Annotated in this window: 229 protein-coding genes, 1 tRNA gene and 4 pseudogenes (2 of these 234 running past the window's edge); 109 read left to right on the top strand and 125 right to left on the bottom strand. The window is 27.8% G+C overall.

From position 1 onward, the window contains the following. Window positions 1-49, bottom strand: the 5' end (the start) of a protein-coding gene (locus tag BHAMNSH16_RS13345) for a LysR family transcriptional regulator (RefSeq protein WP_069731828.1). It extends 839 nt beyond the left edge of the window; the window shows 49 of its 888 coding nt (coding positions 1-49); its start codon is at window positions 47-49; its stop codon lies off the left edge, out of view. A gap of 151 nt (window positions 50-200) precedes the next feature. Here BHAMNSH16_RS13345 and BHAMNSH16_RS13340 point away from each other — a divergent pair, with 151 nt between their 5' ends. The 12 genes from BHAMNSH16_RS13340 (at window position 201) to BHAMNSH16_RS13285 (ending at window position 8645) form a co-directional block, all read left to right on the top strand. Next, window positions 201-551 (top strand): MerR family transcriptional regulator, encoded by a 351-nt coding sequence (locus BHAMNSH16_RS13340; protein ID WP_008731497.1) that lies wholly within the window; start codon window positions 201-203, stop codon window positions 549-551. A 121-nt stretch (window positions 552-672) separates the two neighbouring features. Next, window positions 673-1197 (top strand): (R)-mandelonitrile lyase, encoded by a 525-nt coding sequence (locus tag BHAMNSH16_RS13335; RefSeq protein WP_083250062.1) that lies wholly within the window; start codon window positions 673-675, stop codon window positions 1195-1197. Window positions 1198-1235: 38 nt separating this feature from the next. After that, complete coding sequence (locus BHAMNSH16_RS13330; protein ID WP_008731494.1) at window positions 1236-1664, top strand: cyclophilin-like fold protein; 429 nt, start codon at window positions 1236-1238, stop codon at window positions 1662-1664. 116 nt (window positions 1665-1780) lie between these two features. Then, on the top strand, window positions 1781-2626 hold the full coding sequence (locus tag BHAMNSH16_RS13325) for an aldo/keto reductase (protein ID WP_008731493.1): 846 nt from the start codon (window positions 1781-1783) through the stop codon (window positions 2624-2626). Between the two features lie 18 nt (window positions 2627-2644). Then, window positions 2645-3487, top strand: a complete 843-nt coding sequence (locus BHAMNSH16_RS13320) for a carboxymuconolactone decarboxylase family protein (protein WP_008731492.1) — start codon at window positions 2645-2647, stop codon at window positions 3485-3487. Between the two features lie 119 nt (window positions 3488-3606). Continuing rightward, window positions 3607-4164 (top strand): flavodoxin, encoded by a 558-nt coding sequence (locus BHAMNSH16_RS13315; RefSeq protein ID WP_008731490.1) that lies wholly within the window; start codon window positions 3607-3609, stop codon window positions 4162-4164. A 421-nt stretch (window positions 4165-4585) separates the two neighbouring features. Beyond that, on the top strand, window positions 4586-5017 hold the full coding sequence (locus tag BHAMNSH16_RS13310; protein ID WP_008731487.1) for a cyclophilin-like fold protein: 432 nt from the start codon (window positions 4586-4588) through the stop codon (window positions 5015-5017). A gap of 156 nt (window positions 5018-5173) precedes the next feature. Continuing rightward, entirely contained in the window at window positions 5174-5788 is a 615-nt protein-coding gene (locus BHAMNSH16_RS13305; RefSeq protein ID WP_008731486.1) for a flavodoxin, read from the top strand. An 11-nt stretch (window positions 5789-5799) separates the two neighbouring features. After that, window positions 5800-6633 carry an SDR family oxidoreductase gene (locus BHAMNSH16_RS13300; RefSeq protein ID WP_008731485.1) on the top strand — a complete coding sequence of 278 codons (834 nt, stop codon included), beginning with the start codon at window positions 5800-5802 and terminating at the stop codon, window positions 6631-6633. 86 nt (window positions 6634-6719) lie between these two features. Beyond that, window positions 6720-7394: a flavodoxin gene (locus BHAMNSH16_RS13295; protein WP_008731484.1), complete on the top strand. Its 675-nt coding sequence runs from the start codon at window positions 6720-6722 to the stop codon at window positions 7392-7394. Between the two features lie 49 nt (window positions 7395-7443). Next, window positions 7444-8103, top strand: a complete 660-nt coding sequence (locus BHAMNSH16_RS13290) for a DUF4405 domain-containing protein (protein ID WP_008731483.1) — start codon at window positions 7444-7446, stop codon at window positions 8101-8103. 44 nt (window positions 8104-8147) lie between these two features. Further along, entirely contained in the window at window positions 8148-8645 is a 498-nt protein-coding gene (locus BHAMNSH16_RS13285) for an NAD(P)H-dependent oxidoreductase (protein ID WP_008731482.1), read from the top strand. A gap of 200 nt (window positions 8646-8845) precedes the next feature. On the opposite strand, the gene BHAMNSH16_RS13280 is transcribed toward BHAMNSH16_RS13285, so the two are convergent. Further along, the gene (locus BHAMNSH16_RS13280) at window positions 8846-11143 is read right to left on the bottom strand and encodes a DUF3536 domain-containing protein (RefSeq protein ID WP_008731481.1); all 2298 of its coding nucleotides are present in this window, start codon (window positions 11141-11143) and stop codon (window positions 8846-8848) included. Window positions 11144-11342: 199 nt separating this feature from the next. Here BHAMNSH16_RS13280 and BHAMNSH16_RS13275 point away from each other — a divergent pair, with 199 nt between their 5' ends. Further along, a complete protein-coding gene (locus BHAMNSH16_RS13275) occupies window positions 11343-12854 on the top strand; it encodes a hypothetical protein (RefSeq protein WP_008731479.1) in 1512 nt (503 codons plus the stop codon). Window positions 12855-12865: 11 nt separating this feature from the next. Then, complete coding sequence (locus tag BHAMNSH16_RS13270) at window positions 12866-13588, top strand: TlyA family RNA methyltransferase (protein WP_008731477.1); 723 nt, start codon at window positions 12866-12868, stop codon at window positions 13586-13588. Here the strand turns inward: BHAMNSH16_RS13270 and BHAMNSH16_RS13265 are convergent. From BHAMNSH16_RS13265 to BHAMNSH16_RS13225, 9 genes are all read right to left on the bottom strand, one after another. After that, entirely contained in the window at window positions 13585-14787 is a 1203-nt protein-coding gene (locus tag BHAMNSH16_RS13265) for a cyclic nucleotide-binding domain-containing protein (protein WP_069731829.1), read from the bottom strand. The genes BHAMNSH16_RS13270 and BHAMNSH16_RS13265 overlap by 4 nt on opposite strands. A 50-nt stretch (window positions 14788-14837) precedes the next feature. Next, entirely contained in the window at window positions 14838-15995 is a 1158-nt protein-coding gene (locus tag BHAMNSH16_RS13260; protein WP_069731830.1) for a cyclic nucleotide-binding domain-containing protein, read from the bottom strand. Window positions 15996-16158: 163 nt separating this feature from the next. Continuing rightward, a complete protein-coding gene (locus BHAMNSH16_RS13255; protein WP_069731831.1) occupies window positions 16159-17313 on the bottom strand; it encodes a cyclic nucleotide-binding domain-containing protein in 1155 nt (384 codons plus the stop codon). Window positions 17314-17659: 346 nt separating this feature from the next. Next, on the bottom strand, window positions 17660-18844 hold the full coding sequence (locus BHAMNSH16_RS13250; RefSeq protein ID WP_069731832.1) for a cyclic nucleotide-binding domain-containing protein: 1185 nt from the start codon (window positions 18842-18844) through the stop codon (window positions 17660-17662). A 150-nt stretch (window positions 18845-18994) separates the two neighbouring features. Continuing rightward, window positions 18995-19474, bottom strand: a complete 480-nt coding sequence (locus tag BHAMNSH16_RS13245; protein WP_008727744.1) for a hypothetical protein — start codon at window positions 19472-19474, stop codon at window positions 18995-18997. Window positions 19475-19481: 7 nt separating this feature from the next. After that, window positions 19482-19904, bottom strand: a complete 423-nt coding sequence (locus tag BHAMNSH16_RS13240; protein WP_069731833.1) for a SoxR reducing system RseC family protein — start codon at window positions 19902-19904, stop codon at window positions 19482-19484. A 17-nt stretch (window positions 19905-19921) separates the two neighbouring features. Continuing rightward, complete coding sequence (locus BHAMNSH16_RS13235) at window positions 19922-20503, bottom strand: SAM-dependent methyltransferase (protein WP_008727742.1); 582 nt, start codon at window positions 20501-20503, stop codon at window positions 19922-19924. A gap of 156 nt (window positions 20504-20659) precedes the next feature. Next, the gene (locus BHAMNSH16_RS13230) at window positions 20660-22063 is read right to left on the bottom strand and encodes a tetratricopeptide repeat protein (RefSeq protein ID WP_069731854.1); all 1404 of its coding nucleotides are present in this window, start codon (window positions 22061-22063) and stop codon (window positions 20660-20662) included. A 98-nt stretch (window positions 22064-22161) separates the two neighbouring features. After that, window positions 22162-24798 (bottom strand): calcium-translocating P-type ATPase, PMCA-type, encoded by a 2637-nt coding sequence (locus BHAMNSH16_RS13225; RefSeq protein ID WP_008730334.1) that lies wholly within the window; start codon window positions 24796-24798, stop codon window positions 22162-22164. A gap of 545 nt (window positions 24799-25343) precedes the next feature. On the opposite strand from BHAMNSH16_RS13225, the gene BHAMNSH16_RS13220 reads away from it, so the two are divergent. The 4 genes from BHAMNSH16_RS13220 to BHAMNSH16_RS13205 all read left to right on the top strand — a co-directional run bounded on the left by BHAMNSH16_RS13220 (window position 25344) and on the right by BHAMNSH16_RS13205 (window position 28818). Then, on the top strand, window positions 25344-26411 hold the full coding sequence (locus BHAMNSH16_RS13220; RefSeq protein WP_069731834.1) for a hypothetical protein: 1068 nt from the start codon (window positions 25344-25346) through the stop codon (window positions 26409-26411). A gap of 95 nt (window positions 26412-26506) precedes the next feature. Further along, entirely contained in the window at window positions 26507-27499 is a 993-nt protein-coding gene (locus BHAMNSH16_RS13215) for a hypothetical protein (protein WP_069731835.1), read from the top strand. A gap of 279 nt (window positions 27500-27778) precedes the next feature. Further along, complete coding sequence (locus tag BHAMNSH16_RS13210) at window positions 27779-28003, top strand: hypothetical protein (protein ID WP_014487650.1); 225 nt, start codon at window positions 27779-27781, stop codon at window positions 28001-28003. A 5-nt stretch (window positions 28004-28008) separates the two neighbouring features. Further along, window positions 28009-28818 carry a pyridoxamine kinase gene (locus tag BHAMNSH16_RS13205; protein ID WP_008731789.1) on the top strand — a complete coding sequence of 270 codons (810 nt, stop codon included), beginning with the start codon at window positions 28009-28011 and terminating at the stop codon, window positions 28816-28818. A gap of 383 nt (window positions 28819-29201) precedes the next feature. Here BHAMNSH16_RS13205 and BHAMNSH16_RS13200 read toward each other — a convergent pair whose 3' ends face one another. Further along, on the bottom strand, window positions 29202-31955 hold the full coding sequence (locus BHAMNSH16_RS13200; protein WP_069731836.1) for a tetratricopeptide repeat protein: 2754 nt from the start codon (window positions 31953-31955) through the stop codon (window positions 29202-29204). A gap of 70 nt (window positions 31956-32025) precedes the next feature. On the opposite strand from BHAMNSH16_RS13200, the gene BHAMNSH16_RS13195 reads away from it, so the two are divergent. Then, window positions 32026-33108, top strand: a complete 1083-nt coding sequence (locus tag BHAMNSH16_RS13195) for a glycosyltransferase (RefSeq protein ID WP_069731837.1) — start codon at window positions 32026-32028, stop codon at window positions 33106-33108. A gap of 40 nt (window positions 33109-33148) precedes the next feature. Here BHAMNSH16_RS13195 and dnaJ read toward each other — a convergent pair whose 3' ends face one another. From dnaJ to BHAMNSH16_RS13110, 17 genes are all read right to left on the bottom strand, one after another. After that, window positions 33149-34279 (bottom strand): molecular chaperone DnaJ, encoded by a 1131-nt coding sequence (gene dnaJ, locus BHAMNSH16_RS13190; RefSeq protein WP_008732172.1) that lies wholly within the window; start codon window positions 34277-34279, stop codon window positions 33149-33151. A gap of 43 nt (window positions 34280-34322) precedes the next feature. Next, window positions 34323-34613 carry a DnaJ domain-containing protein gene (locus tag BHAMNSH16_RS13185; protein WP_069731838.1) on the bottom strand — a complete coding sequence of 97 codons (291 nt, stop codon included), beginning with the start codon at window positions 34611-34613 and terminating at the stop codon, window positions 34323-34325. A 40-nt stretch (window positions 34614-34653) separates the two neighbouring features. Then, window positions 34654-35346: a YoaK family protein gene (locus BHAMNSH16_RS13180; protein WP_069731839.1), complete on the bottom strand. Its 693-nt coding sequence runs from the start codon at window positions 35344-35346 to the stop codon at window positions 34654-34656. Between the two features lie 101 nt (window positions 35347-35447). Next, entirely contained in the window at window positions 35448-36413 is a 966-nt protein-coding gene (locus BHAMNSH16_RS13175; RefSeq protein ID WP_008727823.1) for an Rpn family recombination-promoting nuclease/putative transposase, read from the bottom strand. Between the two features lie 83 nt (window positions 36414-36496). Further along, on the bottom strand, window positions 36497-37006 hold the full coding sequence (locus BHAMNSH16_RS13170) for an ankyrin repeat domain-containing protein (RefSeq protein WP_008727825.1): 510 nt from the start codon (window positions 37004-37006) through the stop codon (window positions 36497-36499). A gap of 119 nt (window positions 37007-37125) precedes the next feature. Beyond that, on the bottom strand, window positions 37126-37407 hold the full coding sequence (locus BHAMNSH16_RS13165) for an ankyrin repeat domain-containing protein (protein WP_008727826.1): 282 nt from the start codon (window positions 37405-37407) through the stop codon (window positions 37126-37128). A gap of 79 nt (window positions 37408-37486) precedes the next feature. Beyond that, window positions 37487-39403, bottom strand: a complete 1917-nt coding sequence (gene dnaK, locus BHAMNSH16_RS13160; protein WP_008727827.1) for a molecular chaperone DnaK — start codon at window positions 39401-39403, stop codon at window positions 37487-37489. Between the two features lie 72 nt (window positions 39404-39475). Continuing rightward, window positions 39476-39685 carry a hypothetical protein gene (locus BHAMNSH16_RS13155; protein WP_008725868.1) on the bottom strand — a complete coding sequence of 70 codons (210 nt, stop codon included), beginning with the start codon at window positions 39683-39685 and terminating at the stop codon, window positions 39476-39478. A 20-nt stretch (window positions 39686-39705) separates the two neighbouring features. Continuing rightward, entirely contained in the window at window positions 39706-40311 is a 606-nt protein-coding gene (locus BHAMNSH16_RS13150; protein WP_008727828.1) for a nucleotide exchange factor GrpE, read from the bottom strand. Window positions 40312-40816: 505 nt separating this feature from the next. After that, window positions 40817-42193 carry a chromosomal replication initiator protein DnaA gene (dnaA, locus tag BHAMNSH16_RS13145; protein ID WP_008727829.1) on the bottom strand — a complete coding sequence of 459 codons (1377 nt, stop codon included), beginning with the start codon at window positions 42191-42193 and terminating at the stop codon, window positions 40817-40819. 89 nt (window positions 42194-42282) lie between these two features. After that, window positions 42283-42639, bottom strand: coding sequence for a YkvA family protein (locus BHAMNSH16_RS13140; RefSeq protein ID WP_008727830.1), 357 nt, complete (start codon window positions 42637-42639; stop codon window positions 42283-42285). A gap of 30 nt (window positions 42640-42669) precedes the next feature. Beyond that, entirely contained in the window at window positions 42670-42987 is a 318-nt protein-coding gene (locus BHAMNSH16_RS13135; protein WP_008727831.1) for a hypothetical protein, read from the bottom strand. Beyond that, window positions 42984-43274, bottom strand: a complete 291-nt coding sequence (locus tag BHAMNSH16_RS13130; protein WP_008727832.1) for a hypothetical protein — start codon at window positions 43272-43274, stop codon at window positions 42984-42986. Before BHAMNSH16_RS13130 ends, BHAMNSH16_RS13135 begins: the two co-directional genes overlap by 4 nt. Window positions 43275-43425: 151 nt before the next feature. After that, window positions 43426-43980, bottom strand: coding sequence for a GNAT family N-acetyltransferase (locus BHAMNSH16_RS13125; protein WP_069731840.1), 555 nt, complete (start codon window positions 43978-43980; stop codon window positions 43426-43428). A gap of 29 nt (window positions 43981-44009) precedes the next feature. Continuing rightward, entirely contained in the window at window positions 44010-44543 is a 534-nt protein-coding gene (locus BHAMNSH16_RS13120; protein WP_008727946.1) for a methylated-DNA--[protein]-cysteine S-methyltransferase, read from the bottom strand. After that, window positions 44540-45181, bottom strand: coding sequence for an isochorismatase family protein (locus BHAMNSH16_RS13115; protein WP_008727947.1), 642 nt, complete (start codon window positions 45179-45181; stop codon window positions 44540-44542). The genes BHAMNSH16_RS13120 and BHAMNSH16_RS13115 overlap by 4 nt, the downstream gene beginning before the upstream one ends. Before the next feature lie 25 nt (window positions 45182-45206). Continuing rightward, window positions 45207-45779 (bottom strand): HD domain-containing protein, encoded by a 573-nt coding sequence (locus BHAMNSH16_RS13110; protein WP_008727948.1) that lies wholly within the window; start codon window positions 45777-45779, stop codon window positions 45207-45209. Between the two features lie 171 nt (window positions 45780-45950). Between BHAMNSH16_RS13110 and BHAMNSH16_RS13105 the strand changes: the two genes are divergently transcribed. Beyond that, entirely contained in the window at window positions 45951-47231 is a 1281-nt protein-coding gene (locus tag BHAMNSH16_RS13105; RefSeq protein ID WP_069731841.1) for an ankyrin repeat domain-containing protein, read from the top strand. Window positions 47232-47233: 2 nt separating this feature from the next. On the opposite strand, the gene BHAMNSH16_RS13100 is transcribed toward BHAMNSH16_RS13105, so the two are convergent. From BHAMNSH16_RS13100 to thrS, 13 genes and pseudogenes are all read right to left on the bottom strand, one after another. Further along, window positions 47234-47980: an ankyrin repeat domain-containing protein gene (locus BHAMNSH16_RS13100; RefSeq protein WP_039954181.1), complete on the bottom strand. Its 747-nt coding sequence runs from the start codon at window positions 47978-47980 to the stop codon at window positions 47234-47236. Window positions 47981-48102: 122 nt separating this feature from the next. Next, on the bottom strand, window positions 48103-49137 hold the full coding sequence (locus BHAMNSH16_RS13095) for an NADH:flavin oxidoreductase/NADH oxidase (protein ID WP_008727952.1): 1035 nt from the start codon (window positions 49135-49137) through the stop codon (window positions 48103-48105). A gap of 234 nt (window positions 49138-49371) precedes the next feature. Next, a complete protein-coding gene (locus BHAMNSH16_RS13090; RefSeq protein WP_008727954.1) occupies window positions 49372-49686 on the bottom strand; it encodes a hypothetical protein in 315 nt (104 codons plus the stop codon). Window positions 49687-49809: 123 nt separating this feature from the next. Continuing rightward, window positions 49810-52443 (bottom strand): annotated as a pseudogene (locus tag BHAMNSH16_RS13085) (ankyrin repeat domain-containing protein). Window positions 52444-52541: 98 nt separating this feature from the next. After that, complete coding sequence (locus BHAMNSH16_RS13080; RefSeq protein WP_008727956.1) at window positions 52542-53924, bottom strand: ankyrin repeat domain-containing protein; 1383 nt, start codon at window positions 53922-53924, stop codon at window positions 52542-52544. Window positions 53925-53944: 20 nt separating this feature from the next. Next, entirely contained in the window at window positions 53945-56884 is a 2940-nt protein-coding gene (locus BHAMNSH16_RS13075; protein ID WP_069731842.1) for an LPS-assembly protein LptD, read from the bottom strand. A gap of 28 nt (window positions 56885-56912) precedes the next feature. Continuing rightward, complete coding sequence (gene tyrS / locus BHAMNSH16_RS13070; RefSeq protein WP_008730429.1) at window positions 56913-58109, bottom strand: tyrosine--tRNA ligase; 1197 nt, start codon at window positions 58107-58109, stop codon at window positions 56913-56915. 168 nt (window positions 58110-58277) lie between these two features. Then, the gene (locus BHAMNSH16_RS13065; protein WP_008730428.1) at window positions 58278-59354 is read right to left on the bottom strand and encodes a M24 family metallopeptidase; all 1077 of its coding nucleotides are present in this window, start codon (window positions 59352-59354) and stop codon (window positions 58278-58280) included. 73 nt (window positions 59355-59427) lie between these two features. Continuing rightward, window positions 59428-60318 carry a DMT family transporter gene (locus BHAMNSH16_RS13060; RefSeq protein ID WP_069731843.1) on the bottom strand — a complete coding sequence of 297 codons (891 nt, stop codon included), beginning with the start codon at window positions 60316-60318 and terminating at the stop codon, window positions 59428-59430. A 464-nt stretch (window positions 60319-60782) separates the two neighbouring features. Then, window positions 60783-61136, bottom strand: coding sequence for a 50S ribosomal protein L20 (rplT, locus tag BHAMNSH16_RS13055; RefSeq protein ID WP_008725909.1), 354 nt, complete (start codon window positions 61134-61136; stop codon window positions 60783-60785). Between the two features lie 14 nt (window positions 61137-61150). Further along, a complete protein-coding gene (rpmI, locus tag BHAMNSH16_RS13050; protein ID WP_008725923.1) occupies window positions 61151-61354 on the bottom strand; it encodes a 50S ribosomal protein L35 in 204 nt (67 codons plus the stop codon). Between the two features lie 102 nt (window positions 61355-61456). Next, a complete protein-coding gene (gene infC, locus BHAMNSH16_RS13045) occupies window positions 61457-62047 on the bottom strand; it encodes a translation initiation factor IF-3 (protein ID WP_008730421.1) in 591 nt (196 codons plus the stop codon). A gap of 12 nt (window positions 62048-62059) precedes the next feature. Further along, complete coding sequence (gene thrS, locus BHAMNSH16_RS13040) at window positions 62060-63991, bottom strand: threonine--tRNA ligase (RefSeq protein ID WP_008730413.1); 1932 nt, start codon at window positions 63989-63991, stop codon at window positions 62060-62062. A 340-nt stretch (window positions 63992-64331) separates the two neighbouring features. Here thrS and BHAMNSH16_RS13035 point away from each other — a divergent pair, with 340 nt between their 5' ends. The 22 genes and pseudogenes from BHAMNSH16_RS13035 to BHAMNSH16_RS14755 all read left to right on the top strand — a co-directional run bounded on the left by BHAMNSH16_RS13035 (window position 64332) and on the right by BHAMNSH16_RS14755 (window position 75933). Then, window positions 64332-65294 carry a class II fructose-bisphosphate aldolase gene (locus BHAMNSH16_RS13035; RefSeq protein WP_008730412.1) on the top strand — a complete coding sequence of 321 codons (963 nt, stop codon included), beginning with the start codon at window positions 64332-64334 and terminating at the stop codon, window positions 65292-65294. A 226-nt stretch (window positions 65295-65520) separates the two neighbouring features. Next, window positions 65521-66420: an SAM hydrolase/SAM-dependent halogenase family protein gene (locus BHAMNSH16_RS13030; protein WP_008730410.1), complete on the top strand. Its 900-nt coding sequence runs from the start codon at window positions 65521-65523 to the stop codon at window positions 66418-66420. A 222-nt stretch (window positions 66421-66642) separates the two neighbouring features. Further along, window positions 66643-67200: a GmrSD restriction endonuclease domain-containing protein gene (locus tag BHAMNSH16_RS13025; RefSeq protein ID WP_008730409.1), complete on the top strand. Its 558-nt coding sequence runs from the start codon at window positions 66643-66645 to the stop codon at window positions 67198-67200. 531 nt (window positions 67201-67731) lie between these two features. Further along, on the top strand, window positions 67732-68622 hold the full coding sequence (locus tag BHAMNSH16_RS13015; RefSeq protein WP_008730407.1) for a hypothetical protein: 891 nt from the start codon (window positions 67732-67734) through the stop codon (window positions 68620-68622). Beyond that, window positions 68588-69439 (top strand): AAA family ATPase, encoded by an 852-nt coding sequence (locus BHAMNSH16_RS13010; protein WP_069731845.1) that lies wholly within the window; start codon window positions 68588-68590, stop codon window positions 69437-69439. Before BHAMNSH16_RS13015 ends, BHAMNSH16_RS13010 begins: the two co-directional genes overlap by 35 nt. Window positions 69440-69498: 59 nt before the next feature. Further along, complete coding sequence (locus BHAMNSH16_RS13005; protein ID WP_069731846.1) at window positions 69499-69759, top strand: hypothetical protein; 261 nt, start codon at window positions 69499-69501, stop codon at window positions 69757-69759. 11 nt (window positions 69760-69770) lie between these two features. Continuing rightward, window positions 69771-70049 (top strand): hypothetical protein, encoded by a 279-nt coding sequence (locus BHAMNSH16_RS13000; RefSeq protein ID WP_020003299.1) that lies wholly within the window; start codon window positions 69771-69773, stop codon window positions 70047-70049. Window positions 70050-70121: 72 nt separating this feature from the next. Continuing rightward, window positions 70122-70391 carry an HNH endonuclease signature motif containing protein gene (locus BHAMNSH16_RS12995; protein WP_008729105.1) on the top strand — a complete coding sequence of 90 codons (270 nt, stop codon included), beginning with the start codon at window positions 70122-70124 and terminating at the stop codon, window positions 70389-70391. A gap of 11 nt (window positions 70392-70402) precedes the next feature. After that, window positions 70403-70624: a hypothetical protein gene (locus tag BHAMNSH16_RS12990; RefSeq protein ID WP_008729104.1), complete on the top strand. Its 222-nt coding sequence runs from the start codon at window positions 70403-70405 to the stop codon at window positions 70622-70624. Window positions 70625-70627: 3 nt separating this feature from the next. After that, window positions 70628-71545, top strand: a complete 918-nt coding sequence (locus BHAMNSH16_RS12985) for a hypothetical protein (RefSeq protein WP_008729103.1) — start codon at window positions 70628-70630, stop codon at window positions 71543-71545. A gap of 9 nt (window positions 71546-71554) precedes the next feature. Further along, window positions 71555-71785: a hypothetical protein gene (locus BHAMNSH16_RS12980; RefSeq protein ID WP_069731847.1), complete on the top strand. Its 231-nt coding sequence runs from the start codon at window positions 71555-71557 to the stop codon at window positions 71783-71785. Beyond that, window positions 71782-72501: an N-6 DNA methylase gene (locus BHAMNSH16_RS12975; RefSeq protein ID WP_069727600.1), complete on the top strand. Its 720-nt coding sequence runs from the start codon at window positions 71782-71784 to the stop codon at window positions 72499-72501. The genes BHAMNSH16_RS12980 and BHAMNSH16_RS12975 overlap by 4 nt, the downstream gene beginning before the upstream one ends. 30 nt (window positions 72502-72531) lie before the next feature. Continuing rightward, window positions 72532-72726: a hypothetical protein gene (locus tag BHAMNSH16_RS12970; protein WP_069731848.1), complete on the top strand. Its 195-nt coding sequence runs from the start codon at window positions 72532-72534 to the stop codon at window positions 72724-72726. 3 nt (window positions 72727-72729) lie between these two features. After that, a complete protein-coding gene (locus BHAMNSH16_RS12965; protein WP_069731849.1) occupies window positions 72730-72930 on the top strand; it encodes a hypothetical protein in 201 nt (66 codons plus the stop codon). A gap of 3 nt (window positions 72931-72933) precedes the next feature. Beyond that, a complete protein-coding gene (locus BHAMNSH16_RS12960; protein WP_069731850.1) occupies window positions 72934-73164 on the top strand; it encodes a hypothetical protein in 231 nt (76 codons plus the stop codon). After that, entirely contained in the window at window positions 73161-73331 is a 171-nt protein-coding gene (locus BHAMNSH16_RS12955) for a group-specific protein (protein ID WP_069731851.1), read from the top strand. Before BHAMNSH16_RS12960 ends, BHAMNSH16_RS12955 begins: the two co-directional genes overlap by 4 nt. 22 nt (window positions 73332-73353) lie before the next feature. Next, window positions 73354-73851, top strand: a complete 498-nt coding sequence (locus BHAMNSH16_RS12950; RefSeq protein WP_008732903.1) for a hypothetical protein — start codon at window positions 73354-73356, stop codon at window positions 73849-73851. 26 nt (window positions 73852-73877) lie between these two features. Next, a pseudogene (locus tag BHAMNSH16_RS12945) lies at window positions 73878-74266 on the top strand (single-stranded DNA-binding protein). Beyond that, window positions 74266-74493, top strand: coding sequence for a hypothetical protein (locus BHAMNSH16_RS12940; RefSeq protein WP_008729088.1), 228 nt, complete (start codon window positions 74266-74268; stop codon window positions 74491-74493). The pseudogene BHAMNSH16_RS12945 and the gene BHAMNSH16_RS12940 overlap by 1 nt, the downstream one beginning before the upstream one ends. 10 nt (window positions 74494-74503) lie before the next feature. Next, window positions 74504-74785: a hypothetical protein gene (locus BHAMNSH16_RS12935; protein WP_008729087.1), complete on the top strand. Its 282-nt coding sequence runs from the start codon at window positions 74504-74506 to the stop codon at window positions 74783-74785. A 69-nt stretch (window positions 74786-74854) separates the two neighbouring features. Further along, window positions 74855-75805, top strand: a complete 951-nt coding sequence (locus tag BHAMNSH16_RS12930) for a tyrosine-type recombinase/integrase (protein WP_039954559.1) — start codon at window positions 74855-74857, stop codon at window positions 75803-75805. Continuing rightward, window positions 75805-75933 carry a hypothetical protein gene (locus BHAMNSH16_RS14755; protein WP_008729085.1) on the top strand — a complete coding sequence of 43 codons (129 nt, stop codon included), beginning with the start codon at window positions 75805-75807 and terminating at the stop codon, window positions 75931-75933. The genes BHAMNSH16_RS12930 and BHAMNSH16_RS14755 overlap by 1 nt, the downstream gene beginning before the upstream one ends. Window positions 75934-76176: 243 nt before the next feature. On the opposite strand, the gene BHAMNSH16_RS12925 is transcribed toward BHAMNSH16_RS14755, so the two are convergent. The 6 genes from BHAMNSH16_RS12925 to BHAMNSH16_RS12900 all read right to left on the bottom strand — a co-directional run bounded on the left by BHAMNSH16_RS12925 (window position 76177) and on the right by BHAMNSH16_RS12900 (window position 82261). Beyond that, window positions 76177-77940, bottom strand: coding sequence for a DUF2326 domain-containing protein (locus BHAMNSH16_RS12925; RefSeq protein ID WP_069732026.1), 1764 nt, complete (start codon window positions 77938-77940; stop codon window positions 76177-76179). Beyond that, window positions 77931-78179 (bottom strand): ABC-three component system middle component 6, encoded by a 249-nt coding sequence (locus tag BHAMNSH16_RS12920; protein WP_008728432.1) that lies wholly within the window; start codon window positions 78177-78179, stop codon window positions 77931-77933. The genes BHAMNSH16_RS12925 and BHAMNSH16_RS12920 overlap by 10 nt, the downstream gene beginning before the upstream one ends. 22 nt (window positions 78180-78201) lie before the next feature. Continuing rightward, a complete protein-coding gene (locus BHAMNSH16_RS12915) occupies window positions 78202-79173 on the bottom strand; it encodes an ABC-three component system protein (protein WP_069732027.1) in 972 nt (323 codons plus the stop codon). Between the two features lie 91 nt (window positions 79174-79264). Next, complete coding sequence (locus BHAMNSH16_RS12910; protein ID WP_008727272.1) at window positions 79265-79486, bottom strand: DUF6290 family protein; 222 nt, start codon at window positions 79484-79486, stop codon at window positions 79265-79267. 518 nt (window positions 79487-80004) lie between these two features. Further along, on the bottom strand, window positions 80005-81777 hold the full coding sequence (locus BHAMNSH16_RS12905) for a terminase large subunit (RefSeq protein ID WP_008727273.1): 1773 nt from the start codon (window positions 81775-81777) through the stop codon (window positions 80005-80007). Window positions 81778-81862: 85 nt separating this feature from the next. Further along, a complete protein-coding gene (locus tag BHAMNSH16_RS12900) occupies window positions 81863-82261 on the bottom strand; it encodes a P27 family phage terminase small subunit (RefSeq protein ID WP_069732028.1) in 399 nt (132 codons plus the stop codon). Between the two features lie 131 nt (window positions 82262-82392). On the opposite strand from BHAMNSH16_RS12900, the gene BHAMNSH16_RS12895 reads away from it, so the two are divergent. From BHAMNSH16_RS12895 to BHAMNSH16_RS12770, 26 genes are all read left to right on the top strand, one after another. After that, on the top strand, window positions 82393-83691 hold the full coding sequence (locus BHAMNSH16_RS12895; RefSeq protein ID WP_069732029.1) for a phage portal protein: 1299 nt from the start codon (window positions 82393-82395) through the stop codon (window positions 83689-83691). Next, a complete protein-coding gene (locus BHAMNSH16_RS12890) occupies window positions 83678-84319 on the top strand; it encodes an HK97 family phage prohead protease (RefSeq protein ID WP_008730226.1) in 642 nt (213 codons plus the stop codon). The genes BHAMNSH16_RS12895 and BHAMNSH16_RS12890 overlap by 14 nt, the downstream gene beginning before the upstream one ends. Window positions 84320-84338: 19 nt before the next feature. Further along, window positions 84339-85622, top strand: a complete 1284-nt coding sequence (locus tag BHAMNSH16_RS12885; RefSeq protein WP_008730224.1) for a phage major capsid protein — start codon at window positions 84339-84341, stop codon at window positions 85620-85622. Between the two features lie 24 nt (window positions 85623-85646). After that, complete coding sequence (locus tag BHAMNSH16_RS12880) at window positions 85647-86009, top strand: head-tail connector protein (RefSeq protein ID WP_008730221.1); 363 nt, start codon at window positions 85647-85649, stop codon at window positions 86007-86009. Beyond that, window positions 86006-86359 (top strand): phage head completion protein, encoded by a 354-nt coding sequence (locus tag BHAMNSH16_RS12875; RefSeq protein WP_008730219.1) that lies wholly within the window; start codon window positions 86006-86008, stop codon window positions 86357-86359. Before BHAMNSH16_RS12880 ends, BHAMNSH16_RS12875 begins: the two co-directional genes overlap by 4 nt. A 1-nt stretch (window position 86360) precedes the next feature. Further along, on the top strand, window positions 86361-86819 hold the full coding sequence (locus tag BHAMNSH16_RS12870; protein ID WP_008730217.1) for a hypothetical protein: 459 nt from the start codon (window positions 86361-86363) through the stop codon (window positions 86817-86819). 11 nt (window positions 86820-86830) lie between these two features. After that, the gene (locus BHAMNSH16_RS12865) at window positions 86831-87202 is read left to right on the top strand and encodes a hypothetical protein (RefSeq protein WP_013114176.1); all 372 of its coding nucleotides are present in this window, start codon (window positions 86831-86833) and stop codon (window positions 87200-87202) included. 41 nt (window positions 87203-87243) lie between these two features. Beyond that, a complete protein-coding gene (locus tag BHAMNSH16_RS12860; protein WP_206193856.1) occupies window positions 87244-88374 on the top strand; it encodes a hypothetical protein in 1131 nt (376 codons plus the stop codon). Between the two features lie 17 nt (window positions 88375-88391). Beyond that, on the top strand, window positions 88392-88754 hold the full coding sequence (locus BHAMNSH16_RS12855; RefSeq protein ID WP_008728089.1) for a hypothetical protein: 363 nt from the start codon (window positions 88392-88394) through the stop codon (window positions 88752-88754). Between the two features lie 23 nt (window positions 88755-88777). Beyond that, window positions 88778-89029: a hypothetical protein gene (locus BHAMNSH16_RS12850; RefSeq protein ID WP_241033580.1), complete on the top strand. Its 252-nt coding sequence runs from the start codon at window positions 88778-88780 to the stop codon at window positions 89027-89029. Window positions 89030-89033: 4 nt separating this feature from the next. Continuing rightward, on the top strand, window positions 89034-92492 hold the full coding sequence (locus tag BHAMNSH16_RS12845; RefSeq protein WP_008728087.1) for a phage tail tape measure protein: 3459 nt from the start codon (window positions 89034-89036) through the stop codon (window positions 92490-92492). Then, window positions 92489-93331 carry a hypothetical protein gene (locus BHAMNSH16_RS12840; protein ID WP_069731957.1) on the top strand — a complete coding sequence of 281 codons (843 nt, stop codon included), beginning with the start codon at window positions 92489-92491 and terminating at the stop codon, window positions 93329-93331. Before BHAMNSH16_RS12845 ends, BHAMNSH16_RS12840 begins: the two co-directional genes overlap by 4 nt. Continuing rightward, window positions 93331-93786, top strand: coding sequence for a hypothetical protein (locus tag BHAMNSH16_RS12835; protein ID WP_008730247.1), 456 nt, complete (start codon window positions 93331-93333; stop codon window positions 93784-93786). Before BHAMNSH16_RS12840 ends, BHAMNSH16_RS12835 begins: the two co-directional genes overlap by 1 nt. Before the next feature lie 127 nt (window positions 93787-93913). Then, window positions 93914-95047 (top strand): hypothetical protein, encoded by a 1134-nt coding sequence (locus BHAMNSH16_RS12830; RefSeq protein ID WP_008730245.1) that lies wholly within the window; start codon window positions 93914-93916, stop codon window positions 95045-95047. 82 nt (window positions 95048-95129) lie between these two features. Further along, window positions 95130-97295, top strand: a complete 2166-nt coding sequence (locus BHAMNSH16_RS12825; RefSeq protein ID WP_008730244.1) for a hypothetical protein — start codon at window positions 95130-95132, stop codon at window positions 97293-97295. Between the two features lie 21 nt (window positions 97296-97316). Further along, entirely contained in the window at window positions 97317-97511 is a 195-nt protein-coding gene (locus tag BHAMNSH16_RS12820; protein WP_008730243.1) for a hypothetical protein, read from the top strand. Window position 97512: 1 nt separating this feature from the next. Beyond that, the gene (locus BHAMNSH16_RS12815) at window positions 97513-97905 is read left to right on the top strand and encodes a LuxR C-terminal-related transcriptional regulator (RefSeq protein ID WP_069732222.1); all 393 of its coding nucleotides are present in this window, start codon (window positions 97513-97515) and stop codon (window positions 97903-97905) included. A gap of 56 nt (window positions 97906-97961) precedes the next feature. Further along, a complete protein-coding gene (locus BHAMNSH16_RS12810) occupies window positions 97962-98306 on the top strand; it encodes a hypothetical protein (RefSeq protein ID WP_069732221.1) in 345 nt (114 codons plus the stop codon). Between the two features lie 3 nt (window positions 98307-98309). Beyond that, on the top strand, window positions 98310-98912 hold the full coding sequence (locus tag BHAMNSH16_RS12805; RefSeq protein ID WP_008730240.1) for a glycoside hydrolase family 19 protein: 603 nt from the start codon (window positions 98310-98312) through the stop codon (window positions 98910-98912). Beyond that, complete coding sequence (locus BHAMNSH16_RS12800) at window positions 98905-99735, top strand: hypothetical protein (RefSeq protein ID WP_008730239.1); 831 nt, start codon at window positions 98905-98907, stop codon at window positions 99733-99735. The genes BHAMNSH16_RS12805 and BHAMNSH16_RS12800 overlap by 8 nt, the downstream gene beginning before the upstream one ends. Continuing rightward, window positions 99736-99996, top strand: a complete 261-nt coding sequence (locus BHAMNSH16_RS12795) for a hypothetical protein (RefSeq protein ID WP_008730237.1) — start codon at window positions 99736-99738, stop codon at window positions 99994-99996. A gap of 3 nt (window positions 99997-99999) precedes the next feature. Continuing rightward, on the top strand, window positions 100000-100506 hold the full coding sequence (locus tag BHAMNSH16_RS12790; RefSeq protein ID WP_206193855.1) for a hypothetical protein: 507 nt from the start codon (window positions 100000-100002) through the stop codon (window positions 100504-100506). Between the two features lie 60 nt (window positions 100507-100566). After that, window positions 100567-102027 carry a hypothetical protein gene (locus BHAMNSH16_RS12785; RefSeq protein ID WP_008730279.1) on the top strand — a complete coding sequence of 487 codons (1461 nt, stop codon included), beginning with the start codon at window positions 100567-100569 and terminating at the stop codon, window positions 102025-102027. Then, on the top strand, window positions 102017-102391 hold the full coding sequence (locus tag BHAMNSH16_RS12780; protein ID WP_069732139.1) for a hypothetical protein: 375 nt from the start codon (window positions 102017-102019) through the stop codon (window positions 102389-102391). The genes BHAMNSH16_RS12785 and BHAMNSH16_RS12780 overlap by 11 nt, the downstream gene beginning before the upstream one ends. Before the next feature lie 10 nt (window positions 102392-102401). Continuing rightward, window positions 102402-102893 carry a hypothetical protein gene (locus BHAMNSH16_RS12775; RefSeq protein WP_069732138.1) on the top strand — a complete coding sequence of 164 codons (492 nt, stop codon included), beginning with the start codon at window positions 102402-102404 and terminating at the stop codon, window positions 102891-102893. A gap of 15 nt (window positions 102894-102908) precedes the next feature. Next, window positions 102909-103118 carry a hypothetical protein gene (locus tag BHAMNSH16_RS12770; protein WP_069732137.1) on the top strand — a complete coding sequence of 70 codons (210 nt, stop codon included), beginning with the start codon at window positions 102909-102911 and terminating at the stop codon, window positions 103116-103118. 273 nt (window positions 103119-103391) lie between these two features. On the opposite strand, the gene BHAMNSH16_RS12765 is transcribed toward BHAMNSH16_RS12770, so the two are convergent. After that, window positions 103392-103751, bottom strand: a complete 360-nt coding sequence (locus tag BHAMNSH16_RS12765; protein WP_069726143.1) for a hypothetical protein — start codon at window positions 103749-103751, stop codon at window positions 103392-103394. A gap of 488 nt (window positions 103752-104239) precedes the next feature. On the opposite strand from BHAMNSH16_RS12765, the gene BHAMNSH16_RS12760 reads away from it, so the two are divergent. The 4 genes from BHAMNSH16_RS12760 to BHAMNSH16_RS14355 all read left to right on the top strand — a co-directional run bounded on the left by BHAMNSH16_RS12760 (window position 104240) and on the right by BHAMNSH16_RS14355 (window position 106867). After that, on the top strand, window positions 104240-105283 hold the full coding sequence (locus tag BHAMNSH16_RS12760; RefSeq protein ID WP_069732136.1) for an ankyrin repeat domain-containing protein: 1044 nt from the start codon (window positions 104240-104242) through the stop codon (window positions 105281-105283). 104 nt (window positions 105284-105387) lie between these two features. Next, complete coding sequence (locus BHAMNSH16_RS14700) at window positions 105388-105855, top strand: hypothetical protein (RefSeq protein WP_241033622.1); 468 nt, start codon at window positions 105388-105390, stop codon at window positions 105853-105855. Between the two features lie 44 nt (window positions 105856-105899). Further along, on the top strand, window positions 105900-106535 hold the full coding sequence (locus BHAMNSH16_RS14695; protein ID WP_241210646.1) for a tyrosine-type recombinase/integrase: 636 nt from the start codon (window positions 105900-105902) through the stop codon (window positions 106533-106535). A gap of 161 nt (window positions 106536-106696) precedes the next feature. Beyond that, entirely contained in the window at window positions 106697-106867 is a 171-nt protein-coding gene (locus BHAMNSH16_RS14355; RefSeq protein WP_008730123.1) for a hypothetical protein, read from the top strand. A 1763-nt stretch (window positions 106868-108630) separates the two neighbouring features. Here BHAMNSH16_RS14355 and BHAMNSH16_RS12745 read toward each other — a convergent pair. The 8 genes from BHAMNSH16_RS12745 to BHAMNSH16_RS12710 form a co-directional block, all read right to left on the bottom strand. After that, on the bottom strand, window positions 108631-111204 hold the full coding sequence (locus tag BHAMNSH16_RS12745) for a BspA family leucine-rich repeat surface protein (protein ID WP_069732017.1): 2574 nt from the start codon (window positions 111202-111204) through the stop codon (window positions 108631-108633). Window positions 111205-111890: 686 nt separating this feature from the next. Continuing rightward, window positions 111891-112577, bottom strand: coding sequence for an L-fuculose-phosphate aldolase (locus tag BHAMNSH16_RS12740; protein WP_008726808.1), 687 nt, complete (start codon window positions 112575-112577; stop codon window positions 111891-111893). Between the two features lie 228 nt (window positions 112578-112805). After that, entirely contained in the window at window positions 112806-114425 is a 1620-nt protein-coding gene (locus BHAMNSH16_RS12735) for a gamma-glutamyltransferase family protein (protein ID WP_008726807.1), read from the bottom strand. Between the two features lie 441 nt (window positions 114426-114866). Next, window positions 114867-115130 (bottom strand): hypothetical protein, encoded by a 264-nt coding sequence (locus BHAMNSH16_RS12730; RefSeq protein ID WP_069732016.1) that lies wholly within the window; start codon window positions 115128-115130, stop codon window positions 114867-114869. Between the two features lie 328 nt (window positions 115131-115458). Next, complete coding sequence (locus BHAMNSH16_RS12725) at window positions 115459-116100, bottom strand: Pr6Pr family membrane protein (RefSeq protein WP_069732015.1); 642 nt, start codon at window positions 116098-116100, stop codon at window positions 115459-115461. A gap of 20 nt (window positions 116101-116120) precedes the next feature. After that, complete coding sequence (locus BHAMNSH16_RS12720) at window positions 116121-117062, bottom strand: ADP-ribosylglycohydrolase family protein (RefSeq protein WP_069732014.1); 942 nt, start codon at window positions 117060-117062, stop codon at window positions 116121-116123. Window positions 117063-117232: 170 nt separating this feature from the next. Further along, complete coding sequence (locus BHAMNSH16_RS12715; protein ID WP_008730317.1) at window positions 117233-117589, bottom strand: FMN-binding protein; 357 nt, start codon at window positions 117587-117589, stop codon at window positions 117233-117235. Window positions 117590-117661: 72 nt separating this feature from the next. Next, complete coding sequence (locus tag BHAMNSH16_RS12710) at window positions 117662-118084, bottom strand: hypothetical protein (RefSeq protein ID WP_069732013.1); 423 nt, start codon at window positions 118082-118084, stop codon at window positions 117662-117664. Between the two features lie 146 nt (window positions 118085-118230). Between BHAMNSH16_RS12710 and BHAMNSH16_RS12705 the strand changes: the two genes are divergently transcribed. From BHAMNSH16_RS12705 to BHAMNSH16_RS12685, 5 genes are all read left to right on the top strand, one after another. Beyond that, window positions 118231-119853: a hypothetical protein gene (locus BHAMNSH16_RS12705; RefSeq protein WP_008730315.1), complete on the top strand. Its 1623-nt coding sequence runs from the start codon at window positions 118231-118233 to the stop codon at window positions 119851-119853. A 173-nt stretch (window positions 119854-120026) separates the two neighbouring features. Next, window positions 120027-121958, top strand: coding sequence for a ribonuclease J (locus BHAMNSH16_RS12700; protein WP_069732012.1), 1932 nt, complete (start codon window positions 120027-120029; stop codon window positions 121956-121958). Continuing rightward, a complete protein-coding gene (sppA, locus tag BHAMNSH16_RS12695; RefSeq protein WP_206193854.1) occupies window positions 121850-122947 on the top strand; it encodes a signal peptide peptidase SppA in 1098 nt (365 codons plus the stop codon). The genes BHAMNSH16_RS12700 and sppA overlap by 109 nt, the downstream gene beginning before the upstream one ends. Continuing rightward, on the top strand, window positions 122947-123513 hold the full coding sequence (locus tag BHAMNSH16_RS12690) for a hypothetical protein (RefSeq protein WP_039954742.1): 567 nt from the start codon (window positions 122947-122949) through the stop codon (window positions 123511-123513). The genes sppA and BHAMNSH16_RS12690 overlap by 1 nt, the downstream gene beginning before the upstream one ends. Before the next feature lie 2 nt (window positions 123514-123515). Next, entirely contained in the window at window positions 123516-124769 is a 1254-nt protein-coding gene (locus BHAMNSH16_RS12685) for an LptF/LptG family permease (RefSeq protein WP_069732011.1), read from the top strand. A 10-nt stretch (window positions 124770-124779) separates the two neighbouring features. Here BHAMNSH16_RS12685 and BHAMNSH16_RS12680 read toward each other — a convergent pair whose 3' ends face one another. From BHAMNSH16_RS12680 to BHAMNSH16_RS12670, 3 genes are all read right to left on the bottom strand, one after another. Continuing rightward, entirely contained in the window at window positions 124780-126129 is a 1350-nt protein-coding gene (locus BHAMNSH16_RS12680; protein ID WP_008730309.1) for an MATE family efflux transporter, read from the bottom strand. A 15-nt stretch (window positions 126130-126144) separates the two neighbouring features. Then, on the bottom strand, window positions 126145-127032 hold the full coding sequence (locus BHAMNSH16_RS12675) for a DUF58 domain-containing protein (RefSeq protein ID WP_008730305.1): 888 nt from the start codon (window positions 127030-127032) through the stop codon (window positions 126145-126147). Between the two features lie 216 nt (window positions 127033-127248). Then, window positions 127249-128397 carry an ankyrin repeat domain-containing protein gene (locus BHAMNSH16_RS12670; protein ID WP_008730303.1) on the bottom strand — a complete coding sequence of 383 codons (1149 nt, stop codon included), beginning with the start codon at window positions 128395-128397 and terminating at the stop codon, window positions 127249-127251. A gap of 171 nt (window positions 128398-128568) precedes the next feature. Between BHAMNSH16_RS12670 and BHAMNSH16_RS12665 the strand changes: the two genes are divergently transcribed. Both BHAMNSH16_RS12665 and BHAMNSH16_RS14815 read left to right on the top strand, forming a co-directional pair. Beyond that, window positions 128569-129411 carry an MBL fold metallo-hydrolase gene (locus BHAMNSH16_RS12665; RefSeq protein WP_008730301.1) on the top strand — a complete coding sequence of 281 codons (843 nt, stop codon included), beginning with the start codon at window positions 128569-128571 and terminating at the stop codon, window positions 129409-129411. Window positions 129412-129443: 32 nt separating this feature from the next. Continuing rightward, a complete protein-coding gene (locus BHAMNSH16_RS14815) occupies window positions 129444-129914 on the top strand; it encodes a MarR family winged helix-turn-helix transcriptional regulator (protein ID WP_346190256.1) in 471 nt (156 codons plus the stop codon). 60 nt (window positions 129915-129974) lie between these two features. On the opposite strand, the gene BHAMNSH16_RS12655 is transcribed toward BHAMNSH16_RS14815, so the two are convergent. The 4 genes from BHAMNSH16_RS12655 to BHAMNSH16_RS12640 all read right to left on the bottom strand — a co-directional run bounded on the left by BHAMNSH16_RS12655 (window position 129975) and on the right by BHAMNSH16_RS12640 (window position 133808). Next, complete coding sequence (locus BHAMNSH16_RS12655; protein ID WP_008730325.1) at window positions 129975-130349, bottom strand: group III truncated hemoglobin; 375 nt, start codon at window positions 130347-130349, stop codon at window positions 129975-129977. Between the two features lie 373 nt (window positions 130350-130722). Then, window positions 130723-131565, bottom strand: a complete 843-nt coding sequence (locus BHAMNSH16_RS12650) for a 3-hydroxyacyl-CoA dehydrogenase family protein (protein ID WP_008730326.1) — start codon at window positions 131563-131565, stop codon at window positions 130723-130725. 107 nt (window positions 131566-131672) lie between these two features. Beyond that, window positions 131673-132449, bottom strand: coding sequence for an enoyl-CoA hydratase-related protein (locus BHAMNSH16_RS12645; protein ID WP_008730328.1), 777 nt, complete (start codon window positions 132447-132449; stop codon window positions 131673-131675). A 171-nt stretch (window positions 132450-132620) separates the two neighbouring features. Then, window positions 132621-133808, bottom strand: a complete 1188-nt coding sequence (locus BHAMNSH16_RS12640; RefSeq protein ID WP_008730329.1) for an acetyl-CoA C-acetyltransferase — start codon at window positions 133806-133808, stop codon at window positions 132621-132623. Window positions 133809-134105: 297 nt separating this feature from the next. Between BHAMNSH16_RS12640 and mutL the strand changes: the two genes are divergently transcribed. From mutL to hprK, 12 genes are all read left to right on the top strand, one after another. Continuing rightward, a complete protein-coding gene (mutL, locus tag BHAMNSH16_RS12635; RefSeq protein ID WP_008730330.1) occupies window positions 134106-135953 on the top strand; it encodes a DNA mismatch repair endonuclease MutL in 1848 nt (615 codons plus the stop codon). A gap of 104 nt (window positions 135954-136057) precedes the next feature. Next, window positions 136058-136921, top strand: coding sequence for an Rpn family recombination-promoting nuclease/putative transposase (locus BHAMNSH16_RS12630; protein ID WP_069732009.1), 864 nt, complete (start codon window positions 136058-136060; stop codon window positions 136919-136921). A gap of 803 nt (window positions 136922-137724) precedes the next feature. Beyond that, window positions 137725-139857, top strand: a complete 2133-nt coding sequence (locus tag BHAMNSH16_RS12625; RefSeq protein ID WP_008732895.1) for an ankyrin repeat domain-containing protein — start codon at window positions 137725-137727, stop codon at window positions 139855-139857. Between the two features lie 51 nt (window positions 139858-139908). Continuing rightward, the gene (locus BHAMNSH16_RS12620; protein ID WP_069731751.1) at window positions 139909-140838 is read left to right on the top strand and encodes an Rpn family recombination-promoting nuclease/putative transposase; all 930 of its coding nucleotides are present in this window, start codon (window positions 139909-139911) and stop codon (window positions 140836-140838) included. Window positions 140839-141001: 163 nt separating this feature from the next. Next, window positions 141002-141757 carry a uracil-DNA glycosylase gene (locus tag BHAMNSH16_RS12615; protein WP_069731752.1) on the top strand — a complete coding sequence of 252 codons (756 nt, stop codon included), beginning with the start codon at window positions 141002-141004 and terminating at the stop codon, window positions 141755-141757. A gap of 76 nt (window positions 141758-141833) precedes the next feature. Then, window positions 141834-142592 (top strand): ankyrin repeat domain-containing protein, encoded by a 759-nt coding sequence (locus BHAMNSH16_RS12610; protein WP_008729760.1) that lies wholly within the window; start codon window positions 141834-141836, stop codon window positions 142590-142592. 67 nt (window positions 142593-142659) lie between these two features. Further along, window positions 142660-143496 carry a hypothetical protein gene (locus tag BHAMNSH16_RS12605; RefSeq protein ID WP_069731753.1) on the top strand — a complete coding sequence of 279 codons (837 nt, stop codon included), beginning with the start codon at window positions 142660-142662 and terminating at the stop codon, window positions 143494-143496. A 75-nt stretch (window positions 143497-143571) separates the two neighbouring features. Next, window positions 143572-146862, top strand: coding sequence for a DUF4132 domain-containing protein (locus BHAMNSH16_RS12600; protein WP_069731754.1), 3291 nt, complete (start codon window positions 143572-143574; stop codon window positions 146860-146862). Then, a complete protein-coding gene (rpoN, locus tag BHAMNSH16_RS12595) occupies window positions 146855-148171 on the top strand; it encodes an RNA polymerase factor sigma-54 (protein ID WP_008727243.1) in 1317 nt (438 codons plus the stop codon). Before BHAMNSH16_RS12600 ends, rpoN begins: the two co-directional genes overlap by 8 nt. 16 nt (window positions 148172-148187) lie before the next feature. Then, entirely contained in the window at window positions 148188-148964 is a 777-nt protein-coding gene (gene hpf / locus BHAMNSH16_RS12590) for a ribosome hibernation-promoting factor, HPF/YfiA family (protein ID WP_008727242.1), read from the top strand. 37 nt (window positions 148965-149001) lie between these two features. Then, window positions 149002-149466, top strand: a complete 465-nt coding sequence (locus BHAMNSH16_RS12585; protein WP_008727241.1) for a PTS sugar transporter subunit IIA — start codon at window positions 149002-149004, stop codon at window positions 149464-149466. Beyond that, window positions 149466-150431, top strand: a complete 966-nt coding sequence (gene hprK, locus BHAMNSH16_RS12580) for an HPr(Ser) kinase/phosphatase (protein ID WP_008727240.1) — start codon at window positions 149466-149468, stop codon at window positions 150429-150431. Before BHAMNSH16_RS12585 ends, hprK begins: the two co-directional genes overlap by 1 nt. On the opposite strand, the gene BHAMNSH16_RS12575 is transcribed toward hprK, so the two are convergent. Together BHAMNSH16_RS12575 and rsmH are read right to left on the bottom strand one after the other, a co-directional pair. Next, window positions 150425-150760, bottom strand: coding sequence for a protease SohB (locus tag BHAMNSH16_RS12575; protein WP_008727239.1), 336 nt, complete (start codon window positions 150758-150760; stop codon window positions 150425-150427). The two genes, hprK and BHAMNSH16_RS12575, sit on opposite strands and share 7 nt — an antisense overlap. Window positions 150761-150774: 14 nt before the next feature. Continuing rightward, window positions 150775-151677, bottom strand: coding sequence for a 16S rRNA (cytosine(1402)-N(4))-methyltransferase RsmH (rsmH, locus tag BHAMNSH16_RS12570; RefSeq protein ID WP_008727238.1), 903 nt, complete (start codon window positions 151675-151677; stop codon window positions 150775-150777). A gap of 130 nt (window positions 151678-151807) precedes the next feature. On the opposite strand from rsmH, the gene BHAMNSH16_RS12565 reads away from it, so the two are divergent. From BHAMNSH16_RS12565 to BHAMNSH16_RS12555, 3 genes are all read left to right on the top strand, one after another. Then, entirely contained in the window at window positions 151808-152338 is a 531-nt protein-coding gene (locus BHAMNSH16_RS12565; RefSeq protein ID WP_069731755.1) for an HdeD family acid-resistance protein, read from the top strand. A gap of 79 nt (window positions 152339-152417) precedes the next feature. Continuing rightward, window positions 152418-152636, top strand: coding sequence for a (2Fe-2S)-binding protein (locus BHAMNSH16_RS12560; protein ID WP_069731756.1), 219 nt, complete (start codon window positions 152418-152420; stop codon window positions 152634-152636). Between the two features lie 20 nt (window positions 152637-152656). Then, window positions 152657-152836 (top strand): (2Fe-2S)-binding protein, encoded by a 180-nt coding sequence (locus BHAMNSH16_RS12555; RefSeq protein WP_039954398.1) that lies wholly within the window; start codon window positions 152657-152659, stop codon window positions 152834-152836. 69 nt (window positions 152837-152905) lie between these two features. Here the strand turns inward: BHAMNSH16_RS12555 and BHAMNSH16_RS12550 are convergent, their stop codons facing one another. The 7 genes from BHAMNSH16_RS12550 to BHAMNSH16_RS14410 all read right to left on the bottom strand — a co-directional run bounded on the left by BHAMNSH16_RS12550 (window position 152906) and on the right by BHAMNSH16_RS14410 (window position 157973). Continuing rightward, entirely contained in the window at window positions 152906-153823 is a 918-nt protein-coding gene (locus tag BHAMNSH16_RS12550; RefSeq protein ID WP_008728505.1) for a transketolase family protein, read from the bottom strand. A gap of 42 nt (window positions 153824-153865) precedes the next feature. Further along, window positions 153866-154663 (bottom strand): transketolase, encoded by a 798-nt coding sequence (locus tag BHAMNSH16_RS12545; protein ID WP_008728506.1) that lies wholly within the window; start codon window positions 154661-154663, stop codon window positions 153866-153868. A gap of 79 nt (window positions 154664-154742) precedes the next feature. Beyond that, window positions 154743-155126: a GIY-YIG nuclease family protein gene (locus BHAMNSH16_RS12540; protein WP_008728507.1), complete on the bottom strand. Its 384-nt coding sequence runs from the start codon at window positions 155124-155126 to the stop codon at window positions 154743-154745. Next, entirely contained in the window at window positions 155116-155796 is a 681-nt protein-coding gene (locus BHAMNSH16_RS12535) for a cytidylyltransferase domain-containing protein (RefSeq protein ID WP_008728508.1), read from the bottom strand. Before BHAMNSH16_RS12535 ends, BHAMNSH16_RS12540 begins: the two co-directional genes overlap by 11 nt. Window positions 155797-155800: 4 nt before the next feature. Continuing rightward, window positions 155801-156616, bottom strand: a complete 816-nt coding sequence (gene kdsA, locus BHAMNSH16_RS12530) for a 3-deoxy-8-phosphooctulonate synthase (RefSeq protein WP_008728509.1) — start codon at window positions 156614-156616, stop codon at window positions 155801-155803. Window positions 156617-156810: 194 nt separating this feature from the next. Further along, entirely contained in the window at window positions 156811-157716 is a 906-nt protein-coding gene (locus tag BHAMNSH16_RS12525) for a restriction endonuclease subunit S (protein ID WP_241033679.1), read from the bottom strand. A gap of 71 nt (window positions 157717-157787) precedes the next feature. Continuing rightward, entirely contained in the window at window positions 157788-157973 is a 186-nt protein-coding gene (locus BHAMNSH16_RS14410; protein ID WP_206193852.1) for a restriction endonuclease subunit S domain-containing protein, read from the bottom strand. 133 nt (window positions 157974-158106) lie between these two features. Here BHAMNSH16_RS14410 and BHAMNSH16_RS12515 point away from each other — a divergent pair, with 133 nt between their 5' ends. From BHAMNSH16_RS12515 to BHAMNSH16_RS12505, 3 genes are read left to right on the top strand one after another with little or no spacing between them, the layout of a single operon-like run. Next, window positions 158107-158670, top strand: a complete 564-nt coding sequence (locus tag BHAMNSH16_RS12515) for a GNAT family N-acetyltransferase (RefSeq protein WP_069731758.1) — start codon at window positions 158107-158109, stop codon at window positions 158668-158670. Further along, on the top strand, window positions 158661-159182 hold the full coding sequence (locus tag BHAMNSH16_RS12510) for a GNAT family N-acetyltransferase (RefSeq protein WP_069731759.1): 522 nt from the start codon (window positions 158661-158663) through the stop codon (window positions 159180-159182). Before BHAMNSH16_RS12515 ends, BHAMNSH16_RS12510 begins: the two co-directional genes overlap by 10 nt. Window positions 159183-159242: 60 nt before the next feature. Continuing rightward, window positions 159243-161618, top strand: a complete 2376-nt coding sequence (locus BHAMNSH16_RS12505) for a glycoside hydrolase family 3 C-terminal domain-containing protein (RefSeq protein WP_008728103.1) — start codon at window positions 159243-159245, stop codon at window positions 161616-161618. A 60-nt stretch (window positions 161619-161678) separates the two neighbouring features. On the opposite strand, the gene BHAMNSH16_RS12500 is transcribed toward BHAMNSH16_RS12505, so the two are convergent. The 10 genes from BHAMNSH16_RS12500 to BHAMNSH16_RS12455 all read right to left on the bottom strand — a co-directional run bounded on the left by BHAMNSH16_RS12500 (window position 161679) and on the right by BHAMNSH16_RS12455 (window position 171922). Further along, window positions 161679-162107 carry a PepSY-like domain-containing protein gene (locus BHAMNSH16_RS12500; RefSeq protein WP_008728102.1) on the bottom strand — a complete coding sequence of 143 codons (429 nt, stop codon included), beginning with the start codon at window positions 162105-162107 and terminating at the stop codon, window positions 161679-161681. A 122-nt stretch (window positions 162108-162229) separates the two neighbouring features. Then, a complete protein-coding gene (locus BHAMNSH16_RS12495) occupies window positions 162230-163516 on the bottom strand; it encodes a glucose-1-phosphate adenylyltransferase (RefSeq protein WP_008728101.1) in 1287 nt (428 codons plus the stop codon). A 94-nt stretch (window positions 163517-163610) separates the two neighbouring features. Next, window positions 163611-164396 carry a Cof-type HAD-IIB family hydrolase gene (locus tag BHAMNSH16_RS12490; protein ID WP_008728100.1) on the bottom strand — a complete coding sequence of 262 codons (786 nt, stop codon included), beginning with the start codon at window positions 164394-164396 and terminating at the stop codon, window positions 163611-163613. 23 nt (window positions 164397-164419) lie between these two features. Beyond that, window positions 164420-165208 (bottom strand): Cof-type HAD-IIB family hydrolase, encoded by a 789-nt coding sequence (locus BHAMNSH16_RS12485; protein ID WP_008728099.1) that lies wholly within the window; start codon window positions 165206-165208, stop codon window positions 164420-164422. Between the two features lie 24 nt (window positions 165209-165232). After that, a complete protein-coding gene (locus BHAMNSH16_RS12480; protein ID WP_008728098.1) occupies window positions 165233-166030 on the bottom strand; it encodes a Cof-type HAD-IIB family hydrolase in 798 nt (265 codons plus the stop codon). Window positions 166031-166170: 140 nt separating this feature from the next. Next, window positions 166171-166695, bottom strand: a complete 525-nt coding sequence (locus BHAMNSH16_RS12475; RefSeq protein WP_008728097.1) for a DJ-1/PfpI family protein — start codon at window positions 166693-166695, stop codon at window positions 166171-166173. A gap of 30 nt (window positions 166696-166725) precedes the next feature. Continuing rightward, complete coding sequence (gene glgA / locus BHAMNSH16_RS12470) at window positions 166726-168219, bottom strand: glycogen synthase GlgA (protein ID WP_008728096.1); 1494 nt, start codon at window positions 168217-168219, stop codon at window positions 166726-166728. Between the two features lie 135 nt (window positions 168220-168354). Next, on the bottom strand, window positions 168355-168819 hold the full coding sequence (locus BHAMNSH16_RS12465) for a GreA/GreB family elongation factor (RefSeq protein WP_008728095.1): 465 nt from the start codon (window positions 168817-168819) through the stop codon (window positions 168355-168357). 69 nt (window positions 168820-168888) lie between these two features. Continuing rightward, window positions 168889-170367 carry a glycoside hydrolase family 32 protein gene (locus tag BHAMNSH16_RS12460; protein ID WP_008728094.1) on the bottom strand — a complete coding sequence of 493 codons (1479 nt, stop codon included), beginning with the start codon at window positions 170365-170367 and terminating at the stop codon, window positions 168889-168891. A gap of 133 nt (window positions 170368-170500) precedes the next feature. After that, the gene (locus BHAMNSH16_RS12455; protein WP_008728093.1) at window positions 170501-171922 is read right to left on the bottom strand and encodes a PTS transporter subunit EIIC; all 1422 of its coding nucleotides are present in this window, start codon (window positions 171920-171922) and stop codon (window positions 170501-170503) included. A 164-nt stretch (window positions 171923-172086) separates the two neighbouring features. Between BHAMNSH16_RS12455 and BHAMNSH16_RS12450 the strand changes: the two genes are divergently transcribed. Next, window positions 172087-173073 (top strand): LacI family DNA-binding transcriptional regulator, encoded by a 987-nt coding sequence (locus BHAMNSH16_RS12450; RefSeq protein WP_008728092.1) that lies wholly within the window; start codon window positions 172087-172089, stop codon window positions 173071-173073. A gap of 73 nt (window positions 173074-173146) precedes the next feature. Here BHAMNSH16_RS12450 and hydA read toward each other — a convergent pair whose 3' ends face one another. The 14 genes and pseudogenes from hydA to gmk all read right to left on the bottom strand — a co-directional run bounded on the left by hydA (window position 173147) and on the right by gmk (window position 187525). Beyond that, on the bottom strand, window positions 173147-174586 hold the full coding sequence (gene hydA / locus BHAMNSH16_RS12445; protein ID WP_008728091.1) for a dihydropyrimidinase: 1440 nt from the start codon (window positions 174584-174586) through the stop codon (window positions 173147-173149). A 193-nt stretch (window positions 174587-174779) separates the two neighbouring features. Beyond that, window positions 174780-175744: pseudogene (locus tag BHAMNSH16_RS12440) on the bottom strand (Rpn family recombination-promoting nuclease/putative transposase). A gap of 250 nt (window positions 175745-175994) precedes the next feature. Continuing rightward, window positions 175995-178097 (bottom strand): 6-bladed beta-propeller, encoded by a 2103-nt coding sequence (locus BHAMNSH16_RS12435; RefSeq protein ID WP_008731036.1) that lies wholly within the window; start codon window positions 178095-178097, stop codon window positions 175995-175997. 50 nt (window positions 178098-178147) lie between these two features. Beyond that, window positions 178148-178220: transfer RNA gene (locus BHAMNSH16_RS12430), tRNA-Thr, on the bottom strand. A gap of 71 nt (window positions 178221-178291) precedes the next feature. Next, the gene (locus BHAMNSH16_RS12425; RefSeq protein ID WP_008731035.1) at window positions 178292-179035 is read right to left on the bottom strand and encodes a lytic transglycosylase domain-containing protein; all 744 of its coding nucleotides are present in this window, start codon (window positions 179033-179035) and stop codon (window positions 178292-178294) included. A gap of 11 nt (window positions 179036-179046) precedes the next feature. After that, window positions 179047-179499 carry a flagellar FliJ family protein gene (locus tag BHAMNSH16_RS12420; RefSeq protein ID WP_008731032.1) on the bottom strand — a complete coding sequence of 151 codons (453 nt, stop codon included), beginning with the start codon at window positions 179497-179499 and terminating at the stop codon, window positions 179047-179049. Window positions 179500-179530: 31 nt separating this feature from the next. Further along, a complete protein-coding gene (locus BHAMNSH16_RS12415) occupies window positions 179531-180988 on the bottom strand; it encodes a FliI/YscN family ATPase (protein ID WP_008731031.1) in 1458 nt (485 codons plus the stop codon). Window positions 180989-181025: 37 nt separating this feature from the next. After that, window positions 181026-181928, bottom strand: a complete 903-nt coding sequence (fliH, locus tag BHAMNSH16_RS12410) for a flagellar assembly protein FliH (RefSeq protein ID WP_008731029.1) — start codon at window positions 181926-181928, stop codon at window positions 181026-181028. Between the two features lie 44 nt (window positions 181929-181972). Beyond that, window positions 181973-183004, bottom strand: a complete 1032-nt coding sequence (gene fliG / locus BHAMNSH16_RS12405; protein ID WP_008724563.1) for a flagellar motor switch protein FliG — start codon at window positions 183002-183004, stop codon at window positions 181973-181975. 49 nt (window positions 183005-183053) lie between these two features. After that, window positions 183054-184757 carry a flagellar basal-body MS-ring/collar protein FliF gene (fliF, locus tag BHAMNSH16_RS12400; RefSeq protein ID WP_008731026.1) on the bottom strand — a complete coding sequence of 568 codons (1704 nt, stop codon included), beginning with the start codon at window positions 184755-184757 and terminating at the stop codon, window positions 183054-183056. 221 nt (window positions 184758-184978) lie between these two features. Further along, window positions 184979-185479 carry a CinA family protein gene (locus tag BHAMNSH16_RS12395; RefSeq protein ID WP_039954859.1) on the bottom strand — a complete coding sequence of 167 codons (501 nt, stop codon included), beginning with the start codon at window positions 185477-185479 and terminating at the stop codon, window positions 184979-184981. 77 nt (window positions 185480-185556) lie between these two features. Continuing rightward, window positions 185557-186519, bottom strand: a complete 963-nt coding sequence (gene miaA / locus BHAMNSH16_RS12390; RefSeq protein WP_069731761.1) for a tRNA (adenosine(37)-N6)-dimethylallyltransferase MiaA — start codon at window positions 186517-186519, stop codon at window positions 185557-185559. Window positions 186520-186526: 7 nt separating this feature from the next. After that, window positions 186527-186943, bottom strand: coding sequence for a DNA-directed RNA polymerase subunit omega (locus BHAMNSH16_RS12385; protein WP_008731019.1), 417 nt, complete (start codon window positions 186941-186943; stop codon window positions 186527-186529). A 30-nt stretch (window positions 186944-186973) separates the two neighbouring features. Next, window positions 186974-187525, bottom strand: coding sequence for a guanylate kinase (gmk, locus tag BHAMNSH16_RS12380; protein ID WP_008731016.1), 552 nt, complete (start codon window positions 187523-187525; stop codon window positions 186974-186976). A 224-nt stretch (window positions 187526-187749) separates the two neighbouring features. On the opposite strand from gmk, the gene gltX reads away from it, so the two are divergent. The 3 genes from gltX to BHAMNSH16_RS12365 all read left to right on the top strand — a co-directional run bounded on the left by gltX (window position 187750) and on the right by BHAMNSH16_RS12365 (window position 190810). Then, window positions 187750-189195, top strand: a complete 1446-nt coding sequence (gene gltX, locus BHAMNSH16_RS12375; RefSeq protein ID WP_008731014.1) for a glutamate--tRNA ligase — start codon at window positions 187750-187752, stop codon at window positions 189193-189195. Between the two features lie 17 nt (window positions 189196-189212). Further along, window positions 189213-189605 (top strand): response regulator, encoded by a 393-nt coding sequence (locus tag BHAMNSH16_RS12370; protein WP_008731011.1) that lies wholly within the window; start codon window positions 189213-189215, stop codon window positions 189603-189605. 275 nt (window positions 189606-189880) lie between these two features. Further along, window positions 189881-190810, top strand: a complete 930-nt coding sequence (locus BHAMNSH16_RS12365; protein WP_008731009.1) for a hypothetical protein — start codon at window positions 189881-189883, stop codon at window positions 190808-190810. A gap of 88 nt (window positions 190811-190898) precedes the next feature. On the opposite strand, the gene BHAMNSH16_RS12360 is transcribed toward BHAMNSH16_RS12365, so the two are convergent. From BHAMNSH16_RS12360 to BHAMNSH16_RS12320, 9 genes are all read right to left on the bottom strand, one after another. Beyond that, entirely contained in the window at window positions 190899-191108 is a 210-nt protein-coding gene (locus BHAMNSH16_RS12360) for a hypothetical protein (protein ID WP_008731007.1), read from the bottom strand. Between the two features lie 23 nt (window positions 191109-191131). Continuing rightward, window positions 191132-191578, bottom strand: coding sequence for a CAP domain-containing protein (locus tag BHAMNSH16_RS12355; protein ID WP_008731004.1), 447 nt, complete (start codon window positions 191576-191578; stop codon window positions 191132-191134). 72 nt (window positions 191579-191650) lie between these two features. Further along, the gene (gene rfaD, locus BHAMNSH16_RS12350) at window positions 191651-192607 is read right to left on the bottom strand and encodes an ADP-glyceromanno-heptose 6-epimerase (RefSeq protein WP_008731003.1); all 957 of its coding nucleotides are present in this window, start codon (window positions 192605-192607) and stop codon (window positions 191651-191653) included. 32 nt (window positions 192608-192639) lie between these two features. After that, on the bottom strand, window positions 192640-193101 hold the full coding sequence (gene rfaE2, locus BHAMNSH16_RS12345) for a D-glycero-beta-D-manno-heptose 1-phosphate adenylyltransferase (protein WP_008731002.1): 462 nt from the start codon (window positions 193099-193101) through the stop codon (window positions 192640-192642). A 91-nt stretch (window positions 193102-193192) separates the two neighbouring features. Then, window positions 193193-194389 carry a class I SAM-dependent RNA methyltransferase gene (locus BHAMNSH16_RS12340; protein ID WP_069731762.1) on the bottom strand — a complete coding sequence of 399 codons (1197 nt, stop codon included), beginning with the start codon at window positions 194387-194389 and terminating at the stop codon, window positions 193193-193195. Between the two features lie 9 nt (window positions 194390-194398). After that, window positions 194399-195292, bottom strand: a complete 894-nt coding sequence (locus tag BHAMNSH16_RS12335; RefSeq protein ID WP_088859755.1) for an Rpn family recombination-promoting nuclease/putative transposase — start codon at window positions 195290-195292, stop codon at window positions 194399-194401. Between the two features lie 50 nt (window positions 195293-195342). Beyond that, window positions 195343-196611: a GNAT family N-acetyltransferase gene (locus BHAMNSH16_RS12330; RefSeq protein ID WP_008731818.1), complete on the bottom strand. Its 1269-nt coding sequence runs from the start codon at window positions 196609-196611 to the stop codon at window positions 195343-195345. Between the two features lie 53 nt (window positions 196612-196664). Then, window positions 196665-197495 carry a RecB family exonuclease gene (locus BHAMNSH16_RS12325; protein ID WP_008731817.1) on the bottom strand — a complete coding sequence of 277 codons (831 nt, stop codon included), beginning with the start codon at window positions 197493-197495 and terminating at the stop codon, window positions 196665-196667. A gap of 67 nt (window positions 197496-197562) precedes the next feature. Further along, window positions 197563-198423 carry an ankyrin repeat domain-containing protein gene (locus BHAMNSH16_RS12320; protein ID WP_008731816.1) on the bottom strand — a complete coding sequence of 287 codons (861 nt, stop codon included), beginning with the start codon at window positions 198421-198423 and terminating at the stop codon, window positions 197563-197565. Between the two features lie 233 nt (window positions 198424-198656). Between BHAMNSH16_RS12320 and BHAMNSH16_RS12315 the strand changes: the two genes are divergently transcribed. Next, window positions 198657-199904 (top strand): hypothetical protein, encoded by a 1248-nt coding sequence (locus BHAMNSH16_RS12315; protein ID WP_008731815.1) that lies wholly within the window; start codon window positions 198657-198659, stop codon window positions 199902-199904. A gap of 64 nt (window positions 199905-199968) precedes the next feature. Further along, window positions 199969-201114: a glutamate 5-kinase gene (gene proB / locus BHAMNSH16_RS12310; protein WP_008731814.1), complete on the top strand. Its 1146-nt coding sequence runs from the start codon at window positions 199969-199971 to the stop codon at window positions 201112-201114. Here the strand turns inward: proB and galT are convergent. The 3 genes from galT to proC form a co-directional block, all read right to left on the bottom strand. Next, on the bottom strand, window positions 201109-202110 hold the full coding sequence (gene galT / locus BHAMNSH16_RS12305; RefSeq protein ID WP_008731812.1) for a galactose-1-phosphate uridylyltransferase: 1002 nt from the start codon (window positions 202108-202110) through the stop codon (window positions 201109-201111). The two genes, proB and galT, sit on opposite strands and share 6 nt — an antisense overlap. 7 nt (window positions 202111-202117) lie before the next feature. Beyond that, window positions 202118-202480, bottom strand: coding sequence for a response regulator (locus BHAMNSH16_RS12300; protein ID WP_008724512.1), 363 nt, complete (start codon window positions 202478-202480; stop codon window positions 202118-202120). Between the two features lie 138 nt (window positions 202481-202618). Further along, window positions 202619-203410, bottom strand: a complete 792-nt coding sequence (proC, locus tag BHAMNSH16_RS12295) for a pyrroline-5-carboxylate reductase (protein WP_008731807.1) — start codon at window positions 203408-203410, stop codon at window positions 202619-202621. Window positions 203411-203593: 183 nt separating this feature from the next. On the opposite strand from proC, the gene BHAMNSH16_RS12290 reads away from it, so the two are divergent. The 3 genes from BHAMNSH16_RS12290 (at window position 203594) to BHAMNSH16_RS12280 (ending at window position 206259) form a co-directional block, all read left to right on the top strand. Further along, entirely contained in the window at window positions 203594-204829 is a 1236-nt protein-coding gene (locus tag BHAMNSH16_RS12290; protein WP_069731539.1) for a peptidase U32 family protein, read from the top strand. Window positions 204830-204847: 18 nt separating this feature from the next. After that, window positions 204848-205267, top strand: a complete 420-nt coding sequence (gene ruvX / locus BHAMNSH16_RS12285; RefSeq protein WP_008731804.1) for a Holliday junction resolvase RuvX — start codon at window positions 204848-204850, stop codon at window positions 205265-205267. Window positions 205268-205338: 71 nt separating this feature from the next. Next, window positions 205339-206259 (top strand): DUF4340 domain-containing protein, encoded by a 921-nt coding sequence (locus BHAMNSH16_RS12280; protein ID WP_069731538.1) that lies wholly within the window; start codon window positions 205339-205341, stop codon window positions 206257-206259. A gap of 73 nt (window positions 206260-206332) precedes the next feature. Here BHAMNSH16_RS12280 and lptB read toward each other — a convergent pair whose 3' ends face one another. The 6 genes from lptB to fliD all read right to left on the bottom strand — a co-directional run bounded on the left by lptB (window position 206333) and on the right by fliD (window position 216096). Continuing rightward, on the bottom strand, window positions 206333-207163 hold the full coding sequence (gene lptB, locus BHAMNSH16_RS12275) for an LPS export ABC transporter ATP-binding protein (protein ID WP_008727630.1): 831 nt from the start codon (window positions 207161-207163) through the stop codon (window positions 206333-206335). Between the two features lie 30 nt (window positions 207164-207193). Further along, entirely contained in the window at window positions 207194-207736 is a 543-nt protein-coding gene (locus BHAMNSH16_RS12270) for a ferritin (RefSeq protein WP_008727628.1), read from the bottom strand. 771 nt (window positions 207737-208507) lie between these two features. Continuing rightward, the gene (locus BHAMNSH16_RS12265) at window positions 208508-209677 is read right to left on the bottom strand and encodes a restriction endonuclease subunit S (RefSeq protein ID WP_008730670.1); all 1170 of its coding nucleotides are present in this window, start codon (window positions 209675-209677) and stop codon (window positions 208508-208510) included. Between the two features lie 86 nt (window positions 209678-209763). Further along, the gene (locus BHAMNSH16_RS12260) at window positions 209764-212859 is read right to left on the bottom strand and encodes a DEAD/DEAH box helicase (RefSeq protein WP_008730671.1); all 3096 of its coding nucleotides are present in this window, start codon (window positions 212857-212859) and stop codon (window positions 209764-209766) included. A 197-nt stretch (window positions 212860-213056) separates the two neighbouring features. Next, window positions 213057-213827 (bottom strand): patatin-like phospholipase family protein, encoded by a 771-nt coding sequence (locus tag BHAMNSH16_RS12255; RefSeq protein ID WP_008730673.1) that lies wholly within the window; start codon window positions 213825-213827, stop codon window positions 213057-213059. Window positions 213828-213894: 67 nt separating this feature from the next. Further along, window positions 213895-216096, bottom strand: a complete 2202-nt coding sequence (fliD, locus tag BHAMNSH16_RS12250; RefSeq protein ID WP_008730675.1) for a flagellar filament capping protein FliD — start codon at window positions 216094-216096, stop codon at window positions 213895-213897. Window positions 216097-216318: 222 nt separating this feature from the next. Between fliD and BHAMNSH16_RS14775 the strand changes: the two are divergent. Then, window positions 216319-216481, top strand: a pseudogene (locus tag BHAMNSH16_RS14775) (NINE protein). A gap of 247 nt (window positions 216482-216728) precedes the next feature. Here BHAMNSH16_RS14775 and BHAMNSH16_RS12245 read toward each other — a convergent pair. The 3 genes from BHAMNSH16_RS12245 to BHAMNSH16_RS12235 all read right to left on the bottom strand — a co-directional run bounded on the left by BHAMNSH16_RS12245 (window position 216729) and on the right by BHAMNSH16_RS12235 (window position 219337). Continuing rightward, on the bottom strand, window positions 216729-217622 hold the full coding sequence (locus tag BHAMNSH16_RS12245) for a helix-turn-helix domain-containing protein (protein ID WP_069731537.1): 894 nt from the start codon (window positions 217620-217622) through the stop codon (window positions 216729-216731). Window positions 217623-217728: 106 nt separating this feature from the next. Further along, the gene (locus BHAMNSH16_RS12240; RefSeq protein ID WP_069731536.1) at window positions 217729-218367 is read right to left on the bottom strand and encodes a DUF3226 domain-containing protein; all 639 of its coding nucleotides are present in this window, start codon (window positions 218365-218367) and stop codon (window positions 217729-217731) included. After that, window positions 218360-219337, bottom strand: coding sequence for an AAA family ATPase (locus BHAMNSH16_RS12235; RefSeq protein WP_069731535.1), 978 nt, complete (start codon window positions 219335-219337; stop codon window positions 218360-218362). Before BHAMNSH16_RS12235 ends, BHAMNSH16_RS12240 begins: the two co-directional genes overlap by 8 nt. A 140-nt stretch (window positions 219338-219477) precedes the next feature. Between BHAMNSH16_RS12235 and BHAMNSH16_RS12230 the strand changes: the two genes are divergently transcribed. After that, window positions 219478-220596 (top strand): radical SAM/SPASM domain-containing protein, encoded by a 1119-nt coding sequence (locus BHAMNSH16_RS12230; protein ID WP_069731541.1) that lies wholly within the window; start codon window positions 219478-219480, stop codon window positions 220594-220596. 23 nt (window positions 220597-220619) lie between these two features. Here BHAMNSH16_RS12230 and uvrC read toward each other — a convergent pair whose 3' ends face one another. Further along, window positions 220620-222461, bottom strand: a complete 1842-nt coding sequence (gene uvrC / locus BHAMNSH16_RS12225; RefSeq protein ID WP_008731798.1) for an excinuclease ABC subunit UvrC — start codon at window positions 222459-222461, stop codon at window positions 220620-220622. Between the two features lie 287 nt (window positions 222462-222748). Here uvrC and BHAMNSH16_RS12220 point away from each other — a divergent pair, with 287 nt between their 5' ends. Then, complete coding sequence (locus tag BHAMNSH16_RS12220) at window positions 222749-223717, top strand: Rpn family recombination-promoting nuclease/putative transposase (protein WP_069731534.1); 969 nt, start codon at window positions 222749-222751, stop codon at window positions 223715-223717. Between the two features lie 234 nt (window positions 223718-223951). On the opposite strand, the gene BHAMNSH16_RS12215 is transcribed toward BHAMNSH16_RS12220, so the two are convergent. The 6 genes from BHAMNSH16_RS12215 to BHAMNSH16_RS12190 form a co-directional block, all read right to left on the bottom strand. Next, window positions 223952-224350 carry a phosphoribosyltransferase gene (locus BHAMNSH16_RS12215; RefSeq protein WP_008726822.1) on the bottom strand — a complete coding sequence of 133 codons (399 nt, stop codon included), beginning with the start codon at window positions 224348-224350 and terminating at the stop codon, window positions 223952-223954. A gap of 26 nt (window positions 224351-224376) precedes the next feature. Next, window positions 224377-226800 carry a phenylalanine--tRNA ligase subunit beta gene (gene pheT, locus BHAMNSH16_RS12210; protein ID WP_069731533.1) on the bottom strand — a complete coding sequence of 808 codons (2424 nt, stop codon included), beginning with the start codon at window positions 226798-226800 and terminating at the stop codon, window positions 224377-224379. An 85-nt stretch (window positions 226801-226885) separates the two neighbouring features. Next, window positions 226886-227905 carry a phenylalanine--tRNA ligase subunit alpha gene (pheS, locus tag BHAMNSH16_RS12205; protein ID WP_008726823.1) on the bottom strand — a complete coding sequence of 340 codons (1020 nt, stop codon included), beginning with the start codon at window positions 227903-227905 and terminating at the stop codon, window positions 226886-226888. 110 nt (window positions 227906-228015) lie between these two features. Next, entirely contained in the window at window positions 228016-228825 is an 810-nt protein-coding gene (locus tag BHAMNSH16_RS12200; RefSeq protein WP_069731532.1) for a DUF4037 domain-containing protein, read from the bottom strand. Window positions 228826-229031: 206 nt separating this feature from the next. Beyond that, window positions 229032-229448, bottom strand: a complete 417-nt coding sequence (locus BHAMNSH16_RS12195; protein WP_008726825.1) for a PaaI family thioesterase — start codon at window positions 229446-229448, stop codon at window positions 229032-229034. 462 nt (window positions 229449-229910) lie between these two features. Continuing rightward, window positions 229911-230686 carry the 3' portion of a sodium-dependent transporter gene (locus BHAMNSH16_RS12190; RefSeq protein WP_008726826.1) on the bottom strand. Its footprint extends 613 nt past the window's final position, so the window shows 776 of its 1389 coding nt (coding positions 614-1389); the start codon falls outside the window, past its right edge; the stop codon is at window positions 229911-229913.

The following is a 230686-nucleotide window of genomic DNA, read 5'->3' as shown; positions in this document are numbered from 1 at the left end:
TTCCCTCTCTGGCTGAAGTTAAAAAATATTTTAATGATTTTATATCCATAACTATTCCAATTATAATTTTTGCTTATCATATCATAAATAGCAATATTTAGTAATACTTTTTTATTATAACTAATTATAAGATATAAGTATTTGATATATTAGGATTAATACATTAAAATAAGCTCATAATTAAGAATAAGGAGTACATCATGACTATATCAGAAGTAAGCCAATTAACAGGATTAACTAAAGACACTTTAAGATACTACGAAAAAATAGGAGTAATACCTGAAATAGGAAGAAGCAAAAGCGGTATTAGAAACTATAATGAATATAACTTAAAATGTATAGAGTTCTCAAAATCAATGCGTGATTTAGGCATATCAATAGACTCCATTATAAAATATATTAAGCTATACAAAAAAGGACAAAATACAATAAATGAAAGAAAGTCAATACTAATTAATGAAAGAGATGAAATGCAAAGACATTTTAATGATTTAAAAATAAAATTAGATAAGCTCAATAAAAAACTAGAAGAAAAAGATTTTTTTAATTAAATAAAAAATATTAAATGATATTTTAAATCATAAAAAATTTAATTTATGATAATTCTATATTGACATTGGAGTGAACTCTAATGCTATAATCATAAAACATTTTTACAAATAAGGAGAGAAAATGAAAAAATATTTACTAATTACTTTTACTTTATCAATAATATTTACTGCTGCATCATGTAATGCAGGAAATAAAGATGCTTTAAACATTTATGAATATGCAAAATCACCAGAAGGAACAGTATTGATAAAAAACGGCGAAGGTCAAAAATCTAAAGGTTCAGCAGACTATTTTACAGGAGATGTTGAAGTTGAAAGTATAACGGCTCCTAATGAAACATCTAAATTCTCAGTAGCTTATGTTACATTTCAGCCGGGTGCAAGAAGTGCATGGCATACCCACCCAGCTGGACAACATTTAATAGTTGTTGAAGGTATAGGACTTACTCAGGAAGAAGGAAAACCTATTCAGGAGTTTAGAGCTGGAGATATTTTATACTGCCCTTCAAATATTAAACATTGGCATGGAGCTTCTCCAAATTCACCAATGAAACATGTTGCCATAACAGGTGATTCAAACGGCAACAATGTTACTTGGATGGAACATGTTACTGATGAAGAATATTACAGCTACACTAATCAATAATACATTAATAAAAATATTTTTATAATAGAGATTTATTTATGAAAAATACTATTGCTTTTATATTACTTATATTGAGTATATTTACAATGAATGCTTTTACACAAAATACAAAAGTAAAATTAACATTTAATAATAATGAGATTTATGCTTTAATAACAAATTCAAATGCTGGAAATGATTTTTTATCACTTCTGCCTATGAATTTGAAAATTGAAGATTTTAATGGTACAGAGAAAATATCATATTTGAGTAAAAAACTAAATACTCAAAATGAACCAGACGGAATAACCCCAAAAGCTGGTGATATAACTTATTATGCTCCTTGGGGTAATTTGGCTATATTTTATAAAAATTTCAGATATTCAAATAATTTAATTTATTTGGGTAGATTTGAAAATATTTCTGATATATCAAAACTCTCAAATATGAAAGGAGATTTTGAAATTCGTATAGAGAAAGCAAATTAAAAATTATAAGTTTATTAGAATTAAATAAAAAATTATAATTTTGCTATTGACATTGGAGTAAACTCTAATGATAAAATAAAAAAATAAAATAGGTATAATTAAAAAATGGAGAGATTATGAATAATATAAAATTGAATAATGGTGTTGAAATGCCTATTCTTGGATTTGGGGTATACAAAATAGACAATTACGAAGAATGCAAAAAAGCATGTCTTTATGCTATTGAAGCTGGCTACAGACATATAGATACAGCATCTATATATATGAATGAAAAAGCGGTAGGAGATGCTATAAAAGAAAGTGGTATAGATAGAAAAGAAATGTTTATAACTACTAAATTATGGATACAAGATGCAGATTATGATAAAGCAAAAAAAGCGTTTCAAATATCTATGGAAAAATTGGGATTAGATTATTTAGATTTATATTTGCTCCATATGCCTTTTGGTAATTATTATTCCGCTTGGAAATCAATGGAAGAATTATACGAATCTGGATATATAAAAGCCATAGGAGTTTGCAACTTCTATAAAGAAAGATTAATTGATTTTGTATATAATCATAAAATAATGCCTGCTATTAATCAAATAGAAACACATCCATTCTTCCAAAGATGGGGAGATCAAGAATTAATGAAAGAGTATAATATCACATTAGAATCTTGGGCTCCTTTAGCAGAAGGCAGTAATAATATTTTCAATAATGAAATATTAAAAAGCATAGGAAAAAAATATAATAAAACTGCAGCTCAAGTTATTTTAAGATGGCTAACTCAAAGAAATATACCTATTATACCAAAAAGTGTTAATAAAGATAGAATAATAGAAAACTCTAAAATATTTGATTTTATATTAGATGATAATGATATGAATCTTATAAAAACTTTAGACAATAATAAAAATATAATATTTCTTAATGAAGATGAAAAGTTTATAAAACAATTATTAAATATGAAATATTAATATAAAGGAGATTATTAGATGAAAAAAATGTTAAAATTAAGTTTATCAATATTCCTATTAATGACAATATTATCTTGTCAGGCAAATAATAATATTAATAATAGCGGAGGAAATCTAACTATGACAGAAAAAGCAAGCACTAAATATAATGAATTATTTAAAAGAGATGCAGCTTCTACAAAAGCTAATGATGAAGAATTAGAAAGCATATTCAATAACTTTTTATACGGCGAAGTTTATAATCATGGCTCATTGGATGCAAAATCAAGAGAGCTTGTAACATTGGTTTCTCTAACAGCTTCGCAAGGCACTGACTTTATAAAAGATCATGTAGAAATAGCTTTGAATGTTGGAGTTACACCTATAGAGATAAAAGAGGCACTATATCAATGTTCGCCTTATGTAGGTTTTCCAAGGGTATTTGCGGCATTAGAAAAAGCAAATGAAGTTTTTAAAGCAAAAAATATATCACTTCCTATAGAATCTCAATCAACTGTTACAGAAGAAACAAGATTTGATAAAGGATTAGAAACTCAGATAAGCATATTTGGAAATGCAATACTCACTGCTCATTCAAATGCGGCTCCAAATCAAAAACATATTCAGAACTATTTATCAGCTAACTGTTTCGGAGATTTTTATACAAGAACAGGTTTGGATTTAAAAACAAGAGAGCTTTTAACATTCATAATGATAATATCTTTAGGCGGAGCTGAACCTCAGGCTACAGCACATGCCAATGCTAATATAGCTATGGGAAACACAAAAGACATGATGATAGAAGCTGTAACTCAATGCCTTCCTTATATAGGATACCCAAGAACATTGAATGCTATAACTGTAATTAACAATATACAATAAAAATAAATAAAAATTATATTAATTATATTCATTGATAATAACATAAATAAAAAATACAAAATAAGTATACATTTTTTATAAAAGCTAATGAAAAAATTAATTAAAAGGAGAGTTTAAATATGAGAAAAATTATCAAAACAATATTAGTATCATTACTTCTTTCAAGCACATTATTAATAGGAGGTTTATACGCTCAAAGCTCAAAAACTTTAATAGTGTATTTCTCTTGGGGAGGAAACACAAGAACAGCTGCCAATATGATAAAGAATATGACTCAGGCAGATATGTTTGAAGTAAAAACTGCAGAAAGCTACCCTACTGATTATAATGCCACTATAAATCAGGCAAGAGATGAACTAAATAATAATGTTTTACCTAGATTAAGTGCTAATATTAATAATTTGTCTAACTATGACACTGTAATATTATGTTATCCTAATTGGTGGGGAACTATTCCTCAGGCAGTAAAACAACTACTACAAACTCATAATTTTAGCGGTAAAAAAATAGCTCCTTTATGCACACATGGCGGCGGCGGTATGGGAAGAAGTTTAAATGATATAAAAACTTTATGCCCTAACTCTGATATATTAAACCATCTAAGTATATCTGGAAGAAGTGTTAATAGCTCAGAAAATAATATAAGAACATGGCTTCAAAATATAAATATACTATAAAAATTATAAACTTGCTTTCAGTTGATAAATTAGTAAATATTTTCTAATTGAAAGCAAGTAAAAAGTAAATAATAGACTTGTTTCAAAACTTGACTTCTTAGTATTTATAGTTTTTTAATTTAATATTTTTTTAATTATAGTTGGGGCTTTGCCCTTACGAAGTACACAGCGTGACAGTTCTGTGTGCTTACGCAAAACCCCACTTCTTTTGCCGAATAGGCACCTACTCGGTGGTGACCCAAAGAAGCAGGCACAGCCCGCAGTCGCGAAAGACTGCAAATTTATATACTAAAATAATAGTTTATACAACATGTAAAACATCATATTTTTAATTTAAAAAATTAAATAATTTCATATTTAATGTTATCAAGTAGTTTTTAAACAAGTCTAATAATAAAATTAATTACGGAGTTTATATATTATGAAAAAAATTAGTATAATTATCTTTTTTATATTTTTTAGTTTGTGTAATGCTCAAGAGAATACAAAAATAAAAATTACTGTAAACAATCAAGTATTGGAAGGAGTTATTTATGATACAGAACTATCAAAAGAGATAATGAATATATTTCCAATTACTGTTTCTATGGTAAGCTACGGCAATAGAGAATATTACGGCTCAATAGAATACAGACCAAAAAATATAACAAAAGGACAATTAAATTTCCAAAACGGCGATATAACATACTGTGCCAGAAATAATTCGCTTGCAATATTCTACTCACAGTCATCTAATCCCAATCTTACTATGGAAGTTATACCAATTGGAAAAGTTACATCAGATTTAAGTATTTTTCATGATTTATATAACAGCGGAGAAAGAAGAGCAGATATAACTTTTAGTATATACTGACAATTTTTAAGTTTGTTAAAAATGTATTTTATATTTGTTTTTACTAGTCATGCTGCTATGCCTTCAATTGTCGCAAATTTGACGAAGTTGAATCAAAAAAGCTGACAATACATTTATAAAATATAGAAATCAATTTTATTATAAAAAGGAGTGTGCATGAAAAAATATATTATTATAATGATTTTTCTAGTATTTACATGCATAGGGTATGCACAGAATTCAAAAATTTTGATTGTTTATTTTTCAAGAGTAGGAAACACTTTGTTTAAAGATAATATAGACGCCTCAACTTCAGCAAGCATTGTAGCAAATAATAACAGAGTGGGAACTACAGAATATGCTGCTAATATAATAAAAAATGAATTAAATGCTGATATTAGATTAATAGAAACAGTTGATAAATACACTGACAACTTTGACGATTTAGTTGATAAAAATCATGAAGAGATGCGTAACAATTATTTTCCTAAAATAAAGCCGTTAAATATTGATATAAACAAATATGATACTATTTTTATAGGATATCCTGTATGGGCAACTGATGTGCCAATGGCTGTGCGTTCATTCATTAGAGATTATAATTTGTCATCAAAAACTATAATACCATTTTGTACTCATGACGGATACGGTGCTGGAAGATCATATAATACTATTAGAAACATGATAAAAAATGCCAATATATTAAACGGCTTGGCATTAGACTCTTCTAATATACAATACGAGGACGGCAGAATAAAGTCTTGGATAAGAAATTTAAAAATAAATAATTAAGGAGAATAAAAATGAACAATAAAAAAGATGTATTTGTTTTAACAGGCTCTGGTTCTATAGGGATTGCAATAGCCAGAAGAATGGGAATAGGAAAACATATAGTACTTTCAGATTTAAATATAAAAAATGCTGAAAGAGAATCTCAAATATTATATAATGCAGGATTTCAAACTTCTGTATATGAAACAGATATTTCTTCAAGAGAATCTATATTAAAACTTATTAATTTTGCAAAAAGTTTTGGAAAAATAAAATATTTTGTTAATGCTGCAGGAGTTTCGCCGTCTCAAGCATCTATTGAGGATATTTTAAAAGTTGATTTATACGGAACAGCCGTACTTCTTGAAGAGTTTGGAAAAGTGGTAGAAGAAGGAGGAAGCGGTATAACAATATCTTCACAATCTGGCTACCGTTTAGGTTCTTTAACAGATGAAGAAAATAAAATACTTGCAACTACTCCTACTGAAAAGTTATTATCTTTACCTATACTTGATAAAGCAACAGACACTTTAAAGGCATATCAATTATCAAAAAGATGCAATTGTTTAAGGGTAATGTATGAATCTGGAAATTGGGGTAAAAGAGGAGCAAGATTAAATTCAATAAGCCCCGGTATAATAATTACACCTTTAGCCAATGATGAATTAAACGGACCAAGAGGAGAAAGCTACAGAAAAATGCTTGAACTTTGTCCTTCAAAAAGAGCAGGAACTCCAGATGATGTAGCAAATGTGGCTGAGCTTTTAATGAGTGATAGAGGCTCTTTTATTTCTGGAAGTGATTTTCTTATGGACGGAGGTGTAACAGCTTCTTGGTGGTACGGAGAATTATCAAATAATAAATAATATTTTTAAGATTGTTAATAATCTTTTTGCATACGCCTGTTATAATAAAAAATGGATAGGCTATTAAAAAAATAATAGGAGGTTATATGAAAAATTTAATATTTTTACTTTTATTAATCATAATATCATGCAGAAATAATAATACTTCTAATATAGAAAATACAAATAATTATAAAAACAATTATGTTAACATTAACTATACTCAAAGCAATTCAAAAATATTAATAGCATATTTTACTTGGGCAGACAATACTATAGTAGAAAATACTTCATCTATAGATCCAGATGCTGAAACTTCTGCAAGCGTGCTTCCTCCGGGCAATGCTGCATTAATTTCTAGCTGGATACAGGAAGAAACAGGAGGAGATTTATTTAGTATAAAAACAGAAAATAAATATTCAAGCGATTATGATGAATGTCTTAATCAAGCTAGAAAAGAAAGGGATAATAATGAAAGACCAAGACTTATTCAAAGAGTTAACAATATAGATGATTATGATATTATATTTTTGGGTTTTCCTAATTGGTGGTATACTTGCCCTATGGCTATTTTCACATTCGTTGAAAGCTATGATTTATCTGGAAAAACTATAATACCATTTTGTACTCATGGAACAGGAGGACTTTCAAGAACTATAAGAGATTTGAAGAACTTACTTCCAGATGACTGCAAAGTATTAGAGCCTATAGGAATATACAGACCAGAGGTAAAAACATCAAAAAATAAGGTTTTAGATTGGCTTAGAAAGTTGGATTATTAAAAAATTATGATGAATATAATTAAGGTAATATAAAGGAGTAAAAATACATATGAATAAAAAAATAATAAAAATAATCGTAGACATAATAATGACTTTACTATTTTTTATTTTGATGGCATATCATTTCACTGGAGATACCGTACATGAATATTTGGGTTTTCTTCTATTTATATTTTTTATACTTCATCATATACTTAATTTTAATTGGTATAAAAACTTGCCTAAAGGAAAATATAGTTTTAATAGGGTTTTAAGTACATTCATTAATACTATGCTTTTTTTATGTATGATAGGATTAATGATAAGCGGAATACTATTTTCTCAAAGGGTGTTAGGATTTTTGAATATTCATAACAGCGGAATGTTTACAAGACGCCTTCATATGATTTCAAACTCTTGGGGATTTATATTTATGTCGGCACATTTGGGAATGCATTGGGGTATGTTTATCAATATGAGTAAGAAGTTTATCAATATAAAAAAACAAATAGCATTAATAATAGCTTCATTAATTGCTGTATATGGTATTATTTCATTTATAAAAAGAGAATTATATAACAAAATGTTTTTGCTTGTAGAGTTTGCCTTTTTTAATTATGAAGAGCCTGTAATACTTTTCTTTATGGATTATTTATCTATAATGGGTTTATTTATATTTATAAGCTACTATTTACCAAAAATAAAAATTAGAAAAAATAATAATATTTAAAAAATAATATAATAAAAATTAATACATCAAAGGAGAAAAAGAAAATGAAAACACTTCTCATTTTTTCACATACCTATTGGAATGATTCTAAAGTTAATCGTAAATTAATAGAATCAGTAAAAGATTTTAAAGATATAAAAATTCATAATTTAAATGAAACATATAAAGATAATAAAATAAGTAAGGACAATATAAAGTCAGAAATATCTTTATTAAAAGAACATGAAAAAATAATATTTCAATTTCCATTATTTTGGTTCAGTACACCAAGCCTATTAAAAGAATGGGAGGATACTGTTTTAACTGATATACTTTATGGAAGTGAAAGCAAATGTTTAGAAGGCAAAACTTTTCAAATAATTACTACTGCAGGAGGAGAAAAATCTTTTTATGATTCTTTAGAGTTTGGTATTAATACTATACTATCGCCTATAACAACAAGTTTTAAATATTTAGGCTTAAAAGTAGAAAATCCATATTGCATATATCAGGCTAATGCTGATAATTTGGATTTAAATGAATATCATAAGTATTTAAGATAAATGTTTAATACAAAATAAATGAACTTATTTCATAATTAACTTTATTTATAGTTGTCATACGAAGCACACAAAGTTCTGCTCTATGGCAGCTAGTTATTTATTCTGTAATCCTCATACATAATGAGTATGTTATATAAAGTGCTGGTAAGAAGCAAGTACAGTCATAATATACGAAAGTCTATTTTTTAGCAATAATATTATTATATATTATCCATATTGAAATTAAGCCAATATCCTAATTCTTTAAATGATGCTTTTTCATTATCATTAAATTGTATATCCGTATTTTTATATTTTAAGATTATCTTATAAAATATATTTTCAAATGTATTTCTATCTATAGGCATGTCATTATTTGATAAAAATTTAACATCTTTAAGTACATCATATATTGTTTCAGGATTTCCGGTTTCATATAATGTATTCAAAGCATTTTTTATATTATCTCCGATTAAGCTGGATATTCCGCTGTTTGATATAAATATTCCTGCACTTCTCGCATCTTTTAAATTTTCTGATACCTCATCATAAGCATCTCTTCCTCTATCTATGATTTTTTCTCTAAGTATAGGAGATGCCATAGCACCCATTATTCTTCTGTAATCATAATCAGGAGTAATACTATTTAAATTAAAGTATGTAAAAAGTTTTCTATATTCAGGATATATTTCATGCATTAAATGATCTAATTTTTTCATATCACTTTCAAATAAACTGTCAGCCAATTTATCTCTTATATCTGAATTTAAATCCCTTAAATACATTGTATAAATAGAAGAGTTATCTAACTTATCATGATATTCTGATATTTGAATTTGATTTTTGAATTCATGATTTTCACTTGATGTATTAACTCTAAAATATATATCTGCAGCTATATTATCTATTAATATACCTTCTATAATATTTTTTTCTATTTTAGTTGATTTTATTTCATGCTTAAAAATATTTATATTTATATCTCTATATTCGCTTGCTATAAGGTTAAATATGAAATAATTAATAACATAAAGTTTTGCAAACACATCAACTTTTGCTTCTTTCTCATAGAAATATCTGGCACTATGATGTTCAGGTTTATTGCTTATAGATTTCTCCAATGTTTTTAGGAACTCTTCATGAGCTTCATTAACAAAGTCAAGATTTTTATCTTTTACTAACAATCTGGCATAATGGAAAGACTGTTCAGCATACTGCATATTTTTTATAGGTTCTAGTCTTGATACATCTTCAAAGAACCAGCCGCAAGATGTATATGAGAATAATGAATATTTATAAGATTCCATTAAAAATACGAATTCTTTGAATGATATATATTTGCTGCATATTTCATATAAATCTCTAGCATCTAAATCATTATATATAGCCCGTACATATTCTTCTCTCAAAGAGTTTCTAGTTTCATCAGTAAAGTTTAAAAATGTTTTGAATAACTTATCCTGCATTTTTCTAAGTATATCAAAAGCATCTCTTAAAGGACCTCTCCAAGATAAGTCAAGTCCGTCCCAACCGCCGCAGCCGCAGTTACTTCTCCACCTTTCTACACCATGTGAGCAGCTCCAAGAAGTACCTCTTGCACCTGTGCCTTCATGAAGTATTACCTCTTCTGTAGGAGGATACATATTTAAATAATGTTCATAATTAGTAGGTGTAATATTATCATAATGAACATTCTCTTTAAAATACCTTGCCAAACACATATCAGCAAAAGGCTCATGATGCCCATAACTTTCACCGTCAGTTGCTATATTTACAAGTTTTCTTTCGCCGTAAGCATTTCTTATTCTTTCAGCAAGTTTATCAGACGAAGTAAGCAAATGCTCAAAAGCTATAGCCTGAGAGATATAAGGATCATAAAAGAATACAATAATTCTTTTACCATTATGTCCGTATAACCAATATGGTTTTGAAGTGTCTATTTTTCCTCCGGATACATCTAATGTTGTTATATTTTTTACATAGTGTGCCTGATATGGTGAAAGTATTGTAAATTTTACTCCGCAGTCATATAAAGCATCAACTACATCTAAATTTATAGCAGTTTCAGAAAGCCATATACCGCTTGATTTTCTTCCGAAGTATTTTTCAAAATTATATAACCCCCATTTTATCTGCACTCTCATATCTTCTTTCTTTGCCAGAGGAAGTATTATATGATTATAAACTTGTGCAATTGCATTTCCGTACCCAACCCTTTCTATACTTTTTTTATCAGCTTCTATTATTCTTGCTAATAAATCTTTTCTTGTTTTTGCTATGTAATCTATAAGCGTAGGTCCGAAATTGAAACTTATATATTCATAGTTATTAGACATATCTGTAATTCTTCCATACCCGTCTAATATTCTTGAATATGCATTAGGACTATAACATTCATTTGTTATTCTCTCATTCCAATCATGTGCAGGTGCTGCACTTGCTTCTTTTTGTATTTCACCTAAAAAAGGATTTTCTCTCGGCGGCTGATAGAAATGACCGTGCAATATCAAGTATCTCATATATTATGTCCTAATATTATTGAATAGAATATTTTATGATTATAAATATTTTATTTTTAATTGCAAGATTTTTTTACATGAAATTATAGTATTTTTTTTATATAAAAATTGTATGTAAATAAATACTTGACTTTTAATTATAGTCTCATATAATATAAAATATATTCTTTTTTGTAACTCACTTTTAAGGAGATAGTTAATGTACAGAGTAGCATCCTTTATCTTTTTATTTTTATTGACATTAAGCACTTTTACTTATGCTGTAGATAAAAAATACATACCAAATAATGTTGATAGTGTATTTTCTATTAACTCTGGAACTATGGCAGAAAAAGGAGAAATTAATCTGCAGGATATTTTCAATAGATTTTTTATGCAGAAATATGCCGACAGATATTTAGAATACAGAGATGATGCATTTGTTGCTGAGGTTATGACTAATAGATTAAATGATTATATAGATTTTTCTAAAACTTCAAGAATTGTTTTTTTTAATGGATATCAGCAAATGACATTACTTTTTGATGTTAAAGACATTACTGAGTTAGATAAACTTATGATAAAAATGGCTAGTCAGGAAGATAAATTAGTTTCAGTTGCTGAAAATGCTGCTTACAGATATTTAGCATTAGATGAATATAATTTGATTTCATGGAATAAAGAAATATTTTCTGTTACTTTAAAACTTAAAGATAATTATTGGTACAATGAAGAATTAAATAAAGATGATATTACTAATATAGCCAATTATGTATTTATTAATAATACTCCTTTAGAAGATGAAAAATTCTTAGCTTTAGAAAATGAAACTAATGATTCTTATATTTGGGCTAATTTATCAATATTAGCTGATGAAAACTCTGATTTTGCTAAGTTTTTATTCGGAAGAAGCTATGACGGAATACCTAAAGATGCTTACAAAGGTGCTATCATTACTACAAAAATAAATTTCAATAATGGTGATGCTCAGATTCTTCTTGACAGCTATACTCCTAATTATCCTTATGATAGTTCATTACTTAAAAAAGAATTAGCTGATAATATATATTCATTTGTTAATGGTGAAAATAATTACGGATTCTTATCATTAGCATTTAATAGTAAAGAATTGTCTGCTTATCTTAAAAATATTATGGGAGATTTAAAAAATCTTCCTATCAGCGAAGAATTAAAAATATTAGAAGATAATGGAATAGATGCTTATAAACTTGTAGAACTTTTGGGAGGCGATATATTTGTATCTGTTTGGGATGATCCTAATGCAAATGTTGATGAATCTCCTGCTTCATTGATTTCTGTTTCTATAACTGATACTGATACAGTTAAAGTAATATTACAGGCATTTGCTGAAGATGTTACTGATGATATTTATACAATCGGCGGTTATTCATGCTATATAAAAGATTCTATATTATATATTTCTGATAATTCTAATGTTATAGATTCAATAATTAATGATGAGAAGCCAGCAGCAGCATTATCTGCAGATAAAATTAATATAGCTAAAAGTAATACTATGGCTTTATATTTGGAGCTTAATGCTAATTTATCATTATATGGTATTGGAGATGAATATACTGAAACTTTTGAATCTGTTTATCTAACTTCAAATATATTGGAAAGTAATCATACTCAGATGCTTTTAAAAGTTAATACTAGAGATAAAGAAAAAAACTCTCTTTATATAATAAAATCTTTTATCGGATTATAATATTCATATAAATGAGATTAGATGAATATGTGCATAGTAAAGGCTATACAGAAAGCAGATCTAAGGCACAGGATATAATACTTGCCGGCTGTGTATTTGTTAATGGAGTTAAGGTAACTTCTAAGGCTCATAAAATAAAAGATACTGATAATATAGAAGTTGTACAGAATATAAAATATGTATCAAGAGCCGGAGAAAAGTTGGAAAAAGCCTTTATAGAATTTGGTATATCTGTAGAAAATAAAATATGTTTAGATATTGGAGCTTCTACAGGCGGTTTTACAGATTGTCTGCTTAAGCATGGTGCTAAAAAGGTTTATGCTCTTGATGTAGGACATAATCAGCTGGTTTATAAACTTCGTAATGATAATAGAGTAATATCCATAGAAGATTTTAATGCCAAAGATATAAAAAGAGAAATGTTTAATGATGAGATTCCATCTATAGTGGTAAGTGATGTTTCTTTTATATCAATATCAAAAATAGCCCCTATTATATTTAAAGAATTAAATAATTTGGAATTCTGGGTAACTTTGATAAAGCCTCAATTTGAAGCTGAAAGAGGAGATGTTTCTAAAGGCGGTATAATAAGAGATGATGTTCTTAGAGAAAAAATATTAAATAATGCTATTTCAAGAATAATAGAAATAGGATTTAAAGAAGTCAATAGAACAGTTTCGCCTATAAAAGGGGCTAAAGGCAATATAGAATATTTAGCTCATTTTATTATTTAATCATTTTCTATTCTATGTGTATTTCTCTGTTTATATATTTCATATTCTTTATAGAAACTTTCTATATCATTTACCATTAAATAACCTTCTTCTGATATCTCTAATGACTTGATTTTTAATATTTCATCTTCTATATTATTTTTATATTCAACTCCTATCATAGAACAGATATCATTTATATTGTATTGGAATTTTATTTTATTTATATTTTTGAATAAGAGTTCTGCTTTTATTAATGCTTCTATTATTATTACAAATTTACTTACAATCTTATTAGCATTAAAAGATCTTATTCTAGAAATTGTTCCGTATATTCTCATACTCATCATTTTTACAAAATATAATCTTAAATTTCTATCAGACTGCACCAAACTCATAGCATCTTCTTTTTTTATTAATTGTAAAATAGAATCTTCCAAAACTATAGCTGTAGTTGAAAGATATTTACTATTTTTGGAAATAGGGGTGTATCCGTTAAGCACATCATCTGTAGCCAATACCCTTCTAGTTACTTGTTTGGAATCAAATATATTATATACGCCAATTTTTCCATATTTTATCACATATAGATAATCTTTACTTTGAAGTTCTGTATATAAACAATAGCCTTTTTTATATTTATAGATGTTTGCTTCTATATTTTCAGGTTCTTCTATTGGTTTTAAATTTTTATATAAATTATTAAGCTCTTCTTTTCTTTCTTCATCGTTAGGATTAAGTTCAATATATTTTTTGTACAATTTATATGAAGCATCATAAAATCCATTATTAATATATATTTTGCACATTTCCATAATATCAAAGTTTGAAGATTTATTATGTCTGCTGTAATACGGATTGTTTTCCTTATGCAAAAAATAATAATATCTATTAAGCCATCTTTCTATATTAATAATAAGATAATCATATATTTTATTTATAAGGCTTATATTATTAATTTTTTCTATTTCATTGATATTCATTTCTATTACTTCTGTATCTTCTAATGCCTTTACTGTAGAAAAGTAAGGTTCATTTAAAACGGCATTGAATAATCCTATAATTTCACCTTCTTTATATTCTACAGTATAATTATCAGCGAAATAACTGTATACTACTACTTTTCCTTTTTTTATTATATAAAAAGTATATTTAGGCTCCTGACCTTCTATAAATATTGTGGCAGATTTATTAAAATTTATAGTTTTGTACTTTAACATAAATAATTCCTATATTGTTTGTAAACATTTTAATACATTTATAATGTATGTCAATAATTATTTTTTTGATATTCATAGTATTCTTTAAAAAAATCATTAATATTTGCAATTCTTATATATTTATCATTTACTATTTCTAAAGTTTTTATTTTTTTTAAATTATTAATAATATCATCCATTTCTAAATTCAATGAATTTTGTATATCATAAATAGTATAGCTTAATATGGCTGTATTTATATCTTCAAACAGAGTTTCTATTTTAAGCAAAGCAGATATCAATATAAATAATTTAAAAATTTTATTTTTTTCTTCTATTGCTTTTATTTTAAATAATATATTTATTACTTTCATTGACATCATTTTTACATGACAGCTTCTAAAATGCTTATCTCTTATCAGCATTTCTATAAACTCTTCTTTAGTTACTACTTTTACATAAGATGATTCTAAAGCAATAGCTGAAGTTAATAAAGGCTTATATTCTAATTTGGGTTCATATCCATCAAGAACATAATTTTTTTTGTATATATCTTTAAGTAAAAGTTTTCCGTTTACAATATTATATATCCCTATTCTACCGGATAATATTATATATAAATGATTGCTTGCTTTAAATTCTGTATATAAGCAGCTTCCCTTTTTATATAAAAATATATTTGAAGTAAACATACTTGGATTATTAGGTTTGGGAAGTTTTAATAATTCTTTTTTTGTAGATTCTATATCATCTTTATTTTCTAATGTATCTATATAGTTTTCATACAGTTTATAAGCAGCATCAGGAAATTCATTTTTTAGATATATTTCTGCCATAGTGAATATATTTTCTTTATAATATAAATCTACTTTATTTTTTACTAAATTTGTATAATAACGAGATAGCCAAGTTTCTAATGTAGTATTAAAATAATTATATATTGTTGTTATTAAATCATTACTTGTGATATTATTTATATCTGATAATGATAATTCTAAAACTTCAACATCTTCTTCTGCTTTCATAGTTATTGTATACGGCTCTCCTGCAGCTAAATTTACTAATCCTATAATATGTCCAACTTTATACTCTCTATCATAATTACTAGAATTTATTGCATAAGATATTGCTTTACCTTTGGTTATTATATAAAAAGAATCTTTGGGAAAATTTCCTTCCTCATATATAAAAGATGACTTTGGGAATTTAATGGTTCTGTAATTATTCATGCTTTACTATGTATATTTAAATATTCCTAAATTTAAAACAACACTACTAACAGCTGAATTATACTATATGATATAATTATGTCAACAAAAAAAATAATTAGATTATGCGGTTTTTATTTTAAAAAATTATCATAATTATGTATTACAATATCTTATATAAAAATTAATTTGTATAACTTTCATATTCTTTAAAATACTTATCTATATCTTCAATTATTATATTATTAGAATCATCAATTTCTAAATAATCTATATTTTTTAATGAGTTTGTTATTTCATTTGTATCGGTACTATCATGCATCATATTTTTTATATCTTCTATTTTGTAGTATAGTTTTATATATGTTTTTTCATAAAATAAAGTTTCTATTTTTAGAATAGAATATATTAATACTATTAGCCTATCTTTTAATTCTATTTTCTTCATAGATTTGATTTTTAATATTGTACTTATAACTTTCATAGATATCATTTTTATAATTTGGAATCTTAATTCGGCATTATCATGAAGCATTTTTATTAATTCTTCTTTAGTCATAATATCTATAATAGAATCTTCTAAAACTACAGCAGTTGTAAATAGGGTTTTATACTCAAGCATAGGGGAATAGTCATCAATAATAAATTGTTCAGGATATATCATTCTAGTAATATAATTAGAATCTGCTATATTATATATTCCAATTCTTCCTGATCTTATATAATAAACATGATTTGTAGTTTCAAGTTCATTGTATATACAATATCCTTTATACATCTTATAAGAATTACCACCTATATTTTCCGGATCTTTTGATGTAATTAATGTTTTCATAAATTCTTTAACATTATTAATATCATTAGTATTATTGCTTAGTAGATTAATATATGATGAACATAATTTATAGCTAGCATCAGTAAATCCATTATTTTTATAAATTGATGCCATAGTTAATATCTCTTCTTTATTGTAGAGATCTACCTTGTTTTTTACTATTAAACTATAATATTTACTAAGCCAAATTTCAAATACAAATGATAAATAATTTAATATCTTATTTATTAAATGCTTATTATTAATTCTGTTTATATTTTCTATTTTTATTTCAAATAATTCAGTATCCTCTGTTGCCTCTACAGTAGAATAGTAAGGTTCTTTTGTTATAGATGCTATTAAACCGATGATATTTCCCATTTTATATGTATATGAATTATCGTAAAAATTATTATAAGATACAACACTTCCTTTCAAAATTATATAGAAACAGTCTTTAGCAATTTTAGTATTTTTTAATATAATATCACCTTTTTTATATTTAACTAATCTGTATTTTTCCATAAATATATTCTTTAATATTATTTAATGTAAAAATTATAATACTTAGAGAAATTATGTCAACAATAATAAAAGGTTATATTATATAATTTTTGCATTCTTTAAAACAATTTTTTATATTTATTGCTTAATATTAAAATCATTTCTATAATTTCATATATTTAATTCGATATAAATTTTTTCATTATTTAAATATAAACAAATGACATTTAAACAGTATACTAAGCAATATATTTTAATAGTAAAATAAAATGACTATATTATATTTATTAAAAAAATATAAAAACTATATATAAATATAATTAATGCAATAGAAAAATATTCTATCTATTCATTATAAAACTATTAATTAAGATATATTAGGAGTTGAATTTCTCTTTCTATACATATCATACTCTTTAAAGAAATTTTTTATATTTGGTATTATTATTTTTTCATCGCTAGAGAATAATATTACTTTAGTTTTATTCATTTCTGATTTTATATAATTAGTATTTTCTATACCAACCATACTACTTATATCTCGAACAGTATACGGCAGTTCTAAAAAATCAATATTTTTATCAAACAGCAATTCAGTTTTTACAAAAGAATATACCATACTATAAAATTTACCAACAGGACTTTTTATTGTTATGCTGTAGCTTTTTATTATCGTATTGTATGTTCTTCTAGCCATTATGTTTACAAGATGGTACTGAAGTTTTGTATTATTAGAAGCCAATATCAGAAAATCTTCTTTATTTACAGACTGAAGTATTGTATCTTCTAATGTTATGCATGTTGTAAGAAGAAGCTTATTTCCAAATATAGGTTTATAGCCTATAATATTTCCGCTTTTAAATATTATTCTAGTAATAATTTTTCCGTCAAATACACTATAAACCCCAACTTTTCCGTCTCTTATTACATATAGATTTGTATTACTTTCTAATTCAGAAAATATACAAGTGCCTGATTTATATTCCTGAAGATTAGACCCTATTTCTAAAGGAGGTTTTATATTATAATTAGTTTCTATTTCATTTATTTTATTATTTATTTCAGTATGGTCTTCATTAGGAAACATTTCTATAATTTTTTTATACATATAAAGAGCGGCCGATTTATATCCATTGTTATTATAAATATTTGCAATTTCAAAAGCATCGTTTTCTTTATAGCTTCCGATATTTAAAGATTCTGACAATGTATAAAAATATTTGCCTAGCCATATTTCCATAAATTTTATTAAATATTTGTATATTTTCTCTATTATTTTTGTATCTTCTATATTGTAGATATCACCGGCATATATTTCTACTAATTGTACATCTGTTGCAGCTATTGCAGTTGAATAATAAGGCTCTGAAAGCACAGCAGGAACAATACCTATTATATCTCCAGAAGTAAATTCAAAATTAGTGTTTTCTATAACATAATTTTTGTCTACTACAACACCCTCTTTAATTATATAAAATACTTCTCTTGCATTTTCTCCCGCAACAAATATTGCAGAATCTTTTTTAAATTCAACTATATTAAAATTAATCATAATTAATACCCACAAATTTTATATATAAATATTATACTTTATAATTAGTATATAACAAGATATTAATTATTTTTTATTTATGATATGTCATACTATTATAAAGTATAAAAATACAATTAATTTTAAATCAATATTAAAGATTTTATTTAATCATTCATTAGTATTCATTTTATTGGTATTTATTTCATTAGTGTTTCTCATTATTAAACTGCCATTGAGTAAACTTAATATAACCGTAAATGAATTATTAGTATTACACTCCACATTTATTCTTATAACTCTGCCGCTTTCAGATGAGTTTTTTGCAAGCTCTATTTTTCCATCAGGCTTTTTTCCAAAATAATAATTTGTTGTGATATAATATCCTTCATTCTTCCATAGATAATTTGCATACTTAACACTATAGCTAAGCACATCATCAACATTATAAAAATTTAATATCTTTATGTCCCCTTCTTCTATATTATCTATTTTAGGATGTACTTTAAGACCTGTAACTTTATTCAAAGACGATACAGCATCATTTCCTATTGTGTATAATTCATCATAAGGTCTATCTTTAGAAATCAAAAGATATGTTATGATTGATACGGCAATAATAGTTATTATGGTTGGTATTATTCTTCTCATATAAAGCCTATTTATCAAAATTTTCTATAACTTTATTTTTGCAAATTATATTCGCTATTATTTTATTATCCTTTTTTAATTTTCGTAATCCCAAAATAACATAAATAAAAAATACAATAAAAGAAAATATAGGACCTAAATTATGCTCTATATTTGATAATTTAGATATATACTCTCCAATGAAATATCCTGCTATAAGACAAATCAAAGGTATTACATAAACAAAAAAGTTAGTTCCTTTTTTTAATTCTTCAACTTCTATAACGACACTGTCTCCTTTATCAGCATTAATTTTATTAAATGCTCTAAGTACAACAGGTTTTCCTGAATTACATATAGTACATCCGTCGCAGCTTGCACTTCTCTGCAATTCAACTTTAGCTACATTATTTTCATAAGTTTCCAATACCAAAGCAAATTCTCTTTTCATTATTACTCCTTTTTATATTATCGTAACTTTTTAAAGTTTTTACAAAATAAAAATATTTCTCTGCTTTCATCTCTTGAGCTTTTAGGTTTAAATACATTTATAGAATCAAAATATTCAGATAATTCTTTCTTGAACATCTGCAAATCTTTACCATCAAAAACCTTTATAAAAAAATGTCCATTCTCTTTTAATACATCTTTAGCTAAATTAAATATAGCTCTGCATAAAGATATAGAACGAAAATGATTAGTTTCCCTATCAGATGTAGTGTTAGGCATAGCATCGCTTACTACAACATCAAATAAAGTATTATTGAATGATGTAATATCCATTTCTTTTATATCTCCCAATATGAATGTAAATCTTTGATGAGCAAATGAATTAGGCAGTATGTCAACTCCTACAACACAGCCGCTTTTCAATATTTTATTGAGCATATACTGACTGAAAGATCCGGGAGAACATCCAACATCAAGAACTGTATCTGATGCCTTTATAAATTTGAATTTATTTTGAGCCTCTTCTAATTTAAATACACTTCTAGCTTTATAATTTTCTTCTTTTGCCTTTTTAAAATAAAAATCCTGTACTTTTTTCATTTATCTATAAACTATCCCATAAACAATTTTATATTATTTTGAATTACTTTTAAATAAAAATCAACTGCTAAAATAAATATTATAAAAGAAAAACAGCAATAGAATGAATATCATCTACTGCTGTTTATCGTCTATAACCAAGTTAAAATATTGTACTTATAATATCCAATTAAGTTTTTCTTCTGTTCTAGTTACACCTACAGGTAAATTAGTAAGATTAGATTTATCAAGTAAACTCTCAAGTCTCTTTATTCCCACAATATCAATTCTTGACATAGCAGCATATCTTATAGCATCAGGACTTACCATAGCACAAGTTATTAATATAGTATTAGCAATATTCGCATTAACCGCATAATCATATAAATTTACAAGCTCATCATTAAATATAGGACTATAAGAAGTTCTGAAATAAACTATCTTCTTAGGAGAATGAGGACTATTACTCTCTTTAGCAAAAACTATAAAATATTTTTTGTCAGTTACCTTAGAAGAATACGGAATAAGCCCTATGCTTGCTACAACTTTTAAAGCAGTATCAAAAAATTCATCTCCTTCCAATTTAAAGAATTTTTTAATATTTTCACTATATCTTGAATCCTTATAATTGTTAAGCTTTTCATTAGCATCTTTATAATTAGGATCTATTACAATTACGCTTTCTAATATCTCCATAGATTTATTAATATTTCCTACTATATCATAACATTCAGAAAGTGTATAAAGTATGGCCAAATTTAATTCTTTATCATAACTGTCATAACTTATAGCTTTTTCTAATGTTTTTATAGCAGACTCAATATTTTCTAATTTAATATAACAAAGTCCCATCTCATATAATGATTTAACAGCATATTCTTTATCTTTATAAGAATTGGAATAATACCTTATAGCAGTTTTATAATCTTCTCTTCCTCTATAAGCTCTTCCTAAATTATAATTCAATAAAGGATCATCTGGGAATTTCTTATATATATTATTCATACCAGATATAGCATCATTGAAATTGCCTATATTAACAAAACAAAAAGCTTTATATTTTAAGGCTTCTGAATTATTAGGCTGTATATCTAATGCTTCATCAAAATACTTTATTGCAGTTTCATATTGCCTATTATCATAATATATTACACCTATTTCTAGAGCAACCACAAGTTTATAATCATCTATTCTAAATAATGTAAGATATTGAGCTAATGCTTCTTCCTTTTTACCAATTTTATTTAAAGCTCTGGATAATGCTAAAATAGTTTCAGGATTCTTATATCCCTCATCTATAGCATGTCTGTATTCTACTATTGCAAAAGAATACTCTTCCATGTTGGCATAGCAGTCCCCTATCATAGAATGTATTTCAGCTCTTTTTGTACCGGGTTTATCTTTAGCTAAAATTTCTTTAAGTTTTAATAAAGCAATATCACTTCTTCCTTCACTAAGAAATTTATTTACCTTATCAATATCAGATATTTTATCTGATGGTTTCTTAAACAAAAACTTTTTAACTATAAGCAAAAGTGTAACGAATACACATATAAATACTATAATAGGAATGTTATTCATTTTTATATCTACTCTATATTTTAAATTTACACTATATATAAATTCGGAATTATTATACATTATTTTAAAAAATAATTCCAATTTTTAATCTAAAAAATTTATCTCTTCACCATTCTGGTAAATATTTTAAAAATCTCCGCAGCTAAAACAACAATAAGGGCAATTCCTATAGTTTTTAGCCAAGTATTTACACTTAAAGGCACAGTATTAAAGAATCCGCCAGCATACTGAGTTGCTAATATCTGTAATATAAAAGTAATACCCATACTTAAAAGCATTAATTTATTATTAAGGAAATATTTGAATACACTGTCAAATCCCAACTCTCTGCTATTGAAAGAATTAAATATTTGGAACATTACAAACATAGCAAATAATACTGTAGACTGTTCTGCCTCTGTAACATTAAGTATATTTAATTTGCTTTGAAGCATAAATAATACTATCATAACAGCAGCTGAAAATACTATTTTAAATATCATCTTTTTAGTTACAATGCTTGCATTTCTTTTTGTAGGCATTCTTTTCATCAAATTATCTCTTATAGGCTCAAGTCCCAAAGCTATAGCAGGAGGTCCATCCATAATAATATTTATCCATAACAACTGTATAGCAGAAAATGGAGATTTTAAACCTGTTAATGTAGAAATCAGAACAACTACTACAGAAGCTAAATTAACTGTAAGCTGAAACTGTATAAATCTCTGAAAATTATCATAGATTCCGCGTCCCCATTGAACTGCTTTTACTATAGTAGCAAATGAATCATCAAGAAGAACTATATCGCTGGCCTCTTTTGATACTTCAGTACCTGTTATACCCATAGCAACTCCTACATCAGCATTTTTTATAGCAGGAGCATCATTGATACCATCTCCTGTAACAGCAACCACATTCCCCATCTCTTTTATAGCATTAACTACACGCATTTTTACTGTAGGTGTGCTTCTTGCTATAACAGATATCTTGCTTAAATTTTGTTTTAATGTGCTGTCGTCCATAGCATCAATATCTTTTGCCTCAAGAACAATGCTGTTTTCATTAAGTATTTTTAACTCTCTAGCTATAGCAGTTGCTGTTACTATGTTATCGCCTGTAAGCATTTTTATATTTATTCCAGCACTTCTGCACTGCTCAACAGCATCATAAACCTCTTTTCTAACAGGGTCGGATATTGCTACAAATCCGTCATATATCATATTGCTTTCTAGTTTTTCTCTATTATTTTCAACATTATCATCTGCTATTTTGTGAGCAAATGCTATTACTCTTTTAGCTTCATTTTGGAATTTTTCTATTGCATCTTCAATACCTTTTTTCTCATCATCACTAATACTGCACATAGACATTATTTTCTCAGGACTTCCTTTTGTAAATACAATAGTTTCATTATCTATTTTTGCAACAGTAGTCATATTTTTAGTTTCTGATGAGAAAGGATATTCATATATTATTTTTGATTTCTCTCTTATCTCTTTATAATTAAATCCGGACTTACTTGCAGCCACTAGTAATGCACATTCTGTAGGATTGCCTAAAAACTTAGCCTGATTATCTTTATAATCAACATCTGCTGTAGAGTTAATAGCAAAGTTTTTTATAATCTTTTCATTTTTTATATTTTCCGGATCTATATATTCACCATTAGCAAATAATTTATTTAAAGTCATTTTATTTTCTGTAAGAGTACCTGTCTTGTCAGAACAAATAACATTAACACTTCCTATAGTTTCACAAGCTACCATCTTTTTTACTAAAGCATTCTGCCTAGCCATTTTTATGATATTTATAGAAAGTGAAACAGCAACTATTGTAGGAAGTCCTTCAGGAACAGAAGCTACAATTAATACTATACTTGTAATGAATGCCTCTGATATAGTAGTAAAATTAGCATTACCTGTTCTTATGAAATTGACAACCTGAATTATAAATACTATAGCAGCAGCTGTTATACCAAATGTCGCTATTCTCTTTCCCAACTGAGCAAGTTTTTCTTGTAAAGGTGTAGAAGTCTTTTTAGTTTTAGAAAGCTCTCTAGCTATTTTACCAAACTCTGTTGCATCGCCTACAGATGTAATTATCATTTTACCATTGCCTGTGGTAACAAATGAACCTGAATAAGCCATATTTATTCTCTCAGCCACTGGAGTTTTTTCATCTGTAAGTATTGCATCAGCATCTTTTTCTACAGGCTCGCTTTCTCCTGTTAAAGCTGATTCATCTATATTTAATGATACGCTTTCTAATAATCTGCCGTCAGCTGGAAGTTTATTTCCTGTTTCTATAAATGCAATATCTCCAACAAGCAAATCTTTTTGATTAATTATTTCTATATTTCCGTCTCTTATAACTTTTACTCTAATATCTTCATTAATACTATTTAATGCTTCAAATGCCTTAGCACTTTTACCTTCCATAACTATTGTAATTGTTATAGACAAACTTATAGCCAAAAATATACCTAAGCATTCTAAAAAGTCAGCATGTCCTCCATTAAAATATGCAACTGTATTTACAGCTATTGCTATAATACCTGCAAATATAAGCATAAGTATCATAGGTTCTTTCAATGATTCTAATATTTTCTGAATCAAACTAGCACCTTTTTCTTTAGTAAAACTATTAGCACCATATTTTTCAAAACTAGCCTTTCTTCCCTCTTCATTTAATCCAATTTTAGGATCAACATTAAGCGTTTTAAGAATATCATCTTTTCTTCCTAAAAAACCGTTCATAAACTACCTCTCATTTAATTATTTTCTAATTATTAAAAAATGCATAAAAAAAGACTCATGTATAAATAAATCATCAAAGAATAGAAAATTATACTAATCTTTAAAGATTTATTTATACTTGAGTCTCATTAATTAAGGCTAACCAAACTCTACTAATTAAGAGCTGCGATGTTGGCTTTGCCGCGTAAAATACGCCAATTACTCCCTCATGAGTATTTGATTATGTTATAAGTATTATAGCATAATAAAAAAATAATGTCAATATATTGTAAAAAAATATTTATTTTTTTTAATATTTTTACATTATAAAAATAGTTAAATTAACTAATATACCTATTATAATTTATAAAAAATAGATATTCATTATTGACTTTTAATATACCTATTATATCATTATACTATAAATTATAGTAAGGTAAATTTTATTTATGATAATATTGCCATACATCAATAATATTTATGTTCTTAACAGATTCGTAAAAATAATATTTAAATATTATATAAACTTATTTTATATTTTCAATAATTTTTGTTAGGAGAAAATTATGAATAAAAAAATTTTATTAACAATATTTATATCTCTATTAATATTAAATTGTTCAGCAACAATAACAAACCCTAATCCTGAAAATGAAGTTGATATTGGAGACGGAAGTTTTATAGATCCTACTGCAAAACCTAATTCCCAATCATCAGAAATTATAATAACAGATCAGGGACAAATATCTGAATTTATTAAAAATCATAATGGGGCTTATTATTCCAGATATGATGATAACAGTCTTGGGCTTAGATATATAATAGACAGCGATTCAATATATAATGGATATGGTACAAAAGTTGAAGCAACAATGAAAACTTTATTGGGAAATAAACTTCAAATATACATAGAAGGTAAAAAAAGCGGATCTGGTGTTAATTTAGGATATGAAATGAATGATGAAATGTATACTTTTAATTTCGGAAGCGACGGAAATATTTATCTTTTTGCCAATGCTATATTTCATAAAGAAGCTTATCAAAAAACAAGCGGATATAGTACATTAATTGGAGAACCTATGTCAGAATTGATAACTTATTCTGGAAACTACTACTATTATGATTATGATGACACAAAAAAATATTATATACTTATAGATACAGCCGGACAAGTGTATATGGATGATAATTTTAAAATCAACTATTCAAAAGTAGAATTAAGTAATAGTGTATTAATAATAACATATAAACAAACAGGAGGCACTTCAAGCAGACAAGAACTTCATTTTTATGATAAAGACAAAAATCAAGATTATAAATTAATATTTGGTAATACTTGGATTAATAATCAATTACAGTATGAGGCTTTGATAAAATATAATCTATTTAGCCCATATAGCGGTATATATAAATCAGCAGACAGCAGCATAACTTTAACAATAACAACTACTGATGCTCAATTAAATACTGTAACATATAGCTATACACCTGTTATCATTGGAAATACTTTAACTATATATCAGTATTCTTCAAAAACAGGTACAAAAGTGCATAAATTTGTATTTAATGATGATAAAAGTAAAGCAGTATATACAAAACCAGATGGTACAACTGTTGAATTAAATAGATACTAAAAATTATTTCATAAAAATAAATAATAATATTGATTTTTTTACGATATTAACATATTATTCAAATAATAACATTTTAATTTACAAAGGAAGTAAAAATGATTAAAAAATTTTTATTAATTATATCATTAGTAATGATTATATTTATTATCGGATGTTCAGGTAATAATAACAAAGAAATAAAAACAGATACTGTAGAAATATCAAACTTTCTAAAAGGATATGACGGCAGATATTATCATGAACATGAATTTACAAATGGAAGCTACACTCATGTAGTATTTAGAATAGAAAATGGAAATATATACATAGGAGAAGATAAAAATCCAATAACTAATTTGTCTTTATCAAAAAATTCATTGTTAATGGATATTAATGGAAACACTCAGTTAAGTAATACATATAATCAAATATATTCAATACTTGAAGTTAATCTTTTTGATGATCATATAAAATTCAGCGGAAAAAATATTTTTGATAAAGAAGATTTTAATATTCCTGATGAAGACTACATAGTAATAAATAAAATTAAAGAATTGGGAGCATACACTGGTAATTACTATATACCAACTTTCGATACTAATGGTCAAATCAAAACTAAAAATTATACTATTTTAATAGACAAAGAAGGTAATATATACGGATATAAAGGGATGACAAATGTAGGAATGACTTTCACATTACAAGATAATGTCTTAAAATCAGAACATTATGACAATAATAATGAAAAGGTTATAATGTCTTATGAATTAGAAAAAGATAAAATAATATATAAAATAGATTTTATATATGGAAAAGAATATTCTTATGAATTAATTAAATCAGATCTATTTACTCCTTATTTAGGAACATATTCATCAGGTGATATAGTTTTGCAAGTAGAAGAAAATATTGCTACAATCAGCACTATGAAAGAAGGCAACTATCATTCTGAAATAATGAATAATAATAATTTAACCATATCAGAGATTTTATTTTCAAATGATGCTGCAATAGAAAAAATAGATCATAAAATCACATTCAATGATGATAAAACAACAGCTATATATACTAAACCAGATGGAAGCACTGTAGAATTGGCTAAGCAGTAAAATAATTCTTCAATATAAAAATTAAAATCCTATTCATATTATTTATGGATAGGATTTTTTATACTAAAAATAATAAAAAATTACAGTATTACATATTTATAAAGATATCTATAGCAAATCAAATAGTTAATAAAATATAATTTAATTAAATAATATACTTTAATATAAATTTAAAAAATAATTTATAGTTATTTTATGAATGAGTTTTTTTAGTAAAATTTATTTGAAAAAAAAACTATTATATGATAATATATCAAAATATATCATTTGGAGCAATAAATGAGAAGAGGTAAAAAAAATCCATTTCAAAAAGAAGTTGAAAGAAAATTTGGAACTAGCGGATTTGAACTTAATTCTTTTTTATCCGGCGGTAAAAAAATGAAAGTTACTAAAGAAGAGATAGAAGACAGATATGATATAACTCTTGAACAATTTGCATACTTTGCACAAATATCAGGATATAAAGTTCTTGCCGATAGTAAAGCACTTATTATATTTAAATAAAATTTATGAATAATAACTTTAATGTACTGCTTCTAAATGATTTATGCTCTTATGGTAAGGCATCTTTAACAGTTAATATACCGGTATTATCTCACTTTGGTATAAAAGTTTCCCCTCTTGTCAGTGTTATGCTTTCAAATCATACCGCTTTTGAATCTTTCTGTGCTTTTGATTTAACTGAACAATTAGAAAAAATTGTAGAAGAATTAAAAATAAGAAAACCTAATTTTGATGCTTTTTATGTAGGATGGATAGCCTCTGGTAAACAGCCGGATATTGTTGTAGATATAATAAAGAGTTTTAATATTGGAACTGTTCTCATAGATCCTATACTTGGTGATAATGGTAAACTCTACCCTTCTATGTCTTATGAGCATGTAAATGCTATGAAAGAATTAATAAAATATGCTAATATAGCAACTCCTAATATTACAGAATTGGCTATATTATTAGGAAAAGATCCTTCTATAAAATATAATGAAGAAGAAGTTAAAGATATGGCTAGAGAACTCTCTGAAATTGGACCAAAAACAGTAATCGTTACAAGTGTTTCAAAAGATGATGATATAGGAAGTCTATGCTATAAAGATAATAATATAATAACTAGCTATTATCCAAAAATAAATATAATGATACCAGGTACAGGAGATGCTTTCGGAGCTTCATTATTAGGATATATATTAAAAGGCGATAGTATAGAAAGTGCTCTAAAAAAGTCAACAAAGTTTATATATAATTGTGTTGAAGCTGCTATAAAAGATAATGATGATAGAGTTTACGGAATAGCAATAGAAAAAAGGCTTAATTTACTTTAATTATGAAAAATATTCACACTACTATTCCCACCCTATAGACTTTCTATTATTTTATGTCATTTCTGCTTTATATTGCTTTTTAACTTCTAACTGTTATTTTAATTGCCCGCCCAATTTTTTAAAAATTTATTGCGGCAATTACCGCACGGTGAAAAAAATTATAAATTTAATATAATAAATAATTGTAATTTAAATTATTAATAAAGAACCGTTTAACGTGCGGTGTAAAAAATAAAAATACAATAAAAATTTGGGCGGGAATGCTTTTACAAACTAAGTAAAAAAATTAATAAACACTTTTATATTGAATAAAAAATAAAAAAGCATAAAGGGCGGGATTTAAATATGCACTTTATGCTTTGTTAGTTTTTATTATAATAAATTTACTCTATGATTTTATTTTGAACATAATCAATTTCTTTTAATATTATATTTCTAGCTTCTAAATCTCTCCCCCATACCGCTTTACTTAAAGCAGTTTGATAATTATTCAAAGCCTCTTTGAGTAAAGTTTTTGTATTTCTGTCTATATATTTTTCTGCTCTAAATTTATAAATATCAGCTAAAAGTTTATATCCGCTGTAATCATCAGGAACTAATGCTAAATAGTTTAAAGCATAAGTTTCAGCATCCATATCATTTTTTAAATTGCTAAGATAAACTAAAGCAGCTCTATAATTAGCAGCAGCATAATTCTTTTTCATCTTGATAATTGCTTCATAATCTGATAATGCTGATTTAGTACTGCCCATAAGTTCATTTATATATGCTCTTTGATAAATATAATCAATATTCTTACTATCAAATGATAAAGCATTATTAATTATATTTAAAGCTTCACTATAATTTCCAATTTTTGTATAAATCTTTGAAGCAGCATACAGTTTATCAGGATTATTAACATTTGCATTTATTAACTTTTGAAGATCCTCAGAAGAAGGATTATAATTATCTATATTAACAGCACTTTCTGCCGCATATATAGGATTAAAATCAATATATTTAGATGCCCTGTCATAACATAAAAGAGAGTATTCATATAAATAAGCTCTATTATATACTCTGCCCAATAATAAGTCTTTTCCGCCATTAACATTAATATATTCAGTGATTCTATTAACGATGTTAAATCCTTCTATATTGTATTCGTATATATATGCTTCAGCAAGTCTTATTCTATTATCTATATAAGCAGGCGAAATTCTCAAAACTTCTTTCATTATAGAAGATAAACTTACATAAGCACTTATATTATTATAATATCCAATAGAACTTAAATAAGAATCTATATACATCTCATTTTGAACAGCAATTGCATCATAATTGCTTCTATTTCTTCTTACAGCCAAAGCGACAGTTTTAGATGCTTCTTCATATCTCTTATTATCATACAAATATGCCGCATAAAGTCCATAAACAGATGACTCAATCTGCTTTATATAAGCAACATCATAATTTTTATTTCTCAAATCGGCTATATAAGCTAGAGCCTCGTCAAATTGATTAAATCTAAGAAATTCAAATATTCTGTCAGTAACCAAATTCAAATGTAATTTTAATTCCTCCTCCCAATATTCAGTGGCTCTTATATCTATAGCATCTCTCTCCTTTTGATAAACTGATGTATCATTATTTGAAGCCCTAATGCCTAACATCTTTCTAAGCAAAAGAACATTATTAACACTTATTGTATTTGCATTAAAACTTTCTTTTAATATATTTATAGCCTCATCTATAGAACCTAAATTATAATATGCCTCAGCAATATAGCCTATTCTAATCTGTTCTTCATTTCCATCAAATTTATATTTAGAAAGAAGCTGCATTATATCAACATAATATTTTTGCTGCTTTAATTGTTCAGTCTTATCTAATATTTTATTGTATTCTATATTATTTAATAAACCGTTCACAATATCTTTATAAGAAGATACAGATTTTAATAATTTGTAAGCCTCATCATATTTTTTTTGTCTTATCAAACTTTTACTATAATTTATTTTATTTTCATCAGAAATATTATACAAATTTATGATTTGAGATATTATTTTATCCGGATAATAACTATAGCCTAAATCATAAAGCATAGATGCAAATGTCTCATATAATCTAGGTTTATTATATGTGTATTCTAATCCTCTTTCTAATATTTTTATAGCCTCAGTTTCATTATTTTCATATAAATATATTTGAGCTAATATAGCATAAGCTTCATCAAAATCTCTTACAGATGAAATAAATTTTAATAATATACTTTTAGCATTATTATAGTTTTTCAAAGCAAAATATGTTTTAGCCAAAGCAACCGTTATTTCCGGATAATCAGAAGAATATGAAGATATATTATTTAGTATGTTTATGGCATTTGTATAATTTTGAGATGAAAAACTTTTATCCCATAAATATATCTCTTTTTTCACCGCAGCATTGCTTATTTTTGTCTGAATTCTAATTTGCTCTTCATTATTAGAATATCTTACATTTCTGTAATTATTTATAGCATTATCATACTGATTATTTAAATAACTTATATCTCCAAATCCTTCATTAGCATAAGAATTATTTTGTTTTAAACAAGCATTGAAATAATAATCAGCACTCTTAACATCTCCATTTTTTAAAGCAGAATTACCGGCTAAAAAAAGCCAATGAGGATTATTCGTTACTTTATAGGCAGTAATACATAATCTTAAAGTTTCTTCGTATTCGTTAATAGTATTAAAAAATTCAAATATTACCCCATAAACTGTATTATAATCTTTCTCTTCTATATATAGAGATAATAGTTTTTTAAAATCTAAAGAAGCATAATAAAGATCAGCCCTTCTATAATATGAAAGACCTCTAAGATAATATATTTCATAATAATCTTTATAATTATTTTCTAAAGAATTACATAAATTAATTGCCTCAAAAAAATTACCGTCTTGTACAAATTTTCTAGCTTTTTCTAATTCTTTATTTAAAGTATATTGAGTATTAGCATCTAAAGTATTTTTATTAGTATTCACAGTTATACTTTCTAAAGTGATGTTTGCATTTCTATCACTCATTACAGTATGATATTGTAAAATATCTCTGGAATATGCCGAAATATATATAGTAAAAATTATAAATAAAATTTTATTTATTTTCATAACAAGTCCTTATTTATCATTTCAAATATCGGAATGGAATTTGGTATATTTTAATTATGACGGATAAAAAATGAAAGAAATTATTGTATTAATATCTAATGCTAGCAATATAAGAGATAAATCTAATCAATTTATGCTTAATATGATAGAGCATTTTTACAAATCATCTATAAAAATAACAGTATTTTCAAAATCATTTCCGAAGAATTTTCCTGCTTATATTACAAGAAAACATTTATCTTTGTTATTTTTAAAAAAGTCAGCAAAGAATATAGCAAATATTGCTGAAAATTCTGATGCAATTATAGCTATAGATTTTCCTATGAATATAGCAGCTTCCATGGCTAAAAATATTTTAATAAAAAAAAGAATAAATAAACTGCCTGTAATAGTATGGTATACTTTAAATTTCCAAAATCATTTATATTTTCATGAACAAAAAGACAGTAAAACAAAATTAATAGATAAAAGACTTATGAAATTGGATTATAAACATACTGACAATATTGATATAATAATATGCGGAAGTAAAAAAACAAAGGAAAGATTATTATACTTACATAAAGATATAAAAAACATAGAAATCATACAGCCTTATTTCTCCCCTTATATATTTATTAACAATGATAAAAAATCTAAAAAAGATAAATCAATAATAATATTCTATAATAAAGAGAATAGTATCTTCAAATGCACAGCAGCTTATGCACAGTATCTGAAAGAAAGTAATGATATATATAAATTAAAAATAATAGGATATGATAAAGAATTAAAAGAAAATATTCATAAATTATCTATAGAGCAATATGTTGAATTTATAGATGAAGACGATAATACCCACATAGGAAAAGAGATAGAAACTTCAAACTGCATGATAATACATAATATAAAAGATTCTTTCTATACTCAGTTAATAGCAGCTTGGCATTATAAAACATTGCCTATAATAGATGCTAAAAGCTCATCTGCTGAAATAGCTTCTGATGATAAAAATGCATTAATATACAATTCTCAAAATCCAATATCAATAATATCAAAAATAAAAAAAATGACTGAAAATAAAAAATCTTATGAATTATTTATGTCATCAATAGATGAAATTCAAAATACAGATAAAATATTGGAATTAATCTATAATTTCAATCATAATTAAAAAAGGAGGATAATTCCCCCTTTATAATTATAATTTAGCATCACCAATTAGTTTTATTAGGTTTTCTTAAAGCAGGTTCATCATTAGAAGGCATAACCTTTTTAAGTTCATTGAATAATCTTTTCTCCTCAGCAGACAATTTAGATGAAACATCTATATTCACTACAACAAATAAATCCCCCCTACCGGATCTGTTTATATGAGTAGCACCGCTTCCTTTCAATTTAAATATTTGTCCGCTATTAGTTCCTGCTGGAATTTTTATTTTCACTTTCTTTTTATCCAAAGTCTGTATATAAATATCAGCACCTAATGCCGCCTGTGCAATATTGATGCCTACTTCTGTTATTAAATCTATACCATCTCTTATAAAATAAGGATGCGGACTTACATGTATATATAGGTATAAATCGCCTGCTATTCCTCCTCCTACAGCCTCTCCTTCTCCGCTTACTCTAAGCTGAGTATTATCATCAATACCTTTAGGAATATTAACAGAAATAGTTTTAGTTTTCTTAACAGTACCGATTCCTTTGCAGTTTTTACAAGGTGTTGTTACTATAGAACCGCTTCCATTACATCTGCTGCATGTTCTTCTTACACTGAAAAAGCCTTGAGCCATTCTAACCTCTCCGCTTCCTCCGCAAGTAGGACAAGTCTGTGTTTTTGTTCCGGGTTCAGCTCCTGTACCATGACAAACATCGCAAGTATCGTTTTTATCTAATTTGATTTCCATTTTCTTTCCAAAAACGGCATCTTCCAAAGATAAAGTAATATCATGTCTTATATCTTTACCTCGTCTTTGGGATCTCGACCCTCTTCCGGAAAATCCGCCTCCGAAAAATGAGCTGAATATATCATCTAAATCACCGAATCCGCCTGAACCTCCGAACATTGATGAGAAATCAAAACCGCCTCTGCCGTAAGCATCAGCAAAATCACTATGAACGCCCTGAAAACCAAATTGATCATATTGAGCCCGTTTTTTCTCATCAGATAAAATCTCATAAGCCTCCGTAGCCTCTTTAAATTTATCTTCAGCCTCTTTATTTCCCGGATTCCTATCTGGGTGATACTGCATAGCTAATTTTCTATATGCTTTTTTTATTTCATCGTTAGTAGCTGTTTTTGCTACGCCTAATACTTCGTAATAGTCTCTTTTATCTGCCATTTATCATATCCTCTGTATAAAATTTATCATTAAATATTAAAAATCAGTTTTTTCTTCTGCCTAGTATTAAACCTAATCCAATACCTGCCGCAGCCAATCCTCCAATAATATACTTATTGGAAGATAAATATTTAATATTATACTGCATTCTGGTCTCTTTATTAGATAAAATTTCATAGGCCTCATTTATATCTACAAATCTTCGATTAGCCTCTTCATCACCGGGATTTCTATCCGGATGATATTTCATAGCCAATTCCCTATAAGATTTTTTTATTTTTTCATTACTTGCAAATATATTAACATCAAGTATTTTATAATAATCTTTATCCATAATAAATATCCTTTAATTATATAAAAAATTATAAACACATTTATTTTTCAAAAAACATCAAACTTTCAACTACCAATAATAAAGCGGAAGAAATCCATATAGCTCTGATTCCAAATATATTAGTAAATAAAGTTCCTAAAAAAGCTCCTAAAGCAAAAGAGCATAATATTGTAATATATATCAATCCTTTTTTTAATCCTGTATTATCTTTATTAAACAAAAATTTAAATATATTCTCTGAAGCAGATCTTAAATTACCTGTACACATATTTGTAACATAAGAAAGTCCTTCCACCTTATTAAATGTTATCATAAATATTGCCGACATAAATGATATACTTCCTACAATCACCGTGTCTGAAAATGTTTGAGGCAGTAATCCCACTATAAATAGTACAATAGAATGTATTAATATAATAACATATTCAAATTCAATAATCTTCCTTTTATTCAAAATTTTCTTTATATATAAAGCAAAAAAAATACCAATAATAAAAATTATAATAGACATAAAATAATGCAGAGTATCATTAAATTGTTTTCTCACCAAACCCATAGCAAAAAATATTATATTACCAGTCTGAGCATAAGCAAAAACTCCTCCTCTGGTAACATAAGTATAAGCATCCACAAATCCGCCAACCATAGTAAGTATAGAAGCTATATATATAGTTTCGGTTGTATGAATGGATTCATTTTTTCTTTTAATAAAAGCTATAATTTTATTTTTCACTTATCTGCCTTATTTTTATTGCCGAATATTATAACACAAAAAAATATTTTTAGAAATATTTTAATAAATACATAATCATTAAAACATATTTAATTATAAAATCATAATTTCAAAATTTCTTCGGTACTTAAACCTGTTATTTTGCTTATTAAATTTATATCAAGATTTTCATTCTTCATATTTTGAGCCAAAACATATTTTTCTTTTTCAATACCTTTTTCAATACCTTTTTCAATACCTTTTTCAATACCTTTTTCAATACCTTTTTCAATACCTTTTTCAATACCCTTTGATATACCTTTTCTCTCAGCCTCTGCTAATTCATAATCAAGCATTCTTTTATTAAAATATTCATCAGCCTCTTTTCTTCTATAGCTATCTATTAAAGGATTAGTATGTACAAACGATTCGGATTTTAATTTTACCTCTTCAAATATAGTATCCTCTTTCAATAAATTTTCCATTTTATCCCCCTTAAAAAATTTTAACCAAGATAAAAATTTCTTCTCTGCTTCATCATAACTTGAATTAAAATTAAATTTAGGAAGCTCTATATAATGAAGCTGACAATGATTAGTAAGTATTCTATTATGTTTAATCTCTTTCAAAACATAGCAAGTATGAATATCATTTATATCATACATCAAATTAAAGTTCAAAATATTAATGCTTATTACAGGACATAAATTATTATAATTATCGCCCTTATTTAACATCACAGCATAACCATTAGCCCAATAAAATAAACTTCTGTAAATAAACTCAATATTGCCCTGAGACTGTATCTCTATAATAACAACTTCTCCGCTGTCAGTGGTACACCTTATATCCATCACAGACTCTTTAGATTCTAAATATTTGCTCAAGTTAAAAGGATTAAGAATCTCAGCTTTTACAAAAGTTTTAAAATGCATATTTTTCATAACAGAATTTATAAAACTAAGTATTATTCTCTCATTACCTCTCTCTGAAAATAAATACCTTATATAGCAGTCATTTATTCTGTTAATATTATCAACAGTGATAATTTCTTTTTTAAGTTTTTCAAGATACTCTGAATATTCCATACCAGCCTTTAAAAATAATTGTATGTTTATTATACTAGTATTATGGTAAATTGTCAAAGAACAAAAATTTTAAATATATTTTATTATTTAGCCCCTTTTGATTTTAAAAATTCCGCTACTTCTGAATGCCCATTTCTTGAAGCATCAATCAAAGCCCTATCTAAACTATAAGCTCCTAAATCTATCAAAAGTTTTACTATTTCTAAATCCCCTTTTTCTGAAGCCTTCATCAAAGCTGTTTTACTACCATAATTAAGATTAGCTCCTGAGTCTATTAAAAGCTCAGCCATTTCAAAATCTCCAATATAAGAATAATAAATTAGCATTAATTCATATATGCATTGTATATAATTTATTAATCCTGTATAATAAAATGAAACATTATTATAATTTAATCTTAATTTAGTTTCTGTACTAGAAGCACCAGCTATAATAAGCTCTTTTACTATATCTCTATGACCTTTTAATAAAGCATATTCTAACGCTATATTAAGTTCATTATGTCCAAACTCTTCTGTTGTTTCTAATATGTTTTTTACTTTCTCTAAATCTCCGAGTCTGGCTGCTTTTACTAATTCTGTATTTCTTTTCATCAATTACTTCCTAATAAACATTAAAAATATAGGCGATTGAAAATCAACACTTTCAAAAAATTAACTTCCAATCGCCCATTAGACTTTATATATTCAACTTTTACTTTATATAGCACATATCATATTTCATTTTGAAAATCTTGCTTACTCATCAAATAAGCAAGTACTTCATTTTGTCCATTTTCTGAAGCGACTTTGATAGCTAATTTATCATTTACATCAGCTCCATTTTCTACTAAAAATTTTACAGCTTCTAAATGACCATTTGCACTAGCATAAGCTAAAGCTGTATAATTGTCTTTATCTTTTAGATTAACATCTTCAACTTTTACAAGTAACTCTAATTCTTTTATATCACCCATTTTAGCGGCTTTTAATAATGGATTCATTTCCATATTCATATATAATATCCTTAAAATAATATGCAGTTAACAAGAACTGTTTTTTATTAACTGCATATTTAACTTCTTATTTCATTATTTATTTATTATCATCAACAACTTCATAATCAGCATCAACTACACCGTCATCTTTTCTGCCTGAATCTTGGCTGTTATCAGACTGTGCCTGCTGTCCTGCATCTGCCTGACCTTGCTGTGCTCCTGCTTGTTTATAAAGTGCCTCTGAAGCTTTGCTCCATGCTGCTTGTAAATCGTCTGTAGCTCTTTTAATACTGTCTGTATTATTAGATTCTACTGCTGATTTCAAAGCACTCATTTTTGACTCAATTTCTGATTTGTCAGAAGCCTGTAATTTATCGCCGTTTTCTTTCAATAATTTTTCTGTCTGATAAATCATATGGTCAGCATTGTTTTTAGCTTCAACTTCTTCTTTTTTCTTTTTATCTTCTTCAGCATGTTTTTCAGCATCTTGAACCATTTTGTTTATTTCATCTTCGCTAAGTCCGCTTGAAGAAGCTATTGTTATTTTCTGCTCTTTACCTGTACCCAAATCTTTAGCTGTAACATGTACTATACCGTTAGCATCAATATCGAATGAAACTTCTATTTGAGGAACTCCTCTTGGTGCAGGAGGTATTCCTACCAAATCAAATCTTCCAAGCTCTCTGTTGTCATTAGCCATTTTTCTTTCACCTTGTAATACTCTGATAGTTACAGATGACTGATTATCTGCTGCTGTAGAGAATACTTGTTTTTTGTTTGTAGGTATAGTAGTGTTTCTGTTGATTAAAACAGTCATTACTGAACCTTCTGTTTCAATACCAAGTGAAAGCGGAGTAACATCAAGAAGAAGTACATCTTTAACATCACCTTTTATGATACCGCCTTGTACTGCTGCTCCCATTGCTACTGCTTCATCTGGGTTTACGCTTTTATTTGGTTCTTTTCCAAATATGTTTTTAACTGTTTCCTGTACTAAAGGTACTCTTGTAGAACCTCCAACAAGTATAACTTCATCTATATCGCTAATAGAAAGTCCTGCATCTTTCAATGCTTTTTCACATGGTATGCGAGTTTTTTCTACTAAATCTCTTACTAAATCCTCAAATTTTGCTCTTGATAAAGATACATTCAAGTGTTTAGGACCTGATGCATCTGCTGTCAAGTACGGCAAGTTGATGTCAGTTTGTAATGAACTTGAAACTTCTTTTTTAGCTTTTTCAGCAGCTTCTTTTAATCTCTGTAAAGCCATTTTATCATTATTCAAGTCAACGCCTGTATCTTTTTTGAACTCATCTATAAGCCAATTAATTATCGCTTGGTCAAAATCATCACCGCCCAAGTGAGTATCACCGTTTGTACTTTTTACTTCAAATACTCCGTCAGCCAATTCAAGTATAGATATATCAAAAGTACCGCCGCCCAAGTCATAAACTGCTATTTTTTCATCTTTCTTTTTTTCTATACCATAAGCTAAAGCAGCTGCAGTAGGCTCATTTATTATTCTTAATACATTAAGTCCGGCAATACGGCCTGCATCTTTAGTAGATTGTCTTTGACTGTCATTAAAGTATGCTGGTACTGTAATAATAGCATCAGTTACTGTTTCGCCCAAATATTCTTCTGCTGTTTGTTTCATCTTTTGAAGTATTCTAGCACTTATTTCCTGAGGGGTGAAGTTTCCTTCTAAAGTTTTAATTTTTACTTTTCCGCCGTCTTCTATAACTGTATAAGGCATTCTTGAACGCTCTTCTGTTACTTCTGCATAAGTGTTACCCATAAATCTTTTAATAGAGAATATTGTATTTTCTGGATTAGTTACCATTTGGTTTTTAGCAGGCTGACCTACTAATACTTCGCCTTTATTTGTGAATGCTACTATAGAAGGTGTTGTTCTGTTTCCTTCGCTGTTTGTTATTACTACAGGTTTCCCGCCTTCCATTACTGATACACATGAATTTGTTGTTCCTAAATCTATTCCAATTATTTTACTCATAATAAATTTCTCCTTTTCAAATATTACTAAATCTTTTAATACTAAAATTAATATATCTTAAATTATCTGCTGTCAGTCTTTCGTCAGAACACTAACAACATACTCAGTATGACCATTACCCAAATGAGAAGTAGTAAGGTCAACATTAATTACTTCTTTATCTCTGATATGATTGTTAATCGCATCAGTCAAATCCTGAAGAACTCTGTTTATATGCTGTATGCTCTCCTTTTTGTCTGCTTTCGGCTCGTAATAAGCTCTAAAAAGTTGAATATGTGCCATAAAATCTCCTAATTAATTATTTATTCTTTAGCAGTAGCCGGCTTTCCAACCACCACTTTAGCTGTTCTCAAAAGTTCATCATTCAATTTATAACCTTTAGCATAAACTTCAACAACCTTTTCTTTATCAAGATTCGGAACTTCTATCATAGTTAATGCCTCATGTACATTAGGATCAAACTCTTCTCCTAAAGACTCTATTTCAGAAACCCCATTATCATGCATAAAGTCTATAAATTGTTTATGTATTAGTGCTATTCCTTTATAATACTCAGAATTCTGAATATTTTCTTCTTTCTCTCCTGCTTTTAATGCCCTCTCAAAATTATCCATAAAATTTAACAAAGACAATAAAAGTTCTTTATTCGCTCTTTTTATACCGTCAATTTTCTCTTTAGCCGTTCTCTTTCTAATATTTTCCGCCTCTGCCATAGCATACATATATTTATTTTTCATATCAGCAGATTCATTTTCCAACTCCTCTATTCTTTTTTTCAATGCTGTTATTTCATCCTCAGTATTATTTTCAATATTTTCTTCCGATTGCTCATTATTTTCAGCCGCTTCTGCTTCTACATTTTCTTCCTCTTTTTTATCTTCGCTGTTTTCTTTTATTTCCTCTTCCATTTATTCTCCTTTTTATTAAAAGTATTATTTTATAACTTTTTAATATTCTCAGCTTTATACCACTATTATATGCAATAAATGTGCCAATAAATAAAATTTAAATAATATCTTTCATAAAAAATAACTTAACAAAATACATTTAAAACATATAAATACTAAAAAAACTAATAAGAATATGCTCAATATAATACAAAAACATATTAAAACAGATAAATAATTTTTGATTATGACTAAATACAGCTATATATAATATTAAATGTACAATTTTTATACATATAAAATATTCAATCATGTATTATTTTTAGACATATAAATATAATAAAAAGAGTATTATGATAATATTAGACAGTAAAAGTTTGAATTTCCGTTAAAAAAGTATCACCCTGTATAAGACATCAGGGTGATAAGGAGGTTTATGAAAAATTGTATTAATTTAACAATACTCCTAAATTATATATAAAATCATATAAAAGTCAATCATTTTTTATATTTTATTTTAAGAATTTTATGATATTCCGGCTATTATATCATTAATTTCTGAATATAAATGCGAACCTGTTTTTAATTCATCTTTAACTTTATCTCTGGCATGTATTACAGAGGCATGATCTCTATTAAAATCGAGTCCTATTTCCGTAACAGACTTTTTAGAATATTCGCAAGCTAAATATATGGCTACATGCCTAGCTTTAGATATAAATTTTGTTCTGTCTTTACTTTCAAAAGATGAAATCTCTATGCCATAATAATCAGCAACTATTTTTTTTATCTCTTTTATTGTAGCATTCTTTAATTTAGGCTTATTGGTAAAATAATCTTTAAATATATCCAATTTATCACATTGCTCTATATTAGGAGTTATTTTCATTAAATCTCTTACTGATAAATAAGCCCTTATTGCTCCTTCAATCTTCCTAACATCTGTTGTAATATTTTCTGCCATATATTTCATAACTTCTTCATCTATACTTGTATGCAAATCAAATAATTTTCTTTCTATTATGGCAAGTCTAGTTTCATATTGAGGAGGCTCTATTGAAAGAATAAGACTCTTTTCAAATCTATTTTTTAATCTTGCTTCTATATTTCTTAACTCTTTAGGAGGCTTATCACTTACAAATACCATCTGTTTTGATGAATTATCTAAAGCCTGAAATATTTCAAATAGTTCTTTAGATGTCTCCTGAGCACTTTCAAGAAGCTGTAAATCATCAAGCAAAAGCATATCCAAAGATTTATATCTTTTCTTAAAAACTTCAGGTTTTTTATTCTGAAGTCCTGATACATATTCATCTCTAAAACCGCTTCCGTCTATATAAAGAACTTTAGCATTAGGATTATTCTGCATATAACTATTACCTATAGCCTGAAGTAAATGAGTCTTTCCTATACCAACACTTCCATATATATAGAGAGGATTATATTCTTTACCCGGATTAGATGATACATATTTGGCGGCTTCAAATACATATCTGTTATTATTTCCCTGTATGAAATTATCAAACCTAAAATAATCGTTTAAATTGCTTTTACTATAAGAATTTTCTTTTTTTGAGGATTCTAATATATTTTTATTAGAATTATTTTCCTTATTTTCAGAAGATTCTTCAGTTTCATGCAGATACTTATTAACAAGTTCTGCATCTACTTTGACATCTATATCTATATTATGCCCTAGCCTATCTTCAAAAAAATCTTTTATTCTTGCTAAAAAATCTTTTTTTATATGCGATGCCGTAAAATCTCCAGAACACACTATATCAGCTTTATTTTCATTATCAGATACAATTATACTGCCTTTAAGCAGAGCAACACCAGCGAACTCATCATCTTCACTTATAATATCTAAAAATTCATTCCAATACTTTTTTATCTCTTCCATCTTTCTATCTTTAAAATATATTCTAGCTATATAATAATCGGAATTTATATTTTTAAATTAAATATAGAAAATTACAGTATATATTATTACTAATTAGCTGAAACTTTAAAAACTAATACTATAAGAAGAACCAATATCAGTATAAAAATAATAGTAAATATAAATGAAGCCCATTTTATATATTTAACTATCTTATATATAGATGTATTTTTATCTAATACAGTATTTTGAATGCCATGCAAAGCCGATGCAATTAAAAACAAAGCATCTTCTCCCCAACCAGCAACAGGTATAACATCCGGAATAAAATCAATAGGCGAAATCGTATATATTAAAGCTAATATAAATGGAATCCAAGAAATTATAGAATTAAAAGAATTCTTTTTATCATTATAGCCATCATTAACTATTTCAGCTTCTCTCTCATTATTATCATAATTATTCATAAATCCCCCATAATTTTAGTATTATAATTATCAAAGAGCAGGAGAATGATATCCCTTATAATTACCATTTGGATGACGCATACATTTTGCAGAAGTTAACTGTTTTATAGTTTTATATTTATTGCCGCAGTATTTACAAGTATATTCATCTTTTTCACTGCCCTCATAAAGTTTATGCTTGCCTTTATAATTACCATCTGGGTGCCGCATACAATTTTGAGAAGTCAATAATTTAACTGAACTAAATTTATTGCCGCAATACTCACAGTAAAAATTCTCCTGACTTTTAGGCATTAAACTTGCCGAAAAACAAAAAAATATAAAAGTTATTATGTATAATGTTCTCATTTTTTATCATCCGAAATTAAATCTTTATATTTAGAGTCTTTAAATTCTATATATGGTTTGGAGCTAAGCATATGAATTGCTGTTATAAGCGAATAACTAATCCAAGCCTTTTTTTCTGTAGGTTTAGATGATGAAGATTCATTTTTTTTAAGAAGCTCATTCAAAGATTCTGATATATCATCAATATGCTCTTCAAAAAAATCTTCGCACTCATCACAAGTATCCATAGTAGCCTGACCTTGTATTTCTTCTACATTTTTTCCGCACCAAACACATTTTACAGACATTTATATACCTCTTATTATTATTTTATTTACATGCATTATACAGATAATATTTAATTTGTAAAGATTTTGAGTATATAATTTTATATGTTTTTATGCGAATTTATTCAAAATAACAAATAAAAATCATAATTACATAAATTTAAAAGATTTTTTATATTTCATCATTTATTATAGTCATATGAACATGATCTTCCCACTTACCATTAATCTTTAAATATTTCTTAGCAAGCCCCTCATATTCAAATCCCAATCTTTTAGCCAATTCTAATGAAGGTTTATTATGAGGCATTATATTCGCTTCTACTCTATGAAGTTTAAGTTCTTTAAATACTATTATTATTGCTGCTTTAAGGGCTTCAGTCATGTAGCCTTTACCTTGTTCAAATTCATCTAATTTATAGCCCACTGTAGTTGATAAAAAAACACCTTTATAAATATTGCTGAAATTAATCATACCTATAATCTTTTTTTTATCTTCTATTTTGTATATCCAAAATTTAAGCATTCTTTCCAATCTGATTTCTTCAAGCTCTTTTTTTATAATATCTTTATGAGTATTAATCTTATAAAATACTTCAGGTCTTTGAGGATCAAACTCTTTAAAAAACTCTTTATTTCTTCTGTAAAAATCAACTATCTCTGAAGCCATATTTATATTGGGCTGTAATAGAAAAAGCCTATTTGTTTTATAAGTCTTTTTAAGCATATAAAATCAACCTATTATAATCTTAATTATTATATTATAATCTTAGAATTAACTATATTAAAACCCTCATGTCTTAGTAAATATTCTTTTTTATCCAAGCCTCCCGCATAGCCTATTAATTTTTTATTTACTCCTACAACTCTATGACAAGGTATAATAATAGCTATTTTATTTTTTCCTTCAGCTGTTCCAACTGCTCTCGATATGCTGCCTCTTTTATCGGAAATATTTGCTGCTATTTCGGAATATGATACAACATTGCCAAAAGGTATCTTTAAAGTTTCTAACCAAACATTATATTGGAAATCTGTACCATATAAAGCCAAAGGAATAGAGAATTTTTTTAAATCATTTGAAAAGTAATTATCTAATTCTTTTTTTGCTTTCTTTATTAAAGGCGGTTCATCATGTTTTGATGATATATTAATATTATTTAAGTTAAACTCTAATGATGTGATATATTGAGAAGTTTCATCAGTCATTAATATTATATCGCCAATAGGGCTTTTATAAATATAGGCTTTATTAAAATTTGTTTTTTTATCAAGCCTAATAATTTTCACAATTTAACCTTTTTAAGATTAATGAGAGGACAAGAAGCATATAATCCCTCAATAACTTCAGGATTAACTGCAGCAGAAGCATATCCAAGTACATTTACGCTTACCAAATATTCAGCATCTATAGAAGCCACATATTCAGCAGTATCTCTAGCCGTAAAAAATACACAGTAGTCAAGAGCAACCCCAACAAAATCAAGCACCAAAGTTTCTTTATTTTCTCTGGCAGCATCAATAAACTCTTTATGCATATAAGAAAAACCGGAGTTACCCTCATCGTCCGGATCAACTCCCTTTTGAACATATATATAATCTTTTTTCTTTCTAAGACCATCAACTATAGCCGAACCATAAGTTCTGGCAACGCAATGACGAGGCCATAAAGTAATGACTTCTTCATCTCCTGTATCCTGATCTATAACTTTTATTTTAGAAAAAGGCTCTTTTTCATGAGTTGAAGCAAAAGATATATGATTGGAAGGATGCCAATCCTGAGTTGCAATTATTGCATCATACTCTCCATTCTTTATAAGATCATTTATGACAGGCACCAATTTAGCAGCACCTTTAACAGCCATAGGACCGCCTTCCATATAATCATTTTGCATATCTACTATTGTAAGTATCTTTATTTTACTCATAACCCAAGTCCGTAAACATTAATATTTAGGAAATTTTATTAAGCCCTATACTCTCCTGCACAGGAATAAGAGCTTCTATAGTTTCTTTTATAAGTTCATCTATATTAATTCCCAACATTTCAGCACCTTTATTTATAACTGTTCTGTCAACTTTAGCTGCAAATGCCTTATCTTTCAATTTCTTCTTAACAGATTTTACTTCCATATCATCTAAACTCTTTGAAGGTCTCACTAAAGCACATGCCGTAATAAAACCTGCAAGCTCATCAACAGCATATAAAGTTTTTTCCATATCGCTTAAAGGCTCAATATCTGTACATAGTCCGTAACCATGACTTTGAATGGCTCTTATAAAACTATCAGGAAGTCCTTCTGCTTCAAGTATTTCTCTAACTTTGATACAATGCTCATCAGGATATTTTTCATAATCCATATCATGCAAAAAACCTACCATCCCCCATTCGTCTTCATCTTCTGCGTTTTTTCTTGCAAAATATCTCATAACAGCTTCCACTGATAATGCATGCTTAAATAATGAATGCTCATTATTATATTTTTTAAATAGTTCAATAGCTTTATCTCTTTCTATGCTAGCCATTTAGAAACCTCCAAATATTATCATAAGTATATATTATATTTGTCTATTTTTCAATATTTTATTCTATTTATATAATATTTTAATAATAAAAAAGTTATAATAAAAATAAATATAAAAACGATGATTATATTAGTATACATAATATTAACTTAATGATAAAATGGAAATAATATGAAAAAACTTATAACAATAACATTATTTATAAATATTATCACTCTATATGCATTAACAGAAAATGAAAATAAAATGATTAATGCGGTAAAAACAGGAGATATCAGAACTATACAAACTCTATTATCACAAAATGTCAATCCGAATATTAAAGATGAAAGAGGATACTCACTTATACATATAGCAGCAGAAAATAATCAGACATCTTCAATAAATATACTTAAAAACTCTCCGTATACAGATTTAAATATTCTTTTGGAAAGTAATACTAGAATAACAAATAATAATCAATATATAGACGGTTCATACTATTCAGCTATGGACATTGCTGCTGTAAATAAAAATTTTGAAAGCGTAAAATTATTAATAGATTCGGGAGCAAATATTAATTTTAAGATGAAAGAAAAACCTAGAAGTGAATTTCTAGCATCAGAATATGCTAACCCTCAAATATTAGAACTTTATCTCAATAAAAATATATACCTTCTTGTGAATAGCGAAGATGTTGTATCATTAATCAAATCAGCAAGCATAGGAAATAATGCAGAAAATATAAACTATTTAGTAAAAAACTTAGGAATAGATGTTGATACTAAAGATACAAATACTATGCTTCATTATGCGGTAGGAAATGGTTCTATAGAGGCTGCAAGCGAACTTATAAAATTGGGGGCTAATATTGATAATACAAATGCCAATTTCAAAACATCTCTGCATTATGTAATAGAAAACAATTCTAATAAACTTCTAGAAAGTGTTAATTTGCTTTTATCTAAAAATGCCAATCCTAATATAAAAGATAAAAATGGAAATACTGCTTTGCATTTAGCTGTAATGAATGCCAATAAATCAAAAAGTAAATATATAGAAGTTATAAATACTTTAATAAAATATAATGCCGACATAAATATATTAAATGATAAAAATCAATTAGCATTAAATATAGCAGTTATTAATAATGATACTGAAATATCTAATATTTTAATAAATGCCGAATCTGAATTAAACAATATCTATAATGGATATGCTCCTATACATATAGCGGTAAAAAATAATAATATATCTATAGTCGATAATTTATTATTAAACGGTGCTGATGCTGAGATAAAAGACAGCAGAGGATACACTCCATTAGCTACAGCAGTAGAAAATAATAATTTAGAAATGTGCAGAAAACTTATAAGAAATAATGCAGCTGCTGACAGTAAAGCGATAGATTTAGCAAAAAAAATGAATAATAAAGAAATAAAAAAATTATTAGGATTAGAAGAAGTAAATTAATATTATCTTACCGCACCGTATTTAATTAAAATTTCAGCCATTTTATAATTTTTATTTTCTTCTGACATAGTTAAAGCTGTTTTATTATAATTATTTCTTTTATTTACATCTGCCCCATTTTCTATTAATATTTCAACTAAATTTCTATAATCCAATATAGCAGCATACATTAAAGCAGTGTAGCCATGAATATCCTGAATATTTACATCAGCCCCTAAAGAAATAAAAGTTTTCACTATGTCAGAATCAGCCTTATTTAAAATATTATATATCAAAGCAGTCTTTCCGTCTAAGTTCTGGGCATTAATATCAGCACCCGAATCGGCAAGTAATTTTATTATATTTGCATCTCTGCTTGAAGCATACATCAAAGCTGTAGATTTATAATTATCTCTAAGATTAACATCCGCCTTATACCATATAAGCATCTGTATAATATCAAAATCACAACTGGTGCTTGCATATATTAAAGCAGTTTTACCGCTGTCATTTTGCATATTAGGATTGGCATTGTTCTTTAATAATAATTCTAATATATAAATATCTTTATTAAATACAGCATACATCAAAGGAGTAACACCGTATCTGTCTTGAACATTAATATTAACATCTTTTTTATTAAGTATATTTCTAATTGACATAATATCAGATTTTTCGGCAGCCATAATTAAATCATTTTCATTTTGAGTAAATGAATATATAATATTACAGCAAATGCTTATAAATATGATAATGGATACGGTTTTCATAATTTATAATTCTATTATTAAATAAAAATATATCAAGAACTAAATGAAAATAAAAAAGGCTTAAATTATGCATAATCAATATGCATAATCAAGCCTCAAAAAATATTTAATTATATATTATTTTATCTTTTAGCCATTTCATATTGTTTAGGGAATGGAACATCAATACCTAAAGTTCTAGCAGCCTGTAATGCCCAGTAAGGATTTCTTAAAATCTCTCTTCCAATATATACAGCATCAGCAGCACCGTTTCTTACTATCATATTAGCCATTTTAGGATCTGTTAAAAGTCCTCCGCCTATGCAAGGAACTTTCATATATTGTTTTAACTCTCTGCAGAAAGGTATTTGATAGCCTTCATAAGGTATGATTTTACCGTCAGCAGTAACAGCTCCTGTACTAACATTGATAGAATCAAATAATCCTTGTTCTTCTAATGGTTTTAACATATCAACAAAATCTTTTACTGTGTTTCCGCCTTCTTTCCAGTCATAAGAAGATATTCTTATTTGTATAGGATAATCTTTTCCTACAGCTTCTTTTCCTTTTCTTAAAATCTCTTCTAAAATTTTAGCTCTGTTTTTTCCGTATTCATCAGTTCTTTTATTTGATAATGGCGATAAGAAAGTAGAAACTAAATAACCATGAGCAGCATGAACTTCAACCATATCAAAACCAGCTTTTTTAGCTCTTACGAATGCTTTAACAAATGCATCAACAACTTCATTAATATCATCTTTAGTCATTTCAACAGGTGTTTTAAATTGATCGCTAAATGCTATAGCACTAGGAGCATATATTTTATCAACTTTCAAAGAATCACATTTTCTTCCAGCATGATTAATCTGTATTGCAGCAGTAGCTCCATTATCTTTAATAGCTTTAACAAGTTTGCTTAAACCGTCAATATATTTATCGTCCCAAATGCCTAAATCATTGTCAGTAATATAGCTCGCAGTGGAAAACACTCCTGTAGCTTCAACAATAATAAGTCCTGTTCCGCCTATAGCCCTTGTAGAATAATGCTGAATATGCCAATCGTTAACGTATCCGTCTTCTGCACTGTACATACACATCGGAGGCATTACTACACGGTTCTTTATTTCAAGATTACCTATTTTTAAAGGTGTAAAAAGATTACTTTTTTCTGGTTTCATAAAATAACTCCTTTATAAAAAATTAAATATTAAACATTCTTTATATAGTACTATATAGTATATAACAATTTTTTTAATATTTCAATTTCACAATATAATTAATTTAAATATACTTATAAAATAATTATATGTGAATATCAAAAAAATCAATATATATAATACAAATTATACGTTTATTTGTGAAAAAGATATAAGAATTATTGTTAAATTAACAAAAATATACTAATAAAAATACTATTCCTTTTTTTCAACCCACTTAATAGTATATCTATCAAAAGATTTACTTCTGTCAGCAAGCCATATAGTATCTTTCTTTACTTTAGCTGTTACAGTAATATTTTGTCCGACATACTTAGCATATTCATCAAAAAATTTTTTATCAAAATAATAATCTCGCTCTTCAGTGCTTATAACAATATCAGGAAACATAGAAGTTCCAACCATTCTAACAGTACCTGTAATATCTTCTTTTTTAGCAAAAATTAAAAAGAAAAAAATACACATACCAATATAAGAATATTTTATCATATTTTTATAAATTGTTTTCATTAGTTCCCCATTTTCATAAATTAATATTTTTTTATATTCCAGCATTTACAAAACAATTATGTATTTAAATATATAATAATCATATTTATCTTAAATCCGCCAATATAAAATAAATAAATTATTCTATCCAGCAATATCAGCAGGGGTTAATCCTTCATTATTTCTCATGTCAGTTTTTGCCCCTCTTTGAACAAGCAAGTTAATAGTAGAAGAGTATCCCTTTTCACAGGCACAATGCAAAGGAGTATTGCCCTCATTATCTTTGGCATTAATACTTAAAAATGTATTAGATAAATAATATGATATAGCTTCATCATTCCCATACAAAGCAGAAAAATGCATAACTGTTCTTCCGCTTAAAGATTTTTCTCTTGTAAGAGAAGGATCTTTTGTGAGTAAAAAGTGTATCATATTAGCATCAGAAAATGCCGAAGCATAAAATAAACTGCAGTATCCGTTATAATCTTTTTTCTTTGTGTCAGCCCCATTTTCTATAAGAAGATTTACAGCATTAGTATTGCCTTTATATACAGCATACTGTAAAGGAGTTGTGCCATTAAATAATACTTCTCCGCTGAAATTCTTTCATTTTACAGAATATATATTAGTATAATTATTAAGAGGCATTTCTATATCTATAATATTACTATAACTTAAAAGTGCCTTAATAGCTTCTAATTTATCATAATTAATGGCATAAAGTAAAGGAGTAAAACCTTCTTCATTTCTTGAATTTATATCTATGCCATTTGAAATAGCTTTAAGCATCTCCTCAATATTACCATTATATATAGCATCAAAAAGAGGCTTGCTTGCTTCATATATATGAGAATAATCATCATCTGCATCAGGCTCTACATAATCATCAGTAATTCCTTCATCGCTATATTCATATATTAAGTCATCAGCAAAAGTATTAGCATTAACTGCCATAACATTATTAAATGTGTTTTCATTATTAATGCTGTTAGTATACTCTATATCATCATAAGGTAAAGTTTCTGCATCATAATTACTGTTTGTGCCAATATTATTATTTTGATTATCATTATAATAATTAGTATTATTATAATCATTACTTGTATTAATTAAATTTGTATTGTTTGTACTATTAGTATTTATCTTATTCAATTTATCATTCGTATAGATATTAGTAAATGAATTAGCATCATTACTTATAATGCTTTCTATACTTTCAACACCATCACCATAAAGTAAATCAGAAGCAGTTTTTCCATCATAATTTTTTATAGTATAATCAGCACCTTTTAATAGTAAAAATCTGTATGTATTAGTATTATGATTTTTTACAGCCAAATGCAAAGGAGTATTACCATCAATATTTTGTACATTTATATTTATAGGAGTTCTATTCATAAGGGCCGTCAAAGTATTAGTATTTCCTAATAATGCTGCATTATGTAAAGGAGTATCACCATATATATCAACAACTCTGTAAGAATTGCTGCTGTAATTTAGAAGCGTATCAATAACTTCTGCACTTCCATAACTCGCTGCATACATTAAAGCATTATTTCCTAAACTGTCTTTTCTGTTTATATCGGCACCAAGCTTTAAAAGAGTGTTTATTATATTAGTATTACCTTTGAATATAGCATACTGTAAAGGGCTTGCATTATACAAATATACATAACCTGTAAACTCTGCCCTGCTTTCATTAAAATATAAATCATCTCTTGGTATAAAACTAGTTTCTATATTAATAATATTTGTATTATCAATTCTATATTTTAAAAGTTCATTAACCATATCATCTTTACCAAGATGTATAGCATAAGTAAGAGGAGTTTCATAAGCTATAATTACAGAGTTCATATTAAAATTAGAATACATCATTATATTTCTTAAAGCATTAGTATCTGATTCCTGAATAGTTCTAATAATAGACATATTTTCTTCATAAGTATTTGTAAATGAATTATTATTTTCTTCATTGTTATCAGTACCTAAATCAACAGCAGAGCTTCCTCCAGATAAAATATATTCAGGCTTTACTCCATAATTATCTCCTATATCTTTATTGGCACCAAGTTTAATAAGAAGATTATATGCCTCTTTTTTTCCATGGTAAGCAGCATAATACAAAGCAGTACATCCGTTTATATCTCTGTCATTAATATTCATATCAACATTTTTAATTAAAAAATTAATAGTCTCTAAATTATTGAGAGATGCAGCATAATGAAGTCCGTTAAGATTACTATTAAGAGTTTTATCGTTTACTAAAGTTCTGTCTTTTACAAGAAGCATTCTTATAATATTTCCGTCTCCAAAACCGCATGCATATAAAAATACAGAAGTTCCTTCATTATCTTTAGCCTTAACATTAGCATTTTTATCAATTAGCTGTTTAACTATTCTCGAATTTCCTTTAAATATAGCAAACATTAAAGGAGTAGCTCCTCCTATATTAAAGCTATCACCTTCATATCTATTTATGTACGGATAATCTGCAAAATCGTCTGGAAGTTTATACTCAATATTAACTTCGCTGTACTCAAGCAATACTCTTACAGCTCTTTCATTACCGCATTCTATAGCATACAAAAGCGGAGTTAATCCCATTTCATTTGTAGCATTTAAATCAATCTTATATCTTAAAAGATTTTTTAATTGAGATTCATATTTATTTTCTTTTATGGCATCAAAAAATTCCTGCTCTTTTGAAGTCAATGCAAATATATTAAAACTAATAATAAAAAGTAATATAATAGATAAAAATCCTTTTTTAATCATAAGTAAAAATTTCCTAATATATTTACTTTAATGAGTAAACATAATATTAAAAATTATATAATAATAATTAATTAATGCAATATAACAAAATTGATAATTTAGCGTAAAACATCAGCAGGCTTTAATCCCTCATTATTGGCTATATTTTTGTCAGCCCCCAATCTTAAAAGCAAGTCATAAGCTTCTTTTTTATTGTTCGCTGCTGCATAATATAAAGCAGTCCAGCCGTCATCATCTTGAGCATTAATATCCGCTTTCAAATTTCTAACCAAATATTTTATATTGTCTATATTATCATAAACAACAGCCATATGAAGAGGCGTAACATTATCTTTTGTTTTACTGTTAATAAGATTTCTATTTTTTGAAAGAATATTTCTAAGCATAGAACTATTTCCAAAAGCAGCTGCATATAAAAATGTAGACCAGCCTTCTTCATCTGAAGCATTTACATCAGCACCTTTTCTTATAAGGGCATTTACTATTCTGCTGTCTCCGCCGCTTTTAAATATAGCATAAATAAGAGGTGTAGCCTTTCCTATATAAACTGCATCTGAAGAGTTATCTCCTAAATGCGTAAAATAACCTTCAGGAAGTGTAGATTCCAAATTAATATTTCTATTCGCTAAAAGCACATCAACAGCCCTAAAACTATTATACTTTATAGCTAAATGCAAAACACTTAAGCCGTATCCGTCTTTAGCATTAATATTAGCACCTCTATTTATTAAAGTTCTTATCTTTCTATAATCATCTTTTTCCACAGCTTTAAATAATTCAATATCAATATCCCTTACTTCATTAAGTTCATCTTCAATTTTTCTAGTAAGTACAGTTTCAGGCGATACATTATGATTATCTGTGATATTAGTATCTGCTCCAAGCATTATTAGTAAATTATAAGCCTCAATACTTTTAGAATTTGCCGCATGATAAAGAGCAGTCCAGCCGTCTATATCCTGAGCATTAATATCTATATTAGAATTAGTACATAAATACATCAAAGCATCAAGATTATTATAATCACAAGCTATATGCAAAGGCGTTACATTAAATTCTGTTTTAGTGTCAAGCAATGTACTGTCTTTCTCTGCAAGTAATGATATAGTATCCAAGTCAGAAAAAGCTGCTGCATACATAATACTATTCCAAGTCTTAAAATCCCTTGCTCTTAAATTAGCCCCATTATCTATTAAAATTTTAGTTATTTCTCCTGCATTTTTATATATAGAATAAAGTAAGAGAGTAGCACCTCCTAAATTATTTGTATAATCATCTGTAAGTTTTAAGTCAATATTTATATTCCCATTGCTTATAGCTGTTCTTATATAATCTGTATCATAATTATCTATAGCTTCATATAAACTATCATAACTGATATTTAAATCATAATCAGGTATTTCATCAGTTACAATATCCGTAAAATCTTCAGCAAACAATAATACGCTGAAATAAAATATAATAATTACAATTTTTTTCATAAAAAACCCTATTATAATAATTATTGCGTAGTAGCTGCAGTATCTTGCAAATCAGTAATTGTACTGTTAAGGTCATATTCTTTTCTAGGAAGCCCAACACTAGGAAAGTCTGTAAGAGTAAATTCAATCCAAAACTCTTTATTCCAATAAATACCTTTTACAGAACCTGAAGTAATATCAGAAGGAAGTGTAGAAGGTCTTACAGCGAAAGTAGCCTGAATCTGCCATCCATCTAATTCATGCCAAATACTAGCCTCTATGGATTTTAATTTAAATAAACTATCCGTTCTTTTTTTAGAATCAGAAAAATTGAATGAATTTATAATATCCCAAAAAGGATTAACCCAAGTTTGATTTTCCTCTTCTGCATAAGATTTTATATATCTGTAGGTATTTTCATTTGCACTAGTAGTTGATATTCTGAATTTCCATTGCTCTAAAACCTGAAGTTCTATACCGAATGTGAAAGATGCTGTATTATATCTATAATTAATAAAATCATGAGTAAAGGCAAATCCAAAATATAAATTAAAATCATTAACTATACCGTCAAAAAAAGGCTTTCTATTATTTTTTATTAAAATCCAATCTGTAATTTTTCCTAAAGGTATAGGAAAGTGGAAATATGCATTTATTCTATTAGCTGTTAAATTAGTGCCTAATAAATTCCTTGTTACATCATAAGATATATAAGACTGATTATATAAAAGCCTTGCAGAAGCACCTACTTCAGTTGTAAGCATATTATTTGTGGAAAGTTCTACTTGATAAGTTTTAGTTTCTGCATTGTATGTAGGTATAAAATCATAACCTGTTGTTATGAAAGTTTCCATATTAAGATTTAAATCAGGTAAATAAAATAAACTGTATCCAGTTCCTCCCATTGAAAATCTAGTTGTAAAATTATGATTATTAAATTCCCCCAATTGTGAATTTCCATAATCATTATCAACATACTTTTCTTTAAATCTATATCCCAAAGTGTAAGTAGTATCCCATCTTATAGTAGGTTCAAAATATTTAGTAAAATTATAAGGCAGAATGCTGTAAGGTAAAAACATAGAAAAATTCATTCCTGTTCCTATACCAATGTAAGTATTATCTTTATCATAAATCAAATCTTCAGCTGAAGGAGATATACTATTTTGATATGAATATTCCATATTAACACTAGGCACAAACCTTAAAAAATCATTAGTAAAAGTCCTTGATACATCTCCGTATAAATTAAGATTATCCCTCTCAGAAAGTTTATCATTTAATTGTGAATCAAGCATAGGATTATTGTAAAAAGCAATACCTTCTGATGTTTTATAATTAATAGTATGATTATAATTAGCTCTTAAATTATAGTTAATATTAAGATTTGGGAAGTAATAAGATGTTTCATCTCCAAATACGGATCCATAACTAGCCTCTACAGAAGGAAGAATAAGTTTATATGGTTTAGGCATATAATAATCGAAATTAGTATTAACATCAACTGATATATTTCTAACAGCTTCTAAATCCCATTCTGCTCCAACTTTCAAATTTACTCCGTAAATATTATTATTAACATATACAGAATTTTCAATATAGCTTTCAGGATAAGAATCTCCAATATCCTGCAAATTACCTGTAATAGAGGTAAAGAATGTAAGTATATCAAACTGTCCTCTTTGATTGTAAAAGTCGGATCTAAAATATAAATCGCTATTTAAATTAAGTTTTCCTGTAATATAACTATTAATATTTTGACTGCTGTATAATTGAATTGTATGATCATATTGAAATTTGTATCTAGGTACGAACTTTCCTGACTCTCCTGATGCAAAATAGTTAACATACCTAGTACCATAACCTATACTTGAAGTAATATAAGAGTCAAATAAATAGTACTGTCTTCCTAAAGCAAACATGGCATCTAGAGCCAAATTCTGATACTGACTTGTATATCTTATCTCATCGCCAATCAAAAAACCTAATTTCTGATAAGCATCAAATCTTACTTTATGCTTAACTCCGTACAAATCAAATATTTTATAATTCTGTATATAAACACCTTCTCTTAAAGATTCCCCGAAAGAAGATATGATACCCGTACCAAAATTATTTTGAATAAATAGAGGAAAATAGAACACAGGCTGTCTTCCTACCCTATAAATACTATTAAATACCATCATTTTTTTACTGTCCCAAAGATAAACTCTGCTGGCTAAAAAATCATGGGCTACAGGCGTAAGACGGGAAAAACTTACACTGCTGTTCTCCGCAAAAAAATCCTGATCATTGAATTTTATGATACGGCCTTCAACAGTAAAACTCATAAATTTTGTACCGCCGCCGAATAGAATACCTTTTTTATTTTCTCTATTCAGCATAAACCATTCACCTTTAAGAGTAGTATCAGATGACTCTACAGTTATGTCTCCGGAAGCAAAAACCTCACCCGTTTTTAAACTATAAACAACTTTGTCTGCTATTAATGTATTATTATACATTTTCATAGTAACATTACCATATAATGATATAAGTTCCTCGCCTGCCTCTTCCACTGCATATCTTTCAGCAAAATCAGCTCCTACGAGTTCTACTTGTGAGCCGCCTTTGTTTATAGTAGTTCTTGCTATCTCTCTTACTTCTTCATTGCCTCTAATAACTTCTTGTTTTATATTTACTTGTCTTTCTATTATTCTAGCCCTTAAAGTAGCTTCCGTATCATAAGGGTAAATTTCTATATTATTAACTTTGGCATATTCCTGTAATACATAATACGGAGTAAAATTAACTAAATTAATGAATGATACAGGGTTTCTTCTGGCATCGAATCTATTTATCTGCATTATTGCACTTTCACCTCTATTGTTAGCAGAAATGGTATTATTATTTGTTGCAATAGTATTATCTGCATTAGTATCCTGAGCATAAAGACACACATTAAATATTAATGTAAATAATAACAAGACAAAGATTCGCATTCTATCCTCTAAAACTCAATTACTAACTTTAAGAGAATTTAATTTTAAAGAAATTGCGTTTGCCTACTTTTAAAATCCCCTCTTTAGAAATCAAAAAATTTATATCATTTATCTTTTCATTATCCAAAGCAACACTTCCCTGAGAAACAAGCCTTTTCAAATTAGATTTACTTTCTGATGACATGCAAATTGATAATACATTTAAAATATTATCATCTTTATTAATAACAACTTCTTCTATTTCATCAGGAAGTCCTTTAGAACTGAATATTCTTTTAAACTCTTCTTCAGCGTTCAATGCTTCTGACTCTCCATGATATATTTTTACTATCTCTTTTGCTAATATACCTTTTATATTTCTAGGATTTTCACCATTCTCCATAGCTTTAACATAATTCTTTATATCATCTATAGGTATATCTGTAAGAAGCTCCATATACTTAGATATTAAACTATCTGGTATGCTCATAGCTTTACCATACATATCTTTAGGACTGTCATATATTCCTATATAATTTCCTAATGATTTACTCATCTTTTCAACACCGTCTAAACCTTCTAATAAAGGAACAGTAATAACAGCCTGAGGAGATAATCCATACTCCTTCATTAAAGTTCTTCCTACAAGCAAATTAAATTTCTGATCATTTCCTCCAAGCTCAACATCGCATTCCAAAGCAACAGAATCATATCCTTGTGCTAATGGATATAAAAATTCCATAATACTAATAGGCTGTCCGTTTTTGTACCTTTTAGAAAAATCATCTCTTTCTATCATCTGAGCTACAGTATATCTTGAAGTAAGTCCAAGTACATCTGCAAAACTCATTTTCTCAAGCCATTTAGAATTAAATTCAACTATAGTTTTTTCAGGATCCAAAATTTTAAAAACCTGCTGCTTATAAGTTTCAGCATTCCTTAAAACATCTTCTAAAGTAAGTCTTGGTCTTGTTTTAGTTTTACCTGAAGGATCTCCTATTCTTCCAGTAAAATCGCCTATTAAGAATATAACTTTATGACCCAATAATTGAAAATGCCTCATTTTTCTCAAAAGTACAGTATGTCCTAAATGTATATCAGGTGCGGTAGGATCAAATCCGGCTTTTACTGTTAATTGCTTGCCGCTTTTTAATTTTTCTTTTATTTCTTCCAAACCTATAACTTCGCTGATTCCTCTTGTAATTAATTCTATAGATTCATCAATACTGTATTGTTTATCTCCCATTTTACTATCCCTTTAATAAAAATTATTATAACAAAAATATAATTATAGTAGAATATTAATAATAATGTAAATTTCAATTAAAGTCAAATAAAGAATTTTATTATGTTAATTATATAAAATAGAATAATTTTTTTACATTAACTAAATATTTTTTAATATATGATTCTATTATTTTATTATCATTTCTTTTGTGAAACTATTCAAGTTTTTATGTCCCTCTTTAGTTACAAGTATCAAATCCTCTATTCTTACACCAACTTTCTTATCATAGCAATAAATACCTGGTTCTATTGAGAATATCATACCCTCTTTTAATAATGAATGATGAACAGAACTAACATCTCCATATTCATGAACATCCATACCTATGCAATGCCCAGTTCTATGGGTAAAATATTCTCCATATCCATTTTCTGTTATATATGAACGCGCCTCATTATCTATATCTGAAAATTTTAATCCTTCTTTTACTTTATCAATAGCTCTTTCATTAGCAGTTTTTACTATATTATATATTTTTTTAGCCTCATCATCAGGCTCTCCAAAAAATATAGTTCTAGTCATATCCGAACAATACCCATCATGCATACAGCCCATATCTATAACTAAACATCCATTATCTCCTATCATAGTATTGCCTGTAGAATAATGAGGATTAGCAGCATTCTCTGCAAAAGCTATTATTGGTGTAAATGAAAAACCTCCGTCTACTCCATTTCTTTTATATATAAGTTTCAATTCCTCTAATACATCAATCTCTTTCATGCCGGCTTTTATAAAATTAATAATATCATTCATACTTTTATCATTAATCTCTGATGCCTTTATCATCTTTTTTATTTCTTCTTCATCCTTTTGCATTCTTACATAGTCTATACAGCTTGACGCATTTAAATAACTTTCTGCAATATTAAGATCCATCATCTCAAGAAGGAAATTTGATGTCATAGCTTTATCAATTCCGATATTTTTATCTTTATGTACAAACTTAGACAGTTTTTTAACAGCACTTTCTGTATCTGAATAGTATAAAATATCTATATCATTATTATTTAATGGAAAAAGCTGATTATTAATAAGATGAACTTCATTATCCTGATTAATATAAAGTCCTAAAAATCTTTCTCCCGAATGTATATTAATATTTGTAAGATAATATATTGACATTCTATCTGTTATAACAAATTGATAAATATCTTTTTCTTTCATAGAATCAATAACTCTGTTTAATCTATTAGCATTCATAAAAATAATTCCTTTAAAAACTCAAAAATTATTAAAATGCATTATATACTGTAATATATTATTTGTATATAAATTATTTATTTTTTTCAGGTAAACTAAGCAAAGTCAAAGCAGTCAATGTTAATAATACACCTATAACAGAAAGTACAGTAGGAATTTCATGATAAAAGAATATTCCAAAAAACATTGCCGCTATAGGCTCTCCTGATGCCAATATAGAAGCCTTTCCAGCATCCATATAACCTAAAGCTATAGTAAAAAATGCATAAGGAAATACTGATGTACAAAGAGAATGAAAAAGCATAAAAATCAACATTCCTGAACCATTTTCTATTACAACATTTGAAAGAGCTTTCCAATCAGTAAAAGGAAGTGATATTACTGCTATGCTTATCAAGGCATACAATGTAACTGTCAATGTATTATAATTTTTTATTATAGCAAGTTTAGAGAATATGCTGTAAAGTCCGTAGAAAAAAGCTCCTAAAAAACCTATAAATATACCAAAATATGTCCAATGCATAGTTTCATTAGTTTCAAGTATTCCGCTTGCAAAGAAACAGCCTAATAATGCTAGTATCATACAAATAATTTTTTTTGCTGTGATTTTCTCTTTAAAAAATATATTGGCAAATATTAAAACAAATATAGGAGATAAACTTAAAAGAATAGCGGACAAAGATAATGATAATTGCTTTACTGCCTCATTATAGCAAATATTAAGACCTAATATTCCAAGTATTCCGGCTGAAATAAATATCCATAAATCTTTTAATTTTATTTTTACCAAAGATCTGTCATATAAAAATACGCTTATAAAAAATATTATGCTTGCTAAAATAACTCTTGAAGAAACTACAGTAAAACTATTTATATTTAATTCCATAAGTCTTCTGATAAATATTCCGCCGCCGCCCCAAAATATACCGGATAATATAGGAAGAATTGGTATAAACTTTTTCATAATGAAGCAAGACTCCATAAAATAATAATTAAAATTTTGAATAAGTATTATATATTAAAAATAATTTTTTTTAATAGAGAATTTTTAAATATTTTTCATATTGAACTGATTTTTTATTAATTCTTGATGTTCTAAAGATGTATAACCTAAAAGCTCAAAAAATAATTTGCTTGGGAAACTTGAATACTTAACATATCTATGGAAAAGGTTAACTAATATATAATATTTTTAATATTAAAGCTTTATTATAAAAAATAGTTAAAAAAATAAACCGCTTTTGTGGGATGAACAAAGCGGCTTATTACAAATATAGTTATTGGGGGGTAGTCCAATCAACTAAATATATTATCGGACGCTTGGAAATTAACTTTAATATTTTTATAAAAAAATAAAAAAACCGTCGGAATTCTTAAGAATACCAACGGTGATTTTATACATAAGTAAATATTTTTTAAGTCTAATTTTTAAGCAAGTGCTTTTTTAGCTACCTCAACTACAGCTTCGAATGCTTTATAATCATCAATAGCCAAATTAGATAAAGCTTTTCTGTCAATTATAACATTAGCTTTTTTAAGTCCGTTAATGAACTTACTGTAAGATATCCCTAAAGGTCTGCAAGCTGCATTGATTCTTAAAGTCCATAAGCGTCTCATCATTCTTTTTTTCTGTCTTCTATCACGATAAGCGTATTTTAAGCCTCTTATTACAGCTTCTTTAGCTTGTTTCATTTGCTTACTATGAGAACCATAGTAACCTTTAGCCATCTTTAATATTTTTTTAACTTTTTTCTTTCTTACTACACCGCTAACTGCTCTCATTTTAGTCTCCTTTATTATCTGCCGTAAGGCATTAATCTTGGCATTTCTAACATATTAGTATCATCAGCTATTCTAGCTTTACGATATTTTCTTTTAGTGTCAGGTCTTTTGCTTAAGAATTTGTGGCTACCAAATGCATGAGCAAATTTAACTTTACCTGTTTTAGAAAATCTAAAACGTTTTTTTGCACCGCTTTTTGTTTTTAATTTTTGTTTCATAAACTAATATCCTTTTAATTATATTTACTGTATGCTCAATCTATATGTATGATAAGTACATATAGCTAGTGGGCTATTATAATATTTTGAAAAATATATTTATTATTCTTCAGTATTTCCAGAAGATTCTTTTTTGGCAGAAGAACCTTCAGAATCAGAAGCAGTTTTTTTTGCTTTTACCGGATTAAGCACTGCTGATAGATTCTTACCTTCTAATTTAGCAGGTTTTTCCGTAGAAGCTTCATTTTCTAAATCCTGTATAATTTTATTGATAAGTTCATAGCCGAATTCAGTATGAGCCATTTCCCTACCCCTAAACATTATAGTAATTTTTACCTTATTACCTTCATCTAAGAATTCACGAATATGCTTCATTTTAAAGTTGTAATCATGTATGCTTATCTGAGGACGCATCTTAATTTCTTTAAGCTGAACTAATTTCTGCTTTTTCTTAGCTTCTTTACTCTTTTTCTGAATATCAAATTTATACTTACCATAATTGATAATCTTACAAACAGGAGGTTCTGCTGTAGGAGCTATCTCCACCAAATCTGAACCTTCGCTTTTTGCTAATGCAAGAGCATCTTTAATACTCATTACACCAAGACTTCCCCTCTCATCATGCACAACTCTAACTTCTGGTGCAGTAATAAATTGATTAATTCTCTCTCCTTCTTTTTTTACTGTTGCCATTATTTATCTACCTCATTTAGTAGTAAATATAGAATCATTCATTCTCTCCTTAGATTCTTTTTTGAGTTTCTCTATAAACTCATTTAAATCCATATCTTTAATTTCTTGCGAAGAACGAGTTCTGATAGATAACTTTCCATTAGAAACTTCTTCTGCTCCTATTATAACTGTATACGGAGTTCTTTGCAAGCGGTATTTTTTAATCTTAGTACCTAAATTTTCATTTCCTTCATCTGTTTCTACTCTAAATCCTGCATCTTTTAATGCTTTAGCCACTTCATTAACTCTGTCAATCTGAGATTTTTCATCAAGTACATTAACAACAGCTACTTGTAAAGGTGAAAGCCACAATGGGAATTTACCATTATAATGCTCAACTAATATACCTATAAAACGCTCCATTGATCCAAGTATAGCTCTGTGAAGCATTACAGGAGTATGTTTTCTGCCGTCTTTACCTTCATAGCTTATTTCAAATCTCATAGGAAGTGAGAAGTCAACCTGTAAAGTACCGCATTGCCAGTTTCTGTCAAGAACATCTTTAATATTAAAATCTATCTTAGGACCATAGAAAGCCCCATCTCCTTCATTAATTTTATAGCTTATTTTTAATTTATCTAAAGCATTAATCAATGACTTAGTAGCAAGCTCCCAAATCTCATCGCTTCCGATTGATTTGGTTGGTCTAGTAGAAACAAATATTTCAAAGTTCTCGAAACCAAAGTCTTTATATACAGATAAATAATATTCAATAGTATTAATAATCTCATCGCCTAGCTGATCTTCAGTACAGAATATATGGGCATCATCTTGAGTAAATGCTCTAACTCTAAAAAGTCCATGCAAAGCTCCTGAAAGCTCATGTCTATGAACAAAACCTAATTCAGCAACTCTTAAAGGCAAATCTCTATAGCTATGTATATTAGAATTATAAACAATCAAACCGCCCGGACAGTTCATAGGTTTTACAGCGTATTTAGTTTCATCAATCTCTGTAAAATACATATTTTCTTTATAATTATCCCAGTGTCCGCTTCTATGCCATAATTCTTCATTAAGTATAGCAGGAGTTTTTATCTCAACATATCCGCGTTTATCATTTTCATTTCTTATATATGATTCTACTGCTTTATAAATGATCATTCCTCTAGGATGCCAGAAAGGAAAACCGGGACCTTCCTCATGAAAACTAAATAAATTAAGTTCTTTACCTAATTTTCTATGATCTCTTTCTTTAGCTTCTTTGAGTTTTTTGAGATATTTATCTAAAGCTTCTTTACTTTCAAATGCAGTTCCGTATATACGAGAAAGCATTTTATTATTAGAATCCCCTCTCCAATAACTTCCGGCTACAGACATAAGTTTATATGATTTTATATATCCTGTAGAAGGAACATGAGGACCGCGGCAAAGATCTATAAAATCTCCCTGTTCATAAAAAGATACTGTATCAGCATCTATACCTTCTATAATTTCAACTTTATAAGGCTCATTTGCTTTTTTGAAATACTCTATAGCCTCATTTTTATTCATAACTTTTCTTACTACAGGTATATTTTCTTTGATGATTTTTTTCATTTCATCTTCTATTTTCGGAAGGTCTTCTTCTGTAAAAGGTTTTTCTGCATCAAAGTCATAGTAAAATCCATCTTTAATAGCAGGACCTATAGTAACCTGAGTATTAGGATAAAGTCTTCTAACAGCCTGAGCCATTAAGTGGCTTGTAGAGTGTCTTAAAACTTCAAGACCTTCATCGGTGGTTGTAAGTATCAATTCTAAATCGCCGTCTATTTCAGGCGTATATGTAAGGTCAACTTCTGTTCCATTAAATTTAGCAGCTACTGCATCTTTGGAATCTTTTTTAGCATTTTTTTTAAGGAAGTCTAGTAAAGACTCTCCATTGGACAAATCATAAGACTGTCCCAAATAATTAATTTTTGACATTATAACACCTCTTGAATTGATACTTGTATTTGCTAAAAACTTATGCAAATATTTTGAAACATTATAACATATATAAAAACAATAGTCAATAAATCATATAAAGCAATTAATAAAAAAATAATTCAAATTAATAATAATATATTTACAGGCTCTTATTTTATTTTTAAATTCTGAATATTTAATTTGATTTTTAAATAATATTTTTTAAATTCTAATCATATAAAAAATAAGTATTTTTATTGAAAAAATATTATTTTTACTATATTATTAATAAAGTATTTTTGATATCTTTTAATTAAGAATTAAGAATTAAGAATTAAAAAAGAATAAGGAGAAAAATATGGTTAAATTCTCAGATTTAGGACTTGTTAATAGCAGAGAACTTTTTAAAAAAGCTATAAGTGGGGGTTATGCAATACCAGCTTTTAACTTTAATAATATGGAACAACTTCAAGCTATAGTACAAGCTTGTGTAGAAACTAAAAGTCCTGTTATAATTCAAGTATCTTCTGGTGCAAGAAAATATGCTAATCAAACTCTTTTAAGATATATGGCTCAAGGAGCTGTTGAGTATGCTAAAGAATTAGGCGTTAATGTACCTATAGTTTTGCACCTAGACCATGGCGACAGCTTAGAACTTTGTAAAAGCTGTATAGAATATGGTTTCTCTTCTGTTATGATAGACGGAAGCCATTATGATTACAATAAAAATGTTGAACTTACTAGAAGTGTTGTTGAATATGCTCATAAATATGATGTTACTGTAGAAGGTGAATTAGGAGTTCTTGCTGGTGTTGAAGATGATGTTTCTGCTGAACATCATACTTATACTCAGCCTGAAGAAGTAGAAGATTTCGTTAAAAAAACAGGAGTTGATTCTCTTGCTATTTCTATAGGTACTAGTCATGGTGCTTATAAGTTCAAACCTGGTCAAAATCCTGAAATAAGATTAGATATACTTAAAGAAATTGAGAAAAAAATTCCTGGTTTCCCTATAGTTTTACATGGTTCTTCAAGCGTGCCTCAGGAATATGTAAAAATGATTAATGAATACGGCGGTAAATTAGATGATGCTATAGGTATTCCAGAAGAGCAATTAAGAGAAGCTTCAAAAAGTGCTGTTTGTAAAATAAATATAGACAGCGACTCAAGACTTGCTATGACTGCTGCTATTAGAAAAGTATTTCATGATAATCCTAAAGAATTCGATCCTAGAAAATATTTAGGACCTGCACGTGATGAAATGAAAAAACTCTATATGCATAAAATCAATAATGTATTAGGATCTAATGGAAAAATATAATAAATAAAAAATAATATTATTAAAGGAGATAATGTGGGTAAACAGCATAGAAAAGTAGTTAAACGCAAAAGAGCTTTAAGAAGAATAAGAAGACAAAAAGATGCTCTAAATGCTAAAACTAAATAATTAAAAAATAAATATTTTTAAGGGCATGAGTTTATTCTTATGCCCTTAATTTTTTAACAAAATAAAAAACATATATATTTAAATTAAAAGAGGAAATAAAATGAAAAAATATATATTAATAATATCATTATTTGTCATGCTTATGTCATGCGAAAGACAAATTGGTAAATCTCCGCTTGCACTTCAAACAGATTTCGGAAGAAAGGACAATGCTGTTGCAAGTATGTATGGAGTAGCTTTAACTGTAGATAAAGATTTAAAAGTTTATGATCTTACACATGAAATACCCGCATTTAATATATGGGAAGCCGCTTTGAGATTAGATCAAACTGCTAGATATTGGCCCGAAGGTACAGTATTTGTTAATGTTGTAGACCCCGGAGTTGGTACAGAAAGAAAATCAGTTGTTATGAAAACTACTAATAACTATTATTTTGTAACACCTGATAACGGCTCTTTAACTTTTGTTGCTGAAAGTTTAGGAATAGAAGAAGTAAGAGAAATTGATGAGGCAGTAAACAGACTTACTAACTCTCAGGAATCATACACTTTTCATGGCAGAGATGTTTATGTATATACAGGAGCAAGATTAGCCTCAAAACAAATAACTTTTGAACAAGTTGGAAAGTCATTAGGAACTAATATAACAAAAATAGATTATCAAAAACCAAGATTTGAAAATGGTAAATTCTTTGCTAATATACCTATACTAGATATTCAGTATGGAAATGTATGGTCTTCACTTCCTCGTCAATTAATGCTTGACAATGGAGTACAGGTTGGAGATATTTTAAATGTTTCTATATACAATGAAGGAAATTTAATATGGAATGGTGATGTTAAGCTTGTTAATACTTTTGGAGATGCAGCTGAAGGTGATAATATGGCATATTTTAATTCAGAACTTAATTTCTCTGTTGCTGTTAATATGGGAAATTTCTCTGATAAGTACAAAGTTTACAGCGGACCTAATTGGAGTATGGAAATAATAAAAAAATAATAATTATAAAAAAGCTAAATATAAAATTGTTAGTATCGCTAAGTTTATCATATAATAATACAAAGCTAGCTAACAATTTTTATTAGCAGAAATAAAAATAATAGATTACAAATATGATAAAGCTAAAAATTATGAGCATATAGCAAATTCGCCAAAGGCGGACGGCGTCATTTACTATATATTTTCAGCGAACAATTTTTATTAGCAATAATAGGAGCAACTATGGCAAGAAGAAAAAAGAAAAAATCATCTCCTTTATTTATATTATTTATTTTATTAATAGCAGCAGGATACTATTATTATAATAATATATACAATAAAAAAGAAATATCAAAAACAGAAAAGTCAGAAAAAGAAACAGTTACAAGATACAACAGAGATGATTGGGGAGATTGGGCTGATGAGGATAATGACGGACTTAATACAAGGCATGAAGTATTAGCCAGAGAATCATTAATAAAACCTGTAATATCAAATAATAGAGTAATATCAGGAAAATGGTATGACAAGTTCACAGGAAAATATTTTACTAATGCTAGAGATTTAGATATAGATCATTTAGTGCCTTTAAAAAATGCTCATATAAGCGGTGCTAGTAATTGGAGCAAAGAAAAGAAAAATGAATATTATAATTATATGAAAAATGAAAATCACTTGATTGCTGTATCAAAAGGTGCAAATCGTTCAAAAGGCGATAAATCTCCTGTAGAATGGCTTCCTCCTAATGAAGAATATCAATGCGAATATGTAAGAGAATGGTATAAAATCAAAACAGATTGAGGGCTTACAATAGAAGAAGGTTTTGATGAAGTGTCAAACCGAGTATGCAAAGGAAAATAATTTTTATTAATATAATTTCTTTAGCTTTATTATACTATAAAATAGTTTGAAGTGTTTATACTAAAAATTTTTAATTTTAACGAATTTTCTAAGACTATGGAAAGCGGTACGAGTTTTACAATCTTCTCTCAAAATACAAATCGATAAATTAAAAAATCTAGTATGCTTAAAAAACATACTAGATTTAAAACAACAACAATCCTTAAAAATCTCGATAATAATTGCAACTAAAAAGTTATGCTTGACTTTTTTAGATAAAGAACAGAGTTTATTTCATCAATTAGCATTCCTGCTAAAAAATATCAAAAACAAATGCAGCATAAATTTATTTAAATCATTCGGGCAGTTCTTTGCATTAATAATTTTTATCACTGCAGAAGGAGGAATATTTTTAAAAAAATACAATCACGGAGGCAGTTTAATGTTAGTACGAAAATTGACTTATAAAAATATATTAGGCGGTATAGAATAATGGCAGAGTTAGAAAAGTTTTCGGCACTTTACGGAAAAATAGATTATCCTGCAGATTTGTTAACAACACCTTTTGAAGTGCTTGAATATAGAACTAGACTAGGATTAACAACAAGCGAGTTTGAGTTTATATGCTGGATATTTCATTTAGTAAATAAAGATTTTAATGAAATTAGAGATAAAGATATCAGCAGAAGATGCACAAGACAAAGAAAAAGCCTGCAGGCAAAAGGCTATTTGAAAATAAAAATAGCAAGAACATATAAAGACAAACGATGTATAAAAGTAGGATTAGTATATGACTTTACTAATTTGAAAAATAAAATTGAAGAGCTTAAAGAAGAAGATAAAAAACTTCAGAATCTCGAAGCTCCTGTTACTGTGATATATGATGAGCCTAGTTTGTTTAATGAAGATGTGGACGAAAATCCAATATATCCTGCAAAACTTTTAACAGATGATAAAGAGATAAAAGAGCTTCAGCTTCAAAATGAGTTTTTAGAAAAGTTTAAAAAATTGTATGAAGAATTATTGCTTGAAAAATTAGACTACTCGGCAAGAGCTCCTTATAAAATGCATTTAATAAAAATCTTTAAAAACAGAGTAAATAACAATATTGATGATGTTTTAGAAATTACAAAAAATGCATTTTATAAATTACCAGTAGAAAAAAGATATGCTATGAAACTGCAGGATTTATTGAAAATGGCTTTATGCCAAAAAAATGAAAGTACAAAAAATAATGATAACAAAGAAAATAAAACTCAAAGCGAAGAAACAAAAAAATACACAATACCAAGCGGAATTGATAAACTGAATTATTTATTAAAAATTATAGAAGAAGGAGGAAACCTAGATGATGCGTATTCACAAATTGCAAATTGCGGATAACGGATATTGTCTGCAAAGCTATAAAAAATATTTGGAAGAATTAAAAAAAATAGCAAGGGACGGAAAAGACCCAAAATGTACTAAATGCGATGAGTATGGATTTCTAAAAGTTCCAGATGATTTAAGTTTTTCAGGAAGACGATACAGTCTGCCTACTATGTGCGACTGTGTAAGCGATGAAAAAACTAAAATATCAGAAAAGATAGAAAGAATTGATAATCTTATAAAAACATATAATTTAGTATTCGGCACATTAGATAATGAAATGACTTTATATATTTTTGCAAAAAGATTTAATCAAACTGATCTGATTAATTCTATAAAAAAATATTTGAATGTAGGAAGTACAATGTCATTATATTTCAGAGGGAAGAGCGGAACAGGTAAAACTACAATGCTAAAAATGTTATGGCAGATATATGTTATTAATAACATCAAAGTAATGTATATGAAGGCTAGCCATTTTGAAGATTTGCATAAAAACTTATTTAATCAAAATGCTAAAGATAAAGATATGAAAGCCACTATTGATAAAAAAATAGATAATGCCAAAAATGCAGATATTATTATGATAGATGATATTGACAGCGTAGGCTTTCATTATGCCATAGATGGATACTATAAAATATTTGATAATATAAGAAGCGGAGAAAAAACTGTAATACTGACATCAAATAAAAGCTATGATGATTTATTAAAGAGTTTGAATAAAAAAACTGATTCTGAATATATGAAAGGCAGACTTACAAGCAGACTATTAAACTTAAAAATTATAGAAATAGAAATGCAGAAGTATAAAGAATTAATAACTGCTTAAATAGTCAAAATATTATTTTGACTATTTTTATAAGATTTTATTAAAAGAGGAAAATATGTATGCTAACTATAATAACTGATAATAGTTTATTTTTTATTGAAAAACCTATGCACATATATAAAGCTGATATTAATGCATCATTAATAAACAAATATAATTTAATTATTGAAGATGATAAAAAATACAAATTCTTTATTTTATCTTCAGATTGCTTAGATACTATTGATAGAGCATATACCGAACTTCGTGATAAAATCATAGATAAAAATAATAATAATATAAAAACAGATTTAGTTATTGATTTTACAAATTATAAATAAGGAGATAAAAAATGATATTTTTAGAAAAATTGCGTGAACATTATGTTTGTACAAAAATAGCTATTTTAGAAGCTGCATCAAATAAAATAGCTGAACAATATCCTATATTAAAAGATGATATGGAGATTAAAAGAAACAGATTAGAAATTAATAATGATTTATGTAACTGCTATATAGATTTAGAAGATGGAGCATTTAAAATATGTGTAGATGGAAAGACTCCGTACTGCTATGAAGATTTTGAATCAGTGCTAACTGATATAGAAGATGAGATAGCTAATAATGAATAATTCTATGTTTATAAGTTGTCAACAATGTTGATAACTTGTAAATAAGATGTTCAAAAGTAAAGAGTGTTTATAATGAGAAGTGATGAAAAAGCATATAAAAGATATCAAAGCAAAAAATGGCGTGCTTTTAGAGAAAGTTTTTTGAAAGAAAATCCGCTTTGCAAAAACTTTGAGGAATGCCATAACTTTGCTGAACATGTGGACCATATAAAAAGAATAGAAAGCGAAGATGATCCTCTGTTCTATGATAAAAGCAACCTGCAGGCTTTATGCAAAAGGTGTCATAGCAGAAAGACAGCAAAAGAAGATGGAGCTTTTGGAAATAAAAAGAAAGATTATTAACGGATATGATCATGAAAATAGATAGTCAAAAACAATATATACATATAGAACGAGATAATAAAGAAGAACGTATTATTATTGATGCTAAAAATATTAGCAGCGAAGATATTATTTATTTGTTGACTGAGTTTATATACTTTGTAACCAATAAAGAAAATGTACCTGCTGATGGTTTTGTGGATATTATAAAAGATGCGGTAAGATTAAAAACAGAATTAGAAAAAAAGGAATGAATAATGAGAGAAGTAAACTTTATAGAAAATAACGGGGTTTTTGGTATAACTTTTACATCTGATGATAAAGCAGAAGCTAACACTATTATGAATGCTATACAGAGATTTATATTAAAAAATAGCAGCAATGGTAAAAAAGAAAATATTGATAATATTTGTTGCTCTGCTTATAAAAAAGATTATTCAAGATATCCTATAGATGGTCCTAGTAAAGATGTATATTTAAATTTATTTAGTGATGACAAATTAATTGAGTTGTATAATAGTGAGGAGTTAGAGCAAGGGTATAAAGATTATATAAAAAACGAATTAAATAAAAGAGGTGTTTTTGATTTAAGTATGACTAAATCAAAAAATAAAATTGCCAAAAATAACAATACTAAAAAAGAAAAAAAATCAAACACTATAATAGAAAATATCAAAGAGCATGAACTTAATAATAAAATAGAAAATATAAAAAATGGAAGAGATATGATGCAGCTTTCTAATGAGGAATTAGAAGAAATAGCTTTATTGGAAAGTGAATTAGCTTCTATATGTGGATATTCAGAAACTGCAAAACATATTTTACAAGGCAGAAAGTTTAATCATAGCCGTGAACTTGAAAATAAAATAACACAGGGCAGAAGACTATCAGAACTTACTCTTGAAGAATTGGAAAAATTAAAAGAAATAACAATGATAGAGAGTTATAAGGAAGATATACAAAAAGAAATTGATAAAAGAGAAAATAAATCTTTTGAAGAAACATTAAAAGAAAACAATGAGATAATGTCTTTCTCAGAAGATGAAGAACAGTCTAATTATAAAATAGATGAAGATCCATTAAGTGTAGATACTGATAATATAAATAATTGGGATTTTGATGCAGACGGTGATAAAGTAGATGCGGATGGCAATAAAATGCTTTTTGATTATTGAGGTTTATAAATGAAAGACACTATTATAATATTTGATAATACAAAAGAAAATCAAACCCTGATAAAAACCAAAGGCAGCTATGAAGATATTTTAATAGGATATGCAACACTTATATATCAAACTGCTATAAACACTAAGAAAAAACCTGAAGATGTTGTTTTGGATGTATTATATAAAGTAAAAGATAATAAAGAAACTTTGTATAAATATATAAAAAAGAATAAGGGAAATAAAAAATGAATAAATTAAAATCATCTAAATATAAAAATCTGTATAACATATTAAAGAATGTTTCTTATAAACATACAATAGCTAAAGTATTTTATGATTTTATAGCTATGACAGCATTAAATATTGCAATAGGAATAAGTCTTAATATGGAAGATAAGGAAAAAAGAATAGAACAATTTAAAAAAATTGCTGTTACTTATGATGAAAATGAAATGGAGTTTTTTAACGCATTTAAATTAGGATTAGTAAATGAATACCAGAGTAACAGATATCAGGATGTATTAGGAGTTTTATTTCAAGAACTTGAATTAAAAAATGATTTCAAAGGTCAATTTTTCACACCTTATGAATTATCATACTGTATGAATAAAATTAATTTTGATAAATCATTATTGGAAAGTAAATCTTTTATTTACTGCAATGAACCAGCAGCAGGAAGCGGAGGAATTGTTATAGCTTCATGTCAGATAGTAGAAGAATTAGGCTATAATTATGCAGAAAAATTAATATGGAATATTAATGATTTAGATTTGATGTGCGTATATATGTCATTTATACAATTAAACCTAATAGGAGCTTCTGCTTTAATACAGCATTGCAATACATTAAGTATGGAAGTTTTTGATAGGTTTTATACACTCGGATATATTTTAAATAGATGCGGTGAAAGACTTCGGATAGAAAAAAAGTGCAATAAAATGTTGGAATTAATAAAAGATATATAAACCTTAAATAATAAAAAACGGAGTGTTAAAATGATTTGTGATATATGTCAAAAAAATATAAATGATGATGAGATATTGGAAGGACAAATAAATATTAAATATAAGGATAAAGATGGTATAGAAAAAGAGAAAGAAAAAGAAGGTAAACTTTGTATATCATGCTTAGAAGGTTTATCGAAGTATATGGGTATTCCAATAACGATTGTTTGTGAATATGAGGAGTAATTTATGCTGAAATGTATTTTTATTAAAAAATATTTAATAAATATAAACTGTATATCAAGTATTTATTTTGATGAAAATAAAAAGAGTATAAGGATATTTACTTTAGAAAGCGGATTGCCTACAACAATAGAATGTGATTCAGAAGATGAATATAATAAATATTATAATGTTCTAAGCTCATTATTTGATATAATAGAGATATAAAAAATGATTAAAGCGATTATTAATTATAATGATGTAAATGATGAGTTCAGAAGAATGAATGATATTCTAGGAATATTAAAATATAAATACAAAAATATTAATGTTAGTTATAAAAAAGTAAGAAGGAAAAATGAATTATTTTTAACTATAAATAATGAGAGATTGGAGTGTCATCATAATTTAGGTTTTTATATGCAGGCAATAGAAAATATATTGAATAAGGTTATAAAATGATGGTTTATCAAATAGGTTCTATAAGTTTTGGAATATTTAGTGTTATATGTATTTTTATTAGTATAACATCAAAAAATGATATAGCTAAGGCTTTCTATTTACTTTGTTTCTTTTTATCAAATATTGCTGCTTTACTTTGTGATATATTAATAAAGCTAAACTTTTAAGCAATGAAATAGGTATAGTAAAATGAAAAAAATAAAAAAAATAACACATTCGGATCTATGCTGTCTTACAGCTAAATATTTTTTGGAAAGTATTGCTTTGATAGAATATAAATGTTTATTAGTGAAGGAAAATCCTGATGTATTAATATTTGATAACTATTCAAATACAACTCTTTATGAAATAAAAACAGATATAAAAGATTTTAGAAGGGATTTATTAAAACCACATAGGATAGTTTATAAATTAGATAGTAAAATGCGTATAGAAACTTTTAAATCTTCTATAGGTACAAATAGATATTATGTATGTCCTGAAGGATTAATAAAAAAAGAGGACTTACCTATCGGATGGGGATTAATATGGTATTATGATAATGGTAATTTTAAAATACAGAAAAAAAGCGGTGCATTCAAAATTGATAAAGGACTTGAAAACAGGCTTTTAATTAATACTATAAAAAGAATTAACCATGGCAAATGCAGTAATATTTTAATTAGGGATTATATAGAATATGAATAACATTAATTAATATGGAGTGAAATATAATGAGCGATCATAACATTGTGACATTAATAGGAAGGCTAACTGCTGACCCGCAGCGAAAATATACACAAGGAGGAATGGAAATTGCTGAGTTTTCTATAGCAAACAATTATTATGTAATTACAAAAAACACTACAGAAGTAAATTATTTTGATATAGTAGCTTTTGGAAAATTAGCAGAAACAGTAAATAAATATCTTATAAAAGGAAAGCAAGTTTTAATATGCGGAACACTAAGGCAGGAAAGATGGCAGGATAAAATACAAACACTACTAAATCTAAAGTGAGAATAATTATGCAGTCAATGCAGATGCTTGCAGATAAAAAAGAAGCTGATAATAATGTATCACAAACCAATAATCAGGAATATGATGAGGAGGTACCGTTTTAATGAATATCACTAAGTTAATTGATACTTTACAATCATATAAAAATAAAGGATGTAATAGAGTATTAATATCAAATAATAATTTTAGTTCAAATCAATACATAAAAAAAATTGAATTGGACACAAATAATTCAGAACAGATTAATTTGATAATAGATGATGTTTATATACGTGATGCTATAAAGACAGCAAAACTATATAAAGATAATGATGAAATAATAAAAATATAGGAAAATATTTATGATAGAAAATATTATTAATTCATATAATACTGATAGAGATTTATCAGATATAGATGTTCTATTAGATTTATTAATAGAATTAGAAACTTTAGGAGTTAAGGAAGTTTGTGTTAATAATAAATATTTTAATAATCCAAAACAGATTATTGATATTCATAAAAAGAGATGTGTATCTGATGCTGTTTATTTATCAATTTTAAATATGGATTTTAATGAATCTATTAATTTAATAAAAGGAGAAAAAGAAAAGGATAATATTAATTATACATATACTATATAAGTTATAAAAGTTTATATTCTTTTTATTAAATGAAGGCTTTTGTCTTTAATTTAATAAAAAGGTATAAATATGGCTTCTAAAAGCAATAATAAATTAATAGCACAAAACAATAATAATATAATAACAGAAAAACAAGCGGAACTTCCGCTAACAGCGGTCAGTAGACTAATTAAGCAAGCTAACTACTTAAATATACTTGACTATATGAAAGAAGAGCAGCTTATTAAACAGATAGATTATGAAACAGAAAAAGAAAACTTTTTTAGGCAATGTTCAAAAACAAAAAGCAATCACACAAAAAGACAATATAGAAACGGACTTAATAAACTAGAGGAATACTGCAAAATGAATAACAAAAATATTTTATTTATTAAAGCAAGAGAAGCTGATGATTTTATAACGGAAGTCAATTCAAGTGAACTTTCTAATTTAAGTATACGTGCATTAGTTTCTTCCTGTTCCTCTTTCTTTTCTTTTTTAGAGAGAAGATATCCATTTATGAAAAATCCTTTTAGAGGAACAAAAACTCGTCCGCCTGTGAAAAATAAAAAACGTTTGGAAGTACCTACTAAAAAAGAAATTGAATTAATAATTAAAGATATAGCAGATCCTCTTATAAAAGTGGCCATCATTTTTATAATGGAATGCGGTGTGCGTGTTGGTGCTTTACCTAAATTAGAAATCAGAAACAACAAATATTATTCTTATTCTAAAGGAAAAGAAATAAGCTGGAAAGTTACTGACAAAGTTATTAAATTATTAAAACAGAATAATCTTTCTTTTAATTGTCCTTTCAAAAATAAAAGTTCTGAAGTGATAAGAAATATTTTTTATAGGAGTTCAAAGCGTTTATATGAACAAGGTAAAATAAAAGCTGCCTACTCTATACATGATATAAGGCATTATTTTGCTGTTACCCTATATAAACAAACCAAAGACATAGAACTCATTAGACAGGCATTAAATCATAGCAGTATAGCTATAACAGGAATATACTTAAAAAGTTTGGAGGTAGAATAATGAAAAAAAGATTAGTAGTTTGCAGATTTAATTATAAAGAATATAAGCTATTAAAAAGATTAGCTAAAGAAAACAATATGAGCGTACGTAAGTATATTAAAAAACTTATTTTAGATTATATCAATTAGATACAGTGTTGCGATAATTTGTGTTATCGCAACACTGTATCTAATGAAATTCATTACTAAATATACTTTACTATATTTTGAATTATTATGTTTGTTAAAGTATTTTACTCTATATATTATATTTTTTAATTTTTCAAAATATTTTATATCAGAAAAATATTTATTATATATTTCTCAAAAAATTTTTATAATTTGATTTATTTCTTTTTTAAAGTTTTTCCATAAACTAACCTTCATTATATACTATTTTCCTAAATTTATTGATATTTTTTCTCCAAGTAACTTATGAGAATCATCTTGATCTGTTAATTCTAATATTATATTATCTGTTATAAGTTTTTGTTTTTCTTCATTACTTATATCTTTATTTGAAAAATTTAATAGATCATTATTAAAATTACATATATATTGTATATTATATTTTTCAGCTATGTCATTAATTGTCTTTAATGCTGTTAATCTTTGCCTTGGATCCATATCAGAAAATAATTGTGAATCATGAAATATAAAATCAATATTATGCTTTCGTAATATTGATAACAATATATCAAAACAAAATAGTTTAACTTGATATATACCAGCAGAAGCATCATCATCAATGGTTATATCTATATTAAAACGTAGTTGATTATTTCCATTATTTAATTCTACTATTATACCACCTGCTTTATCTTCATAAAATCTACTAGATAGTTTTCTAAATTCTGATGTTAAATGATCTGAAATTTTATTTTCATCTATATATTGTTTAGTTTCTTTATCTAATTCAATACTTTTTTCTTTATATCTCTCATTTATGGATTCTTTTTTATTAATAATATTCAAATATTTATCTAAATTATCTCTTATATTAATAAGCTCCAACAATTTTTTTTGCATTGCTTCATATTCTTCAAGAGCTTTATGTGTTCCAAGATATTTCATACATCTATCTCGTTTTATAGCTATTAATTTTCTTTTTTCACATAGTTCATTTATTTTTTTATTGTAAGAGTTTTTTTCATTTTCTAATCTATTTATTCTTTCACTTATAATTTTTTTATGAAATATCTCTACATCTTTTATTTGTTTTTTTACTTTGTCTGGAAATATAAATTTCACTTCATTAAAAAGATTTTCTAATTCTTTTAAAGAAACATCAAGTTTAATATTTAAAGAATTTTCTATTTGTTTTAATATGTTTGTACATATAGTTATCTCATTTTCTATTTTTCTTAATTCTATAGTGAAATTATCAGCATCTATCTGTATACTATTGTAATTTTCTGCTACTTCATAATCTTCCAATTTACTTTCTAATTCTGTAATTTTATTTTCTAAATCTTTTTTTTCTATTTTTATCTTAGATTTATTTAAATTATCTATATTATCTATATATTCTTTTATATTATCATGTTCATATTTTTCTAAATTAGTTAGCTTGTTAGTTTCATCTTTTTTAAATTTCTTTAAATTAAATTTATCTTCTATAAACCTAGTTTCTATACCCAATAAGTATGATGTATTTAACAATGATAAATAGTCAGTTTCTTTAGTAGTATTTGGTTTAAATATATTTGAATACCCTTCTTTTGTAGGAGTTCTTAAAAATCGTGATATAATTGAACGAAAACTAATGCTCTTAGGAAGTTTTTCATTAAATAGTTTATCAGATAAAATAGAGTGTATTTCATCATATTTATATTCTTTTCCATCAAATAATATTATATCTTGATTATTGCAATATCGTTCTATTTTATGTTCAATATCATTTATAGAAAAATATAATATAAATGACCAGTCATTTAGTTTCTTTTCAAATTCTTTTATTTTTTTTGAACCAAGACAAAAGTCTATTAAATTTATTATTAGAGATTTTCCTAATCCATTGTATGTATATTTAGAATCGTCTATATCATTGTTATATTCATTATAACGTACGGCATTTATTATATTAATTCCTACTTTATTTTTAAAATGAACATCTTTAAATTGTTTCTTATTTGAAGTTAATTTTATTAATCGCATTTTTCTAATAACCCATCTTTATTTATATTAATTAATCCTATTATATAAAGCATATCTACAGCTTTTATAACTTTATCAAAGGAATAAATAGTATTATATTTTTTATTTTTATTAATTTTATTAACATTTTGCCAAATATTCTCGATACTTGTTGGATTAGATAACATCTTTAGAATAAGACCTGATAAAAATATCAAGCTTTCATACATTTTTAAATGTTTATTTGGTAATATTGCCATAATTACTCCTATAAATAAAATTTTAGTTTTTATTAAATTTATCAGGTGCTTTACCAATATCACATACCTGAAAAAAATATGCTAAAATAACATATATGGACTCCATAATATTTTTTTTATTTATATTACTTAAATTATTATATTCCTCTATATTAGGAATCATTCTATATGATATTTTATAAAATACACTATCTAATGAAGTATAATTTATAGAATTATATAGCTCTTCTTTATATAAATTTATAACTTTTTTTTGCAATATCATTTTATCTTCTGGATTTGATTTATAAAAATCATCCAAAATATTAGTTTGTAAATATGCATTTTGTAGTAATATTTTAAAATCTTTTAATCCATTAACTTTTATTTTTTCATCAAAATCTGGTGCTTCTAATATACTATGTATATTATTTGGTATTTGAATATTATTAATTATGTATTTTATTACATTTCCAAATAGATCTAATTTTATAAAATCAAAACCTTCAATATTTAATGGAATATGCTCTAGTATATATAACTGCTTTTCTAGTGATAAATCTGCAAACTTGTTAATAATCCAGTGTGAAGTTTTTATATTAATATCAATATTTTGATATTTATTTTGTAATTCTATAAAAAATTGATTTGTAGTTAAATCTATATTTTCAAAATTATCATTAAAAACAAAATTATATTCTTTAATTTTTTCTAAATTATCCCAATTATTTATTAATTTTTCTAAATCTTTCTCTATTTTTTTCTTTATTTTATTAGTATTTTTTGGATCTATTTTTTCGGGAGAATATACTTGAAAATATATACCTTGTCCTTTTATATATCCATCATTACCACCATCTCCATACCTTCCTTGCGGTTTTACTTGTTGAAAATCATTAGGATATAGTAAATACATTAAAGTTGTAAATAAATTCTCAAATTCTTGACCACTACTAAATAATAACCTTTGCCTAAATTGCAATAAACATATAGCTTTTTTCTCTTCAATTATCATAATTAATCTTTATAAAATTAAACTAGTTAATATAATTATTTATATAAGGACTACGATAACCTTTATTATCGCAACACCTATAATTAATAAATTATATATTTAATTCTTTTAATACAGCATCTCTAATATATTGAGATACACTGACATTATTCTGTTCTGCTTTTTCTTTTATTAGGAGCTGTTCTTTTTCACTAACACGCATATATAATTTAATGTCAAGCCTATCTTCTGTTATTCTTTTTCTGCCTGAACCTTCACGAGCTCCGCCTGTATTTGCTCTAGCACCACCCCAGCTATTTTTTTTATTATCCATTATTATGACCTCTTTTTAATAAAAGAACTAATACTACTATATTAAGTGATAATGATACTACAGATAATATTGCATTTACAGTTGTTAACATCTTGACAACTCCTTCATAATGTATATAATATTAACTATGGAAGTCAGGAGCCAAGTCGGCTAACTTAGCTCCCTTTCGTAACTAATAAAAATTATTTTTTAATTTTTATTAGCTTAACCACAATTACGATAAGTGTCAGGATATCAATAATTGTAGCTATGAAAGTTAAGACTTCCATAATTACCTCCTTCATTTCTTTAGGATTAATTATATTATACCACACTTGATGATTTTGTCAATACTTTTTCTACAAAAAATAATAGTTTATTTTAATTTTTTTCTTAATATGAATTATAACTGATTTATATTTGATTGGCGGGGGTGGTTAAAATCTCTACAGGCTTTTACTCGGTGCAACGAGTGGGGAGTCTTTTGTGCATGGCGATAATTTTTTTATTAGGGGGTACTGATAAAATTAGTGATATTATTATAATATAAAAACGCCTTCAGTTTCATAAATACTTTTAGTATCTTCAAAATGATTTTTAATCACTCTATGAAGAGCCATAATGGAGGCTACAACACCATCAATTCTTTTACGTGATCTTTGCCTATCAGGCTTAGTAGGAAGATAATTATCCCTGCCGTCTGTTCTTACTTCACAGCAGCTTATCATCCAATTAAGAACAGCATTATTACCATGTAAAAGTTTACGTTCATCTATAGTTTTTTCAAATAAAGAAGTTCCTTCAGATAAACCGCCGACTGCAAAAGATTGTCTTATATCTGTCATTTTTAACCCTTCTTTTTTCAAATGAGTGACTATTTCAATAGCTTTCCAAGGGTCATAGCCTATTTCTATAATTTCAAAATCTTTCGCATCATTTAAGATTGAAGATTCTATTACATCAAAATCTATTATATCACCGCTTGTTAAAGTAATTAAACCTTGCGAAGCCCATAATTCATAAGGTACTCTGTCCTCTTTAGAACGCTGCCTTATATTTTCTTTAGGCATAAAGAAGCGAGGCAAAAGTATATACGGACCATTATCAATAGAATCAAAACATAAAACATAAGCTGCTATATCTCTTGTAGTTGCTAAATCCAAACCTATGCAGGCTTTCCTGCCTTTTAATTCATTTATATTTATATTTTGATGTAAATAAGATTTAATCCATCTGTCAGAAGATATCCAAACCTCGCTTGCCTGTGTCCAAACATTCAAGTTTTTTGTAAGTATATCAGTTCGCTGAATAGGCTTATCTAGTCCTTCCAAAAGCCTAGATTTTAGGTAACTGTCTTTTACAGAAATATTTATGTTAGGATTAGCTTGAAAAATAATTTTATTTATTAATTCTTCCTGCTTTGAAATATCCTCTTTTTTTGTCAATTTTTCTTTATATTCTGACATAAATACCCAAATATCATTGATGTCGTCAGGCTCATATATTATTGTAAAATATTCATCATTATTTAATGAACCTTTTAATATTTGCTTTGCATATTCATATTCAGAAAAACATACTGCCGATTTATCAAAACCAGCAGTAGTAATTATAAATACAAGCGGCTGCCTTCTAGCTCCCATTCCAGATTCAAGAACATTTAATAATTCATTATCAGGATGTGCATGATATTCATCTACTATCACTAAATGCGGATTTAATCCGTCTTCAGTGTTGCTGTCCTGTCCTAATGGTTTGGATTTTGAGGCAGTATCTTTTTTCTTTGTAATCGTAGAAGTTTGTTTATATGTAATCGCTTCTTTATTAAGAGCTTTTGCTTTTCTTATTTGCCTTTCGCTTTCACTCCATGCAATTTTCGCTTGATCTTTTTTCGTAGCTATATAATATATTTCGACACCAGCCTCTGCAGGACTATCGCAGAAAAAACAATAATTACCAATTCCAGATGCAAAAGTAGTTTTTCCATTTTTTCGGCTTACCTGAACGTATGCTTTTTTGTAACGTCTGAGTTTATTTTCTTTTCTTCTCCATCCGAATATACTTGCTATTATAAACTGTTCCCAAGACTCTAATATAATATTATGATTAGCCCATTCTCCTTTTGTATGTACTAAAGATTGTATGAACATGATAGGACGTTTAGCTTCGTTCTCATCAAAATAAAAAGGATAATCATTATTTTTTGATTTTTCAATATCGTCCAAATGCCTTTTTACAGATAAAAAAGCAGCTTGACATACTGGTAATTCTTTATTTATAACTTTATTGATATATTCTTCATAGGTATACATTATATTATTTAACCATTTATCATTTTTTCAAGCGGTTCATCCTCTTTATTGTAAACAATAAAGAAGCTCAAAACTTTTTATTAATCTATTGATTAAGCATTTTTGATAAAACATCTTCTTCCTCCACAGTTTCAGGAGATGATACTTTCTTTTTGGAAGCAGGCGTTAAACCAAACTCAGTAAGCATTTTATGATATGCCGTTATAGCTTTATGGTAAGCTAAATATTCTCCCATAGTCTGAGAGTTTTTACCTGATAAATAACCAGCTATAGAACCTCCTTCATTAATCATAGCCTCATAAAGATTCATAGCATCGCCGTAATGAAGACATAAAAGCTCAAAAGCTGATATGTCAGCAGGTCCGAGCATATTTTTTTCGGAAAAGATAGGTGCAAGTTCTTTCCATTTTTTTATAGAATATTTATTAAAATAATTAGGAGGAGCTTGTATTTTATATCTTTTTTTATCATTTTTATTTTGCATAATAGACTCCATTAAAAAATAATGCTCATTAAATAGTAATGAATATAATAATTTATGACTATAAATACATTAAAAAAAATAGGAAATATAAAATAAAACTTATATTTCCTTATATTTTTTTTTATATATATATGTCTGTAATAAAAAATATAAGGAATTATATAAAAAAATGGCTGTTTCCTGATTTCAGCTATATTGATAGCAGTAATTTTTTATCAATTCAAAATGATAAAACTTTATCAGCAGTCAATCCAAATACTGCTTTAACTTTTTCTACAGTATTTGCATGCGTGAGAGTTATTGCTGAAACAATAGCTACTTTACCGCTTTTTGTATATAAAGTAAATGGAAATAATAAAATAAAAGCTAAAGATCATTCTTTATATAGATTATTGCATGACGCTCCTAATGAAGAATGCACATCAGTATCATTTATAGAAAGTCTAATCACTCAAATACTTCTGCAAGGCAACGGCTTTGTAGAAGTAGTAAGAGATAATTTCAACAGAGTAACAGAACTTTATCTAATAGATTCAAATAAGATTAAAATATATAGAGATTCAAACGGAAATAAAATGTTTGAATATTCAGATGATGGAGAAATAATTACTTTATCTCCGTCTCAAGTTATGCATATAGCAGGACTTGGATGGAACGGAGTGATAGGATATAGTCCAATAGCTATGATGCGTAAGCAAATAACCACAGGACTTTATCAAGATAATTTCGCATTAGATTTCTTTTCTAATGGAGTTAAAAAAGTTCCAATAATTTCACATCCAGATAAATTAAGTGCAGATGCTAAAAGGAATTTAAAAGAAAGTTTCAGAGAGGCTTGGGAAAAAGGTATCGTTGTCCTTGAAGAAGGAATGAAAATAGATCCTATAACAATGAACTTGTCAGATGCTCAGTTTTTAGAAAGCAGAAGATTTTCAGTAGAAGAAATATGCCGAGTGTTCCGTGTACCTCCTCATCTTATAGGAGATTTAAGCAGAAGTACAAATAATAATATAGAGCATCAAAGTATAGAGTTTGTAACGCACACAATAAGACCGTGGTGCGTTCGTATAGAAAAAGCATTGAATGGCTATTTATTAAATAATTTAGAAAGAAAAAAATATAATATAGAGTTTAATTTAGACGGACTTTTGAGAGGCGATACTCTTACAAGGCAGCAGGCTAACCAAATAAAATTAAATAATGGTGTTCTTACTAGAAATGAATGGCGGATACTGGAAAACCTTAACGAAGTAGAAGATGAATACGGAGATGAGTATTTCTGCAGTCAGCAAATAAGACCAATAAAAACAGTTTATGCCGAAAGGCACCTATTCGGTGAAACTTCAGAAAATGAGAGCAATCAAGACTTTAATATAAATAATAATGAAAATAAAAAATCAGAAGAGGAATATAAAGATGCCAGCAAGTAATAATGAAATTAGAAGTATAGATATTAAGATTCAAAAAAGTACAGACACAGAAGGTGAACCTCTTAAATTAAGAGGCTATGCTATTGTATATAATTCTTTAAGTGAGCCTCTCTATGGAGATTTATTTAGAGAGCGTATAAACAGAGGAGCTTTCACTAAATCATTATTAGAAAATGATCAAGTATGTTTATGGGGACATGATACAAGATATGTTCTAGGCAGAAAGAGTTCTGGCACATTAATTTTAAGAGAAGATGATAAGGGCTTATATTTTGAAGTTTCTTTGCCAAATACTACTTGGGCAAGAGATTTGAAAGAAAGCGTGGACAGAGGCGATATAAAGCAGATGTCTTTCGGCTTCAAAGTAGTAAGAGAAAATTGGCTTGATAATAAAGAAACATTAAAAGAATATGGAATGCCTATTCGTGAAGTAGAAGAAATTACTTTGCATGAAATATCATTAGTAACATTTCCTGCTTATACGGAAACAAATGTTAGAGATAAAAATAATGATGCCTATATTCCAAAACCTCCTGATAAACCTATACCTGTAGATAATGACGGGTTTGAAGATAGAACTAATGAATATAAGCGAAAAATACAATATCTAAAAATAAAAAATAAATAACAACAAGGAGTATCAAATTATGAAACCAGAAGAATTAAGAGCTTTAATAGAAAAACTAAAAAATGAAAATGCTTTAGCTTTAATAACTATTGATGAACTTATGCAAAAAAGAGAAACGTATGTTTCTATGAGTATAGAAGAGAGAAACATTAAAAAAGATGATATATCAAAATTGGATAATGATATAGATACTTTAATGCAGGTTGTAGAAAACAGAAATAAAGAGATAGAAAGGTATGATAAACTTCTATCACTTCAAACTAAATCTTCTATGAATAAAAGAAATTTAGCTGATAATTTGGACAATTCATCTGCTGATGATAACGAAGCTGAATTAAGAGCTAAAGTTGACAGATGGTTTAGATCAGGCAATGATAAAGAAATAAGAGAAACACTTCAGGCAGGCGTTGCCGAAGGCGGCGGATATACTATAGCACCTCAGTATCTAGTAAAGCAAATTATAAAAGACTTAGATGATGCAGTACAGATAAGAAAAAGAGCAAATATCATTCCTGCTATGAACGGATATGCAAGCATAGGAATACCTACACTTGACAGTGATTTAAATGATCTTGATTGGACAGCAGAAATCGCAGAAGTTACAGAAGATACAAATATGTCTTTTGGAAAAAGAGAAATGAAGGCTAATCAATTAACTAAGTTAGTTAAACTTAGTAAAAGATTAATAAAGCAAAGCAACATAGATATTCAAGGTTTAGTTGAGGAGAGAATAGTATATAAATTGGCTTCTACATTAGAGCATAATTATTTATATGGAAATGGACAGGATAAACCTCTAGGTATATTTGCTCAAACTTCAGATAATACAGCAGCTATTCCAACTGACAGAGATATAAAAGTAGGAACTGCAAGTGCTGCTATAACTTATGATGGTTTAGTAGATGCAGTAAGCGGATTGAAAGGCGGATATCAAAACGGAGCGGTATGGATGCTTAATAAAAAAGCAGTTGCTGCTTTAAGAAAATTAAAAGATAAGCAGGACCGTCCTATTTGGCAGGAAAGTTTAATAGCGGGACAGCCTAGTATTCTACTTGGTATCCCTGTTGTGCAAAATGACTTTATCGAAGATAAGTTGGAAGCTACAAAATATTTTGGGTTCTTAGCAAACTTAAAATATTATTGGATTATGGACAGCTTGTCTATGGAACTTCAAGTTTTGCATGAGTTATACCGCAAAACAAATCAGGTAGGTTTCCAAGTAGGATATTGGGGAGACGGTGCTCCTATTCAAAAATCAGCATTTGTAAGATTACTTCCAAATGATCAAGCGTATGCAGCTTAATAATTTTTAATAAGGCTTTTATATATGAGCAGTGATACTGAAGATATTAATAGTATAGACATTGATGTCAGAAAAGTAGTCGAAGAAGGTGATGATGACAAAGTAGTTACTTTGTCAGAGTTCAAAAAGTTTCTAAACTTGGAAGGGATTGACTATGATGATGATATACTGCATCTTACTTTAGACAGTGCAATCGGCTATTGTAATAAAGCTAATGAAACAGAATACAAAAGAGCCGATTGTCCTCCTGAAGTTAGGTATGCAATTCTTGGACTTGCTGCTCATTATTTTGAAAGCAAAACAGGAGAAGCCAGTCAAAGTGAAGAAGTTGCTTTGAAAGGTGTTCACAGATTGTTGGCTATTGCGAGGGAAAAGTTTACTTTATGAAAGTTGGAAAATTAATTCATACTATAACTTTTTATAGAACAAAGTATATAGATAATGGAAACGGAACAGGAAGTAATGAATTAATAGAATTAAGAAAAGTAAAATGCTCTATTGAAGATATAACATATAAAGATATACAGCAGGGTAAAAGAAAAGATTTAACAAGAACTTTGAAAGTACATACTCATTATTTCAAAGAGTTTGATACCAAAGGAATGATGGCCAAAATAAACCGTGAAAATGATATCTATGAAGTCATTAATATGGAAAATGTTTCATATAAAAATATAGAATGCATATTTACAATAAAGAAATTAGTAAATAATAAAAAAGCTGACAATAGAGAGTAATATGTCTGAAAAAAATAAAGTAACTCTTACAGGGTTTGATGAGTTCAGGAAAACTTTAGAAGAGTTAGGAATTGATTTTAAGAATGAAGTAAAAAAAGCCTCATTAAAAGAAGCTAGAAGAATAGCAAAAGAAGCTAATGCAAAAGCAAAAAGCAGAGGCTGGACTTTTGATAAATATTTTACTGTAAAAGAAACAAGAATAAACAAAAAGAGTAATACTGAAAGCAATGTTAAGATTACTACAATTAGCGGAAAAAGAGGCACAGCACCTGAGAAAAATAAAATAAAATGGTATAAAGAACAAGGCGATAGGTATTATGCTTTTTTTAATGAATATGGAAATAAATATAAAAATGAAGTGCCTTTGTTAATACCTCTATTTGAATCAAACAGAGAGAATATAGAAGAGGCAGTCAAAAGTGCTTTGAATATAGTAATACAAAAAGCTAATAATAAATAGAGTTTATAAATATGCATAGAGTAATTTATCAATTATTAAAAAGTCTTACTCAAGAAGATAAAAAAACGGCAGGTGTTTATTTGGATTTTGTTGAGGACAGCAATGTAGATAATGATAAAAGCTATATAGTTTATTCTCTTCAAAGTTCAAATCCTAAATATGAGTTTGAATATTCAAGAGATATTTATCAAGTTAGTGTTTATTCTACAAGTTTAGAACATGCATTAACTCTTCAGAAAAAAATAGGTAAGTATTTTAATAGTTTGAAAAAAAAGATAGATAATATTGAGATATGCGGCTGTGATATAAGCAATGAAAGCCATTCTCGTATAGATAATGCATATCAGACAATGACAATAATAGAAATATTATATAAATATTAATCTAGCATAATAACAATAAGGAGATATTATGAGTCAAACAAGTGTGCAAGAAAAAAAAAACAATAAGATACGGAAGTGCTAAAGTTTTGATAGGAGATAGATTTGATAAACTTATAAATATAGGAGCAGGACGCAATATTGCTGTAAAAGAAACTATAACTACATCAGATATAGAAAGCGACAATGCAGGAACTATAGCTACTTTAGTGACAGAACATAAAATGGAATTAACTCTTGACAGTTTAGAAATTAATTTCAAAAACTATGCTGAGGCAAGAGGCGGTATAGATAATATAGACAGCTATGATGGTAAAACAGAAGTTACAAAACAGTACATGGTAGAATCAGATACATATAAAAGAGGTGAAGAAATAAAAGTTCCATTTAGGAATGCAGACGGAAGCGAAGTAACAATAACTAAAGTAGAAAAGAAAAACTCTATGGGAAATATTCTCATAGAAGAATCAAGCTACGAAAAAATAGGAACTAGCGGAATAAAAATTACAGATAGCAGCCCTTCGGCTGTATCTCCTAGCACAGATACCTTAATTATTACATATACTAGAACTATGCCTAAAATGGTACGCATGGCAACAGGAGGAAAAAGTTCTACAATAAAACCTAAATGCATAATGATAGTTAATACTAATGCTGAGGGTAAAGAATTAAGAATATATTTACCACAGGCTTCAATAGCAGGCGGCTTAGAGTTTAGTTTCCCTTCTGATAAAGCACAGGATGTGTTAGTAGGAAAATTGAGTTTTTCAGCAACTTTAGCAGGCAATCAGCAAAGCGGAGAGCAGCTTGCATGGTATGAAGATGAACAATCTGTAGGTAAAGATGAAGAGGAAATAAAAGATACAGAAGAGGAAACATCAGATACCGAAAGTGAACCTAATGTTCCATTAACTTTAGAAAGCGATAAACCAAATGTAGATATAAGAGCAGATGGAAATGATACTGTAGTATTAACATCAAATGCTGACGAGATAACACATACAGTAGAGCCTCCAGACCAGCAGTTTTTTGATGTAAGCTATGAAGCTGAAACTAAAACTTTCACTATCACAGGAAAGGCAGAAGGTACAGCTACATTAAAAATCACAGCTAAAAAAGCAGGCAGTGAAGATATTACTAAAGATATATCTATTAATATACAAGCAGCTAATTAAAATATTGGAGTAAAACTATGGACATAGTAATTACAGATTTAGAAGAGTTTAGTAAAAAGAGAGCTGTTTACGCAAAGCTTGGAGATTATAAAATAGATGTTAATGATATACCTCTTAAATTAGCCCTTAAAGTAAATAATTATTTTAAGGGCTTGAAAAATGGTGAAGATATTGATCCTGAAATATTGATTGATGAAATAGTCATTCCTCTCATACAAAAACAAAATGCGAATGTAGATAAAGAAAAAATATCAGAAGATTTTAATTATGATCAATTATTAAAATTGATGAATATGGTATTTGAGTCTTATCTTCATGCAGGTGCTGATTCAAAAGAAACAAAAGAGGCTGATACAAAAAATAAAAAAAAAGAAAACTAATAAAAATAGAATTAATAAAGTTATTGGCACATTTAGCTAATAGCTATGGGTGGACAGAAGACTGTATGATGGAGATGAGTTTGCAAAGACTTCTGCTCTATTATACAGCTTCGTTAAATTTGCCTTATATAATTGAAGTAGAAGCACCGCAGGCGGACAGTCGTCAAGAAACAAAATTAAACAATTCTTCATCTGAAATAAAGCAGGGAAATAAAACTATAAGAAGAGAAAAGCAAGGGCTTTGGGAAATAGAAACAATAATAACGGATAATTAAAAAAATGAGCAGCTTAAATGTTAGTATATATGCAGATGCTTCCCAAGCTATTGAGGCATTTGGAAAACTTAAAGATAAAACAACCGACTTAGAAAAAGGCTTTGATAAAATAGGAAAATCTTTTGACAAGTTCGGTTCTTTAGCTACTAAAAGTTTAACTGTTCCAATAGCGGCAGGAACAACAGCTTTTGCATTAGCTACTAAAAAAGCTACTGATTTTGATAATGGAATGCGTGAAGTTCTTACGCTTCTTCCTAAATTAAGCAATGAAGGTTTTGAATCTTTAAAGCAGGAAACTTTGGCTTTTTCTAAAGAACTTGGAAAAGTTCCTGAAGAAGTAGTACCTGCTTTATATCAATCACTTTCTGCAGGAGTTCCTAGAGAAAATGTATTTGAGTTCTTAAAAACTGCAGGCGAAGCTGCTATCGCAGGTGTTGCTGAATTAGAAACTTCAGTTGACGGACTTACTTCTGTTACTAATGCTTATGGCACAGAAGTTCTTAATGCTAATAGAGCTTCAGACATAATGTTTCAAACACTGAAGCTAGGAAAAACAGACTTTACTCAGTTATCTCAATATTTATTTAATGTTATTCCTACCGCTTCAGCTTTAGGAGTGAAGTTTGAAGATATAGGAGCTGCTATTGCTGTAATGACTGCACAGGGTACTCCTACCTCTGTTGCAACAACACAGATTCGTCAGGCTTTAGTAGAACTTAATAAAGAAGGAAGTATTACAGATATAGCATTTAGAGAAATAGCAGGAAAAAGCTTTAAAGAGTTTATAGAGCAAGGAGGAACTTTACAGGAAGCTCTTCAAATGCTTGCAGAAAAAGCTGATAAAAGCGGAAAAGATATTTCTAGTATGTTCAGCAGTGTTGAGGCAGCAAATGCTGGTTTAGCTTTATCTGGAAAGAATGCAGATAAGTTTAAAGATGCTTTAGATCAGATGAATAATTCAGCAGGAGCTACATCTGAGGCATTCAAAAAAATAGATGACGGTCCAGCAAGACAGTTTGAGAAAATAAAAGCTGAGCTTAGTGCTTTAGTAGTAGAGCTTGGAAATAGTTTACTTCCTGCCCTTAATGAAGATTTACTTCCTGTTATGCAAGATAAAATAGTACCTCTCGCTGAAAAAATGATTCTTACTATTATATCTTTAATAAAAACATTCAGCGACTTACCAGCACCTTTGCAGGCTGTAAGTGTAGGCTTTGTTGCTTTAGCAGCAGGCTTTGGTCCAGCTTTAAAAGGTATAGTAGGACTTTCAAAAGGAATAACAGAAGCTAAGAAAACTATATCAGATTTTAAAAATGCTGTAAATGTATTAAAGACATCAGCAAGTTCTATTCAGGCATTAAGCACAGCTTGGAAAGCATTAAATACAGTAATGGTTGCTACTCCTATTGGAATTGTTACAGCAGTTAGTGCAGGTCTTGCAGCATTGGCAGTAAATGCTTATAAGACAGGGCAAGAAATAAGAAAATTAAAAAAAGAACTTTATGATAATTCTACTACAGATACATCTGATTTGATGGGATTAAATAGAGAAGCTGATAATATAGCTTTACTATTTAGAGAATATAACAATTTAGCAAAAGCAAAAAATCTTGATGCAGAGGAAACAAAAAGATTAAATGAATTAACAGAAGAACTTACTTCATTATTTCCAAACTTAAAAACAAAAATGCTTGATGCTTACAGTGTTATAGATGCTAGAAAAGCTAAAGATGAAGATTTCATGACTTCAGAGGAAGCTGAAAAACTAGCTAGAGCAATTGAAAATCATAACAAAGTAAAAGAAGAGTTAAAAAAAGCAGAAGAATATTATAAGAAAGGAATATATCAGGATTTAAATGCATTAGATGGTGCACATGCAGTTCGTCCAGAGTTATTAGAAGAAGCTAGAAAAGAAGTAGAGAAATGGGAGTCTAAGCAGAAGGCATTAAATGCTGAGATTACTAGATTAAATACAAATATTAGAGAAAGAAAAGCTCTTTCAATAGACGGCATTAGTATAACAGATAAAGAAATAGAAGCGAATAATAATTTATCTGCGTCTACTAAAGATAAAACAAAAACTTATAAAGATTATTTAGCTTTACTAAAAAAAGCAGAGGCAGAGGAAAATCGCAGAGTAAGCAACCTTCGTAATATGGGAGCTGAAATCAGCGATGCTGAGGCTTTAGAAGCTAAAAAAGACAAAGTAGGTGCTATACTCACAGAAATGAGTACGGTACTAAACTTAAATGCTAATCAAATAAAATATTTAAGTGATAATTACGGCTATGCATTAGAAGGAATAACAACTGACAGATTTTCTGAATTAGTAAAAGAAATAGAAAATAGTATATCCGCTTATGAAAGAGGCGTTTCTGTTGCTGAGGAGTTCGGCGATAAAGTAAGTGAAGCTGAACAACAGGGACAGAAAAGTGAAATAGTAAGAAGCGGAATAGAAAGCATAACCAATGAATTAGAACTTACAACTGAACAGGTAGAAATATTAAAAGAGAAGTTCGGCGAACTTTGGAAAACACCTACTCAAAGTTTTTCAGATTATTTTAGTGCGAATTGGCTTCAAATGCTTAATGACACTATAGGTTATACAAGTGATTTCTATTCTGCTATACAGGAAATGCAAATACAGGCTATAGAGCTTGAAATAGAAAAAAATGAGGAGAGAAAAGAGGCAGCATTAGAAGCGATAGAAGAAGAAAAAAATGCAAGGCTTGAAGCTATAGGAATAATGGAGGACTCGCAAAAGCAGAGTTTATTAAATGAAATAAAACAATTACAGAATAGGCAAAAAGTTGCTTTAGGACTTTATGAACAGGAAAGAATAAAAGCAGAGCTTGAAGAGAAACAAAAAGAACTAGCTAAAATACAAATAGAAGAAGAAGCCAAAGCTAAGCAGATGGAAGTAGAGAAAAACTATAATAATGAGAAGATGAAGCTAGAATATAATTCGCAAACGGAAAGCTGGAAAATGTCTTTAGTTCAGGCGTCAGCTTCTATGGCACAGGCAGCCATAAGTGCTTTAGCCTCATCAATGGCGGTTCCTTTCCCTGCCAATATAGCAGCTTATGCGACTTTACTTGGAATTATAGCAGCAGGCTCTGTTAACTTGGTAAAATTATCCCAAGCTAAACCGAGTGAACCTAAATACTTGGCAAAAGGCGGACTTGTAGAGAGAAGAAACGGAGGAATTAATGCTGTAATCGGAGAGGGGGCAAGCGATGAAGCGGTTATACCTCTTGAAGATAGAATACTTTCAAAAATAGGAAGTCAGATTTTTGAAGCAAGCAAAGGTGAAGATGGTAGTTATTCTGTTGATACTAATACATCAGAAACTATATTCAATCAGCCTGTTTATTTAATGCTTGACGGCAAGATAGTTGCAAGCACTATGCTTAATTTAAGCAAACGAGGTGTAAAAGTTGTCAGCCAGAGAGGTATATTATGAGATTATTATGTAATAACATATTTAATCTATTTCCGTATATTGTATCTGGAGGCGAAGATGATTTTTTTCCTATTTCTAATATATTTAATTATCAAACTCTGGAAGTTGGAAGATTTAAAAGTGAAGAAGAGGCAAGTTTATTTTTAGATGGAAAAGGTACTATAAACTGTTTTGCTATTTTTAATACCAATATAAAAAATATGAGTATAGAAATAGAAGATATATACGGCAATTTTATTTATTATGATGTTTATATAAAAAATAGTTATGGAGTTTATAATATAGCTCCTATTGAGTTTACAAGAATAAAAATAACTTTTAATAAGAAAGCAGACGGTAATATTATAGAATGCGGATATTTTATTATAGGAGAAGCAGTAGATTTTCCTCCTCATGATAAAACCAAAACGCATACTGTAAATTATACACATGAACAGTATTTTTCTCAAAGCGGTCATTATTTTTGCAGGAGGCTTCCTATCAAAAGTTATGATACTTGGAAAGTATCTTTTCCGTATTTGACTAATGCTGACAGAGAAAAAATCATTAACTTTTTTAATGAAAATAATTTTGAACCTTTTGTACTTCAAGTGTGGATTGAAGAAACTATAATGCCAAATACGGAAAGCGGACTTGGTATATATAATTATAGTAAATATGGTAAAGCAAGATATGGAAGCAGAACAAAAATTAGTTATCCTCACCAAAGGTGTACAGGCGTAAAATACTATATGAAATCAGGACTTTATGTATGTACTAATGAAGAGATAACTTTTAAGAAAGGAAAGAATGATTTATATCAGTATTCTACAGAGCTTACGTTTAGGGAGATAAAATAATGTTTGAGATTATTTATGAACCTTCCTGCATACCTCTTACTATTGAAGAGGGATATAAAAAACAAAATGAATTATTAAAGAAAACTAGATTTTTATATACAGCTTTTGAAGGAATTAAACTTAATCATTTTTTAGACATATATCCTCCTACTTTAATGAAAGGCTCTATTTGTTTGTTTTGTAATTCCATATATGAAAATAAAGAGGATATAGAACTTATTGATAACAGCACAGATGAAGGAAATAGATATATAAGATTAAAGCTATCCAATAACGGCAAAAACTTAATTGCAGAATTGGTTACAAATCTTGATTGTTTTTATAATGAAGAGCTTGGCGGATTTTATAAAGAAGTTAATGGAGAGATATATAAATATATAGCTTACTATATGTATTATGACGGCAATAGATATAATGGATATTATTTAGACAATTATAATAATGAAGTGTATTAAAAAATCAGATTATTATTAGTTTAATTCTTGAATAATAGAATTAAATAATATGAGCCGAGCCAGTTAATAAGTTTTACTTATTCACTCCAATAAGGCGAGGCGAATATAACAATAATGAGGTATATTAATGTTTAATGTAATTAAAGAACCAGTAGAAAATCCAACTAATTTATTAGATAGCTATAGACAGCAGAATATTATTATGCAGAAAATGCGTATGCTTCATACTGCTTTTGACGGTATAAAATTAAATCATTGGAGTGATACAGACAGAGAACTTCCAGATATTTTAGCAGGAAGTATTTGCGAGTTTGAAGGCAGATTATTTGAAACAAATCAAACCATAAAATTGACTGATAATATTAGCAGCGGCGGCGTAATTAAGCAGGATTTAAGATTTATTAAACTTGTTATAGTAAGAGATTCTAATAATAAAGACAATGATTATTTAAGAGCAGAAATAGCAGGCGGATATAGTGAAACAGTCGGCAATGGATTTCCTACTTATGATTATGAGAACAGAGGATTTTATAATTTGGATTCTCAAAGAAGATGTTCAGAAAAATATCTAAGAATATCAATGAAATATGATGCTAATTTAGGCGGATATGTAGAAAAGAAATATTGGAATATTAATGATATAGGAAGAAAAGGTCAGACACTAAAAAGAAAAACAGTGAGCTTTGGTGTTGGTACTCATGAGTTTAATTTTCCAAGTGATGTTAATAGTATTACAGTTCATATATGTTCAGGCGGTGCAGGAGGTTATTATGGTTTATTAGATACAGTTGGAACAGAACCAACAGCAGGCGGTAACTCTCAAATCTTAATAAATGATAAAGTTATTACAACATGTCAAGGAGGTCAAATAGCTATAAAGACAGGTACTATAACTTTTAATGGAGGAAAAGGAGGTGTTCCAAGCGGACAAGGTAAATTAATCAATGGAAATAATGGAACTACTACAAGATATGATGAAAAGAATCCAAATACAGGTGCAGTATTCAGCAATAATACTACTTTGGCAAGCGGTGGAAATGGAGGCAATGGTTCTATAAATGGTTATAGTTCAGGAGGAGGAGGCAGCGGAAGTGCTGCTATAGTAGATATTACAAGAGCTATGCTTGGTACGGCAAGTAAAATAAAAATAATAGTTGGTGCTGGAGGAAATGGAGGTACTAATAGTAACAGCAATGGTGTTGTTGCTAATGGAGAAAAAGGACAAGACGGCTCAGCAGTCATAGAATATATGCAGAAATAAGTTATATAGGAGTAAGTGAGCCGAAGCACATCTATAATTTATTATAGATGTAATTATAGCGTAGGCGAACATAGCAATAGTAATGAAGAGTTTTGCTAATATTATAGAACTTGATATTTCTAGTCCTGATACTAGATTAATATTTGCACCTTTCGGAGGTGTATGGACTGCAAGTATTAATGAAATATACTCATTATACAGCAGTTCTTATTTTAATGAATTATTTAATATTCAAGAAGATGAATTATATAATTTATTTAATATCGGTTCTATCAGTGTCGCCACAGGCGGACAGTCGTCTGATAATGACAGAGGATATATAGAAGTATTTTCTTTAGAGGATCTTTATAAACAGAATAAATCTTATTATCAATATAAAAAAGATAATATTAATTATATAGCTGTGCATTTTAATAACTTTGAAACTCCTTACAGCAAAAAGAATATTATTATAAATATTAAAAGATTATTCTCTACACGTGAATGGCTTGATAGTAATAATAGTTTAATTACTGAATTAAATAATATGTATGACGACTGTCCGCCTGTGGCGATAGAGCCTAAAGTGGAGGAAATAGATACAGCGGATATAGAAGGCGATTCACTTGCATTTGATACTATTCAAACAAATGAAATGTCTGTTACTTTAAGAAATGATGACGGACTTTTTGATGATTTTTCTAATTTATACGGCAATAGATTTTTGGTAAGACAAATATTTGACTATCAAGCGGACAGCCGAATGCCTGCCGATTTTAATAAATCGGCAGGAGCTTATAATGAGGATGGGAGCGTAGCAACAATAAAATATTCTAATATTATATTCTCTGGTTTTATTCAAAAGCCTGAATATTCTTTTTTAGAAACTATAACAATAACAGCATCAGATATAAGAGCTTCTTTTTCTACTGAGCTTCCTAAAAATGTTTTTAGTGAAAAAGAATACCCAGATTTAAAGAACTTCCCAGAGAATGTGCAAAGCGGAGAAGATACTATTGACACATGCAGAACTTTAGCAGCTGGACATGGCATTACAGTAAAATTAAAGCCTGTAAAATATTATACACCTGCACCACAGGCGGGCAGTCGCCATATACTAAATCCTGATTTGATTCCTGAAGTAGTTTTTGAAATATGCGACACTTCAAGGAATGCTATAGAAAGTATTGTGAATAGAAATGATCCGCTTGATAATAATAAATTAAAGCCTCATATATATTTTATAGAAACACCAGAAAGCGAAAGTGAAATAATAGAACGTGAAAATGGTAAGGTTATAAGCGGAGAATTGGAGATATTTATTCCAGAGTTCAAAGATTATAATGATGGAAAAGGAAGCCAAAGAGTATGGACATTAGATAAAGAAAAAGGTCAGTTAATTTTTAGAGGTGAAAAACAAGTAAAAAGTATATGTGCAGGCATGTCTGATTCAAGTACCAATATGAGTGATGAACTTATAGAAATATATGCAGAAATAGATATACCGCCTTATAAATCTTTAACTCTCATTAGAGAGATTTTAGAAGATTATGAGAACATAGCATACATAAAAGAAAATTATAATATAGAAAATTGGCAGATTGAAGAAGAACGTTCAAGAGAAATAGCAGTTCTTCTTGATAATGATAATAAAAAGACTACACTTGATTTAATAGGAGAACTTTCTTTTTTAGAGCAAGGAAGATTAGAAATAGATAATAATAAAATAGATTTTCGCCGAAGGCGGGCAGTAGCCAGTACAAGATTTCGCAGCAATGAAGCCAAATATAAAATAAAACAGTACTGCATGGGCAGGGTTGATAAAACAGTAGAAAGTTATGAGTATTTATCAAGCTGCAGCATTAAATATGATTTATTAAAGTCAACATATAAAAATACTGATTTTGAAGAGGAGGCTAAAAAAAGACATAGGATAAATGCACATGAAGAGTTTGAAACTTTATTAAAAAGAAAAGAAGATGCAGTGAGCTTATCTAATGAAATAATGAAAAGCAGATATCTATTAAAAGAGTATTATACATTTGAATATTATGAAACTTTAGATTTTCTAAAGTTATTTGATATAGTAGAGATAGAATATAAAAGAGAAACCACAAGTGAAAACGAGCCGCCGAGTAATGCAAATTACTCGGGAATTAATGGCGAGTTGAAACGGAACAACAATGGAAGTTATTATATAAAGCCATGCCTTTGTGAAATTATCAAATTAAATATTTTTGATAATGTAATTAAGCTAAGACAAATATAACAATAATAAGGAGTTTATATAATGACAGCATTGGGTGTTAAAAATCTTGGAGAAATGCCAACTGAGGATATAGCCTACAGGAAAGATCCGTATTCCAGCATAGACTTAAAATTAGATATAGAAATGGCAGCAAAAAAACTTAATATAAAAAAACCATTTTCTGTAAATGATACTTATGTCATAGCTAATTATATTAATAATAATATGGAGGATTAAGATGAAGGATTTAACATGCAATATTTGCGATAAAAGAAGTTCATGCAGGCAATTATGTCAGGCTATGGAAAAAACTTTAAATAATAGTATAGGCACAAATAAATCTTATTCTGAGAATACAGTTAAAGACTATAATTTATCTGTAGATAACATGGACAATATTATATATACTCACGGACTTTCTGATATTGAAAATAGAGATGTAAAACGCATAATAATAGCAATATTAACAAAAGATCAAATAGAGCTATTGCAATTATATTCACAAGGCTATACACAAAAAGAAATAGGCGAAAAATTAAATGTAACTCAAAGCAGCATATCTCAAAAATTAGAGGCAATAAAGAGAGAATTAAAAAGCTCACTTGTTGAGGTTATTCCTTACGTTGTTTAAATGAATTATCCTTATATTTTTTATTATAAGTATAAATAAAGATATAAGGATAAATTATGTCAAAAAATGATATAAAAGAACTTACAAAAAAAGAAACTTCATTAATAGAAAAATATATAAAACTGAAAAATGAAGAGAAAAAAAATAAAGAAAATATTGAGGCTTTAAAAGATGATGTTCTTTCATTATTAAAAGAGCATGAAGGCAAAGTAGTTCATAACGGATATAACATATCAATGCATGAAAATACATCATATCAATACAGTGAAGCTATAGTGAATATAGAAACAGAGATTAAAGTATTAAAGCAAAGAGAAGTAACACTCCAAATAGCAAAAGAGAAACAAAAAACTGAATATATAAAAGTATATGAATTACAAAACAAAAATAAAGAGGCTTAATCTATGCTAAATGAAAATACATTAAATAAAATCGGTATAAATAAGAAATGGCTTTTACCATTAAATAATGCTTTTCAAAAACATGGTATTACAGACATAAAAGAAGCTTCTATGTTCTTGGCACAAACAACTCATGAAAGCAATAATTATAAAAGACTTGAAGAGAGCTTCAGATACACTCCGCAAAGGCTTTTTGATGTATTTAAAAAAAGAGTTGGAAGTTTGGAAAATGCTAAAAAGTTATGTAGTAAGGGAGCTGAGGCTATTGGCAACTTTGTTTATGGCGGTCGTTTAGGTAATACAGAAGACGAAGGCTATAAATATAGAGGCAGAGGCATTATTCAGCTTACTGGAAAAAATAATTATAAAAAATATAGTAAAAAAATAAATGCTGACTTAGTTAATAATCCAGACCTTGCCAAAGAGCCTAATAATGCTATAGAGATTGCATTATTATTTTGGAAGGAGAAAGGCTGCGGTTTACTTGCCCGTCAAGGCGATGTGAAAGGAGTTACTAAACTTATTAACGGCGGATACAATGGACTTGAAGACAGAGAAGAAAGATATGAAAATATATTAAAAATACTAGAGGATAAAAATGTCTGATGCATTAATGGCTTTATCTATAATAGGTATTTGTATAACTATACTCATAATTGGAAAATGGGTTAAGGATCTTATTTTGCATAATAAGCAAGCTAAATTAAAAGCAAATATTAAAGACGGTACTATAGAGTTTGGAAATGATAAGGTTAATACAGAAAAAACTATAGAAAATCAAAATAAAATTGTATCTAATGCATTTGAACACCCAAAGGAGTTATCTGTATTAGAATCTAAAAACAACAGCGAAATATTAGCTTATTATCATGGCGATAATAAAGATGATGAAAATAAGTTTAAATATGATGAGAAAATTACATCGCTTACAGTTTATAAAGAATACAGCAGTATCATAAGTCAAAGTACATTAAAAGTGCAAAGTCAAATAATAAGCTATATAGTACATAATCATATACTTGATAAAGATAAAGCAGAGCTTAGGGAATATATAAAAGCAAAAAGAATAGAAATTATTAATATATATAATGAGGCTTTATCTAAAAGCAGCATTATGAGTATAAATAAGCTAGGTTTAGAAAATATATGTAATTTTTATTATATGATTATTTTAGATAAAATAGAGGATATTTATAAGTCAATTTATAATAATCATCAAGCACAATATGACAAACGTAAAGCATTTATGAAAAATCTTAAAAATATTCCTGCTGCTGACAGGTTAAAAAGCTATGATGTATTTATTAATAATAATTTTACTGAAACAACTATCAAAGACAGTGAGATAGTTTTAGAAAATCTCGAATATTTGCAAAAGTTTCTTTTAGGTATATTTCATGACAATTTAAAATATAATGGAGTTAGATAAATGAGTTTTATAGATAAACATAATGCTAATAAAAAAGTAAGTATCTATACAAGCATAGTTACTTTTATTTTAGGAGTTGTTTGGGTTAGTGTTAATCTTATCTGGAGAGGTAGAACAGTTGCTAAAGAAGAAGCTATTGCTGTTGTAATAATTTTCCTTGGTCTTAATGCAGTTAGTTTTGGAAGTGATTTAAGAGGTTTTTTGAAGATATTAAGAAATAACAATACTAATGATGATAAAAAAAATAATGAAAAGGAGTAAACAATGATTCCAATAATAACGGGCTTTTTATCTAAACTAGATAAAAGAATATTTATAGTTCTTGCAATAGTTTTGTTTGTTGCTGTTTTTATAGTATTAATAGCTTTTAAAGACAGTGAAATACATAAAAAGGAAAAAGAGATTGCACAGTATCAGGAAGATATTAAGGGATTGGAGCTTAATAATCAAACGCTTCAAAATGAGATACTTTTTATTAAAGAAAATGAGAAGTTTCAAAATAGTTTTAGTAATTCTAGTATTATGATTAAAAATATAGATGAAGAATTGCTGACAAGGACAGAGAATGAAACATTTAATAATATATCTAATAATTTTTATAAGTATTTTAATGATATTAACTTCATGCAGTACAAAAATAAAATATGTGAAAGTACCGCTTTCTACGCCTCCAGAAATATTTATTATAAAAGCTGTTACAAACAGACAAGATTTAATGAGAAGATACCAAGAAAGCATTATAAAAATTGGCGAATGGCAGCTTTGGTATAATGTGCAAGTTTCTAGTAATTACTATTTTTATAAATAAAATCTAAAAGCAGGAGCTTTATTATGGCTTTAGAAAAACCTGAAAACTATAGAGAAGTGCCAGCCCTGCAGGATGGCGAAACTATATTTGCTGAAGATCATAATCAGATAATGGCAGATATAGAAAAGATAAAAGGCGGAAAGTCTAATGAAGTTCCTGTATCTAATATTAAAGAATTAAAAGATATTTTAGATAGTATATTAGCAGGAAAAACTCTTACAGCTTCACAAATAATTTTTGATAATGAAGAAGCTAAATTAATATATAAAAAATATAATTTTCCAAAGTTTAAAACAAATATAAAGACTATTAACTTAGTATTGACTGATGAAAATACCAGCAGTGAATATACAGCAGTTATAGAAAAAGAAGAAAATAATTATAGAATGAAATCTATAATTAATGATTTTCCTGTAAATAAAATGGTATGCTTAATAATTAAAAGTATTAATGGAAATGATGATTTATATTATAAATACAGTGTATTAGGACAATTCTTTGATATAAACAAAAATAAAATATATGAATTAGATTCAAATGAATGCATAATATCTGATATGGATTGTCCGTTTGTATTTAATATATCTATTAATAGCAGTAATTTAGTATTGAGTATATTAAAGTCTATTTTTCCAACTGAACTACAAAATAAAAACTATAATATTATTTTGAATATTAAAAATAAGCAATTAAATAAATTGGATACAAATATATATTTTTCATTTATAGGACGTATTAATACTTTCAAACTCCAATTAATAAAAACAGACAATAATAAAATAAAGTTAATAGGAAATTATACTCATAAAACTAGTTTAATTCCTCCTATTTGTTATAGTCCAATCTTAGCTAATTATTTTAATATAATCAGTAATGATAATGAGCTAATCAATACAGACGGTATCACATCCAGTTCTGGAAAGCCTAAGAAGTTCGGCTTTATGAAATATAATAATATACCAAATACTTATTACTTAAAAATATCTAATCAGGATGGTTCAGAAATAGATACAAATGAAATAATAACTTTTGATTTGACTCCTGATAAAAATGCAGAAGTAGAAGTAAAAGAAAAAGTAATAGAAACTGTACAGGATGCTATAGAAGCGTTAAGCGATACATATAACGGTGATTTTGATTCAGAACCAACGCCTGATAATCCTGAAGAAGAAATATATTCTTTTGAAAAGACTACTTTTACTTTAGAAGCTGAAAGCGGAAACCAAATATTAAATAGTGATATAATAGAGAATATAAATAATTTATCACTAGTAAAAAATGCTGATGGTACTATATATTTAAAAGGTAGTTTAACTTTAAAATCAGAAGGTACAGCTGTAATAAAAATAAGCAAAACAATAACAGGGCTAAATAAAAGAAACTTTATAGCTTTATCATACGGAATACCTATTTTCTTATATCCGTATTATAAGGATAATTATATATATAATACTATCTACAACTACAAAAGAAATGGAAGCTGAAGCAAATATTGGAAATATAAAAATATATGATAATAATATAATAGCTCCAATAGATCCAAAATATTCTGAATATTTGGGTGCAGTTATAACTGAATATTTTGGAATATATTTAATAAATGGAAAATACAGATTAAAAGGTTCTGCCAATAAAGTTTATGATAGTACAGTAATGGGATTTGTAGATTATGATATAATAACACAATTTTTTAATGTTACAAATCAATATTTATTCTATGAAGATGATAACTTATTAATAAGGACAGAAGGTGGTTTTGCAATTAATTCTATTATTCCAATACTTATTAAGTTTAAAACTAGTAATTATATAGTAGATATAGAATGTCCGCTTCAGCCAAGTATTTAGAGAGATTATTATGAAAAGACCATTTGATACATTATTTAAACATAATATTTTTAATAGTAAAGAATATTATAATTTCTGTAGTAAGTGCAATAAACTTTATGAAAATAAACAATTCTGCGAATGCGGTAATTTTATTAATCTTATTAGAATAGATAAAAATATAGCAGATATCATTTTAGAGTTAAACAAAAAAGGATATAAAACTAGTCAGTGCTGCGAAGGTCATATTGAAGATGAATATTTTCATCCGTATATATATTTCAGTTATTTATTTGATGTTAATGTTTACGGCATGTCTAAACAAATATCAGAAGTGATAAGAAATGAAAATCTTCCTATTGAAACTGTTTATATGTTCAATAATAAAAATAAGAATATAGGTACTTTATTTGAAGTAAAAGAAAGTAAAATAGCAGAATTAGAAAATAACAAAGAAAAAATAAAAGATGTGTTTATTAATAGTTTTAAGATAATAGCAGAAAAATTAAAAGTTTATAAATAGTTTTAAGGAGTGAATATGTTTAAGTTAATACTAATTTTTTTAATAGGTGTTATGGTAGTTTTTACTTTTATTGAAATAGTAAAATACTATAACAAGTTTATGAATGAGATTGAAGGAACTTTTACTGAGAGATTAAAAGCTTTCATTAAAGAAAAAACATCAATATATTATTTTATTAAATTAACTTACGGATGTGTGATCTTTTTTATAGCTGTAATTTCCTAGAACTCATTATGAATACATTTATTAAAGTCTGACTAAATGAAAAAGATTTTCTGCTATGTTTAATCTTTATAGAATGATGAATAATTAATAATTTCTAATATTTTTTATTATATGTATATGGTTTTGTGTTTTTAATAGCATTTTGCCTCCTAACTTTACTTGTATCCTTAAAGACATATAAAAAAACTTTATATATTAAAAATCCAAATTATTTTATATTGATCATGTGGGCTTGTCCAAGGCTGGAACTATTCAAAGTTTCAGCCGCTTTTTTTATTTTATATTATAAATATATAATTTATGTATATATTCTATATATTCACCTAATGACATTTTGTATTTTCCTGCGTAGTTTTTAATATCATTAAAATTATTTTTTTCTACTAAAGCTGCCCAAGTCATTTTTTTTGTATTTTCGCTTTTTATTATAGATGTATCTTTTATATTTTTGCATGAATTATGTATCTCTTCTATATATTCTCCTAATGACATTTTATAATTATGAGCATATTTTTTCATATCTTTAATAATATCTTTACTACAATAAAATCCTAAATAAACTTTTTTTTCCTTTTCTGTAGGAAGTATTAATTCTATAATATCTTTAGTTTTGTTCTTTTTTATTTCTTCCACTTTTTATTCCTTATATATTTTTTATCTATACTTTATAAAAAATATATAAGAAAATATGAAAGGAATAAAAAAGGTGTAACTAACTGTTACACCAAAGATAATAAAATTATAATAGTAGATTATATAAAATAAAGATAAAAGTTATTTACTATTAGTTTATAATAAAAAATATTATTTTCAATAAAAATTAATATTATAATTTTTTATTAAACATATCAATAATATAATAATACTCTTTACTATTTTAAAAACAGTAATATAATATTGATATCAATATTGAACATAGTTTTAACTCCTGTTAAGATTATGTGAGGCTGTAGGCTTTGCAGAGCTTACAGCTGATTTTTTTTAATTATAATCATCAGATTTCTTTTTAATAAAAACTTTATACTATAAATAAAAAATATAACCCTTATTAACCTTTTTTATTGTTGATTTTTTATTTCATTTTTATAGAATGATTAAATAAAAATAATAGGATGTATATTATGAAAAAAATATTATTAATATTATTTATTTTAAGTTTTAATATATTTGCTCAAAACAATGATATTATTAAAGCAATAATGGATGAAAATTCAATTATAATAGAAAAAGTAATGAAAGATAATATAGATGCTAATGCATTAATTACAAATAGGGTTGTGAATAAAGCATATACGCCATTAATATATGCTATTATTTTAGGAAAAACTGATACAGTAAGAGAATTAATAAAAAGAGGTGCTGATGTTAATAAAACTGTTACAAATCAAAATTCAGTTACAGTACCAATAATTACCGCTAGTTCATCTGGAAATATTGACGTATTAAGAGAACTTATAAAAAATGATGCTTATATAAATAAGAGAGATGACTATAGAAATAATGCATTATTCTATGCTAAAAATGCAGATATAGTTAAAGAGCTTATAAAAAATAAAATTGATTTCAATATAATAAATAAAAAAGGAGAAACACCATTATTTTATTCAAAAAATAAAGAAATAGCAGCTGAATTAATAAAACTAGGAATTGATGTAAATGCAAAAGATAATGATGGAAATACAGCATTATTTACTGTAGGATATAATGTTGTAGAACAATTGGTAGCCTCTGGAGCTGAATTAGAAATAAGGAATAATAAAGGAAATACGGCATTATTAGATATTCCTTTTTCAACTGATTTATATCTTAAAAAACTTGAAGCATTAGTAAAAATGGGAGCAAATATAGATGCCAAAGATAAAAATGATGATACCTTATTAATAAAGTCCATATGTGATAATGATATCAAACTCACCAAAAAACTATTAGAACTAGGTGCAGATATAGAGATTAGAGATAAAAATGGAAATACTCCTCTAATGGTAGCGATATTGCAGTACGAATTAAGATATGACATTTTTAATGAAAAAGATTTAAATATAATAATTGAATTAGTTAATTATGGTGCAGATATTTATTCAAAACATCAATATGGTATAACTCCTTATAGCACAGCAGAAGACATAGGAAATAAAGAAATATTAGATATTTTTAATAATAGATAAATTATTATTTTGTTAAACCGATAATAATTATATCTAAGAAAACAACTCTATTCTTTTTCAAAAGTCAAGCAAATTTTTTAGAATAAAAATGGAGTTGTTTTTTTATGCTTAATGCTGAAAAATATAATCTTTATGATTATTCCAAAGATGTCAATTTTATCCTTCAATTTGCTGATTATCTTTCTATAGATAAAAGCCAATCAACAGTAAAAACATATAAAAATAATATTATATATTTTTTTAAGTTCATAATAAAACAAGATAATGATTATTCTATTTTCTCTGAAAAAGACTATCACTATATTTGCAATACTGAAGTCTTATACAAAAATATAAATAAAGAATTATTAGAAAAATACATATCATATCAAACAGAAATTAAATTATCATCTGATATTATCAACTGCAGAATAAATGTTGTTAAAAGTTATTTAAAGTTTTTGCATAAGAAAAAAATAATAGAAGCTAAAATATTGATAGATACTTTTGATGATATAAAAAGACCAAAGCCAATAATAAAAGAGCAGTTGGTAATAAAAGCAAATCAAACTTTAGATATTATAAAAAAATAGAAAGAACTTCAAAAGAAAGTTTCACAAATCAAAGAAATATTTTAATGATGCTTTTAATGTCAAACACAGGCATTCGCAGAAAGGAAACTGCAGGCATAGATATTAGAAATATTAATCTTGAAAACAAAACTATAACTATTTATAAAACCAAAGGAAGTAAGCCTCGCATAGTTGTTTTTTCTGATATGATCAAAGATGTATTAATTGATTATATAGCAGAGCGTGATGAGATATTAAGAAAAAATAAAATTAAAGAACAGAATAATCTTTTTATAAAAAATAATGGTCAGGATTTAGCAATAGAAACTATGACTATGATTATGAGAGTAATATCAAAAAGAAATAAGGTAAAAATAACCTGCCATTCTTTTAGACGTGGGTTTGCAACTGATATGGCAGAGAGCGGAACAGAAACTTATTTAATAAGCAAGATGATGGGACATTCAAATATTAACACAACAACAAGCAGATATATTTATGTGCTTATGAATATGATAAAAAATGCAATGAGTAATCACCCATTCAATAAAGCAAATACAGAAAAAATAAATAGATATAATGAAATCAAAAATATAAAAAATGACTTTCAGGAAAATATAACAAATACACTTAATACAATAGTCATCAAAATGAATGAGCTTAATAACAGGATTGATAAACTGAGTATAAAAAATAGATAGCTAGGCTATATATTAATACTATACCGTAATACTGTATAATAAAATATAAATAAATTATATTTATAAATAATTTAAAAATTTAAAAAAATAAAAAATAGAGGCTTATATTTCATTATATTTTTTCTAATAGTATATAAAAATAAATTTATTAGGAGTGCGGTATGCAAAAATTAAAACCTTCAGACAAAGAAAAAAATATAGGGATATGTTTGAGAGTTACGCCAACAATATTTCAAGAGATGAAGAAAGAGGCTGACAGTTTGAATATGAGAGTAAGCGAGTATTTAATAGAACTGCATAAAATGTATATCAATGAAGTAAATAAAAAGTAATCAGCCTAAATAAAAAAAGAGGGTAAGGTTCTAGGAAAACCTTACCCTTGAAAAAACATAACTTTCACTTACGAGGATACAATTATGTCTAACATCAAAATTATATTACTGTTTTTAAAAATAGTAAAGTACATTTTAACTTTTTTCATCAAAATTATATTACTGTTTTTAAAAATAGTAAAGTACATTTTAACTTTTTTCATCAAAATAATCAATAAAGATAAATACAAAAAACTGCATTGCATATTAGATAAGGCAGATTCTTTTTTAACCCTCATCATAAATATTTTATTAATAATTGATTCTGATTAAAAAATCAAAATATATATCAATATCAAAAATCATTAGAGAATATAAGCTCATTAAAAATTAACTCAAAACTTTTTGATTTAACTTTTTATAATTGATTTCTTGATTTTGTATGAGATGCACGAAATGAACATGCACGCTTTATACACTTTACTGGTAAGATGCACGAAATGAACATGCACGCTTTATACACTTTACTGGTAAGATGCACGAAATGAACATGCACGCTTTGTACACTTTACTGGTAAGATGCACGAAATGAACATGCACGCTTTGTACACTTTACTGGTAAGATGCACGAAATGAACATGCACGCTTTGTACACTTTACTGGTGAGATGCACGAAATGAACATGCACACTTTGTACACTTTACTGGTAAGATGCACGAAATGAACATGCACACTTTGTACACTTTACTATAAAAAATTATGATTTTATTTACTGCGTTTTTTCTATTAGGAGCTATTTTAATTTTTAATTTATGCTATTGCGATAACATCATCAAAAATTGAGTTTTGATTTTTGATTTGAAGGGTTTTATTTGAAACGTAGAGGCTTGTTTTTGGGGCTTTTTTAGGTTTAATATAGATTTATGTATGCCTGATTAAAAAACTTCAAAAACACGGCTTTTTTATAAATACTAGATAACTATGTTTTCTAATTTTTTATTTTTAAAATCTTTAAATCAAAAAGAAAGTTAAAAAGTAGGTAGGTAAGTAGTAGTAGTTAACCTACTGCAAGAAATGTGCCAAAAACTGCATACAAACCTACCCACCTACCTACTAAAAAATCAAATTTATTTTATTAAAAAATTAGTTTTAAAAATTTTTTTTATTTTGTTGACTTTAAAATTATTTTGTGTATATTAGTTAACGCAAGACAAATTATAAAATGCATCAAAAACAAAAGCCTGAGAAACTTTTGAAGCATTAAAGGAATCAATATGAAAGTGGATAGAAGTATAATACTATCTTCAAAAGAGTTGTATGCTCAGAAGAAAAATAACAGTAATTGTTCTTTAATTTTAATAAGCTTGAAATGCGGTACAAGTGTGAAAAACTATCTCTCAAATAGTTTGATTCCTGCTTGTATTTTGTCTTGCAATAAAAATAAAGCCTTGTACCGCTTTCTTATAGATTTTAAAAAATTCGTTAAACTTTTAAGTTTGTCAATTTTTTTATTCAACTTTTTCCCGCCGCACACCGCAGGTGGGCTTCGCCAAAGTTGCTGCCTACGGCACGCAGAGCGAAAAACGCATATACTACAGTTTGATATTTTAAGAATATGTATTAAATATAGTATAATACTATACTTTTAGCTCAAAAATGCAGTCTTTCGCGAAGCGTATCCGATCCTGTCGATGATATAGGTTCTTTTGGTCATACCTAAAGGTACTTTCTTCGGTCGCAAAATAACTGAGGGTGTGGGGGTAAAGCCACCGCAAACAATAAAATTAAAATAAATCTGTAAGTCTAAAATCCCAAATCATTAATACTAACAAAGTATAGATAAATCTTTTACTTACTTCCTCTCCATTTTCATTATCAAAATAAATATTAATTTTTACTCTGTCATGAAAATCAGTATTGGAATCAACATCAGCATCTATAGTAAAAGTATCTCTATTCTTTGTTTTTAATGAATAGCTTTTAACGACATCGTATCCTATATATTCAGGATACATTTCATATCTTGCACCAAAAGCCTCGAAAGTACCATAAGCTATTTCTAAATTATCTATTTTTTCTAATTCGCTTTTCAAATTATCTTTATCTAATTTTATGACAGTTAATTGCTGTAAAGGCTGTGCTATTTCATAATCTTCAAGCTGCTTTCTCCATTTATTTATAGTGTCATCATCCATATCTACAGGGCTTGCCAAACCTATAAAAGTATTATCATCAATTTTTACTTCTTCATCTTCACAGTTTGAATAACTTCCGTCGCCTGAATATCTGAAAGTAGTTATAAAATTAGCATCTTTGTCATATAGATTCCATATTAAAGATGAAGCAAATCTATTCATCATAGCATTATCAATAAAAATCTCTTTAAACAAATCATAACTGTATTTTTCTCCGCTTGCTAATAAAATAGCTAAAGCATAAGAAGTATCTTTCATAAAAGAAGGAATTTCTTTTCTTAATTTTGTTACTTCTTCTTTTAAATCTTCATCAAAGTTTTGAGGAATCTTTTTTAATTCTTTATTATTTTTTATATCAAAAATACTCAAAGAATAATCACTATTCAAAATTAATTTATAATTTTTATTCAATACTTTTTCACCTTTAGAATTAAATCCGAAATCAGATGAATATCTTAATTGAAACTCATTATAGCTGATATCCATTTTTTTCATCACTTCTTCAATTAAATTATAAGCTTCATAACGTACTTCAGATTTTTTTGTATTTGAATATATTTCATATAATAATCTTAATGCATATTTACTTTCTATATTTAATTTAATTATTAAAAGCGAGAGTTTTGTGTCATGTTCTTTTTTATATATATTTTTTATAGCCTCATCTCCTCCGTATATAGCATATATAAAAGCAGCTGTTTCTTTATTCGTTTCATCATATATATTTTTAGCAAAATTTACAAAAGATTCTTTATCAAGTAAATTAACGATATTGTCAACCTGCATTAATCTTTTAACATCTCTTTTAAGAAGCAAATATTCCAAATATATATATTTTAAAACTTTATTTTCAACTTCTCTTGATTTATCTTTTATCAAAACCTTATAATCATTTATAAAGCTTACTTTTTTATCATCTTTTTTATTATAATTGTTTTCCACATACTTTTCTGCTTCTTCTATAGTTTTGAAATTATAATTATCAGTAACAGATGAAAGCTCTTCACTAAACTCGCTTTCTAATCTCTTTTTTAATGACAAAATTTTTTTATTTGTATCTTTTGATATTAAATCATATACTTCTTTGACATTATCTTTTGTAATAGTTAAATAATCTTTATAAGAACCATAAAATGCCTGAAGATATGCTTTGATTTTTAACGGAAGTTCTTCATACCTACTAAAGCATAAATTACTCATTTCTGATACTTTATTTAAATCCCATTTTGATAATGAATCAAAACAATTATAACCTTTAGCAAAGTCAAACATTCCAAACATTGTTTTTAATTTTTTTGTATTCCATTTATCAAGAGGCTGATTAAAAGCTTCAGTACTGCGAAACATAGATTCCATAGTTTTTACATTGGATACATTCCAGCTATTTAAAGGCTGATTAAAGCTGTTACATTGACTAAACATCTCATTCATATTTTCAACCTTTGAAGTATCCCATTTATCTAAAGGCTGATTGAATTTAAAAGCACTTCTAAACATACCCTCCATAGTTTTTACTTTAGATACGTCCCAATCATTAAGAGGCTGATTAAAATTAACACATATACTAAACATATAACCCATATCTTCAACTTTACTAACATTCCAATTACTTATATCTTGATTAAACGCCTTAGTATAATTAAACATAGCCCTCATAGTTGTAACATTAGAAACGTCCCATTTGTCTAAAGGCTGATTAAAACTTTCCGCTACCTGAAACATACCGCTCATATTTGTTACATTGGATACATTCCAACTATTTAAAGGCTGATTGAATTTTTTACAATTATCAAACATTCTAAACATATCCTCAACATTAGAAACGTCCCATTTATCTAAAGGCTGATTAAAGTCATTACAATAATAAAACATAAAACTCATATGCTTAACTTTGGATACATTCCAATTATTAAGATTACAATTAAACTTAGCTTTAGAACGGCTTTCAAAACTATCATAACTCATATATGCAAACATATATGACATATCCTCAACATTAGAAACGTCCCATTCCTCTATACCTTCAAAATCCTTTCTGCTGCTTTTATAAAAAAGTTCGCTCATATCAGTAATAAGGCTTGTATCTACATCGTAAAGTTTTATTCCGTCAGTATATACCAATTTTTCTAATTCTTCTTTTGTTTCTGGTTTATATTTCTTCATAATATACTCCTTAATAAGTTTACATAATTTAAAGTTGTATGTGCAGTATAATATATATTGTGTAAATTTTCTATATAAAAAATAATTTTATTTTTTCATTTTATTCTGAAAATAATTAATTAGATTAAAGCATAAACTAATTTTAAATAAAGAATAATGCTGATAATACCTGATTAATTTATATTTAATGGTATAGTAATATGGCTCAAAAAATAATATGCAGTTTGAAATATACTTTACTAATAAATCTATAGAAGAAGAGAATTTTTTTTCTAGAATAAAAAATAATAAGGAATTTAGTATTTGATAATATATATAAAACTTATAGGATAATTTTAACTATGCAAAAAAATATGATGATTTATTAATGTAATGTGTATAAAAAATCAAATAATATAAATCGAAATTAAATTTATTAAAATTATAAAACAGGCCGCATGCATAAAAATAACATACAGCCTTTTAATGAAGTCTAAGAATAATCAATTCATAATTATTTAATAAGTCTTCTTAATATAAAACTATAATATAATCTAATGTTACATCTACAATATTTACGCATGTACATATATCAGCTAAGGCATATTTTTATAATCTTTGAAAATAAAAATAAATTGTTTAATTTAAAATAATCTATACATAAAAATGACTTTTTATTTTATATATTATTTATACTTAAAAAAAATTTATTTTTTAGTCTTTGCTTTTGTTTTATTCTTATGCTTAACATTCAAGCCGTAATTATTGAACTTATCTAAAACTATTTCCATTTCAGAATCAGATAAAACTGAATAATCACCTATTGCTCTTACGCCCATATATAATCTTGCTAAATTTTCAACTTCCATCATTACATGATATGCTTTAGGTAAAGTTTCATCAGCAGCAAGAAGTCCATGATTTTTTAATATACAAGCCTTATATCCATTCATAACTTCAGATATATTGTCGCATAGCTCCTGAGTACCGTAAGTAGCATATTTAGCACAAGGAATCTTATTTCCTCCGGCAACACCTACCATATAATGAATAGCAGGTATATAATCTATATTTAATATAGAAACCATAGAAGAATAAACAGCATGATTGTGTATTACTGCATTAAAATTAGGATTATCTTTAAGTATTGATAAATGAAATCTCCATTCACTTGAAGGAATTTTATCTTTTTCATGATTTCCATTTTCATCAACAAAAACAATATCATCCGGAGTCATAATCTCATAAGGCATACCAGAAGGTGTAATAAGCATACCATCTTTATATCTAATACTAATATTACCGGCAGTTCCCTGATTAACGCCGTCTTTTCTCATACTTAAGCAAGCATCTATTATACTTTTAGCCAAATCTTTTCTATTATTTTTAGACATCTTTTCTCCTTAAAAATAAATAATAATATATAATACTATACTATATTTCATTTATTTCAAAACTATTTATAACTAATTTTCTTATATATTTAATATCTCTTACAATATATAAATAATTAAATTGTACCAATATATTTTGTAAAGCATTCTATAGACTATATTAAAACAGTTAAATTAGTTTATTATTTAGTGAGTTATCATAGTAATTGATTTATATCCGTTTGCCTTTTAAAATACAGCAATACCAGAATCTGTTCTTCCGTCGCAACCTGCAAAATAAACATCATTATCATTTTTTAATATAACCTGTCCGCGTCCGAAATACCCAAAATATGTAATATAATCTTTTTTTATTATATTATGTCCAAGTGATGAAAGTTCTTTATAAATATTATTATCAAAATTATATTCTAACTCTATATTTTTATCCCCCACCCATTGCCATCTAGGCTTATCTAATGCTGACTGCGGATTTAAATCATAATCTATCAAATTACTTATTACCTGAACATGTCCCTGAGGCTGCATAAAAGCCCCCATTACACCTAATGCCCCATAAGGTTTTGAATCTTTGCATATAAAGGCTGGTATTATAGTGTGATAAGGCTTTTTATGGGCTGCTAAAAAATTGTCAGAATTAGGATCCAATGAAAAATTAGCCCCCCTATTTTGCAAAGCGATGCCTGTTTCTGGAATTACTATACCAGAACCGAATGCTGTATAATTACTTTGTATATATGAAACCATATTACCGTAACTGTCAGAAGCTGCTAAATATACAGTGTCCCCTGATGAGAATATATGATTTATAGGCTCTAATGCTCTGTTTTTATTTATAAGTGAAGCTCTTTTTTTAGCATACTCTTTTGAAAGCATTTCTTCTATAGAAGTTTTCATATAATTAATATCGGCTACATATTTTTTAGTATCTGTAAAAGCTAATTTTAAAGCCTCTATTTGATAATGCACTTTTTCTAATTCGCTTAAATTATTAAAATCAAAATTTGATAAAATATTTAAAGTCATAAGTACAGTAATACCATGTCCGTTTGGAGGAATTTCATAAATATCATAACCTCTATAATTAGTAGTTATAGGAGCAACAAACTCTGGATAATATTCATTTAAATCCTCTTTAGATAAATATCCTCCGTATTTTTTCATGAATGCATCTATTTTTTCAGCATATTCTCCTCTGTAAATGCACTCTGCATCTGTTTTGCCTATATCATATAAAGTCTTAGCATAATATGGAAGTTTAACTATCTCTCCAAGTTCTGGAGTTTTTCCATTAAATGTAAAAATATCGAACCAATATTTAAACTCTTCTTTTTTTAAATTATCAGAAGCATTCAAATACATATTATAAGCCTCTTTCCAATCAAGAGCTGCTTGAGGCTGAATGGCATATCCTTCTTTTGCATATCTAATAGCAGGTTCAAGCACATCAATAAGTTTTAATTTACCGAATTTTTTTATAAGAGAAGCCCAAACTGCTGGAATGCCTCCAACAGTTACAGGAATAACTCCATATAAAGGCATTTTATCAAAATTACATGACAATATTTTATCAACATCCAAATTCTTTGGAGAAAATCCGCTTCCATTAATAGCATACATTTTATTTTCAAAATTTATTATAGCAAAAGCGTCCCCTCCAAGTCCGTTTGAAGTAGGTTCAGCAACAGTAAGTGCGGCAGCAGAGGCAATTGCAGCATCAACAGCATTACCTCCTTTTTTTATAATCTCAATTCCAGCCTCTGAAGCTAGTATATTGCTTGTAGAAACAATATTCTTTCCAAAAACTACATTTCTTTTAGATGAATAACTATTATCATAAAAATTCATAATAAAACCCAATACTTTATTTTTATTTAATGAGTTAATTATACTAGCAAAAATATAATTGTCAAAAATATTTTTAATAATATTTATACAGAAATTATTAAAAATATTTTAATCATGAATTAAAAAACTATTCTATAAAGTCAAAAGTTTTTTATTATTTTATGATGCAATATTTTATAAGTATGGCATTCATTTATTACCTTTTGTTTATACTGACAATTTTTAAGTTTGTCAAAAATTAGTTTTTATGTTTTTAATATTTTTGGGGACTAGCTATGAGAATCATACTATCATTTCACGATCTGTGTACCGAAGAAGTCCACCTCGCGAAGCGTGCCTATGTTCCATGTCCTTCAAAAAGAACTAATTATGATATATAACTTATCAAAAATAAAGATATAATAAAGAATATATTTATTATATCTTTTTTATGAAATCAAATTATTTTTTAAGTTCTTTAATTATGATATTTTCAATTTCATCTAATTTACATTCTAAATCCCAGATACGAATCACCGATTTTTTAGGTTTATTTTTTTCTTTTTCGAGTTCAATTTTGTAATACTCTCTTTCACTTCTAAGGAATTCTAATTTTTCACGTTTCTTTTTGTCATACTCGACATCATTATTACTATCGAAATCTGCTAAATCATCACTTATTATCACACCATCAAACTTTTCAAATAATTTTTTGAATATTCCCATATTATTCTCCTTTTAGGTATTTATATTGTATAATATATTTTTTATTTTGTATGTTTAATTCTTACATAAGTATTATATCCTTTTAACTTTTTAATTTAATTATAATCTACAGGTATGACAAATTCTGACACTTTTTTGTATATGAATTAAACAAGGAAATTAATTAATATTTAAATAATTATACATTTTTTTATCTGCTGCTTTAAAAATAATTTTATTTAATTATATCAAAAAGTTTCTTATTATTTTAGAATGAAATATTTTAGAAGTATGGCATTCGTTTATTAAATTTTTTATATATACTATGACTATATAACAATAAATAAAATTATCTATTATTTTTATTAAATACTTTATTAAATAACCTGTCAATAAAATATTCAATATATCCTAAAAGTGCAAAAAACAAAGTAATAAAAAATACATTTCTTAATACTGTTTTAAGTCCGTATTTATCTATATCAACAAAAAAGTAAGGATAATAACTTCCATCTGAAAAAGAACTTCCTACTCTAGCCCTTATAAGTATAAATACAAAATATAAAATCGGTATTATAAGCCAAAGAATAGGATCTATTACTTTATAAATGCCTTTCTTATCAAAAATTATATAATCAAAAATAGTCATAACAGGCACTATATAATGAACTGTCAAATTTCTTATATATGCAAATCCAATATATTTATCAGCTGTAGGACTTAATAAAAAATGATATACCAAAAATGTAACCGTTATAGACATTGTAACTGCACCTTTAAATCTTGGATAAAATGTTTCTTTTTTCTTTATAATATTTAAAATGTCTAAAATAAAATATACAATAACAAGTATATTGCTTTGATATGTGAAGTAGTATGCAGTTTCTATATCAAGTTTAAAATTATCATAAAAAAATCCATGAAGCACCGCAAAAATACCAACTATAATTATTATTATTTTATATACTATAGAAAAATTATTTTTTATCATATTAAATCCAATAAATATAATTACTCAAAAAATTTACTGCAAATATTTATTATCAATTCTTTATTAATTAAAGTATCAATCCATTTACTTGGTATATTGTCTATACCATAATATAAACCTGCAAGTCCGCCGGTAGCTGCTGCAGTAGTATCAGTATCATCTCCTAAATTAACAGCCTTTAATACAGCATCCTTATAATTTAAAGTATTTAATAATATCCATATAGAAGCTTCCAATGTATGAACAACATATCCGCTGCTTTTTATTTCTTTTTCATAAAGTTTTTTAAAATCAGAATCAAATATTCTTTTATAATAATCAAGCTCTTTTTCATTTTTATAATAGTTATAAGAATCTTTTAATCCCTTACTAATAGCTTCTTCAATACTCATGTCATTTATTAAATTTAATGCTATAGCAGTATATATTACACATGCTATCAAACTTCTTTTATGAGAATGAGTCAATGAAGAAACATTATATATTATATTCATCACTTCATCATCTCCAAATAATTCACAATCAAAATATTTCTTTATATAAAAGGCTATTGGCAGTATTCTCATCAAAGAACCATTACCATTACTGTATTCATCAGATAATCCGCATTTTATAGGATTTTTTCCATCTTTATAATTATTTATAGCCTCTCTTGTTGTTATTCCTACATCAAATGTATTTCCGTCAGCAGTATACTCTCCACTATTATACCATAACATAAAACTATTCATAATATTATTATAATTTATATCTTTGTTATTCAAATTATCAAGTAAACATAATGTTAAACTAGTATCGTCAGACCAAGTACCGGCTTTTTTATTATGAGTACCGTTTCCAATCATATCTTTGCAAGGATTCTTTTTAATAATATCCCTTGACATAAATTCATAAGGTACCCCTAAAGCATCTCCTACAGCAAGACCTAATATTGAAGATTTTAATTTATTTTCTAAACTCATATAAAATAATCCAATTAATCAAAATGCAATAAAATTAATAATTGGTAAAATTATAATAGATATACTAGAAGTATCAATATAAAATGAAAAAATATAATTTTTAAAATAATAAAAAAGCGTATCTAAAAATATTAGATACGCTAGGGTTAGTAAATTTCTTATTAATTTAATTACTTAGCAGGAGTTAATTTAGTTAAAGCATCTTCTACTAAGGCAGCCCAAGTAGCACCGCTTACGCCATCAACATAAATATTGTTAGCTGCGATCATTTTATCATAAGCAGCTTTTCCTCTTGCAGGTCCAGAACTATGTGCACATTTTGTTAACACAACTTTAGTTAATTTACCGCCTGCAACAGTAACTTTAGCTTGATAGTCTCCTTGTCTTGTTTTATAAGTAGCTTTGTAATTTCCTAAATATGTACCATCAGGTACTTTAGCTAAATCAACTTTTCCTTGAGCAAACAAGAATAAGCTAGCTGCAAAAAGAACTATAGCTACCAAAAATAACACTTTTTTAAGACTCATACATCTTCCCCTTTTTTAATATAATTATTTATTAAAACTTTATAAACAGAGAAAAGTAAAAAAATTGTAAAGCTAATTTAATATTTTTTCTATATTCCCATCCCTAAGAAGTCCCAATAAGTTATTATATTCTACAGTTGTCTTTATCTGACAATATCTATCATCAACAAAACTTGAATATTCTACTTTTATATATTTTTCTACTATATTTTTTAACTCATCATTTTCATATTTATTATTTGGAAGTTCTTTTGCAAAAGCATTTTCTATTTTTACTTTTGATAATGCTAATGCAGCATTAAAGGCACTTGTTTCAATTTCATCTTTAGTTACTGCATAACCATTAGGATATCCTATAGAAGTAGCTATAAATTTATTCTCATTAACCCAGCCTTCATTAAAATTGATATCATTATTGATAGAAACAGTTTTTTCAGCAGATTTGCATGATACAAGTAAAGTAAAAATGATTATAATTATATAGTCGTATTTCATATAGCCTCCAAATTTAAAATAACTCTGAAAAATATTCGTCAAAATTTTATTTTTTTTAAGCATATAATTATACATAATTATTAATTTTAGAGTATAATAGTTCCGAATATATAAAAAAATATATAATATTAGCAGCGGGAATTATTATGAAAAAGTTATACATTATATCTATAGTATTTCTTTTATTATGTGCAAGAGGCTTCACTCAAATATACACATTTCAAATCGGAGAAAAACTAAATAATTCATATATTTTATCAGAAACAAATTATGCAGTCATAATAGAAAAAAATACTGCTAATTCTGGAAAAACTTTTGATATAATATATAAAAATGCCAGATTAACCGGTTATAAAGATGCCGGCAGTATAAAAATACTTCCTAATGGAACTTTAATTGCAACTATGCTGAAAACTTCTCTTGGCAAAGATATGTGGGTTTTAATATATGGAAATGTTGAACAGGAATTTGATTCTATAGAAAGAGAAATTTTCTCAGGAAATAATTCTATCGTATTTGCAAGATTAATGAATTATGGAGTAGCCGTTATAAACGGAGAAGCTAAAGTACAGTACTCTGAATTATATGACAGTGTTATTAATGATAATTCTTACGCTTTTTCTTATTCAAGAGACGGACAGTATTTTGTAAATATTAACGGAGAAGAAAAAGAGGTGTCAGCCAAAGCAGACAGACTTAAATTTTCAAATGAAGGAAACAATATAGTATATGTTGTAGAAAATGAAGGAAATGCTGTTATATTTACAGGAAGTACATATAGTGAAAGTTTTAGATTAGTAGATGATTTAGCTTCATTCAATAATAACAGTATAGCCTATGCAGTAAAAGCTATGCCTGAAATGAATACTAATTCAACAAATATGATTAGTTCAAATGATTCAATTTCAAATAGTTTTATTACAAATGCTAATAATATGACTAATGAAATAGTTACCAATACAACAACAGTAACAAATTATAATCTTTCAAATATCAGTGTCTATACAAATGAAGAAGGTATCACAGTAAAAGGACAATCCAATACTATAGCTTTAATGGTTGTGACAAATGTAATAACAAATATAAGATACAATGAATTAACAGAGCTTCCAGCAGCACCAGAATTTACAAATTCAATTATCAGTAATGAATTTATAATGACAAGCGTTATAGCTAATGGAAGAAATTATGGAGAGTTTAATTCAGTAACTAATATGTCATTCTCACCTGACGGTAAAACATTAGTATTTATCAATATTAATACCAATAATACTATGCAGTTGTATGTAGGCGGTAATATGACTACTAATTATGATATGATACATAATTATAAATACTCTCTTGACAGTACAATATTCGCATACTCAGCACAGACAAATAATGTATCATTTTTGATAGTTAATGGAAAAAGGCTTCCTAGAAACTTTGATAAAGTAAATGATATATATTTCTCTACAAATAATAGTTTAGTTTATAATGCTTCTATGAACAATAGAGAATATATAATAGCTAATGACTTTGAGAGTCCTTCTTATAACAGAATAACTTCATTTAAGTTTTTAGGAGATTCATTTGCATTTACAGGAGAAAGACTTGGAAAACATTATTACTTTATAATGAATAAAAATAATTCTATAAGAAGAGAATTCGGCGGATATGATTATGTATCGGCTATGGATAATAATCAGGAAGATGCTTTATCAATAGTATCTGACGGAAAGAATATTTTTATAATAAAAAACGGAATGATATTGAATAATCAGCAATAGTTATTATAATCTTCTACCTATATCTTTAATGCGTAAGTCTGAATATGATTTACGCATTATGATTTTAAACTAATTTATCTATTAAATTATAACTTGACTTAATTTTGATTATAGTTAAAATAAAAAATAAACTTGAATTTTGTTATAGTAATTTCAATAAAAGTAGTTAATGAATGAATAATAATGATAAAATAAGAATCATACCTCTTGGCGGAGTACAAGAAATAGGTATGAATATGACTGTTATAGAATATGGAAATGAACTTTTAATAGTAGACTGCGGATTTATGTTTCCAAGATATCACATGCTCGGTATAGATTATGTTATTCCAGATACTTCATATTTAGAAGATAAAAATATAATAGGACTTATACTTACACATGGTCATGAAGATCATATAGGAGCTATACCCCATTTCCTTAGAAAATTTCCTGATATTCCTATATACGGTTCAAGACTTACTTTGGCTTTTTTAAGAGCTAAATTAAACGATTATAAAAATGAATACAAAAACACAAAGCTGCATGAAGTTGAACCTAGAAATAAAATACAATTAGGAATGAATTTTGATATAGAGTTTATAAGGGTAAATCATAGTATACCTGACGGAGTTGGAATAGCAATAACAACACCTCTTGGAGTTATAATACATACAGGAGATTTCAAAATAGATTTAAACCCTACAACAGATAAATTTATAGATCTTTATAAATTCGCTGAATACGGAGAAAATGGAGTTCTTCTTATGCTGGCAGATTCTACAAACTGTCAGAGAGAAGGTTTTTCTATGAGTGAAAGCGTTGTTCAAAATAATATGACTCCCCTATTCGCTTATGAAGACGGAATGATTATCGTTGCAGTATTTGCAAGCAGTATAGAGCGAATACAGGATTTAGTAACTGCTGCAAAAGTTAATAATAAATTCGTAGCATTTTCAGGAAGAAGTTTAATAAAGTTTACTAAAATTGCTCAGGATATGGGATATTTAAATCTTTATGATATAGTTATACCAATAGACAAAATAAACAGATATCCTAGAGAAAAAATAGTATGCATAACTACAGGAACTCAGGGAGAACCTTATTCCTCATTATCGCTTATAGCGGCAGAAGCTCATAAACATATAAAAGTAGAAGACGGAGATATGGTTATATTCTCATCAAGCGTTATACCGGGAAATGAAATGGCAGTTACTAGAATGATAAATAATCTGTTTGATCTCGGTGCTAAAATGGTCGGCGAAGATAAAAAACTTCTTCATGTATCAGGACATGCTTCTAGCGAAGATTTAAAGTTAATGTATAGATTAGTAAAACCTAAATATTTTGTTCCTATACATGGTGAGAAAAGACATTTAATTACTCATATAAAATTAGTTGAAAATTTAAATGGATTAGATACTAAAGGATTCCTGCTTTATAATGGAGATGTACTTGAAATAGATGAAACTTTAGAAGCAAAAATTACAGAGCCTATAGAGATAAGAAATATATATGTTGATGGAAAAGGTGTAGGAGATTTGGAGGAAAGTATATTCTATGACAGAGAACAATTATCTCTTAACGGAGTAGTAGTTGCCAATGTTGTAGCAAAGAAAAATGCTGCAGGACAATATGATATAAAAGTTGATTTAGAAAGTAAAGGCTTTACATATACAGGCGGAGAAAAAGAGGGCATTATAAATAAAACTGAACAATTAAGGGAAGAAGGAATAAACTCAGCAATAGAAGCAGTTAGAAAATTATTAAATAGAAATAAAAGAACTCCTTCTACTATAAAATATGAAGTACGAGAAGCTCTGCGAAAAAAATTTATTCAGATAATAGGCAGAGAACCTGTGATATTTGTATGTTTATATATGGATCATGTCTATATAGAACAACAGCATATTATAGAACAATCACATATTAACGATGAAAATAATAATATTTCTAAAAACAATATAGAAAATATAGAAAACATAGAAATAGAAGATAATAATAAGGAGAAAACAAAATGTCATACGAAGAAGAAAAAGAGAATCAAGAAGACAGTAACGAAAAAGAATACATCGCAGATAAAAAGAATGAAATCAAAAAAGAAAAAAGCAGCAAAAGAGAGTTAATATTTACATTACTAATAATAATATCAATAATTGTAGGAGCAGCAAGTATATTTTTAAAAAATGAAAATAAAAATATATCAGTAAATATTAATTCTTCTGTGCAATCGAAAACCTCTTTGAAAGATGGAATAGCAATAGTAGATTTAAACGGAGTTATAACCCATATAAAAAGAAAAAATAGTTTAGGTATGGAATATCCTTCAGTAACAGAAGAGCTTATTTCAGATTTTGAATATTATATGCAGCATCCAAAAGTTAAGGCTATTGTGCTTCAGGTTGATAGTCCCGGAGGATCTTTAACCTCATGTGAGGAAGCTTTAAAATATTTACAGGAATTAAAAGAAAAGTATCCTAAACCAATAGTAGCATCTTTCAGATCAATGGCAGCAAGCGGAGGATACTATATATCAATGATAGCAGATAAAATATATGCTAATGAATCTACTCTCACAGGAAGTATAGGTGTTATATCTCAATTCTTTAATATATCAGAATTGATGGACAAGTACGGAATAAAAATGTATACTATAAAAAGCGGAAGAAATAAAGATTCTTTGTCTCCTTTCAGAGAACCTAGAGAAGATGAGCTTGCATATTGGCAGGATATGACAGATGAATTTGTAGGACAGTTTACAAATGTTGTTGAACAGTCAAGAGGAGATAAAATAAAAGGTAATAGAGAAGATATATTTGACGGCAGAGTATTCAGCGGAAAAAAAGCATTAGAAATAGGGCTTATAGATTCTATAGGAACTTTACATGATGCTGTAAAAGCTGCAGCAGAAATGGGCGGAATAGAGGACGAAGAACCTTATATAATAAATAAACCTAAAGAAAAAAATGATGTACTAAATTTACTATTTGCAAATATCTCAGAAACTATTAAGCCTAAATCAGGTATTCCTTTCCCTTATGAAGAAATAATGAATACAAAATATATCGGAGTGCCTATGTATATTTATATTCCAAATTATAATGGAGTAAATTAATGCAGTTACATGAAGCTATATACTATTACATATTAAAACCTAAAGATGCTATAAAAAAATCTATAAATTTTGAATATTCTATCTTTATATATTTACTTGCATCTTTAAGCATAGCTATATCAGTATTATATACAGCAGCATCTAAATCAAATATATTAACTTTAATTATATTATCATTCGGCTTAGCAGCATATATTGCAATATCAAATATAGGTAAAATAGCTGTTATTAACCTCACAATATCAGTATTTTTTAAAAATAATGATAAAAAAGATATAACAACTTTTATTAATAACTGTTTTGGTATATATGGAATATTTATTTTTATTCTTCCTATAACATTAATATTTGGGAGATTTTCTTCCCTATATTTTATACAAATTGCAGTTTTATTGTTATTGCAGTTATATTATATAATTTTACTTTATAATAATATAAAATACTCATTTAATATAGAAAGTTCATTAAAAGCATTTTTAGTTTTAATAGCTCCCATAATATGTGATTATTTATTATATATATCATTAGCAATATTAGTATTTGGAGTTTTTATTAGTTATATATAATTATGAAAAAAATTAACAAATATATTATCATTGAAACTATAGGACCTTTCTTTGCTGGCATTTTATTTTTTACATTTGTATTTGTAATACAGCTTCTGCCTGAATTAATAAGACTTATTGTAAATAATGGAGCCCCTTTATTAATGTCATTGGAAGTATTTGTATATATGCTTCCTTTTAATATAGCAATAACAATACCTATGTCTATACTTATGGCAAGCATCATAGGATACGGAAGGCTTTCCTCAGATAATGAGATAATAGTAATGCGTGCTTTGGGATTTCCTCATATGAGAATATACGCACCTATTATAATATTAGGAATTATTACATTTTGTTTTTCATTATTTTTTAACAATGTTGTTATGTCTGAAGCTAATTACAGATACAGAGCATTAATTTCATATATGGTTAATATCAAACCTTCTATCGCTGTAGGAAAATTAGAGTTCTCTGATATTCAGGATATGGGATTATCAATAGGCTCAAAATATGCTGATGATACAAGTATGTCTAATGTTGTAATATACGACAGATCCGAAACTAAAAGAGTTATCACTGCCAAATACGGGCTTTGGAAAAATAATGAGGCTAATGCTCAGGTGGTAACTTTAACTTTATATGATGGTGTTGTACAGGAAATGCCGGGATATGGATTTATATCTAATGATTATACTGTATTTGACTCTATGGATATAAATATCGTAAGAAATGTAAGTACATTGACTTCCCATGAAAGAGGATTAAGAGAAATGCCTTCTTGGGAAATAATGAAAAAAATCAATGAGTCAAAAGCAGCTGCAAATAAATCTGCTGATGATCAAATAAACGGAATGATAATAAATGCTTATCATAACATAGATACTAATGCCGTTACTATAACTTCATTCTCTAATGAATATATACAAACCAATTCAGCAGAATTAACAGCTTTAAAAGAAAAAGCTATTGAGGAATCTGTACCATATTTTTATTATGTGGAGTTTCATAAATTTATTTCTATACCTGCTGCATGTTTATTTATGGTTTTGATAGGGGCTCCTTTAGGAATAGTTGGAAAAAGAAGCGGTAAGGGATTCGGATTCGGACTATCTGTAATAGTAGTTGTTATATACTATTTGCTTATTACTGCGGCAGAATTAATAGCAGGCGGTAAAAAAGTACCTCCTATTATTGCTATGTGGTTTCCAAATATAGTTTTAGCTATAATGGGGAGTTTTCTCATGATAAGATCTTTCTTCAGCAGAGGAAAATAAAATTATCAATTTAATAAATATTATTAGTTTTTTTATTAAAAGCATATTTATGAAAATATATACAAGTAGGAATTATTCCTATAGCCCATCCTACAGGATTTGCAAACCATATTCCAACATATCCTAATGGTATTGATAAAAATACAGAGCCGCCAACTTTTATAACAAGTTCAGTTATTCCGGATATCAAAGGAATCAATGCTTTTCCAATAGCCCTTACAGAATTATTGTATAAAACTATTATACCCAAAAACGGATAGAATAAAGAAGATATTCTCAGATAGCCTTTACATATTTCTGATATTATATCTATATACTCATCTTTGCTAGATATAAATATTCTCACTAAATGATCGCCAAATAAAAATATTATTACAGCTGCCAATACGCTCAATGATAAAGAAAGTAATATTATACTTCTAAAACCTTCTTTTATCCTATCAATCTTACCAGCTCCGAAATTTTGTGCTGTGTATACCGCAAAAGCCTCAGAAATAACAAAAAATGCCATAGATGCAAATTGATTTATTCTATTTCCTGTAGTATATGATGCCACAACATTAGTACCAAAAGTATTAACTACTCCGCTTATAATCATTTCACCTATAGATAAAAATATTGCCTGTATACTCATAGATACGCCTATTTTAATTATCATAAATAAATTATCAAACTCGAATACCATATCACTTTTATTTAATTTTAAAATAGGAAATTTTTTCACTATATATAGTATGCTTAAAATAGCTGAAATCATTTGAGATATTACAGTGGCAATTGCAACACCGGCAACATTCATATCTAATAAAACAACAAATATTAAATCTAATATAATATTGAGTATAGTTGTAAGTATTAAAAAATATAAAGGAGTTTTACTGTCCCCCAAAGCTCTCAATATACTAGCAGCACCGTTATAAAAAAGCTGTCCGAACGATAAGCCTACGCATATTTTCAAATAAATTATAGAATTTTCTATTATATCAGGAGGAGTCTTTAAAAGAATCATCAAATACTTTGAAAAAAATAAACCAAATATCAAAAGTATTAAAGAACTGCCCAATGTTATATAGATGGAGTTTAAAAAAGTTCTTTTAATCATAACCTCATTTTTAGCCCCAAAAAACTGCCCCATAACTATTGAAAAAGCATTCGTAAAGCCTACAGCAAATGATAAAAAGAAAAACATAGTTGAAGTTGTTGCACCTATAGAAGCTAAAGCCCTAGAACCTGCAAATTTTCCTATTATAATGGTATCTGCAACGCTATAAAATTGCTGAAATATGCCTCCTATAAGCATTGGTATAGAAAAATATATTATAGTTTTAAACGGACTTCCGACTGTCATATCTTTTGTCATAATAAATCCTAAAATTTACCTTCTTCTTTTGACAAAAAACTTCATTACATCATTAACATAATCACTAGAAGTATCAAGAATTATACGCTCTATAGAATTTCTTTTTAAAAAATCTAGTCTTTCTTCCATAATCCTATTCTGCTCATTAAGATATTCTTCTCTTATTTTTTTATTAGACATATCGAAATAAACATAATCATCATTTTCCAAATCAGACAATACCAAAGTACCTCCCAAACTAGGAAGATGATACTCAAGCCTATCATTAACCAAACATACTATAAAATCATGACGCTTTCTTGTAATATCTATTTCCTTTTTAGGAAGTTCGCAGCAGGCATCTGTTATCAAAAAAGTAATGCTGTCTCTTTTCTGTATTCTATTAAAATATTCTAAGGCACTAGCTGCATTAGTCTGCGTACTTTTAGGAGTAAACTCTATAAGCTCTCTTATTATTCTAAGAACATGATTTTTGCCTTTATTTAAAGGAATAAATTTCTCCACCGTATCAGTAAATATTAAAAGTCCTACTTTATCATTATTTTTTAAAGCTGAAAAGCTAAGCAAAGCACTAAGCTCAACTATTAAATTATGTTTTGTTTTAGTGAATCCGAAATCTGTGGATGCTGAAAAATCTGCAAGTATTATAACGCTAAGTTCTCGTTCCTCTCTAAACCGTTTTATGAAAGGCTCATTATACCTAGCACTAACCTTCCAATCCATCGCTCTAACATCATCGCCTATAGTATACTTTCTAACTTCATCAAACTCTATACCCTGACCTTTGAAAGCAGAATGATACTGCCCTGCAAAATATGAATTCACTATTCTTGAAGTTTTTATTTCTATTTGTCTTACGGATCTAAGTAAATCCTGAGTTGTTATGCCGCTGTCTTTAAACATTGATATCCTATCATTTTTTTATTGTGCATAATATTATATTATTAAGAAATAAAAAACAATCCCTTTTAATAAAAATAAAAAATTGAGTATATAGATTAATAAATAATGTTATCAGATATTTTTAATAAAGTTTATAGCTAGCAATAATAAATTACTATCATAAAAATTGTTCGCTATAAAGATCCGTCAAGTAAACTTAACGGATGCTCACAATTTTTATTTTGCATTGTTGGCTTTCAAAAAATTCACCATCTCTTCCTGTTCTTTTTCTTCTGCCATGCTTAATGCCGTTTTTCCATTAGGTGCTTTATGATTTATATCAGCTCCTGCATCTAGCAAAACCTGAGCCATTTCTAAGTTTCCTCTAATAGCTGCCCCCATTAATGCCGTATACCCCTCTTTAGTAACCGCTTCAATATCAGCTCCCGCATTTAATAAAGCCTCAACTATTACTATATGATCCTCTATAGCAGAAACTATCAATGGACAATATCCTACATTATCAGGCTTGTTAATGTCAGCATTATTTTTTATTAATTCTTTTACAATATCACTGTGTCCGTCTATACATGCAGCTAATATAGGAGAAGTACCATCATCAGCTGTAATATTAACATCTGCATTATTTTTTAATAATTCCCTCACTACCTCTATTCTTCCAAACCTTGATGCATATATCAAAGCAGCTCCCCCATTAGATCCTTTTTCATCTATATTTGCACCAGCTTTAATTAATTCTCGTACAATAGATGCATCCCCAATAATAGCTCCCATCATTATGGCAGTATCTCCAAAATTATTCTTTTCATTTACATTAACATCTAACTTTATAAGCTCTTTAACTATATCAGTATATCCGCTGTCTGATGCCACCATTAAAGGTGTGCTTCCATTAATATCTTTTACATTAATCTCAGCCCTTGCATTGACAAGCATTTTAAGAACAGATAAATTCCCATTAACACAAGCCCACATTACAGCAGTCCATCCGTCTTTATTCTTAATATTTAAATCAGCACCTTTTGATATTAAAGTTCTTATAGTACCATTATTTCCCTCTAATACCGCAGCCATTATAGGAGTATTTCCAAAACTATTACCCATATTAATATCAGCACCACTTGATAATAATTCTTCCACTATCTTATCCAATCCAAGAAGAGAAGCCCATATAAGCGGAGTATTCCCTTCTGCATCTTTAACATTCACATCCGCACCATCTTCTATCAATTTCTGTAAAGTCTTAATATCATTATTGGCTATAGCCTTTATTATTGGTATATTTACAGGAGGCTCCTGAGATTCCTGAGAATATAAAATACCTGTAATCAAAAGAAAAATTATAATTAATGATTTTCTTAACATAATACTTTCCAAAGCATAAGATTTAATTATTATACCATATATGAAATATTATTATAATCATAAATATGATAATTTTTTATTTTTTTAATAAAAAAAGAATTATTCATATTGACAATAATATGTATACATACTATTATTTACAAATAAATTACATAAGGAGGTAAAAAATTGATGTCATTTTGGAAAAAAACCTTTTTCATTTATTTAATATTAGTTTTTTCAGTCTTTGCAGCTGAAAAAACTCCAATGGATTACCTAAATGACAACACCCCATTAAAACCTACAAAAGTATTTGATAATGTATACTGTATAGGTTCTGTGAGTGTTGTCGCTTGGGTAATAAGTACATCAGAAGGCTTAATATTAATAGATTCTATGTGGGACAACAGAGATGCAAAACTCATAGAAGACGGCATTAAAGTTTTCGGATTAGATCCAAAAGATTTAAAATATATTATATTAAGTCATGGACATGGAGATCATTACGGCGGAGCTAATTATTTGAGAGAAAAATACGGAGCTAAAGTTCTGCTTACAAAAACAGATACAGATTTAATGAACAATTTAAATACAGGTGCCAATTCACCTCGATCTCCAAAAACAAAAGTTGATATATATTCAAAAGATAAGGATATAATAAAACTCGGAGATACAAGCATCACTATATTAGAAACTCCCGGACATACACCTGGATGCACTTCTTTTATATTTCCTGTAAAATTCAGAGGAAAAGAATATACTGCCGTGCTTTGGGGAGGAACAGGATTACCAAAAGATAGAGATTCCATATTAAAATATAAAACTTCAGCTGAATATTTTAAAAAAGAATCTATTTCAAGAAATGCATTAGTATCATTAACAGCACATCTATTTGCAGATAATGGATATGCTAACTTAGAAAAAGCAGGCAGTCTAAAATCAGGAGAACAAAATCCATTTATTATGTCAAAAGAAAATATGGAAAAGTATTTAAACTCTTTAATAGAAAGGGCTGAAAAAGAATTAAATAAATAAAAAAATTACAATAATTATTAACAAAAAATTAAATATATGCTATCATAAAATTAGTTTATGATAGCATTTTTTATAAGGAGCTTAATATTAAAAATATAGGATATGATGTTTGTTATACTGCAAGAAAAATATATCAGTATATAGGCAAACAAATAAATGGATTTGATATTACACCCGAACAGTTAATAGTATTAAAGGAGCTTGCCAAAGAAGAAGGAATATCTCAAAAAGAATTATCATTAAGACTTGATAAAGATCAGAATACTGTTAAAGCGATGATAGATAAATTAGAAATAAAATCTTTCATAATAAGAAAAGAAAATAACCTAGATAAAAGAGCTTTTTCATTATTCCTTACAGATAAAGCTAAAAAAGATCTACCTATTATAGAAAATTATGAAAATCAAGTTTTAGAAAATATAGTAAAAGAATTAAATCATGAAGATAAAAACAAATTCATATCTATATTAGCAAAAATCAGGAAAAATATATCAGATGTATAGATGTATAAAGGTAAAGGATAATAAATAATTATAAAATCATCCTTCACCTTGAAATATCATTTATTGCTGAAATAATACAGCTTTAAAGTTTCTTCCTATATTTTCTGCAACCTCATAATATTTATTAGCAGCCTTTTCTTCAAAAACTTCGTTTAAACATTCTTTAAACAAATCAAGCCAAACATCAAAAAGTTTAATATCAAAAGGAAGTAAATTAATATGAGGCTGTACAGGATTTCCCATATATAATCTTTCATTCAAAAGCATAGTTTTCCAAAATTTGGCTATTTTTTCTTTATGTCTTTCCCAAGAAGCATCATCAATACCAACTGCACCATTAAATATAGGTCCTAATTGCTCATTTGTTCTAATTCTGGCATAGAATATATCCATCAACTTTTCTATACCTTCACTGTTTATTTCATTGTATTTCATACTTTATCCCCGTTTTTATTATTTAATAACTTTTATTATATATAATATAATAAAAAATTTAAATATTATTGAAGCATATAATTTTATAATAAATTTTTTTCTTATTTTACTTATTTTTATCATAAATTACAAGTATATTTTTTAATAATTAGTATTGTTATCAATCATAATATTTTCTTCATTATCAAATTTAAGTTTTAGCATTTATTAAGATATATATAGTAGTTACTGCAGCTTTTTTAATTATTAATTAATTAGATTTTTTGTAATAAATGCTATCTTTAGTTTTTATATATAAAACTCAAATAAAAAAATACGGGAAGATAATTAGCATATCTTACCCGCATTTTGATACAAATGAGTAAAAATAATATTATTTCTTACTATAATCGTAGAAACCTTTTCCTGTTTTCTGTCCTAGCAATCCGCCTCTAACCATTTTTCTAAGTAAAGCACTAGGTCTGTATTTAGGATCGCCTGTTTCTCTTTGTAGAACTTCCATAATAGCAAGAACTATATCAAGACCAATTAAATCTCCTAAAGCAAGAGGACCCATTGGGTGATTAGCACCTAATTTCATAGCATTGTCAATACCTTCAGCAGAAGCAATGCCCATAGAATATAATTCAATACCTTCATTAATCATAGGAACAAGTATACGGTTAACAACAAAACCAGCTGTTTCATTAACTTCTACAGGAGTTTTTCCTATTGCTTCAGATATTTTAATGATTTTTTCAACTACATCTCTAGGAGTATTAAGTCCTGAAATAACTTCAACTAATTTCATAACAGGAGCAGGATTGAAGAAGTGCATACCTACAACAGGTCTTCCTATTCCTGAACTTATTTCTGTAATAGAAAGAGAAGAAGTATTAGAAGCGAATATACAATCAGGTTTACAAATTTTATGTAATTCAGAGAATGTTGTTTTTTTAACTTCTAAATTTTCAAAAGCAGCTTCAATAATTAAATCTGCATCTTTACAAATCTCTTTTAAACCAGTAGTAATTTTAGATAAAATTTTATCAGCATCAGCCTGCTGCATTTTACCTTTAGCTACTCTTCCAGCAAAACTTTTAGCAATTTTTTCTTTACCGCCAGCAGCAAATTCTTCTTTTATATCGCACAAATAAACTTCATAACCTTCTGTTTGAGCAAAAGCTTGTGCTATACCAGAACCCATAGCACCAGCACCAATTACACCTACTTTCATTTTATAACTCCTTAATTTTTATTATTCTAGCTATAAACTCAATTTAGATTAGCTGACAATAAAATTTATTATTTATAAGCCTAAGGTTTATAGCTTTAAATATTTTATTATTTATTAACAAATTTTTCAACTTTTCTTTTTTCTAAGAAAGCTTTCATACCCTCTTTTTGATCCTCAGTTTCAAAACAATCGCCAAATAATTTTTCTTCTATAACGATAGCTTTGTCCATATCAACTTGTAAGCCTTCATTAATAGCTTTTTTACAATTTCTTACAGCTATAGGAGCAGCAGCAGCTATAGAATTAGCCAATTTTTCAGCAGCAGCCATAAGTTCTGCTTGAGGATAAACAGCATTAACAAGTCCTATTCTCAATGCTTCATCAGCTTTAATATTTTTAGCACTATAAATTATCTGTTTAGCCATGCCTACGCCAACTATTCTAGGAAGTCTTTGAGTACCTCCGAAACCAGGAGTAATACCAAGTCCTACTTCAGGCTGACCAAATATAGCATTGTCAGAACAAATACGAATATCGCAGCTCATAGCTATTTCACATCCTCCGCCCAAAGCGAATCCATTAATAGCAGCTATTACAGGAATAGGAAAAGTTTCTATTTTTCTAAATACATCATTTCCTTTTTTACCAAAAGCCTCGCCTTCTGCTTTACTAGATGTACTCATTTGAGATATATCAGCACCTGCAACAAACGATTTTTCGCCGGCACCTGTTAATATTAAACATCTTATATTATTAATATTTACAGAATCAAAAGTTTTTTCGATTTCATCTAAAACCTGAGAATTTAGGGCATTAAGAGCTTTTTCTCTGCTTATGGTTATAATACCAATCATACCTTTTTCTTCATATTTAATGAATTCCATTTTTTCTCCTTATCACTAAAATATTATCATAACCCATAATTTTTATATTATATACTAGCCTTTGTATTGAAGAAATAATACAAAGGCTAATAGTTAATAACCTTAATTATTTAAAAGTTATTTATCATTAATAAATCAGACTAAACACTATCTATATTTTAAACAAAAATACTATTCTCTTTCTACTATAGTAGCACAGCCCATACCGCCGCCGATACAAAGAGTAGCAAGACCTCTTTTAGCATTTTTAGCTTCCATTTCATGAAGTAAAGTAACTAAAATTCTGCAGCCTGAAGCACCTACTGGGTGTCCTAAAGCTATAGCACCGCCATTAGGGTTAAGCTGTTTTTCAACATCAATACCTAATTCTTTACCAACTGCAACTGACTGAGCAGCGAAAGCTTCATTAGATTCAATAATATCGAAATCTTTAATAGTTAATCCTGTTTTAGCCAATAATTTTTTAGTAGCAGCAACAGGTCCGATACCCATAATTCTAGGTTCAACACCGCCTAAACCGCCTGCAATCCAAGTAGCCATAGGTTTAATACCTAATTCTTTAGCTTTTTCTTCGCTCATCACTACTACTGCAGCAGCTCCGTCATTGATACTAGAAGCATTACCTGCTGTTACTTTTCCGCCGTCCGGTTTGAATGCTGGTCTTAATTTAGCCAAACTTTCTACTGTAGTTCCAGGTCTTGGACCTTCATCTTTATCAAATACTATATCGCCTTTTTTAGTTTTAATAGTTACAGGTACTATTTCTTTTTTGAAAGCACCAGCTTCCTGAGCTTTAACAGCTTTTTGCTGAGAATTAGCAGCAAATGCATCTAATTCTTCTCTTGTAAGTTTCCAATCATCACAAACATTTTCTGCTGTTATACCCATGTGATAGTTATTGAATGCATCCCAAAGTGCATCATTAACCATAGTATCCATTATTGTATCATTACCCATTCTGTAACCATAACGAGCTTTTTTAAGTGCATAAGGTGCTAATGACATATTTTCAGTACCGCCGGCAACTACTATGTCAGCATTTCCAGCAGCTATCATATTAGCAGCTATATTTACTGCATCAAGTCCTGAACCGCAAACAACATTTATTGTCATAGCAGGTACTTCTACAGGTAAGCCTGCTTTTATAGAACTTTGACGAGCAACATTCTGACCTTGTGATGCTTGTATAACGCAACCCATATATACCATATCAACTTGATTAGGAGCAACTTTAGCTCTATTTAAAGCTTCTTTTATAACTATTGCACCAAGTTCAGCAGCTGGAACTGTGCTTAAAGATCCGCCCATACTTCCTATTGCTGTACGGCAGGCACTTGCTATTACTATTTTTCTAGACATTTTTAATCTCCAAAGAATTATTAATTTTCACATTCATATTTAAAATATCAATGTGTTGCTTTTATTATAGTACATTTTTTTATTAAATTCAATTAAATATTAATTTTTTTTATTATAAACAATAATAGTATATTATTTAACCAATTACAAATAATAAAAGAGTCAAATAACTGCTTTAGTATTATATAGTTACAAAAAAAATTATATTACTATATATTAACATATCATACATACATATTATGTATATAATAATTTGTTATATCTTTTTATTAGTTTTTATGATAAAATATAAATACTATGATTAAAAATATTATAAAACTGCCTCAATCTGTAGCAAATCGTATAGCTGCCGGAGAAGTTATAGAAAGACCTGCATCTATGCTTAAAGAATTATTAGAAAATGCAATAGATTCTGGGGCCTCGAATATAGAGGTTTCTGTAGAAGAAGCTGGAATTAAATCTATGATTGTAGAAGATGACGGAAGCGGAATAAGATTCAATGAACTTCCTCTGGCTATAACTCATCATGCTACAAGTAAAATACATTCTATAGAAGATTTGGATTCAATATATACATTAGGCTTTAGAGGAGAGGCTTTAGCATCTATATCAGATGTTACTAATTTAGAAATAGTTTCAAAAAGTGTAGAAGAAAGCAATGGGGGAAAAATAGTAGTAGAAGGAGGTAAGATAATAGAACATAAACCTGCTGCTGCTTCGCAGGGTACAAAAATTATAGCTAAAAATTTATTCTTTAATATACCGGCAAGATATAAATTTCTTAAGCATATTTCAAGAGAATTTTTCCTTGTTAAAGAAGTTTTCGATATGGAAGCATTAGTTCAGCCTCAAATTTCTATGAAACTTAAAAATAATGGCAAAGTTGTAAGTTCATATATAAAAGTTGACACTTTAAAAGAAAGAATAGAAAATTATCTCTCTGACAACAATGTATTTAGAAATTTAATAGAAATCGAAATAGAAAGAGATGATGTATCAATATACGGTTTATTTTCTAACTCAAAAATAAGCCAATCCATAAGAAAAAATAATTTTATATTCTTAAATAACAGACCTATAGAGAATAGAGTTCTTGCTTATGCAATAAAAAATGCATATTCAAATGCTATACCTAAAGAGAGATACCCTTTCTTTTTCTTATACATAAATATTGACAGCAGTAAAATAGATGTGAATGTTCATCCTAGTAAAAAAGAAGTGAGAATAAAAAATGAGAGGGAGATTTCAGGTATACTGTATAATACTATAGTAAATAATATAAATTCAGGAAGCAATTTAGATTCTGTTAATATAGAAGTAGATATTGATAAAGATATAACCCCTACTTTTCCTATACAGAATAATAATTACAATACATATAATACTTCAAATTATAATACTGAATCATCAAATGAAAAAAAATATGATAATACAAACTATTCTAATAATAATTATGCTCAATATGATTTAAATGTAGAAAACAATGACAATATAATAGAAGAAAATAATACTAATAAAGAAATAAATTTAAATAGCAATAATTTTAGCACTAATAATATAGAATTTGGAGAGTATACAAGAGCCATAGGACAGGTATTTTCTTCATACATAGTGGCTGAAAGAGGCGGAGAAATGTACATAATAGATCAGCATGCCGCTTATGAAAGGCTTAATTATGAAAGAATATACAAAACTCTTATGTCGAAAAAAATAGAATATGAAAAACTCCTTATACCTTGTGAAATTGAGTACAGAGATTATGAAATTGATATTTTAAATGCCTCAAAAGAATCAATAGAATCATTAGGAATAAAATTTGAAGCCAATTCAAAGCATAGCATTATAATAGAAGATATACCAATATACATTCCTAGAAATCAAAAAATAGAAAAAATAATAAAAGACATTTTAGACATATATATAAATAAAGGCGACAATAATAATTTAGAAAAAGTAATAAAACACACTTGCTCTACTATATCATGCAAATATTCACCAAAGGCTGGAGATAAACTTTCAAACAGCGATATGCAGACATTACTTGATTTGCTTGAAGAAGAAAATATACTTACAAACTGCCCTCATGGAAGACCTTTTGTGTTAAGGCTCTCAAAAGAATATTTAGATAAAAAATTCTTTAGATAATACTATTTTTATTTTACCACTAATAAACTTATTAAAAAATAGCTTGTTAATTTATGACTTAAACATTAGCTTTACATTTATAGTTAATTTAGTATAATAAGGTTATGAGAGATATTAATGTTTTAAATGACTATTTTGTGAGATATCTATTCTCATCATCAGACAGTAATTTAATACTGCTTGACTTTATTAATTCTATAATGCTTGATTCTAATATGAAAACTTTTAGAGCTGTAGAAATACTTACACCTTTTAACTATAAAGAAAATTATAAAGATAAAGAAACTATAGTTGATTTTAAATGTATAACTCAAAACGGTACTGTTGTAATTATAGAAATACAGTTACAAGGTAATTCAAGATTTCCAGAACGCATACTATATTATTGGGCTTCAAATTACAGTAAATTATTAAAACATGGAGAAAAGTATGATGCCTTAACTCCTGTAATTAGTATTAATTTACTTAATTTCAATTTAGATGACTCAAATAATATTCATTCATGCTATATGATTTATGATACTATTAATAATAGATTATTAACGGATCATCTGCAAATTCATATAATTGAACTAAAAAAATTTAAATATGATTTATTACAGCCCGATTTAAATTGCTGGTTAAAATTTTTCACAATGAAAGAAAAAGATAATAAGGAGGTTATTATGTCCGATCTAGTAAAAGAAAAACCTATAATGGAAGAAGTACAAAAAAGATACAATAATTTTATTAAAAATAGATTAATGATGAATGAATATGATAAAAGAGAAGCATATCTATATGGTAATCAAATAATGCTTGAAGAAGAAAGAAGATTAGGAATTGAAGAAGGAATCAAACAAGGCATAGAACAAGGCGAAAAAAATAAAGCAATATCTATAGCTAAAAGCTTCAAAAATGCAGGAATAGATATAAAAATTATAAGCGAAAACACAGGATTGAGTATAGAAGAAATAAAAAACTTGTGAGTGCCTGACATTCGTTAGAATGGCAGGAGCTTATTAACGAACAAGTTTTTTATAAATGATAGAAGAAATAAAAAACTTGTGAGTGCCTGACATTCGTTAGAATGGCAGGAGCTTATTAACGAACAAGTTTTTTATAAATGATAGAAGAAATAAAAAACTTGTGAGTGCCTGACATTCATTAGAATGGCAGGAGCTTATTAACGAACAAGTTTTTTATAAATGATAGAAGAAATAAAAAACTTGTGAGTGCCTGACATTCATTAGAATGGCAGGAGCTTATTAACGAACAAGTTTTTTATAAATGATAGAAGAAATAAAAAACTTGTGAGTGCCTGACATTCATTAGAATGGCAGGAGCTTATTAACGAACAAGTTTTTTATAAATGATAGAAGAAATAAAAAACTTGTGAGTGCCTGACATTCATTAGAATGGCAGGAGCTTATTAACGAACAAGTTTTTTATAAATGATAGAAGAAATAAAAAACTTGTGAGTGCCTGACATTCATTAGAATGGCAGGAGCTTATTAACACAAGTTTTTTATAAATGATAGAAGAAATAGAAAAACTATAATAAAAAATTATGAGCATATAGCAAATTCGCCTAAAGCGTCTATATATTTTCAGCTAATAATTTTTTATAATATAAAAATAAAACTATAATAAAAATTTCTTATTATGATAAACATCATTAAAAAGCATAAAACAAATTCATTAATTTCATATTTAATAAAATCCATTTTAATTGACAGAAAATAATTTTCAATTTATAATCAATTAATGCGATACGCATGGAGGGGTATATATGAAAAAAGTATTTATTATATTATTCTTATTTAATATTCTTTTGTATTCTAAAACTTTAGATAAATCGTTATTTTCCGCCGTAGAAAATAATAATATAAAAAAAGTTAAATCATATTTAGAGCAAGGTGCAAACTGTAATGCATTAGATTCTTATAATAGAACGGCTTTAATAAATGCTTCTGTAAGAGGATATGATGATATAGCAAAATTACTTATAGAAGAAGGTACTGATGTCAATATTCAAGATAAAGCAGGTGCTACGGCATTAATGTATACTGCTAGAAATACAAATTATGAAATGGCTGAAGTTTTATTAGAAAATGGTGCTGATGTAAACATTAGAGATATAGGAGGAGAAACTGCATTATATTATAGTATTCAGCATAATAGTAGCGGACAAAAAAATGAAAGAGAAAATGCTATAAAAATACTTAATTTATTAATAAAATACGGTGCTGATATAAATACCAAAAACGATGAAGGAGCATCTCTTCTTGATGTATCCTATAGAATTTCAGAATCTTTTGATAAAAATAAAGAAATGTTTAAAATATTAGTTGAAAATGGTTTTGATTTAGAGTCAAGAATAAAGGCGGATAGATCTGATTATGATTATACTCCTTTAATGATTGCTGTTTATAAAAAAGATTATGATATGGTTAAATATTTGCTTGATAAAGGTGCCAATCCTAATACAGCAAATAATGAAAACAAAACAGCTTTAATGATTGCTATTGCTAATGATAATTTTGATATTTCAAAATTACTTATACAACAAGGTGCCAATATAAACACAAAAGATGAATATGGTTATACAGCATTAATGAGAGCTGCTATGATAGGAAGCTATGAAATGGTTAAATTTTTATTAGAAAATGGTGCCAATATAAATACTAAAGATAATGATGGAAACACTGTATTATATTATAATATTCGCTATGATCATTATGGAAAAGAAGAAATGCTAGAAAATGCTAAAAAAATATTTAATTTATTAATAAAATATGGTGCTGATGTAAATACTAAAGACAATTATGGAGCATCACTTCTTAATGCAGCTTATAGTTTAGAAGGATTGACACCAAATAGAGAAATGTTTAAAGTATTAGTAGAAAATGGTTTTGACTTAGAATCAAGAATAAAGGCTGGGGAGGATTATCCTGCTGGTTATGATTATACTCCTTTAATGATAGCAGCTTTAAGAAATGACTATGATATGGTTAAATTTTTAGTTGAAAAAGGTGCCGATGTAAATGCCAAAACACATTCTGAATATAGATCAGTAGTAACTCCCCTATTACTCTCATTAGATAATGAAAATTCATCTGTTGCAGAATATTTAATAAATAATGGTGCTGATATAAATGTAACAAATGAGGATGGAGAGACACCTTTAATGTATGCTTCCAAACTTCATAATATAAAAGTGGTAGAACTTCTAATACAAAAAGGTGCTGATATAAATGCTTTCAATAATTATGGAAATACAGCCTTAATATATGGTGTAAATAATTTAGAAACAGTAAAATTATTAGTGGAAAATGGTGCTGATGTAAACTTTTATAAAGGAGGAAGTACTGCTTTAATATCAGCATGTGAGTATAGTCATGAAAGAAATATAGATGTAATAAAATATTTAGTTTCAAAAAATGCCAATATAAATGCCCAAGATAATGAAGGAGACACAGCTTTAAATAAAACTCTTGATACTTCAGATGAAGGCAGTATTGATATATTAGACTTTGAAATAGCTAATTTTTTAATAGAGCAAGGTGCTGATGTAAACATAAAGAATAAACGAGAATATACTCCTTTGATATATCTTGGTATGGGTGAAGGTAATTTTAATAATAAAAGTTTTCAGGAATATCGTATAAAATTAGCTGAAGTTTTATTAGAAAAAGGTGCAGATATTAATGCTCAAGATTATAATGGATACACTTCTTTAATTTGGGCTTGTGCATCATCAGGATCAAGGTTTGCTGAACCATATGTTAAATTTCTAGTAGAAAAAGGAGCCGATGTAAATATAGAAGATAACCATGGAGATACTGCTTTAGATAGGGCAGAGTATTTTAAACTTAGAAAAATTACAGGTATTCTAAAAAAAGCTCAAAGAAATAGAAACTAAATTTTGATGATTAAACTTGTAACTTTATAGTTAATTTAGTATAATAAAGTTATGAAAGATTTAGAAAAATTAAAGCAAATATTAAATGAAACAGTTACAATAGATAATTTAAATAGAACTAATGACTACTTTATACGCTATTTATTTTCACATAAAGGTAATGAAAACATAGCATTAAATTTCATTAATTCTGTATTTAAAGATTTAGGCTTTGAAACTTTTAAGAAAATAGAAATATTAAACCCATTTAACATAGCAGAAAATTACGATGAAAAAGAATCTATAGCACCGAAGGTGGACAGTCGTCTTGATATAAAAGCAACTACAGAAACAGATATAACTGTTTTAATAGAAATTCAAGCTAGAGGAAATGAAGATTTTATAAAAAGAGCTTTATATTATTGGGCTTATAATTACAGCAGTAGTTTAAACAAAGGGGCTTTTTATGATGAACTAAAACCAACTGTAAGTATTAATATTACAAATTTTATTTTAACAGATGAAGATAAAGTTCATAGCTGCTATGTTTTAAAAGAATTAAATAATAATAAAATTCTCATAGACCATTGTCAATTACATTTTGTAGAGCTTCCAAAATTCAATTTTAAAGATATTAATAAAAAAATAGAAAATCTTGATAATATACATAAAGAATTCATTTCTTGGGTAAAATTCTTTAAAGGAGAAGATATGTCAAATTTAATAAAAGAAAATACTATATTTGAAGAAGTCGAAAAAAAATGCTGTACTTTTATAAATAACACTCCTGTAATGGATAAATATAAAAAACGTGAAGTAGATACATATTTCTTTGACAAAAGTCTAGAATTGGATTTAAAGAAAGCTAAAGAAGAAGGAATAGAACAAGGCGAAAAAAATAAAGCAATATCTATGGCTAAAAATATGAAAGCTAGAGATATGGATTTAAATCTCATCAGTGAATTAACAGGCTTAAGTATAGAAGAAATAAAAAAATTATAAATACTCAGTATTCCATTATGCTAATACATATAATATACATATAAAAATAAGCAGTCTAATATATAAAGTCATGCAATTCTAAAAAATAAAAAATTTTTAATAAATTCCATTTTATTATATAATATAAACAATGTTTTAAAAATTATATTTAGGATTTATTAATATGAACAAAATAGAAAACTATTTTTTACAGCATAATAAAATAAAATTCTCAAATGTTGTATTCAGCCAGCACAATAAAAAAATAATATTAAGAAATCCCAAAAAAGCACAGCAAGCAGTAAAAAAAGAAGAAAAAGATATTAATAAAGGTATGGAATCAATGAAAGAAATAAAAAATGAAGATTTAAAAAAGATATATGATGAAGTGGAAAAATGTATGAAATGTGAGACATTATGCAATAGCCGATTAAATGTAGTATTCGGACGCGGTGATGAAGAGCCTGATATAGTATTTGTAGGAGAGGCACCGGGAGCAGATGAGGATAAACAAGGACTTCCATTTGTTGGTAGAGGAGGAAAACTTCTTGATAAATGGATTGAAAGACTTAATATAAATAAAGAAAAATACTATATAATGAATGCTCTGAAATGCCGTCCTCCTGAAAACAGAGATCCCTTGCCTGAAGAAAAAGCTAATTGCAGAGATTTTTTTGTGCGTCAATTACAGATACTTAATCCTAAAATAATATGTGCATTAGGCCGTCATGGATTCGGTAATTTAATAGATTTTGACTTAAAAACGCCTTTCGGAAAAGCTAGAAATAAAGTACATTACTACAATAATAATGGAAAAGATGTGCCTGTTATAGCTACTTATCACCCTGCTTATATTTTAAGGAATCAAAAAGAGGAAGATAAAGTCATAGCAGATTTGGAGTTCATGCTTAACGAACTTGAAAAAGTTAGAAATAAATAATAATATAATTAAAATAATTTAGGAGATTTATTTGAAAAAGTATTTTATTTTAATGTTAATAATATGCCAATGTCTGATGCCCAATTCATTTGATAATATAATAGATGCTGCAGATTATGAAACTTATGAAAATATAGAATATTCCAATATTCCAAAAAAGCCCACTATATTTGATTATATAAATCATAAAAATCAATTATCTGATATTATAGAAAGAATCAACAAATATTTGGATAATAACGGAGATATTAATGCTGTAAATAAAAACGGCAACACTCTGCTTATGGAGGCAGCAGCTATAGGATACTATGATTTAGCTGATTATTTAGTAGAAAAAAATGCTGATATATCTATGACAAATGCTAATGGAGAAAATGCTTTAATACTTTCTTCACATTACCCATATATAATGAATCTACTTATAAACAATAATGCTGATATAAATATTGCTGACAATAATGGAAAAACAGCACTTCATTATGCCTGCGAGTATGGGGATTTATATTCAGTAAAACTTCTAATAAAAAAAGGTGCTGATATTAATAAAAGAGATATATTGGGAAAAACTATTCTTATGTATGCTGTTGAAAATGAACATCTTTTATTAATAAAGTATTTAGTAGAAGATTTGAAAGTTGATATTAATGAAAAAGATGATTGGGGTCAGAATGCTATGTTTTATGCTACAAAAATAGATACAGCTAGATATCTTATTTATAACAATATGAATTATACAGATGTTAACTCAATAGGATTAAAGCCTTATGAAGTTATGAAATACAATGGCTATATAAATGTATCAAATTATCTGCAAAAGTTAGAAAAAAGAAGATAACTTATAAAAAATACCTTTAAGTATTTTTTTTATAAACCGAGAATATTTACAGTATATTGGAGTTTATATGAATATCAAGGTTATTTTACTATTTATTACTATAAATATGCTTCTTTTCCCTCAATATCTATCTTTAACTAATAATAATATATTAGTTAATATAGGAGAAGGAAGAGTTGATTATACTACATATACTATATATGCAGATGCAACAGCCGATTTTGTTACAGATACCCGTCTACACCCTGAAGCATTATTAATATTACAGCAGCAGGCTGAAGAAGAAACTATGAAAACATTATATGATACATTAGGAAATATACCTATAGACAGCGAATACAATATCTACAGCATAATAGAAGAAAATAGATTTTTAAAAGAAAAAGTAGTAAATTCTATAAATAATGCCAGATTAGTAGGTATATCATATCCTACAAGAACAAGCGTTAAAGTCCTTATGGCATTAGATATCATAACAAATAATCTTATGTCAGATTTAATAAATAATATACATATGTATAAACCAGAACCTATAGTAACATATTTCGATGCAGGTACAGATTATGACAGTCTTGTCATAGATGCCAGAAATATAGGTTTTGTACCTTCATTATTTCCTACAGTATATGATGAAGACGGAAATGAAATATATAGTTTAGCATATATAAATAAATCTATAGCATCTACAAATGGATATATTACATATTCAACAAATTCTTTCCTTACAAATCAAAATATTACAAATACACTAGGAAAAAACCCTTATAATATTGTAGCATGGAGAGCCAGAGGAAGACTTTCAAGTGATTTAGTTATAGGTAATGAGGATGCAAGTATAATTATGAGCAGCCCTAACCTAAAAAATGCTATAAAAAATTGTAAAGTTGTATTTATAATAAACTAATTTATTACACTTTTATTATTCATTTTTTTTTGAAAATATGATATAGTATCTATTATATTTTTGGGATTATTTCTTATGAGTATTATAGAAAATTATATAGATGATATTTTTAAAAATCATCCGTATAAAGATGATATAAAAAAATATGTCAATAATGAAAATGACAGCATAAATTTTAATACCGAAGAAATAAAATTTACAATTTCTAATAATCATATAATATATTCAAATTTATTAGATCTATATGTCAATGATAAGCAAAATGATAGTTTAATCAGATTATTCAAAGTTATATCTATGCAAAAAATAGAAAATATATACATTTTTGAAATACTTATCATCAATATAATATCAGGTATGAATATCAAAGAAGCATTGCTTAAATGCATATCTATGAAAAAAATCAATGATTGGAACAGAGACTACAAAAAATATTCATATAATATAAATCCTATTTCAAACGAAATAATGAATGCTAAAATTAATATACTTATATATTATTATTATGCTTCAAAATATTTTCCTAAGGAAACAGAACAATACATAGAAAATATATGCTCATCAAATATCGATGACATCATAAAAGAGTATGAAGATAATATATTAATAGCTTTGATGGCTTTAACTATAAAGATATATTTTGGTGATTATAGTAAAATACCTGTTATATTAGAATATTCAAAAAAAGTAAATTATTTAGATTCTATACTTTCTCTTTTCATTATATTAAATATAGATGATAGTATACCAAAGAGATTTATAGAATTAATAGAAAATAATATGCTTAATGAAAATAAGGATTTATTTATAAATTTGGCATATATGATGAGATTGTTTTTTTTAACAAGAAAGAATTTCAGTGAAAAATTTGCAAATAAAAGTTTTGATGAATTTATACATGATCTTTCAGATTTTAATATACCGCAATATTTTATATTTCTTATAAAATATTTAGATACAAATTTATCAGTAAATTCAAGTAAAGTATTTGAAGGAATAAAAACTTTATACAGCAAAGATAAAGAATCATTTTATAAACTCTATAATATACTAAAAGAAGTTGAAATACCATATATCATAGAAATAAAAGCAGTATTAAATTGTGTACTTTTGAATGCCAAAGATGATAATGCAGATATTACAGTGCTTGACAATAATATAGATTATTTTATAGAAAACATAAAAAAAGAATTAGAAAAAATATACGATATAAAATCTGATAATATATTTGAATTATTAGAAAATAAAACTATAAATAAATATGATTTATCTGTTAATATAAGCAAAGAATTAATATTTACAACAAAAATAATAGTTCTTATGTATGACTACAATGAAAAGGCTAGAAAAGTAGTTCGTGCTTTATTGAAATCATTACCGTATAATTTGGCTATACCTTTAATGATTAAAGACAGAAAGGAATTCTATAATATTAAATTAAAAGAGATATTGGATTATTTACAGGGATATGATTTAGATTTAAAAGACTTAATAATAACATATCTATATACCTACCCTATTTACATTTTCAGCACAAAATATATATTAAAGCTGGTTACTAAAAATGCTGATTACACAATAGAAATGTTTCATGATAAAACATTTTTGAAAGCAGCTTCATATAAAAGTTATGCCCTAATAGATTTTTTAGAACTTCTATATAAAAAAGATAAAGCAGGATTCACAAATTATTCTGCTATTTGCTATGTACTTCATTTAAAAAATAAAGATATAATAAAATGTGCTTTAAGGTTAATAGAAGAAGATGAATATAATTCCAGAGCATATATTGAAAGCAGCATACATGCTTATAGAAAAGAGGTTCAATTTGAATTAAAAAAAATAATAAAAAAATGGAATTGTAATAGAAAAGGATTTAAATTCAAAACTCTTGAAGATATAAATCAATATATAGATGATTATTATGATGATGATTATGAGAATTTAATAGATTTTGTAGATGAGAATTTAATATCCGATGTGCTTCTTAGAAGTGATAAAAGTATCAAAATACCTGTAAAAGTTATGAAATATATATTGATTGAATATATGCTTCTTGATGAGCCTTATAGAATAAAAGATATAGACAGAATAATAGATTTATTTGACATGTATTCTCTTAGAAGTGCATTTGAAAAAATATATAAATATTGGTCTGATAATGGATGCGATGAAAACAAAAAAAATATTATTATACCATACTGTATTTATGCTGACTATAATCAAATAGCAAGTTTATACGACAGAATAGAATATTGGCATGATAATTTCAAATCATCTTTAGCGGCATATATAATACCGGCAATAGCTATGAACGGCGAAAAGTTTGCATTAATGATAATAAATAACATCATATACATGTCTAAAAATAAGGTATTAAAAAATGCTGCAATATCATCTTTTGAGAAGGCATCTGAGTGTTTGAATATACCTATTGATAATTTATTCGATAAAGTTATACCTAATTTAGGCTTTAATGTAGAGAGAAATAAAATAATAAATTACGGTAAGCAAAGTTTTACACTTCAGCTTTTAAGCGATTCTTATTTGGAAGTAATAGATAATGAAAATCATAAAATAATAAAAGAACTCCCAGAACCTATAGAAGGAGACGATAAAACAAAAGCAGAAGAAGCAAAAAAAGATTTAGCTAATATAAGAAATTCACTTGAAGCTATTATAACATATCAAAAAGAAAAATTAAAAAAAGTTATGTTTAACGGCAGAAAATGGGATTATGAAACATTTTTTGAAGTATTTGTAGAAAATCCTGTAATGCAGTATTTCACATTGGCATTTATATGGGGAGTTTATGATGAAGAAGGAAATTTGATAGACTGCTTCAGATATATGGAAGATGGTTCTTTAATTTCTATAGATGAAGATTTATATGAACTTCCTAAACAAATTAAATGCTATATAACTTTATATCACCCTATTGATTCAGGTGAAGATACTTACAAAACTTGGTATTATCAATTGGAATTATATGAGATAGAGCAGCCTGTAGAACAGATTAAAATAAAAAGATATATATTAGAAGACACTGATGTAGAAAATAATTCTATAATTTCTTTTAAAGGGCAAAAATTATCATTAGAATATATGGATAAATTATCTAAGGAATTAAATATAAAAATAGAGTATTATAATGAATATGTATCTTACTATATGGCAGATAATGTTCTAAAAATAATATGCGAAATAGACTGCAGTATGTATGATGAAGATGTATTGATTGAAAGCATCAAATTTTATGAATTAGAAAAATATAATAAATTTGGCAAGATAATTTCTCCTTTTGATATAGAAAGAAGATTTATTAGTACAATGATTTATTATTTATCTTTAGGTTTTTATGATTAATAATTCTTTATCATCAAACACTTACATAAAAACAAGAACTGCAATCAAAAATGATTTAAGACTTAATTATCAAACTAGAGTATGGCTTGATGTTATATCACTGCCGGCAATAGAGCTTAAAGAAAAGATAGAAAAAGCAATGGAAGAAAATCCATTTTTAGAGTATGACTTTAATGATAATTATTCAAAATCCTCATCGGCGGCATCAGAAAACGATATTAATTCTATAATAGAAAATACGGTAGAAAATTCAAAAGAGAGTCTATTTTCTCATTTAAAAAGTCAAATAGATATTACTTTTAATGATAAAAAAGAAATAGAGCTGGCAGAACAAATATGCAGTTTTATAAATGAAGACGGATATTTAACTATTGAAAGCGGAGAGATTTCCAATATATTAAATGCCGACATAAAACAAATAGAAAAAATAATTTCTATAATAAAAACATTTGATCCTTACGGTGTTGGGGCAAAAAATATTAACGAATGTCTTTCTATACAATTAAAAATGAAGCAGAAGGAAGATGATGATAAAGCTATATATGATACGGCAATAAAGATTGTAGAAAATTATTTAGATGAGTTATCAAAAAAGAATTACGAAAAAATAGCTTTGAATTTAAATATAGAAGTTAATACAGTATTAAAGGCTTTAAAATTAATACAGACATTAGAGCCCTACCCTGCCAGAGAATATGATACATCATCCGTTAAATATATAGTACCGGAATTATTTATCTTTAAGGAAAATGAGCATTGGATTGTAAAAACAGATGAAACTTTTATACCCCACTTGAAAATTAGTAAAAAATATATTAAACTATTAGATAGAGAAGAAAGTAAAGATAGCATAAACTTTTTAAAAGAAAAAAAGAAAGAAGCTGAAAGCCTTATAAATGCCTATAATGATAGGAAAAAAACTTTATTAAAAATAGGCGAAGCTCTGCTTAAATTTCAGATAAATTTCTTTGAGTATGGAAAAGAGTTTATGAAGCCATTAACTTTAAAAGATATGTCTTTGGAGGTGAGTTTAAGCGAATCCACCATAAGCAGAATAGCTAATGGTAAGTATCTTAACACTGTTTGGGGTACATTTTCTATAAAATATTTTTTCTCTAGAGCCGTCGGCGGAGGACTTGGTTCTAGGGGCGTTAAAGAGATTATAAAAAGAATTATAGAAAACTCTCAGGCAAAATTAAGTGATGAAAAAGTCAGACTGATACTCAAAAGTGAAGGTATTGACATTTCAAGAAGAACCGTAGCTAAATATAGAAAAAGTATGAATATTTTTTCATCAAGAAACAGATAAAACAAAAGGAGACTTTATGCATCAAAATATTATTGGAAAGAATGTAAGAATCACTAAAAATGTCAGAGAACACATAGCAAATAAGATGCAAAATATCAAAATACATGCAGACAGAATAATAGATGCCAATATTATTTGCGACTATATGCATGGCGAATATACTGTACAGGGAACTATAGCTTTCGGTAAAAAAGTATTTCATGATAAAGAAAAAGAAAAAGATTTGTATGTAGCAATAGATACTATGTTTCAAAAGATAGAAAGAGAAATAAGAAAATCTAAAGAAATAAATATAGACAGAAGTCAAAGAGCTGTTGTAGATAAATCAGTACAGGCAGAAGAAGATGACAATTCTTATTCAATCAATTCTGTTGGAATATACGAAAAACCTTTAGATGAACTTGATGCTGTATTGCACTTTAATAGCGAGAAAAAACCTTATATGGCTTATTTACCTATTAAACAAGGAGAGGATTTATTCAGTATAAAAATAGGAAAATTTCCTGTATTCTTATTTAAAGGCAATGATAATAAAGTATTTGAAGTATACAACAATAATGAAGAATATTGGAATATAGATGAAGTTAGTGTAACTCCTGACAATCACATAGATGCAAGCAAAAGTGAAAATTATTTGATAAAAGAATATAATGTGAGTGAAGCTGTAAATTATCTTACAGAAAACACTGATAAAAAATTTGTTGTTTACATAAGCAGCATAACAGAACAGGCAGAAGCTTTGTATAAAGAATCTGATAATTCATTTGTTCTAATAAGAATGTTTGATATCTAATTTATAATTTATAATTACCATTTTGGAGGGAATAATAATGAGTTTAATAGATTATATTAATAAAGATTCTATAATGATAGATGTTCAGGAAACGGATAAAGAGCGTCTTCTCTCTAAAATGGTTGAGCGACTAGATGAATGCAAATTACTTGTAAGCAAAGATGATGCTGAACATGCCATTATGGCAAGAGAACAATTAATGAGTACAGGTGTGGGAAACGGTATAGCAATACCTCATGCCAAAACTGATGCTGTAAGCAATATTGTACTTAGTGTAGCAACTGTAAAAAACGGAATTAATTATAAATCTGTAGATAAGAAAAAAGTATTTGCCGTTTTTATGCTTCTAGCCCCAAAAACTTCAGCCAGCGAAAATTTAAAAGTTCTTACTGCAATAGCAAAAATACTAAGAGATAATCCTCATTTCTTGGAAAAACTTATCAATGTTGAAAAACCTGAAGAGATTATGGAACTTATTGCTAAAGAGGAAATGAAAATATAATGCCTAAAATAACAGTATCTAAATTCTTTGAACTTAATGAAGCTAAAAATAATGCTCTGAAAATAAGACGCTTAACCGGTCTTATAGGAATGGAAAATGAAATATTAGGCTATGATATAAATAGACCGGGTATGGCATTATTTAAGTATTTCAAAGATTTTGCATACGAAAGAATACAAATACTAGGAAAAGGCGAAGCTAATTATATTCTAACTTTAGATGAAGAAAATAAAATAGATGTATTTGAAGAAATGCTTAGTTATCAAATACCTATATGCATATTCACTTACAATATAAATCCTCCTGAATCGTTCTTGGAAATAGCTAAAAAAAATAATATATGCGTAATAATAAGCGAATTAAAAACATCTGATATGATTAGGGGAATAGAAGCCCTAATAGAGGAAGAATTCATGGAATCTTTTACTATACATGGCGGATTAGTAGAGGTTTTCGGTGTTGGCGTTTTAATTTTAGGTAAAAGCGGCGTTGGAAAAAGTGAAGCCACTTTAGAGCTTATATCGAAAGGACATAGACTTATATCCGATGATATAGTTGAATTTAAAAAATTAAAAGACGGCAGAATAATAGGAAGAAAGAACGAATACATAAAGCATAATATGGAAGTTAGAGGAATCGGTGTAGTTGATATAAGCAGGCTTTCAGGCATGAGTGCTATTAGAGATAAAAAAAGACTTGATTTAATAATAGAACTTGAACATTGGAAAGATGATGAACAATATGACAGAATGGGATTATTTGACAAAACTTATAATATATTAAATACTGAGGTACCTTATCAAAAAATACCTGTTCGCTCAGGAAGAAATGTATGCATACTTATAGAAACTGCTGCCAAAAATTACAGATTAAAACAAATGGGATATAATAGTGCTAAAGAATTAGACAAAGCATTAATAGCTCAAATAGAAAAGAAAAAACCAGATATAGCAAATAATTATTGATTATTATTTTCATCTTCTATTTTTAAATAAAGTATATCATTATTATCACCGCTTACAGATGTAAATCCGTTTATTATAGCAGTTTCTATAAATCTGTTAGGAGATGAATATTCTGCTTCCTCAGCACTAAGTACTTTAACCTCTTTTTCTAAACGCTCTATTTCATTATCTAATTTTGACAATTCTATAAGTATTTCATTAGCTTTAACATTTCTTGCAAATGTAAAAATACTGATTACTATCACGAATAATATTATAACTATAAAAAGCGATCCTATAGAGTAAGTTTTCTTTTCTTTTTTATCTACATTTTGCTTCTTTTCATTCATATTTATCTCCAAAATTATACCTTTTGAGCTATTCTCATCTTCGCACTTCTGCTGGCAGGATTAGATTTTATCTCTTCATTTGTCGGAAGTTTAACTTTATTATTTAGAAGTTTAAATATACCCTCTTTATTCTTAGTTTTCTCATTTTCTTTGAAAAATCTTTTTATTATTCTATCTTCTAAAGAATGATAACTCATAACTACAACTACACCATTTTTTTTGAGTATAGAAGGTATATTCAATATTGATTTTTCAAGTATATTAAGCTCATCATTAACTTCTATTCTTATAGCCTGAAAAACTAAAGTTGCCGGGTGAATTTTGCCGTATCTTTGAGATTTATCTGTATTATGAAATATAATATTTTCTAATTCTCTTGAAGTTTCTATTTTTCTTCTATTTCTTTCCCTTACTATAATATTTGCCATTTTTTTAGCATTACTCATCTCACCATAATCTCTAAATATCCTCTCCAATTCTTCTTCACTGTATCCATTTATAATATCATAAGCACTTTTATCATTAATCCCAAGCCTCATATCAAGCATAACATTATCTTTAAAAGAAAAACCTCTTTCAGCTTTCTTAAAATGAAATAAAGACACCCCTAAATCATAAAGCATAAAATCAACATTACCAATTATACTATCATCTAATTCTTCCATCATCTTATCATAAGTATTATTATAGTAATGAAACTTATCATAATTTTTAAGTCTTTTTTTAGCTATTTCAAGAATTGCTGAATCTCTTTCAAAGCTATGCACTTCAAGATTTAAATCTAGCATTGCCTTAGTATGTCCGCCCTCACCTAATGTAGCATCAACAGCTATTTTAGCATCATTTGGTATGAAGCTCAGAACTTCTTTAAGCATAACAGGTGTATGCACTATATCTAATTCAATATTATCATCCATTGTAAATATTATCGGAACAATTAGTATTAAAATAATTTTAATAAAAAAAATAGTATAATTTTTTATATTGCTTTTTTTATATATTTGATTATCATATATAAATTAATATATAATAATGAAGGAGTTTTGTATGGGAAAATTAGGAAGAGTTTTATGGTTAATTTTTGGTATTCTATTGATAATATCAGGAGCAGCAACATTATTTAATCCGATAGAAACTGTTTTAATGTTAGCTTATATAATAGGATTTTTAACAATATTCTCCGGAATAAGTTCTATATTCTATTTCTTTAGCTTAAAACATAAATCCGGTTCTACTTTAATTCTATTAGATGGTATAGTATCAGCAATATGCGGTATTATAATTATTTCTAATTTACAAATAAGTGGTGCATTTATACCTTATATGGTTGCTTTCTTTGTAATAGTAAGAGGTGTTGTGGCAATATCTTCTTCTATTGAACTTAAAAATCTAGGATATAATCAATGGGGACTTTCAATATTAAGCGGAATACTTACTTTGATTGCAGGAATTATTTTAACTTTTAATCCTATACTTGGTGCCGTTTATATTAGTGTTATAGTTGGATTATCGTTAATATTATATGGTATAATAACATTACAATTATGGTTTGCTTTCGGCAAATTCTTTAAAATATGAAATTATACTGATAGATATGTATTGATTTTATTTACTAATATTGTTAAAATGAATCCAATTATTAATTTGGGAGAAATTTATGTTTGAAAAGAATTTGAACAGCACTATATGCTTTTGTAAAAATATAAAATATAAAGAAGTAATCGATGCAATTAAAGAAAATAATTATACAACATTGGAAGAAGTTATGCATCATACAAAAGCAGGCATCACCTGTTGGAGCTGCAGAGGGGATATCAAAGATTTATTAGAAGAATATAAAAAAACAGGAAATATTCAAAGTATAGAAGAGAAATAATAAAAACGGAGATATCTAAATTGATAAATAATGATTTTATATGTAAATGTAAGGAACTTTCTATTGAAGAGATAAAGTATTTAGAAAAAGAACATAACATAAAAACATTAAAAGAACTTGTAAAGCATACTAAAGCCGGAAAAGAATGCGGAGGATGCAGAAATAAATTGAAAGAAATGTTTAAGTTCAATTTAAAATAATCTTGGAACATAAAAAAGGAGAGTATTTTTTAATACTCTCCTTTTTTTATATCAACTATAATTCATTAATTATTTAACAACATCATAAATAGCCTTTGCATTAAGACCATATTTATTAATGAGTTCTTCAACAGTTCCAGATTCTCCAAAAGTATCTTTTATACCAATTCTTATAAGTTTAACAGGATATTCATCTGTCAAAACTTCAGATACGGCAGAACCAAGTCCGCCTATTATAGAATGCTCTTCAACGCTAATAAGTTTCTTATGCTTTTTAGCCATCTCTACAATAATTTCTCTGTCTATTGGTTTTATAGTATGAATATCAACAACCGTTACAGATATTCCGTCTTTTTCAGCCATTTGAGCTGCTTCTAAAGCTTCTGATACCACTATTCCGCATGCAAATATACATACATCTTTACCTTCTCTAAGTATATTAGCTTTTCCTATTTTGAAAGGAGTATCCTGAGTTGTTATTATATTAGTAGCAGGTCTAGCCATTCTTAAATAGCATGGACCGTCATATTCAGCAGCAGCAAATACAGCTTTTTCAGCCTCAAAAGCATCGCAAGGTACAATTACTGTCATATTTGGTATAGAACGCATTAAAGATATATCTTCAATACTTTGATGACTAGCACCATCTTCGCCGACAGATATACCGGCATGAGTAACTGCTACTTTGACATTTAATTTAGGATAGCAAATAGAATTTCTAATAATTTCAAAAGCTCTTCCCGCACCGAACATAGCAAAAGTAGAAGCAAAAGGTATTTTACCTTCAATAGCAAATCCTGCAGCTGCTCCCATCATATTTTGTTCAGCTATTCCCATATTAAAAAATCTATCGGGGAAAGCAGATTTAAAAAGTTTAGTCATAGTAGATCCGGATAAATCTGCATCTAAAACTACAACATTTTTATTTATTTCGCCTAGACGCTTTAAAGCCTCTCCATAAGCATTTCTTATTGCCTTTTTTTCCATAGTAATTATTCCTTAAATTTTATACTTAAACAAAAATTTTCATTAATCAAGTTTATTCAACTCTTCCATAGCCTTTTCATATTCTTCTTTATTAGGAGCTTTTCCATGCCATCCTACAGCATTTTCCATAAAGGAAACGCCCTTACCTTTAACTGTTTTTGCAATCACACATTTAGGCTTTCCTGATACTTTTTTACCAAATACTTCCTCAAGTTCTTTTTCATTATGTCCGTCAACAACATAAGTTTCAAAACCGAATGCTTTCATTTTAGCTTCTAAATCACCCAAACTCATAACATCATCATTTTTGCCATCTATCTGCAATCCATTATTGTCTATTATAAGAGTATAATTATCCAATTTATAATTAGCAGCAGCCATAGCAGATTCCCAGAAAGTGCCTTCCTGAGCTTCTCCGTCTCCAGCTATAACAAACACTCTGGCATCTTTTTTATCTAATTTATAGCCTAAAGCAGCACCTAAAGCTATACAAACACCCTGACCCAAAGAACCTGTAGAAGCCTCAATACAATCTAAATTCTTTTTGGAAGGATGCCCCTGAAGTCTTGAGCCTAATTTTCTGTAAGTTAAAAGCTCATCAGTTGGGAAAAATCCTCTATGTGCTAATGTAGAATAAAGTACAGCAGAAGCATGTCCTTTAGACATAATAAATATATCCCTGCCGTCCATCTTTGGATTTTTAGGATCAATATTCATAATCTTAAAATATAAAGTATGCATTATTTCTACCAATGACAAAGAACCGCCTATATGTCCTGAATTGGCATTATAAACCATACTTACTATATCTTTTCTTATTTGTGTATTTAAAGAAGACATAATAATTCCTTATTTAATATAATTTTTTTAATGATACAATACAAAAATATTATTGTCAAATAATATAATTTGTTTGCTATTATTGATTATAAAGCATATTATTTATATATTCTATATCTTTTTTACTGACACTTCTAATACTTATATTACTGTTAAAATCTTTCTTTTTATATTTCATTTCTTTTATATAATAACTTTTGAGAAGTCTGTTATTTTCTATAAATACAGCTTTTACTTTTTTATTCACACTTTTTATATAATGTTCAATACTCAAAGCAATATTAACATTCTTCACTTTCCAAGCTGATAAATATTTTAATGGCTTACGAAATTTTGTATAATTAGCTCCCCTGCCCTTTGCATGCTTATTGAATCTATTGACAAGATTATTAGTAATGCCTGTATAGTATGAATTATTTTCACAAAGTATTATATAAACATAATAACTTTTATTATCTTCCATTTCTTATATCACTTATTATAGTATCAACATCTATATATATGTCATTATTATATTTTTCAAAAATCTTACATACATTATTATAATCTTCTATTGTATCAACTGTAGTTCTAAGTTCCGGCATAGCAAATTCTTCTTTAACTTTAGGATTTTCTATTTTAAATTTATCCGGATTTCTATAATGATACTGTGTGATATGTTCATGTTCAAAACTGTCATTAGAATTATCATCAGCTATTTTTAATGCCTCATAATTTATCACTTCCACACCGCTGCCGTAAGGAAGTAAATCATAATGACTCAAATCAGCATTATTTTCTATATGATAATCTATAATCATATCCAATGCTTTAATGCTAACCAAAGGATTATCACCTGTAGCACGAACAACTATATCAGCATTGAACTCTTCAGCGGCTTTTCTATATCTGTTAAGCACATCTTCTTCGCTTCCTATAAAATAACTGCATTTCAATTTATCAAATATATTTTTAAAAGCTTCATAAGATTTTTCTTCGGTTGCTACAACTACATCATTAGCCCTTTTAGAACTTCTTAATCTTTTAATAATAAGCTCAAGCATACTATCGCAATTAGCAATAGGTTTTAATGCTTTTTTAGGAAGTCTAGTAGAACCCAATCTTGAAGCAAGTATAATAACTATCTTTTTCATATTTTTATAAACTCTTAACTAAATCATTAATTTTTATAACCTTGGCCCATAACTCTTCAACCTTACTCAAATCAAATATAGTACCTGAATCTGAAGGACTTTTATCAGGATTAGGATGCACCTCCATAAATACAGCATCTATTCCCAAAGCAACAGCCGATTTCAATATAGCAGGTATAAACTCCCTAGCCCCTCCTGACTGTCCGTTATTAGCAGAAGGCATTTGAAGTGAATGAGTGGCATCATACATAACAGGTGCATAATTTTTCATTATTTCCAAATTCTTCATGTCAACTATCAAATTACCATATCCGAACATTGTACCTCTTTCACATAAAAATAATCTGTTTTCATTTATAGCATCAGTACATTTATCAGCTATATATTTACAGTCATAACCGCTTATAAATTGTCCTTTCTTAACATTAACCGCTTTTCCTGTTTCGCATGCCGCCCTAAGCATATCAGTTTGCCTGCATAAAAAAGCTGGTATCTGTAAAAAGTCAACATACTTAGCAGCTTCCTCAGCATCAGTAGGTACATGTATATCTGTTAAAGTTAGAAAATTAAATTCTTTACCGACATTCTGAAGTATTTGAAGTCCCTCTTTCATTCCAAGCCCTCTGAAAGATGAAAGAGATGTTCTGTTTGCCTTATCAAAACTTCCTTTAAAAACTAATTGTATATTTAATTTATCTTTTATTTCTTTTAATTTTTTTGCTATAGTCATTGTCATTTCTTCGCTTTCTATTACACAAGGACCTGCAACAAATATTAAATCTTTATTTTTATTAGTAATACCTTTATAATCAAAAATCATATTATATCCTTTAAAAATACAAAAATTATGTTTATATGATACTATATTAAAACTTAAAGTCAATCTGATTATTAATGATTATATAATGCATTCAGTACAGTATTTCTTAATATTACAGCTAGTTGTATATATGCTATTATAACAATATATGAATAAGGCTCAGTAATTTTTATTATACAATTATATACAAAATTTTAAATCCTTATCTCACCTGTTAAAAGTCTCTGCATAATACCTTTCTTCTGTTCCTTTCTCAAACCCAACTGCTTTTTAAGATTCTCAATTTCATCATCTATAACTGAAAGAAAACCTGCAATTTTTTTCTGTTCCTCAATACTTATACTTGGTACTTTTAAAGTAATTATATCCTTAGCATATATATGAGGCTGTGCTCCGCCTGTCTGCATATAATATATTGATTCTTGTATATAACTTAAATAATAAAATAAAAATTTAATATTATATTTTTTATTTTCAGTATATAAAACATTGCAGTCTGAAGCCCAAATTTTATCATTATGAAGCCAAACATAACCAGAATAAGCTCCTGATGCACTGATAGTTATACAAGGAAAATCATGTGTATACTCGCTATGATAATATGCAGGAACTTTACCTCCTGCTATAACAGGAATACTTCCAGATAATATTTTATTTTTATTTATATTTTTTCCTTTTTCTATAAAAATAATATTTTTTTCAACTAAATCAGATATTTTTATTTCTTTCCACTTATCAGTAAATCCGTAAAATCGAACTTTACCGCTTAATACTCTCTGCATTACACCTTTCTTATACTGCTCTTTTTTCTCTATTAATTTATTAATATTCTCTATCACATCATCACATAAAGACAAAATTTCTGATATTCTTTTTTGTTCTTCCAAAGGAGGTATAACACAATTATATTCTCTTATTAATTTTAAAGATACATTTTTTATAGTTGTACCTGTAGAATAGTTATATATATAATTTTGAAATTTTTGAGAGTCTAATAAGTATTTTAAAAATTTTCTATCATTATTTGGATTTATATTCAAATAACATACGCTTTTTCCTAATACTACTTTTTCATTATTATATAATGCAGTACTTCCTATAGTGCCATTAATAGATAAAAATATTGTCGTATCATTTAATGTTTTTTTATATTTATTATATTCCGCTTCATCTACTTTTTTGAATCATTTTTAAAAACTATTTTTCCATTCATTAAATTATTTCCATTTATGAAATAATATTCACCGTCATCATTATATTTTGGTGTTCCATGCAATCCGTCCCCTATTATAGAACATATATTATTCAATTTGCATTCTTTCCAGCCTATCGGTAATTGTAATTTGTTACTGCTCATAATAAAAAACCTCATCAACTATAAAAAGTATAAACAATATAATGATTTATTCAAGTAATAAAAAAAATAGTGTATTTACTTAATTTTAAACATAGTATATAATCGGACTAAATCTAATATTGGAGTTTTTATTATGATTAAATTAATTGAAATGAAAGAAAATTTACAGAACAAAGATTTTTATAAACAATTATATGAATATGCTTTTCCTCCTGAAGAAAGATGGAATTTTGATATGACTTTGGAAAACAAAGATAATCATAATTATAAATTTTATGCTATATTAGATGATAATATACCTATAGGCTTAACTATGCTTTGGGATTTAGAGGATTTCAATTACGGAGAATATTTAGCTATAGATAAAAATTTAAGAGGTAAAAAATACGGTTCTCAAGTGCTTACCAAAATACTAGATATGCTTAAAAGAAAATTAATAGTTATAGAAGTAGAACCTTATGATTTAAATGAAACAGCCAAAAAGCGTATAGAATGGTATAAAAGATTCGGACTTATACTTGCAGATTATGATTATGATATGCCTTGCATTGATGAAAATCAACAAATATCAAGTATGAAAATGAAAATAATGACAAGCAGAAAATTACAAGACAAAAATGAGCATGACAATATAATAAAAATAATATATAATAAAGTATACAAACCTAGATTAGATGAATTAGATAAATGGAAATAAAACTAATTGAAAGTATTAACTACTCAAATTATAGCGAAGAAATTATAAAAGACTCTTTTAATATACGAGAAAATTGGAGTTTAAAAGAGTCTTTAAATAATCAAAAACTCAAAAAAAATCTTTATGAAATTAAAAAAGATGATATTCATATCGGCGTTTGTTTATGCTGGATATTAGAAGAATTTTTATATATAGAATATTTTGCCATAGAGAAACAATACAGATGCTTAGGCTACGGCTCTTATGCATTAAAAGAATTAATGAAAATGTATAGTAATATAATAGTAGAGGTTGTGCCTGAAAATACAAATGATTTAGCATATAGAAGAGTAAATTGGTATAGATCTCTAGGTTTTTATTTATATAATGATACATATCCATATCCTTATTTTCTTGACAATGGAGAAGTTTCATTTATAGATTTCAGATTAATGTCATCAAATGAACTCACAAGTTATGAATACAAAAAAATAGTTAATCTTCTTCATAAGAATATATACAATTTATATTGATTTACTAAAATATTTATACTATTATATAGATATAATAATCACATTTTGAGGTATTGAATTATGAATGATAATAAATACTCGCAAAAAATAAAAGAATTAATAAAAGAAATGACTTTGGAAGAAAAGACATCTCTTTTAAGCGGTAAAGATTTTTGGTCTACAAAAGAAATAAGCAGACTAAAAATAGATTCCGTATACTTAACTGACGGACCTCATGGCGTTAGAAAACAAAGTACAGAATCGGGAGAATTAAGTTTGCAAAAATCTCTTTCATCAACCTGCTTTCCTACTGCCTGCTGCTCTGCCTGCTCATTTGATCCTAATATAATGTATGAAATGGGAGAAGCTATATCAAGAGAGGCTAAAGCAAATAAAGTTTCTGTGGTATTAGGGCCGGGAGTAAATATTAAAAGATCTCCTCTTTGCGGAAGAAATTTTGAATATTTTTCAGAAGACCCGTATCTAGCCGGAAAAATGGCATCAGGTTGGATAAACGGTTTAGAAGATAATGGAATACAAGCAAGCATTAAACATTTTGCTGCTAATAATCAGGAAACTTTAAGACTTATAATAGATAGTGTTGTTGATGAAAGGGCTTTAAGAGAAATATATTTATATGCCTTTGAAATAGCTATAAAAGAGGCTAAACCTTCTACCGTTATGTGTTCCTATAATAGTGTTAATGGAACATTCGCATCAGAAAATAAATATTTGCTTACAGATATACTTAGAAATGAATGGGGATTTGATGGAATTGTTATTTCTGATTGGGGTGCTGTAAATGACAGAGTTGAAGCTCTAAAGGCTGGACTTGATTTACAAATGCCTTCAACTAACGGCGAAGATGATAAGAAAGTTTATAATGCTATTAAAGAAACCATTATAGATGAAAAAACATTAAATAAAGCTGTAGAAAGACTTTTATATTTCTCGCTATATTCTATGGATAACATTTATAATAATTTTGATTATGACAGAGAAGAACATCATAATATAGCTAGAAAAATTGCAGAAAACTCTATAGTATTATTAAAAAATGATGATAAAATACTTCCTGCCAAAAAAGATAGTAAAATTGCTGTAATAGGAGAATTTGCTCAAAAGCCTAGATATCAAGGTAATGGAAGCTCTCTTATAAATCCTTATAAATTAGACACTGCAGAAGAATATTTCAAAGAAAATAATATAGAATTCAATTATGCTAAAGGATACGATTCAAGCTCTCCGGATATAGATAATGCTTTAATAGAAGAAGCAGTAAATATATCAAAAGATAAAGATATTGTGATAATATTTGCAGGACTTATCAACTCTTATGAATCTGAAGGCTTTGACAGAAAACATCTAAATCTTCCGGAAAATCACAATCATTTAATAGAAGAAATTTCAAAAGTAAATAAAAATATAGTTGTTGTACTTTCTATTGGTGCACCTGTTTTAATGACTTGGATTGATAAAGTAAAAGGAGTGCTTAATTTATATTTAGCAGGAGAAGCCGCTGTAAGTGCCGCTTTCAATATAATATTTGGTATAGTTAATCCTAGCGGAAAATTAGCCGAAAGTTTTCCTTTAAGTTTGGAAGATAATCCAAGCTATAAATATTTTCCGGGAGGCAATAAAGCTGTTGAATACAGAGAATCAATATTCGTAGGTTACAGATATTATGATAAAGCACAGAAAGATGTTTTATTTCCATTTGGGTTTGGATTATCATATACAACTTTTGAATTCTCGAATTTAATTGTTTCAGATGCAAATACTATTGCAGGGCTTGATAATATACATGTAGTTTTTGATATAAAAAATACGGGTGATGTATTCGGATGCGAGGTTGCTCAGATTTATATTTCTGCTCCTGAAAACAATGTATTTAAAGCACAAAAAGAATTAAAAGCCTTTATAAAAGTATTTTTAGAACCGGGTGAAACTAAAACTATCATATTAAAATTAAATAAAAGAAGTTTCTCTTTCTATAATGCCGATACAAAACAATATGAAATAGAAAGCGGAATATATACTATATATGTAGGCAATTCATCAAGAAATTTATTATTAAGTAAAAGTATGGAAATAAATTCTATTAATTATTATCAAAAAAGAATTGACAGCTATTTCAACTTTAAAGAAATAAATATCTCAGATGATGAATTTCAGCAGCTTTTAGGAAGAAAATTAAAACCTATAAATATTAAAGCCTCTAAACCTTATCATCTTAATAATAATTTGAAAGATTTACTCGATGAAAATATAGCAAAAGATTTTTATAATAAACTCTTATCAGGAATTAATGATATATTTAAAGATGATAAAACAGATACTAAAAAGATGTTTGAAAGTATGATACTCGAAACTCCTCTTCGCTCACTTCCTACTATGAGTGCTGGAATCATTACAAGAAAAGATATTGAAAATTTAATAAATACTTTAAATAAATAATTAATAAAAAAGCGGCAGAACTAATATTAATACCTGCCGCTTATATTTTTAACTCAATGATTAATCATCAAATTTCTGTCCCATTATCTGACCATTACCTGTTACCATAACTTCCATCATATTATTTAATTTTAATTTATAATTTCCCCACTCTTTTTCTGCATCAATAATAGCAGCCTGAGGATATGCATTTCTCACAGCTTGTACAACTGCAGGAGGAAAAGCTGCATCTGGTATAGGTGCATATTCACTGTCTATATTCTCCCAATCTCCATTAGGCAAAAAGTCTATAGATACGCCATTAGACAAATTTACATCAAATTTTCTTCCGTCTCTTTCAACTTTCCAAATTTGAACACCCGGAAATACTCTTTGTATAAATGCAGTAGCTTGCTGAGGCAATGCTGAAGGTGGAACTACCATATCAGCAAAAAGACTAGAAGCTGATAAAATAAATAATGATGCTAAAAAGATAAATAATTTTTTCATGGTTTACTCTCCTTAATATCCATATATAAATTTATTTACAATTTTTGTTATTTTTTCTGTTATAATAATATGGGTAGAAGATTAACTCCTACCCGCAACAAACAAACTTAAACTAACAAATATTAGATAATTGTACCGCTTTTAACTATTGTATTTTTAGGAATTATTACAATACCATCTCTAATACAATAGAATTCACTATCCTGATGCTGTATTTTCTTTTTATTTGTAATAACAACATCATTTCCTATCCTCACATTCTTGTCTATAATGACATTTTTAAGAGTGCATTTTTTACCAATACCTATTTTAGGGATATGCTTAACATTTAGTCTTTCAATGTCATCGCTATCCTCATAATAGTCGCTTCCCATCATAACTACCCTTTCTAATGTAGAACCGCTTTGAACTACAGAACGAACACCTATAACACATTCTTTTATAGTAGCATTCTCTATCCTGCATCCGTCTGCTATAATACTAGATGTTACAGCAGCCTTTTCAACTTTAGAAGGAGATAAGTAACGAACATGCGTATATATAGGAGCCTTTTCATCATAAAAATCAAAAGGAGGATTCTTACTTCCGAAAGATATATTGGCTTCAAAATAAGCCTTAATAGTTCCTACATCTTCCCAATAACCTTGGAAAGCATAACTGAATACTTTATATTTTTTTATAGCTTCAGGAATAATATCTTTTCCGAAATCTATCATAGATACATCTGCTAAAATCTCTTTGAGTACATTTCTTCTAAATACATAAATACCCATAGAAGCCAAATATTCTTTTTTAGGATCTTCTATATTAAACATTTTCTTTTGATCTTCGCTTAATTTTAAAGTATTAAGCACCTCATCTTCTTTTGGCTTTTCATGGAAGTTAGTAATCTGACCTCTTTTATTGACAAGCATAACACCGAAACCTTTAGCATCTTCTCTAACAACAGGTACAGTACCGACAACTATATCAGCACCTGTTTCAAGCATATGCTGAAGCATTACATTATAATTCATACGATATACTTGATCTCCTGAAAGTATTACAACATTATTAACAAATTCATTGTCAAAATGCTCTAAATTCTTTCTAACAGCATCAGCCGTTCCCTGATACCAATCTATATTAGTATCTGTTTGTTCAGCTGCAAGTATACTTACATGACCGCCTGAAAAGTTATCAAATCTATAAGCATTATATATATGATTATTCAAAGATGCACTATTAAATTGTGTTATAACATATATATTTCTAAATCCGCTATTTATACAATTAGATACAGGTATGTCTATCATTCTATATTGACCGCCTAAAGATACAGCAGGCTTAGAACGAGCTTTTACCAAAGGATAAAGTCTTGTTCCTCTGCCTCCTCCAAGTATCAAAGCTACAGTATTAAATGCTCTCATAAAAAACTCCAGTAATTTTTTGTTATACTAAATAATTCATATAATATAAGTATAGTAAAAAAATTATTACTTTTCAAGGATTATTAATCATATATTACAATACATTAAAATGTTTTAAAGCATTATAAATACCATTATTATCTACATCATCAGTGATATAATCTGCAGCTAGCTTCACTTCTTCATTGGCATTGCCCATAGCAACTCCTATAGCAGCATGCTTAATCATAGTAATATCATTACCGCCGTCTCCAAAAGCCATAGTTTCAGATAAGTCTATACCGTAATATTCTATTATCTTGTCTATACCTATATGCTTGCCTCCGCCTTTTGTATTAACATCAGTAAAGTATGGATGCCATCTGCTGGATTCGCAATTTTTAAATATTTTACTCATTAATTCTTTTTCTTTTTTCTCATCTACAAATAAATTTATCTGCAAAATATTATCTATATTTTCTTCTAAAAAATCATAATAATTATCAACTGCAGGTATAGGAAGATTAATAGATTCAGAAACTTTTTTAACTTTACCTGTAACATAATTAATATATATACCGCTGTTCATCATTACAGAGCATGGGAATTGTTCTTTATTCTTTAAATAATCTATTAATGAATATATTTCCTCCTTAGCTATACCATGTCTGTAAATTGATTTATCTCCTATATAACAATCAAAACCATTTGCTGTTATATATCCGTCAAACTCTAAATCATCTACATTGTTTATATGATTTTTTATTCTTCCTGTTGCTATAAAAACTTTTATTCCTTTTTCTTTTAAAATTTTAATAGCCTCTTTTGAAGAATCTGAAATCTTATGTGTATTAAAACTAACTAAAGTACCGTCTACATCAAAAAATACTGCCTTAATCATATAGAAATCCTCACATTTATACATTAATCTAATATATTAAAGTGTTTTAAAGCCTTATATATTCCGTCATTATCAACATCATCAGCGATATAGTCTGCTATATCTTTAACATTATCATTGGCATTGCCCATAGCAACTCCTATAGCAGCATGCTTAATCATGCTTATATCATTGCCGCCGTCCCCAAAAGCCATTGTCTCAGATAAATCTATACCGTAATATTCTATTATCTTGTCTATACCTATATGCTTGCCTCCGCCTTTAGTATTAACATCTGTTAAAGCCGGATGCCATCTGCTGGATTCACAATTTTTAAATATTTTACTCATTAATTCTTTTTCTTTTTTCTCATCTACAAATAAATTTATCTGCAAAATATCATCTATATTTTCTTCTAAAAAAGCATAATAATTTTCCGCTACATTTATTTTAAGATTAATAGATTCTAAATACTTAGCAGCCTCCTCTGTAATATAATTGATGAATACACCTTTAGCCATCATAACAGAGCATGGAAATTGTTCTTTATGTTTGAGATAATCTATTAATGAATATATTTCATCTTCAGCTATAGAATGTCTGTAAATGGACTTATCTTCTATATAACAATCAAAACCATTTGCAGTTATATATCCGTCAAACTCTAAATCATCTACATTGTTTATATGCATTTTTATTCTTCCTGTTGCTATAAAAACCTTTATTCCTTTTTCTTTTAAAATTTTAATAGCTTCTTTAGAAGAATCTGAAATCTTATGTGTCTTAAAACTAACCAAAGTACCATCTATATCAAAAAATACAGCCTTAATCATATAAAAACCTTTATTTACTGCATATTAATCTAATAAATTAAAATGCTTCAAAGCCTTATATACTCCGTCATTATCAACATCATCAGTGATATAGTCTGCTATATCTTTAACATTATCATTAGCATTGCCCATAGCAACTCCTACAGCAGCATGCTTAATCATACTTATATCATTGCCGCCGTCTCCTATCGCCATAGTTTCAGATAAATCTATACCATAATAATCTATTATCTTATCTATACCGACTTCTTTACCTGCATATTTTGAATTCACATCAGCAAATGAAAAATGCCATCTGCTTGATTTAGAATTTTTTAAGATATTATCCATTAAATATTTTTCTTTATCCTCATCTACAAAAATATTAAGCTGAAGAATACTTTCATAATTATTTGCTATATAATCATTAAAATCTATAAAATCCGGAACTTTAACATTTGCCATATTATAAAGATGCGAAATAGCATCGCCTCTATAATTAATATACAAATTATCACTTGTTATTACAGTACAAGGAAATTTATCTCTATTAAGATAATCAGCTAAAGCAAATAAATCATTTTTATCCAAAGAAACTCTATATATTTCCTTATAGCTTCCATTATCATTTATAAAACAGCTTCCGCCGTTTATTGTTATATAGCCGTCAAATTCTAAACCATCTAAATTATCTATTTGAAATAAAGCCCTTCCGCTTGCTATAAAAATCTTTATTCCTTTTTCTTTTAAAATTTTAATAGCTTTTTTGGAATAATCAGAAATTTTATGCGTATTGAAACTAACCAAAGTACCATCTATATCAAAAAATACTGCCTTTATCATCTGTTAGTACCATCTTTATTTTATAGTTTTGAAATCTGCTAAGAATTAAATAATAATACAATTATTATTTATCAGATGCAGTTTGTTTTTTAATAAATAAAAGACCTAAACAATTTTAGGTCTTTTATTATAAAAATTAATTAAGATATATTATTCAATGCCCCTAAAACAGCATTGGCAAATTCCTTTGAAGAAGCAGGACCATTCGCTGTTATAATGTTTCCTGAAACAACAACATTATCCTTCAAAACATTGGCATTACCATGTCTCACATGCGATTCATCAGCAGACAAACAAGTAACATTAATTCCTTCTAGTATTTTAGCATTAGCCATCATTACAATACCGCTTCCTATACCAGCAACTATCTTTTGATTATCCAAAAATAACTTAGCAAGCCCCTGAGTACGCCAATCGTCCCATAAAGTTATACTTCCTATTCCTCCTATAAATACAACAGCATCGAATTCAATGGCATCAACCTCGCTGAATAGTAAATCAATATTTGTCATACCGCCTAATTTACCCTGAGCTGTACCTATAAATGTAGAGGATACTTCTGTTTTATAACCAGCCGCCTCAAAAATTTTTTTACTCTCAAAATATTCTTCATCTTGAAAATTCTGACCGGACATAACATACAATATTTTATTAGTTTTTCCCATTAACCATATCTCCAATATTTATTCAAATCATTATAAACCGCAATTTCTATCATAATTATTCTTATTCAAAATAGCAAGTTCATAAGCCTTAACATATTCTTTGGCACTTTTCTCCCAAGAATTATCTATTTTCATAGCCCTTTTTTGCATAGCAGTAAATCTATCTCTATGATCATAATAAACGCTTACAGCCCATCCTATAGTATTATATAATGCTGAAGAAGTAGAATCATAGAATTTAAATCCTGTACCTTCTCCTGTTTCCTCATTATAATTCTCAACAGTATCTTCAAGCCCACCTGTAGCATGAACTATAGGTAAAGTACCATATCTTAAAGAGTACATTTGATTAAGTCCGCAAGGCTCAAATAAAGAAGGCATTACAAACAAATCGCATCCTGCCTCTATCAAATGTGATAATTCATTATTATAACCAATATAAGAACCTACCCTTCCCGGATATCTCTTAGGTATATCTCCAAAGAAACTTTCAAGACCTTTATCTCCTGTACCAAGTATACAAAACTGAACTTTCATGTTATTAACTAAAGAATCTATTATGGAAGCTATAAAATGATATCCTTTCTGATCAACAAATCTTCCTATTGCTCCTATCAAAACAACATCATCATCTTCCTCAAGTAAAAATCTTTTCTGAAGTTCTTTTTTACATACCTTTTTGCCTTCCATTTTATCTGCAGAAAAATTTTCAGGTATAAATTTATCTTTTTCAGGAGACCAAACATTTTCATCAATACCATTAAGTATTCCGAAAAAACTTGTTGTCTTATTCTGTAAGTAAGGAGCCATACCATGCCCTCCGTAAGGAGATGAAATTTCTCTTGCATAAGTAGGGCTTACAGTAGTAACTACATCAGAAAAGAATATTCCGCCTTTAAGCAAATTTATATTACCATGATCCTCAAAAGTATCAGGGCTAAAATTATTCCAACCTAAACCTAAATAATCATAAGTAGTAGCAGCATTATATATACCCTGATAATTTGCATTATGTATAGTAAGCATACTAGCAGCATGTCCTACTTTGTCATTCCAGTGCCAAGTTTTTATATATGCTGGAATAGCCGCAGTCTGCCAATCATTAGCATGAACCACATCTACATTTAACTGCAAATCCTTACATAATTGTAAAGCAGCACGAGAAAAGAATCCGAATCTCCAAGCATTATCCTGATAATCATTGAAAGAAGCATCATGATAAAGTCCTTCTCGGCTGAAAAAATTATGATGTTCTATAAAATAAAAATCAATTCCATCTTTTACAGTCTTAAATACCGAACACCATTCTTCGCCATTACCCATCCATACTCCCATAGTAGGAAGTACATTCTCTAAATAACAATCTTGAAAATTGATATCTCTATATTTAGGAAGCACTACAAATGCTTCTACATTAAGCTTCTTCAAATAAATAGGCAAAGCACCAACAACATCAGCAAGTCCTCCTGTTTTTATAAATGGTGTTGCTTCAGATGATGCTATCATAACTTTCATTTTTGACATATAAAACTCCTAAAAACTGGAATATATTTTTAAATATATAACTTTATTTAAAAACTTCAAGCGAAATTATGATTTTAGAATATTATTACATATAAAAAGTTTAATAATAATAAAAAAAATTCTATTCTTTATAAATTAAATACTAATCTCTAATATTTCTAAAACTTTATCTCCAGCAGGTACTTTTATAGTTACAACATCGCCAACCTTTTTAGATAATAATCCTTTGGCAATAGGAGTTACTATAGTTATTTCATTTTTACTCATATCTGCTTCTAATTCACCCACTATTCTATATTCAAAAACTGCATTTCTAGTTTTATCTTTAACTTTTACCCTTTTACCGAAAGTTACAGTGTCTTTATCCAAATTAGCAGGATCTATTATTTCACAGCCTGCCAAATCACTTTCTAACTTTGATATTTGAGCATTCAATAATCCCTGCTTTTCTTTAGCAGCATGATACTCAGCATTTTCTTTTAAATCGCCTTTTTCTCTAGCCTCTGCAATAATAGCAGGCAATGTTTCAAACTCAGCCTTTAATTCAGCAAGTTTAGATTTAGCTTTATCATATCCTTCTTTTGTTATCGGTTTAGCCATTTTCAATATCCTTAAAATTAGTAATTCTGATATTATAAACTATTTTTAAATATTTACAAACAAAAAAGATTAATGATTAATCTTAAAATCAGATAATTTATATATTGTTAAATTCATATTTCCAATAGCCTTAAAAGAATATTCATCAGGATAATATCGGCTAGAAAATACCATCTCGCCTTCATTTATAAATATCTCTATAGCCGAAGTATCTATCAATATTCTTAAATTTTCTAACTTTTCTAAATCAGCACTTCTTTTATATCTTCCGCCTCCTATTTTCTTTCCTATATCGTTTACAAACTCTAATATAAATTTATTATCTCTATATTTAATAGAAACACCATCTGAAATCAATAATTCAAAATTCTCAGAACTTTTTATATTATCAATTAAAACTTCATAAGAACTGATATCTTTTGAAATTAAATTATCAGATAATGAATCATAAGAACATTTATTTTCAAATATTTTTTTCTCTCTTAATTTATCCAAACTTCTATGAGGTTTTTGATAAAGTTTTCCATTTTTGAAACTCAACTCTCTAGCTACAGTAAGACAATGCTGCCAACCATATTGAACAGTTAAATTTTTATGATCATCTTCAGTATCAGGAACTCCCATCCAGCCTATAATAACTCTATTTCCATTCTCATCTAAAAATGTCTGCGGAGCATAAAAATCAAATCCTCTGTCAAGAACTGTGAAATTATTAACTTCTATATATTCTTTATTTTTATAATCATCATTAATCAAAAAATATCCGGAAAGGTATATATTTTCGTATATGCTTTCAACTTGTTCGACACCTTGAGGACATGTTATTAAAATATTTTGTCCGTCTAAATTAAATAAGTCAGGACATTCCCACATATATCCGAATCTATATTCAGACTTTACTGTGCTTGTATGCTTCCAATTCCTTTTATCTTCAGACTTAAATATTAATACTTCTCCAATATCACTATTTCTGTCTATACCATATTTTCTGGCACCTTGAACCATATAATAATAATCGTCTTCTTTCCATACTTTAGGGTCTCTTATATGATTAGTTATATCTTTAGGATAATCTTTCATTTCCATTAAACATTCTTTTTCAGAGAAGTTAATACCATCTTCGGAGACAGTAAGCATGGTATTAGCCTCTCTTCCGCTTTCTATGTAATCATGTCTGCCTAGAAGTTTTACATTTCCTGTATAATAAACATATAACTTATTATCTTCTATAAGGGCAGAACCTGAATACACGCCATGACAATCGTATTTTTCATCAGGATATATAGCAGCTCCAACATATTTATAATTGATTAAGTCCTTACTTATATAATGCCCCCAAAATTTTAACCCGCCTTCAACATCAAATGGAGAATATTGAAAAAATATATGATACTCTCCTTTAAAATATGATAAAGCATTTGGATCATTGAGCCAGCCTACGGGAGGCATTAAATGAAAATTCAATCTCCATTTATTGTTATTATCATTAAAATATTCAGTTTCTTTTCGTTTTATTGCTTCTTCAAAAATTTTACTAACCAACCTCATTTCATTTTCCTTATATTAATAAATTCATAATAGTACTTAATATCATGTATAAAAAATATATACATGATATTAAGTGAATAAATTATTTTATTGGATTTATGTAGAATTATTTTGTAAATGTCTATTTTAATTTTTACTCATCATCTTCCTGCATATACTCATCAGGAACACCAAAAAACCAAGTAATAGTGAAAGACAAAACTACAGTAATTAAAGCAACCGCAGCATAACCAGCTAACTGCTTTCCGTCATAAATATAAAGCAATGCACCGGGTATTCCTGTAACTCCATTAGCAGTAGCTTGTAAATTTAATAATCTCGCTATTAATCCTGTTATACCGGCAGCAATAGCACCGCAAACCATAGGTTTTATTCCGTATCTTATATTTATACCAAATATGGCAGGCTCTGTTATACCAAGCCAAGCTGATAATGCAGCACCGTATCCCATAGCTTTTACACTTTTTCTTCTAGTTTTTAATGTAACAGCTAAACAAGCAGCACCTGCAGCTAAATTAGCAACGGATAAAAGAGGATTAATAGGGTTGAAAGAAGTAGCAGCAAGCAATGATATTTCTATCAAATTCATTATATGATGTACCCCTGTTACAACTATGAATATTATTCCAAACCCTATTATAAATCCTCCTATTCCAAAAGGTAATGATAAAGAAAAATTTATAGCTATCAATATCCATTGTTCGACTATATGGAAAATTGGTCCTATCACAGCTAAAGACAATAATAACATTATAAGTAATGTTAAAAACGGAGTAGCTAGTATATCTATTATATTTGGTATTACTTTTCTCAAATTTAATTCTATTTTAGAGCCTATAATACCAGAAATAAGTGCAGGAAGTATGCTTCCCTGATATCCTACTATAGGTATAAATCCGAATAACATTATAGGCTTAACTCCGCTGTCAGGATTGGCTACCAAGTAAGCATTGGGCAAAGCAGGTGAAACAAGCATTAATCCTAATAATATACCCAATATAGGAGAGCCTCCAAAAACTCTGAATGTTGACCAGCATACCAAAGCAGGCAAAAATGCAAATGTAGTTTCTGTAAGAACGCTCATAAATGTCATAACAGAAACAGGTATATTTGATACTTCTAAATTAAATAGTCCCAAAAAGCTGTCATTAATTAAAGCACCTTTAAGTCCTAAAAATAAACCTGTGGCAATCATAGCAGGCATTATAGGTACAAATACATCAGCAAATATACGAATGAACTTTCTAAAATTATTTTTCTCTCCCACTTTTTTAGTTTCTTCTGTATCTTGCTTTGCTGCTCCTGTAACACCCAAATTAATGATTTCAGCATAAACTTTATTTACAACTCCAGTACCCAATATTATCTGATATTGATCAGAATTAAAAAATACTCCTTTAACACCCTCTATTTTCTGAACATCTGAATCCTTTATACTTTCCCTTTTTTTTACTATTAATCTTAATCTAGTGGCACAAAAAGTTGCAGAAATAATATTATCTTTATTAACTACTCTAATAATTTCTTCAGCAGTTTTTTTATAATTGATAGCCATAATAAAAATCCTATTGAAATTGTTTTATATGTAACCGGTTACATAGTATATTATAGCAATATTTTTATATTTGTCAAGCATTATATATATTTTTATAAAATAATTATATAAATTTGTATTTTAACGCAAAAAGTATATAATTTATTAATATCAGGGTAGTAAAAATGGGTACAAATAAAAAAATTACAATGAAAGAAATAGCTGAAATCGCCGGCGTAACAAAAACTACTATATCCAGATACTTTAATGGCGGATATCTGAAAGAAGAAACAAAAAAAAGAATCAGAGAAATAATATCAGAATATGACTATGAACCAAATACATTTGCAAGATTAAAAGCAAAGAAAAGTCATATTATAGGAATAATAGTACCAGCATTAGACTCTACAGTTGGAGCAAGAGTATTAACAGGGATAGAGAAAACGCTTAGAGAAAAACATTATATGCCTATCATAATGAATACAAATCATCAGCATAAATTAGAACTGCAGTATATAGAAAAATTAAAGAGATTAAATGTTGATGGCATAGTATTGAGTGCTACATATATCACTGAAGAACATAAAAACATATTAAAAAAATCAGATATACCAATAGTAATTTACGGTCAGGAATGCAGTGAGGGAATAAGCATAGTTAATGATGATTATAATGCCGGTATAGATATAGGAAAATATATAGGAAGTAAAAATCATAAAAATATAGGATTTATAACAGTAGATGAGAATGATATTGCTGTTGGTATAACAAGAAGAAACGGTGTATTAGATGGATTAAAAAAATACGGCATAGAAAACATAAAAATAGAAGTAGCAGATTTCTCTTATGAGAAAGCAAAAACGGCGGCAGAAAATTTACTGAAAAATAAAGATATTGATGCTATAATATGTTCAACCGACAGACAGGCATTGGGAGTATATAAAGTATTAAAAGAAATGGGATTAAAAATTCCGGATGATGTATCTGTAATATCTTTCGGAGGATATGATATCGATGAAATAATAGAGCCTGAACTTTCAACAATAAAATTCGATTCTTTCAATGCCGGAGTATGCACAGCAAATACATTAATAGATTTAATTAACAATATAGAAGTAAAAGAAGTTATATATGTTAATTATGAATTTTTAGAAAGAAACAGTGTAAGATGAATATAAAAAACAACTGACTAGAAAAAATTATAATCAGTTGTTTTTTTATTTTTTAAAAAATATTTTTAAATAATCAATTGCAATCGATATCTATATAATCACCTAATTTAAAATGATTATTAAAGTCAGCATATTTATCTAAAGTTTTTCTTTTTATAAACTTTCCGTCTCCCTTAGTTCCTAAAAACTTATTATCTTTAAATACTATTTTTCCTCTTGATATAACGGTATCCACAGAACATAAAAGCTCCATTCCCTCATAAGCTGTATAATCGCATGCTCCATGCATATTTGATTTTGTAATTACAGATTTTTTCTTAGGATCTATTATAGTAATGTCAGCATCAGCATTTGGTATAATAGCTCCTTTTTCTGGATAAAGTCCGTATATCAAAGCAGGATTATAACATAAAGTTTCAACAAATTTATTAATTGTTATTCTTCCTTTCATGACACCTTCTGAAAACATCAAAGGATATCTCTCCTCTACTCCTCCTGCTCCATTAGGGCATTTAGTAAAATTATCTTTTCCTTTAACCTTATCAGTTTCATAATTGAAAGGACAATGATCTGTAGCTATAACTTGAATATGTCCATCAGAAATAGCTTTCCATAATCTTTCGCTATCTTCTTTTTTTCTCAAAGGAGGCGACATAACAAATTTAAGTCCGTCTTCTCTGTCATACTCTTTATCTGTCAAAACTAAATATTGAGGGCAAGTTTCAGAGAAAATATTTTTATGTCCTAAAGCTCTCGCATTAACTATCTCATCAACGCTCTTTCCTGCAGAAGTATGCACTATATATACAGGGGCATTTCCCGCTATAACAGATAAATGTATAATCCTATTAACTGCCTCAGCTTCAGCCTCAGGAGGTCTGCTTATAGGGTGATAATGTGCAGAAGTTTTACCCTCTTCAATAAATTTCTTTTTTAAATATTCTATAACATAATGATTTTCAGCATGAAAAGCAGAAACGGCATTAAGTTCTTTCATCTTCTTTAATACACGCACAACATTATCATCTTCTATTTTATAGTTATAAGTTAAATAAAGTTTTGTACTTTGTAAACCTTCCTCTTTTGCCAATGTTTCAAGTCCTTTAAGTACATCTTCATCAACATGCTGTAACACTCCATGAAAACTATAATCAATAACCGCCTTATTGTCAGCAAGAGTATGATAATATTTTAATTGATGAAATACATCGCAGCCTTTAGGACCAAACCCCATATGATCAACTATAGTAGTAGTACCTCCGCATGCAGCAGCAATAGTACCAGTATAGAAATCATCAACTGCTCTGCCTATGCCAACATCTATATCCATATGTGTATGAACATCAATACCTCCAGGCATTACATATTTACCTGAAGCATCAATAATCTCTGCATCTTCGCATTTTAAATCAGAACCTATTTTTGAAATTTTCTCATTTTCTATTAATACATCAGCTTTATAAGTTTCTAAAGCATTAACTACTGTACCATTTTTTATAAGAATTTTTTTCATATTCTAGTCCTATAATTATAACTTTTATTTAACTATAAAAAACTTATTTGCAATAATACATGCTATTCTTACTAATATTAGGAACTCACAAGTTTTTTATTTTTATTTATATATAAAAACTTATTCGCTTTTTGGGTCTAGCAAATGAATCTGTACGCATTATACGAATTTGCTAGACACCCACAAGTTTTTATCATAGTCTCTCTATTTCTTCTATACTTAACCCCGTCATTTTACTTATATCTTCAATACTCATATTAATATTTTTAAGATTTAACGCTATAGTTTTTGCTTTATTTATTTCTCCTTGTTCTATACCTCGTTCTATACCTCGTTCTATACCTTGTTTAATTCCTTGTTTAATTCCTTTCTCTATACCCTGCTGAAATCCTATCTCAATACCTTCTTTTTTCCTTCTGCTCTCTCATACTGAAGCATAGCAGCTTGTCCGTAAAGAAAAGTATCTCTTTCATTATATGCTGACATCTCTTTTTCATCAGCTACAAATCTTTTATATTTATCTATTACCTTACTCATGACTCTATTTCCTCCTATTAGTCTATTAATATCTTTTTCTAAATCTTTAGTAGTAAAAAAATCAATCCAAGATAAAAGATTATTTCTATTATACTCATCAATACTAGCATTTTTTAATATTTCTGCAAATCTTTTAATCTCTACAAAATGTATCTGAAAATCATCTAATTTAAGGCTAGGATTATTAATATCTGATAATTGAAGACATTTATGTTCTTTTTTTATGTCAGTTTCACTTCCTATATTTAAATTAAAATTTAAAAAACTAATACTAATCATCTGATTTATATTAATATAATTCTCATTCTCTTTTAATTCAGAAGCTATATTTTTTGCTATATAATATAATATTCTTTTTATAAAATTATTATTTCCTATCAGCTGTATTTCAATAAGTATCTTTTTACCATCTTTAGTTTTTGCTTTAACATCAAGTATAGACTCTTTTAAATTCTCATTTTCTGCTAAGTTATAAGGATTAATAATTTCAAGGCTACCAACCGACTCAAAACCTGCATCATTCAAAACAGCATTAACAATATTTTCTAATATATCCTCATCGCCTTCAGTACCAATTAGATATCGTACAAATAAATCATTAAGCCTGTTAATCTCTTTCATAGTCTTATTATACTAAAAAATTTTATTAATATCAATTTATAATTTATATAATTTTTATTAATAACAAACTATAATTTAGAGCTTCAGCAGATATAATATAAAATCAGTATTATAAACTTTATTAATTCCATATTAAAATATTAATATATAAATTTATTATTAATATTTTAAATAGTAATCTTCAATAATATATGCATTAAAAAAGGCTTACCATAATATTATGATAAGCCTATTTTTATTATAAATTTTATTATGGCACTACATAACCAACTTCTTCTTCACCGTACATATCTCTATATTGTACTTTTACATTCAAAGCCCTAAACTGTCCTGACTGAGCTAAATTTTTAAAACTGTTATAGTATATGAAATACCTTCCAAAATCTATATTCTTAATTTTGTTAAGCTCAGCAGCATAATTGATAGAGTAATCAGCATTTATAATATAACCATAAGTATTTTTAGTCATTAAATCCAAGAAATAATTAGATTTATTTGTACCTATATAAACTTGGTTTAATGATACAGCATTATTTTTAGCAAAACTTGCTGCATCGTTGAAGTTCATCATGTCAAATACTCTGTCATCAGGACTAGTTACTGAAAAATGTATAATAGCTGTTTTCTTAAAACTATTTCCTGAAAGTCTTACAGCTTCATAATAAGCATCGTCTAAAGCTGATATTCCACCTGTAAAATGGAAAGCATTAGCATTTTCAAGTATTCTCAAATTTCTTGCATCATAATTATCAGCCTTATAAACCTGATCATTATAATGTATAACTAAAACTTCATCATTATTAGTTAAACTCATAGTGAAGTTGCTGATTTCTTCTTTTATTTTACTTTCATAAGGTTTAGCAGCAAGACTGTCCTCTATCAAATATATAAATCTGTATTCATGCAATTCAGGTGCATCATAGAAATTAACTTTATGAGCTACAGTAGAATTCTCAGTAACAAAGAAATTTTCAGGAGTTAATCCAATTACAGGATTCATAGCTCTATCCCTTACTGTAACAGAAGCTACAACAACAGGAAATCTGTTTAAATATTCTCTGTCTACAAATACATCCAAATTAGCATAATACTCTTCTTTTCTAGTATATACATCTATTCTTCCAGACATAAAGTCTGTCAAATATATATTTCCATTAACCCCTTCAGCAACAGAAGTAGGAGTTACAGTATATCGCTCAGAATTATTAAATACTGTAAAATCAGATTCAATTATATCATAATAAAAAACCTTGCTTCCATCAGCTATATAAAGGTTTCCGTCTCTAGCAAAAGATAAACCTCTAGGCTCATTAAATAAATTATGTCTTATAGTTTGAATATAGTTCCCGCTCAAGTCAAATTGCTGCACTCTTTTATTACCCATATCAGCAACATAAATATATTGATCATTAACAGCTATACCTGCAGGAGAAAAAAACTCTCCTTCATTTTCACCAAGTTTTCCAAAACTAAATAAGAAATTTCCGTAAATATCAAATACTGCTATTCTATTATTTCCCGTATCAGAAACATATAAATTACCATCTTTATCAAGAGCAACTGAAGAAGGACCAAGAAGCTGACCATTACTTACACCGGATACACCAATATTTGTAATATAGTTATGATTAGAATCATATTTTAATATTTTATCTTTTTTTGTATTTGCTATATATATATATCCGTTTGCATCTATATCAAAACCTCTAGGATTTTCCAACTTTTCATAAGGATAAACTTTAGCTACAAACTGAAGTACATTTCTCCACCAGCTAGTCTGCTGTTTTTCTAACCTTTTTCCATGAGATATCTTACCAATTAAATTTCCGTTAATATCAAATTTTTTCAAAGCAGAATCACTGTAATCCAACACATATAAACTTCCATCAGGCATTACTTTTATCTGTATGGGCTGATTTATATTTTTTCTAAAATTAAGATTAGTAGAGAACGCTTTTAAATATATAAAATTACTCAAAGTATCCTTTTTCTCTTCAACGACATTTGCCGAATCATATTTATTAATTTTAGAAAGTATTATAGGATCTTCATAACCCATTCTAGTAATATTAAGCCATTCATTAATAGCTAAAGACATATATCCTGCTTTATATAAAGCCTTACTATACCAATATCTTATGAACTTGTCAGTAGGATTTGTATTAAGAGAGTTTCTAAAACTAGCTATGGATGCATCATATCGTTCCTGATTATAATAATGCACACCTCTTAATAACTCTCTGTATGAGTCATAAGTTTCTGTGTTTACATAATACGGAGTTTTGTCGAAAGTGTATGAAAGCGATATAGTCATTAAAAATAATACTATAACCGCTAGAAGTTTTATTCTCATAAATCCTCTTTTATAGTTTGTGATATTTTTGCTCTATAATAGTGAACAAAAGCCCGCTATCGGGATTGAACCGATGACCCTCACCTTACCATGGTGATGCTCTACCTGCTGAGCTAAGCGGGCAGTTTTGTAAAATATTATAAAATTACAGAATAAAAAAGTCAAGCAAACACAATTAAATTTATTATGTTAACTTACTTTATATACCCTATAATGTTTTTAACATAATTCTGAGTTTCCTCTATATTAGGAATCCTCTGTAATCTATCTACCAAAGCAGGTCCTGCATTATACGCCGAAAGCGACAAATCAAGTCTTCCGTCATATCTGTTCAGCATTTGAGATAAATATCTGCTTCCAGCCATAATATTAGTATACGGATCTTTAAGCATTTCTTCATCTGTAATACCTAAACCAACACCCGTCTTAGGCATTATCTGCATCAAACCTACAGCACCCTTATGACTAACAGCATTTGATACATAGTTTGATTCCTGTTTTATTACAGCTTTAATCAGATTCTCCGGCAAAGAATATTTTTCAGCTGCTTCTTTAATTATATCATCATACTTAGTAGGGAAACTTTCTACTGAAGCCTTTTTATATGCATTAATAGCCCTAGCAAAATTATTTGTATTTTCTTCATAAACTCCAAAAGATATTTTTCCTTTAAAAGCATCTGAAGAAGTATCTCCATTAATAACTTTACCATTATCTAATTTTTTATTAGTATCATTAATAACAGAACCGTCCAAATTATTATTAACTTCTACACTATTAACTTTACTTTCTGTATTATTTCCAGCCATAGCTTCATTTAAATGTTCAGCAAATGGTTTTGAAGGAAGAGTAGTATTAATAGGAGCAAATCCAAGTTTATTAAAAGTTTCCTGAATCTCCCCTATTCTTGATTGTATTCTTTGTACAGATTCTATCATAATAATACCTCTTAATATTCATAAGCATCGCCGGCAACATACTCTTTCTTCCATTCGTCCAGCTTAGCCTGTTCTTCTTTATTCATTAACTTTTTATATTCTAATAATTTCTTTTCTTTTAATAATTCAACAGCCCTTCTCTGTCTTGAAGCCTCCTGCAAAATTTCCTGCCTTCTTCTAAGCTCCACACTAATTTCAGCCATATTATCTTCATGGATAGATATCTGAGAGTTCAAAGCAGTTATATACTCTCCCAAATAAATACTCATAGAAAGCATTTCATTATCATCTTCTATGCTGTCAACATATCTTATCCCGTCATCTATTTTAAGCAGGCAGCTATCTTTTCCGTCACGCTCCTTATTATATTCAGCAGAAACTTCAGCTACTTCAGCCTGCCTTTGTTTTTCTATATTTTTTCTAAGTTTATATAAAGGCTCCAAATTAAAATTAAATCTCTTCATACTACAATAAATCCAACAATTTTTAATTTACCTAAAGTATAACAACATCATTATTAGCATATTCTACATTGTCGGAAATATTTGTTCTGTCTTCTGCTCTTTTTACATCTCCGCTGTTTACTAAATCCTCTTCTATCTCTTCCTGCGAATAGAACATAGATAAAAGAGCCTCTTTACTGTCAGCAAAACTAGAAACTTCATATACGTCCTGCTGCAAATATCTATCCATCATAGGCTTATAATCAATAGCTCTGTCAACATCTGGCATACTGCCCTTAGCATAGCCGCCAATCATTATAAGTTCTTTAGCCTCATTATAATCAGCACTCATCTTTAAAAATTCTCTTGCTGCCTTTTTATGCATATTGGAAACTACTTCATTCATAATCCTTGATATGCTTTTATTAACATCAATAGCAGGGAAATGCCCTCTATTGGCTAAATCTCTTGATAAAACTATATGCCCGTCTAATATACCTCTAACAGTATCAGTAATAGGTTCGTCCAAATCATCGCCTTCAACTAATACATTATAAAAAGCAGTAATAGTCCCTTTATTAGAAGTACCTGTACGCTCCAAAAGTTTAGCAAGCTCTGAAAATACACTTGGAGTATAACCTCTTGTTGTAGGAGGCTCACCTCTTGAAAGTCCAATCTCTCTTTGAGCTAAAGCAAAACGTGTTACAGAATCAACCATAAACATAACATTTTTGCCTTTATCTCTAAAGTATTCTGCTATGGTAGTGGCAGTATATGCAGCACGTACTCTCAAAAGCGGGGCATCATCACTTGTAGCAACTACTAATACACTTCTTTTTAATCCCTCTTCTCCAAGGTCTCTTTCTATAAAATCTCTTACCTCTCTTCTTCTTTCACCAATTAATGCTATAACATTAACATCAGCATTGGTATTTCTAGCTATCATTGACAAAAGTGTAGATTTACCAACACCAGTACCGCTCATTATAGCCATACGCTGACCTTGACCTACAGTAAGAAGCCCGTCTATAGCTCTAACACCAGTTTGTATATGCTTTTTTATTCTAGGTCTGTTCATAGGGTTTACAGCATTATGAGATACTGGAACTGGAGTTTCATAAAAATTATGTCCGCCTCCTGCAAGAGGTTTTCCTCTGGCATCAAGCACTGTACCTAATATCTCATCGCAGCACATAACTGATAAAGGTCTTTCAAAAGAATAAACCATATTACCGAAAGTTATTCCATTAACAGGTCCGTAAGTAGCTAAAAGAACATCTTGATTTCTAAAACCTATAGCTTCCGCATCAAGATAGGTGTCATCATTCATATATATACGGCACATATCCCCAAGTTTACAAAATGGTCCCTCGCTTATTACTAAAGAACCTATAACTTCTTTAACCTTTCCGTAAGATTTTAATAAAGCTACATCATCAACTACTTTTCTGTACTTGTCAAATGTTTTTCTTACCTCTTTAATAAAATCTACATTTTCATCTTTTATCATCAGCAAGCCCTATTACAAATTAATATCAAAATTTTAATTAAAAACCTTTTATAGGTTCAACTTCTTTAATAGCAGTTTCTATTTCATTAAGCTGAGTATTTATTCTAGCATCAATATCGCCGAAGTCAGTTTCTATCATACATCCGCCCACATCAACATTAGGGTCTTCAAGAACAGTTACACCTTCTATCTTATCAAGCATTTGATAAAACTCATCTTTATGTCTAGCGGAAACTTCCAAATCATCAATATTAACTCTAATAGTGATTTTTGTTCTTCCTTTAATTCTTCTTAAAGCTTCCTGAATATTTCTAATAACTATACCTTTATCTCTTTCTGTAAGCATTTTTACAACGCGTTTAGCTATAAGTACAGCTACTTCAATAACCTGAGCTTCTGCTGCATCTATTATTTCATTTCTTTTATTAATAGTTTCAGCTAATATTTTTTTCATTTTTTCTGTTAATTTAATCAAATCATTATTGCTGTCAGAAAAAGACTTTTCAAAGCCTTCATCATATCCTTTAGCATAACCTTCTTTGTATGCTGCATCTTTAATAGATTCAGATTCGCTTTGTATTTTTTCTTTTTCAGCATTAGCATCTTGTATTATCCTTGAAGCATCAACTTTAGCCTGTTCGGAAATAACATGTGCCTCATTTTGTTTTGATTTAAATATTTCAAAGGCCTGAGTTTTAGCATCTTCAATAATTCTGTCTGCCTCATCAACAGCCTTTCTTCTCATATCTCTCAAATCTTCTTCCCACTGAGCTCTAAGTCCTGCAATCTCAGCTTCAATCTCTTCAATAGAAGGACCTTTATATTCCTCCTGAGACTCTTCATAATCGAGTTCTTCTTGTGATTTATGATGAGGTACAGCAATATTAACTTTTTGAGTAAGCTCTACAATACTTTTAGATTTAAAAACCTTTTCTGGCATAATTTAAACTCCATAATATTAATAATCAAGCATATATTTTTACATCATACAACCATTTCATCTTCACCAGCACGGGCAACAACAATATCACCTTGTTCTTCAAGTTTACGTATGATATTAACGATTTTCTGCTGTGCTTCTTCAACATCTTTAAGACGAACAGGTCCCATAAAGTCCATATCCTCTTTAAGCAATGCAGCAGCACGTTTGGACATGTTTCTGTAAACTTTATCCTGAGCATCTGTATCAACACTTTTAAGTGCTTTAGCCAAATCGCTTGAATCAACTTCACGAAGTACTTTCTGTATAGCTCTGTCATCAAGTAAAACGATATCTTCAAATACAAACATACGTTTCTTGATCTCTTCTGCAAGTTCCGGATCATCTTCTTCCAAGCTCTCAATAATACTTTTCTCAGTAGATCTATCAACGCTGTTAATAATTTCTACTATAGAGTCTATACCGCCGGCAGAAGTAAAGTCTTCGCTTGCAAGAGTAGAAAGTTTTCTTTCAAGTACCCTTTCAACCTCTCTTAAAACCTCAGGAGAAGTTCTGTCCATTATGGCAATACGCTTAGCTACATCAGGCTGTATCTCTGTAGGCAAAGCTCCCAATATACTAGCAGCTTTTTGGGCTTCCAAATATGCCAAAATAAGTGCTATAGTTTGAGGGTGCTCACCTTGTATAAAGTTAAGCAAGTGAGCTGGGTCTGTACGGCGTATAAAATCAAAAGGTCTAACCTGTAATGAAGAAGTTAATCTATTGATTATATCGCTGGCTTTCTGACTGCCCACAGATCTTTCAAGCAAGTCTCTTGCATAATCTATACCGCCTTGAGTTATGAAGTCCTGAGCTATCATCATCTCTTGGAATTCTCTAAATACTGCATCCTTATCAGCGGATTCTATATTTTCAAGTCTCGCGATATCAAATGTTATCTGCTCTATTTCTTCCTCTCTCAAATGTTTAAATATTTCACTTGAAGTTTCCATTCCGAGAGATACTAAAAATATAGCAACTTTTTGACGGCCGCTTAGCACTCGTTGTTTTTTATCTTTTTCTTTCTCTGCAGGCATAATTTATACTCCTAATTTTTATTATACTCAATTTTATTATTTACATTAATTAGCTTTTATCATCAGCCATCCAAGTACGAAGAAGCTGAGCAACATCATCAGGTCTTTCATGACTTACTCTTATAACTTCATCCATAAGTTTCTTACGAGCTGCATCTTCTAAACTCATTTCACTTATAGGCTCTTCATTAGCATTCATCATAGCCTGTCTACGCATTTCCATCTGTTTGCGTTCAAGCTCTTCTTCTCTAAGTCTGCGTCTTCTAGCAAGTTCTTTCTGTATAGCTCTTATTGCTAATGCTAATACAAACAGTATAAGCAAAGAAATCATTGTTATGATTAATGTCTTTCTTATAAATCTATCTCTCATAAGTTTAGCATCTTCAGCATTAAATCTGTCCCAATGGTCAAACTGAATATGTGTTACGCTTACTTGGTCTCCTCTTTTCAAATCATAACCAATAGCAGCCTGTACTAATGAAGTAACATTTCTTATCTCCTCTGTTGTTACTGGGTGATACTCTCTTACATAACTATTTCCATTAGTTATGATAGGATCTCCATTCTGATCATAAGCCTTAGTCCATCTTCCGTCCAAAGCAACTGCAGCAGATATTTTACCTATTTGATAACTTCCTTTCTTAATAGCTTCGTATCTTTTGCTTAATTCATAATTGTCCTGTGCATCTGTTTTTGTATATGTCTGCCATCTGTCGCTTTTATCTTTATATCCTGGAGGTACATTTTCTTCAGCACCTGCAGCACCTTGAGGTATAAATTGCTGTCCTTTCCAATCCTCTGTTACTGTACGGCTTGATACTTGAACCTTATTAGTAAACTGACTGTCATCATAAGGTGTTGTAGGATCATCTTCTTTTAATATTATTGGAAGAACTAAATTATTTGTTATACTAACATCGTCCCATATAAGTTCTAATGCTATTGTTGTTTCTACTCTGTTAGTATATATTCTTCCTAATGTTTGTCTTATTTTATTTTCTATCTTTTTTCTTTCTCTGTCAACTATTTTTAACTCTTCCTGAGCTACTTTTAATTTTAAGTTTGCAGCTTCATCTGTAAAGTCTGTTAATACATAACCTGTACTGTCTGTAATTGTTACAAACTCTGGTTTTAATTTATCTACACCCATTGCTATTAATTGCTGCAAGCCTCTTACTGTTTTAGGGTCTCTTAAAATATCCTCTTTAAAAGGCTGTGCTCTAATAACTACTGATGCTGTAACAGGTGAATCTATATCTGTTAAATATTCTTTCTTAGGAAATGCCAAATCAACTGTAGCTTCCTGTACAAAATCTAATTTAGTTAAAAGCTGAGTTATAGCTTTAGTTAAAGATCTTCTTTTATTGATATCAAGTTCAACATCTGTTATACCAATACGAGGGGCATCAAATAATTCCCAACCGTCAACTCCTGTAGGCATTCTTCCCTCTTTTACCAATTCTAATTCTGCTTTAGCCTTATCAGCTTCGCTATTAAGTGTAATGAATCCGTTTCTGTATTGATATCTTATGTTATTTGCATCCAAAACTGCTATAACATTTCTAGCATCTTCCTGAGTCAATGCCTGCTGAAACAATAATGTTCCTGTTCTTCTTGATGTAAGCATTATTGTTGCTATTATTGCTCCTAGACCTATTACTAAAATACCTATTAAAACGGCTTTTTGCAATGTTGTTGTTTTAGCAAAAATATTCTTTATTTGACTTGTTAATTTATTTATAAAGTCCTGCATTAGAAACCACCTAATAAAAGTTATCTTTAGAATTTATCGGATATAGTTATGTTTACTTTATGAAAAAATTATGAGTTTACATAACTATTTTTCTTTTTTTATGAATATTAGTTTACATAATTATTTTTGTCAACAAGTAAACATAATATTTTTTAAATTTATATTGGACTTTTTAGATTTTTTTGTTAAATTTAATCATTTAATATTAATGTTATTACAGACTAACATTTTTTTATGAAATTTTCAACCAAACTCAAAGAAAATAATACACTCTGCTCTCTTACTGATTGTCTGCTGCCTGAAAATATATTTTTATAAGCCTTAATATAGCCTTCTGCTGCTAAACATATCCATACCAAACCAACAGGTTTCTCATCACTTCCACCAGATGGTCCTGCTATTCCGCTTATTGCTATTGATATATCACTTTTCATTATTTTTCTAGTATTTTCTGCCATTTCAAGTACGCATTCTTCACTTACAGCTCCGTATTTTTCTAATGTCTGCTTCTTAACATTTATAATCCTATGCTTAATTTCATTAGAATAAGTTACGAAAGAACCTTCAAAACATTCAGAAGAACCTGAAACTGATGTTATGCTTGAAGCAAATAATCCGCCTGTACATGATTCGGCCGATGTTATCTTTAATTTTCTATTTATTAAAAGTTTTACAACTTCAATAGATTTTTCTTCTATTGATTTTGATTCTATAGCTTTCATTACTTCATTTATTTCACTTGCTTCATTATTCATAATTAACACCTAAATTTTAATAATAATATAATTATAAATATTTTTTATTCTTTGTCAAAATTATTTTTTATTATATTATAATTTTTTATATTGTAAAATTTTTTTATTTCATCTGCAGTTTTATGCAAATCATTTTCATTTATTCTTCTATGCTCTTCTCTTCTAAACCAAGTAAGCTGTCTTTTAGCAAAATTTCTAGTTCTTTTTTTTATAAGCTCAACAGTATCCTCTAAACTCATAGATTGATTAATTAAATAATCATAAATCTCTTTATATCCAATAGCTTGCATTGATGTATAAGTATTATTTATTCCCATATCTATAATTTTTTTTACCTCATCAAGCAAACCCTTTTCAAACATTATATCAACACGCTTATTAATATTATCATAAAGAGTTTCTCTATCAATATCAATAACATAGCTTAAATAATCCAAATCAATTACAGGTTTTCTTAATTTTTTTAATTCCGAGAATTTTCTTCCCGTATTGTAATAAACTTCCAAAGCCCTCACAACTCGTCTTGCATTAAATCTGTCTATATTTTCTGCTGCTTCCTTATCAATATTTAAAAGCTCCAAATATAAACTTTCAAGCCCGTATTTATCTATTCTTTCATAAAGCTCTTTTCTAATTTTTTGTGAGGATTCCTGATTATCATTTTCTTCATCAAAAATACCATACTTTATAGCATCTATATAAAAACCTGTACCTCCTACGCCGAATATAGGAACATTATCTATGCTGTTTATTACATTTTTAAATATATCTAGGTATTCTTTTATATTGAAATTAACAGAAGGTTCTAATATATCAACCATTTTATAATTATATTTTTTTATTTCTTGTGCGGAAGGTTTGGCAGAGCCTATATCCATATATCTATAAACCTGTATAGAGTCTATAGATATTATGGCGGCATTATTGAAATAGTTATCTATTAATTTATGAGCAAAACTGCTTTTACCTGAAGCTGTTGCCCCTGATATAAATACTATCTTTTTCACTATTTATTTATTCATCTTTTTTCTTTGAAGATTTTTTCTTCTTTTTGGATTTTTCTTCATCCTCTTCATAGTCATCATCATAATCATCATCAGCATCATCTGAATCAGCAGCTGCATATTCAGAATCATTTTCTTCTTCTGAGGAATCATCTTCTGAAGCATATTCGCCCTCATCATAAGCTACTTCAGAATGTTTAAAAGGTGCTTCTTCATCTACAGTCATATCCACACCTTCTTCATATTCATACTTAATTTTTCCGTCAAGTATGTTTTTCATAACAGTAGGTATATATTTTCCGCCTCTGTATTTAGTTTCACCTTTAAGAAGCGTACCGCCGTTTTTAGCTAATTCAATCATAGCTTTGCTAAGTTCATAGCGGTTTCCTTTATATTCTATAAGTTTCTCTAACGGTATTATACCCATATATTAAACTCCATGTATATATATTTAAATTTATAATTTTGAATTGATTGCTTCTTCTAATTTTTTATAAGCTTCTTCAATATCATCATTTTCTATGATAATATCAAATTGATCTTTATATTCTAATTCTCTTTTGGCATTCCAAATTCTGAGTTTTATACTTTCTTCAGTTTCAGTTCCTCTATCTTCCAGCCTTTTTTTTAGAATTTCCATAGAAGGAGGTGTTATGAATATATAATTAGCATCTATTCCCTTTTCTTTTATATATAAAGCACCCTGAATATCTATATCTAGTATCAAAATATTATTTTCATCATCAGCTTTTTCTAATTCTTTGAATGAAGTTCCGTAATAATTATCATGAACTAATGCCCATTCTATGAAATCGCCTTCTGATATCATTTCTTCAAATTTCTCTTTATCTATGAAATAATAGTCTTTACCGTCAACTTCATTTTCTCTTTTAGTTCTAGTGGTATGCGAAACACTGAAAACTGCATTAGAATGATTAGCCATATACTTCTTTATTAAAGTAGTTTTGCCGGCTGCCGAAGGGGCTGTAATAACAACAATATTGCTCATAATACACCAAATATAGAATTGCATCTTATTATATTATATTAATAAAAATATTTCAAGTTTTATATTAAAAATATTCATATATTATCTATTAATATATTATACATATCATACATTAAATAAACAAGTTTGCTTAAAAATTTATTTCTGCATAAAACTGTTATATTAATTGATATTTATTTATTTTAATGTATAATAGGTCAAGTTCAAAAATCAAGGAGTTAATTATGTCAGAAGTTAGAGTTCGTTTCGCTCCGTCTCCAACAGGTTTTTTACATATAGGAAATGCCAGAACTGCATTATTTAATTGGCTGTACGCCAAAGCTATAAAAGGAAAATTAATTTTAAGAATAGAAGATACAGACCAAGAAAGAAGTACTAAAGAAGCTGTTGATATGGCTATAAAATCATTAAAATGGCTTGGAATAGATTGGGACGAAGGTCCTGAAGTAGGAGGAGATTACGGTCCGTATTTTCAGTCTGAAAGACTTGATATATATAAAAAATACACTGAAAAACTAATGGAAGAAGGTAAAGCATACTATTGCTTTTGTACTTCCGAAGAATTAGAAAAAAAATCTAATATGCAGAGAACTCTCAATCAGCCTATTATTTATGACGGCAAATGCAGAGATATACCTTTAGAAGAGGCTAAAAGAAGAGTTGCTAACGGAGAGCCTGCTAAAATAAGATTCAGAGTTCCAAAAAATCAAACAGTTACTTTTGATGATTATGTAAGGGGAGTTGTAAAGACAAATAGTGATGAAATAGGTGATATCATTATTGTAAGAGAGAATGGATTTCCTACTTACAACTATGCTGTAGTTATAGATGATATGCTTATGAAAATTTCGCATGTAATAAGAGGTGAAGATCATATATCAAATACGCCTAAACAAATACTTATTTATCAGGCATTAGGTGCTGAAGTTCCTAAATTTGCTCATACTTCTTCAATACTTGGAAATGACAGAAAAAAATTATCAAAAAGGCATGGTGCTGCTACTTTAATGGAATACAAAGATGAAGGATTCCTTCCTCAGGCTATGAGAAACTTCTTAGCTTTGCTTGGTTGGACTCACCCAGACGCTTTAGAAACTATGGTTGATGATGATATGATTAAAGCTTTTAAATTAGACCGTTTCTCTAAGAGTCCAGCCATTTTCGATACTGCTAAATTAAGGCACTTGAATGCTTGGCATATTAAAAATACAAATTTAGATGAAATTACAGAACTATTCATACCATATCTAGTAAAAAGCGGATTTTTAAAAGAAAATTATACTGAAGAAGAACATGCTTGGGCTAAAAAACTTGTTTCTGTTATAAGACATAACTGTGTTGTTTTATCCGACATTGTAAAATATGTTCCTGTTTTCTTTGAAAATGATTTTGAGCTTACTGATGAAATGAAAGAAATGGTTAATAAAGAAGAAAGTAAAAAACTTCTTCAGTTTATAAAAAATGATATAGAAAATACTGATGAAATTACTGATGAGTATATGAAAGCATTAATCAAAAAAGCTCAGAAAGAAACAGGATTAAAAGGTCCTAATCTATATCACCCTATAAGATATGTATTGACAGGAAGTTCTGCCGGAAGCGAATTATCACATATATGCGAGCTTCTAGGCAAAAAAAATGTTCTATACAGATTATCTAAATATATTTAATATAATTGGGGTAAAATATGATTAATGGTAAACCTTTAATACTTGCTGTAGATGATGAAGAATCTATTAGGGATCTTATTAAATATACTTTTGAGCCTCATGATTTTGAAATCGTTACAGCAGAAAATGGTAAATCAGCTATAACTATATTAGAACATAACCCTGTTGATGTTATTATTACCGATTTGCTAATGCCTTCTATGACAGGACTTGCTCTTATAAGAGAAATGAAAAAAAGAAAAAGTTCTATACCTATTATAATAATTACTGCTTACGGCAATACTGAAATGGTAAAAGAGATTATTGCAGAAGGTGTTTTCAGATTAATAGAAAAACCATTAGATTTTGATATATTAATTCCTATAGTAAATGAAGCTATAGAATATAAAAAAGATCAGGAAAATAAATAATTAATTTCATTAAAAAAATAAAAAAAGGCTTGAGTTTATTAATAACTTAAGCCTTTTTATTTACATATTGACATTAAATAATATTAATATATCATATATTATATGAATAATGCACTTTTTATAAAGTATAACAAGCTACAAGCTCTAAATTTATAGTTTTCAATAATAATTTATCAATTAAAAATACATACTTAATCAATAATATAATATCTTTTGTTATTGCAAAAATTTTAATTAATAAAAATTTAATAAATATATTTTTTAAGGAGAAAAATATGAAAAAACTTTTACTTACATCAATGATGTTATTATCTTTATTTGCTGTAGGATGCGGAGATAGAGTTACGGCACCGCAAACAAATGATAATAATAGTCATTCACAATCCTTTACAGGTAATTTTACATTCGGAACATTTGGAAATGCTTCTGGATTATCAATAAATGAAGACGGAAGTATTTATATGAATATGGATAATGTTTTATTAACGATAAAAAAAGAAATGGTTACTAAAATATCCGATTCACAGTATGCAATAAAAGGACAAATGCCTACTATAAAATATGATACTTCATCAGCAGTTACAAAATCAGTAATGTTTGCTCAAAGTGCCTCTGATATGAATACAGTAGATGTATCACTTAATTTAAGTGGCGGAAGTTTATCATTATCTGGTACAATTAATGATAATAGTGTAAGCGGAAATTTGAAAGAAGTAAGCGGATATATACCAAGCAGCTATACAGGTACATATTATCATGCATACAATGAATCTGCTAGTGAAGAAGTAGAAATAAAAGCTAACGGTTACTTTAGCATGAAAGCAATACAAGATGGTATCGTTGCTTTTGAACAAGAATATACTGATAAATTGATAAAAGTTTCTGAAAATGAATATATATTAAACAATTCTGCTAAAATGGATATACCAGCTACCGGAACAATAAGCGATTCAGAGGCTGAAAGTGTAATAACATTAGAAGCTATGAAATATTATAATATATCTATGAAATCTACTTTAAAATTTGAAAATAATATTATGACAAGAACAGCAAATTATTTACGAGTAACTCATCAAGATACTGAAGAGTATAAAAAGTATATTCAAGAAGTTGCTAAAGACAGATCATATACAAACGAGATTAACTATTCATTATTTACACTAGAGTTAGAAAATACAACTTTAAACATATATACTAAAAAATAATAAATAGTTATAGATAAATAATAATAAAAGGCTTGAGTTCAATAAAAACTTAAGCCTTTTTTAATTTTTAAAACAAAATATTAACAAATCAATCAAAAAGATTCTCTATTTTTTCTCCTGCTTCATCTAATGCCTTTTCAGGCTTTTCACCAGCTTTTTCCATATTTTTTTCTGCTTTATCCATTGACTTTTCTATTTTATCAGTAACTTTGTCTATACTTTTTTCGACTTTATCATCTTCACAAGATACAAAAACAAATGATAAAATAATAAAAGCAATAAAAATAATTTTTTTCATAAAGTTCTCACTCCTAAAATATTTTATTCTGCCAATGAACAGTAAAGTATAGCCCAATAGGTATTCTTAGCATTCTTATATATTCCAATGCCAATATGAGTATAATCCATATCTAATATAGAAGAAGAATCGCTTGGATCTTCAATCATAGCTTTGAATATACCGCTTGCAGTTTCATATCCTGTTCTTATAGATTCTCCGTAATAAGCTACTCTTATACCATTTTCTAAGTATACAGTATGCATTTCGCTTCCGTCAGGTCTTTTAGATTCAAAAACTTTTGATATCTCTTCTGCTCTAATAGCTGCTGCTTTTTGCAAATCTTCACTTGTTTGATATGTTTCAAGTCCTGCTCTTTGTCTCTCCTCGTTTATTAACTTAAGAAGTTTTGCAGACTGCTCAGGGTCTTGGGAAAATAAAGGCAATGCTAAAAATAAAATACTAAATGTGATTAAAATAATTTTTTTCATAATAAAATCCTGAAATATTTATATAATATATAATCATTATTAATCATAATCGTAAAACACTTTATACTATTTTTACATCAAATAGCCGCCGCTTTTTTCTAAAACTTCAGCATATTTTTTTACGCCTGTATTAACATTCATAAAACTCTTATCATAACCAATAGCTCTTAATTTCTTTAAATCCGCCTGTGTATATTTCTGATATTTACCTTTCAAAGCATCTGGAAATGCTATATACTCTATTTCAGCTGATTTATAAACTTCTTTTAGTGCCTTAGCAATCTCTACAAAACTCTCAGCATTTCCTGTACCGCAATTAAATATACCGGATTTATTTTCATTCTCAAAAAAGAAATTATTAACAGATACAACATCATCTATATGTATAAAATCCCTAAGGAAATTCTCACTTCCTTCAAATATTTTCATTCTCTCCCCTGCTTTTATCTGATTAAACAAATGAAAAGCAACAGAGGCCATTCTTCCTTTATGATTCTCCTGCGGTCCGTAAACATTGAAATATCTAAGTCCTACAACCTGACTTTGAACTTTATTTTCTTTGAATAATTTATTTAAATATCTGTCAAACTGATATTTTGAAAAAGCATAAACATTCAAAGGATATTCATTTTTTTCATTCTCTTCAAAACCATTTTCACCATTACCATATACTGAAGCACTTGAAGCATATAAAAATCTTATTTTTTTATACAAACAAACATGAAGTATATTTTTTGTATATTCATAATTATTTTTCATCATATATTTGCCGTCTGTCTCCATAGTATCAGAACAAGCTCCCTGATGAAATATAGCCTCAACTTTATTATCATTGACAAATGAATTTAAATAATCCGAATTAAAATCTTCTTTATCAATATAATCTCTGAATTTAATTCTATTTAAATTCTTATGTTTAGAAGCGTTTTTCAAATTATCTACTATTAATATATCATCAATTCCTAAATCATTTAATCCCCTTACTATATTAGAACCAATAAATCCGGCTCCTCCTGTTACTATAATCATATTAAATCCTCCGATTCTTATAATTTATATTATTAACTATTAATTTTTTTTATAATATTAGTAGTAGAATATCCATCAACAAAATCAATTAATACAGTCTCCTTTGAATATTCTCTTCCGACAACATTTTCTATTTTATAATCTCCGCCCTTTACCAAAATATCCGGTCTTACTATTTTTATAAGTTCAAGCGGTGTATCTTCATCAAATATAGATATATAATTAATGCATTCTAAAGCAGAAAGAACAATAGCTCTGTCAATTTCATTATTAATAGGTCTGTCATTTCCTTTTAAACGCTTTACAGAATCATCGCTATTAAGTCCTAATATGAGTAAATCTCCAAGCTCTCTAGCCTTCTGCAAATACTCAACATGTCCGCGATGAAGTATGTCGAAACAGCCGTTTGTAAATACTATCTTTTTATTATCTTCTCTATATTTATTTAATACAGTGTCCAAATTATTTCTTTCTATGAGTTTTTTATTTATCATTATTAATTGATTCCAATTTTATATTATTATATTAATTATATCATGTAACATATTAATAACAAGAATTAAAATAAACTTAATAAAATAATAGTTAAACTTTATATTCTAAAAAAGAAATAAGCTCTATATGATAAGTATCAGCAAACATATCTATAATATTTAAATCTGATAAATTATAATACTCTTTTAATAAATTAATATCTCGTGCAAAAGTCATGGGATCGCAAGAAACATATATAATTTTTTTAGGCTTAATTCTTATTATTTCATCTATTGCTTTTTTATTAATTCCTTCTCTAGGCGGGTCTAATATTAAAACATCAATATCATAATTAATATTTTTTAATGTTATTAAAGCATCTTCATTTTTTATTTTTAAACCATATTTATTTGCTATAAGTACAGAATCTTTATTTATCTCTGAAGAAATAAATCTATAATTATTATTAAAACTTTTTATTCTATTTTCTAAAGCTGCTGTAAAAAATCCGCTTCCTGCATAAAGCTCAACTATAGTACTCTCATTATCATTTATATATTTAATAACATTATACTGAAAATCATCAAGAAGATATAAATTACTTTGAAAAAATGTTTTATGCCCTATCGGAATATTGCCGTATTTAGTTTTATAAAGTATAGTGTCCGCTCCGTAGCTTTTAATATTTTTATTATACTTTACGGTTATTCCTTTAAAATATCTTTCAAAAGGCTTTATATTTATTTTTTTATTAAGTTCAATAAAAGCAAGAGCTTCGCCGTTATTATTTTCTATAGCATAAATATTTCCTGTTATATTGTTTTCAGATGCAAAGTTTTTTATTCTTTCAAATAAACTCTCTTTTAAAATAAAGCATTCATCAATATTTACAAAATCATTGCTTTTAAATCTATAAAAACCAACTCTTCCGTTATTGGCTATCATATTAACTCTAAGTCTGTAATTAAAATCTTTACTGCAAATTATTTTTATATCTTTATTAAAATCAATATTTCTAAGAGCATTTAAAACTATATTCTTTTTTATATCTAATTGTTTATTATATTCTATATGATTAAATAAACACCCTCCGCATATACAAGCATACTTGCATTTTGGATTTATTCTATACTTAGAAGATTCTATTATTCTATTTATATAGGCATAAGAAAATTTTTTGCTTTCTTTAGTTATAATAATATCTAATATATCGCCTTCAACACTATGGGGTACAAATATAACCTTTCCGTTTTCATCTTTTGCAATTCCATATCCGCCGTAAGCAGTGTCTATAATTTTAACTTCCATAAATTTATATTAAAGTTTATCTATTTCCTCTATAGTTAATCCTGTATTATCGCTTATAAATTTTACATCCAAACCTGATTTTTTAAGACTTCTAGCTATAGATAATGCCTTATTTTTTTCTCCCTGTTCAATACCTTGTTCTATACCTTTTTTCATTCCTTCCTCTATACCCTTTATACGCTCTTCATTAAGCATTAGAACATTAAAATAATCTCTTTCATAATTACTGTAGCCATTATATAAATCATTGCTATTAACAAATTTATTATATTCATCATATACTTCTTTCATTATAGGATTTTTCTTTACTAATATTTCCATAGTATCCTCCAATTTATCCTTAGAATTTAAAAACTCAAACCAATCTGATAAGCCTTCATATAAATTACTATTATTAATGAACTTTTTCAATTCAAGAAAATGAATTTCCAAATGATTAGTTAATATATGATTGGTTTCTAACTCTTTAATAAAATAACAGCTATGAGGTTTATCTATATCTTTTATCAAATTAAAATCTAAAATATTAATACTTATTACAGGTGTTAAATCAGAATATATATCCTTAGATTTTAAATTTGTAAAATAATTTTTAGCCCAATAGTATAAACTTCTGTATATAAATGAATGGTTGCCTATTCTTTGTATTTCTATAATTATAGTTTCGCCTGATTTAGTTTTAGCCTTAACATCTGCTATTGATTCTTTATCAAAAACATTTTCTTTTAAATTAAAAGTGTTCAAAACTTCTATATATTCAAAAGGCTCTTGATTAGAGTCTATTCTCACAGAATTAATGAGATTTTTTAATATATGCTCATGTCCCTCTTTTGCAAACATATAACGCATAAAATAATCATTTAAAGGATTAAAAGTTTTTGCAGTATTTAAATTTTTTCTCATAAATATATTATACTGAAAATCATAAAGTTTGTCAAAATAATATTTCAGTATTAAAAATAATCAGAAAAATAAACCTGTTCTTTAGGTATAATAGATTCCAATAAATTTATTCCTTTTATACCGGATTCTATTCTTCCTATTTTGTACAGATAAGAAGGAGATTTATAACTCATAAGCATTGTTGTAAGAGTTTGAATATTCATTCTTATAATGTATCTGTCTTTACCATTTCTTTTATATTCTTTATTAAGTCTCTTACAAATAGTATTTTTATTTTCGTCCCAATAAATTAAAAAACTTCCGTTATTCCATTTAGCCATATTATCTTTTATTATTAAATTGATTTTTTTATTTTTAGGCCTTCTTAAAAAAGGATAATCATTAATAAATGCCTTGACATCAGTAATTCTAGCCATTATATAAGGTCTTATAATTTCTTTTATTTCGCTGTCCTCAAGCAAAAATGCTATAGGTTCATTAGTATAATTATAACCTTGAACTTTATCTACCATAGAGAAATGTGCTGATATATAATTCCAAAGTCCAAGTCTAGCTTCAAAATTAAGATAAACAAGTTCTTTTATATGAAACACATCATTTTCTATAACATAAACTAAAAAACCTTTAGCCTCCTCTTTTTCATCATAATATATTGCAACTATAGTATCATCTACTTCCCATCTCCAATACTCTTCCCATTCTAAATCTCCTCTGATTAAAGAACCATGCCTTGTACGAGAAAATTCATTATAAAGCTCTATTAGATCTTCACTGTCAGAAGAAACTCTCTCTACCCTTCCCTTATTCGTTATATTTTTTGGAAGCTGAGTATCTTTTATCTCAAAACTCATCTTGTCGGAAATAATCTCCCAGCCCTTTCTTCTATAAAATGGTATTGAATAAGGATATAAAACAGATATAGTTTGACCTTCCTTTTTCATATTCTCAATACTCTTTATCATTAAATCATTCATAAGCCCAAGATTAGAATATTCAGGATAAGTGGCAACTCCGGTAACGCCTCCCATTTTATATATAACCCCATGTATATTCATTTTCATAGGATAAACAGCAATTTGAGAAGCTAACTTTTCACCGTCAAACCAACCCAAAACTTTAGCCTTACTTAATACAGCAGATTTCGCCTGTTTTATTTCATCAATATCATAGCCTAAATTTATAAGCTCATTATTGCTCACTTGAAATGCATATCTTAATAAATTGTTAAAATCATCTAAATCTTCTAATGTTAAATATCTTATTCTAAATTTATCTTTCTTTTTCTTTATTATATTATCTTTACTATTATGAACGCTCATCGATTTTGTACCTATATTTTACATAAAATACAGTTAATATAAATAAATTACTATCAATTATTTTCTGAATTTTCTATATTAGCCATAAACAACTCATCTGAAGGAAGAACTAAATTTTCAATATTATCTTCTTTTCCCTGACATAATTTAAAGAAATCGCAAAACTCGCAATGCCTTCCAACCTTTTTGTCAAATGCCCTATCATATCTTATATCATCAACTATCTCATCAAACCATTCTCTTAAATAATTAATGGATTCAGGCGTAAACTCTATAGTATCTAATTTGTCATCTTCAAAATGATAATAAGAACCGCTTGTAACCTTACATTTAAGGCCGTCCAATATACAGGCATATAATTTCAGCTGTATTGTCTTTCTTTCTCTCTCCTCATTATCTTCACCGACATCATAGTATTTTGTTGTTTTATAATCTACAATCTGTAATGTTCCATCGGCAGATAAATCGATTCTGTCTATTCTTCCAAATAAAATATAATCCCTTACCCTATTTTCCATATAGCTTTCTATTCTATAAGGTACTTTCTGTCCGAATGAATTAAAGAAATTAGAAAGCATATAAAGCCCTCTTTCGCCAAGTTCTTTTTCTTCTTCCCTGCTATTGAAAAATGCTCTTATACCGCTTCTTTTCCATACATTTCTGAATATATTATATAAATTATCTAAAGTTCTTTCTTCAGCCCTCTGCTCATAAAATTCTTTACAAGCTAAATGTATAGCATTACCAAATATAAAATAAACATTAACACTTCTTTTTTGCTTTTTAAAAGGTTTTTCTATATAAGTATATCTATACTTTCTAGGACAAAGCAAATATGTAGACATGCTGTATTCACTAAATCTTTGTAATTTTTTAGCTTCCATAATTTTTTATTATTACTAATAAAAATTGCCTGCAAATATACTTGCATGACATTAACAATTATTTACATTATTCTTTATTATTTTCAGATTCTTCTGAAGTATATTTATTAAGCAGGGCTTTTATATCTGTATCAGTAGTAATATCCACCGGTTTTTTACCTTCTATGTCAGCTATATTGGCATCTGCATTATTTTTCAAAAGAATCTCTACAGCCCTGTAACTATCAGAAGCGGCTGCAAAATGCAAAGCAGTCCAGCCGTCATCATCCTGAAAATTAATATCCGGCTTATATCTAATCAATGTAGCTATAACTGTTACTTGATTATTCATAGAAGCCCACATTAGAGGAGTAGTACCTGTACTGTCGCCGACATTAACCACATCTATATCCGAATTTTTTGCCGCAGCAGATTCCAATATTGCCGCAACTGCATTCGGATATCCCCTTGCAGCAGCAATATGAATGGCCATAGCATCATCTATAATATCTTTAGCAAGCACATCAGCCCCATAGCTTAAAAGCATACTAACTATATCAGCATAACCATAATATGAAGCAAGCAAAAGAGGTGTCTGACCATCAGCATACCATTTATTTTCTCCATCCATTAATATTGTATTAGCAGGAAATACAGGATTCATATCAATTCTTTTATGAGATAATAATAATTTTACTATAGCCGCATTATTTGCTCTAACAGCTACATGCAATGCTGACCAGCCTTCAGAATTAGTACTATTAACATTTGTTCCTTTTGATAATAATTCTCTGACTTTACCAACATCACCTTTTTCTATATAATCAAAAAATTCATTGTTGGAGTTGGTAAGTATATCATTTTCCAAAGTTTCAGAATTCGTCATATTTTGCGAATATAATATAAAACTAAATAAAAACAAACTAACCGCAACAAATATTTTTTTCATAGAAATACCCTCTAACTATATTATATTTTTATGAAATTATAGTATATATTTAAAAATATACAACAATTAATATAATAATTTTCATATTTCACTACTTGATATATTATAACATATAAACTAATATATCTAAATATTTTAAAAAAGGAGATTCTTTTATGAATAAGTATAATAAAAAACTCTATAAAAACTTAATTGGTAAAATTAATTTTTTTTATTTCTCTATTTTTTATATTATGTTAATTACTCTAAATATTAAAGCATATTCTCAAACTACAAATACCAATGATATAAAAAGATACGGACAATTATCAGCATCTTTAGAAATGGTTGCTTATGGGAGAATGAGCGATTTAATAGAGCAGACAGGAAATGAGGATACATTAGGGGTTTTATTATACGGAGACTTGCATTACATAAAAGAATATAAATATGCCTCAATAGAAGCAGCATTCAATGCTAGATTCTATGAACCATTATCACATAAAGCAAGATTTTATCAAAACATGTCCCCTCCTGTTTTTGATTTCTCTAAAATGAATATATTTATAAATTTTAAATATGTAGGAATAAGAGCAGGAGTTCTGGAGCCGTATACAAAAAATATACCTATGACATCATACTTCCCTACATTATTTTATTATCATACTGTAAGCAGCAATAGAGCAACAGTACTTTCAGGACCAAGAGACATGCCTATAGGTTATGAAACACAATTCATACCAAGATATGATACAGGTTTAATGGTAGAAGCCAATTTCTTTGGAGTTTTTATTGGAGTTGGTTTAATCAATGGAGAAATGGGGCTTGATGCCAATTCATCTAAAGGCTTAATGGCTAAAGTTTCATACAGTAATGATTATATTAATACAGGTGTGGCAGGCATTGTTACAGAAATAGGTTCTCAGCCTATTAAAGAATGGGGCGACAGTGTTAATGCATTTTTCTATTTCAAGAATGGAAGAGACGGAAGATTTACAGTAGGAATTGAAGGCTTTTGGTTTAGACATGGTATAAGAGTAAATAATGAATATTTTCCCGGAGCAGCGAACACAAATACACCTCATTTCAATAATGGATATTATACAGATTTTTCGGTACAAACCTTCAATGGCGGACAGCCATATTATGGTATGAGCGGATTCATATTTTTTGAGGCTAGAAGATTATGGAAATTTGATATAACTGCTCATTTCGGCATACATGATAATAATATATTTTCTGATGCCGAAGATATTTATCAGCTTAAATACAGAGCGTTCTTAAGAATAACTTTTAATGTAACTGATGACTTTAAAATAATGATTTCAGATACATTCACTTATGATCCTGTATATAAAAATAATTATCAATATTATGAATTAGAAAACAGAAATCAGGTTGGGGTTATTTCTTATAATGAAAAAAACGGACATTATACTGTAGATAATGATTTTTATTTAGGTTTAAGTTTTAAATTCGGAGGAGTATGGGGAAATAAATAGACTATTAAAAAATAATTAAAAATTAAATCTTTATTTTTTTATTATATAGTTTATAATACTTCGCATGAAAAGTATAGATTTAAACAAGATAAATAGAATAGTATTCAAATTCGGTACTAATGTTTTGAGAAATGATGATGGATATATATCTCTAGCTAGAATATATTCATTTATAGAAGCCATTGCCAAATTTCATAAAATGGGTAAAGAAGTTTTAATAGTTACTTCAGGAGCTGTGGGATTAGGTGCTAAAAAAATTAATGCTGTAGATTTAGATGAAGTAGCTTTAAAACAGGCTTGTGCCGCTATAGGACAATCGCAGCTTATGTCAATATATGAAGACGGATTCTCAAAATTTGATATAATCACTGCACAAATACTTCTAACTGAAGAAGATTTCTCCAATAGAAGAAGGTATTTAAACTTGCATTCTACTTTGAGTATGCTTTTAAAATATAAAGTTATACCTATCATAAATGAAAATGATACAGTATCAAGCGATGAGCTTAAACAATTATATGATGTTACTCAGATAAGTTTTTCTGATAATGATAAACTTTCTGCCTTGGTAGCAAGCGAATTAGATGCGGATTTACTTATAATACTATCAGATATAAATGGGCTTTATGATGATAATCCTAAGACCAATCCTAATGCTAAATTCATATATGAAGTATTTGAAGTTACAAAGGAAATAGAAGATTTAGGACTTGATGCTTCAAAAGGCGGAAGAGGCGGAATGAAAACAAAACTTCAGGCTGCTAAAATAGTTACAAGATCCGGATGTGCATTATTCATAGCTAATGGCAAAAGACCTAATGTACTTAATGATATTTTTGAAACAAAAGATAAAACAATATTCTATCCTGTTGAAGAGCATGATGAGCTTTCAACAAAAAAGAGATGGATTGCTTATGCCACAACAATAATAGGTAAATTAATGGTTAATGCTGGGGCTAAAAAGGCAGTTTTAGAAAAAGAATCAAGCCTTCTTCCTATAGGAATAACAAAAGTAATTAATACTTTCAAAAAAGGCGATATTGTAAGTATAATAGATGAAAACGGAAATGAGTTTGCTAGAGGAATAATTAATTACAATTCTAATGATGTAGAAAAAATAATAGGACATCACTCCGATGATATATTAAAAATACTAGGCTATAAAAATTATGATGCTGTTATTACAAGAGATTATATAGTATTATTATAATATAGTTCTTAATTGATTGGCAGCATCTTCAGGAGTAATAGAATTAATAAACACTCCGCTTCCTAATTCATATCCTGCCAATTTACTCATTTTAGGCATTATATCTAAAAACCAATGGCTTGAATTTTTATATTTATTTTCAAGTGTTGGTAAAAGAGTATGAAGCACATAATTAAAACTAATTTCACCCAAAAGTTTATATAATCTGTCAAATATATCTTTCAATATACTTGCAAAATCCAAAATATTAGAACTAGAAACATGTATAATGCTGTCTGCATGATCTTTAGGAATAACATATATCTGATACGGAGATCTTGAAGCAAACGGACATATAGCTATAAAGTTTTCATTTTCGCATATTACCCTTTCATTTAATGATTTTTCTTCTTTTATTATATCACAGTATACGCATCTTTCATTTTCAGTGTAATATTCTAAAGCACCGCTAATCTCACCATACATTTGAACGGGTATAAAAGGAGTTGTTATAATTTGAGAATGTGAATGATAAAGACTTGCTCCTGCCTCCGGTCCGAAATTTTTAAAATAAAGACTATACATCATATCTTCATTTTTTCCTAAATCTTTAAGCCTCATCATAACAGCTTTAAAAATATAAAAGAAATCTTCTGTCTGTGCATGGTAAAAATTAAAATAATGATTAGGATGTTCTATAATTACATCATGAAACCCCTTAGAACTGCTGGCATGAAAAAGCTTATTTTCTTTAGGCAATTCATTTTTATGGGTTTCAGATATTATAGGGTATTTATTAGGTACAATTCTAACCTGCCAAATTTCTTCTTGTTCGGCATAAACAGTATAAACAGGATCCGGAGTTTTCATCTCATGCCCTCTGCAAAAAGGACAACTGAGTTCAGAATTAACTATATGCTTTTTATCTAAATTAACATAATCACTAGGTCTTCCTGTTCTCTCAGATGAAATAATTACAGACTGTTTTGTTACAGGGTCTTTACGAATATGCGGCATAAAAATATCAACCTATTAATCTTTTTATCTTATCTTTAATCTCTGTAAGATTTCCTGATTTTAATATATAGCCGTCAGCATTCCAAACAGAAAACTCATGTCTATAATTGTTATATGCTGTACATATTATGATAGGCAATTCTCTATGTTTTTCTCTAACCTTAGCCAAAAAATCTAAGCCGTCCATTTTAGGCATTTTTATGTCCAATGTTATTAGATCAATATGAGGAGTACCTTTATCAAGCATTTCTAAAGCTTCCTCACCGCTATCTGTGGATACAACATCATATCCTTCATCTTTAAACTCTTCTTCAAAAAGAGTTCTAATGCTTTTTTCATCATCTAAAACTAAAATTGTCTTCTTAGCCATAGTATTCTCCATGTATCTTATACTCATATTATAATAATTGAGTTAAAAAAGTCAAATAGAATTTTTTAATTTGATTATTACAATTATATTTTTTATCAATAAACGATTATAAAAAAACGGCATTCTATACTACAATTTTTACTTTTTTTCACTTTCTATAGATTTATTATAGCTTGCAATAATACTTTCTATAATACCGCTTCTAAGTCCTTTTTCTTCCAAAACTTCAACTCCCTTTATAGTAAGTCCCCCCGGAGTGCATACGCCATCTTTTAATTGAGCAGGATGCTTTCCTGATTCCAATACCATAGCTCCCGTTCCCTTAAAAACCTGTGCCGCCATTTCTATAGATGTTTTTCTGTCTATTCCCATAACAACTCCTGCATCGCTCATAGCCTCTATTAATATATACATAAAAGCAGGAGAACAGCCGGCCATAGCATTATAAGCATGTATTTCTTCTTCCTTAATAACCTTAACCATTCCCACTTTTTTCATCAATTCTACAACGCCATTCTCAACAACCTTATTTTCTGTTTCAACAACAGATGTAAAACCATTACATGTTTTAACAGGTGTATTAGGCATTATCCTCACTATTCTGCTTCCGCTGAAATATCTTGATAAATCCTTTTTAGATACAGAGGCCGCCACACTTATAATGGTAGAACCAACCTTAATAGATGATGATATCTCAGCAGCAACAGCTGGTATCATATAAGGCTTAACTGCTAAAAATAAAACATCTGCCTCGCTGGCTGCTTTTCTATTATCAGTATAAACTTTTATTCCTAGATTCTTTTCAAGATAATCTTTCTTCTCCATAGTTTTTACGCTTGCTACAATATTGGTATACTCTATTCCGGATTTGATAAAGCCTTCTATTAAAGCTCCGCCCATAGCTCCGGCACCAATAAATCCTATTATCATATTAACTCCTTTTCATATAAAAAATTCAAACTTATATAAAATAATACAAAAATATAAAAAAATGTAAAAATATATTTTATTAAACTTTCATAAATAATTATACAATAATAATAAAAATTAAATATATACTTTTTGGCAATTTTGATATAAAATAAACCGCATTAAAAATAATAGGATGTAAAAATGGAACTTTTAGCACCTGCTGGAAATAAAGAAAAATTAGAAGTAGCATATCATTATGGAGCTGATGCTGCATATATAGGCGGAGCATTATTTAATTTGAGACATCAAAGCAAAAATACAACTATAGATGAACTTGCTGAATGTGCACAGTTAGCTAAAAAATTAAATAAAAAAATGTATTTAACTTTAAATGCTTTCCTGCATGAATATGATAAAAATAATTTAAAAGCATATTTAAAAGAAATACAAAATTTAAATATAGATGCATTTATAGTGTCTGATTTAGGAGTATTAGGTATAGTAAAAGAAACAATACCGGAAGCTAATATTCATATAAGCACTCAGGCTTCTGTTACAAATAGTTATTCTTGCAAAATGTATGAAAGTTTAGGAGCCAGCAGAATAATATTAGCTAGAGAACTTTCTTTAGATGAAATAAAAGAGATTAGGGCGAATACTGATTTAGAATTAGAAAGTTTTGTTCATGGGGCTGTATGTATGTCATATTCCGGAAGATGTTTGTTATCAAATTTCTTAAATAATAGAGATGCCAACGGAGGAGAATGCTCTCAGGTTTGCAGATGGAATTTCAAAACATATATAGAAGAAAAAACAAGACCCGGAGAGTTTATGGAAATTGAAGAAGGAGAAAATCATTCTACAATATTAAGCAGCAGAGATTTACAGATGGCTGAATATCTGCATTTACTTCAGAAAGCCGGTATTGATTCTATAAAAATAGAAGGCAGAATGAAAAGCGTATACTATGTAGCTAATACAGTTAGAGTTTATAGAATGTTATTAGATCTGCTTGAAAGAATCGGTTATGATTCATATCCTGAAGCTATAAAAAAAGAACCTATTGCAAGTTATTTGAAAGAGCTTGAAACTATAAGCAGAAGAGAAAGAGATACAGGATTCTATTTCGGTAGGGATAATATAAAACCTACTCTCAAAGGATATCTCAAAGGCAGAAGACTTATGGGTATGATTTCTGATGACAGTGAGGAATATGCAAAAATTACTGTATATAACACTATAAAAAAAGGAGATGATTTAATATATATAGGCAGAGATTTTATAAAACATAATGATAATAGATTTAAACTATTTATAAAAACAGAAGAAAATGAATTTGTAGAGACAGACAGCATTAGAAATATAGATAATGCCTATATTAAATCAGGAGTGCATGATTTCAAAAAATACGACATTATCACTATAGAAGAAGATTAATAATAAGAAGATTAAATTATGATACTAGGTGTTGACTTCGGAAGAAAAAAAACAGGAACTGCTTTTATGGATATGGATATAAAAATTCCTTTTCCATGCAGGCTCATAGAAGAAAGCAATGCTAGAAAAGTAAAACGGGCATTGATTGATATAATAGAAGAAAAAAATATTGATACTGTTGTTTTTGGTCTGCCTTTATCTGATGAAGGAAAAGAAAGCGAATGGTGCTCTGAAATAAGAAGATTTTCTGAGTTTCTTTTAAAAAGTGTGAAAGTTGATATTGTATTTGTTGATGAATACGGTACTTCAAAAGAGGCAGATTTTATATTAAGAGGAAAAAAGAAAAAAGTTAAAGATAAAGCTAATGATTTAATTGCAGCTGCTTTAATATTAGAAAATTATTTAAATGTTCTTAATATGAATAAGAAAAACCAATAATATAACTATTTACTATTTTTATAATTAAATAGTTATATATATTAATAAAAATATAAAAAGGTAATAAAAATATGAATATAACTAAAAAATATATAACATTATCATCTATAATTGTAATTTTAATAATAATATTAATTGCTGTAACATTTATGAAAAACAGAGGATATTCACTTCCCGAATTAAAAAAAATAAACTCAAATATATCTGAAATAACTATAAAAAGAGGAGCAAATGAAACTATATCTATAAAATACAATGATAATAAATGGACTATAAATGATAAATATAATGCTGATAATAATTTGGTAGATACAATTAGAAATGCCTTGAGTACTATACAGCCTATAGAAATAGTTTCAAGGGGAGATGATAACAGCATTTCAAAATATAAATTAACAGATGAAGAAGCATTAACAGTTTCAGCATTAGACAGCTCATCGAAAGAAGTAAGAAATATAAAATTTGGTATGAAATCCACTTTCGGAAATAGCGTATATGCCAAAATAAATAATGACAATAATATATATCTTCTTGGAAATACTCCTTCAAATCCTAAAGATATATTCGATAAAACAGAAAATGACCTTATAAACAAAACTATATCTCAAGTGAGAAATGATGATATAGAACAGATAACTATAGAATACAATAATAATTCATATACATTGGCAAAAAATACTAATGATACTAATAATACTTGGATAAAAAATTGGAATAATAATACTGTAAAAGCAAATGATGTTTATACAAGCATATTTACTTTGGCAAATTTAAATGCTGACGGTTTAATAACTAATGCTAATACAAGTAAAAACGCATCATTATATAAAATCAATATACAGGCTTTGAATGGTAATGTATCCTATGAAGTATTAAATAAACTCGATGACAATAACTATGAAATAGTAAGCCATAATGATAATAACAGATACTATATGACAGAGAATTCATTTAATACATTTATAGAAGCAGTAAATTATATAATTAATTGATTATAATTGAAAATAATAAAAATAATAAAATATGGGCTTTAATAAGCTCCTTTTTTTATATAGAAAACAAAAATCACATAGTGAAAGATTCACCCAAATAAACTTTACGGGCTAATGGATTATTGATTATTTCTTCAGGAGTGCCTTTTACCAATATTTGTCCGTTACCCATTATGTACGCCCTATCAGTAATTCTTAAAGTTTCGCGTACATTGTGGTCGGTAATCAGTATTCCTAATCCCTTTTCTTTTAAAGAAGCTATGATGTTCTGTATATCTATAACAGCAATAGGGTCAACTCCGGCAAAAGGTTCATCTAATAATATAAATTTAGGATTAACAGTCAAAGCTCTTGCTATTTCGCATCTTCTTCTCTCACCTCCTGAAAGAGTATAGCCATTCTGTTTTCGTACATGCGTAATATTAAACTCTTCAAGAAGCATATCTGTTATAGCCATTCTATCCTTAGCAGACAATGCTTTGTTATATTCCAATATGCTAAGCAGATTATCCTCAACAGACATCTTACGAAAAATAGAAGCCTCCTGAGGTAAATATCCTATTCCTAAAATGGCTCTTTCATGCATGTGAAGTTTTGTAATATCAAGATCATTGAGATATACATTTCCTGCAGTTGCTGTAACGAATCCTACAGTGATATAGAAACTAGTAGTCTTTCCAGCCCCATTAGGTCCTAAAAGCCCTACAACCTCGCCCTGCTTCACATTATAAGAAATATCGCCTATTATCTTACGCTTTCCATAATATTTAGTGAGATTAACAGCACGAATCTCATAAGGGTTTGATTTATCATAATTAAAAAAATTCTCAGCAGTTACAGGAGCAGAGGGCATAGTATTTGTATTATCCTGTTTTTTGAAAATATTAAGAAATTTACTAAACATATACCCTCTCTTTATTATTATTATTAATTATTATTGTACATTTATATCGAGTCCGCCTGAATGCTTTTCAGTATTCAAAGTATTCATAGCCTTATCAAATGTATAAAGGTTTCTGCCATTTAAATTACCGTCGCCGAGCATTTTAATTTTTTCCATAATATCATTGAATAATTCTTCTTCTTCAAGCTGTTCTTGTATAAACCAATCTAAGAATCTAGATGTAATATAATCTTTATTATCCATAGCTTTTCCTACTAACTCATTTATGCATGAAGTTATATATTCTTCATGTTTTAATACAGTTTCAAACAAATGCTCTACAGAATTAAATTCGCTTTGAGGAGCCTGCATATCATTTATAACTGCCTGTCCGCCAACTTTATTTATAAAATCTCTAAATTTTTCAAAATGCTCTAATTCTTCTTTATAGTGTCCGTATAAAAAGCTGCTGCATCCTTTCAAGCTTTTCTTATCGCACCAACCTGCCATATTAAAATAAAAACTAGCAGAATATAATTCTTTATTTAACTGCACATTTAACAATTTAATAATATCCTCTTTTATTATGGACATAATAAACTCCTTTTTAATATTTTATAACCTTTAAGTATTCTATAATATGTTTTAAAATTATCAAGAAAAAAATATAATATTCTTTATAATTTCATAAGCCTAGGAACCGTTACCGCACACCAAGTAGCACGGTATCGTTTAACTTTTAAGATAGTACAATGTAAGTTCGGCTGATTACTCTTCATTATACAACAAAATATTAAAATAAAAAGATATAACATTCTATAATGCAAACATATAAATAAAAAGTAATCCCTAAATAATATAATAGTGAGCCGAAACCGTATTACAGCTTTAGCTGGAATACATTTATAGGTTTCGGAGAACATAACAATAGACTTGTTTCAAAACTACTTGACAAGATTACATATGAAAATTTCGTAATTTTATAATTTACAAAATAATGTTTGATATGTTTTATAAATTATTGTTTTAGTATATAAATATGCAGTCTTTTTGCTTCTCGCCGAAGGCGTACTTCGTATGTGCCACGCCACTGGCGGACAGCATCCAAAAGAAGTGTGGGTTTTGCGTAAGCACGCAGAGCGGTGGGCAAAGCCCCAACTATAATCAAAAAAATATTAAATTAAAAAACTATAAATATTAAAAATTTGAGTTTTGAAACAAGTCTAATAATAAAATTGTTTTTTGTCTTCTTTTTTACAAAAACTACTTGCCGTAGCGGCGATCCGCACCGTATTTCTTAATATTTCGGATAGTCCACTGTAGGTACGGCATCGTACTTTTCATTATACAATTATATTCAAAACTTTAAATCCTCACCTCACCGGTTAGAAGCCTCTGCATAAGCCCTTTCTTCTGCTGTTTGCGAAGCTCCAACTGCTTTTTAAGATTGTCAATCTCTTCGTCTATAACCGAAAGCAGCCCCGCAATTTTTTGCTGTTCTTCAATAGATTTTGGAATTTTTATCTCCAAATATTGATATTCAGAAATCCAATATCTTTTATGAGCTTCAGCATTGAATTTAATCATTTTTATTAATTCATATATTAGTTTTAAATTATATTTATTTGAGCTAAGTATTTTAATTGCTGAAGATTTTACTTTAAAAGGGAAATTAACATATTTTGTTTCTGTAGTAAAATCATCAAAAATTATGACCGGAAGTTTATTGTATATGCCAATTTTTTCATCTGTATAACCAAGTATAAAAGTTTTTCCAGCTGTCAAAACAGGACATTCATATCTGTCATTATATTCATCGCTTTTAACTATATAATTATTAGGTTGTTCATATGAAAGAATATCCCCAAGCCTCACAGTCTGCCATTCATCTTTAAAACCCTTGAAACGAACTTCACCGCTTAGCACTCTCTGCATTACGCCTTTCTTATAAAGCTCTTTCTTCTCTATTAGTTTAGTAAGGTTCTCTATAACATCGTCGCATAATGACAAAACTTCCGCTATACGCTTTTGTTCGTCTAGGGGCGGCAATATAAAATGTATTAATTTTATTTCATCTATTGAAGCTACATTTTGTATAGCACCACCTCTAGCATCACTGTATATTTTATCTTGAAATATTTTACTTTGAAATAAATTTAGAAAATATTTATTATCTATAATATTATTATTTAATTTTATTTTTAATAAAGCTTGATTTATAATCCCTTCTTCAACATCATCAGGAAGTAATATTATTTTTCCTAAAGTTCCTGAACAACTAACTAAAAAATCTCCTGCTTTACATTTAAATGCTGATAATTCATTGTATTTTTCTTTTGTAATTCTATATCTACACCAATAAGGATCATTATTAATTGGATTATATTGTTCAAAAACTTTTATCCCTTCTTTCACAAAAAATTCTTTCTTTAAAGAGCTACCAAAAGGTCCTCTTTTCATCGAATATTTTTCATTAGCTAAAATATCTTTTAATTTAAATTCTTTCCAACCTTGGGGAAGCGGCAGAGCTTTCATAATATGCCTCTATTAAATATAATATGTAATTCTTTACTATATTATACTATATTATACTATATTATATAAAAAATTCAAAATTATTATTAATTTATCAGATTCTTCACTTCCTCCCAGCTTAATTTATTTATGTCGCCCATAGAATCGCCCACTACAGTATCAATCAATAAACGCTTTTTATTCTGAAGTTCTAATATCTTCTCTTCTATGGTGCCTCTTGTGATGAGCTTATAATTAGTTACAACGCGTTTCTGTCCTATTCTGTATGCTCTGTCTGTTGCTTGATCTTCTACTGCTGGATTCCACCATAAATCATAATGCATCACAGTATCAGCCTGTGTTAAGGTGAGTCCTGTTCCTGCTGCTTTAAGGCTAAGTAAGAATATAGGTGCTTCTCCGGCATTGAATCTATGAACTAAATCCATTCTGTCCTTTGTAGAGCCGTCCAAATAAAAATAATCTATTCCCAATTTCTTAAAAGCAATACGCATGAGATTAAGCATTCTAGTAAATGAGCTGAATACCAATACACTATGTCCGCCTGAAATAGCTTCTTTAATCATCTCTATAAACATATTAAACTTGCCGCTTGTATGACTCTCGCCTCGTAAATCTTCATGCATTAATCTTGGGTGGCAGCAAACCTGTCTTAATCTTGTTAATGCTGAAAATATTTCTATATGAGACTGAGCAAAACCTTTTCTTTTTACCGTTTCAAATATTTCTATTCTTGCCGCTTCAAGTATAGACATATAAAGTTCTTTTTGATCTTTAGTTAAATCGCAGTAGCTTACAACGGTATGTTTAGGAGGCAAATCTGTAAGTACATCAGTTTTTAATCTTCTTAATATGAAAGGTGCTATTCTTGTCTTTAAATTATCCAAAGCCTCGCTTGAACTGTCCAACCCTGCAAGTATAGGAGCTTCATAATCTTCAACAAAATCCTTATGCTTGCCCAAAAATCCAGGCATAAGAAAATCAAACATTGACCACATCTCGCTTATACTGTTTTCTATAGGCGTACCGCTTAAAGCAAGTCTTTTTAACGATTTTAAACTTTTAACCATTTTTGCATTCTGAGTATTGGCATTTTTTATATGCTGAGCCTCATCTAGTATGAGATAGTTAAACTCATTTTCACTCAATGCTTTTACATCTCGTCTTAATGTAGAATACGATATCACCGCAACATCATAATTACTTACAGCTTTTATCTTTTTCATTCTTGTTTTTAAATTGCCTGATAATACTATTACTTCAAGAGAAGGAGCAAATTTTTTAATCTCGCATTCCCAATTAGCAACGCATGAAGTAGGAGCAACAACTAAAGAAGTAAGTTTATTTCCATTTTCTTTTTCTTTTAGTATTGTAGCTATAGTCTGAAAACTTTTGCCAAGCCCCATGTCATCTGCAAGTATTCCATTTAATGACATATCAGCTAATTTTCTAAGCCATTTATAACCTACTAACTGATAGCTTCTAAACTCTCCGACTATATCTTTAGGAGGTGTCTCATCATACTCAACCCTTTTTATATTTGCTATAGTATCCACAGCATTATCGTCCAAATCAAGCTCTATACCGCTATGTTTCTCAAGCATATCTGCAAAATAAGGAGCACTGAACATAGGAAGCAAGTATCTATTATCCTCTTTTTGTTCTATAGGATTTTCTTTAAACATCTTAGCTATATAATCAATTACTTCCAAATCTATAGGTACAAATGAACCGTTTTGAAGCCTTATATATTCTTTATTTTCTACTTTTACAGCCCTTACAATTTCAGATAAATCATGAAGCTCTTTAACACCTTCAAAAGAAAAATTAATCTCAAAGAAGTTAATATCTTTAGTTAAAGAAACTCTCATTTTAAGAGGCTTAACATTCAATTTTAATGATTTGAAAGATTCACTATAATAACAAGTCCAGCCCCTGTCCTGAAGTGCAGGAAGTATTTTGTAGCATAAATAAAATATCTTCTCATCATCTGAAGTAGCAAAAGTATAATCTCCGACTTTCTCCAAATATTTAGATAATGTTCTGCAGAAATATTCTTCCTTTTCATTATCTCTGTAAATCTCTGTAACCTCATTGTCAAACATATTGCTGCTTGTAAACTTTCCGGAATAAGGGTCAACAGTAAAAGAACCATATTTAAACTTTATAGTAGAAAATACATTAGTGCCGTCATAATCCAAAAATACCAATGCCTGAGCTGGAAAAGCCAATATATCATTTTCTTTTATATCTTCAGGAAGCTCTATATTATCAAAGTCTTTTTTAAGATTAGGAAGCACCCTTGAACAGAAATCTTTTATATAATCTTTTTTTACTATTATACTGTCTTTAAAAATATTCTTTTTGATTTTAGGGTATGAAGGATTAGTTTCATAGAAAATATCTTTATAAAGTATAAAATCACAATTCTCTCCGAATGTATATACTCTATTTAAATCAACATCTTTTATACTAAGATTAAGCACTAAATCTTTTTCTTCGTTATAGTAGCTTTCCAACTGTAAATTTAAAATATCATCGCTGAATGTTATAACTCTGCTTTCAAGCCTTATATTCGGCACATCTTTTAAAAGCATAAGACACTGATAAGCATTATAATCTTTAAACCATAATTTACCATTTTCCTGTATTTGTTTAGCCTCTGAATACAAATTATTTAAAAATCTTATTAATCTAGCCTCTGTCTTGCTGAAATCTTCAAGCTCTATTACTCTTTCAATATCTTCAATATTTTGTTTATCTCCAATAACGCATGAAAATAAGAAATTCTCAAGCTCTCCTACTCTGTATTCTTTTTTATTTTCCAAGTCTATTAATTTTAAAGAAAGCCCCAAAGTCCTTTCATTATTACTGTCGCCCCTTAAAGATAATAACACCGATAAACTATAATACTCCCTATAAAGATTATCCCTGTAATTATCCATTAAAGGAGATCTGGTATAATAAAGCCAATCTTTGCGTAAAGGATCTATTATTTCTGATGATTCTTCTTTCCTGCTTCTGTCTATTCTCTTATTATCGCTTTCTGTAATAATAACACTGTTTGCTATAGTTTTTATAGATGCATTTGCAAGCTCATCATTTTCTTTAGCATTAGCATTTAAATTTAAAAAAGGATTATCATTTTCCTTAATTTTCTTTTTAGACTTACCCCTAGTATTCATTCCCATAACCTTACTATATTTTTACACATCATTTTTAATGGCTTTTATAATAATAGAATTATTAAAAAAGTCAATATTATATATTGTATAAAAAAACATGATTTTTGATAATATGTAAAAAAGAATAGTTTTGATTATATTATGATAACTAAATTATGTTAACACAATATGCATTTATAGTTGTTTTTTATATTATTTTATCGCAATATACTCAAATCTTTGAAATAATTTTGGGCATCATTATAACCCTGTTCTATTCTTCTTTCAGCACCTTTTGGAGAGAAATCAAGCACGCCGTAAAAGAAATTGCCTAAGTCTTTAGAGGGATACATTTCATAAATATTGACATTATCTTTCTTTTTCACAGGCTTTTTATAATCCAAATGTATAACTATTATGTCTGTACAATTTTCATAAAGATAAAGAGGCTCTATAGGACAATCATCTGTATAATAGCCGTCAAGATAGAATTTATTATCAATCTTTTCTGTAGGAAATACCGCTATAAGTGCGGAAGTAGCTAAAAGTATTTTCTTTATTCTTTCATTAGAATTGCCGTTTAATTTGAAGTATTTTGATTTTATAAAAAATGGGGCATTATATTCTGTACAGGAAGCGTATATATTAAAATGATAATTTGACAAAAGATTAAGATCTATATATTTATCTATGATTTCTATTAATCCTTCTCTTGAAAACATACCGAATATAGAAGATTTATCAATTTTAAAATAGTCCTTAATCTTTTTAGACATTAGAATTTTTGTTTCTATTTCTTCTTTCCAGACTTTTACGGCTGTATCATAATTATTCATAGCCATAAGACAAGCATTCAAAGCACCTACAGAAGTTCCGGAAATAGCAGACACTTTATCATATATACCAGATTCTATTAAATATTTCCAAACGCCTATATGATAAGCACCTCTTCCCCCTCCGCCGCCTAATACAAGTCCGATTTTTTTCATACTCTGATTATTATAAAAAAATACTATTGCATATTAAATACACAATAGTATTATATTAAATTAATAATTAATTACCGCCATTATTCTGATTAAGTGAAGACTCAAGTCTCTTTCTTTCTCTTTCAGCCTGCTGCAATTCTGCCTGCATTTGATAATATGAAGCTAATCTCTGCTGTCTGTATTGTTCTATACGATCTTTTTCATCGTCCATTCTTCTTTTATTATCATCTAAACGGCTTCTGGTCATAGCAATACTATTTTCAACAATACCCCTTGTTTGAGAATAAGGAGTTATAAAATCGCTCATAGTATAAGCAACTCCTGTATCCGGCACATCATCGCCTGTGGTATCATTAGAAAATAATTCTTCTATACCGTCCATCTGCGTTTCTATTTTATTCATGAATTTTTCTTCATCTACCTGTAAGAAACCTTTTTTTACTTTAGACCATTCCTCTCCGGCATTTCCTCTGTTTATTCCTATCTGATCTAGAAGTGCCAATTCCTCACCGTACTCTGTTTCATAAGCATCAGCAACTATCATTCTCACCCTTTGAGATAAAGTGCTTACAAGAGTATTTCCGCTGAATACCCCTACAAAATAAAGTTTCTTTCTCAAAGCATCATCTGTCATATCATAATTAAACTCTATTCCCAAAGTGGTAGCCAAATCATTTAAATCGGTTCTATTCATAGCTTCAAGTCCGTCTCTAATATCTCTCGATAAAGGTCTTTGTGTAGTATCATTAAGAAGATCTATAACCTCATTATAAGCCCTTATAAAATTAGCTATAGCATTAACTACTCCCTCTTTATCAACTTCAATAGTAGTAGCAAATGCCTCAGGAGTAACTTTTTTAGCTGTAATATTAAGTCCATTAACTACATCATTAAACTCATTACTTTCGCTTAATACATCAACTCCGTCTATAGAAGCTCTAGCATCTGTAGCCTCTGAAACCAAATAATTAGGTGCATCTTCTTCCTTGCCCATATCCTCAACTAATAAATCCTTATAAAATACATTATATCCTGGATTCTTATTTATAAGAACAACCTCTGTTATTACATCGCCCTCTTCAAACTGTCCGCCTATAGGAATATTCAGTCTTTGCCATGAGGCACTTATAGTAGGTAAAGCAAAGAATTTTTCTACCTCATCTCCTGCTTTATTTATATATTTTACACCGATAATCTCAGAGTTAAATCCTGTAGCATCTATTGGTTCAGGTGCTTCCGCTTCAAGTCCTTCTTTAGCCTTTCTTTCTTCTTCTAAGGCTTCTTTATATTTCTTTATATCTTCAAAAGTTCTAGAGCTGTCTGCAGGTGATAAACCTTCTCCGTATAATTCAACATCTTTATATATTACGCTGTCTATTTTATTAAAAGTTACGCCTGTATCAGGTATAGACAAATCAACTGTAGGAGGCATAATAGGAGCTTCTTCATCATCTAAAGTATCAGAAACTCTAGCTGTTATAGATAGAGTAATATTTTCATTAGCTTCTGCCTCTCTATGCAATGGAAGTGATAATTTATTCTCGCCCTTTAATACTATAAAGTCATTTTTTACCATATAGTTAGTAGTTAAATTATCTGATTCATCTTCCCATTTATTCAAAAGCTGCTCATTAAATATATGTCCCAAATGCCTATAAGGGCGTCTAGTAAACATATTTAGCTCTTTCAATATACCGGAATCATCGCTTACAACTTCTACTATATTTTTGGAACCTGTTTTTACTAGGTCCATAGTAAGAACCTGTAAATTTCTTGATTTCTGAGTTATTGTAGTTTTTATTTTCTTACCGAATGCCTTATCTATAGCTTTCTGCAAATTTACCAAACTTCCGCCTGCAAAATCTATAGTAGTTTCTTCCTCTCCTATTTTCAGAACTATTTTTCCCGCAGGAAGAGTATCAGTCATATTGAAAGCCTTTGATGAAAATTTCTGGCTTGCCGCTATATCCTTAATAGCTATATCATAAGTGGTGGTATTTGCTAATCTATTGGCTGTTACTGTAAAATAATCCGGTATGCCTTCCCCTGTACCTACATAATTTTTGAAAGGAGAACGAAAGCCGTAAAGCTCTTTTGAGGCTGTAGATAGCGTATCTAATCTGGATTTTAAATCCTCATAAGCAGATATTTGTCTTTGATAATCCCTTGCATTATCTGCCAAATTAGAAAGCGTGGTGCTTCTTTTATTTACCTCTGCTTCCACTGCATTTTTATATACTTCATCAAGAAAAGCTTCACTTGTTGCCATATACACACCTCTCCTTATAATAATATATATTAATAAAAACTAAAATTCTAATATATTTGTAAAATAAATCTATTTTTAAATTATCGGAACAATGAAAAAAATAATAAGAACAATATTTTTTATTATAAAATAGTCTTTTGTACTTGAATTTTATTTTAATATACTATACTATAGTACGGTAGATAAATTTAAGGGAGAGTTTGTGGAAGTTTCAAATAAAAGCTGATTTTAGCTATATTCCTGCCGGTACATAGATTCTATGTAGGAAAAATAGAGGCATACTATATCTAATTACCGCAGGAGTATTTGGTACATTATAGACATTGTAATGATCATATTAGACAAATTTACCGATAAAGAAGGAAGAAAGCTAAAAAATAAGTAAGTTAATCAAGGTTAGTATTGTTATGATGCTAACCTTTTTATTAAACTTTAAAAATCTGTTGCTTCTCTAATTAAAAACTTTTATAATTTAATATATTAAAAATGCTTTTCATAACTTCATTAACTTTTTTGATTATTGTTCCATTACTCTCTCCAATATAAATATAAATACCCTGCTTTGATTATCATAACAAATATACATATTCTTATTTAGTATACTAAAAACAAACAATAAAACATACTTAATATTAAGCCCTTTTTAAAAACATTAATTTTCTTTTGGTGAACTCTATAATCTCATCTTCAGTCATCTTATCAAAACCAAGCCTTTTTTCTTCCTCAAGCAATTTTAATTTCTCTTCACTCTCTTTCTGCATTTTAATTAACTCTATTTCTTTAAGCCGCTCTTCTCTCTTTATCAATTCTTCCTTGCTGTAATGTCTTTTAATAGTGTTTTCTCTGTCTCCTTTCATTAAATATATTTTTAAATAGATAATAAAATCAAGCCATATACCTGATAAATTGTCTTTATACTCTACTTTTTGTTTTGCCAAATTAATAGAGTCCCTCCAATCATATTTCCTATCATAGAAAATTGATTTAATTTCTTCCTGACTGTATTTAGTCTTAAAAGAATGTACTTGATATAATTTACTAGCTTTATTTCCTGTAAGAAAATTAAAAGTATTAATAAGATCATTTACAAATATATCAAATTCTAAACAAGCAGAGGGAGAGTCAATTTTTGTATTATCTTTATTATTTAAGTTATTATCTTTATTATTATCTTCGTCTTTTTTATCTATACCGTCGCCCAAATTTTTACTACACTCTATAGGCTTTTTTGCTGATACAAAATTAAATTTTTTTATATATATTTTTCTCTTCTCATTATTTTGTTTAGTTTTATCATACACGCATTTTATATAATTATATTCTTCAAGCTGTTTTACAGACCTTGAAATAGTATCTTTACTCACAGAATAGATTTCTGCAAAATAATTATTATTAGCCCAGCAATAGCCCTTATCATTGGTAAGTGCTGCTATTTCTCCGTAAATAAGTTTTGATAATGATTTTAATCTCTTATCATGTCTTACATTAGAAGGTATTATAGTATAATAGTTTTTATTATTTTTCATTTTTATTACACCTTAAAAAAACTTTATACTATATACAAAAAATATAATAGATTATAAGTTTATATTAATGCTTTTTTATCATTTTCTATTGATTTATTTTAATTTTTTAAATTAATGATTTTAAAAACTCTTTCAAATCATCTAGTATGCTATTATCTAAATCCCATATATCTTTTTTCATAGCAGACTCAAAACTGCAGAATTTACTAGCTTGTTTTTGTTCTGATTTACTGCATGTATCAAATCTAATATAATTATTTATATAGAACTTATCAAAATCTTTATCACTTATATATTTTCCATTATTTTTTAAGCATTCTCTCCAACTCTCTAAACAATCAGCAAAAACAGAATCAGATTTTTTTATTGATTTTAATATAGTTTCTAATTCTCCATATCCATCTACATTCATAATATAACATACAAAATCAATATCGAGTTTAGAAGACTTTTCTAATTTATTTATTACTGTAAGATTTACATCATCACATACATTTTTCAAAGCATTATTTATAAACTCAATTCTTTTATTTATACCTTCTTTATCAGCATCCAAAATAATTCCTACTCTATCATATTTATCAAATTTTATATCTTTCAATTTTTTATTAAGGTTACTAATTCCATCTAAACATTCAAATTCACAAATACATTCAACATTTACATTATTAATATTAGAATGTTCAATTAATCTTTCTATAAAAAATTTATCATTTTTACTTTCAACTATTATTAAATTATTCACCTCTAAACTCTCCATTATTAAGAAGTGCATATTCTAACTGCTCATTATCTCTATCTTTTATATTAATAAGTCCTGTTTTTTGATTTCTATAAAACTCTAAATATAATCCTTCATTGTCTTTATTTTCTTTATTAAAAGCCTCTATGCATTCTTTTGAATGAGTAGCAGCAAATACCTGACAATTAGCCTCTTTAGATATATCAAAAATCAATTTCCATAACTTAGGATAATTTGTATAATGTATTCCATTTTCTATTTCATCAATAAATAAATATCCGTCCTTACTAGCCCATATTGCACAAATGATTGCAATATATCTATTAATACCTTCACCAAATGAAGATAATAAAACAGGCTTCTCTCTGTCTTTTAACTTTAATTTCAATATAACCTTATTATTATTAAATATTTGCCTAAGACCAATAATATTTTCATCAAATATTTTTAATGAATTATCAACATAATCTTCCTTACCCAAATTTGTTAATTGACCATATAAAGATGCTGTATATTCTTCGTCAGTTTTAAAAGAATGTATAAAATGATAATCATCTTTAATTATTATTTTATCATTACAAAAATCGTATATATCTAATTCAAATTTACTATTATCAACAATTAAATTAAAATAAGGATGAATAATCATTTTATTTTCTTTTGACGGATCTTTTATATATACCATTTTTATTTTTTTATTATTGTATTTAATATTAATAATATTCTCATCATCATTAAAAAAATCTATATCAATATCATCATTTTGTCTGCTTTTAATCATTTGTCTTATATTAGTATGAAGCTTCAAAGCATCTTCTGAATATACGGCAAGATTAACTCCTTCCATAAAAGAAGTTTTTCCTACATTATTCTTACCGCCTATCAAATTAACTCTTTTAAAACCATCAAATTCTAACTTTTTAAAGCATTTAAAATTTTCAAAACATATATTTTTAACAAAATGATTTTCCATTACTGCCTCTTAATATTTTAAAAAATATTATAGTTAATCATATACTAATTATTATATTTTTACAATAAAATAAAATCTCAAACAATATATAACGATTATAAATATTGAAATTTATAAAATTATGTATTAATATAAAATCTATGAATAATGTATCAGTATTAATTAAACCATCATCATCTCTATGCAATATAAATTGTAAATACTGCTTTTATATAGACGAAGCTAAAAACAGAAAAATAGAAAATAACGGAATCATGACTGAAAAAGTAATGAAAGCTGTAATAGATAAAGTTCTTCAAAATGCTGATAAAAATGCCTTATTTTCATTTCAGGGCGGAGAACCAACTGCAGCCGGAATTGAATATTTTAAGTCATTTATAGATTATGCTAATGAAAGAAATAAAAAAAACATCAATATAAATTACAGTATACAAACCAACGGATTATTAATAGATGATAAATGGTGCGGTTTATTCAAAAAAAATAATTTCTTAGTAGGACTTTCTTTTGATATAATAAAAGATATACATGATAATTATAGAGTAGATAAAAATAATAATGATACATATAACAAAGTATTAGAAACTAAAAAATTATTTGATGCTTTAAATGTGGAATACAATATACTTACAGTTCTTACATCCGAATTATCAAAATACCCTAAAGACATATACAAAAAGATAAAGAAGCTGAATATAAAATATACTCAATTCATACCATGCCTATCTGAAATAAATTCATGCAATAATGAATATTCTATAAAACCAAAAGAGTTTTCATACTTCTATAAAGAAATATTTTCATTATGGAAAGAAGATTTTTTTAATAATAATTATTATAGTATACAGTTCTTTGACAATATTATTCCATTATTTTTTGGAGGCTATCCTCCTATGACTTGCGGTATAAACGGAAAATGCACAAATCAGATAATAATAGAAAGCAATGGAGATGTTTTTCCTTGCGATTTTTATTGTTTAGATGATTATAAAATAGGAAATATAGCAGAAGAAGATTTGGCTGATATTTATTCAAGCAGCAAAGCAAAAGACTTTATCAATGAAAAAATAAACAGAATAAATGATGAAAGCCATTCATTATGCCGCTCTTGTAAATACTTAAGAGTATGCAGCTCTGGATGCAAAAGAATGGAAAACAATATGTACATAGATGAAAGCGGAGATTTCTGCGGATTTAAAGATTTTCTTGATTATGCTATAAATGATATGATGATAATATGGAAGATGATATCAAGATAAATGAGTTTATAATAATAAATAACTTATTTATGAAAATGTTCGTATATATTATTTGCTGCTTTATAGCTTATTCCTGGTATATTTCTAATGCTTTCAAAAGATGCATTTTTTATATTATCTATATTTATAAAATGAGAATACAATTTCTCTATAGTTTTTTTACCTATACCCTCTATATTTTCAAGTTCACTTTTAACCATTTCTCTGCTTCTTTTCTTACCATGACTGCTATTAACCCATCTGTGAGTTTCATCTCTAACCTTCTGTAAAAAAAGTCTGGCGGGTTCATTATCGCTTAATTGTACAGGTTCATTTCTATTTGGCAAATATATCTCCTCAAACTTTTTAGCTAATGCCATTATAGGCTGTCCTTTTATATCAAGTTCTTTCAATGCCTCTATTGCTGAATTAAGCTGTCCCTTTCCTCCGTCTATCAGTATTAAGTCTGGGAAAGTAAGATTCTCATCTCTAAGCCTTTTATATCTTCTGTAAACCGCCTCTTTGATAGAAGCAAAGTCATCTATGCCTGTAACTGTTTTCATATTAAATATTCTGTAATTCTTATTGTCAGAAACCCCATTAACAAATCTTACCATACCAGCCATAGTATAGCTTCCCTGAATATGTGCTATATCGAAAGACTCTATTACAGAAGGTGCTTTTTTCAATTTGAATATCTCCTGAAGCCTTGTTATTCCTAAAGGTATTTCTCTTATCAATGCCTTTTCTTTAAATAAATGTTTGGCATTCTCATTTGCTATGCTCATTAAACCTTTTTTGCTTTTATCGAGTTTTATATCAACATCTCTGCCTGAAACCTGCTTTAAATAATCTTTTATTATATCAGCATCATTAATAGGAAAATCCGTAGATATAGAAGCAGGTATCAAATTGGCATGAGTATAATACTGAGTAAAAAAAGCAGAAAGTATTTCAGAATATTTCGATACGCCTTTTTCTGAATAATATTCATCATCATTCGGAGAGTGCATACTGAAAGTTTTTCTGTCAGCAAGTTTACCTCCTTTAACTGATAATATAACTATTATATAATTTCCATTCTCTCCATAAGCTCCTATTATATCAATATCATCGCTTTCAGGAATATAAATACTCTGCTCTACTGTTATATATTTAAGCAAATCAATTTTATCTCTCAAATCTTTAGCCGCCTCAAACTCTAACTTCTCAGCATGAACAAACATCTCCTGCTTTAATCTTGCCACTAATTCATCAACATTGCCATCAAGCACCATTATAGCATCCTCTATGGTTTTATCATAATCTTCTTCACTAATTAAATCGGCACAAGGAGCAGTACATTTTCCTATATGATGATAAAGGCATGGTCTTATAGGTCTTTTAAGCGGAAAATCATATTTGCATCTTCTTAATTTGAAATTATCAATTATAAACTTTACTATATTATCCGCCCTTTCAGCAGCAACATAAGGTCCGTAATATTTTTTGTATTTTCTTGCATTATCTTTATCTATTACATTTCTAGCCTTTATCACTCTCGGAAAATGCTCATTTGTTATTGCTATAAAAGGAAATGATTTCTGATCTTTAAGAAGTATATTATAATGCGGCTTATGCTTTCTTATCATCTCAGCTTCTAATATCAAAGCCTCAACTTCATTTTCTGTAAGTATATAATCAATATCTCTTATATGCTCTACTAATGCTGTTGTTTTTGCATCTTTATTTGAATTGTTAAAATATGATGAAACTCTTTTCTTTAGAGATTTTGCCTTACCTATATAAATTATTTCGGATTTGGAATCCTTCATAAAATATACTCCGGACTTATCCGGAATAATTTTTAATTTTTCATGTATATAACTTTTAACTTCCTGATTCATAATTTTCAACTTTTTATTAATTATACATAAAATAATAAAGTTTGTCAAAAAAGTATACTATATATTACTTTGTATATTTTTTAATATTATAATCATTAATATATAGTTAATCAATATAAATAAAAATTTCATATAAAAATTACAAGTAATAAGCCTCATATTTTAATAGTATTAATATAAATAGATAGAATTATAATTAATATTTTATTATCACATATCAAAATTAAAAATTAATAAATAAAATTATACTAGCTTTACATTTATAATTAATTAAGTATAATAAAACTATGAAAGATTTGGAAAAATTAAAACAAATACTAAATGAAACAGTTACAATAAATAATTTAAATAGGATTAATGATTATTTTATACGCTATTTATTTTCATATGAAGGAAATGAAAACATAGCTTTGAATTTCATTAATGCCGTATTTAAAGATTTAGACTTTGAAACTTTTGAAAAAATAGAAATATTAAATCCGTTCAATATAGCAGAAAATTACAATGAAAAAGAATCTATAGTCGATATTAAGGCTACTACAGAAACAGGAATAACCGTATTAATAGAAATTCAATCCAAAGGTAATGAGGATTTTATAAAAAGAGCTTTATATTATTGGGCTTATAATTACAGCAGCAGTTTAAACAGAGGTTCTTTTTATGATGAATTGAAACCAACTGTAAGTATCAATATAACAAACTTCATACTAACAGATGAGGATAAAGTTCATAATTGTTATGTATTGAAAGAATTAAATAATAATAAGATTCTTACAGATCATTGTCAGCTGCACTTTATTGAGCTTCCTAAATTCAATTTTAAAGATATTAATAAAAAAATAGAAAATCTTGATAATATACATAAAGAATTCATTTCTTGGGTAAAATTTTTTAAAGGAGAAGATATGTCAAATTTAATAAAAGAAAATACTATCTTTGAAGAAGTAGAAAAGAAATGCCATACTTTCGTCAATAATACTCCTGTAATGGATAAATATAAAAAGCGTGAAATAGATGCATATTTCTTTGATAGGAGTATAGAATTAGATTTAAAAAAAGCCAAAGAAGAAGGAATAACTGAAGGTATAGAACAAGGTATAGAACAAGGTATAGAACAAGGTATAGAACAAGGTATAGAACAAGGTGAAAAAAATAAAGCAATATCAATAGCTAGAAATTTCAAAAAATCCGGTATAGATATAAAAATCATAAGTGAAAATACAGGTTTAAGTATAGAAGAAATAAAAAAATTATGAGCGTTTACTAAATTTATTTAGCAAACCATTTAAACGAATAATTTTTTATGAATATAAATAAAGAAATAAAAAACTTGTGAGTATGTGATAGATATATATTTTTATTAAATAATTTTTTATGTATCATAAATAAAAAATCGCTAATATATATTTAATTGTATTTAAATATAAAAAAACAAACATACTCCTATAAAAATAAGAAAATGTTTGTAAAAGTGAAATATCTATATATAATTATTTACTAGATGCTTTAGTCTCCCAAGGAAATAAAAGCCAATTATCATGATTAATATTTTTATAACTGTATCTAGGCTTTATTTTACTCGTATGCTCTCTTACAAATAAAGTAGCAATATCAAATTTCTGATCATCAAAATATTTTAAAGTTTCTCCTGTATCTGATATATCATCAATAATTAAAGCAGATTTATTTTTTACTTTTAATCTCCAAACTTCTTCCATATTTAAAACCATAGGAACTTTAAGTCTATGCGAAAGCATAACTGCAGGTACTAATCCGCCTCTTGCTAATCCGTAAATAACCTCATAATGAATTTTTGAATCTTCTATTTGTTTCGCTAATACTTCTATAGCTTCATCTATATTTTCCCAAGTTATTATATCGTATTCCATTATAAACCCTCTTTAATCTTCACAAATTATGCCCTTAAATTAATATCAAATCTTGTTTTTAGCATTTCAAGCAAAGATTTTTCCACACTGTTAATATCTTCTTCCCTTAAAGTTTTATTAGGATCATAATAAGTTATAGATATTGCTATGGACTGTTTTCCTTCTTCTACTTGTTCCCCAACATATCTATCAACTACACTCACATTCTGTATGATATTATTAAACTTAGTTATAGATTTAATAACCTTGCTGAACTCTATATTATTGCCGCAAACTAAAGCTAAATCTCTGAATACTGCCGGATATTTTCCTATATCTTTTAATTTCTGTTTTTTAACTCTCTCTTTAACCAACTTCAAAGTTTTTCTTATATCAATATCCAAGAAATATACTTCTCCGTTTATATCGAAAAGTTTAAGAAGTTTAGGATGAAGTCTTCCAATAATACCTATTTTCTCCCCGAATATAACAATCTCACCAGACATAGTAGGTATAAACCATTTATTCTCTTTAGGTATTAAATTATAATCAGTACATTTTAAATCTCTCATTAAAAGCTCTTCTATCACTCCGCTCATATCAAAGAAATCATAAGCTCTTGCTTCTTTATTCCATAGTTTTTCCTGATAAAGTCCGAACATAACAGCAGATAAATGCTTTTCTTCTATAAAGTTTTCATTTTCTTTATAGAATATGTTTCCTACTTCAAATAAAGCACCGTTTTTATGCCTGTGATTCTGATTATAAGCTACACTATTAAGAAGTGAAGCCAAAGTTACAGGTCTTAAAACATCCATTTCATTAGTTAATGGATTTACTACTTTTATCAATTTTTCTTCTTCTATTCCCATAGCCTTAAATACATTACTATCCCCCATAGAATACTGCTTAGTTTCATAAAGCCCATAAGAAGCCATTCTATGCTTAACAAAGCTCACTTCAGCATAATCAGTGTTTATAGGATTACATTTTATATGCGGAACATTTGAAGATATATTATTGTAGCCATATACCCTTGCTATTTCCTCTATTAAATCTTCAGCTATAGATAAATCATGTCTGTAATAAGGTATCTCTACTTTAAGATTATTTTCCCCTAAAGCTACGGCTTTGAATCCGTATCTTTTGAAAATAGAAGATATTTCCATCTTATTCATATTAAGACCTAAATATCTTTTTACAAGTCCGCAGTCAAATACTATTATATTAGCATCAAACTGCTTAACATTTACCTCTTTAGATCTTGAAGCTATTTTGCATGAATTATCCAAAGTAACTATTAAATCAACAACTCTATTCAAAGCGGCAAGTGTAAGAGTATGATCTATATCTCTTTCAAATCTGTATGAAGCATCTGTTTTTGTCTTAGTTGCTATTGTAGATTTTTTCACCGCTATATGATCAAAATATGCACTTTCTATTAAAATATTTTTAGTATCATTTTCGATTTTAGTGGAATCACCGCCCATAACTCCGGCAACGCCAATAGGTTTTTCGCTGTCAGCCACTACCAAAACTTCGTCTGTAAGGTCTATTTCCCTGCCGTCAAGCAAAGTAATTTTTTCTCCGTTTCTGGCATTTCTAACTATGATTTTACCATCTTTTATTTTGTCAAAATCATAAGCATGCAAAGGCTGTCCGTATTCAAGCATAACATAGTTTGTAACATCAACTATATTATTAACAGGATTTATACCGCACATTTTTAATCTTTTCTGCATCCAATCAGGAGAAGGTCCTACAGTTATGTCTTTTATAAGTCTGCCTACATATTTATAGCAGCTGTCAGTGCTTTCTATTGTTATGTCTATATTACCACCTGCAGCATCATAAGTATTAACAGAAGGAATGCTTACTCTTCTTTCTAAAACTAAAGAACATTCTCTGGCAAAACCTATAATACTTACCAAATCTCCTCTATTTGCTGTGATTTCAACATTAAATATATGATCTGTACTTCCTACTATTGTAGAAAGAGAATTTCCTAATATGCTGTCTTTATCAGCATTAACTTTTTCTATATCTTCATCTAATATCCATATACCATATACGCCTTCTACTTCTTCATAACCCAATTCTGTTCTGGAACATAGCATACCATTACTTTCAAAACCTCTTATAGAAGCCTTTTTTATGGTTAATCCGTTTGGAAGTTTAGCACCTATCATAGCCACAGGAACATATATACCCTCTTTTACATTAGGGGCACCGCATACTATTGAGAGTGTATCTCCATCGCCAACATCAACTTTACATACACTTAATTTATCAGCATCAGGATGTTTATGTACAGATGTTATTTTACCTATAATAACACTCGGTATATCGCCTCCTGTAGTTTCTATAGATGAAATTTCACTTCCTGCTAAAGTTATTTTTTCAGCAATTTCCTCTACACTAAATCCGTCTAAATTAACAAATTCTTTTAGCCAACTTAATGGAACTCTCATTATTATATCCTCAACTTAATTCACTTAAAAATATTTTTATTATTGCTATATATTTCAGCCTCTATACTTATTTAATTAAATATTTTCACCATTGCTTTAAGAAATCTATATCGTTTTCATAAAACATTCTTATATCAGTTATTCCATATTTAATCATAGCTACTCTTTCTATACCCATTCCAAATGCAAAACCTGTATATTTATTTATATCATATCCAACATGTTTAAATACATTAGGATGAATCATACCTGCTCCCATAAGTTCAAGCCAGCCCTCTCCGCCGCATGTTTTACATCCGCTTCCTCCGCATATTACACAAGTAGCACTCAAATCTGCACCCGGCTCTACAAATGGGAAATAATCTGGTCTTAATCTTATCTGTGTCTTATCCCCAAACATTTTTTTACAGAATAATTCTAATATACCTTTCAAATCATTAAAACTTATTCCATTATCAACCATAATCCCTTCAACTTGATGAAATACAGGAGAATGTTTTGAATCTATAGCATCTCTTCTTGCACATTTACCCGGTGAAACAACTGCTATAGGAGGAGGCGTTTCCATCATGGTTCTTATCTGCATGCCTGATGTATGAGTTCTAAGTACATGATCTTTAGATATAAAGAAAGAGTCATGACTATCTCTTGAAGGATGATAATATGGTATATTTAATGCCTCAAAATTATGAAAATCATCTTCTATCTCGTTACCTTCCACAACTCTAAAACCTATTTCTGTTAAAATTGAAACTATTTCCTCTTCTACTCTGGTAAGAAGATTAATTCCGGCAGATTTTGGTCTTCTTCCGGGCATAGTTATATCTATTTTATTCTTCTCTAAAGAAGATAAAAATTCCCGCTCGGATATTAAATTTTTCTTTTCCAATAAAGAATTCTCACAATAACTCTTTATCTCATTAATCTTTTTTCCGAACTCTTTCTTCTCCTCAATATTATCTATAGAAGATAGACTTTTCAAAAGCTCTGTTATTTTTCCTTTTCGCCCTAAATAATGAATTCTTATATCATCTATTTCAGCCTGAGTATTAGCATTTTCTATGCTGTTTTTTAAAAAGCTATGAAGCTCCTCTAGATTCTCCATTGATTTTTCCTATAACACAAAATTAAATACCGTAATATTATACCATAAAATTATTTTCAATACAATAAAAAAAATGATATATTATATTAATGAATTTTATGTTTAATAATTTAAAAAATTTTTTCAATATTTTCAATAAGAATTTTAACTTTTTTCAAAATATTTTTATCATTTTCTTTATCACACAATAAAATATTTTTTATATCTTTATCAAAATTATTTGGAATTTTACTGCATAGCTTGAATACATAATCTAAAAGCTTCTTTTCTCCCACATGAAGTTCTTCATTTAATGCAAATAAAATATCAAAATATGATGATAATATAGCCGTAATCCTATGATTAATACTAACAATATCATTTCTTTTTACTGCTTTTTCTAATTGCTCATAAAAAGATGCTATTTTCTTTCCGTACATAACATTAAAATTTTTTTCTATTATGTTGTTTTTTAATTTATTAGGATATTCTCCATTTAATTCATCTTGAAACTTCTTAAATTTTCCGCCTTTATCATAAAGTATATTAGAATGTTTGATATTGTATAAAAAAGCAGTAGTATATCCTATTTTTGAATTGCAGCCTCTCCATACATATTCCATCTCTCCTTCAGCCCAAGATAAATCCCTATACATAAAATCCAAACATATACCGCTGTCTTTTAATATCATCTCATCGCCATACTCAAAATAATCATTTCCTATTTCATAATAAGAAGCATATTTCTCTGCAAATTTTATCCTCGATTCTACATCATCTTTATTCTTTAATAAGCCTTTGGAATAAACATAAATATCATAATCTGACATATCATCATTTATCAAACTACTCCTTGACCCTGATAAAACTATGGAATCAATATTATTATTATTTTCAGTAATTGTTTTTATATAATCATTCAATATATCATTTATATGCATAATAATTTCCAAATATATAATTTTTTAATTATACTTATAGTATTTTTATATCAGTGTAATTTTTGCTTTGTACTATATAAATATAACTGTAACACAAATTCTTTTACAATGCTTACATTATGATACTTTATAATACTTTATGCTAATATATTCTAATTTATACGCTTTAAGCAGTTAAAAATAAAAATGACATCAATTTATAATTTTTAAGAAGGCTCTATCACAAACATAGTGGCTATCATTTTGGCAAGCATATTATCTTCTTCATCTCTTATAGTAGATTCTACTATAATTAATCTTTTACCGGCACTTATAACCTCACCTGTGGCTATTACTTTTTTAGAAACAACAGGCTTTAAAAAATGTATTTTTAATTCAGAAGTTACTGTTTTATAGCAATCCTTAAGCATAGTGGCAGCAGCATGACCTCCTGCAGTATCTGCAATAGCCGAAACCATACCTCCATGCATATATCCCAAATATTGTGAAAACTCTTTTTTATTCTCACATGATATTACAGCTTTTCCCTTTTCTAAATGTTCAAGCTTCATTCCTACAAAAGATAAAAAATCCTGAGATTCAAATCTTTTTTTTATTCTTTCATAAACTTCTTTTTCTAACATCTTAATCACTCCTAATATAATTTTAAGCAGTCATTTATTTTATATTATAGAACACTTATTTCAAAAATCTTTATGATAAAAATAAAATACTCAATTTATATTTTTATCAATTTTCCAAAATTCCATTAACATATCAACTGACCTATACAGATATTATAAATATTTTTATTATTAAATTATTAAAAATATGTTTATATTATTTAAAAATTCAATCAATATTCTAGTAACTGAATCTGATATTAAATAAATATATTTTGTAATTAGAAATTTAATTAATTTTTATTATTAAATTATCTATAGAAAATATTTGATAATCATAAGTATAGCATAAAAAGATATTAAAGACAATATTTACTATTTGACTATACAAATGAATAAAACCTATTATAAAAACCTATAAAAAATAATAAATAAAGCCAAGCACATAAAACTATACTTGGCTATAATATTTAATTCAATATTCTAAATAAAAAATTTATATATATAATTAATAATAAACATAGCAAATAATATCAAAGGCAGAAAATAAGTTACATAAATTCTTGAAAATTTAGGAAATTTTATTCCCAAACCAGAATCTACTTCATTAATGAAATTGTCCCATCCCCAGCCATATTTTGACACGCAGAATATTATTATATATATCCCTCCAAGCTCAACCAAATTATAGCTTACTATAAAATCAAATAAATCTAAAAAGCTAGTATTTTGTCCCATAGGCTGTATGAATGACAACACATTAAAACCCAAAGCAGTAGGAAGCGAACATATAAATACTACTATTCCAACTAATATAGAAGCCTTATTTCTATGCATATTAAATTCAGACATAGTAAAAGCTATTAAATTTTCAAATACAGTAACAACGGTAGTTAATGCCGCCATAGCTAAAAATAAAAAGAACAATGTCCCCCATAATCTAGGCATAGGCATTGAATTAAATATATTAGGTAATGTTACAAAAGCTAAACCAGCACCATCTCCGGGATTAACCCCAAAGGCAAAACAAGCCGGAAATATTACAAGACCAGCAAGAAATGCTATTAAAGTATCTAATATTACTATTATTATAGATTCATTAGTTAAAGATCTTTCCTTTCCTATGTAGCTTCCGAATATGGTCATACTTCCGACACCAATTCCCAATGTAAAAAATGCCTGCCCTAAAGCTGCATATATAACCTCAAAAAACTTCTCTACTCCCCCATCAACCATTTTGGATAAATCAGGAAGCAAAT

The organism is Brachyspira hampsonii (assembly GCF_002214805.1).
Classification (GTDB): domain Bacteria; phylum Spirochaetota; class Brachyspiria; order Brachyspirales; family Brachyspiraceae; genus Brachyspira; species Brachyspira hampsonii.
This window is presented reverse-complemented; position numbering and strand designations above follow the sequence as displayed.

What these genes read in the sequence shown, in the direction of transcription:
- BHAMNSH16_RS12450 (WP_008728092.1), top strand. Translation starts at nt 172,087, where the DNA reads ATGGGTACAAATAAAAAAATTACAATGAAAGAAATAGCTGAAATCGCC.
- BHAMNSH16_RS12685 (WP_069732011.1), top strand. Translation starts at nt 123,516, where the DNA reads ATGAAAAAAATTAACAAATATATTATCATTGAAACTATAGGACCTTTC.
- BHAMNSH16_RS12690 (WP_039954742.1), top strand. Translation starts at nt 122,947, where the DNA reads ATGCAGTTACATGAAGCTATATACTATTACATATTAAAACCTAAAGAT.
- BHAMNSH16_RS12720 (WP_069732014.1), bottom strand. Translation starts at nt 117,062, where the DNA reads ATGAGTTTAGAAAATAAATTAAAATCTTCAATATTAGGTCTTGCTGTA.
- BHAMNSH16_RS13300 (WP_008731485.1), top strand. Translation starts at nt 5,800, where the DNA reads ATGAACAATAAAAAAGATGTATTTGTTTTAACAGGCTCTGGTTCTATA.
- BHAMNSH16_RS13220 (WP_069731834.1), top strand. Translation starts at nt 25,344, where the DNA reads ATGAATAAAAAAATTTTATTAACAATATTTATATCTCTATTAATATTA.
- BHAMNSH16_RS13155 (WP_008725868.1), bottom strand. Translation starts at nt 39,685, where the DNA reads ATGGCACATATTCAACTTTTTAGAGCTTATTACGAGCCGAAAGCAGAC.
- fliF (WP_008731026.1), bottom strand. Translation starts at nt 184,757, where the DNA reads ATGCAGGACTTTATAAATAAATTAACAAGTCAAATAAAGAATATTTTT.
- BHAMNSH16_RS13335 (WP_083250062.1), top strand. Translation starts at nt 673, where the DNA reads ATGAAAAAATATTTACTAATTACTTTTACTTTATCAATAATATTTACT.
- BHAMNSH16_RS12265 (WP_008730670.1), bottom strand. Translation starts at nt 209,677, where the DNA reads ATGAAAGCTCTGCCGCTTCCCCAAGGTTGGAAAGAATTTAAATTAAAA.
- BHAMNSH16_RS12770 (WP_069732137.1), top strand. Translation starts at nt 102,909, where the DNA reads ATGTTTAAGTTAATACTAATTTTTTTAATAGGTGTTATGGTAGTTTTT.
- dnaJ (WP_008732172.1), bottom strand. Translation starts at nt 34,279, where the DNA reads ATGGCAGATAAAAGAGACTATTACGAAGTATTAGGCGTAGCAAAAACA.
- BHAMNSH16_RS13115 (WP_008727947.1), bottom strand. Translation starts at nt 45,181, where the DNA reads ATGAGTAAAATAAAGATACTTACAATAGTAGATATGCAAAATGATTAT.
- glgA (WP_008728096.1), bottom strand. Translation starts at nt 168,219, where the DNA reads ATGTCAAAAATGAAAGTTATGATAGCATCATCTGAAGCAACACCATTT.
- BHAMNSH16_RS13215 (WP_069731835.1), top strand. Translation starts at nt 26,507, where the DNA reads ATGATTAAAAAATTTTTATTAATTATATCATTAGTAATGATTATATTT.
- thrS (WP_008730413.1), bottom strand. Translation starts at nt 63,991, where the DNA reads ATGTCAAAAATTAATTATTTGGGACAGTCTTATGATTTGTCCAATGGA.
- rfaE2 (WP_008731002.1), bottom strand. Translation starts at nt 193,101, where the DNA reads ATGATAAATAAAAAACTCATAGAAAGAAATAATTTGGACACTGTATTA.
- BHAMNSH16_RS12460 (WP_008728094.1), bottom strand. Translation starts at nt 170,367, where the DNA reads ATGAGGTTGGTTAGTAAAATTTTTGAAGAAGCAATAAAACGAAAAGAA.
- BHAMNSH16_RS12870 (WP_008730217.1), top strand. Translation starts at nt 86,361, where the DNA reads ATGTCTGAAAAAAATAAAGTAACTCTTACAGGGTTTGATGAGTTCAGG.
- BHAMNSH16_RS12780 (WP_069732139.1), top strand. Translation starts at nt 102,017, where the DNA reads ATGGAAGCTGAAGCAAATATTGGAAATATAAAAATATATGATAATAAT.
- BHAMNSH16_RS12270 (WP_008727628.1), bottom strand. Translation starts at nt 207,736, where the DNA reads ATGTCCATAATAAAAGAGGATATTATTAAATTGTTAAATGTGCAGTTA.
- BHAMNSH16_RS13270 (WP_008731477.1), top strand. Translation starts at nt 12,866, where the DNA reads ATGAGATTAGATGAATATGTGCATAGTAAAGGCTATACAGAAAGCAGA.
- BHAMNSH16_RS13000 (WP_020003299.1), top strand. Translation starts at nt 69,771, where the DNA reads ATGATATTTTTAGAAAAATTGCGTGAACATTATGTTTGTACAAAAATA.
- BHAMNSH16_RS12560 (WP_069731756.1), top strand. Translation starts at nt 152,418, where the DNA reads ATGTTTGAAAAGAATTTGAACAGCACTATATGCTTTTGTAAAAATATA.
- BHAMNSH16_RS13235 (WP_008727742.1), bottom strand. Translation starts at nt 20,503, where the DNA reads ATGAAAAAAGTACAGGATTTTTATTTTAAAAAGGCAAAAGAAGAAAAT.
- BHAMNSH16_RS12925 (WP_069732026.1), bottom strand. Translation starts at nt 77,940, where the DNA reads ATGCGATTAATAAAATTAACTTCAAATAAGAAACAATTTAAAGATGTT.
- BHAMNSH16_RS12425 (WP_008731035.1), bottom strand. Translation starts at nt 179,035, where the DNA reads ATGATAGAATCTGTACAAAGAATACAATCAAGAATAGGGGAGATTCAG.
- BHAMNSH16_RS12415 (WP_008731031.1), bottom strand. Translation starts at nt 180,988, where the DNA reads ATGATAAAAGATGAAAATGTAGATTTTATTAAAGAGGTAAGAAAAACA.
- BHAMNSH16_RS12835 (WP_008730247.1), top strand. Translation starts at nt 93,331, where the DNA reads ATGTTTGAGATTATTTATGAACCTTCCTGCATACCTCTTACTATTGAA.
- BHAMNSH16_RS13245 (WP_008727744.1), bottom strand. Translation starts at nt 19,474, where the DNA reads ATGAGAAGAATAATACCAACCATAATAACTATTATTGCCGTATCAATC.
- BHAMNSH16_RS13280 (WP_008731481.1), bottom strand. Translation starts at nt 11,143, where the DNA reads ATGAGATACTTGATATTGCACGGTCATTTCTATCAGCCGCCGAGAGAA.
- BHAMNSH16_RS12500 (WP_008728102.1), bottom strand. Translation starts at nt 162,107, where the DNA reads ATGAAAAAATTATTTATCTTTTTAGCATCATTATTTATTTTATCAGCT.
- BHAMNSH16_RS12885 (WP_008730224.1), top strand. Translation starts at nt 84,339, where the DNA reads ATGAAACCAGAAGAATTAAGAGCTTTAATAGAAAAACTAAAAAATGAA.
- BHAMNSH16_RS13015 (WP_008730407.1), top strand. Translation starts at nt 67,732, where the DNA reads ATGGCAGAGTTAGAAAAGTTTTCGGCACTTTACGGAAAAATAGATTAT.
- BHAMNSH16_RS12665 (WP_008730301.1), top strand. Translation starts at nt 128,569, where the DNA reads ATGTCATTTTGGAAAAAAACCTTTTTCATTTATTTAATATTAGTTTTT.
- BHAMNSH16_RS12915 (WP_069732027.1), bottom strand. Translation starts at nt 79,173, where the DNA reads ATGATAATTGAAGAGAAAAAAGCTATATGTTTATTGCAATTTAGGCAA.
- BHAMNSH16_RS13205 (WP_008731789.1), top strand. Translation starts at nt 28,009, where the DNA reads ATGAATAATAACTTTAATGTACTGCTTCTAAATGATTTATGCTCTTAT.
- BHAMNSH16_RS12930 (WP_039954559.1), top strand. Translation starts at nt 74,855, where the DNA reads ATGGCTTCTAAAAGCAATAATAAATTAATAGCACAAAACAATAATAAT.
- BHAMNSH16_RS12215 (WP_008726822.1), bottom strand. Translation starts at nt 224,350, where the DNA reads ATGGAATACGATATAATAACTTGGGAAAATATAGATGAAGCTATAGAA.
- BHAMNSH16_RS12805 (WP_008730240.1), top strand. Translation starts at nt 98,310, where the DNA reads ATGCTAAATGAAAATACATTAAATAAAATCGGTATAAATAAGAAATGG.
- BHAMNSH16_RS12890 (WP_008730226.1), top strand. Translation starts at nt 83,678, where the DNA reads ATGCCAGCAAGTAATAATGAAATTAGAAGTATAGATATTAAGATTCAA.
- BHAMNSH16_RS14355 (WP_008730123.1), top strand. Translation starts at nt 106,697, where the DNA reads ATGCAAAAATTAAAACCTTCAGACAAAGAAAAAAATATAGGGATATGT.
- BHAMNSH16_RS12340 (WP_069731762.1), bottom strand. Translation starts at nt 194,389, where the DNA reads ATGGAAGTTAAAATTATAGACACTGCTTACGGCGGATATGGAATTGCA.
- BHAMNSH16_RS12585 (WP_008727241.1), top strand. Translation starts at nt 149,002, where the DNA reads ATGAGTTTAATAGATTATATTAATAAAGATTCTATAATGATAGATGTT.
- BHAMNSH16_RS13150 (WP_008727828.1), bottom strand. Translation starts at nt 40,311, where the DNA reads ATGGAAGAGGAAATAAAAGAAAACAGCGAAGATAAAAAAGAGGAAGAA.
- BHAMNSH16_RS13315 (WP_008731490.1), top strand. Translation starts at nt 3,607, where the DNA reads ATGAGAAAAATTATCAAAACAATATTAGTATCATTACTTCTTTCAAGC.
- BHAMNSH16_RS13100 (WP_039954181.1), bottom strand. Translation starts at nt 47,980, where the DNA reads ATGAAAACCGTATCCATTATCATATTTATAAGCATTTGCTGTAATATT.
- BHAMNSH16_RS13090 (WP_008727954.1), bottom strand. Translation starts at nt 49,686, where the DNA reads ATGAAAACAATTTATAAAAATATGATAAAATATTCTTATATTGGTATG.
- BHAMNSH16_RS13285 (WP_008731482.1), top strand. Translation starts at nt 8,148, where the DNA reads ATGAAAACACTTCTCATTTTTTCACATACCTATTGGAATGATTCTAAA.
- BHAMNSH16_RS12745 (WP_069732017.1), bottom strand. Translation starts at nt 111,204, where the DNA reads ATGAAGAAATATAAACCAGAAACAAAAGAAGAATTAGAAAAATTGGTA.
- BHAMNSH16_RS12740 (WP_008726808.1), bottom strand. Translation starts at nt 112,577, where the DNA reads ATGTCTAAAAATAATAGAAAAGATTTGGCTAAAAGTATAATAGATGCT.
- dnaA (WP_008727829.1), bottom strand. Translation starts at nt 42,193, where the DNA reads ATGGAAGAGATAAAAAAGTATTGGAATGAATTTTTAGATATTATAAGT.
- BHAMNSH16_RS13310 (WP_008731487.1), top strand. Translation starts at nt 4,586, where the DNA reads ATGAAAAAAATTAGTATAATTATCTTTTTTATATTTTTTAGTTTGTGT.
- BHAMNSH16_RS12785 (WP_008730279.1), top strand. Translation starts at nt 100,567, where the DNA reads ATGGCTTTAGAAAAACCTGAAAACTATAGAGAAGTGCCAGCCCTGCAG.
- BHAMNSH16_RS12485 (WP_008728099.1), bottom strand. Translation starts at nt 165,208, where the DNA reads ATGATTAAGGCTGTATTTTTTGATATAGATGGTACTTTGGTTAGTTTT.
- BHAMNSH16_RS12630 (WP_069732009.1), top strand. Translation starts at nt 136,058, where the DNA reads ATGAGAGATATTAATGTTTTAAATGACTATTTTGTGAGATATCTATTC.
- BHAMNSH16_RS13290 (WP_008731483.1), top strand. Translation starts at nt 7,444, where the DNA reads ATGAATAAAAAAATAATAAAAATAATCGTAGACATAATAATGACTTTA.
- BHAMNSH16_RS12465 (WP_008728095.1), bottom strand. Translation starts at nt 168,819, where the DNA reads ATGGCTAAACCGATAACAAAAGAAGGATATGATAAAGCTAAATCTAAA.
- BHAMNSH16_RS13170 (WP_008727825.1), bottom strand. Translation starts at nt 37,006, where the DNA reads ATGAAAAGAAATACAGAATTAGTAAAAGCAGCCAGACTCGGAGATTTA.
- BHAMNSH16_RS12490 (WP_008728100.1), bottom strand. Translation starts at nt 164,396, where the DNA reads ATGATTAAGGCAGTATTTTTTGATGTAGACGGTACTTTAGTTAGTTTT.
- BHAMNSH16_RS12545 (WP_008728506.1), bottom strand. Translation starts at nt 154,663, where the DNA reads ATGTCTTCTTTAAATACACAAATAAGAAAAGATATAGTAAGTATGGTT.
- BHAMNSH16_RS12940 (WP_008729088.1), top strand. Translation starts at nt 74,266, where the DNA reads ATGAATATCACTAAGTTAATTGATACTTTACAATCATATAAAAATAAA.
- BHAMNSH16_RS12575 (WP_008727239.1), bottom strand. Translation starts at nt 150,760, where the DNA reads ATGAATGAAAAGAAGCAAAATGTAGATAAAAAAGAAAAGAAAACTTAC.
- BHAMNSH16_RS12600 (WP_069731754.1), top strand. Translation starts at nt 143,572, where the DNA reads ATGAGTATTATAGAAAATTATATAGATGATATTTTTAAAAATCATCCG.
- BHAMNSH16_RS13095 (WP_008727952.1), bottom strand. Translation starts at nt 49,137, where the DNA reads ATGAAACCAGAAAAAAGTAATCTTTTTACACCTTTAAAAATAGGTAAT.
- fliH (WP_008731029.1), bottom strand. Translation starts at nt 181,928, where the DNA reads ATGCCAGAAAAGGTTTTTAAATCTAAAAGTATTGTAGAGCTTACTCAA.
- BHAMNSH16_RS12625 (WP_008732895.1), top strand. Translation starts at nt 137,725, where the DNA reads ATGAAAAAAGTATTTATTATATTATTCTTATTTAATATTCTTTTGTAT.
- BHAMNSH16_RS13340 (WP_008731497.1), top strand. Translation starts at nt 201, where the DNA reads ATGACTATATCAGAAGTAAGCCAATTAACAGGATTAACTAAAGACACT.
- BHAMNSH16_RS12920 (WP_008728432.1), bottom strand. Translation starts at nt 78,179, where the DNA reads ATGGCAATATTACCAAATAAACATTTAAAAATGTATGAAAGCTTGATA.
- BHAMNSH16_RS13325 (WP_008731493.1), top strand. Translation starts at nt 1,781, where the DNA reads ATGAATAATATAAAATTGAATAATGGTGTTGAAATGCCTATTCTTGGA.
- BHAMNSH16_RS12955 (WP_069731851.1), top strand. Translation starts at nt 73,161, where the DNA reads ATGATGGTTTATCAAATAGGTTCTATAAGTTTTGGAATATTTAGTGTT.
- BHAMNSH16_RS12730 (WP_069732016.1), bottom strand. Translation starts at nt 115,130, where the DNA reads ATGGGAATATTCAAAAAATTATTTGAAAAGTTTGATGGTGTGATAATA.
- BHAMNSH16_RS12550 (WP_008728505.1), bottom strand. Translation starts at nt 153,823, where the DNA reads ATGGAAAAAAAGGCAATAAGAAATGCTTATGGAGAGGCTTTAAAGCGT.
- BHAMNSH16_RS12960 (WP_069731850.1), top strand. Translation starts at nt 72,934, where the DNA reads ATGATTAAAGCGATTATTAATTATAATGATGTAAATGATGAGTTCAGA.
- BHAMNSH16_RS12795 (WP_008730237.1), top strand. Translation starts at nt 99,736, where the DNA reads ATGAGTTTTATAGATAAACATAATGCTAATAAAAAAGTAAGTATCTAT.
- BHAMNSH16_RS13210 (WP_014487650.1), top strand. Translation starts at nt 27,779, where the DNA reads ATGAGAAGAGGTAAAAAAAATCCATTTCAAAAAGAAGTTGAAAGAAAA.
- BHAMNSH16_RS12640 (WP_008730329.1), bottom strand. Translation starts at nt 133,808, where the DNA reads ATGTCTAGAAAAATAGTAATAGCAAGTGCCTGCCGTACAGCAATAGGA.
- BHAMNSH16_RS13275 (WP_008731479.1), top strand. Translation starts at nt 11,343, where the DNA reads ATGTACAGAGTAGCATCCTTTATCTTTTTATTTTTATTGACATTAAGC.
- galT (WP_008731812.1), bottom strand. Translation starts at nt 202,110, where the DNA reads ATGCCGCATATTCGTAAAGACCCTGTAACAAAACAGTCTGTAATTATT.
- BHAMNSH16_RS12820 (WP_008730243.1), top strand. Translation starts at nt 97,317, where the DNA reads ATGACAGCATTGGGTGTTAAAAATCTTGGAGAAATGCCAACTGAGGAT.
- BHAMNSH16_RS12935 (WP_008729087.1), top strand. Translation starts at nt 74,504, where the DNA reads ATGATAGAAAATATTATTAATTCATATAATACTGATAGAGATTTATCA.
- BHAMNSH16_RS12895 (WP_069732029.1), top strand. Translation starts at nt 82,393, where the DNA reads ATGTCTGTAATAAAAAATATAAGGAATTATATAAAAAAATGGCTGTTT.
- BHAMNSH16_RS14700 (WP_241033622.1), top strand. Translation starts at nt 105,388, where the DNA reads ATGCTTAATGCTGAAAAATATAATCTTTATGATTATTCCAAAGATGTC.
- BHAMNSH16_RS12865 (WP_013114176.1), top strand. Translation starts at nt 86,831, where the DNA reads ATGCATAGAGTAATTTATCAATTATTAAAAAGTCTTACTCAAGAAGAT.
- gmk (WP_008731016.1), bottom strand. Translation starts at nt 187,525, where the DNA reads ATGAGCAATATTGTTGTTATTACAGCCCCTTCGGCAGCCGGCAAAACT.
- BHAMNSH16_RS12725 (WP_069732015.1), bottom strand. Translation starts at nt 116,100, where the DNA reads ATGATAAAAAATAATTTTTCTATAGTATATAAAATAATAATAATTATA.
- BHAMNSH16_RS12650 (WP_008730326.1), bottom strand. Translation starts at nt 131,565, where the DNA reads ATGAAAGTAGGTGTAATTGGTGCTGGTGCTATGGGTTCTGGTATAGCA.
- BHAMNSH16_RS12290 (WP_069731539.1), top strand. Translation starts at nt 203,594, where the DNA reads ATGGAACTTTTAGCACCTGCTGGAAATAAAGAAAAATTAGAAGTAGCA.
- BHAMNSH16_RS12670 (WP_008730303.1), bottom strand. Translation starts at nt 128,397, where the DNA reads ATGTTAAGAAAATCATTAATTATAATTTTTCTTTTGATTACAGGTATT.
- BHAMNSH16_RS12825 (WP_008730244.1), top strand. Translation starts at nt 95,130, where the DNA reads ATGAAGAGTTTTGCTAATATTATAGAACTTGATATTTCTAGTCCTGAT.
- BHAMNSH16_RS12605 (WP_069731753.1), top strand. Translation starts at nt 142,660, where the DNA reads ATGAATATCAAGGTTATTTTACTATTTATTACTATAAATATGCTTCTT.
- BHAMNSH16_RS12505 (WP_008728103.1), top strand. Translation starts at nt 159,243, where the DNA reads ATGAATGATAATAAATACTCGCAAAAAATAAAAGAATTAATAAAAGAA.
- BHAMNSH16_RS12330 (WP_008731818.1), bottom strand. Translation starts at nt 196,611, where the DNA reads ATGAGCGTTCATAATAGTAAAGATAATATAATAAAGAAAAAGAAAGAT.
- rplT (WP_008725909.1), bottom strand. Translation starts at nt 61,136, where the DNA reads ATGAGAGCAGTTAGCGGTGTAGTAAGAAAGAAAAAAGTTAAAAAAATA.
- fliG (WP_008724563.1), bottom strand. Translation starts at nt 183,004, where the DNA reads ATGCCTGCAGAGAAAGAAAAAGATAAAAAACAACGAGTGCTAAGCGGC.
- pheT (WP_069731533.1), bottom strand. Translation starts at nt 226,800, where the DNA reads ATGAGAGTTCCATTAAGTTGGCTAAAAGAATTTGTTAATTTAGACGGA.
- BHAMNSH16_RS13175 (WP_008727823.1), bottom strand. Translation starts at nt 36,413, where the DNA reads ATGGAATATTCAGAGTATCTTGAAAAACTTAAAAAAGAAATTATCACT.
- BHAMNSH16_RS12235 (WP_069731535.1), bottom strand. Translation starts at nt 219,337, where the DNA reads ATGGAAAATCATTTTGTTAAAAATATATGTTTTGAAAATTTTAAATGC.
- BHAMNSH16_RS12970 (WP_069731848.1), top strand. Translation starts at nt 72,532, where the DNA reads ATGATTTGTGATATATGTCAAAAAAATATAAATGATGATGAGATATTG.
- BHAMNSH16_RS12360 (WP_008731007.1), bottom strand. Translation starts at nt 191,108, where the DNA reads ATGAAAAAAATTATTTTTATTGCTTTTATTATTTTATCATTTGTTTTT.
- BHAMNSH16_RS12800 (WP_008730239.1), top strand. Translation starts at nt 98,905, where the DNA reads ATGTCTGATGCATTAATGGCTTTATCTATAATAGGTATTTGTATAACT.
- hprK (WP_008727240.1), top strand. Translation starts at nt 149,466, where the DNA reads ATGCCTAAAATAACAGTATCTAAATTCTTTGAACTTAATGAAGCTAAA.
- BHAMNSH16_RS13010 (WP_069731845.1), top strand. Translation starts at nt 68,588, where the DNA reads ATGATGCGTATTCACAAATTGCAAATTGCGGATAACGGATATTGTCTG.
- pheS (WP_008726823.1), bottom strand. Translation starts at nt 227,905, where the DNA reads ATGGAGAATCTAGAGGAGCTTCATAGCTTTTTAAAAAACAGCATAGAA.
- BHAMNSH16_RS13295 (WP_008731484.1), top strand. Translation starts at nt 6,720, where the DNA reads ATGAAAAATTTAATATTTTTACTTTTATTAATCATAATATCATGCAGA.
- BHAMNSH16_RS12510 (WP_069731759.1), top strand. Translation starts at nt 158,661, where the DNA reads ATGGAAATAAAACTAATTGAAAGTATTAACTACTCAAATTATAGCGAA.
- BHAMNSH16_RS14695 (WP_241210646.1), top strand. Translation starts at nt 105,900, where the DNA reads ATGATGCTTTTAATGTCAAACACAGGCATTCGCAGAAAGGAAACTGCA.
- BHAMNSH16_RS12325 (WP_008731817.1), bottom strand. Translation starts at nt 197,495, where the DNA reads ATGGAAGCTAAAAAATTACAAAGATTTAGTGAATACAGCATGTCTACA.
- BHAMNSH16_RS12950 (WP_008732903.1), top strand. Translation starts at nt 73,354, where the DNA reads ATGAAAAAAATAAAAAAAATAACACATTCGGATCTATGCTGTCTTACA.
- lptB (WP_008727630.1), bottom strand. Translation starts at nt 207,163, where the DNA reads ATGTTTAGTAAATTTCTTAATATTTTCAAAAAACAGGATAATACAAAT.
- BHAMNSH16_RS13330 (WP_008731494.1), top strand. Translation starts at nt 1,236, where the DNA reads ATGAAAAATACTATTGCTTTTATATTACTTATATTGAGTATATTTACA.
- BHAMNSH16_RS12645 (WP_008730328.1), bottom strand. Translation starts at nt 132,449, where the DNA reads ATGGAATTCATTAAATATGAAGAAAAAGGTATGATTGGTATTATAACC.
- BHAMNSH16_RS12905 (WP_008727273.1), bottom strand. Translation starts at nt 81,777, where the DNA reads ATGTATACCTATGAAGAATATATCAATAAAGTTATAAATAAAGAATTA.
- BHAMNSH16_RS12715 (WP_008730317.1), bottom strand. Translation starts at nt 117,589, where the DNA reads ATGAGTCTTAAAAAAGTGTTATTTTTGGTAGCTATAGTTCTTTTTGCA.
- tyrS (WP_008730429.1), bottom strand. Translation starts at nt 58,109, where the DNA reads ATGGGAGATAAACAATACAGTATTGATGAATCTATAGAATTAATTACA.
- BHAMNSH16_RS12875 (WP_008730219.1), top strand. Translation starts at nt 86,006, where the DNA reads ATGAAAGTTGGAAAATTAATTCATACTATAACTTTTTATAGAACAAAG.
- BHAMNSH16_RS12480 (WP_008728098.1), bottom strand. Translation starts at nt 166,030, where the DNA reads ATGATAAAGGCAGTATTTTTTGATATAGATGGTACTTTGGTTAGTTTC.
- rpmI (WP_008725923.1), bottom strand. Translation starts at nt 61,354, where the DNA reads ATGAAACAAAAATTAAAAACAAAAAGCGGTGCAAAAAAACGTTTTAGA.
- infC (WP_008730421.1), bottom strand. Translation starts at nt 62,047, where the DNA reads ATGGCAACAGTAAAAAAAGAAGGAGAGAGAATTAATCAATTTATTACT.
- BHAMNSH16_RS13025 (WP_008730409.1), top strand. Translation starts at nt 66,643, where the DNA reads ATGGCAAGAAGAAAAAAGAAAAAATCATCTCCTTTATTTATATTATTT.
- BHAMNSH16_RS12365 (WP_008731009.1), top strand. Translation starts at nt 189,881, where the DNA reads ATGAAAAAACTTTTACTTACATCAATGATGTTATTATCTTTATTTGCT.
- BHAMNSH16_RS12680 (WP_008730309.1), bottom strand. Translation starts at nt 126,129, where the DNA reads ATGACAAAAGATATGACAGTCGGAAGTCCGTTTAAAACTATAATATAT.
- BHAMNSH16_RS12540 (WP_008728507.1), bottom strand. Translation starts at nt 155,126, where the DNA reads ATGGAAGATAATAAAAGTTATTATGTTTATATAATACTTTGTGAAAAT.
- hydA (WP_008728091.1), bottom strand. Translation starts at nt 174,586, where the DNA reads ATGAAAAAAATTCTTATAAAAAATGGTACAGTAGTTAATGCTTTAGAA.
- proB (WP_008731814.1), top strand. Translation starts at nt 199,969, where the DNA reads ATGAAAAGTATAGATTTAAACAAGATAAATAGAATAGTATTCAAATTC.
- BHAMNSH16_RS13080 (WP_008727956.1), bottom strand. Translation starts at nt 53,924, where the DNA reads ATGAAAAAAATTGTAATTATTATATTTTATTTCAGCGTATTATTGTTT.
- BHAMNSH16_RS13225 (WP_008730334.1), bottom strand. Translation starts at nt 24,798, where the DNA reads ATGAACGGTTTTTTAGGAAGAAAAGATGATATTCTTAAAACGCTTAAT.
- BHAMNSH16_RS12675 (WP_008730305.1), bottom strand. Translation starts at nt 127,032, where the DNA reads ATGTTTAAAGACAGCGGCATAACAACTCAGGATTTACTTAGATCCGTA.
- kdsA (WP_008728509.1), bottom strand. Translation starts at nt 156,616, where the DNA reads ATGATTTTTGATTATAAAGGTATTACTAATAAAAATAAAGATTTAATA.
- BHAMNSH16_RS13065 (WP_008730428.1), bottom strand. Translation starts at nt 59,354, where the DNA reads ATGAATGCTAATAGATTAAACAGAGTTATTGATTCTATGAAAGAAAAA.
- BHAMNSH16_RS12810 (WP_069732221.1), top strand. Translation starts at nt 97,962, where the DNA reads ATGTCAAAAAATGATATAAAAGAACTTACAAAAAAAGAAACTTCATTA.
- BHAMNSH16_RS12300 (WP_008724512.1), bottom strand. Translation starts at nt 202,480, where the DNA reads ATGGCTAAGAAGACAATTTTAGTTTTAGATGATGAAAAAAGCATTAGA.
- BHAMNSH16_RS12260 (WP_008730671.1), bottom strand. Translation starts at nt 212,859, where the DNA reads ATGAATACTAGGGGTAAGTCTAAAAAGAAAATTAAGGAAAATGATAAT.
- BHAMNSH16_RS13005 (WP_069731846.1), top strand. Translation starts at nt 69,499, where the DNA reads ATGCTAACTATAATAACTGATAATAGTTTATTTTTTATTGAAAAACCT.
- uvrC (WP_008731798.1), bottom strand. Translation starts at nt 222,461, where the DNA reads ATGAATCAGGAAGTTAAAAGTTATATACATGAAAAATTAAAAATTATT.
- dnaK (WP_008727827.1), bottom strand. Translation starts at nt 39,403, where the DNA reads ATGAGTAAAATAATTGGAATAGATTTAGGAACAACAAATTCATGTGTA.
- fliD (WP_008730675.1), bottom strand. Translation starts at nt 216,096, where the DNA reads ATGGCAACAAGTGAAGCTTTTCTTGATGAAGTATATAAAAATGCAGTG.
- BHAMNSH16_RS13165 (WP_008727826.1), bottom strand. Translation starts at nt 37,407, where the DNA reads ATGAATATGGAAATGAATCCATTATTAAAAGCCGCTAAAATGGGTGAT.
- BHAMNSH16_RS13255 (WP_069731831.1), bottom strand. Translation starts at nt 17,313, where the DNA reads ATGGAAAAATACAGATTAGTTAAATATAAAAAAGGTGATATTATATTA.
- BHAMNSH16_RS12220 (WP_069731534.1), top strand. Translation starts at nt 222,749, where the DNA reads ATGAAAGATTTGGAAAAATTAAAACAAATACTAAATGAAACAGTTACA.
- BHAMNSH16_RS12230 (WP_069731541.1), top strand. Translation starts at nt 219,478, where the DNA reads ATGAATAATGTATCAGTATTAATTAAACCATCATCATCTCTATGCAAT.
- BHAMNSH16_RS12495 (WP_008728101.1), bottom strand. Translation starts at nt 163,516, where the DNA reads ATGAGAGCATTTAATACTGTAGCTTTGATACTTGGAGGAGGCAGAGGA.
- BHAMNSH16_RS12965 (WP_069731849.1), top strand. Translation starts at nt 72,730, where the DNA reads ATGCTGAAATGTATTTTTATTAAAAAATATTTAATAAATATAAACTGT.
- BHAMNSH16_RS12980 (WP_069731847.1), top strand. Translation starts at nt 71,555, where the DNA reads ATGAAAGACACTATTATAATATTTGATAATACAAAAGAAAATCAAACC.
- BHAMNSH16_RS13260 (WP_069731830.1), bottom strand. Translation starts at nt 15,995, where the DNA reads ATGAATAATTACAGAACCATTAAATTCCCAAAGTCATCTTTTATATAT.
- BHAMNSH16_RS13265 (WP_069731829.1), bottom strand. Translation starts at nt 14,787, where the DNA reads ATGTTAAAGTACAAAACTATAAATTTTAATAAATCTGCCACAATATTT.
- BHAMNSH16_RS13185 (WP_069731838.1), bottom strand. Translation starts at nt 34,613, where the DNA reads ATGGATAAAGATTATTATAAAATACTTGATGTTAATATATTTGCAAGT.
- BHAMNSH16_RS13130 (WP_008727832.1), bottom strand. Translation starts at nt 43,274, where the DNA reads ATGTCTGTAAAATGTGTTTGGTGCGGAAAAAATGTAGAAGAAATACAA.
- rsmH (WP_008727238.1), bottom strand. Translation starts at nt 151,677, where the DNA reads ATGGATGATAATATTGAATTAGATATAGTGCATACACCTGTTATGCTT.
- BHAMNSH16_RS12385 (WP_008731019.1), bottom strand. Translation starts at nt 186,943, where the DNA reads ATGGGTATAATACCGTTAGAGAAACTTATAGAATATAAAGGAAACCGC.
- BHAMNSH16_RS12995 (WP_008729105.1), top strand. Translation starts at nt 70,122, where the DNA reads ATGAGAAGTGATGAAAAAGCATATAAAAGATATCAAAGCAAAAAATGG.
- BHAMNSH16_RS12985 (WP_008729103.1), top strand. Translation starts at nt 70,628, where the DNA reads ATGAGAGAAGTAAACTTTATAGAAAATAACGGGGTTTTTGGTATAACT.
- BHAMNSH16_RS12610 (WP_008729760.1), top strand. Translation starts at nt 141,834, where the DNA reads ATGCCCAATTCATTTGATAATATAATAGATGCTGCAGATTATGAAACT.
- BHAMNSH16_RS13125 (WP_069731840.1), bottom strand. Translation starts at nt 43,980, where the DNA reads ATGCTTAAAAAGACTTATAAAACAAATAGGCTTTTTCTATTACAGCCC.
- BHAMNSH16_RS12815 (WP_069732222.1), top strand. Translation starts at nt 97,513, where the DNA reads ATGAAGGATTTAACATGCAATATTTGCGATAAAAGAAGTTCATGCAGG.
- BHAMNSH16_RS12455 (WP_008728093.1), bottom strand. Translation starts at nt 171,922, where the DNA reads ATGGCTATCAATTATAAAAAAACTGCTGAAGAAATTATTAGAGTAGTT.
- BHAMNSH16_RS12395 (WP_039954859.1), bottom strand. Translation starts at nt 185,479, where the DNA reads ATGAAAGCTATAGAATCAAAATCAATAGAAGAAAAATCTATTGAAGTT.
- BHAMNSH16_RS12320 (WP_008731816.1), bottom strand. Translation starts at nt 198,423, where the DNA reads ATGAAAAAAATATTTGTTGCGGTTAGTTTGTTTTTATTTAGTTTTATA.
- BHAMNSH16_RS12280 (WP_069731538.1), top strand. Translation starts at nt 205,339, where the DNA reads ATGAATATAACTAAAAAATATATAACATTATCATCTATAATTGTAATT.
- BHAMNSH16_RS12840 (WP_069731957.1), top strand. Translation starts at nt 92,489, where the DNA reads ATGAGATTATTATGTAATAACATATTTAATCTATTTCCGTATATTGTA.
- BHAMNSH16_RS12830 (WP_008730245.1), top strand. Translation starts at nt 93,914, where the DNA reads ATGTTTAATGTAATTAAAGAACCAGTAGAAAATCCAACTAATTTATTA.
- BHAMNSH16_RS13060 (WP_069731843.1), bottom strand. Translation starts at nt 60,318, where the DNA reads ATGAAAAAGTTTATACCAATTCTTCCTATATTATCCGGTATATTTTGG.
- BHAMNSH16_RS12705 (WP_008730315.1), top strand. Translation starts at nt 118,231, where the DNA reads ATGAAAAAGTTATACATTATATCTATAGTATTTCTTTTATTATGTGCA.
- BHAMNSH16_RS12245 (WP_069731537.1), bottom strand. Translation starts at nt 217,622, where the DNA reads ATGAAAAATAATAAAAACTATTATACTATAATACCTTCTAATGTAAGA.
- BHAMNSH16_RS12710 (WP_069732013.1), bottom strand. Translation starts at nt 118,084, where the DNA reads ATGAAATACGACTATATAATTATAATCATTTTTACTTTACTTGTATCA.
- proC (WP_008731807.1), bottom strand. Translation starts at nt 203,410, where the DNA reads ATGATAATAGGATTTATTGGTGCCGGAGCTATGGGCGGAGCTTTAATA.
- BHAMNSH16_RS12515 (WP_069731758.1), top strand. Translation starts at nt 158,107, where the DNA reads ATGATTAAATTAATTGAAATGAAAGAAAATTTACAGAACAAAGATTTT.
- BHAMNSH16_RS13140 (WP_008727830.1), bottom strand. Translation starts at nt 42,639, where the DNA reads ATGAATAATTATGATAATAATGAGAGAGAAGCTGAAATAGTTAATGAT.
- BHAMNSH16_RS13135 (WP_008727831.1), bottom strand. Translation starts at nt 42,987, where the DNA reads ATGAGAACATTATACATAATAACTTTTATATTTTTTTGTTTTTCGGCA.
- BHAMNSH16_RS12255 (WP_008730673.1), bottom strand. Translation starts at nt 213,827, where the DNA reads ATGAAAAAAATCGGACTTGTATTAGGCGGCGGAGGGGGAAGAGGTGCT.
- BHAMNSH16_RS12735 (WP_008726807.1), bottom strand. Translation starts at nt 114,425, where the DNA reads ATGAATTTTTATGATAATAGTTATTCATCTAAAAGAAATGTAGTTTTT.
- BHAMNSH16_RS12370 (WP_008731011.1), top strand. Translation starts at nt 189,213, where the DNA reads ATGATTAATGGTAAACCTTTAATACTTGCTGTAGATGATGAAGAATCT.
- BHAMNSH16_RS12195 (WP_008726825.1), bottom strand. Translation starts at nt 229,448, where the DNA reads ATGTTAGAAAAAGAAGTTTATGAAAGAATAAAAAAAAGATTTGAATCT.
- BHAMNSH16_RS13230 (WP_069731854.1), bottom strand. Translation starts at nt 22,063, where the DNA reads ATGAATAACATTCCTATTATAGTATTTATATGTGTATTCGTTACACTT.
- BHAMNSH16_RS14410 (WP_206193852.1), bottom strand. Translation starts at nt 157,973, where the DNA reads ATGAGCAGTAACAAATTACAATTACCGATAGGCTGGAAAGAATGCAAA.
- BHAMNSH16_RS13075 (WP_069731842.1), bottom strand. Translation starts at nt 56,884, where the DNA reads ATGCGAATCTTTGTCTTGTTATTATTTACATTAATATTTAATGTGTGT.
- rpoN (WP_008727243.1), top strand. Translation starts at nt 146,855, where the DNA reads ATGATTAATAATTCTTTATCATCAAACACTTACATAAAAACAAGAACT.
- BHAMNSH16_RS12900 (WP_069732028.1), bottom strand. Translation starts at nt 82,261, where the DNA reads ATGCAAAATAAAAATGATAAAAAAAGATATAAAATACAAGCTCCTCCT.
- BHAMNSH16_RS12775 (WP_069732138.1), top strand. Translation starts at nt 102,402, where the DNA reads ATGAAAAGACCATTTGATACATTATTTAAACATAATATTTTTAATAGT.
- BHAMNSH16_RS13030 (WP_008730410.1), top strand. Translation starts at nt 65,521, where the DNA reads ATGAAAAAATATATATTAATAATATCATTATTTGTCATGCTTATGTCA.
- BHAMNSH16_RS12420 (WP_008731032.1), bottom strand. Translation starts at nt 179,499, where the DNA reads ATGAAGAGATTTAATTTTAATTTGGAGCCTTTATATAAACTTAGAAAA.
- BHAMNSH16_RS12760 (WP_069732136.1), top strand. Translation starts at nt 104,240, where the DNA reads ATGAAAAAAATATTATTAATATTATTTATTTTAAGTTTTAATATATTT.
- BHAMNSH16_RS14755 (WP_008729085.1), top strand. Translation starts at nt 75,805, where the DNA reads ATGAAAAAAAGATTAGTAGTTTGCAGATTTAATTATAAAGAATATAAG.
- gltX (WP_008731014.1), top strand. Translation starts at nt 187,750, where the DNA reads ATGTCAGAAGTTAGAGTTCGTTTCGCTCCGTCTCCAACAGGTTTTTTA.
- BHAMNSH16_RS12335 (WP_088859755.1), bottom strand. Translation starts at nt 195,292, where the DNA reads ATGAGAAAAAATTTAAATACTGCAAAAACTTTTAATCCTTTAAATGAT.
- BHAMNSH16_RS12910 (WP_008727272.1), bottom strand. Translation starts at nt 79,486, where the DNA reads ATGGATAATAAAAAAAATAGCTGGGGTGGTGCTAGAGCAAATACAGGC.
- BHAMNSH16_RS12355 (WP_008731004.1), bottom strand. Translation starts at nt 191,578, where the DNA reads ATGAAAAAAATTATTTTAATCACATTTAGTATTTTATTTTTAGCATTG.
- BHAMNSH16_RS13110 (WP_008727948.1), bottom strand. Translation starts at nt 45,779, where the DNA reads ATGGCTAGCATAGAAAGAGATAAAGCTATTGAACTATTTAAAAAATAT.
- BHAMNSH16_RS12200 (WP_069731532.1), bottom strand. Translation starts at nt 228,825, where the DNA reads ATGCATATAAATGATATATTGAATGATTATATAAAAACAATTACTGAA.
- BHAMNSH16_RS12975 (WP_069727600.1), top strand. Translation starts at nt 71,782, where the DNA reads ATGAATAAATTAAAATCATCTAAATATAAAAATCTGTATAACATATTA.
- BHAMNSH16_RS12435 (WP_008731036.1), bottom strand. Translation starts at nt 178,097, where the DNA reads ATGAGAATAAAACTTCTAGCGGTTATAGTATTATTTTTAATGACTATA.
- BHAMNSH16_RS13105 (WP_069731841.1), top strand. Translation starts at nt 45,951, where the DNA reads ATGAAAAAACTTATAACAATAACATTATTTATAAATATTATCACTCTA.
- ruvX (WP_008731804.1), top strand. Translation starts at nt 204,848, where the DNA reads ATGATACTAGGTGTTGACTTCGGAAGAAAAAAAACAGGAACTGCTTTT.
- BHAMNSH16_RS13195 (WP_069731837.1), top strand. Translation starts at nt 32,026, where the DNA reads ATGAAAGAAATTATTGTATTAATATCTAATGCTAGCAATATAAGAGAT.
- BHAMNSH16_RS12700 (WP_069732012.1), top strand. Translation starts at nt 120,027, where the DNA reads ATGAATAATAATGATAAAATAAGAATCATACCTCTTGGCGGAGTACAA.
- BHAMNSH16_RS12655 (WP_008730325.1), bottom strand. Translation starts at nt 130,349, where the DNA reads ATGAAATACAATGAAATAAACAGTGAAGGTATAGAAAAGTTGATGGAT.
- BHAMNSH16_RS12535 (WP_008728508.1), bottom strand. Translation starts at nt 155,796, where the DNA reads ATGAAAAAGATAGTTATTATACTTGCTTCAAGATTGGGTTCTACTAGA.
- BHAMNSH16_RS13250 (WP_069731832.1), bottom strand. Translation starts at nt 18,844, where the DNA reads ATGATTAATTTTAATATAGTTGAATTTAAAAAAGATTCTGCAATATTT.
- BHAMNSH16_RS12620 (WP_069731751.1), top strand. Translation starts at nt 139,909, where the DNA reads ATGAAAGATTTAGAAAAATTAAAGCAAATATTAAATGAAACAGTTACA.
- BHAMNSH16_RS12565 (WP_069731755.1), top strand. Translation starts at nt 151,808, where the DNA reads ATGGGAAAATTAGGAAGAGTTTTATGGTTAATTTTTGGTATTCTATTG.
- BHAMNSH16_RS12990 (WP_008729104.1), top strand. Translation starts at nt 70,403, where the DNA reads ATGAAAATAGATAGTCAAAAACAATATATACATATAGAACGAGATAAT.
- rfaD (WP_008731003.1), bottom strand. Translation starts at nt 192,607, where the DNA reads ATGATTATAGTAACAGGAGGAGCCGGATTTATTGGTTCTAATATAGTA.
- BHAMNSH16_RS13200 (WP_069731836.1), bottom strand. Translation starts at nt 31,955, where the DNA reads ATGAAAATAAATAAAATTTTATTTATAATTTTTACTATATATATTTCG.
- BHAMNSH16_RS12475 (WP_008728097.1), bottom strand. Translation starts at nt 166,695, where the DNA reads ATGGGAAAAACTAATAAAATATTGTATGTTATGTCCGGTCAGAATTTT.
- BHAMNSH16_RS12790 (WP_206193855.1), top strand. Translation starts at nt 100,000, where the DNA reads ATGATTCCAATAATAACGGGCTTTTTATCTAAACTAGATAAAAGAATA.
- BHAMNSH16_RS12855 (WP_008728089.1), top strand. Translation starts at nt 88,392, where the DNA reads ATGGACATAGTAATTACAGATTTAGAAGAGTTTAGTAAAAAGAGAGCT.
- BHAMNSH16_RS12315 (WP_008731815.1), top strand. Translation starts at nt 198,657, where the DNA reads ATGTTAATTACTCTAAATATTAAAGCATATTCTCAAACTACAAATACC.
- BHAMNSH16_RS12880 (WP_008730221.1), top strand. Translation starts at nt 85,647, where the DNA reads ATGAGCAGTGATACTGAAGATATTAATAGTATAGACATTGATGTCAGA.
- hpf (WP_008727242.1), top strand. Translation starts at nt 148,188, where the DNA reads ATGCATCAAAATATTATTGGAAAGAATGTAAGAATCACTAAAAATGTC.
- BHAMNSH16_RS12845 (WP_008728087.1), top strand. Translation starts at nt 89,034, where the DNA reads ATGAGCAGCTTAAATGTTAGTATATATGCAGATGCTTCCCAAGCTATT.
- sppA (WP_206193854.1), top strand. Translation starts at nt 121,850, where the DNA reads ATGTCATACGAAGAAGAAAAAGAGAATCAAGAAGACAGTAACGAAAAA.
- BHAMNSH16_RS13035 (WP_008730412.1), top strand. Translation starts at nt 64,332, where the DNA reads ATGGTTAAATTCTCAGATTTAGGACTTGTTAATAGCAGAGAACTTTTT.
- BHAMNSH16_RS13240 (WP_069731833.1), bottom strand. Translation starts at nt 19,904, where the DNA reads ATGAAAAGAGAATTTGCTTTGGTATTGGAAACTTATGAAAATAATGTA.
- BHAMNSH16_RS12615 (WP_069731752.1), top strand. Translation starts at nt 141,002, where the DNA reads ATGAACAAAATAGAAAACTATTTTTTACAGCATAATAAAATAAAATTC.
- BHAMNSH16_RS13320 (WP_008731492.1), top strand. Translation starts at nt 2,645, where the DNA reads ATGAAAAAAATGTTAAAATTAAGTTTATCAATATTCCTATTAATGACA.
- mutL (WP_008730330.1), top strand. Translation starts at nt 134,106, where the DNA reads ATGATTAAAAATATTATAAAACTGCCTCAATCTGTAGCAAATCGTATA.
- BHAMNSH16_RS13305 (WP_008731486.1), top strand. Translation starts at nt 5,174, where the DNA reads ATGAAAAAATATATTATTATAATGATTTTTCTAGTATTTACATGCATA.